At 61.3% G+C, this 224,822-nt stretch carries 231 protein-coding genes, 5 tRNA genes, 1 pseudogene and 1 riboswitch (2 of these 238 running past the window's edge); of the genes and pseudogenes, 183 read left to right on the plus strand and 54 right to left on the minus strand.

Annotated elements, in window-relative coordinates; all coding sequences use genetic code 11:
• The 48 genes and pseudogenes from DESUT3_RS08770 to DESUT3_RS09005 form a co-directional block, all read left to right on the plus strand.
• Positions 1–876, plus strand: partial view of a PilW family protein gene (locus DESUT3_RS08770; protein ID WP_221252104.1) — the 3' portion only. It extends 141 nt beyond the left edge of the window; 876 of the gene's 1,017 nt are visible here — the last part of the coding sequence; its start codon lies beyond the left edge, outside the window; it ends in the stop codon at positions 874–876.
• Positions 877–892: 16 nt separating this feature from the next.
• Entirely contained in the window at positions 893–1,393 is a 501-nt protein-coding gene (locus DESUT3_RS08775) for a pilus assembly PilX family protein (RefSeq protein WP_221252105.1), read from the plus strand.
• Between the two features lie 44 nt (positions 1,394–1,437).
• Positions 1,438–7,278, plus strand: coding sequence for a PilC/PilY family type IV pilus protein (locus DESUT3_RS08780; protein WP_221252106.1), 5,841 nt, complete (start codon positions 1,438–1,440; stop codon positions 7,276–7,278).
• A 34-nt stretch (positions 7,279–7,312) separates the two neighbouring features.
• Positions 7,313–7,696 (plus strand): type IV pilin protein, encoded by a 384-nt coding sequence (locus DESUT3_RS08785; RefSeq protein WP_221252107.1) that lies wholly within the window; start codon positions 7,313–7,315, stop codon positions 7,694–7,696.
• Positions 7,697–7,943: 247 nt separating this feature from the next.
• Entirely contained in the window at positions 7,944–9,293 is a 1,350-nt protein-coding gene (locus tag DESUT3_RS08790; RefSeq protein ID WP_221252108.1) for a DUF1015 domain-containing protein, read from the plus strand.
• 78 nt (positions 9,294–9,371) lie between these two features.
• A complete protein-coding gene (locus tag DESUT3_RS08795) occupies positions 9,372–10,421 on the plus strand; it encodes a ParM/StbA family protein (protein WP_221252109.1) in 1,050 nt (349 codons plus the stop codon).
• 52 nt (positions 10,422–10,473) lie between these two features.
• Positions 10,474–12,660, plus strand: a complete 2,187-nt coding sequence (gene rnr / locus DESUT3_RS08800) for a ribonuclease R (RefSeq protein ID WP_221252110.1) — start codon at positions 10,474–10,476, stop codon at positions 12,658–12,660.
• A gap of 5 nt (positions 12,661–12,665) precedes the next feature.
• Positions 12,666–13,673, plus strand: coding sequence for a bifunctional riboflavin kinase/FAD synthetase (locus DESUT3_RS08805; RefSeq protein ID WP_221252111.1), 1,008 nt, complete (start codon positions 12,666–12,668; stop codon positions 13,671–13,673).
• Positions 13,670–14,542, plus strand: coding sequence for a shikimate dehydrogenase (locus tag DESUT3_RS08810; RefSeq protein ID WP_221252112.1), 873 nt, complete (start codon positions 13,670–13,672; stop codon positions 14,540–14,542). Before DESUT3_RS08805 ends, DESUT3_RS08810 begins: the two co-directional genes overlap by 4 nt.
• A gap of 66 nt (positions 14,543–14,608) precedes the next feature.
• Positions 14,609–16,309 (plus strand): type IV-A pilus assembly ATPase PilB, encoded by a 1,701-nt coding sequence (gene pilB, locus DESUT3_RS08815; RefSeq protein WP_221252113.1) that lies wholly within the window; start codon positions 14,609–14,611, stop codon positions 16,307–16,309.
• 100 nt (positions 16,310–16,409) lie between these two features.
• On the plus strand, positions 16,410–17,525 hold the full coding sequence (locus tag DESUT3_RS08820; RefSeq protein ID WP_221252114.1) for a type IV pilus twitching motility protein PilT: 1,116 nt from the start codon (positions 16,410–16,412) through the stop codon (positions 17,523–17,525).
• A 183-nt stretch (positions 17,526–17,708) separates the two neighbouring features.
• A pseudogene (locus tag DESUT3_RS08825) lies at positions 17,709–18,925 on the plus strand (type II secretion system F family protein).
• A gap of 11 nt (positions 18,926–18,936) precedes the next feature.
• Positions 18,937–20,571, plus strand: coding sequence for a two-component system sensor histidine kinase NtrB (locus tag DESUT3_RS08830; protein ID WP_221252115.1), 1,635 nt, complete (start codon positions 18,937–18,939; stop codon positions 20,569–20,571).
• A gap of 63 nt (positions 20,572–20,634) precedes the next feature.
• A complete protein-coding gene (locus DESUT3_RS08835; protein ID WP_221252116.1) occupies positions 20,635–22,029 on the plus strand; it encodes a sigma-54-dependent transcriptional regulator in 1,395 nt (464 codons plus the stop codon).
• Positions 22,030–22,288: 259 nt separating this feature from the next.
• Positions 22,289–22,501, plus strand: a complete 213-nt coding sequence (locus DESUT3_RS21210) for a type IV pilin protein (protein WP_221252117.1) — start codon at positions 22,289–22,291, stop codon at positions 22,499–22,501.
• 26 nt (positions 22,502–22,527) lie between these two features.
• Complete coding sequence (locus DESUT3_RS08845) at positions 22,528–22,896, plus strand: hypothetical protein (RefSeq protein WP_221252118.1); 369 nt, start codon at positions 22,528–22,530, stop codon at positions 22,894–22,896.
• An 83-nt stretch (positions 22,897–22,979) separates the two neighbouring features.
• Positions 22,980–24,794 carry an O-antigen ligase family protein gene (locus tag DESUT3_RS08850; protein ID WP_221252119.1) on the plus strand — a complete coding sequence of 605 codons (1,815 nt, stop codon included), beginning with the start codon at positions 22,980–22,982 and terminating at the stop codon, positions 24,792–24,794.
• The gene (locus tag DESUT3_RS08855) at positions 24,763–25,689 is read left to right on the plus strand and encodes an ABC transporter ATP-binding protein (protein ID WP_221252120.1); all 927 of its coding nucleotides are present in this window, start codon (positions 24,763–24,765) and stop codon (positions 25,687–25,689) included. The genes DESUT3_RS08850 and DESUT3_RS08855 overlap by 32 nt, the downstream gene beginning before the upstream one ends.
• Complete coding sequence (locus DESUT3_RS08860; protein WP_221252121.1) at positions 25,686–26,495, plus strand: ABC transporter permease; 810 nt, start codon at positions 25,686–25,688, stop codon at positions 26,493–26,495. Before DESUT3_RS08855 ends, DESUT3_RS08860 begins: the two co-directional genes overlap by 4 nt.
• Positions 26,495–27,361: a hypothetical protein gene (locus DESUT3_RS08865; protein ID WP_221252122.1), complete on the plus strand. Its 867-nt coding sequence runs from the start codon at positions 26,495–26,497 to the stop codon at positions 27,359–27,361. Before DESUT3_RS08860 ends, DESUT3_RS08865 begins: the two co-directional genes overlap by 1 nt.
• A 382-nt stretch (positions 27,362–27,743) precedes the next feature.
• Positions 27,744–28,889, plus strand: coding sequence for a non-hydrolyzing UDP-N-acetylglucosamine 2-epimerase (wecB, locus tag DESUT3_RS08870; protein ID WP_404827040.1), 1,146 nt, complete (start codon positions 27,744–27,746; stop codon positions 28,887–28,889).
• A 32-nt stretch (positions 28,890–28,921) separates the two neighbouring features.
• Positions 28,922–30,310: an oligosaccharide flippase family protein gene (locus tag DESUT3_RS08875; protein WP_221252124.1), complete on the plus strand. Its 1,389-nt coding sequence runs from the start codon at positions 28,922–28,924 to the stop codon at positions 30,308–30,310.
• A 25-nt stretch (positions 30,311–30,335) separates the two neighbouring features.
• Complete coding sequence (locus DESUT3_RS08880; RefSeq protein WP_221252125.1) at positions 30,336–31,415, plus strand: glycosyltransferase family 4 protein; 1,080 nt, start codon at positions 30,336–30,338, stop codon at positions 31,413–31,415.
• Positions 31,399–32,568 carry a glycosyltransferase family protein gene (locus DESUT3_RS08885; RefSeq protein WP_221252126.1) on the plus strand — a complete coding sequence of 390 codons (1,170 nt, stop codon included), beginning with the start codon at positions 31,399–31,401 and terminating at the stop codon, positions 32,566–32,568. Before DESUT3_RS08880 ends, DESUT3_RS08885 begins: the two co-directional genes overlap by 17 nt.
• A 58-nt stretch (positions 32,569–32,626) precedes the next feature.
• Positions 32,627–33,802 carry a glycosyltransferase family protein gene (locus DESUT3_RS08890; RefSeq protein ID WP_221252127.1) on the plus strand — a complete coding sequence of 392 codons (1,176 nt, stop codon included), beginning with the start codon at positions 32,627–32,629 and terminating at the stop codon, positions 33,800–33,802.
• Between the two features lie 91 nt (positions 33,803–33,893).
• A complete protein-coding gene (locus DESUT3_RS08895) occupies positions 33,894–35,066 on the plus strand; it encodes a glycosyltransferase family 4 protein (RefSeq protein ID WP_221252128.1) in 1,173 nt (390 codons plus the stop codon).
• 74 nt (positions 35,067–35,140) lie between these two features.
• Positions 35,141–36,274 (plus strand): glycosyltransferase family 4 protein, encoded by a 1,134-nt coding sequence (locus DESUT3_RS08900; RefSeq protein ID WP_221252129.1) that lies wholly within the window; start codon positions 35,141–35,143, stop codon positions 36,272–36,274.
• Entirely contained in the window at positions 36,271–37,677 is a 1,407-nt protein-coding gene (locus DESUT3_RS08905) for a sugar transferase (protein WP_225911662.1), read from the plus strand. Before DESUT3_RS08900 ends, DESUT3_RS08905 begins: the two co-directional genes overlap by 4 nt.
• Before the next feature lie 14 nt (positions 37,678–37,691).
• A complete protein-coding gene (locus DESUT3_RS08910; RefSeq protein WP_221252131.1) occupies positions 37,692–38,474 on the plus strand; it encodes a prepilin peptidase in 783 nt (260 codons plus the stop codon).
• A 359-nt stretch (positions 38,475–38,833) separates the two neighbouring features.
• Complete coding sequence (locus DESUT3_RS08915; protein WP_221252132.1) at positions 38,834–39,040, plus strand: helix-turn-helix transcriptional regulator; 207 nt, start codon at positions 38,834–38,836, stop codon at positions 39,038–39,040.
• A gap of 78 nt (positions 39,041–39,118) precedes the next feature.
• Positions 39,119–40,177 (plus strand): type IV pilus assembly protein PilM, encoded by a 1,059-nt coding sequence (gene pilM / locus DESUT3_RS08920; protein ID WP_221252133.1) that lies wholly within the window; start codon positions 39,119–39,121, stop codon positions 40,175–40,177.
• Positions 40,174–40,734, plus strand: a complete 561-nt coding sequence (locus DESUT3_RS08925; protein WP_221252134.1) for a PilN domain-containing protein — start codon at positions 40,174–40,176, stop codon at positions 40,732–40,734. Before pilM ends, DESUT3_RS08925 begins: the two co-directional genes overlap by 4 nt.
• Positions 40,735–40,750: 16 nt before the next feature.
• Entirely contained in the window at positions 40,751–41,332 is a 582-nt protein-coding gene (pilO, locus tag DESUT3_RS08930; RefSeq protein ID WP_221252135.1) for a type IV pilus inner membrane component PilO, read from the plus strand.
• A 20-nt stretch (positions 41,333–41,352) separates the two neighbouring features.
• The gene (locus tag DESUT3_RS08935; protein ID WP_221252136.1) at positions 41,353–41,886 is read left to right on the plus strand and encodes a pilus assembly protein PilP; all 534 of its coding nucleotides are present in this window, start codon (positions 41,353–41,355) and stop codon (positions 41,884–41,886) included.
• 88 nt (positions 41,887–41,974) lie between these two features.
• A complete protein-coding gene (gene pilQ, locus DESUT3_RS08940; RefSeq protein WP_221252137.1) occupies positions 41,975–44,479 on the plus strand; it encodes a type IV pilus secretin family protein in 2,505 nt (834 codons plus the stop codon).
• 177 nt (positions 44,480–44,656) lie between these two features.
• The gene (locus DESUT3_RS08945) at positions 44,657–45,196 is read left to right on the plus strand and encodes a shikimate kinase (RefSeq protein ID WP_221252138.1); all 540 of its coding nucleotides are present in this window, start codon (positions 44,657–44,659) and stop codon (positions 45,194–45,196) included.
• On the plus strand, positions 45,169–46,272 hold the full coding sequence (gene aroB / locus DESUT3_RS08950) for a 3-dehydroquinate synthase (RefSeq protein ID WP_221252139.1): 1,104 nt from the start codon (positions 45,169–45,171) through the stop codon (positions 46,270–46,272). The genes DESUT3_RS08945 and aroB overlap by 28 nt, the downstream gene beginning before the upstream one ends.
• 12 nt (positions 46,273–46,284) lie before the next feature.
• Positions 46,285–47,268: a tetratricopeptide repeat protein gene (locus tag DESUT3_RS08955; protein ID WP_221252140.1), complete on the plus strand. Its 984-nt coding sequence runs from the start codon at positions 46,285–46,287 to the stop codon at positions 47,266–47,268.
• Complete coding sequence (locus DESUT3_RS08960; protein WP_221252141.1) at positions 47,261–47,620, plus strand: roadblock/LC7 domain-containing protein; 360 nt, start codon at positions 47,261–47,263, stop codon at positions 47,618–47,620. The genes DESUT3_RS08955 and DESUT3_RS08960 overlap by 8 nt, the downstream gene beginning before the upstream one ends.
• An 11-nt stretch (positions 47,621–47,631) precedes the next feature.
• Positions 47,632–48,069 (plus strand): type II 3-dehydroquinate dehydratase, encoded by a 438-nt coding sequence (aroQ, locus tag DESUT3_RS08965; RefSeq protein WP_221252142.1) that lies wholly within the window; start codon positions 47,632–47,634, stop codon positions 48,067–48,069.
• Positions 48,070–48,091: 22 nt separating this feature from the next.
• Positions 48,092–49,168: a M24 family metallopeptidase gene (locus DESUT3_RS08970; RefSeq protein ID WP_221252143.1), complete on the plus strand. Its 1,077-nt coding sequence runs from the start codon at positions 48,092–48,094 to the stop codon at positions 49,166–49,168.
• Positions 49,169–49,273: 105 nt separating this feature from the next.
• A complete protein-coding gene (gene accB / locus DESUT3_RS08975; RefSeq protein ID WP_221252144.1) occupies positions 49,274–49,765 on the plus strand; it encodes an acetyl-CoA carboxylase biotin carboxyl carrier protein in 492 nt (163 codons plus the stop codon).
• A 137-nt stretch (positions 49,766–49,902) separates the two neighbouring features.
• Positions 49,903–51,240 carry an acetyl-CoA carboxylase biotin carboxylase subunit gene (accC, locus tag DESUT3_RS08980; protein ID WP_221252145.1) on the plus strand — a complete coding sequence of 446 codons (1,338 nt, stop codon included), beginning with the start codon at positions 49,903–49,905 and terminating at the stop codon, positions 51,238–51,240.
• Positions 51,241–51,475: 235 nt separating this feature from the next.
• Entirely contained in the window at positions 51,476–52,972 is a 1,497-nt protein-coding gene (locus tag DESUT3_RS08985) for a TolC family protein (RefSeq protein WP_221252146.1), read from the plus strand.
• Between the two features lie 2 nt (positions 52,973–52,974).
• Positions 52,975–53,796 carry a menaquinone biosynthetic enzyme MqnA/MqnD family protein gene (locus DESUT3_RS08990; protein WP_221252147.1) on the plus strand — a complete coding sequence of 274 codons (822 nt, stop codon included), beginning with the start codon at positions 52,975–52,977 and terminating at the stop codon, positions 53,794–53,796.
• 73 nt (positions 53,797–53,869) lie between these two features.
• Positions 53,870–53,956: transfer RNA gene (locus DESUT3_RS08995), tRNA-Leu, on the plus strand.
• Between the two features lie 210 nt (positions 53,957–54,166).
• Positions 54,167–54,844: a 3'-5' exonuclease gene (locus DESUT3_RS09000; RefSeq protein WP_221252148.1), complete on the plus strand. Its 678-nt coding sequence runs from the start codon at positions 54,167–54,169 to the stop codon at positions 54,842–54,844.
• Between the two features lie 77 nt (positions 54,845–54,921).
• The gene (locus DESUT3_RS09005) at positions 54,922–55,212 is read left to right on the plus strand and encodes a hypothetical protein (protein WP_221252149.1); all 291 of its coding nucleotides are present in this window, start codon (positions 54,922–54,924) and stop codon (positions 55,210–55,212) included.
• A 47-nt stretch (positions 55,213–55,259) separates the two neighbouring features.
• Here DESUT3_RS09005 and ylqF read toward each other — a convergent pair whose 3' ends face one another.
• Both ylqF and DESUT3_RS09015 read right to left on the minus strand, forming a co-directional pair.
• A complete protein-coding gene (ylqF, locus tag DESUT3_RS09010; RefSeq protein ID WP_221252150.1) occupies positions 55,260–56,138 on the minus strand; it encodes a ribosome biogenesis GTPase YlqF in 879 nt (292 codons plus the stop codon).
• A gap of 99 nt (positions 56,139–56,237) precedes the next feature.
• On the minus strand, positions 56,238–56,783 hold the full coding sequence (locus tag DESUT3_RS09015; RefSeq protein ID WP_221252151.1) for a YIP1 family protein: 546 nt from the start codon (positions 56,781–56,783) through the stop codon (positions 56,238–56,240).
• Between the two features lie 378 nt (positions 56,784–57,161).
• Between DESUT3_RS09015 and DESUT3_RS09020 the strand changes: the two genes are divergently transcribed.
• Positions 57,162–58,238, plus strand: a complete 1,077-nt coding sequence (locus tag DESUT3_RS09020; RefSeq protein ID WP_221252152.1) for a saccharopine dehydrogenase family protein — start codon at positions 57,162–57,164, stop codon at positions 58,236–58,238.
• 75 nt (positions 58,239–58,313) lie between these two features.
• On the opposite strand, the gene DESUT3_RS09025 is transcribed toward DESUT3_RS09020, so the two are convergent.
• Complete coding sequence (locus tag DESUT3_RS09025; protein WP_221252153.1) at positions 58,314–59,450, minus strand: OmpA family protein; 1,137 nt, start codon at positions 59,448–59,450, stop codon at positions 58,314–58,316.
• 352 nt (positions 59,451–59,802) lie between these two features.
• On the minus strand, positions 59,803–60,765 hold the full coding sequence (locus DESUT3_RS09030; protein ID WP_221252154.1) for an NADPH:quinone reductase: 963 nt from the start codon (positions 60,763–60,765) through the stop codon (positions 59,803–59,805).
• 288 nt (positions 60,766–61,053) lie between these two features.
• Here DESUT3_RS09030 and DESUT3_RS09035 point away from each other — a divergent pair, with 288 nt between their 5' ends.
• From DESUT3_RS09035 to DESUT3_RS09100, 14 genes are all read left to right on the plus strand, one after another.
• Positions 61,054–61,410, plus strand: a complete 357-nt coding sequence (locus DESUT3_RS09035) for a hypothetical protein (protein ID WP_221252155.1) — start codon at positions 61,054–61,056, stop codon at positions 61,408–61,410.
• A 294-nt stretch (positions 61,411–61,704) separates the two neighbouring features.
• The gene (locus tag DESUT3_RS09040) at positions 61,705–62,577 is read left to right on the plus strand and encodes a hypothetical protein (RefSeq protein ID WP_221252156.1); all 873 of its coding nucleotides are present in this window, start codon (positions 61,705–61,707) and stop codon (positions 62,575–62,577) included.
• A gap of 150 nt (positions 62,578–62,727) precedes the next feature.
• The gene (locus tag DESUT3_RS09045) at positions 62,728–63,084 is read left to right on the plus strand and encodes a hypothetical protein (protein WP_221252157.1); all 357 of its coding nucleotides are present in this window, start codon (positions 62,728–62,730) and stop codon (positions 63,082–63,084) included.
• A gap of 466 nt (positions 63,085–63,550) precedes the next feature.
• Complete coding sequence (locus DESUT3_RS09050) at positions 63,551–64,009, plus strand: NfeD family protein (protein ID WP_221252158.1); 459 nt, start codon at positions 63,551–63,553, stop codon at positions 64,007–64,009.
• 27 nt (positions 64,010–64,036) lie between these two features.
• On the plus strand, positions 64,037–64,891 hold the full coding sequence (locus DESUT3_RS09055; protein WP_221252159.1) for an SPFH domain-containing protein: 855 nt from the start codon (positions 64,037–64,039) through the stop codon (positions 64,889–64,891).
• 16 nt (positions 64,892–64,907) lie between these two features.
• Complete coding sequence (locus tag DESUT3_RS09060; RefSeq protein ID WP_221252160.1) at positions 64,908–65,216, plus strand: rhodanese-like domain-containing protein; 309 nt, start codon at positions 64,908–64,910, stop codon at positions 65,214–65,216.
• A 37-nt stretch (positions 65,217–65,253) separates the two neighbouring features.
• Complete coding sequence (locus DESUT3_RS09065) at positions 65,254–65,982, plus strand: Bax inhibitor-1/YccA family protein (RefSeq protein WP_221252161.1); 729 nt, start codon at positions 65,254–65,256, stop codon at positions 65,980–65,982.
• A gap of 252 nt (positions 65,983–66,234) precedes the next feature.
• Positions 66,235–68,055: an NAD-dependent DNA ligase LigA gene (ligA, locus tag DESUT3_RS09070; protein WP_221252162.1), complete on the plus strand. Its 1,821-nt coding sequence runs from the start codon at positions 66,235–66,237 to the stop codon at positions 68,053–68,055.
• A gap of 184 nt (positions 68,056–68,239) precedes the next feature.
• A complete protein-coding gene (locus tag DESUT3_RS09075) occupies positions 68,240–68,680 on the plus strand; it encodes a hypothetical protein (protein WP_221252163.1) in 441 nt (146 codons plus the stop codon).
• Between the two features lie 205 nt (positions 68,681–68,885).
• A complete protein-coding gene (locus DESUT3_RS09080; RefSeq protein WP_221252164.1) occupies positions 68,886–70,016 on the plus strand; it encodes an efflux RND transporter periplasmic adaptor subunit in 1,131 nt (376 codons plus the stop codon).
• A gap of 107 nt (positions 70,017–70,123) precedes the next feature.
• Entirely contained in the window at positions 70,124–73,225 is a 3,102-nt protein-coding gene (locus DESUT3_RS09085) for an efflux RND transporter permease subunit (RefSeq protein WP_221252165.1), read from the plus strand.
• Between the two features lie 30 nt (positions 73,226–73,255).
• Positions 73,256–73,828: an isochorismatase family protein gene (locus DESUT3_RS09090; protein ID WP_221252166.1), complete on the plus strand. Its 573-nt coding sequence runs from the start codon at positions 73,256–73,258 to the stop codon at positions 73,826–73,828.
• A gap of 10 nt (positions 73,829–73,838) precedes the next feature.
• Complete coding sequence (gene tesB / locus DESUT3_RS09095) at positions 73,839–74,708, plus strand: acyl-CoA thioesterase II (RefSeq protein WP_221252167.1); 870 nt, start codon at positions 73,839–73,841, stop codon at positions 74,706–74,708.
• Positions 74,698–75,447 (plus strand): YkgJ family cysteine cluster protein, encoded by a 750-nt coding sequence (locus DESUT3_RS09100; protein WP_221252168.1) that lies wholly within the window; start codon positions 74,698–74,700, stop codon positions 75,445–75,447. Before tesB ends, DESUT3_RS09100 begins: the two co-directional genes overlap by 11 nt.
• Positions 75,448–75,590: 143 nt before the next feature.
• Here DESUT3_RS09100 and lysM read toward each other — a convergent pair whose 3' ends face one another.
• The 4 genes from lysM to DESUT3_RS09120 all read right to left on the minus strand — a co-directional run bounded on the left by lysM (position 75,591) and on the right by DESUT3_RS09120 (position 77,656).
• The gene (gene lysM / locus DESUT3_RS09105) at positions 75,591–76,046 is read right to left on the minus strand and encodes a peptidoglycan-binding protein LysM (RefSeq protein ID WP_221252169.1); all 456 of its coding nucleotides are present in this window, start codon (positions 76,044–76,046) and stop codon (positions 75,591–75,593) included.
• Between the two features lie 61 nt (positions 76,047–76,107).
• Entirely contained in the window at positions 76,108–76,704 is a 597-nt protein-coding gene (locus tag DESUT3_RS09110) for a DUF937 domain-containing protein (RefSeq protein ID WP_221252170.1), read from the minus strand.
• 239 nt (positions 76,705–76,943) lie between these two features.
• Positions 76,944–77,285, minus strand: coding sequence for a flagellar basal body rod C-terminal domain-containing protein (locus DESUT3_RS09115; protein WP_221252511.1), 342 nt, complete (start codon positions 77,283–77,285; stop codon positions 76,944–76,946).
• Positions 77,282–77,656 (minus strand): hypothetical protein, encoded by a 375-nt coding sequence (locus DESUT3_RS09120; RefSeq protein ID WP_221252171.1) that lies wholly within the window; start codon positions 77,654–77,656, stop codon positions 77,282–77,284. Before DESUT3_RS09120 ends, DESUT3_RS09115 begins: the two co-directional genes overlap by 4 nt.
• Before the next feature lie 206 nt (positions 77,657–77,862).
• On the opposite strand from DESUT3_RS09120, the gene DESUT3_RS09125 reads away from it, so the two are divergent.
• The gene (locus tag DESUT3_RS09125; protein WP_221252172.1) at positions 77,863–78,570 is read left to right on the plus strand and encodes a cytochrome c biogenesis protein CcdA; all 708 of its coding nucleotides are present in this window, start codon (positions 77,863–77,865) and stop codon (positions 78,568–78,570) included.
• 9 nt (positions 78,571–78,579) lie between these two features.
• Positions 78,580–79,089: a peroxiredoxin family protein gene (locus tag DESUT3_RS09130; RefSeq protein WP_221252173.1), complete on the plus strand. Its 510-nt coding sequence runs from the start codon at positions 78,580–78,582 to the stop codon at positions 79,087–79,089.
• A 1-nt stretch (position 79,090) separates the two neighbouring features.
• On the opposite strand, the gene DESUT3_RS09135 is transcribed toward DESUT3_RS09130, so the two are convergent.
• Positions 79,091–79,360: a YkvA family protein gene (locus DESUT3_RS09135; protein ID WP_221252174.1), complete on the minus strand. Its 270-nt coding sequence runs from the start codon at positions 79,358–79,360 to the stop codon at positions 79,091–79,093.
• Positions 79,361–79,475: 115 nt separating this feature from the next.
• On the opposite strand from DESUT3_RS09135, the gene DESUT3_RS09140 reads away from it, so the two are divergent.
• Genes DESUT3_RS09140 through DESUT3_RS09150 form a run of 3 tightly spaced genes read left to right on the plus strand, consistent with a single transcriptional unit; the run spans position 79,476 to position 80,895 of the window.
• The gene (locus tag DESUT3_RS09140; RefSeq protein WP_221252175.1) at positions 79,476–79,706 is read left to right on the plus strand and encodes a ferritin family protein; all 231 of its coding nucleotides are present in this window, start codon (positions 79,476–79,478) and stop codon (positions 79,704–79,706) included.
• A gap of 21 nt (positions 79,707–79,727) precedes the next feature.
• Positions 79,728–80,144: a DUF2231 domain-containing protein gene (locus tag DESUT3_RS09145; protein ID WP_221252176.1), complete on the plus strand. Its 417-nt coding sequence runs from the start codon at positions 79,728–79,730 to the stop codon at positions 80,142–80,144.
• Positions 80,145–80,154: 10 nt separating this feature from the next.
• The gene (locus DESUT3_RS09150) at positions 80,155–80,895 is read left to right on the plus strand and encodes a head GIN domain-containing protein (RefSeq protein ID WP_221252177.1); all 741 of its coding nucleotides are present in this window, start codon (positions 80,155–80,157) and stop codon (positions 80,893–80,895) included.
• A gap of 6 nt (positions 80,896–80,901) precedes the next feature.
• On the opposite strand, the gene DESUT3_RS09155 is transcribed toward DESUT3_RS09150, so the two are convergent.
• The 10 genes from DESUT3_RS09155 to DESUT3_RS09200 form a co-directional block, all read right to left on the minus strand.
• The gene (locus DESUT3_RS09155; protein WP_221252178.1) at positions 80,902–81,522 is read right to left on the minus strand and encodes a V-type ATP synthase subunit D; all 621 of its coding nucleotides are present in this window, start codon (positions 81,520–81,522) and stop codon (positions 80,902–80,904) included.
• On the minus strand, positions 81,519–82,859 hold the full coding sequence (locus DESUT3_RS09160) for a V-type ATP synthase subunit B (protein ID WP_221252179.1): 1,341 nt from the start codon (positions 82,857–82,859) through the stop codon (positions 81,519–81,521). Before DESUT3_RS09160 ends, DESUT3_RS09155 begins: the two co-directional genes overlap by 4 nt.
• A gap of 204 nt (positions 82,860–83,063) precedes the next feature.
• On the minus strand, positions 83,064–84,677 hold the full coding sequence (locus DESUT3_RS09165; RefSeq protein WP_221252180.1) for a V-type ATP synthase subunit A: 1,614 nt from the start codon (positions 84,675–84,677) through the stop codon (positions 83,064–83,066).
• The gene (locus DESUT3_RS09170) at positions 84,674–84,994 is read right to left on the minus strand and encodes a V-type ATP synthase subunit F (RefSeq protein ID WP_221252181.1); all 321 of its coding nucleotides are present in this window, start codon (positions 84,992–84,994) and stop codon (positions 84,674–84,676) included. Before DESUT3_RS09170 ends, DESUT3_RS09165 begins: the two co-directional genes overlap by 4 nt.
• Positions 84,991–85,914 carry a V0D/AC39 family V-type ATPase subunit gene (locus DESUT3_RS09175; protein ID WP_221252182.1) on the minus strand — a complete coding sequence of 308 codons (924 nt, stop codon included), beginning with the start codon at positions 85,912–85,914 and terminating at the stop codon, positions 84,991–84,993. Before DESUT3_RS09175 ends, DESUT3_RS09170 begins: the two co-directional genes overlap by 4 nt.
• Positions 85,911–86,483: a V-type ATP synthase subunit E gene (locus DESUT3_RS09180; RefSeq protein ID WP_221252183.1), complete on the minus strand. Its 573-nt coding sequence runs from the start codon at positions 86,481–86,483 to the stop codon at positions 85,911–85,913. The genes DESUT3_RS09175 and DESUT3_RS09180 overlap by 4 nt, the downstream gene beginning before the upstream one ends.
• Positions 86,484–86,487: 4 nt before the next feature.
• Positions 86,488–86,703 (minus strand): ATPase, encoded by a 216-nt coding sequence (locus DESUT3_RS09185; RefSeq protein WP_221252512.1) that lies wholly within the window; start codon positions 86,701–86,703, stop codon positions 86,488–86,490.
• 5 nt (positions 86,704–86,708) lie between these two features.
• Positions 86,709–88,601, minus strand: a complete 1,893-nt coding sequence (locus tag DESUT3_RS09190; RefSeq protein WP_221252184.1) for a V-type ATP synthase subunit I — start codon at positions 88,599–88,601, stop codon at positions 86,709–86,711.
• The gene (locus tag DESUT3_RS09195) at positions 88,588–88,932 is read right to left on the minus strand and encodes a hypothetical protein (RefSeq protein ID WP_221252185.1); all 345 of its coding nucleotides are present in this window, start codon (positions 88,930–88,932) and stop codon (positions 88,588–88,590) included. The genes DESUT3_RS09190 and DESUT3_RS09195 overlap by 14 nt, the downstream gene beginning before the upstream one ends.
• Before the next feature lie 118 nt (positions 88,933–89,050).
• Positions 89,051–89,737 carry a DUF3793 family protein gene (locus tag DESUT3_RS09200; protein ID WP_221252186.1) on the minus strand — a complete coding sequence of 229 codons (687 nt, stop codon included), beginning with the start codon at positions 89,735–89,737 and terminating at the stop codon, positions 89,051–89,053.
• Positions 89,738–89,940: 203 nt separating this feature from the next.
• On the opposite strand from DESUT3_RS09200, the gene DESUT3_RS09205 reads away from it, so the two are divergent.
• The 7 genes from DESUT3_RS09205 (at position 89,941) to DESUT3_RS09235 (ending at position 96,961) form a co-directional block, all read left to right on the plus strand.
• Positions 89,941–90,681: a TlyA family RNA methyltransferase gene (locus DESUT3_RS09205; protein ID WP_221252187.1), complete on the plus strand. Its 741-nt coding sequence runs from the start codon at positions 89,941–89,943 to the stop codon at positions 90,679–90,681.
• A gap of 132 nt (positions 90,682–90,813) precedes the next feature.
• Positions 90,814–91,599, plus strand: coding sequence for an SAM-dependent methyltransferase (locus DESUT3_RS09210; protein ID WP_221252188.1), 786 nt, complete (start codon positions 90,814–90,816; stop codon positions 91,597–91,599).
• Between the two features lie 52 nt (positions 91,600–91,651).
• Positions 91,652–92,611, plus strand: coding sequence for a U32 family peptidase (locus tag DESUT3_RS09215; protein ID WP_221252189.1), 960 nt, complete (start codon positions 91,652–91,654; stop codon positions 92,609–92,611).
• A 9-nt stretch (positions 92,612–92,620) separates the two neighbouring features.
• On the plus strand, positions 92,621–93,751 hold the full coding sequence (locus tag DESUT3_RS09220) for a metallophosphoesterase family protein (protein ID WP_221252190.1): 1,131 nt from the start codon (positions 92,621–92,623) through the stop codon (positions 93,749–93,751).
• Positions 93,748–95,973 carry an ATP-binding protein gene (locus DESUT3_RS09225; protein ID WP_221252191.1) on the plus strand — a complete coding sequence of 742 codons (2,226 nt, stop codon included), beginning with the start codon at positions 93,748–93,750 and terminating at the stop codon, positions 95,971–95,973. Before DESUT3_RS09220 ends, DESUT3_RS09225 begins: the two co-directional genes overlap by 4 nt.
• Entirely contained in the window at positions 95,942–96,295 is a 354-nt protein-coding gene (locus DESUT3_RS09230) for a histidine triad nucleotide-binding protein (RefSeq protein ID WP_221252192.1), read from the plus strand. Before DESUT3_RS09225 ends, DESUT3_RS09230 begins: the two co-directional genes overlap by 32 nt.
• A 24-nt stretch (positions 96,296–96,319) precedes the next feature.
• The gene (locus DESUT3_RS09235; protein WP_221252193.1) at positions 96,320–96,961 is read left to right on the plus strand and encodes a methyltransferase family protein; all 642 of its coding nucleotides are present in this window, start codon (positions 96,320–96,322) and stop codon (positions 96,959–96,961) included.
• Here DESUT3_RS09235 and DESUT3_RS09240 read toward each other — a convergent pair.
• Positions 96,930–97,313 carry a TraR/DksA family transcriptional regulator gene (locus tag DESUT3_RS09240; protein WP_221252194.1) on the minus strand — a complete coding sequence of 128 codons (384 nt, stop codon included), beginning with the start codon at positions 97,311–97,313 and terminating at the stop codon, positions 96,930–96,932. The two genes, DESUT3_RS09235 and DESUT3_RS09240, sit on opposite strands and share 32 nt — an antisense overlap.
• Before the next feature lie 147 nt (positions 97,314–97,460).
• Between DESUT3_RS09240 and DESUT3_RS09245 the strand changes: the two genes are divergently transcribed.
• Positions 97,461–98,894: an HD domain-containing protein gene (locus DESUT3_RS09245; protein WP_221252195.1), complete on the plus strand. Its 1,434-nt coding sequence runs from the start codon at positions 97,461–97,463 to the stop codon at positions 98,892–98,894.
• Between the two features lie 42 nt (positions 98,895–98,936).
• Positions 98,937–99,989 carry a polysaccharide deacetylase family protein gene (locus DESUT3_RS09250; protein ID WP_221252196.1) on the plus strand — a complete coding sequence of 351 codons (1,053 nt, stop codon included), beginning with the start codon at positions 98,937–98,939 and terminating at the stop codon, positions 99,987–99,989.
• Between the two features lie 12 nt (positions 99,990–100,001).
• On the opposite strand, the gene DESUT3_RS09255 is transcribed toward DESUT3_RS09250, so the two are convergent.
• A complete protein-coding gene (locus DESUT3_RS09255) occupies positions 100,002–101,039 on the minus strand; it encodes a glucosaminidase domain-containing protein (RefSeq protein WP_221252197.1) in 1,038 nt (345 codons plus the stop codon).
• Positions 101,040–101,140: 101 nt separating this feature from the next.
• Between DESUT3_RS09255 and DESUT3_RS09260 the strand changes: the two genes are divergently transcribed.
• The 4 genes from DESUT3_RS09260 (at position 101,141) to DESUT3_RS09275 (ending at position 102,848) form a co-directional block, all read left to right on the plus strand.
• Positions 101,141–101,560: a secondary thiamine-phosphate synthase enzyme YjbQ gene (locus tag DESUT3_RS09260; RefSeq protein WP_221252198.1), complete on the plus strand. Its 420-nt coding sequence runs from the start codon at positions 101,141–101,143 to the stop codon at positions 101,558–101,560.
• A gap of 96 nt (positions 101,561–101,656) precedes the next feature.
• Positions 101,657–101,824 carry a hypothetical protein gene (locus DESUT3_RS09265; protein ID WP_221252199.1) on the plus strand — a complete coding sequence of 56 codons (168 nt, stop codon included), beginning with the start codon at positions 101,657–101,659 and terminating at the stop codon, positions 101,822–101,824.
• A gap of 18 nt (positions 101,825–101,842) precedes the next feature.
• Positions 101,843–102,319 (plus strand): ferritin-like domain-containing protein, encoded by a 477-nt coding sequence (locus DESUT3_RS09270; RefSeq protein WP_221252200.1) that lies wholly within the window; start codon positions 101,843–101,845, stop codon positions 102,317–102,319.
• A 148-nt stretch (positions 102,320–102,467) separates the two neighbouring features.
• Complete coding sequence (locus DESUT3_RS09275) at positions 102,468–102,848, plus strand: hypothetical protein (protein WP_221252201.1); 381 nt, start codon at positions 102,468–102,470, stop codon at positions 102,846–102,848.
• A 108-nt stretch (positions 102,849–102,956) separates the two neighbouring features.
• On the opposite strand, the gene DESUT3_RS09280 is transcribed toward DESUT3_RS09275, so the two are convergent.
• A complete protein-coding gene (locus DESUT3_RS09280; RefSeq protein WP_221252202.1) occupies positions 102,957–103,349 on the minus strand; it encodes an FxsA family protein in 393 nt (130 codons plus the stop codon).
• Positions 103,350–103,593: 244 nt separating this feature from the next.
• Entirely contained in the window at positions 103,594–104,409 is an 816-nt protein-coding gene (mazG, locus tag DESUT3_RS09285) for a nucleoside triphosphate pyrophosphohydrolase (protein WP_221252203.1), read from the minus strand.
• A 219-nt stretch (positions 104,410–104,628) separates the two neighbouring features.
• Between mazG and DESUT3_RS09290 the strand changes: the two genes are divergently transcribed.
• The 19 genes from DESUT3_RS09290 (at position 104,629) to DESUT3_RS09380 (ending at position 119,607) form a co-directional block, all read left to right on the plus strand.
• Complete coding sequence (locus DESUT3_RS09290; protein WP_221252204.1) at positions 104,629–105,183, plus strand: YceD family protein; 555 nt, start codon at positions 104,629–104,631, stop codon at positions 105,181–105,183.
• Between the two features lie 127 nt (positions 105,184–105,310).
• The gene (gene rpmF, locus DESUT3_RS09295) at positions 105,311–105,490 is read left to right on the plus strand and encodes a 50S ribosomal protein L32 (RefSeq protein WP_221252205.1); all 180 of its coding nucleotides are present in this window, start codon (positions 105,311–105,313) and stop codon (positions 105,488–105,490) included.
• A 24-nt stretch (positions 105,491–105,514) separates the two neighbouring features.
• On the plus strand, positions 105,515–106,591 hold the full coding sequence (plsX, locus tag DESUT3_RS09300; RefSeq protein ID WP_221252513.1) for a phosphate acyltransferase PlsX: 1,077 nt from the start codon (positions 105,515–105,517) through the stop codon (positions 106,589–106,591).
• Positions 106,592–107,572, plus strand: a complete 981-nt coding sequence (locus DESUT3_RS09305; protein ID WP_221252206.1) for a beta-ketoacyl-ACP synthase III — start codon at positions 106,592–106,594, stop codon at positions 107,570–107,572. It abuts the gene before it with no gap.
• A gap of 37 nt (positions 107,573–107,609) precedes the next feature.
• On the plus strand, positions 107,610–108,524 hold the full coding sequence (gene fabD, locus DESUT3_RS09310) for an ACP S-malonyltransferase (protein ID WP_221252207.1): 915 nt from the start codon (positions 107,610–107,612) through the stop codon (positions 108,522–108,524).
• Between the two features lie 20 nt (positions 108,525–108,544).
• Complete coding sequence (gene fabG / locus DESUT3_RS09315; protein ID WP_221252208.1) at positions 108,545–109,282, plus strand: 3-oxoacyl-[acyl-carrier-protein] reductase; 738 nt, start codon at positions 108,545–108,547, stop codon at positions 109,280–109,282.
• 57 nt (positions 109,283–109,339) lie between these two features.
• Positions 109,340–109,594 carry an acyl carrier protein gene (gene acpP, locus DESUT3_RS09320; protein ID WP_225911693.1) on the plus strand — a complete coding sequence of 85 codons (255 nt, stop codon included), beginning with the start codon at positions 109,340–109,342 and terminating at the stop codon, positions 109,592–109,594.
• A 170-nt stretch (positions 109,595–109,764) separates the two neighbouring features.
• Positions 109,765–110,997, plus strand: a complete 1,233-nt coding sequence (gene fabF / locus DESUT3_RS09325) for a beta-ketoacyl-ACP synthase II (RefSeq protein ID WP_221252210.1) — start codon at positions 109,765–109,767, stop codon at positions 110,995–110,997.
• A gap of 12 nt (positions 110,998–111,009) precedes the next feature.
• Positions 111,010–111,465, plus strand: coding sequence for a ribose 5-phosphate isomerase B (rpiB, locus tag DESUT3_RS09330; RefSeq protein ID WP_221252211.1), 456 nt, complete (start codon positions 111,010–111,012; stop codon positions 111,463–111,465).
• Positions 111,466–111,565: 100 nt separating this feature from the next.
• Positions 111,566–112,816 (plus strand): serine hydroxymethyltransferase, encoded by a 1,251-nt coding sequence (glyA, locus tag DESUT3_RS09335; protein ID WP_221252212.1) that lies wholly within the window; start codon positions 111,566–111,568, stop codon positions 112,814–112,816.
• Positions 112,817–113,293 (plus strand): deoxycytidylate deaminase, encoded by a 477-nt coding sequence (locus tag DESUT3_RS09340; protein ID WP_221252213.1) that lies wholly within the window; start codon positions 112,817–112,819, stop codon positions 113,291–113,293. It begins immediately after the preceding gene.
• A complete protein-coding gene (gene nrdR, locus DESUT3_RS09345; protein WP_221252214.1) occupies positions 113,290–113,763 on the plus strand; it encodes a transcriptional regulator NrdR in 474 nt (157 codons plus the stop codon). Before DESUT3_RS09340 ends, nrdR begins: the two co-directional genes overlap by 4 nt.
• Positions 113,764–113,785: 22 nt before the next feature.
• Positions 113,786–114,895 carry a bifunctional diaminohydroxyphosphoribosylaminopyrimidine deaminase/5-amino-6-(5-phosphoribosylamino)uracil reductase RibD gene (gene ribD / locus DESUT3_RS09350; RefSeq protein WP_318836018.1) on the plus strand — a complete coding sequence of 370 codons (1,110 nt, stop codon included), beginning with the start codon at positions 113,786–113,788 and terminating at the stop codon, positions 114,893–114,895.
• The gene (locus DESUT3_RS09355; RefSeq protein ID WP_221252216.1) at positions 114,880–115,530 is read left to right on the plus strand and encodes a riboflavin synthase; all 651 of its coding nucleotides are present in this window, start codon (positions 114,880–114,882) and stop codon (positions 115,528–115,530) included. The genes ribD and DESUT3_RS09355 overlap by 16 nt, the downstream gene beginning before the upstream one ends.
• Before the next feature lie 33 nt (positions 115,531–115,563).
• Entirely contained in the window at positions 115,564–116,769 is a 1,206-nt protein-coding gene (locus DESUT3_RS09360) for a bifunctional 3,4-dihydroxy-2-butanone-4-phosphate synthase/GTP cyclohydrolase II (protein ID WP_221252217.1), read from the plus strand.
• 52 nt (positions 116,770–116,821) lie between these two features.
• Positions 116,822–117,286, plus strand: a complete 465-nt coding sequence (gene ribH / locus DESUT3_RS09365; protein WP_221252218.1) for a 6,7-dimethyl-8-ribityllumazine synthase — start codon at positions 116,822–116,824, stop codon at positions 117,284–117,286.
• A gap of 7 nt (positions 117,287–117,293) precedes the next feature.
• A complete protein-coding gene (gene nusB, locus DESUT3_RS09370) occupies positions 117,294–117,770 on the plus strand; it encodes a transcription antitermination factor NusB (RefSeq protein WP_221252219.1) in 477 nt (158 codons plus the stop codon).
• Positions 117,767–118,225: a M17 family peptidase N-terminal domain-containing protein gene (locus DESUT3_RS09375; protein WP_221252220.1), complete on the plus strand. Its 459-nt coding sequence runs from the start codon at positions 117,767–117,769 to the stop codon at positions 118,223–118,225. Before nusB ends, DESUT3_RS09375 begins: the two co-directional genes overlap by 4 nt.
• Positions 118,226–118,296: 71 nt before the next feature.
• Positions 118,297–119,607 (plus strand): homoserine dehydrogenase, encoded by a 1,311-nt coding sequence (locus DESUT3_RS09380; RefSeq protein WP_221252221.1) that lies wholly within the window; start codon positions 118,297–118,299, stop codon positions 119,605–119,607.
• A gap of 54 nt (positions 119,608–119,661) precedes the next feature.
• On the opposite strand, the gene DESUT3_RS09385 is transcribed toward DESUT3_RS09380, so the two are convergent.
• From DESUT3_RS09385 to DESUT3_RS09405, 5 genes are all read right to left on the minus strand, one after another.
• A complete protein-coding gene (locus DESUT3_RS09385) occupies positions 119,662–120,006 on the minus strand; it encodes a PilZ domain-containing protein (protein ID WP_221252222.1) in 345 nt (114 codons plus the stop codon).
• Positions 120,007–120,038: 32 nt separating this feature from the next.
• The gene (locus DESUT3_RS09390) at positions 120,039–120,515 is read right to left on the minus strand and encodes a tRNA (cytidine(34)-2'-O)-methyltransferase (RefSeq protein ID WP_221252223.1); all 477 of its coding nucleotides are present in this window, start codon (positions 120,513–120,515) and stop codon (positions 120,039–120,041) included.
• 15 nt (positions 120,516–120,530) lie between these two features.
• On the minus strand, positions 120,531–121,439 hold the full coding sequence (locus tag DESUT3_RS09395) for a lysophospholipid acyltransferase family protein (protein ID WP_225911664.1): 909 nt from the start codon (positions 121,437–121,439) through the stop codon (positions 120,531–120,533).
• Positions 121,440–121,620: 181 nt separating this feature from the next.
• Complete coding sequence (locus DESUT3_RS09400) at positions 121,621–122,910, minus strand: homocysteine synthase (RefSeq protein ID WP_221252225.1); 1,290 nt, start codon at positions 122,908–122,910, stop codon at positions 121,621–121,623.
• Between the two features lie 319 nt (positions 122,911–123,229).
• Positions 123,230–124,507: an O-acetylhomoserine aminocarboxypropyltransferase/cysteine synthase family protein gene (locus DESUT3_RS09405; protein WP_221252226.1), complete on the minus strand. Its 1,278-nt coding sequence runs from the start codon at positions 124,505–124,507 to the stop codon at positions 123,230–123,232.
• Between the two features lie 162 nt (positions 124,508–124,669).
• Here DESUT3_RS09405 and DESUT3_RS09410 point away from each other — a divergent pair, with 162 nt between their 5' ends.
• Positions 124,670–126,334, plus strand: coding sequence for an Rqc2 family fibronectin-binding protein (locus tag DESUT3_RS09410; RefSeq protein ID WP_221252227.1), 1,665 nt, complete (start codon positions 124,670–124,672; stop codon positions 126,332–126,334).
• 3 nt (positions 126,335–126,337) lie between these two features.
• On the opposite strand, the gene DESUT3_RS09415 is transcribed toward DESUT3_RS09410, so the two are convergent.
• On the minus strand, positions 126,338–127,279 hold the full coding sequence (locus tag DESUT3_RS09415) for a proline dehydrogenase family protein (RefSeq protein ID WP_221252228.1): 942 nt from the start codon (positions 127,277–127,279) through the stop codon (positions 126,338–126,340).
• 161 nt (positions 127,280–127,440) lie between these two features.
• Between DESUT3_RS09415 and DESUT3_RS09420 the strand changes: the two genes are divergently transcribed.
• The 6 genes from DESUT3_RS09420 (at position 127,441) to DESUT3_RS09440 (ending at position 130,241) form a co-directional block, all read left to right on the plus strand.
• Positions 127,441–127,527, plus strand: a tRNA-Leu gene (locus DESUT3_RS09420).
• Between the two features lie 158 nt (positions 127,528–127,685).
• Positions 127,686–128,360, plus strand: coding sequence for a Crp/Fnr family transcriptional regulator (locus DESUT3_RS09425; RefSeq protein ID WP_221252229.1), 675 nt, complete (start codon positions 127,686–127,688; stop codon positions 128,358–128,360).
• Positions 128,361–128,644: 284 nt separating this feature from the next.
• Complete coding sequence (locus tag DESUT3_RS21130; protein WP_264082195.1) at positions 128,645–128,770, plus strand: hypothetical protein; 126 nt, start codon at positions 128,645–128,647, stop codon at positions 128,768–128,770.
• Positions 128,771–128,889: 119 nt separating this feature from the next.
• The gene (locus tag DESUT3_RS09430; RefSeq protein ID WP_221252230.1) at positions 128,890–129,273 is read left to right on the plus strand and encodes a nitrous oxide-stimulated promoter family protein; all 384 of its coding nucleotides are present in this window, start codon (positions 128,890–128,892) and stop codon (positions 129,271–129,273) included.
• A gap of 18 nt (positions 129,274–129,291) precedes the next feature.
• Complete coding sequence (locus DESUT3_RS09435; RefSeq protein WP_221252231.1) at positions 129,292–129,435, plus strand: hypothetical protein; 144 nt, start codon at positions 129,292–129,294, stop codon at positions 129,433–129,435.
• Between the two features lie 68 nt (positions 129,436–129,503).
• Positions 129,504–130,241: an ATP-binding protein gene (locus tag DESUT3_RS09440; protein WP_221252232.1), complete on the plus strand. Its 738-nt coding sequence runs from the start codon at positions 129,504–129,506 to the stop codon at positions 130,239–130,241.
• A gap of 85 nt (positions 130,242–130,326) precedes the next feature.
• On the opposite strand, the gene DESUT3_RS09445 is transcribed toward DESUT3_RS09440, so the two are convergent.
• The 4 genes from DESUT3_RS09445 to DESUT3_RS21300 all read right to left on the minus strand — a co-directional run bounded on the left by DESUT3_RS09445 (position 130,327) and on the right by DESUT3_RS21300 (position 132,190).
• Entirely contained in the window at positions 130,327–130,563 is a 237-nt protein-coding gene (locus DESUT3_RS09445; RefSeq protein WP_221252233.1) for a hypothetical protein, read from the minus strand.
• A 56-nt stretch (positions 130,564–130,619) separates the two neighbouring features.
• The gene (locus tag DESUT3_RS09450; protein ID WP_221252234.1) at positions 130,620–130,844 is read right to left on the minus strand and encodes a hypothetical protein; all 225 of its coding nucleotides are present in this window, start codon (positions 130,842–130,844) and stop codon (positions 130,620–130,622) included.
• A gap of 521 nt (positions 130,845–131,365) precedes the next feature.
• Positions 131,366–131,581, minus strand: a complete 216-nt coding sequence (locus DESUT3_RS09455; RefSeq protein WP_221252235.1) for a hypothetical protein — start codon at positions 131,579–131,581, stop codon at positions 131,366–131,368.
• Between the two features lie 381 nt (positions 131,582–131,962).
• Entirely contained in the window at positions 131,963–132,190 is a 228-nt protein-coding gene (locus tag DESUT3_RS21300) for a cytochrome c3 family protein (RefSeq protein WP_221252514.1), read from the minus strand.
• 213 nt (positions 132,191–132,403) lie between these two features.
• Here DESUT3_RS21300 and DESUT3_RS09465 point away from each other — a divergent pair, with 213 nt between their 5' ends.
• The 7 genes from DESUT3_RS09465 (at position 132,404) to DESUT3_RS09495 (ending at position 135,680) form a co-directional block, all read left to right on the plus strand.
• A complete protein-coding gene (locus DESUT3_RS09465) occupies positions 132,404–132,895 on the plus strand; it encodes a hypothetical protein (protein WP_221252236.1) in 492 nt (163 codons plus the stop codon).
• Positions 132,896–133,014: 119 nt separating this feature from the next.
• Positions 133,015–133,740, plus strand: a complete 726-nt coding sequence (locus tag DESUT3_RS09470; protein WP_221252237.1) for a PilZ domain-containing protein — start codon at positions 133,015–133,017, stop codon at positions 133,738–133,740.
• A gap of 31 nt (positions 133,741–133,771) precedes the next feature.
• Positions 133,772–134,167, plus strand: coding sequence for a PaaI family thioesterase (locus DESUT3_RS09475; protein ID WP_221252238.1), 396 nt, complete (start codon positions 133,772–133,774; stop codon positions 134,165–134,167).
• Positions 134,168–134,261: 94 nt separating this feature from the next.
• On the plus strand, positions 134,262–134,564 hold the full coding sequence (locus DESUT3_RS09480; protein ID WP_221252239.1) for a hypothetical protein: 303 nt from the start codon (positions 134,262–134,264) through the stop codon (positions 134,562–134,564).
• Positions 134,565–134,812: 248 nt separating this feature from the next.
• Positions 134,813–135,118: a hypothetical protein gene (locus tag DESUT3_RS09485; protein ID WP_221252240.1), complete on the plus strand. Its 306-nt coding sequence runs from the start codon at positions 134,813–134,815 to the stop codon at positions 135,116–135,118.
• 205 nt (positions 135,119–135,323) lie between these two features.
• Positions 135,324–135,473: a hypothetical protein gene (locus tag DESUT3_RS09490; RefSeq protein ID WP_221252241.1), complete on the plus strand. Its 150-nt coding sequence runs from the start codon at positions 135,324–135,326 to the stop codon at positions 135,471–135,473.
• A gap of 132 nt (positions 135,474–135,605) precedes the next feature.
• A tRNA-Val gene (locus DESUT3_RS09495) sits at positions 135,606–135,680 on the plus strand.
• 88 nt (positions 135,681–135,768) lie between these two features.
• Here the strand turns inward: DESUT3_RS09495 and lpxA are convergent.
• The gene (gene lpxA / locus DESUT3_RS09500) at positions 135,769–136,560 is read right to left on the minus strand and encodes an acyl-ACP--UDP-N-acetylglucosamine O-acyltransferase (protein WP_221252242.1); all 792 of its coding nucleotides are present in this window, start codon (positions 136,558–136,560) and stop codon (positions 135,769–135,771) included.
• Positions 136,561–136,795: 235 nt separating this feature from the next.
• On the opposite strand from lpxA, the gene DESUT3_RS09505 reads away from it, so the two are divergent.
• The 3 genes from DESUT3_RS09505 (at position 136,796) to glnA (ending at position 139,571) form a co-directional block, all read left to right on the plus strand.
• Positions 136,796–137,392, plus strand: a complete 597-nt coding sequence (locus DESUT3_RS09505) for an NUDIX hydrolase (RefSeq protein WP_221252243.1) — start codon at positions 136,796–136,798, stop codon at positions 137,390–137,392.
• Between the two features lie 319 nt (positions 137,393–137,711).
• Positions 137,712–138,050 (plus strand): P-II family nitrogen regulator, encoded by a 339-nt coding sequence (locus DESUT3_RS09510; protein ID WP_221252244.1) that lies wholly within the window; start codon positions 137,712–137,714, stop codon positions 138,048–138,050.
• 111 nt (positions 138,051–138,161) lie between these two features.
• Positions 138,162–139,571 (plus strand): type I glutamate--ammonia ligase, encoded by a 1,410-nt coding sequence (glnA, locus tag DESUT3_RS09515; RefSeq protein WP_221252245.1) that lies wholly within the window; start codon positions 138,162–138,164, stop codon positions 139,569–139,571.
• A gap of 221 nt (positions 139,572–139,792) precedes the next feature.
• On the opposite strand, the gene thrC is transcribed toward glnA, so the two are convergent.
• Both thrC and DESUT3_RS09525 read right to left on the minus strand, forming a co-directional pair.
• Entirely contained in the window at positions 139,793–141,181 is a 1,389-nt protein-coding gene (thrC, locus tag DESUT3_RS09520) for a threonine synthase (protein WP_221252246.1), read from the minus strand.
• A gap of 165 nt (positions 141,182–141,346) precedes the next feature.
• On the minus strand, positions 141,347–143,605 hold the full coding sequence (locus tag DESUT3_RS09525) for an NADP-dependent malic enzyme (RefSeq protein ID WP_221252247.1): 2,259 nt from the start codon (positions 143,603–143,605) through the stop codon (positions 141,347–141,349).
• Between the two features lie 498 nt (positions 143,606–144,103).
• Here DESUT3_RS09525 and DESUT3_RS09530 point away from each other — a divergent pair, with 498 nt between their 5' ends.
• The 7 genes from DESUT3_RS09530 to DESUT3_RS09560 all read left to right on the plus strand — a co-directional run bounded on the left by DESUT3_RS09530 (position 144,104) and on the right by DESUT3_RS09560 (position 150,687).
• Positions 144,104–144,601, plus strand: a complete 498-nt coding sequence (locus DESUT3_RS09530; RefSeq protein ID WP_221252248.1) for a metallophosphoesterase family protein — start codon at positions 144,104–144,106, stop codon at positions 144,599–144,601.
• Between the two features lie 75 nt (positions 144,602–144,676).
• Entirely contained in the window at positions 144,677–145,171 is a 495-nt protein-coding gene (locus DESUT3_RS09535; protein WP_221252249.1) for an HIT family protein, read from the plus strand.
• A gap of 80 nt (positions 145,172–145,251) precedes the next feature.
• On the plus strand, positions 145,252–145,851 hold the full coding sequence (locus DESUT3_RS09540) for a MotA/TolQ/ExbB proton channel family protein (RefSeq protein WP_221252250.1): 600 nt from the start codon (positions 145,252–145,254) through the stop codon (positions 145,849–145,851).
• Positions 145,852–145,855: 4 nt separating this feature from the next.
• Positions 145,856–146,266 carry an ExbD/TolR family protein gene (locus tag DESUT3_RS09545; RefSeq protein ID WP_221252251.1) on the plus strand — a complete coding sequence of 137 codons (411 nt, stop codon included), beginning with the start codon at positions 145,856–145,858 and terminating at the stop codon, positions 146,264–146,266.
• Positions 146,263–147,222, plus strand: a complete 960-nt coding sequence (locus tag DESUT3_RS09550; RefSeq protein ID WP_221252252.1) for an ROK family protein — start codon at positions 146,263–146,265, stop codon at positions 147,220–147,222. Before DESUT3_RS09545 ends, DESUT3_RS09550 begins: the two co-directional genes overlap by 4 nt.
• 156 nt (positions 147,223–147,378) lie before the next feature.
• Positions 147,379–148,467 (plus strand): 6-phosphofructokinase, encoded by a 1,089-nt coding sequence (locus DESUT3_RS09555; protein ID WP_221252253.1) that lies wholly within the window; start codon positions 147,379–147,381, stop codon positions 148,465–148,467.
• A gap of 222 nt (positions 148,468–148,689) precedes the next feature.
• Positions 148,690–150,687: a methyl-accepting chemotaxis protein gene (locus DESUT3_RS09560; protein ID WP_221252254.1), complete on the plus strand. Its 1,998-nt coding sequence runs from the start codon at positions 148,690–148,692 to the stop codon at positions 150,685–150,687.
• A 79-nt stretch (positions 150,688–150,766) separates the two neighbouring features.
• Here DESUT3_RS09560 and DESUT3_RS09565 read toward each other — a convergent pair whose 3' ends face one another.
• Positions 150,767–151,720 carry a cation diffusion facilitator family transporter gene (locus DESUT3_RS09565; protein ID WP_221252255.1) on the minus strand — a complete coding sequence of 318 codons (954 nt, stop codon included), beginning with the start codon at positions 151,718–151,720 and terminating at the stop codon, positions 150,767–150,769.
• Between the two features lie 30 nt (positions 151,721–151,750).
• Positions 151,751–152,266 (minus strand): hypothetical protein, encoded by a 516-nt coding sequence (locus DESUT3_RS09570; protein WP_221252256.1) that lies wholly within the window; start codon positions 152,264–152,266, stop codon positions 151,751–151,753.
• Between the two features lie 221 nt (positions 152,267–152,487).
• On the opposite strand from DESUT3_RS09570, the gene mutS reads away from it, so the two are divergent.
• The 5 genes from mutS (at position 152,488) to DESUT3_RS09595 (ending at position 161,739) form a co-directional block, all read left to right on the plus strand.
• Positions 152,488–155,097, plus strand: a complete 2,610-nt coding sequence (gene mutS, locus DESUT3_RS09575) for a DNA mismatch repair protein MutS (RefSeq protein ID WP_221252257.1) — start codon at positions 152,488–152,490, stop codon at positions 155,095–155,097.
• Between the two features lie 36 nt (positions 155,098–155,133).
• Positions 155,134–156,849, plus strand: coding sequence for an N-acetylmuramoyl-L-alanine amidase (locus DESUT3_RS09580; protein WP_221252258.1), 1,716 nt, complete (start codon positions 155,134–155,136; stop codon positions 156,847–156,849).
• A complete protein-coding gene (gene glnD / locus DESUT3_RS09585) occupies positions 156,846–159,560 on the plus strand; it encodes a [protein-PII] uridylyltransferase (RefSeq protein WP_221252259.1) in 2,715 nt (904 codons plus the stop codon). The genes DESUT3_RS09580 and glnD overlap by 4 nt, the downstream gene beginning before the upstream one ends.
• An 11-nt stretch (positions 159,561–159,571) precedes the next feature.
• Positions 159,572–160,459 (plus strand): site-specific tyrosine recombinase XerD, encoded by an 888-nt coding sequence (xerD, locus tag DESUT3_RS09590; protein ID WP_221252260.1) that lies wholly within the window; start codon positions 159,572–159,574, stop codon positions 160,457–160,459.
• Positions 160,460–160,524: 65 nt separating this feature from the next.
• A complete protein-coding gene (locus DESUT3_RS09595; RefSeq protein ID WP_221252261.1) occupies positions 160,525–161,739 on the plus strand; it encodes a cofactor-independent phosphoglycerate mutase in 1,215 nt (404 codons plus the stop codon).
• An 82-nt stretch (positions 161,740–161,821) separates the two neighbouring features.
• Here DESUT3_RS09595 and DESUT3_RS09600 read toward each other — a convergent pair whose 3' ends face one another.
• Positions 161,822–162,409: a Slp family lipoprotein gene (locus tag DESUT3_RS09600; protein WP_221252262.1), complete on the minus strand. Its 588-nt coding sequence runs from the start codon at positions 162,407–162,409 to the stop codon at positions 161,822–161,824.
• Positions 162,410–162,610: 201 nt separating this feature from the next.
• On the opposite strand from DESUT3_RS09600, the gene DESUT3_RS09605 reads away from it, so the two are divergent.
• The 26 genes from DESUT3_RS09605 (at position 162,611) to DESUT3_RS09730 (ending at position 184,276) form a co-directional block, all read left to right on the plus strand.
• Positions 162,611–162,841: a 4Fe-4S dicluster domain-containing protein gene (locus DESUT3_RS09605; protein ID WP_221252263.1), complete on the plus strand. Its 231-nt coding sequence runs from the start codon at positions 162,611–162,613 to the stop codon at positions 162,839–162,841.
• An 18-nt stretch (positions 162,842–162,859) separates the two neighbouring features.
• Positions 162,860–163,927 carry a 3-methyl-2-oxobutanoate dehydrogenase subunit VorB gene (locus DESUT3_RS09610; RefSeq protein ID WP_221252264.1) on the plus strand — a complete coding sequence of 356 codons (1,068 nt, stop codon included), beginning with the start codon at positions 162,860–162,862 and terminating at the stop codon, positions 163,925–163,927.
• 14 nt (positions 163,928–163,941) lie between these two features.
• Positions 163,942–164,685: a thiamine pyrophosphate-dependent enzyme gene (locus DESUT3_RS09615; RefSeq protein ID WP_221252515.1), complete on the plus strand. Its 744-nt coding sequence runs from the start codon at positions 163,942–163,944 to the stop codon at positions 164,683–164,685.
• Between the two features lie 30 nt (positions 164,686–164,715).
• A complete protein-coding gene (locus DESUT3_RS09620) occupies positions 164,716–165,267 on the plus strand; it encodes a 2-oxoacid:acceptor oxidoreductase family protein (RefSeq protein WP_221252265.1) in 552 nt (183 codons plus the stop codon).
• 110 nt (positions 165,268–165,377) lie between these two features.
• Positions 165,378–165,794 (plus strand): DNA polymerase III subunit chi, encoded by a 417-nt coding sequence (locus tag DESUT3_RS09625; protein WP_221252266.1) that lies wholly within the window; start codon positions 165,378–165,380, stop codon positions 165,792–165,794.
• A complete protein-coding gene (locus DESUT3_RS09630) occupies positions 165,775–166,542 on the plus strand; it encodes an RsmE family RNA methyltransferase (RefSeq protein ID WP_221252267.1) in 768 nt (255 codons plus the stop codon). The genes DESUT3_RS09625 and DESUT3_RS09630 overlap by 20 nt, the downstream gene beginning before the upstream one ends.
• A 45-nt stretch (positions 166,543–166,587) precedes the next feature.
• On the plus strand, positions 166,588–167,325 hold the full coding sequence (locus DESUT3_RS09635) for an RNA methyltransferase (RefSeq protein WP_221252268.1): 738 nt from the start codon (positions 166,588–166,590) through the stop codon (positions 167,323–167,325).
• A gap of 44 nt (positions 167,326–167,369) precedes the next feature.
• A complete protein-coding gene (locus DESUT3_RS09640) occupies positions 167,370–167,765 on the plus strand; it encodes a hypothetical protein (protein WP_221252269.1) in 396 nt (131 codons plus the stop codon).
• A complete protein-coding gene (gene rlmD / locus DESUT3_RS09645; protein WP_221252270.1) occupies positions 167,762–169,051 on the plus strand; it encodes a 23S rRNA (uracil(1939)-C(5))-methyltransferase RlmD in 1,290 nt (429 codons plus the stop codon). Before DESUT3_RS09640 ends, rlmD begins: the two co-directional genes overlap by 4 nt.
• 78 nt (positions 169,052–169,129) lie before the next feature.
• The gene (locus DESUT3_RS09650) at positions 169,130–169,789 is read left to right on the plus strand and encodes a hypothetical protein (protein WP_221252271.1); all 660 of its coding nucleotides are present in this window, start codon (positions 169,130–169,132) and stop codon (positions 169,787–169,789) included.
• A gap of 118 nt (positions 169,790–169,907) precedes the next feature.
• The gene (locus tag DESUT3_RS09655) at positions 169,908–170,396 is read left to right on the plus strand and encodes an LSm family protein (RefSeq protein WP_221252272.1); all 489 of its coding nucleotides are present in this window, start codon (positions 169,908–169,910) and stop codon (positions 170,394–170,396) included.
• A gap of 191 nt (positions 170,397–170,587) precedes the next feature.
• Entirely contained in the window at positions 170,588–171,880 is a 1,293-nt protein-coding gene (nusA, locus tag DESUT3_RS09660) for a transcription termination factor NusA (protein ID WP_221252273.1), read from the plus strand.
• Positions 171,881–171,886: 6 nt separating this feature from the next.
• The gene (locus DESUT3_RS09665; RefSeq protein ID WP_221252274.1) at positions 171,887–172,483 is read left to right on the plus strand and encodes a DUF448 domain-containing protein; all 597 of its coding nucleotides are present in this window, start codon (positions 171,887–171,889) and stop codon (positions 172,481–172,483) included.
• The gene (infB, locus tag DESUT3_RS09670; protein WP_221252275.1) at positions 172,483–175,233 is read left to right on the plus strand and encodes a translation initiation factor IF-2; all 2,751 of its coding nucleotides are present in this window, start codon (positions 172,483–172,485) and stop codon (positions 175,231–175,233) included. The genes DESUT3_RS09665 and infB overlap by 1 nt, the downstream gene beginning before the upstream one ends.
• 15 nt (positions 175,234–175,248) lie before the next feature.
• Complete coding sequence (locus tag DESUT3_RS09675; RefSeq protein ID WP_221252276.1) at positions 175,249–175,536, plus strand: DUF503 domain-containing protein; 288 nt, start codon at positions 175,249–175,251, stop codon at positions 175,534–175,536.
• Between the two features lie 11 nt (positions 175,537–175,547).
• Positions 175,548–175,925, plus strand: coding sequence for a ribosome-binding factor A (locus DESUT3_RS09680; protein WP_221252277.1), 378 nt, complete (start codon positions 175,548–175,550; stop codon positions 175,923–175,925).
• Positions 175,897–176,847 carry a DHH family phosphoesterase gene (locus tag DESUT3_RS09685; RefSeq protein WP_221252278.1) on the plus strand — a complete coding sequence of 317 codons (951 nt, stop codon included), beginning with the start codon at positions 175,897–175,899 and terminating at the stop codon, positions 176,845–176,847. The genes DESUT3_RS09680 and DESUT3_RS09685 overlap by 29 nt, the downstream gene beginning before the upstream one ends.
• 6 nt (positions 176,848–176,853) lie before the next feature.
• Positions 176,854–177,765 (plus strand): tRNA pseudouridine(55) synthase TruB, encoded by a 912-nt coding sequence (gene truB / locus DESUT3_RS09690; protein WP_221252279.1) that lies wholly within the window; start codon positions 176,854–176,856, stop codon positions 177,763–177,765.
• A 112-nt stretch (positions 177,766–177,877) separates the two neighbouring features.
• On the plus strand, positions 177,878–178,144 hold the full coding sequence (gene rpsO / locus DESUT3_RS09695) for a 30S ribosomal protein S15 (protein ID WP_221252280.1): 267 nt from the start codon (positions 177,878–177,880) through the stop codon (positions 178,142–178,144).
• Positions 178,145–178,369: 225 nt separating this feature from the next.
• Positions 178,370–180,469, plus strand: coding sequence for a polyribonucleotide nucleotidyltransferase (pnp, locus tag DESUT3_RS09700; RefSeq protein WP_221252281.1), 2,100 nt, complete (start codon positions 178,370–178,372; stop codon positions 180,467–180,469).
• A 14-nt stretch (positions 180,470–180,483) separates the two neighbouring features.
• Entirely contained in the window at positions 180,484–181,743 is a 1,260-nt protein-coding gene (locus DESUT3_RS09705; RefSeq protein WP_221252282.1) for a M16 family metallopeptidase, read from the plus strand.
• Between the two features lie 130 nt (positions 181,744–181,873).
• Positions 181,874–182,326: a dUTP diphosphatase gene (dut, locus tag DESUT3_RS09710; protein WP_221252283.1), complete on the plus strand. Its 453-nt coding sequence runs from the start codon at positions 181,874–181,876 to the stop codon at positions 182,324–182,326.
• Positions 182,327–182,330: 4 nt separating this feature from the next.
• A complete protein-coding gene (locus DESUT3_RS09715) occupies positions 182,331–182,603 on the plus strand; it encodes a YbeD family protein (RefSeq protein ID WP_221252284.1) in 273 nt (90 codons plus the stop codon).
• Between the two features lie 212 nt (positions 182,604–182,815).
• The gene (locus DESUT3_RS09720; protein ID WP_221252285.1) at positions 182,816–183,430 is read left to right on the plus strand and encodes an L-threonylcarbamoyladenylate synthase; all 615 of its coding nucleotides are present in this window, start codon (positions 182,816–182,818) and stop codon (positions 183,428–183,430) included.
• Positions 183,420–183,860: a S41 family peptidase gene (locus tag DESUT3_RS09725; protein ID WP_221252286.1), complete on the plus strand. Its 441-nt coding sequence runs from the start codon at positions 183,420–183,422 to the stop codon at positions 183,858–183,860. Before DESUT3_RS09720 ends, DESUT3_RS09725 begins: the two co-directional genes overlap by 11 nt.
• A 23-nt stretch (positions 183,861–183,883) precedes the next feature.
• Positions 183,884–184,276 carry a hypothetical protein gene (locus DESUT3_RS09730; protein WP_221252287.1) on the plus strand — a complete coding sequence of 131 codons (393 nt, stop codon included), beginning with the start codon at positions 183,884–183,886 and terminating at the stop codon, positions 184,274–184,276.
• A gap of 40 nt (positions 184,277–184,316) precedes the next feature.
• On the opposite strand, the gene DESUT3_RS09735 is transcribed toward DESUT3_RS09730, so the two are convergent.
• Complete coding sequence (locus DESUT3_RS09735) at positions 184,317–184,631, minus strand: cytochrome-c peroxidase (RefSeq protein WP_221252288.1); 315 nt, start codon at positions 184,629–184,631, stop codon at positions 184,317–184,319.
• A 135-nt stretch (positions 184,632–184,766) separates the two neighbouring features.
• Entirely contained in the window at positions 184,767–185,900 is a 1,134-nt protein-coding gene (locus DESUT3_RS09740) for an OmpA family protein (RefSeq protein ID WP_221252289.1), read from the minus strand.
• 422 nt (positions 185,901–186,322) lie between these two features.
• On the opposite strand from DESUT3_RS09740, the gene DESUT3_RS09745 reads away from it, so the two are divergent.
• From DESUT3_RS09745 to DESUT3_RS09795, 12 genes are all read left to right on the plus strand, one after another.
• Positions 186,323–186,883 carry a four helix bundle suffix domain-containing protein gene (locus DESUT3_RS09745; protein WP_221252290.1) on the plus strand — a complete coding sequence of 187 codons (561 nt, stop codon included), beginning with the start codon at positions 186,323–186,325 and terminating at the stop codon, positions 186,881–186,883.
• Positions 186,884–187,023: 140 nt separating this feature from the next.
• Positions 187,024–187,323, plus strand: coding sequence for a nucleotidyltransferase family protein (locus tag DESUT3_RS09750; protein ID WP_221252291.1), 300 nt, complete (start codon positions 187,024–187,026; stop codon positions 187,321–187,323).
• A gap of 174 nt (positions 187,324–187,497) precedes the next feature.
• A riboswitch (cyclic di-GMP riboswitch) is annotated at positions 187,498–187,577 on the plus strand.
• A gap of 84 nt (positions 187,578–187,661) precedes the next feature.
• Positions 187,662–187,862: a hypothetical protein gene (locus tag DESUT3_RS09755; protein ID WP_221252292.1), complete on the plus strand. Its 201-nt coding sequence runs from the start codon at positions 187,662–187,664 to the stop codon at positions 187,860–187,862.
• A gap of 9 nt (positions 187,863–187,871) precedes the next feature.
• Positions 187,872–188,630 carry an HNH endonuclease gene (locus DESUT3_RS09760; protein ID WP_221252293.1) on the plus strand — a complete coding sequence of 253 codons (759 nt, stop codon included), beginning with the start codon at positions 187,872–187,874 and terminating at the stop codon, positions 188,628–188,630.
• 15 nt (positions 188,631–188,645) lie between these two features.
• Positions 188,646–189,062 carry a (deoxy)nucleoside triphosphate pyrophosphohydrolase gene (locus tag DESUT3_RS09765; protein WP_404827041.1) on the plus strand — a complete coding sequence of 139 codons (417 nt, stop codon included), beginning with the start codon at positions 188,646–188,648 and terminating at the stop codon, positions 189,060–189,062.
• Positions 189,059–192,187 (plus strand): DUF3427 domain-containing protein, encoded by a 3,129-nt coding sequence (locus DESUT3_RS09770; protein ID WP_221252295.1) that lies wholly within the window; start codon positions 189,059–189,061, stop codon positions 192,185–192,187. The genes DESUT3_RS09765 and DESUT3_RS09770 overlap by 4 nt, the downstream gene beginning before the upstream one ends.
• A gap of 167 nt (positions 192,188–192,354) precedes the next feature.
• Positions 192,355–193,368 carry a hypothetical protein gene (locus DESUT3_RS21380; protein WP_221252296.1) on the plus strand — a complete coding sequence of 338 codons (1,014 nt, stop codon included), beginning with the start codon at positions 192,355–192,357 and terminating at the stop codon, positions 193,366–193,368.
• A gap of 48 nt (positions 193,369–193,416) precedes the next feature.
• Positions 193,417–193,581 (plus strand): PIN domain-containing protein, encoded by a 165-nt coding sequence (locus DESUT3_RS21310; RefSeq protein WP_404827043.1) that lies wholly within the window; start codon positions 193,417–193,419, stop codon positions 193,579–193,581.
• Between the two features lie 13 nt (positions 193,582–193,594).
• Positions 193,595–193,852 carry a FitA-like ribbon-helix-helix domain-containing protein gene (locus DESUT3_RS09780; RefSeq protein ID WP_221252297.1) on the plus strand — a complete coding sequence of 86 codons (258 nt, stop codon included), beginning with the start codon at positions 193,595–193,597 and terminating at the stop codon, positions 193,850–193,852.
• 658 nt (positions 193,853–194,510) lie between these two features.
• Positions 194,511–194,858 (plus strand): MmcQ/YjbR family DNA-binding protein, encoded by a 348-nt coding sequence (locus DESUT3_RS09785; protein ID WP_221252298.1) that lies wholly within the window; start codon positions 194,511–194,513, stop codon positions 194,856–194,858.
• A gap of 143 nt (positions 194,859–195,001) precedes the next feature.
• A complete protein-coding gene (locus DESUT3_RS09790) occupies positions 195,002–196,561 on the plus strand; it encodes a restriction endonuclease (protein WP_221252299.1) in 1,560 nt (519 codons plus the stop codon).
• Positions 196,562–196,728: 167 nt separating this feature from the next.
• The gene (locus tag DESUT3_RS09795) at positions 196,729–197,856 is read left to right on the plus strand and encodes a lytic transglycosylase domain-containing protein (protein WP_225911665.1); all 1,128 of its coding nucleotides are present in this window, start codon (positions 196,729–196,731) and stop codon (positions 197,854–197,856) included.
• A gap of 121 nt (positions 197,857–197,977) precedes the next feature.
• Here DESUT3_RS09795 and DESUT3_RS09800 read toward each other — a convergent pair whose 3' ends face one another.
• From DESUT3_RS09800 to DESUT3_RS09810, 3 genes are all read right to left on the minus strand, one after another.
• Entirely contained in the window at positions 197,978–198,238 is a 261-nt protein-coding gene (locus tag DESUT3_RS09800) for a thioredoxin family protein (RefSeq protein WP_221252300.1), read from the minus strand.
• Between the two features lie 247 nt (positions 198,239–198,485).
• Complete coding sequence (locus tag DESUT3_RS09805) at positions 198,486–199,019, minus strand: DUF1579 domain-containing protein (RefSeq protein WP_221252301.1); 534 nt, start codon at positions 199,017–199,019, stop codon at positions 198,486–198,488.
• Between the two features lie 197 nt (positions 199,020–199,216).
• Positions 199,217–202,540, minus strand: a complete 3,324-nt coding sequence (locus tag DESUT3_RS09810) for an FG-GAP-like repeat-containing protein (protein ID WP_221252302.1) — start codon at positions 202,538–202,540, stop codon at positions 199,217–199,219.
• A 465-nt stretch (positions 202,541–203,005) separates the two neighbouring features.
• Here DESUT3_RS09810 and DESUT3_RS09815 point away from each other — a divergent pair, with 465 nt between their 5' ends.
• Complete coding sequence (locus tag DESUT3_RS09815; RefSeq protein ID WP_221252303.1) at positions 203,006–203,347, plus strand: zinc ribbon domain-containing protein YjdM; 342 nt, start codon at positions 203,006–203,008, stop codon at positions 203,345–203,347.
• 281 nt (positions 203,348–203,628) lie between these two features.
• Here DESUT3_RS09815 and DESUT3_RS09820 read toward each other — a convergent pair.
• The 5 genes from DESUT3_RS09820 to gap all read right to left on the minus strand — a co-directional run bounded on the left by DESUT3_RS09820 (position 203,629) and on the right by gap (position 207,327).
• Positions 203,629–203,715: transfer RNA gene (locus DESUT3_RS09820), tRNA-Leu, on the minus strand.
• A 60-nt stretch (positions 203,716–203,775) separates the two neighbouring features.
• Positions 203,776–204,138 (minus strand): preprotein translocase subunit SecG, encoded by a 363-nt coding sequence (secG, locus tag DESUT3_RS09825; RefSeq protein WP_221252304.1) that lies wholly within the window; start codon positions 204,136–204,138, stop codon positions 203,776–203,778.
• A gap of 83 nt (positions 204,139–204,221) precedes the next feature.
• A complete protein-coding gene (gene tpiA, locus DESUT3_RS09830) occupies positions 204,222–204,980 on the minus strand; it encodes a triose-phosphate isomerase (protein ID WP_221252305.1) in 759 nt (252 codons plus the stop codon).
• A gap of 59 nt (positions 204,981–205,039) precedes the next feature.
• Positions 205,040–206,230, minus strand: coding sequence for a phosphoglycerate kinase (locus tag DESUT3_RS09835; protein ID WP_264082196.1), 1,191 nt, complete (start codon positions 206,228–206,230; stop codon positions 205,040–205,042).
• Positions 206,231–206,325: 95 nt separating this feature from the next.
• The gene (gene gap / locus DESUT3_RS09840; protein WP_221252306.1) at positions 206,326–207,327 is read right to left on the minus strand and encodes a type I glyceraldehyde-3-phosphate dehydrogenase; all 1,002 of its coding nucleotides are present in this window, start codon (positions 207,325–207,327) and stop codon (positions 206,326–206,328) included.
• A gap of 448 nt (positions 207,328–207,775) precedes the next feature.
• Between gap and DESUT3_RS09845 the strand changes: the two genes are divergently transcribed.
• From DESUT3_RS09845 to pyrE, 6 genes are all read left to right on the plus strand, one after another.
• Positions 207,776–209,863 (plus strand): ATP-binding protein, encoded by a 2,088-nt coding sequence (locus DESUT3_RS09845; protein ID WP_221252307.1) that lies wholly within the window; start codon positions 207,776–207,778, stop codon positions 209,861–209,863.
• A gap of 91 nt (positions 209,864–209,954) precedes the next feature.
• A complete protein-coding gene (locus DESUT3_RS09850) occupies positions 209,955–210,725 on the plus strand; it encodes an MBL fold metallo-hydrolase (protein ID WP_221252308.1) in 771 nt (256 codons plus the stop codon).
• Between the two features lie 141 nt (positions 210,726–210,866).
• Positions 210,867–213,848, plus strand: a complete 2,982-nt coding sequence (locus DESUT3_RS09855) for a phosphoribosylformylglycinamidine synthase subunit PurS (RefSeq protein WP_221252309.1) — start codon at positions 210,867–210,869, stop codon at positions 213,846–213,848.
• 3 nt (positions 213,849–213,851) lie between these two features.
• Positions 213,852–214,682: a phosphoribosylformylglycinamidine synthase subunit PurQ gene (locus DESUT3_RS09860; RefSeq protein ID WP_221252310.1), complete on the plus strand. Its 831-nt coding sequence runs from the start codon at positions 213,852–213,854 to the stop codon at positions 214,680–214,682.
• Positions 214,683–214,886: 204 nt separating this feature from the next.
• Positions 214,887–216,293 (plus strand): amidophosphoribosyltransferase, encoded by a 1,407-nt coding sequence (gene purF / locus DESUT3_RS09865; RefSeq protein ID WP_221252311.1) that lies wholly within the window; start codon positions 214,887–214,889, stop codon positions 216,291–216,293.
• 92 nt (positions 216,294–216,385) lie between these two features.
• Positions 216,386–216,943, plus strand: a complete 558-nt coding sequence (pyrE, locus tag DESUT3_RS09870) for an orotate phosphoribosyltransferase (protein ID WP_221252312.1) — start codon at positions 216,386–216,388, stop codon at positions 216,941–216,943.
• Between the two features lie 123 nt (positions 216,944–217,066).
• Here pyrE and DESUT3_RS09875 read toward each other — a convergent pair whose 3' ends face one another.
• From DESUT3_RS09875 to nadB, 3 genes are read right to left on the minus strand one after another with little or no spacing between them, the layout of a single operon-like run.
• Positions 217,067–217,276 (minus strand): hypothetical protein, encoded by a 210-nt coding sequence (locus DESUT3_RS09875; protein ID WP_221252313.1) that lies wholly within the window; start codon positions 217,274–217,276, stop codon positions 217,067–217,069.
• Between the two features lie 4 nt (positions 217,277–217,280).
• Entirely contained in the window at positions 217,281–217,553 is a 273-nt protein-coding gene (locus DESUT3_RS09880) for a chorismate mutase (RefSeq protein ID WP_221252314.1), read from the minus strand.
• A gap of 11 nt (positions 217,554–217,564) precedes the next feature.
• On the minus strand, positions 217,565–219,163 hold the full coding sequence (gene nadB / locus DESUT3_RS09885) for an L-aspartate oxidase (RefSeq protein ID WP_221252315.1): 1,599 nt from the start codon (positions 219,161–219,163) through the stop codon (positions 217,565–217,567).
• Between the two features lie 222 nt (positions 219,164–219,385).
• On the opposite strand from nadB, the gene DESUT3_RS09890 reads away from it, so the two are divergent.
• The 3 genes from DESUT3_RS09890 (at position 219,386) to DESUT3_RS09900 (ending at position 220,753) form a co-directional block, all read left to right on the plus strand.
• Entirely contained in the window at positions 219,386–219,997 is a 612-nt protein-coding gene (locus DESUT3_RS09890) for a lytic transglycosylase domain-containing protein (RefSeq protein WP_221252316.1), read from the plus strand.
• Positions 219,994–220,581: a CDP-diacylglycerol--glycerol-3-phosphate 3-phosphatidyltransferase gene (pgsA, locus tag DESUT3_RS09895; protein ID WP_221252317.1), complete on the plus strand. Its 588-nt coding sequence runs from the start codon at positions 219,994–219,996 to the stop codon at positions 220,579–220,581. The genes DESUT3_RS09890 and pgsA overlap by 4 nt, the downstream gene beginning before the upstream one ends.
• 97 nt (positions 220,582–220,678) lie before the next feature.
• Positions 220,679–220,753, plus strand: a tRNA-Gly gene (locus DESUT3_RS09900).
• 62 nt (positions 220,754–220,815) lie between these two features.
• On the opposite strand, the gene DESUT3_RS09905 is transcribed toward DESUT3_RS09900, so the two are convergent.
• On the minus strand, positions 220,816–221,133 hold the full coding sequence (locus DESUT3_RS09905) for a site-specific integrase (protein WP_221252616.1): 318 nt from the start codon (positions 221,131–221,133) through the stop codon (positions 220,816–220,818).
• On the opposite strand from DESUT3_RS09905, the gene DESUT3_RS09910 reads away from it, so the two are divergent.
• From DESUT3_RS09910 to DESUT3_RS09935, 6 genes are all read left to right on the plus strand, one after another.
• Complete coding sequence (locus tag DESUT3_RS09910) at positions 221,112–221,270, plus strand: DUF6448 family protein (RefSeq protein ID WP_221252318.1); 159 nt, start codon at positions 221,112–221,114, stop codon at positions 221,268–221,270. The genes DESUT3_RS09905 and DESUT3_RS09910 overlap by 22 nt on opposite strands.
• A 325-nt stretch (positions 221,271–221,595) precedes the next feature.
• Positions 221,596–222,297 (plus strand): RNA polymerase sigma factor, encoded by a 702-nt coding sequence (locus DESUT3_RS09915; RefSeq protein WP_225911666.1) that lies wholly within the window; start codon positions 221,596–221,598, stop codon positions 222,295–222,297.
• A 74-nt stretch (positions 222,298–222,371) separates the two neighbouring features.
• Positions 222,372–222,773, plus strand: a complete 402-nt coding sequence (locus DESUT3_RS09920) for a hypothetical protein (protein WP_221252320.1) — start codon at positions 222,372–222,374, stop codon at positions 222,771–222,773.
• A gap of 2 nt (positions 222,774–222,775) precedes the next feature.
• Entirely contained in the window at positions 222,776–223,315 is a 540-nt protein-coding gene (locus DESUT3_RS09925) for a plastocyanin/azurin family copper-binding protein (protein ID WP_221252321.1), read from the plus strand.
• Positions 223,316–223,317: 2 nt separating this feature from the next.
• The gene (locus tag DESUT3_RS09930) at positions 223,318–223,593 is read left to right on the plus strand and encodes a GNAT family N-acetyltransferase (RefSeq protein WP_221252322.1); all 276 of its coding nucleotides are present in this window, start codon (positions 223,318–223,320) and stop codon (positions 223,591–223,593) included.
• 66 nt (positions 223,594–223,659) lie between these two features.
• Entirely contained in the window at positions 223,660–224,106 is a 447-nt protein-coding gene (locus DESUT3_RS09935) for a PAS domain-containing protein (protein ID WP_221252323.1), read from the plus strand.
• Positions 224,107–224,221: 115 nt separating this feature from the next.
• On the opposite strand, the gene DESUT3_RS09940 is transcribed toward DESUT3_RS09935, so the two are convergent.
• Positions 224,222–224,822: the 3' portion of an HD domain-containing protein gene (locus tag DESUT3_RS09940; protein WP_225911667.1), read on the minus strand. The gene runs 14 nt beyond the window's last position; only the last 601 of its 615 coding nucleotides appear in the window; the start codon falls outside the window, past its right edge; it ends in the stop codon at positions 224,222–224,224.

Below are 224,822 nucleotides of genomic sequence, written 5' to 3' on the forward strand. Positions count from 1 at the left end.
CTTTCCAGGCTGCAGGAGAACGGGCGTTTCGCCCTCGAGGCGTTGACCCGCGAAATCCGCATGGCGGGCTACCGGGGCTGTTTCGCCAGCGGGGAGCTGGTCAACACCCTCAACGACACCGGCTTCAGCTACGCCTTCAACACGGCGGTGCAGGGTTTCGAGGCCAGCGGGCCGGGGACCTGGACGCCGGCGCTGCACGCCTCGATAACCGGCGCCCTGGGGGGGAGCGACGTGCTGACCCTGCGTTCGACGGCCTCGGGGGCCGCGCCACTGACCACCCAGATGCCGCCCCCCTCGGCCGACCTCAAGGTGCCCGACGGCACCAGCAGCCTGGTCGATGGGGGGATCGTCATGATCAGCAATTGTTCGGGGGGAGCGATTTTCCAGATCACCAACTACAACCCCTCCAACGGCAACATTGTGCACAACACCGGTAGCTCCGAGGTGCCGGGCAACGCCACCAAGGACCTCGGCCAGGCCTATGGGCCGGGGGCCGAGGTTGTGCCGGTGACAACTACCAGCTATTACGTGGCGGCAAATGCCGAGGGGCTGCCCTGCCTTTATCGCAAAGGGGCGACCGCCGCTGCCGCCGAAGAACTGGTCGAGGGGGTGGATAACCTGCAGGTGCGCTACGGCGAGGATACCGACGGCGACCGCTCCGTCGACCAGTACGTGACGGCCAACGCGGTGAGCGACTGGGCTGGGGTGCTGGCGGTGAGGGTGGGGCTGCTGCTGCGCAGCGTCGATCCTTTGCCGAAAAAGGACCCGGACACCCGCACCTACACCTTCAATGGAACCACCATCGACCCCCCGGACGAGCGGGTGCTGCGCCAGGTATACGTGACCACCGTGGGGCTGCGCAACCGGCTGCCGTAGGGAAGGGGAGGGAAATATGCCGGATATTGCCAGGAAAATTGTCGGGGACCAACGGGGCGCGGTGCTGGTGACCGGCCTGGTGCTGATGCTGGTGCTCACCCTGCTGGGGCTCGCCGCCATGCAGTCGACCACCCTGCAGGAGAAAATGGCCGGCAACCTGAGCAACCGCAACGTCGCTTTCCAGGCCGCCGAGGCGGCCCTGCGCGAAGGGGAGACCTTCCTTGGCGGGGCCACTCTTCCGGCCTTCGACGGCAACGGGGGGCTCTACCAGCCGGCCGTGAACGTTTTCGGGTTGGGCTGGGACGCGGCCGATTCGCGTCCCTATTCCGGGGTGCTCGGCGGGGTGGCTGCCCAGCCGCGCTACATCGTCGAGGAGCTCGGGCCGCTGGAGTCTTCCTCCATGTCCCTGACCGCCGGTACCGCGGTGAGCGAGGATACCCTGTACCGGGTCACAGCCCGGGGCGTGGGGGGCGCCGGGGCGGCGGAGGTCATCCTGCAGAGCACTTACCTGCGTTGAATCAGCTTCACGAGAGGCCGGGAGGGACCGGGCCGGAGGGGATCATGTCTGGGATGCACTTTGGCAAAAGGATCGGAGGGCGGGCAGCCTGGGTTCTGGCGCTGCTGCTGGGATTGACGGCCTATCCTGCGCTGGTGGGTGCGGGCTGTCTGATCAGCTCGTCGGGCACCTACATCGAGGCCGAGGACTACAACACCCTGGGCGACAACTTCCAGGTCAAATCCAGCGGCTCCCGCGACCAGGAGTATGCGGGCAACAACAGCGCCGCCTACCTGCAGGCCACCAGCAACAACGACACCAGCCATCCGCCGAGCGGTACGCCGGTCAGCTTCAATCTCAACTTCCCGGAAAGCGGAACCTGGTACCTCTGGATCCGGGGCTGGGACGACGGCAACAGCGGCCGCAATTCCATCTGGTACGGCTTGAACGGCTCCGCCGCCGGCAACGCCACCACGCCGGCCAGCGGTGACCGGTGGTACTGGGTCAACGAGCGGATGGATTACGGTTCCAACCCGATCCGTCTGAATATCCCCTCGGCGGGCAACCACACGGTGAACTTTTGGACGCGGGAGAAGCACTTCAAGTTCGACGGCTTCTACCTGACCCGCACCTCCGGCAGCATCCCCTCCGGCAATATCCCGGCCGGGGCCCTGGTCATCGACCCGGCCGCCGCCGACTGCGGCAGCGGCGCCCTCGACGCCGACGGCGACGGCTACCCCGCCTCGAACGACTGCAACGACGGCAACGACCAGATCCACCCGGGCGCCTCGGAGGTCTGCGACGGCGCCGACAACAACTGCAACGGCACGGTGGACGAGGGGTGCGCGCCGGATGCCGACGGCGACGGCTACAGCGCCGCCGTCGACTGCAACGACGGTAACCCCTTCATCTTCCCCGGCGCCCCGGAGAACTGCGGCGATGGCATCGACCAGGACTGCAGCGGCGCCGACCTGCCCTGCCCGGAGACCTGCACGGACGCCGACGGCGACGGCTATTACCTCGACGCCGGCGGCTGCCTGGCCATCCCCTTCGACTGCGACGACGGCGACGCGGCGGTCAACCCGGGGGCCGCCGAGGTCTGCGAGAACGCGGTGGACGAGAACTGCAACGGGCTGCTCAGCGAGGGGTGCGCGGCCGGGAGCGTGGGTGGCGCTGTCTCTCAGGTGCCCCTGTTTCTGTCCCAAAACGCCCCGCCGCTCAACCTGCTGGTGCTGGGGCGCGACCACAAGCTCTATTACGAGGCCTACAACGACGCCTCGGACCTCAACGGCGACGGCACCCTGGATGCCGGCTACAAGCCCGCTTCCATCGACTACTTCGGCTATTTCGATAGTCACAAGTGCTACAGCTACGACAGCGCGGGCGGCCGCTTCGTCCCCGCCGCGACCACCGCCGACAAGACCTGCGACGACCAGTGGAGCGGTGACTTTCTCAATTACCTGACCACCTCGCGCATGGACGCGCTGCGCAAGGTGCTCTACGGCGGGCGCCGGGTCAGCGACACCTCGAACCTCACCGTGCTCGAGCGCTCCCACATCCCCCAGGACGCCCACAGCTGGGGCAAGGAGTACACCGGCATCGCCAAGGACGGCTACGACCTCCGCGACTACGCGCCGGCCTCCATCGGCCTGCCCGAGCCGGGCTATCGCCACCTGTTCGCCAACACCACCCTGGGGGCCGCAAGCGCCTCCGCCGCACCGGGGCCGCCCCTGCTGCGGGTGCTCAACGACAGCAAGTACCGGGTCTGGGAGTGGCTCTCCATCGAGCGGCCGGTGGCCGGCAGCAAGTGCCTGCACGGCAGCAGCGGCCCCGATTGCGCCACCGCCGGCGGGGTGCAGTGGGAAATCGTCCCCTCGAGCGCCTTTAAAAACCTGACCCGCACCACCTACGGGTTCGCCGACCTGCCCGCCACCGGGCATCCCGGCGACCACGCCGCCTACGACACCCTGGTGGCCAACCTGGCCACGCCCGCCCGCCGCAACGGCAGCGGCTCGGTGAGCCGGATCGACGGCAGCGGCAACCCCTTCGGCAGCAACGATTATTATCTTTCGATCTTCACCGGCAAACTGGAGGTCCCGGCCGCCGGCTCCTACACCTTCGCCGTGGACGGGGACGACGCGGTGGAGCTGATCATCGACGGCACGCTGGTGGCGAGCTGGTACGGCGGCCACGGCAACTGCAGCTGCCAGAGCTATTCCGGGAGCATTTTCCTGACCGCCGGGGAGCACGACCTGGTCTTTCGCCACGAGGAAATCACCGGCGGGGACAACTACGCCCTTTACTGGCAGCGCAGCGTTCCGGCCTCGAGCATCAGCGACTACACGGTGCGGGTCGAGGTCTGCAAGGCGGGGCTGCCGGAGGAGAACTGCAAGACCTACCCGGCGGGAAGCTCCAAGCCCACCGGCCTGCTGCAGGAATACGGCGAGGAAGACCTGATGATGTTCGGCCTGCTCACCGGCTCCTATGCCAAGAACACCTCGGGCGGGGTACTGCGCAAGAAGGTCTCCTCTATTACCGACGAGATCGACCTCGAAACCGGCCAGTTCACCTCCACCGTGGGGATCGTCAAGACCATCGACCGGCTGCGCACCGTCGGTTTCTCCACGGGCTATGCCTACGAGGACAACTGCAGCTGGATCACCAACGGCCCGCTGACCGAGGGGAAATGCCGGATGTGGGGCAACCCGGTGGCCGAGATGATGTACGAGGGGCTGCGCTATTTCGCCGGCAAGGGCTCGGCGACCTCCGCCTTCAGCATTGCCGCCAGCGGCAACGACGACGCCTCGCTGGGGCTGCCGCTGGCCAGTTGGGACGATCCCTACGGCGCGGGGGGCCACGACTACTGCGCCAAGCCGTTCCAGCTGGTGATCAGCGACATCAACCCCAGCTACGACACCGACCAGGTGCCCGGCACCGGTTTCGGCAGCTTCAGCGGCGACGTGACCGGCCTGAACGTCTCCACCCTGGGGGATGACCTCTGGGATCACGAATACGGAGATAACCAGGACATCTTCATCGGCCAGTCGGGGTCGACAACGGACGGCGCGCCGACCGTCAAAGAGGCGGAGAGCTTCCGCAACATCCGCGGCCTGGCCCCGGAAGAGCCGACCAAGCTGGGCGGCTTCTACGGTGGAAGCATCGCCCAGTTCGGCCAGACCCACGATCTGAACGGCAACGCTCCCGAATCCCAGAACATGGGGACCTTCGCCGTGGCGCTGGCTTCGCCGCTGCCGCAGATCCGTATCCCGGTGGCCGGCCAGGAGATCACCCTGGTCCCCTTCGCCAAATCCGTCGGCGGCAACGGCATCAGCGCCGTGGCGGGGAGCTTTCAGCCGACCAACACCATCGTCGATTTCTATGTCGAGTCGCTGACCCCGAGCTATGGCAAGTTCCGCATCAACTTCGAGGACGTCGAGCAGGGGGCCGACCACGACATGGACGCCATCGTCGAGTACGTCTACACGGTGAACGCGGACGACACCGTCACCGTGACCCTGGACTCCACCTACGCCGCCGGCGGCATCATCCAGCACATGGGCTACGTTGTCTCGGGGACCACCGCCGACGGCACCTACCTCGAGGTGCGCGATCAGGATACCGCCACCGGCAGCGATCCCGATTATTTCCTCGATACTCCGCCGGGGCAGCGGCCGGGCCAGCTCTGGTCCGACGGGCAGGCGCTGCCGCTGACCGCGACCCGAACCTTCACCCCCAGCAACGGCTCGGGGGCCGGGTTTCTCAAGGATCCGCTCTGGTACGCCGCCAAGTACGGCCAGTTCGAGGACAAGAACGGCAACGATCTGCCCGACGCTGGCGAGTGGGACCAGGACGCCGACGGCAAGCCGGACAACTATTTTCTGGTCACCAACGCCCTGACCCTGAGCGAGCAGTTGGCCAGCGCCTTCAACCAGATCCTCGGCACCACCTCCTCGGCAGCGGCGATCGCCACCAACTCTACCCGCCTCGATACCGACACCCGCGTCTACCAGGCGCGTTTCGACAGCAACGACTGGTCGGGGCAGATGCTGGCCTACGGGGTCAATGCCGACGGTAGCGTCGGTGACCCCGAGTGGGACGCCTCAGAGCTGCTGCCGCAACCGGCCAGCCGCAGGATCTTCACCTACAAACCCTCGACCGGCGCGGGGACGGAGTTTCTCTGGGACAATCTCGATGCCGGACAGAAAGGCTATCTCAACACCGGCGCCGGAGGCGTGGTCGACAACCTGGGGAGCGGACGGCTGGGTTTCCTGCGCGGGATTCGCAACAACGAGCTGCAATACGGCGGCGCCTTCCGGGATCGCAGCCGGGTGCTGGGGGACATTGTCAACTCGGACCCCTGGTTTACCGGGACCCAGAATTACGGCTACGCCGATTTGCCCGACCCCGAGGGGCCGGCTTACCTGAGCTTCCGGGCCGATACCGCCTATCTGGAGCGGGTCCGCCTGGTCTACACCGGGGGCAACGACGGCATGCTGCATGCCTTCGACGCCATCGACGGCGACGAGGAGTTCGCCTATGTGCCCAACGCGGTGTATCCGCACCTGAGCAAGCTGACCGACCCCAATTACCAGCACCGTTTCTTCGTCGACGGTTCGCCGCGGGCCACCGATGCCTACCTCGACGTCAACGGCGATTCGGTGAAGGAGTGGCGCACCATCCTGGTCGGCACTCTCGGCGCCGGCGGGGCGGGGGTGTTCGCCCTCGATGTCACCGACCCGGCCAACTTCGGGGCCGACGACGTGCTCTGGGAGATCAATGCTTCCACCGCGGGGTTCGCCGATCTTGGGGTCGTCCTCGGCCAGGCCTACATCGTGCGCATGGCCAACGGAACCTGGGCCGCGGTGTTCGGCAATGGTTTCGGCAGCGCCTCGGGCAAGGCGCTCCTGTACATCGTCGACCTGGCCACCGGTTCGCTGATCCGGGCCATCGATACCGGGGTCGGTTCCGTGGCCCTGGCCAATGGGCTGGGGGGGGCGACCCCGGTCGACTATCCGGTCAACCGCATCGTCGACGCCGTGTACGCAGGGGATCTGCAGGGCAACCTCTGGAAGTTCGACGTCTCCCATTCCAACTCCGCCCAGTGGGCCGTGGCCTTCAAGCAGGGGACCACTCCCAAACCGTTATTTACCGCCCGGGGGCCCTCGGGCAACATCCAGCCGATTACCGCGCGGCCGGAAATCGGCCGGGGGCCCTCGGGGGCCGACGGCATCATGGTCTATTTTGGCACCGGTCAGTACTACGCCGTGGGGGACAACGTGGTCTCCGGGACACCGCCGTTGCAGAGTTTCTACGGCATCCTCGACAGCCTCGATAACTCAGCGCGGATCACCGCCACCGACCGCAGCGGGCTGCAGGCGCAGCAGATCCTGGTGGAGACCAGCGGTTTCGGCTACGAGGTGCGCGTGGTTTCGAAAAATCCCGTGGACTGGGCATCTGGCAAGAAAGGCTGGTACATGGACCTGGTCTCCCCGGCCCTCGGCGCCCAGGGCGAGAGGGTGGTCGACCCGCCGCTGCTGGTCGGGGAGAACCTGGTCTTCACCACCCTGATCCCCTCGGGCAACACCTGCGATTTCGGCGGGGACGGCTGGCTGATGGAGATCGAGCCGCACACCGGGGCGCGCACCGACGGCAGCGTCTTCGATTTGAACAAGGACGGCAAGTTCGACAGCAGCGAGTACGTCACGGTGACTATCGACTCGCAGGTGGTCACGGTGCCGGTCAACGGCAAGAAATCCAAGGAGGGGATCATCACCACCCCCGGGGTCATCAACGCCGGCAACGTCGACTACAAGCTGACCAGTACCTCCTCGGGGACCATCGAGACCACCGTGGAGAAGGCCACCGGGCAGCGGCGAGGGCGCGGATCCTGGCGGCAGTTGCGCTAAAGCGATTAAACCTTGGCAGGAAGCGGAGTTCTTCATGCGTCCCAATCTGCAAAACGGCTTCACCCTGATCGAACTGGTGGTGGCGGTGGCCATCATCGGCATCCTGGCGGCCATCGCTATTCCGGCCTACTCCAACCACGTGCGCCAGTCGCACCGGGCCAGCGCCAAGGCGGCTCTGGCCGAGGCGGCCCAGACTATGGAGCGGTTTTTTACCCGCAACAACACCTATGCCGGCGCAGCGGTCAATCCAAGTTCCACCGCAGGCGCCTCCTACCTTCTTGACTTCGTGGGCACCCCGGACGCGGCATCCTTTACCATCCGGGCCGTCCCTCAGGGAGCCCAGGCGGGCGACCGCTGCGGCAGCCTGACCATCGACCAGGCAGGGAGCAAGGGAGCGGCCGAAGCCAACTGCTGGTAGCCGGGCCGCGGTTTTTCCTTGGCATTGCCCTGACCCCATTCTCTCCTCCCCCCCTGAGCCCCGGCCCAGCCTCCCGGCGGGCCGGGTCCCTTTTTCCCTTGCAACCCTTCGCTCGATTTTCGTATAGTGATGACCGCAATTTACCTTCGCTGAGACCGTTTTTTTCCTGACGAAACCTGACCGGTTCCGCAGCCATGAAAAGCGGACGGCCGGCCCCCTGACGGGGAAATTTGGGAGTAATTCTGCAATGGCGAAAATCGCTCCGTTTCGCGGGTTGCGCTACAACGTGGCACAGATCGGCGACCCGGCCAAGGTTGTAGCCCCCCCCTACGACGTCATCTCCCCCGCACTTCAGCAGGAACTCTACCGCCGGCATCCAGCAAATATCGTGCGGCTGATCCTGGGGAAGATCAACGAAACCGACAGTGAAACGGACAACCGCTATACGCGCTCGGCAGCCGACTTCGCCAAGTGGCAACAGGAGCAGATTCTCACCCGGGACGCCGAACCCTCCATCTATCTCTACGACCAGGAATACCCCATCGAGGGGGGCGAAGTGGTGGTGCGCAAAGGGTTCGTCGCCCTGACCCGACTCGAGGATTTCAGCTCCGGGGTGGTCAAGCCCCACGAGAAGACCCTCTCCGGGCCCAAGACCGACCGCTTCAACCTGACCAAGGCCTGCGGGGCCAATTTCAGCCCGATTTTTTCCCTCTATTCGGACCCCTGCTGTGTGCTGGAATCGGTAACCAGGAAGCTCAGGGATAAATCCCCCGACATGGAGGTCGCCGACGATGACGGGGTCCGTCACCGGCTGTGGCAGGTGAGCGACCCGATGGTCATCGAAAAAGCCCAGGATCTGCTCGACAACAAGCCCCTGTTCATTGCCGACGGCCATCACCGTTACGAAACCGCCTTGAACTACCGCAATTTCATGCGGGAGAAGCACCCCGGCTATTCGGGCAAGGAACTGTTCAACTACGTGCTTATGTACTTCGCCAATATGGAAGACCGGGGGATGCAGATCTTCCCCACCCATCGGTTGGTCTACAATGTCGAAGCCCTCAATCCCGATTCTCTGCGCGACGCGCTGGGGGAATTCTTCGAGGTCGAAACCCGCAATATCGACTCCGCTGACCAAGCGGCCCGCCAGGAGGTTCGGCAGGAGCTTCGCGAGAAGGGCAAGGAGCGTCACTGCCTGGCCATGTATTGCGGCAAAGGGGATGTCATCTACCTGACGCTGCGCGAAAATGCCGTCATGGATCGCTTTTTCAGCGACAAGTCGCCCAAGGTGCTGCGGACCCTGGATGTCTCCATTTTGCATCGACTGATCCTGGAAACCCTGCTGAATATCAGCCCTGAAGCCCAGGAAAAGCAAACCAACCTCAAGTACGTCAAGAATTTCGACGAGCCCTTCGAGCTGGTGGACTGCGGAGAATTCCAACTGGCCTTCCTGATGAATCCGACGCGCATGAACGAAGTGCGCGATGTGGCCAATGCCGGCGAGAAGATGCCCCAGAAGTCGACCTATTTCTATCCCAAGCTGCTCAGCGGACTGGTGATCAACAAGATCGTCGAAGGCGAGAAGGTCGAAGATTGAAACTCGTGAGGCGTGAGGCGTGAGGCGCAAACCCGTCCCCAGCCCCTAGCCCCTTTTTTTCCCCCAGGAGGAACAACCGTGGAAATCCTCGGTATCGATATCGGGTTCGGATTCACCAAGGCCACCAACGGCAGGGATTCTCTGATTTTCAAATCGGTGCTCGGCGAGGCGACCGATATCCAGTTTCGTGAGGCGATCCTCTCGGAGGGGAAAGAGGAGGATCACCTGCAACTGGAGGTGGATGGAAAGTCCTTTTTCCTCGGCGAACTGGCCGAACGCCAGAGCAACGTCCGGTTTTTCACCCTGGATCAGACCCAGTTCATCAGCAAATTCGCCAAGTACCTGGCCCTGGCCGCGGCTGCGCGGTTGGTCGGCGGGTTCATCCCAGTCAACATGGTCACCGGCCTGCCCATCGGCCATTACCGCCAGCACAAGGATGAGCTCGCGCGGATCCTGCAGGGAGAGCATAAGGTGACGGTGGTCGACGCCGAGGGCAAGACCCAGGAGAAGACCATCAGCGTCAACAAGGTGCGGGTTATCCCCCAGCCCTTCGGCTCCATGTTCAACATGATGCTCAATGACCTCGGTGAACTCGGCGACAAGCGCCTGGTCAAGGAGAAGATCGGCATCATCGATGTCGGGTTCCGCACCTCGGACTATACCATCTCGGACAAGATGCGCTATTCTGAACGGGGCAGTCGCACCACGGATTCGGGGATCGCCCGGGCGTTCAACGTGATCGCCTCCAAGCTGAGGGAGAAAAGCGGGGTCAACGTCGAACTGTACCGTCTTTACGAGGCCGTGGAACGGGGTTCCATCAAGATCCGCGGCAAGGAGCACGAGCTGAAAAGCCTGACCGAACAGGTCTTCGGGCAGTTGGCGACCACAGTGGCCAACGAAGTCGACCGCCTCTGGGCCGATGACTGGGATATGGACACCATGGTCGTCACCGGCGGCGGCGGTGCCGTGCTCGAGCCGTTCCTCAAGCCGCTGCTCAAGGGGAATGTGCTCGCCCTCGATCCCTCCCAGGATGCCCGGCTCAACAACGTGCGAGGCTATTGGCGGTTCGGCAAGCATATCTGGGCCCGCGGCGTGGTTCCGTCGCCGGCCGGCCCTGCCGAAAAATAAGCACATCGTCGCAGCTTCGCCCATTTTCAGGCGAAAGGGATCCGTTTTTTTCATGCCTGTATTCGCGGCAGAACTCGTTGAATTTTTAGAAAAACGAGCCCGGCAGCCGCTCACCGCCCGCGAGATTCTGGGGGAGCTCGATCTGTCCCGGGGCGATCGCCAGGAGGCGGTGCGCCTGATCGAAGAGCTGGCACGCGAAGGGACCCTGGTCCGGCTCAAGGGGAACCGCTACGCATTGCCGCGGAGGGTCAATCTGGCCATCGGCACGGTTTCGATTCACCGGGACGGTTACGGCTTCGTCGCCCCGGGTGATGGCCGGCCCGACGTCTTCATCCCCGCCCGTTTCCTGCGTGAGGCGATGCACGGGGACCGGGTTGCGGTGCGCATCGAGCACGCCGGCCGCTTCGGCAAACCCGAAGGACGGGTGATCCGGGTCCTGGAGCGGGTTCACCAGACCCTGGTGGGGCGGTTCGAGGCCGGCCGCGGCTTTGGCTACGTGGTCCCCGCCGACCCCCGCCTCTCCCACGACATCCTCATTCCCAAGGGGGCTGCCGGTACGGCCCGCCCCGGTCAGATCGTCGTCGCCCGCATCGACACCTACCCGGAACGCAACCGCATGCCCGAAGGGGTCATCGTCGAGGTACTCGGCGAGCCCGACGACCCCGAGGTGGAAATCCTCGCCATCGTGCACAAGCACGGTCTGCCCAACCGCTTTCCTGCCGAGGTCCTCGAGGCCGCCGCCCAGGTACCCGACCGGGTTCGCCCCGAGGATCTGGCGGGCCGGGAGGACCTGCGCGAGCTGCCGACGGTGACCATCGACGGCGAGACCGCCAAGGACTTCGACGATGCCGTAGCTGTGCGCAGGGAAAAGGGCCAGGCTATCCGGCTCTGGGTCTCGATCGCCGATGTCGGCCACTATGTGAGCGAGGGGAGTCCGGTGGACCGCGAGGCCTATGAGCGGGGAACCAGCGTTTATTTCCCGGGCCGCTGCATCCCGATGCTTCCGGAAAATCTCAGTAACGGCATCTGTTCGCTCAACCCCGAGGTCGAGCGGTTGGCCATGACCGCCGAGATGGTCTTCGACGCGCAGGGGAACCGCATCTCCAGCCGTTTCTATCCCTCGGTGATCCGCAGCCGGGCCCGGCTGACCTACACCGAGGTGGCCTCGGTGCTGGTCGAGCGTGACCCCGCAGCCATCAGCCGGCTGGGGGGGGAGCTGCCGGTGCAGCTGGAAACCATGGAGCTGCTGGCCCGGCGACTGATGGCAATGCGCCGGCGGCGGGGAAGCCTCGATTTCGATCTGCCCGAGGCCGAGATCGTTCTCGATCTTCGCGGTAGGCCTGAGAACATCGTGCGGGCCGAACGCACCATCGCCCATCGGGTCATCGAGGAATTCATGCTGGCCGCCAACGAGGCGGTGGCCTCCTTCCTGGTTGATAAGGGAGCTCCCCTGCTGTTTCGCGTCCACGAACCTCCGGATCTGGAAAAACTTCAGGCCTTTCAGGAATTCGTCGGCCATTTCAACTACGGCTTCAATCTCTCCGGCAGCCGCGTCGACCCAGCCGAACTGCAGGTGCTGCTCGCCGAGGTGGAGGGCAGGCCCGAGGAGCGCATGATCAACCAGGTGCTGCTGCGCAGCATGAAGCAGGCCTGCTATTCGCCGGACAACAGCGGCCATTTCGGACTGGCTGCAGACCCTTATTGCCACTTTACCTCGCCCATCCGGCGCTATCCCGACCTGGTGGTGCACCGGGTGCTGCGCCAGGTGCTGACCCGGGGACAGCTGCCGCCGGGGCAGAAGTCGCATCTGGAACGTGAGCTTCCCGGACAGGGGGAGCAGACCAGTCACCGCGAGCGACGGGCCATGGAGGCGGAGCGGGAAATCGTCGAGCTAAAAAAGTGCCAGTTCATGGCCGGCCGGGTCGGGGAGCAGTTCGATGGTATAGTCTCCGGGGTTCAGCCCTTCGGGGTGTTTGTCGAGCTCAAGGAATATTTCGTGGAGGGACTGGTCCACATCTCCTCCCTGACGGATGACTTTTATCACTTTGAGGAAGATCTGCAGCGCCTGATCGGAGAAAACAGGCGGCGCGAGCTGCAGGTTGGCAGCGGGGTTCGGGTGTCCGTCAAAAATGTGAACCTGGAGCGCCGGGAAATTGACTTCGTTCTCGCCGACCTGCCGGAAGAGGGCAGACGGCGGCCGTCTCCGCGGCGCAAAACCGGCAGAAGGCGGCGGGCCTGAGACCTATGCGAATCATCCGCAACCTCGATGAGATTACCTCCCCGTTTCTCGGGGCCGTGGTCACCCTGGGCAATTTCGACGGTGTTCACCTGGGGCACCGGGAAATTTTCCGGCGTGTGGTCCAGAAGGCCAGGGAGATCGGCGGAACGTCCATCGTTTATACCTTCGACCCCCATCCGCTCAAGGTGGTTGCGCCTCCGCGTGCGCCCCGGCTGATAAACACCAGCGCCGAGAAAGAGCGGCTCATCGAGGCGTCCTGCTTTGATGTGATGATCGCCGCCCCCTTCAACCTGGAGATCGCCGCCCAACCGGCTGCCAGTTTCGTCGAGGAGATTCTGGTTGCCAAGATCGGGGTGCGCTATCTGGTGGTGGGATATGATTATGCTTTTGGCCGAGGCCGGGAGGGCGATGCCGCTTACCTGGCGAGGCGCGGCCAGGAACTCGGGTTTGGCGTCGAGATTCTGAAGCCGGTTTCTCACGAAGGGGAGGTGTACAGCTCCACCCGGGTGCGCCAGTTGATCGAGGCGGGGGACGTCACCGGGGTGGTGGGGTATCTCGGCCGGCATTTCACCATGGAGGGGACAGTGGTGCATGGTGCCCGGCGTGGCACCACCCTCGGGTTTCCCACCGCCAACCTCGCCACCGACAAAGAGTTGCTGCCCAAGCCCGGGGTTTACGCGGTAAAGGTCAAGCTAGCCAGCGAAATTCACGATGGGGTGGTGAACATCGGCTTCAATCCCACCTTCCAGGGCGGGAAAATGACCGTTGAGGTCTATATCTTCAACTTCCGGCGGGAAATCTACGGGGAGAACCTGCGCCTCTATTTCGTCGACCGGTTGCGGGACGAAAAACGTTTCGGCTCCCCGCAGGAGTTGGTCGCTGCCATCGATGCGGACATCCGCAAGGCACAACTGGTGCTGGCCGCGACCCGCGTCATCGAGTACCGCGAATATCTCGATTGCGGCTATCTGCACGACCGGCCGGGCTGTCCCGCCAAGGATCACGAAGCATGAACCTGCGAGGTACTACCCGGGTGCTGGGAATTTTCGGTGACCCGATCGCTCATTCCCTGTCGCCGGCGATGCAGAATGCGGCCTTTGGCAAGGCAGGGATCGACGCTGTTTACGTCCCTTTTCACGTGCTCCCAGGGGGGCTTGCCGATGCCGTGGCAGGACTTCGCGCCCTGAACATCCTGGGGGTGAACGTTACCGTGCCGCACAAGGAGGCGGTGCTGCCCCTGCTGGATGAAATCGATCCCGAGGCGCGCCTGATCGGTGCGGTCAACACCATCGTCAACCGCGAAGGGCGATTGTGCGGATACAACACCGACGGCCTCGGCTTCCTGCGCTCCCTGGCTGAGGATCTGCAATTCCAACCGGCGGGGAAAAGGGTGTTGTTATTGGGGGCGGGCGGTGCCTGTCGGGCCGCCGTGGTCGCGCTGGCGCGGGCGGGTGCCGCGGCGCTGAGCATCGCCAATCGCACCCCGGAAAGGGGAGAAAAGCTCGTCCGGGAATTCTCAGATCATTTTAACGGCACAAGGTTTGCAGCCTGCGGATTGGAGCCCGCGGTTCTGGACCGGATGGCCGCAGATGCGGACCTGGTGGTCAATACCGCGGTCGTCGGACTCAAAGGCGATTCTTTTGCCTACTTCCCCTGGACGGCGCTGCCGCCGGCTGCCTGCCTCTACGACATGGTCTACGGGCCAGGGGGAACGGCTCTGGTAAGCGAAGGGCGCCGGCGGGGGATGCGCTGCGCCGACGGCCTCGGAATGCTCGCCGGCCAGGGCGAGGAGGCCTTTCGCCTCTGGACCGGCTCGCTGCCGCCTTCTGGCGTGATGAAGAACCGGCTTTTGGCCGAAATGAAACCTCTTCCGGAACCCTAGCTTGACAGGGTTAGAGCTTTTTTATAGCATGGCCGCCAATTTCGCCCCGAGGAGATTTTTCCATTCATGAGCACCAACCGACTTGGAGAACTGCTTGTTCGCAACAAGCTGATCGACGAAAAACAACTTGCCAAGGCGCTCGAGGAACAGAAAGTCCAGGGGGGAAGGCTGGGGGCCAGCCTGATCAAACTCGGGTTTCTCAAGGAAGAGGAACTGGCCGCCTTCCTTTCGCGCCAGTACGGTGTCCCTTCCATCAACCTCGCCGAATTCGAGGTCGACCCCAATGTGATCCGGCTGGTTCCGCCGGAGGTTGCCCAGAAATACCAGATCGTCCCGATCAACCGCGCCGGATCGACCCTGATCGTGGCGATGAGCGATCCCTCGAACATTTTCGCCATCGACGACATCAAGTTCATGACCGGCTACAACGTCGAGGTGGTCGTCGCCCCGGAGGCTGGAATCAAGGGGGCCATCGACAAGTACTACGACCAGAGCGCCAGCCTGGCCGACGTCATGAGCGATCTCGAGGACATCGACCTCGAGGTGGTCGACGATGATGACCAGGTCGATGTCAACGAGCTGGAAAAGGCCAGCGAGGACGCCCCGGTCGTCAAGCTGGTCAACCTGATTCTGACCGATGCGATCAAGCGCCACGCCTCGGACATCCATATCGAGCCCTACGAAAAATCCTTCCGCGTCCGCTACCGCATCGACGGTGTGCTCTACGAAGTCATGAAGCCGCCGATGAAGCTGAAGAACGCAATTACCTCGCGTCTGAAGATCATGTCGGAGATGGATATCGCCGAGCGCCGCCTGCCGCAGGACGGCCGCATCAAGATCAAGCTGCCCGGCGGCAAGGACATGGACTACCGGGTCAACTGCCTGCCGACCCTGTTCGGCGAGAAGGTCTGCCTGCGGTTGCTTGACAAGTCGAACCTGCAGCTCGACATGACCAAGCTCGGCTACGAGGCCGAGGCGCTGTCTCACTTCAAGCGCGAAATCCACAAACCCTTCGGCATGGTGCTGGTCACCGGGCCGACCGGCTCGGGCAAGACCGTTTCGCTCTACTCGGCGCTCTCGGAACTGAACAAGGTCACCGAGAACATCTCCACCGCCGAGGACCCGGTGGAGTTCAACTTCGCCGGCATCAACCAGGTGCAGATGCACGAGGAGATCGGGCTGAACTTCGCCGCCGCCCTGCGCGCCTTTCTGCGCCAGGACCCGGATATCATCATGATCGGCGAGATCCGCGATTTCGAGACCGCCGAGATCGGGGTCAAGGCGGCCCTGACCGGGCACCTGGTGCTCTCCACCCTGCATACCAACGACGCGCCGAGCACCATCAACCGTCTGCTCAACATGGGGATCGAGCCTTTCCTGGTGGCCTCGGCGGTCAACCTGATCACCGCCCAGCGCCTCGGGCGAAGGGTCTGCTCCGAGTGCAAGGAGCCCGAAGACATTCCCAAGCAGGCGCTCATCGAGGCCGGCGTGCCCCCCGAGGATGTCGACAGCTACGTCTGCTACCGGGGAACCGGCTGCGCCACCTGCAACAACACCGGCTACAAGGGGCGGGTCGGCATCTACCAGGTCATGCCGATGTTCGAGGAGATCCGCGAATTGATCCTGGCCGGAGCCAACACCGCCGAAATCAAGCGTGAATCGATGCGGCTGGGGGTAAAGACCATGCGTCAGTCTGCGCTCTCCAAGCTCAAGGAAGGGGTCACCAGTTTCGAAGAAGTGCTCCGCTGCACGGTTGCGGATGATTGATTAAATCGGTTCGAGATTCGCCGTTCGATGGTCGAGGGTATAAACAAACTTCGAACCTCGAACATCGAACGTCGAACATTTTCCGGAGGGAAATGACTCCATGGTCAGTATGCACCAGCTTCTGAAGACGATGGTCGAGCAGGGGGCCTCGGACCTCCACATCTCCACGGGTACCCCGCCGCAGATCCGTATCGACGGGCACATGACGCCGCTGAAGATGCCGCCCCTGCAGCCCGCCGAGACCAAGCAGCTCTGCTACAGCATTCTCACCGATTCGCAAAAGCGCAAGTTCGAGGAGGAGAACGAGCTCGACCTCTCCTTCGGGGTCAAGGGGCTCTCGCGGTTCCGCGGCAATATTTTCATCCAGCGCGGCGCGGTGGCCGGGGTCTTTCGACTGATTCCCTACAAGATTCTGACCTTCGATGAACTGGGGCTCCCCCCGGTGGTCAAGACCATCGCCCAGAAGCCCCGCGGCCTGGTGCTGGTCACCGGTCCCACCGGCAGTGGCAAATCGACGACCCTGGCCTCGATCATTGACCACATCAACACCGAGCGCCACGAGCATATCATCACCATCGAGGACCCCGTCGAATTCCTGCATCCGCACAAGAAATGCCTGGTCAACCAGCGCGAGGTCGGCGCCGACACCCAGTCATTCAAAAAGGCCCTCAAGTACATCCTGCGTCAGGACCCCGACGTGGTCCTTGTCGGCGAGCTGCGCGACATCGAAACCATCGAAGCGGCCCTGACCATTGCCGAAACTGGTCACCTCTGCTTCGCCACTTTGCATACCAATTCCTGCGTGCAGACCATCAACCGCATCGTCGACGTCTTTCCCACGACCCAGCAGGCACAGGTGCGCACCCAGCTCTCCTTCGTCCTCGAGGGGGTCCTTTCGCAGACCCTGTTGCCCAAGGCGGGCGGCTCCGGGCGGGCGCTGGCGCTGGAGGTCATGGTGCCCAACATCGCCATCCGCGCCCTGATCCGGGACGACAAGATTCACCAGATCTATTCGCAGATGCAGATGGGCCAGGACAAGTACGGGATGCAGACCATGAATCAGGCACTGTTCATGCTTTACCACAAAAAGCAGATCACCATGGAGGTGGCCCTGTCCCGCTCCTCCGAGCCTGATGAACTGAAGCAGATGATCGCCAACCCCGCCGCGGTGCTGCGCCGCCCGGTTCAGGGTGCCGCCGCCGGCGCTCGAGGATAAGATAGACCGTGACTGGTGACTGGTGACTGGTGACCAAAAGGTGTTGCCAAGCCACGATCACGAATCACGAATCACGAATCACGAATCACGAATCACGAATCACGAATCACGAATCACGAATCACGAATCACGAATCACGAATCACGAATCACGAATTACGGCTTTCCAAAGATGAGGTAACAGATGCCCAAGTTTGCCTGGGAAGGGAAAACCCGCACCGACAGGTTCAGAAAGGCGAAATGGAGGCCCCCAACGAGGCGGCCGTCACGGCGCAGTTGCGCCGCCAGGGCATCATGCCTTCGAAGCTCAAGGAGCGGGGCAAGGGGCTGGACGTCGAACTGAAGATCCCCGGCATGGAGCCCAAGGTCACCACTAAGGACCTGGTGGTCTTCACCCGCCAGTTCGCCACCATGATCGATGCCGGCCTGCCCCTGGTGCAGTGCCTGGACATCCTCGGCAAGCAGCAGGACAACAAGACCTTCAAGAAGATGCTGATCCAGGTCAAGGAGGACGTGGAGTCGGGCTCCACCTTTGCCGACGCCCTGAAAAAACATCCCAAGGCCTTCGACGAGCTCTACGTCAACCTGGTCTCCGCAGGGGAGGTGGGGGGTATCCTCGACACCATCCTCAACCGGCTCGCGGCCTACATCGAAAAAGCACTCAAGCTGAAAAAACAGGTCAAGAGCGCCATGACCTACCCGACGACTATTATTGGTATCGCCCTTGTTGTTGTCTCGGTCATTCTTGTCTTTGTTATTCCCGCTTTTGAAAAAATGTTTGCCGATTTCGGTGGGGCTCTGCCTGCCCCGACCCAAGTGGTCATCAACCTCAGCAATTTCATTCAGAAATATATCTTGGTCATCATCGGGGCTATTGTTGCCTTCATCTTCACTTTCAAAAAGATTTACGCTACGGAAAAGGGACGCGCGCGCATCGACGACTGGGCATTGAAACTTCCCATTATGGGGATCCTGATCCGGAAAGTCGCCGTTGCCAAGTTCACCCGTACCCTGGGGACCATGATCTCCAGCGGTGTGCCCATCCTTGACGGCCTTGAAATCGTCGCCAAGACCGCCGGAAACCGGACCGTCGAAAAAGCCATCTATAAAGTCAGGCAGAGTATCAGCGAAGGCAAAACCATCGCTGAGCCTCTTGAAAAATCAGGGGTCTTCCCACCCATGGTCTGCCAGATGATCGCGGTCGGTGAACAGTCGGGCGCCATCGACACCATGCTCAACAAGATCGCTGACTTTTACGATGACGAGGTCGATGATGCAGTGGCCAACCTGACCGCCATGATGGAGCCGCTGCTCATGCTGTTCCTGGGAACCACCGTCGGTGGCCTGGTCATCGCCATGTACCTGCCGATATTCAAGCTCGCCGGGACGGTGGGTGGCTAAGAATTCTTCCCATGAAAAGTAACGCCGGCACCGCCCCCCGCATCATCCCATCAAGGCGGCAACTGAGCTGGTTTCTCTGCCTTCGGGTGCTTGTCATCACCCTTTTTCTGGGCGGGGCGATATTCTACCAGGTGCAAAGCACCGGATACCGCCCGGGCTCTGTCCTGTCCTACCACTATGGTCTGGTCGGGCTCTCCTATCTGCATGCCCTGCTTTCAGCTCTTGCACTTCCCCGGCTGAAAAGCGTCAGATGCTTCATTCAAAGCCAGCTAGTCTGGGATTTGGTGGTTGTTGCCGCTTTTATTTATCTCACCGGCGGAATCGACAGTCCTTTTTCCTTCCTGTTCATATTTGTCATCCTCTGTTCGGGGGTTTTCTGTCGGCGCAAGGAGATCCTGTTTACCGCATCCGCCGCAGCCATCCTTTACGGAAGCTTGGTGGAACTTCAGTTTTTCGGATATCTCCCGCACCCTCCCTGGGCTAGTTTCAGGCCCTTCGTCAACGAAGGGGAGGTGTTTTATGCGGTATTTATCAACGTATCCGGCTTCTTTCTGACCGCACTGTTGAGCGGGGCTCTCGCCGAACGGTTTCAAAAGAGTGAGCAGGCCCTTGAAAAAGCCGAAATCGACTATGTCGAACTTGAAAAGCTTAACCAGACTCTGATTGCCAACATCACCAGCGGTCTAATGATCATCAACGAGCAGGGCCGGATCCGGTCCTTCAACGCTGCAGCGGCAAAAATTACAGGTTATTCCCTCCCCGAGGTGTACAATCGGCCGACTGCTGATATCTTTCCCCAGATCCATGTCCTGGATTCCAACGGGTTTATTGTTGTTGGTCGTGGAGAGGGATTTTTCCTGGACAAAGAGCGGCAGCTGCGGCCCCTGGGTTACAGTTCTTCCCTAGTCAAAGACCCCCAGGAAAAAACCCTGGGACTGCTCGTCTCATTCCAGGACCTGACCCACCTCAAGGAAATGGAAGAGGCTCTCAAACAAGCCGATAGGCTGGCCGCGGTAGGGCGGCTTGCGGCGGGCATGGCCCATGAGATCCGCAATCCTTTGGCCTCGATCAGCGGCTCGGTACAACTGCTCATGGAAGGCAGCAATGTCTCCAGGGACGACCTGCGGCTGATGCGGATCGTCGTCAAGGAGGCCGATCGTCTCAGCCGCCTGTTGACGGACTTTCTTGAATATGCCCGCCCGGTCCCCCCGAAATTTGAAATCACGGACGTCTCGGCCCTGCTCGATGAACTTGCCGATATGGCCTCCAGCGATCCCCGGTTTGAAAAGGTGAAAATCGTCAGGGACTATCCTCCCGGGGAAAAAATCCGGCTGGACCGCCAGCAGATCTTCCAGGCTGTCTGGAATCTGGTCATCAACGCCGCCGAAGTCCTGGAAAGTGGCGGTACGCTGCGCCTTGGGGTATTATCCAGGCGAGGCGAGATTTTCGTCCAGGATTCCGGCCAGGGCATCCCCGAAAATATTCGCGACAAGATCTTTGAGCCCTTTTTCACCACCAAGAACAACGGAACAGGTCTGGGATTGGCCACCACCCACGCAATTGTCGAGGCCCACGGCGGGAAAATCGAGGTATCCTCGGTCCCCGGCGGGGGAACCCGGCTTACCATCAAGCTTCAAGCCCGATAAAAACTCTCCGCTGTTCTCGCAAAAAACGACGGGGGCATTGATGCACCCAAGGGAAAGAAAAAAATGGCACTTGATTCCTCAAAATACAGAATCCTGGTCGTCGACGACGAAGAGAGCATGCGGGAGTTTCTCGCCATCATGCTGCACCGAGAGGGTTACCAGGTCGATGTCGGGATGGATGGGGGCCAGGCCGTCGAGCGGCTCAAGGAGTGCACCTACGATCTGGTCATCAGCGACATCAAAATGCCCAGGGTTAGCGGGATCGAGTTGCTCAAGCATATCAAGGAACGCTTTCCGGAAACCGTCGTGCTGATGATTACCGCCTTCTCAACCACCGAGGAGGCGGTCGAGGCGATGAAGCAGGGGGCCTACGACTACATCACCAAGCCTTTCAAGAACGAGGAAATTCGGCTCATCGTTCAGAACGCCCTCGAGCGCAAACTGCTCCGCCAGGAGAATCTTGCCCTGAAAAAGGAGCTGGGCAAGCGCTACTCCTTCGGCAATCTGGTGGGCAAGAGCAAGCCGATGCAGGAGGTTTATGACCTGATCCAGAAGGTCGCATCCAGCAAGGCCAACGTGCTGGTGACCGGTGAGAGCGGTACGGGCAAGGAGCTTGTCGCCAAGGCCATCCATTACAACAGCGAACGGCGCGATAAGCCTTTTGTCCCAATCAACTGCGGTGCGATCCCCGAAAATCTGCTGGAGAGCGAACTGTTCGGCCACGAAAAAGGCTCCTTTACCGGGGCGGTACAGCAGAAGCAGGGGCTATTTCAGGTGGCCGAGGGAGGCACGATCTTCCTCGACGAGATCGCCGAACTGCCGCAGATGATGCAAGTCAAGCTGTTGCGGGTTCTTCAAGAGCGGGAGATTCGCAGGGTAGGGGGGACCAAGGATATCCCGGTGGACGTGCGCCTGGTGGCCGCCACCAACAAGACCCTGGAGCAGCAGGTCGCCGACGGTCAGTTTCGGGAGGATCTCTTTTACCGGCTCAACGTGATACGCATTCAGCTCCCTTCGCTGCGCGAGCGGCGCGAGGATATCCCTCTGCTGATTGAGCATTTTTTTGAAAAAATCATCGGGGAAAAGGATATTCAGGTCGCCGAAGGGGCAATGCGTAGGTTGCTCGACTATCACTGGCCCGGCAACATTCGCGAACTTGAAAACGTTGTGGAGCGCTGCGTGGTCCTGGGGCAGTCCGAAGAGATAGGGGAGGATTGCCTGCCGGCCAATCTGCGCAGCGCTAATGGACCTGGCGCAGGCCCGGGGCTGGTTATTCCGGACTCGGGTTTTGACCTGGACGGTTATCTGGGGGAAATCGAGCAAAATATCCTGCTCAAGGCTCTGGACAAGACGGGAGGGGTCCGGAAAAAGGCTGCCGAACTGCTCGGAATCACCTTTCGCTCCATCCGCTACCGGTTGGCCAAGTTTGGGATCGACCCCGATGAGGAGGGGGGGTGACGGTTATTGTCACCTGCAAATGACGCAAAGGGGTAGGTATCGTGACACGTCAATATTGCCTGAAGGGTTGCAAGTCCACGAAAACAAACGAAAAAGTAAAATTTGAAAAGGGTTTTTACCTGTTGGCATGGGGGTTGCTTGTAGTAGTGCAAAGGATCGAGGGCTTCCCATCGATTCAAGGGAGGGAAAAAGAACAACCCGATCTCTTAGTGCCGGAGGGTCCGGCAGCCACTTGCCCACAGTTGAAAGGAGAAAGCGCATGCTGAAGAAATTCAGAAAGAACCAGAAGGGTTTCACCCTGATCGAACTGTTGATCGTTGTCGCGATCATCGGTATCCTCGCCGCCATCGCTATCCCCCAGTTCGCTTCCTATCGGCAGAAGGCGTTCAACTCCGCAGCCCAGAGTGACGTGCGGACCGTGCGTACCAACGTCGAAGCCTACTTTGCCGAAAACTACCACTACCCCAACTAACTTGACGAAATAAGGAGGATATAACGATGAGGAAAAATCTTTTCGCTCTGATCATGGCCGGCCTGCTCGTTGGGGCATTTGCTCTTCCGGCGATGGCTGCCGATTGTTCTGTAGATGGCACTTTTACTTCCTGTGACACTATTCCGGATGCTAATGGTGGTGCGGCAGACCTGACGGGCCTCACTTTCTCGCCCAATGTCACCTTTGCCTATCTCTCGGATGGCAATAAGTACCTGATGGGTACATTTAACTCCAAGGGAACCAAGACCTACGGCGCCGACAGCGACTATTCTGGCCTGTACCAGACTAAAGACGACGTGACTTCTGCCGAGGCTATCCCGACTGACCAGTCGGCGGCATGGGATTCTGATACTTGGGCTCAGGTTGCAAAGTAAAGAAGTTGAGTTCATGCAAAAGCCCCTCTTTCGACGAGGGGCTTTTTTTTTAAAATCTGCGTGACGAATTTATGAAATTTGGCTTGTCCGGACTCCTGCTGACGCTCCCCTTTTTCAGTTTTCCCTGGCTGACTAACCCCAATGCGACCGCAAAAGCCTATTGGCTATATTTCTGCGTCATATCGTTGTTGGTTTTTGAATTGTCCCGCGCGAAAAAGCTTTACTTGGACTCATCCATTTGCTTGGGGGGGGGATTCGTTGTCGCTCTTTGCATCTCCACATCCTTGAATGGTAATCCCGCGTCGGCTTGGCAATTTGTCGGAATGGCAGCTGTAGCCTGGGGCTTTTTTTATCTGACTGCATGCTGGAACCAGCGCTGCACCGATGCGATCACTGTGGTCATGAAGGTTCTACTGAGTGTCGCTGTGTTGTTCGCACTGTTGGGACTCGGGCAGGGCATTGATTTTTTGGTGAATGGCCGGCGCGCTGGAATGCTTATTCCCTACCTTTTGCCTGGGACCTGGGGCCTTCGTATCAGTGGCCCGTTTGGGCAACCAAACTTTCATGCATTGTTGATGACGGCAGGTCTTTGTTCCTTTACCTACGTGTATTTCAAGGAGGTGTGGGGAAAAAGGTCCAAATGGGTTCAGGGTGGGGGATTACTTCTGGCTCTATTGCTCCTAGTCAATTTTTTCCAGACGGATTCCCGTGGAGGACAGATTGCATTTACAATAGTAGCCATTAGCTTATTATGGATTAAATCACGCCATCCAGAGTTTTTCCCCAGCCACCTAGGTTGGAAACCGTTTGCGCTATTGACTGGCCTTGTTTTAATTGCCTATAGTTTTCGCCGATTGTTACTGCTGTTTCTGTTTGACCCCAGCCTTGTCTCTGGCCACCATGTAGCGCAATCCTACAGCATCACCTCGCGGATAAACATGTGGCTTTCCTCACTGTTAATGGCTTATGATAATCCACTGTTTGGGTTTGGACCAGATAGTTTTAAAAAATACTTGTTTGAATACCAATTAAAAGCCCTTGAAATTCTTCGTTTTGAATATGAGGATTTATCTTATACGCGCTGGGCGCATAACGAATACCTTCAAGTACTTGCGGAAGGAGGAACTATTTCCTTTTGCCTTCTGATTTTATTTTTATGCGTCTCGATCACCAAAATCATTAAAAAAATAAAAAATAAAAATGATCAATACACAATTTTTGCTTTTTTATCTCTGATACCTTTTTTTGTCCAAGCCAGCTTTAGCTGGCCACTGCGATTTTCACCACTTCTGGCAATCTTTTTGGCAATATTAGCAACGTTGCTCCCCAAGGAGCAGTTTCTAACGATTGAACTCGGAAAATATAGTCGCTTCTTTTTAATTTTTTCCTGCGGTGCCTTGTTTTATTGCGGGGGTTGGTCCTTGATCAGCGATTTACGCGTGAGTAATTTGAGCCACGATATTTCTAATAAAGATAATGTTGTCGAGGAATTCACGCAATACTCTACGCTTTCAGAGGGATTTTTCGCCGAAACCGAACTGGTAACCCAGGGTATAATCCCTTTTGTCAGATATGCTGTCCGTGAAAAGGACAAAGACTTGGCCATTAAGTTGATTCCTTTTCTTGAGCGCGGTGTTAACGTACGTGGCGATTATTGGCTTTGGTACAATTTGGCACGGGTCTTGTTTGTTGCTGGAGATGAAAACAGGTCGAAGACCGCAATCCTGAAGTGTATCGATTTAAATCCGCTCTTTGGCCCTGGCTGGGCTTTCCGTCACTACCTTGATGTCGTGGAAGCCGCCAGGCAGACAGGGCGCACGATAGAATCGTTTTATCCAAAAAATACTCCAAAATTGGGCCTTGATTATGATAGCGCTGTCTTTCTCCAACATCAGTAAAACCTATGATCCCGGGCTCTTCAAAAAAAAGGTTTCCGCCGTAAAGGACCTGAGTCTGGATGTTCAAGAGGGAGAGGTTTTCGGTCTGGTTGGACCAAACGGGGCCGGCAAGAGTACGACGATTCGCATGTTGCTTGGATTGATCAGGCCAGACAGCGGCACAATATGTTTTCGTGGCAAGCCATTGGCTGAGGCCGGAATACAGAAAGAGATCGGCTATCTTCCTGAAAATCCATACCTGTATGATCATCTGACATTGCGGGAGCTGTTGGTGTTCTGCAGCCAGGTGTCCGAGATCGCACCTCAGGTTTCCAGGGCCCGGATTGAATACCTGCTGGAGCGAACAGGGATGGCGGCGGCCCAGAAAAGGCCATTGCGCACCTTTTCCAAGGGGATGTTGCAGCGCGCAGGGATCTGTTTTGCCTTGTTGCACGATCCGTCGGTGGTGATCCTTGATGAACCCATGTCGGGGCTTGACCCCCTGGGGCGCAAGATGGTTTTCGATGTTGTCATGGAGTTGAAGGAGCAGGGAAAGACGATCTTTTTTTGCTCACACATCCTTAGCGATGTCGAAAGGCTTTGTGACCGGATTGGGGTTTTGGTTGCAGGTCGCCTGGTCAGGGAGTTTTCCCTTCAGGACTTCGAGCAAGAGCGGGCACGAAGTATTCACCTGCTGTTAGGTCAGGTGTCGGACCCTAAAGAAGAGGCTTTGCGATCCGTCCCCGGCGAGTTCCTGAAAACGCCGAGCGGATGCATGCTGTCCATCGCTCCAGGCCAGTTTGCTGAAGTTTCACAGCGACTGGTGGCTCTGGATATACCTGTGCTGGCAACGCGCTCGGAGAGGGTTTCTCTCGAAGAGCTTTTTCTGCAGACTGTAAAGGAGCATGCGGCATGAGGCGGGTAGCGGCTCTGGCATTGATCACATTCAAGGAAGGGATTCGTAATCGTTCGCTTTTCGGTATTCTTTTCTTTTCGCTTTTTATGCTTGGCCTCAATGTCGCAGTGGCCGGCTTTTTCATGCGTGAGATTGGCAAAGTGACGGTTGATATGAACCTGAGCGCTCTGTCATTCTCCGGTCTGCTCCTGGTGTTGTTTGTTGGTGTCAACCTGATGGCCAAAGATATTGACCGCAAAACCATTCACCTGGTGCTCTCCAAGCCGATAAGCCGCATTGAATATCTATGGGGAAAGTATCTGGGGATTGTCTGGTTTGTTCTGGTTTCCCTGTCTGTTTTGCTGTTTTTCTCTAGCGTGACGGTTTTTGGGCTCAGGGCTCTTTACCCGGTTTATTTCGGGAATTTTTCCTGGTTGGTTTTTTTTCAGGCCTGCATTTTTATCTTTGTGAAGTTGGCCGTTCTGAGTTCCATTGTTGTCTTCTTCAGCGCCATTACCACGAGCTCTTTTTTAACTCTGGTGTTGGGTATTTGTTCCTACATCGTTGGTGAGGCTATTGAAGAAGTTGTTTTTTATTTGAAATCAGGCTTGTCCGGTGATTCTTTCCCGGTCTATATGCAAAAATTCATCGACCTAGTGTCCTTTGTTTTTCCCAATTTTTCCGTTTTCGATTTTAAACTTGAAGCGGCCCATGGTCTGGCTATTGCTTCGGACAGGCTCGTATTTTCTTTAGGGTATGCTGCTGTTTACGTAACGATTTTGTTGGTTTGTGGCTCAATTATTTTCAGCAGACGGGAATTTAACTGATGTGGGGCAGGGTTTTTCTGCTTGGCGTGCTTCTATTGTTGCTCCCTTGCTATTATTACCTTGGCGACAAGGTCTGGGGCCAGCGAGAGGAAGTGCGGCGTAGCATTGAGGCCGGCTACGTGATCCCGTCAAAATACAGTCGGGTGCTGGCGCTGGAGTATAAAGGCCTGTTGTCCGATTTCTTGTTGCTCAAAACGATTACTTTTTTTGGTGAACGGGTTGTTTTCGGGCAGGAACTTAGTCAAGAGGATTGGCAGTACATAATTGGCAGTTTGGATGCGATAACTGATCTTGATCCTTATTTTCTCGATCCTTATATTCTGGCCGAGGGCCTTCTGACCTGGGAAGCAGGCCACTATGCAGACGCCAATCGTTTGCTGGAGAAGGGTCTCGAGTATCGGGTGAATGACTGGCAACTGCCCTTTTTTATTGGATTTAACCATTTCTTTTTTCTTAAGGACTTTGAAAAGGGCGCTGAATATTTGATGATGGCCAGTCGTTTGCCCAACAGCCCATCCTTTTTGCCCGGTCTTGCTGCGCGGATTGGATATTACGGAGACAAAGCGCACACGGCCGTAATGTTTCTTAAAGGGGTTATTGCGCAGACCAGTGACGAACGTCTGAAAAGCAGGCTGAACCTTAGGATGATGGCCTTGGAGAAGGCTGCATTGCTTGAAGATTTGGTGCAAAAATACCGTGAGGAGCGAGGTTCCCTACCTGAGAAAATTGAGGATCTGGTTTCGGGGGGGTATATTGACCAAATCCCGATTGATCCGTATGGGGGCGAGTGGCTCATTATGAAAAATGGGCGGGTTTTCAGTACTAGCAAGTTTGTAGAAAAATTGGACGAAAACACCGGGAATTGAGAAATGGCTTCGACAAATTCTTTGCTGAACACCATTTTGCCCATCGCCTCAGTCCGCCGCGCCACTCACAGAATAACGGTTTGGTGGAGAGCTCTAATGGTCGCAATAAGGAAGTCTACACTAAGAGCCGTTTCGATTCCTCCAAGGATTTAAAAACGATACCCGTGCCCAATGTCATATTTTTACTGCCATTACCTTCCTCAGCGGGATCATAAGACACTCGTTGAGGCGCTGGATCCTTGGCAAAAAGATCAACCCGAGTTATTTCGAAAAATTGTCTGGTTGCATCCGGGATCTGACATCCGTCAGAGGCAAAATGGTTTTTTCTTCCGCGCTCTGAATATCCCCTTGCTTTGTTAAATACTTGAAGAGGTATGTCTTGTTGAAGGTTTTGTCCGTTTTTGGAACACGGCCCGAGGCGATCAAGATGGCTCCCGTTGTGAAGGCACTGAGGGACCACCCGGAATGCTTTGACAGTCTGGTTTGCGTGACGGCGCAGCACAGGCATATGCTCGATCAGGTTTTGTCCCTGTTTAAAATTTTTCCTGATGTAGACCTGAATCTTATGAAGCCAAAGCAGGATCTCACTGATATTACAGCAAATGTTCTTGTTGGCATGCGTGATGTACTCCGAGACCTGCGCCCCGACTTGGTGCTGGTGCATGGTGATACCACCACGGCCCTGGCAGCCGGTTTGGCTTCATATTATGAAAAAATCCCGGTTGGACACGTAGAGGCCGGACTGCGTACCAAAAACATCTACTCCCCCTGGCCTGAAGAAATCAACCGTCGTCTGATCGCTGGTATCGCGTGTTTGCATTTTGCCCCTACCGATCAGGCGCGTGAGAACTTGTTGCAAGAAGGTGTCTCCCCATCCAAAATTCATGTCACTGGCAATTCAGTCGTTGATGCGCTGTCTAAGGTAACGGGCCTGATTAAATCCGACCCCGCTGTGCAAAAATCACTGGCCGAAAAATTTTCTTTTCTGGACCCGCAGGCAAAGCTGATCCTGGTTACAGGGCATCGTCGTGAAAATTTTGGCGATGGGCTCAAGGACATCTGTCGGGCATTGGTTGATCTTGCAAGCTGTGACGGTGTGCAAATCATTTATCCGGTGCATTTGAATCCCCAGGTCCGTGATCCCGTGGTTCGGCTACTGGGGGGATGCGCCAACATACATCTCATCGAGCCGCAAGAGTATTTGGCATTTGTCTATCTTATGATCCGATCAGATCTGATTCTCACCGACTCCGGCGGCATCCAGGAAGAGGCCCCATCTCTTGGCAAACCTGTTCTCGTCTTACGCCATACCACCGAGAGGCCCGAAGTGGTGGCAAGTGGTGCAGTTCGTCTGATCGGGACAGATCCGAGTGCCATTTTTCGGCATGCGACCCACATGCTCTTCCATTCGGGTTTGGACAGATCTGAAAACGTTGCGTATAACCCCTATGGGGATGGCAAAGCCAGTGAGCGCATTGTGGCTGTGCTGATGAAGGGTTTAAGCGACCACCGCGCTGAGGGGCAGTAACGCCTCCTCATTGCTGGAAGGTAAGGGCGGCCATGGGCCCGGGAAAACATTCAACAGCCTCTTCCCCACTCGCGTGGGTCATATCAACCTTGGCCTCCTCGCGCAAGGCGGTAGAGGATGTTATCATCTCTGCTGCGCCTCAGGCTTTTAAAGCGTTTTCCGGAATAATAATCTCGGTTCTGATGGCCCGTGGCTTAGGGGCGGACGGAATGGGGGAGTATGCCTTAGTAATGAGCGTTTCAAGCTTTATCCTTGGCCTGTCAGATCTGGGTATCGGGCAAACAGCCATTCGCTTTGCCTCGCGAGCCGCCGGGCAGGGAAATGTAAAGCTTCAGTTGGCTGTTCTGTGCTGGAGTTTTCACCGGCGCATGTTTGCCGTCCTGTTGCTATGCGTGGCGGGCTTTTTCATTACTCCATTGGTCGTCGAAAAGCTTTGGCATGTAGACCATTTGACCCCCTTGGTGCGCTTGAGCCTGTTGATAGCGGTTTTTGGTGCCATCGCTGCAGTCCCGATCATATATTTCCAGTCCATCAAACGTTTTAAAATGAGTGCCTTGGTCGGGATCGGTCAAACACTTCTATTGCTGGTGGGGGTGTCGCTACTCGCTTATCTGGGCAATTGGTCGGTTAATGGGGTTATTGTCGTTACCATCCTTGCATCGGCCTTTAGTTCCGCCATTTCTGTTTTTCTGGTGCCCAGGTCAATTTTTTTCAACCCGATGGAGGGGCGGGGGGGGGCGGCCGGGAAGGGGAAACTGAAAAACTTCTGGCTGGTTCCTGGCACGGCCTCTTCAGGGTCAGAAAATCCAGGGGTTTTCGATGGCCAATCTTTTGCCTTTTTTATGATGCTCTCATCGGTCACGGTTCTTTTGACCATGAGGGCAGATGTCTGGCTGATGGGCCTTTTTCTAGATACGAACCAAATAGGCATCTATAGTGTCGCTACTAGACTCACTTTGCCACTGGTTATGTTGTTGGGGGCCCTCAATACCGCCCTTTGGCCCAGGGCATCATCGTTAATATGCCGGGAAGAAATCAAAAAACTGCTCAGAAAAACCTTCGGAATCAGCGTGGCCATCGCTGTGTGTGCGGTGGCTTATTCCATAGTCGCCCCCCTGTTTATTCCCTGGGTATTCGGTTCGGCGTATGAAGGGGGTATTTTGCTAGCCCAACTGTTGTGCCTCAGATATTGTATTTCGATTCTGGTGTGTCCTGTCGGCGTGATTGGCTACAGTTTCGGAATGGTTAGCGTCTACTGGTGGATAAATCTTTGTCAATTGATAGTTGTTGTGGGAATCAATATCCTGCTTCTGCCGAAAGTTGGTGTATTGGGCGCGGCTATCGCACTAATTTTAAATGAAGTTATCGGGCTTTCTTTGATTCTAAACAATATCCGGGAAAAGTTGAAGACCATATCGTGATGGATGCCTTTCCCATGGAGACCGGTTGGCTGGAGTCGAAATCGAAATTGGTATGAAGGTACTTTTTGTCGCACAAAAATACTATCCCCATATTGGCGGGGTTGAAAAGCATCTTCGAGAACTTTCAACAGGATTGTTGAGAGATGGTCATACCGTCACCATCATTGTGAGAAAGCACAAAGACTCGCTTAAGAATTTCGAAAAGGTTGCGGGTGTCGACGTCATAAGATTGAAAAACAGCACCAAGGGAGTTGCGGGTAGGTTCAGCAATTGTCTCCGGGTTTTAATGAAATTGCCGGCCTTTGTAACAGCGGATGTTGTTCACTTTCACGATTACAGCGCTATGTGGTCTTGCGCCCCCATTGTATTGTTTTTAAAGCTGATTTGGAAAAGGGTTTTCATTACCTTTCATGGATGGGAGGGAGTTTTTCCTCCCAAGAAAAATGTCATTTTTAAAAGAAAAATCTGTGAAAAAATAGCCGACGGCAATATTTGCATCGGTCATTACATAACTAAATGGTACGGTACCAAACCAGACTATGTGATTTACGGAGGGGTGCATCAAAACACTGGTCCGACCGACCAGGGCAATTATGCCGTGTATATCGGAAGGTTGGCCTCGGATACAGGGATATTCACCTATTTAAAGGCTTGGGAAAAAATAGCCAAAGAAAATGATAATCTCAGTCTCATCATCTGTGGCGATGGGCCCTTGCGGGAAGAGCTTGAAGGCTATGCTTGTCGGAATAACCTGAACAACATTGAGTTTAAAGGGTTCCTTGTAGAAACCGAGGGGGTCCTCAGAAATGCAAAAATCGTCTTGACATCAGGTTATCTAGGAATTCTTGAGGCATTTTCCATGGGAAAGCCGGTTGTTTCCGTTTTTGACAACCAATTGAAAAAAGATTATTTAGAAATGATACCGCATTCCCGGGAGATGATGTGGATCGCCCAAGACAGTGATGAGGTTGCGGACTGTATCAATGCTTTGTTATTGGGTCAGTCAAAAACCAGGCCGGCCTTGTCGTTTGCGCAGGAAAATAGCTGGGAACGCGTGAAGAGTTCCTATTGTGACCTGTGGGGGTGGCATGATAATCATCTGTGAACCGCAATGTTCCGGTTTTGAGCATGTTCCGGTAAACAGTGCATTGATAACCACGGTAAAGAAGGCATTTTCCGATGAGAAAATCCTTTTCCTGGCGGAAAAAGATCACCTTGAACAAGTCAGAGAAAACCTTTCCGACCGAGGGCTTGGCCACATAGATTTCGTGCCTGTTGCCATTGCGAACAGGCAAGGCCCCAAAATTTCGAAGGTCGTGCCAGACTTCAAGCTTTGTTATGAAGTTTTCAAACTGGCCAGGAGAAATAAGGTTCGGAGGTTGTTGTTCTGTTCAACAACGACCTCATTCCTGTATGCAATTAAACTGTTGCAGCGATTGTATGACGACTTGAGATGCATTGTTGTTCCTCATGGAATTCTGTCTTCGGTAACCCAGTGGCCCCAAAGGCGGATCCTTGGATATCCAATGTGGTTTCGCAATGCCCTTTTATGGTTTGACACGGGCCGCCTCAGATATTTGGTTTTGGGGGAATCAATAAGGGCTGCCCTGGTACAGCGATTCCCCAGGCTTGGCCCCCTGGTTTTCTCAATTGATCATCCCTATTTTTTCCAACCGCCCGAATCAGAAATTCTCAAAATAGATAGAGGCCTGACCTTTGGGTTTCTTGGTGTTGGGGTAAGGGCCAAGGGGATCGATTTGTTTTTCAAACTGGCCAAAGAAGTATGTTATGGTCGCGGTAACTCAAAAACACAATTTACCCTAGTCGGTTCATTGGTCGATAGGGATATCGATGATTTTGCCTCCAGTGCCATTGTGATGCCTTCGCCAGACCAACCGCTAAGCCGGGCGGAATTTTGCACCCGCGCAAAGGCCATTGATTACGCTCTTTTTTTTTTAGATCCAGCCGAGTATGAACTAAGAGCAAGCGGAACCTTGTTTGACGCGTTCGCCTTTTTAAAACCGATCATTGCGATTGAGAACCCCTTCTTCGATTATTATTTTCGGAAAATGGGAGACATTGGCTATCTCTGTAAGGATTATGAGGAAATGAAATCCGTTGTCCAAGAGCTTGTTAATAAGCCAGCGACCGATCGGTATTGCCGGCAGCAACATAACATTGCCCGTTGGATAAGAGAATTTAACAATGAAAATCAAGCCAGGAAGTTCGCTGAGATTGCAACAGGCATTTGGGACTGAATCGATATGAGTTACCGGAACGCAACGATTTCGGTTGTATTTTCTCCAGGCGATTGAAATGAAGATGTGGATGTTTGTTGACCCCGGTGTTTATGCCCACTCTGGATATTCCCGCCGGGTCAAGTTCGAGATTCAACTATTACGCCAGGTATTCGATGAGATTACCTTGTGGGTCCCCTTTGGGGTTGACGGTCTGGAAGAATATGAAAGCCTTGCCCAAATAAGAGACGTTGGCGCATTCCGCCCATTTTTATTGAACTTCAGAACATACACAGGCATATTTAATAATTTCACCTTGCAAAATCAACCTCCCGACCTTATTTACGTGCAGAACCTACAAGTTGCCAATCTTATTGTTGGCCTGGTAAAAGCCAGTAAAATTCCACTTATTTTTGATTATCATGGTCTGGTCTCAAAAGAGTACGCGATGAATGAGGTCGGCATTAAGAAGTTTATCGGTAGTAACTATTACAACATATGTGAGTCGAGAAATCTAATAGGCGCGTCTTTAATTACGGTTGTGTCGGAAAATTTTAAAAAATACCTGTTAAACAAGTACAGTGATCTCCAAGAAGAAAAGATTGTTGTCCTGCCGATGCTGCCTGGTCTCGATTTTTTCTGTCCAACTGGTCAAGATTTTCCTGATGCAGCTGGAAGAGAAGTGTTCCAAAAAATTAAAAATAACCCTGGTCCCAACTTTTGTTACATTGGTCAGAATCAGGAATGGCAACTTAGTGAAGAGACACTCGACTTCTATCTATCAGTAGAAAATGAATCAAACAACTGCCTGCTGACAATTTTGAGTCATGACCAGGGGGAGTTTCGGAAATTGGTATTAAACAAAGGTCTGAAAAATGTATTGCTTTACAGTGCCCAGCATAAAATAGTACCTCATTTCTTGGAATTGATGGATTATGGTTTCGTGTTGCGTAAACCCTGTATGGTCAATTATGTGGCTTCACCGACAAAGGTTCTTGAGTATCTTTCCTCCGGTGTCCTGCCCATTTACACCGAATCTGTCGGAGATTTCTCGGTTGCGTTGACTGCGGTCGGAGTTGGGAAACAGGTCTCTTATAAAAACCTCCTTAAGGGGAAGGGCAGAGGCATGGAATTCGCAAAAGTCAGTGAAAAAAGCAGGGAAGAAGCAAAAAGGTTTGCATCGAGCTATGTTGATCAATACAGAAGCAATTATCTTGACCGGGTTTACCGCCTTGCGTCCGGCGGGACGCACTAATTGTCCCTTTTGGAGTTAATAAATCCTGGCATTTTTACAATGAAAATACCTTTCGAATGAAGCACATGCCAAAATAATGAAGATTTGCCTATTGAACACCTTGTATCACCCCTACCGAGTAGGTGGCGCGGAAAAATCCGTGCAGGTGATTGCCGAAGGCCTTTTGGCCCAAAACCATATACCCTTTGTGATTACTGTGGGGGAGACAGACAGGGTTTTCTCTGTCGGTGGTGTCAAGGTCTATTCACTGAAGTACACCAATCTGTATTGGCATTATCGGGACTCCCTGCAAAAAAGAGTGCTTAAGCCGTTTTGGCATTTGTTTGACATTTACAATCCCGTTATGGCCCACAAGGTCGGGAGAATTCTTGATGCAGAGAACCCAGATGTGGTTCATACCAATAATCTCGCAGGATTTTCAGTAGCTGTTTGGCCAGCGATTGAAAAAAGAGGTATTCCATTTGTCCATACCATTCGTGACCACTACCTGCTTTGCATTATGGGGATGTTTAGGAACAGGAAGAATTGCCGATCCCAATGTGGAATCTGTCAAACCTATGGATGGTTGCGGAAATATTTTTCGAAAAGAGTTAAATATGTAGTGGGAAACAGCGATTTCATTCTCAAGCAGCATGTTGAGAGCGGTTTGTTCCTCAAGGCCAAGTCGTGGGTTGTATATAACGGCTACAGGGCCAGCGGTTCTTCAATTCTCCCAACACCCAGACCTGATCGAGTTAGGTTTGGCTATCTCGGGCGCATCACTCCGATTAAGGGGATTGATTTGCTTCTTGCCGCCTTTAATCGGTTGAACGAACCGGATACCCAATTGCTTATTGCAGGGGAGGGTAATGAACGTTATCTTCACAAGCTGAAGAAATTGGTTTCCTCTACTAAGGTACAGTATCTTGGTTATGTTAAGCCAGAGGACCTTTTTAATCAAATCAATGTATTGGTGGTGCCTTCTCTGTGGAATGAGCCCCTTGCCCGGGTCGTTTATGAAGCTTATGGCCACGGGATCCCCGTGATCACATCCGATCGAGGAGGGCTTCCGGAAATTGTAGAAGAGGGGAGAACCGGGTTTGTTTTTGATCCTGAAAAACCGCTGGCACTTGTGTCAAAAATGAAAAAATTTATAGAAGATAAGTCTCTCCCAGGGCGAATGAGAAAAGACTGTCTCAGGAAAGCTCAAGATTTCCTGCCAGAGAAAATTGTGGAAAATTATATTGAAGTGTTCCAGGCCGCGGTTAATAAACATCTAAATTAGTTCGGTTAAAGCGTACATTGTAATGGGGCCAAGGGGCCTTTCATTTCCGTTTGTTTTACGTTTTGGGAAAGATAATGCTTAATAGATTAAAAGTTGCACTCGTCCATTACTGGCTAGCGAATATGCGCGGTGGGGAAAAGGTCCTCGAAGCTTTATGTGAGATTTTTCCTCAGGCGGATGTCTACAGTCTTGTAGTTGACCCTGATTCAATTTCAGACAAGATCACCAGCCATAACATTCGCTCCTCCTTCGTTCAAAAAATTCCCGGTGCACTAAAGCACTATCAAAGCCTCCTCCCGCTCTACCCCATCGCCCTCGAACAGTTCGACCTGTCCGGTTACGACTTGGTCATTAGCAGCGAGTCCGGCCCGGCGAAGGGGGTCCTGACCCGGCCCGAAACCTGCCATATCTGCTATTGCCACACCCCGATGAGATACCTTTGGGACATGTACCATGACTACCGCCGCGATACGGGGTGGCTGAAACGGCTGGCCATGGTGCCGCTTGCTCATTATCTGCGGCAATGGGATCTGGCCTCTGCCTCCAGGGTCGATTATTTCGTTGCCAATTCCAGGCATGTGGCCCGACGGATCAGCAAACATTATCGGAGAAATTCCGAGGTTATTCATCCTCCAGTAGCCACCGGAGAGTTCGGTCTGGCCGACGAGCAGGGTGACTTTTACCTGATGGTCGGGCAGTTGGTTAAATACAAGCGCCCCGACCTGGCGGTGGAGGCATTTTCGCGTCTTGGCAAGCCTCTGGTTGTGATCGGAGAGGGGGAGGAACTGGGACGGCTCAAAGGGCTGGCGGGCCCTTCAGTGAAGTTTCTTGGCCGCCAGCCTTTTTCGGTAATCAAGGATCACTATGCCCGCTGCAGGGCGTTTATCTTTCCCGGGGAGGAGGATTTCGGGATCACTCCGGTGGAGGCTCAGGCCTCCGGTCGACCAGTGATTGCCTTCGCCCGCGGTGGGGCTCTCGAGACGGTTGTCGACGGGGAAACAGGATTTTTTTTCGCCGAGCCTACGGTTGAAAGCCTGAATGAAGCAATTTTGAAATTCGAAACCCTGGCGGATAGCTTTGATCCTCGCCGTATCCGCGAACATAGTCTTGCTTTTGACAAGTCCGTTTTCAATGAAAAAATCAGGAGCTTCATTGATGCCCGCGTTGCCGAGCATTTTGAAAAGTTCCGGGGGGCTGGCTCGAAGTGAGGCGGCAAATAAGGATATTTTTCAGTCTGGTCGCCGCTGACCTGCTGGGGCTCTCGATGGCGGTGGTCCTGGGTGTGACCTTCCGCCAGCTCGTTCTGCCTCATCTTTCCAATATTTTTCAAACCGATCCTGCATGGCGGGTTGAATACCTCTGGCTTTTGGTGATCGGCGTTGGCGTTTTCGCCTATGACGGTCTCTACTGGCGTCGCCATACCGCCTGGGAGGAATTGCGGCACCTGTTGCGCAGCGTTTCCATTGCCTTGATCCTGTTTCTCGCCGTCATGACCATCATGAAGCGGGGGGCCGATGTTTCGCGTCCCGCCCTGATTATTGCCTGGATTGCCGCTCCCGGGATTCTGGTCGGCTTGCGGATCTGGGTCAAGCGGCACCTGCTGGCCAGAAGTTCTTTCTGGCCTCGGCGGATTCTTGTTGCCGGGGCGGGTGCCGAGGCCGCCCGGGTTGCCAGTCATTTGAAGCATTTTCCTGAGTTGGGATATGAGCTGGTTGGCTATCTGGGCAGTGAAGCAACGGCCCCGGGCATGCCCGGAACACATTATGGGGCGCTGGACGATCTGGAGTCGGTGGTTGCCTCCCAGCGCATTGATGAATTGATCATTGCCCTCCCGGGAGAATCCCGTATCACGCAGTTCGATTTATTGAAGCGAGCCGAGGGGCTTGTCCCGCGGGTTTCGGTACTTCCGGAGCTTTTTGACGCGGACAAGCTCAATGTCGACGTGGAGAAGGTTGAGAGGTACTTTTTTCTGTCCTTCCAGAACAATTTAATGAAGAGGTCGAACCGGTACCTAAAAAGTGCTTTTGAAATATTGACAATTCTGGTAACTGTTCCTTTTTGGGGAGGGATGCTACTCGCCCTGAGTGTGGCAACCAAGGTGACTTCTCCCGGTCCAGTGTTTTTTCGGCAGAAACGGATTGGCGCCGGCGGAGGGGATTTCTGGTGCTATAAATTTCGCACCATGGTGATTGACGCTGATGAGCGGTTAAGTCGATACCTTGCCGAAAATCCTGCGGCTCAACGGGAATGGCTGGCCGAGCGGAAGTTGAAGGATGACCCGCGAATCACCCCGATCGGCCGTATCCTGCGAAAAACGAGTCTTGACGAGTTGCCCCAGATGTTAAACGTCCTCATGGGAGAAATGAGTCTGGTCGGCCCTCGCCCCATAGTTGTGGACGAAATCGAAAAGTATGGAGATTACTTTTCCTACTATAAGGCGGTGTGTCCGGGCATATCCGGCCTGTGGCAGGTGAGTGGGCGAAACGACATCGACTACCAGCAGCGGGTGATGCTCGATACTTTTTACGTTCGAAACTGGTCCCTCTGGCTTGATTTCATGATTTTGCTGAAAACCATTCCTGCCGTACTGAAAAAAGACGGCGCCTATTGATTGGAGAATCCGCTTTGCCCCCCATCTACTATCTCGCCCTCGGCTTCGCTTTCACCCTCGGCGCCTGTATAGGCTCCTTTCTCAACGTCTGCATCTACCGCATCCCCGCCGGCGAATCGATCGTATCGCCGCCGTCGCGCTGCCCGAATTGCGGGGCGGGGATCCGCTGGTATCAGAACATCCCCATCCTCAGTTATCTGCTTCTTGGCGGCAAGTGTGCCTCGTGCAAAGTACGGATTTCTCCACGCTACCCTTTGGTCGAGGCCCTGACCGGCCTGCTCTTTGTCCTGGTGCTTTATTATTTCGGCATCAGTTGGGCAACCCCCGTGTATTGGCTGTTCGTTGCGACGCTGGTTGTCATCACTTTCATCGATCTGGATCACCAGATCATCCCCGACGTGATCAGCCTGCCGGGGATTCCGATCGGTTTTGCCTGCTCCTTCGCCATCCCCTGGATCTCCTGGAGCGACTCCCTGCTGGGAATCCTTATCGGGGGGGGGAGTCTGTTTCTGGTGGCATTCGTTTACGAACTGTTGACCAAGAAAGAGGGGATGGGGGGCGGGGACATCAAGCTGCTGGCCATGCTGGGGGCCTTCCTCGGCTGGAAGGCGGTGCTGCCGATCATCTTTATCAGTTCGCTGTTGGGTTCGCTGGTCGGGGTGCCGGTGATGCTGCTCAAGAAGGCTGACAGCAAGCTGGCGATACCGTTCGGGCCGTTCCTGGCTGCCGGGGCGCTGATCTTCCTGTTCTGGGGAAGGGCCATAATACACTGGTATCTGTCATTTTTTGTCACCTAGGCCAGGTTTAATTCCGGACACGAAGTCGCTTATATTCCATGTGTTTTCAGATGTTTAGGGAGGCTCTTGGCAGGCTCTGCGCTTCTGGCGGGGCAGATGCCTCCGATTTTTTTGGGTCTTCCCTAGTCAATGGTACCCACCCGTTAAGCAAATCTGTTCTCCCTCCAAAGAGCTAAAAATCTTTCCCCAAGATGTTGTATGATTGGCTTCGCCTAATCCCATGATCTAGTGTATTCTCAGCGATGGGCGAGTAAGTTCCCGAGATCCTGTGGTATTTTCCATTTAAATTGCTTGACACTAGATTTAATAGACATATAATTATGCCTAATTTGGGTATATGTATGCTACCGGGTGTTGCGATGGAAAAAAATCAGGTTAAGAAGATTCGCGAATCGCTGCTGATGAGCAAGGCCGAACTGGCCCGCAAGGCCGGGGTTTCGCCGCTGACCGTGGATCGCATTGAAAGCGGCGCCGCCTGCCGGATGGCCACCAAACGGAAAATAATCCTCGCTCTGGGGCTCAGTCTGGGCGATCGGGAAAAAGTTTTCCCGGAGCACGAGGGCTAACTGGTACGGGCTTTGCTGTTACTGGTCAGCAACATTCAGGCAAGGATGCTTTTAAACCTCTGAGTCAGGGTCCTGCAGATGCTATTCAAGGGCAAAAAAGACGTAATCGGCATTGATATCGGCTCGAGTTCCGTCAAGTCGGTGCAACTCAGGGAGGTGAAGGGAGGATACCAGCTGGTCGGGCTGGGGAACTATCCGCTGCCTCCCGAGGCCATCGTCGACAATGCGATCATGGACTCGAGCGCCGTGGTCGAGGCCATTCGCAACCTGGTGGAAAGCCAGAAGATCAAAACAAAAAACGTCGCCACCTCGATTTCGGGCCACTCGGTGATCATCCGCAAGATCCAGTTGCCCATCATGACCGAGGAGGAGATGGAGTCCTCCATCCAGTGGGAGGCCGAGCAGTACATTCCTTTCGAGATCTCCGAGGTCAACCTTGATTTTCAGATCCTCGGCCCCGACGCCAAAGACCCCTCGCAGATGAATGTCGTCCTGGTGGCTGCCAAAAAGGAGTTCGTCAACGACTACGTGGCTGTGTTTAGCGAGTGCGGTTTGAACCCGGTGGTCATGGACATCGACTGCTTCGCCATTGAAAATGCGTTCGAGGCCAGCTACGGGACCGCCGCGGAGGGAATCGTTGCCCTGATCAATATGGGGGCGGGAGCCATGAACGTCAATATCCTCAAGGAGGGGGTTTCCGTCTTCACCCGCGACATTCAGGTCGGCGGCAATATGTTCAACGAGGAGATCCAGAAACGTCTCGGCCTCAGCGGCGAGGATGCCGAAAGGGTCAAGCTGGGAGCAGAGTTGGAAGACGTTGACCCCGACGAACTGCAGGAGGTCATGCAGGACTCGGTGGAAACGCTCTGCCAGGAGGTTCAGCGCTCCCTGGATTTTTTCTCGGCCACTTCGGCCGACGAAAAGGTTCAGAAAATCTTCATCACCGGCGGGGTATCCAAGGCCACACAGGTCAAGGAGTCCCTCGAGCAGCGGCTGGGGATCCCCGTCGAGGGGATGGATCCTTTCCGGCAGATCGTGGTGGACGAAAAGAATTTTGACATGGAATACATCAAGGCCATCGGCCCGCTGTTCACGGTGGCGGTTGGCCTGGCCATGAGGAGGTTGGGCGACAAATGATTCGTATCAATCTTTTACCGGTCAGGGCGGCCCAGAAAAAAGAGCAGCTCAAGGGCCAGTTGGTTATCCTGACCCTCGCCTTGATCGCCGTGGCAGTCGGCTGCGGAGGTGTGTACGCTTCCCTGGCTGGCAGGGTGAACGACGAAAAGGCCGCCATCGCTCAGAAAGAAGCTGAAATCAACCAACTGCGCAAGGCCATCGGCGAGGTCGCCCATTTCAAGAAATTGCAGGCCGAACTGCGCGGCAAGCTTGATGTTCTCGACCAGCTCAAGGCTGGCAAGTCGGGCCCGGTACATCTGCTCGATGAATTGAGCAGCGCCCTGCCCGACAAGCTCTGGATCCTTTCGTTCAAAGAGTCAGGTGGTGCAGTTAGTCTCACCGGGGTAGGCCTCAACGAAGAAACCGTCGCCCAGTTTCTGCGCAACCTCGAGGCTTCGCCCTACTACCAGAAAGTTGAACTTCAGGTCGTCGAACAGATGGTCCAGTCTGGCCTGAAAATGCAGAAGTTTAACGTGAATTGCCGGGTGGAAGCGCCGCCCAAGGCCCCGGAAAAATGATGAGGTGCATGGACTTATGAACCCTCGCCTTGAAAAAGTCCTGAAGCTGCCCGCCTACCAGCGCATCCTGATCCTGGTCGGGATCATGCTGTTGATTGCCGGGTTGTTCGTCTACCTGGTCTACCTGCCTATGGGCGAGGAGTATTCTCAGTTGCAGGAGCGCAACCGGACCCTGGAAGCCAAACTGCAGGAAGACCGGCGGATCGCCAACAACCTGCCCAAGTTCCGCGCCGAATACGAAAAGATGAAGGAACAGCTGGACGCTGCCCTGAGCGAGTTGCCAAACGAGAAAGAAATTCCCACTCTGCTGACCAGCATCGCCTCTCTCGCCAAGGAAAATGGCCTGGATGTGCTCAAGTTTCAGCCTAACTCCGAGGTCAGCAAGGGCTTTTATGCGGAAGTCCCGGTGACCCTGCGGCTTGCGGGCTCTTACCACGAGGTCGGCCTGTTCTCCGATGCGATAAGCAGGTTGCCGCGGATTGTCAACCTTAACAACCTCAGCCTGAGCACCCCCAAATCCGAGGATGGCCGGACCCAGTTGTCCGTCGATGTTCTGGCTACCACTTTCCGGTTTATTGAAGGCTCTACCAGCAAGTGATGCGGAAGAGGAATTTTGACATGGTCCGAAAGTTGTTGCTAATTGCCGTGGCAGCTGCGGCGGTTTCGGGGATGCTGCCAGGCTGCGGCGAGGAATCGCCGCCACCCGCGCCGGCTCCGGCTCCGAAAAAGGTGGTCGCCAAGCCGGAACCACAACCTGCCGGCGCAGATGTCGAGGTGGTTCAGGAACCGCCCGCACCGGTGTATGCCTATGACCCTTCGGGGCGGCGCGACCCCTTTACACCGCTGCTCGAGGTAAAAAGGCCGATGGCTGTTTCGGACGAGCCCCTGACGCCCCTGCAACGGTTCGACCTCAGTCAGCTGCGGTTGATCGGGGTGATCATCGGCAAAGGCGAACCCCGGGCCATGGTCGTGGCGCCTGACGGCAAATCCTTCATCCTGAAAAAAGGGATCAAGGTCGGCAAGAATGACGGCACTGTTGCCGCCATTACCAAGGATGGAGTCGAAGTCGAGGAGCGCTACTACGATTTTTCTGGTGAAGTGAGGAGAAGCATCCAGGCAATCCAACTTCCTCAGCGAGAAGGAGTTGAGTAAAATGCGGCTATTTGGGCATGTGAAAACGAGGGCGACGCTTCGAGGCCTTTTCTCCTGGGGGCTGGCACTGGCTCTGCTATGGACGGCTGTGGCCTCGCCGGTCCCGGCTCGGGCCGAAGAGGGGGGGCAGGGGAAGAACAGGATCCTCGGCATAACCGCCGATGCGGACAAGACCCAGCCTACCATCAACATCCAGACCAAGGACCCGGTCGGTTATCGCTACACGGTCTACGACTCATTTGACCCGATCCGGGTGGTGATCGATTATCCCAACATGGACGTGGCCGGGGTCGGTCAGGTGGTCGCCGTGAACCTGCCCGGGGTTCAGGAGGTCCGCATCTCCTCCCACGAACTTGCCACCGGCCAGTTGGGCAGGGTAGAGATCCTGCTGGAGAAGCCTGCCGGCTACAACGTGCACCTTTCGGGGACCAGTTTCCGGGTGACCTTCTCCGGGGCCCCGGCCAAGCCGGCGGTTCAGGAGACAGCCCTCGCCAAACCGCAGATTGCCGCGCCGGTGGCCGCAGCCCCTGCCGGGGCTGCAACCGCTGCCTCGGTGGTTAAATCGGTGGATGTGGAACCGGGGCGCGCCACTTTGTTTACCGATGGGATCCTCGAGGACTTCAAGTTTTTCAGCCTTAGCGCCCCGCCCCGACTGGTGGTGGACCTGTTCGGCGTAAAGCCTGGATTCGCCGAAAGAGCCTTCAGTTCTGCCAACGGGTTCTCGCAGATCCGGGTCGGTACCTATGATAACCGGACCCGGTTCGTTTTCGATGCCCAGGGTGATCAGCTGCCCCGGCATGACGTCCTGCAGCAGGACAGTGCCGTGCAGGTGACCTGGGAAGGAACCGGCGCCCCGATCAGCCCGGCGCCTCGGCCCGCAGGCACCTCGGTGTCGGTGGAGGCGGTCGATTTCCAGGTCCGCGGCGGGCGCTCCGTTTTCACCGTGACCCTCTCCGGGCCCGCCCAGGTTACCGAGACCGTTGCCAGGGGGGACATCGTCCGCTTCGGTGTCAAAAATGCCTCCATCAGCAGAGCTCTGCGTCGGATTATCGACCCCTCCGCGTTTCCCAGTTCGGTGCGGATGATCACCCCCTATACCGTTCAGGAAAAAGGGGGACAGGAAGTGCGTTTCGCCGTCGAATTGAAGGGGCCGGTTCCCTACTCGCTGCAGCAAGAGGGTAATAACCTGGTGTTCTGGGTTGACAACGGGGCATTCGCCGAGGTCTCGCCGGCCCCGCTGAGCACCGTGACCGTCCCGGTCGCCCCTGCGGTTGCTGCGGGCGTCGCGCCGGCTATCCCCGGAGTTACCGCGGCGCGGCCGATTGTTCCGGCCGCCGCACCCGTTGCCCCTCGGCTCGAACCTGAGGCGGTGGCCATCCCCAAGGCCGTCTACACGGGTCAGAAGATCAGCCTGGTTTTTGATGATGCCGATATTCGCAAGATTCTTCAGCTTATCGCCGAAGTCAGCGAACTGAACATCATTGTTTCCGATGAGGTCAAGGGCACCATCACCCTGCGGCTGATCGACGTGCCCTGGGACCAGGCCCTTGACCTGGTGATGGATATCAAGGACCTCGGCATGCTGCGCGAGGGGAACGTGGTGCGGGTATTGCCTAAAGGCAAAATCCGGGAAATGGAAGAGGCGAGGTTCACCGCCGCTCGCACCAAGGAGAAACTTGAAGACCTCTCGACCAAGGTTATCAGCGTCAGCTACTCGGATCTGGCCAATGTCGCCGCCCCCAGCCGCGAACTGCTTACCGAGCGGGGCAAGATCACCGAAGATAAGCGCAACAAGCAGTTGATCATTACCGACGTACCCGCCGCGGTCGGCGAGGTCGTCAAGCTGGTCAAGATTCTCGACACCCCCGAGCGCCAGGTGATGATCGAAGCACGGATCGTTGAAGCCAGCTCCACTTTCAGCAGGGATGTCGGTGTGAAATGGGGTATTTCCTCCGGTAAAACCGATGCAGATCCCAATTTCAACGTGGGCCTGGGCGGCAGTTTCCTGATTTCTCCTCCTGCAGCAGGGGCGGTCGGCGCTGCCGGTCTGGGCTCCGGCATCACCTTCGGTCAGGTAGGCATCGACAGCACTGTGCTCGACCTGCGCATCTCGGCCCTCGAATCGGCCGGGCAGGGCAAGGTCATCTCCACACCGCGGGTATCGACCCTCAATGGCGGAGAAGCCAAAATCAGCCAGGGGACCAAGATTCCCTACGTCTCCTCCGACGGCGACAGCGTCAAGACCGAGTTCGTCGATGCCAACCTCGAGTTGAACGTCAAACCGGTTATCAACCCCGACAATAGTATTATTCTCGATATCGAGGCCACCAACAGCAGCATCGGCACCAACGTCAGCGTGGGGGTCGGCAGCGCCCCGAGTATCGATACCAAGGAAGCCAAGACCAAGGTGCTGGTACGGGACGGCGAAACCACCGTAATCGGCGGGATTTTCGTTGAATCGGAAAATTCCAGCGACGCCGGGGTGCCATGGCTGATGGAGATCCCGATTTTGGGGCATCTGTTCAAATCCCGCAACGATTCCAACCAGCGCTCCGAACTGCTGATCTTCATTACCCCGCGCATCGTTCAATGAGGTGCTTGCCCCTCTGGTGCAATGAGGGTATCATCCCAAGGACAGGCTCCGGCCTGTCCTTTTTTTTCGCCGGAGACCTGTTCGAATCCTGGCGGTTGGAGAAGCGGGCCGGCGGCGGTGGCCAACTTTGGTAGGCAGGTGTCCCTTCGTAAGAAGGGGGTTGCAGGGACGATCCGTATGGAAACAATGACCCCGAATATCGTCCTGGTCGGCTTCATGGGGGCCGGGAAGACCTCGGTCGGCAAAGCTATTGAACAATTGAAGGGCTACCGTTTCGTCGATCTCGATCAGGTTATTGTCCAGATCTGCGGACGGTCCATCCCCGAGATCTTTTCCCTCAGAGGAGAGGAGGCTTTCCGCCAGCTGGAATCGGCCGCTCTTCGCTCTCTGCAGGGGGTGCGGCGCACGGTGCTCAGCACCGGAGGTGGCATCGTCGGCCGCGCCGAAAATTGGGAGACCATGCACCGATTCGGTCCGGTGGTCTATCTGGAGGCGGATTGGGCGGTTTTGCAAGAGCGCATCGGGCAGGGCGAGGGACGGCCGCTTGCCAGCGCCGAGGGCGGCTGGGAGAAGGTCATGGCCCTGTGGGAAAAACGGCTTCCGCTTTATCTGCAGGCCGACCTGAGAGTTGACTGCAGCCAGGGCAGCCCGGAACAGGTCGCTTTGGCGGTTCTCGGCAAACTGAACGAATGGAGTGGCACTTGGTGGAAAAAATAACAGTTGGCCTTGGCGAAAATTCTTATCCGATCTGGATCGGGGCGGGTATCCTCGAGCGGCTCGGCGAGGCGCTTCAGAGCGTAAAGTTTCCCCGCAAGGTCGCCGTGGTCACCAATCCCACGGTGGCCGGCCATTACGGGGAGCGGGTGCTGGAGAGCTTGGCTGGCAGCGGCTTTATCGCCAGAACGGTGGTCCTGCCGGATGGGGAGGAGCATAAGAACGCGCAGACCCTCATGTCGATCTATGATGAGCTGATCCAAGGCGGCTTCGACCGCAGCAGCGGTCTGATCGCCCTGGGGGGCGGGGTCATCGGCGACATGACCGGTTATGCCGCCGCCACCTTCCTGCGGGGTATCCCCTTTGCCCAGGTCCCTACCACCCTGCTTGCCCAGGTTGACAGCTCGGTGGGGGGGAAGACCGGGATCAATCACCCTCTTGGCAAGAATTTGATCGGGGCCTTTTACCAGCCGCGCCTGGTGCACATCGACGTGGATACCCTGGCCACTTTGCCCCCCAGGGAATTTGCCGCGGGAATGGCCGAGGTGGTCAAGTACGGAATCATCCGCGACCGGGAGTTTTTTCTGTGGCTAAATGACCGGCGTGAGGCCTTGAAGGGGCTGGACCCGGGCAGTCTGATCACCGCGGTAATGAAATCTTGCCAAATAAAAGCGAATGTTGTAGAAATTGACGAAAAAGAAAGCTCTTTACGGGCTATTCTCAATTTCGGACACACCTTCGGCCATGCCGTGGAAACCCTTTCCGGCTACAGTGAATTCCGGCATGGCGAGGCCGTGGCCATCGGCATGATTGTTGCGGCAAGGATTTCCCAAGAACTGGGTCTTTGCTCCCAGGAGGACGTCGATGCGCTCCGGACCCTGCTGCTTTCCTTCGACCTGCCCGTCGAGGCGCCGCGATTCCCCCTCGATGACTACCTGGACGCCATGGGGCGGGACAAGAAAGTCAGGGAAGGGGTACTGCGCCTCATTCTCAACCGGGGCATCGGCGATTGTGAAATCAGGGCCGTCAACGATCCCCGCAAGCTGGTCGCCGCTGCCTTGACCTCTGAACCCCGATAAGTAGGTGGAATCATGTCAACAAAACCTTCCGATGCCTCCCTGTTGTCGAAAATTGCCGGTTACACCGAAATTCTCGCCAAGGATTCCAAGTCCACGGTATTTGTCCCGCTGGCTGAATGCTATCGGAAGATGGGGATGCTCGATGAAGCCCTCGAGGTAGCTTCGCTGGGTACCCGGGCCATGCCCCGTTTCAGCCCCGGATTTACGGCGCTGGGCCGCATCCAGGCGCAACGCCAGGATCTGTCTGCGGCTCTCGGAGCTTTTGAAAAAGCCCTGGAGATTGACGGTGACAGCCTGGTGGCCCTGAAAAGCATGGCCCGGGTCCTGGTTCAGTTGGGCAGGAAAAGCCGGGCCAGGGAATTGTTGGAGAGAGCGGTGAGCCTCGATCCAGGCGACGAGAACGCTCTCAAGATGCTCCAGGCCCTGGGCGGGCCGGTTTCCCCCGACCCTGAAAAGAAGCAGCAGAGCCCTGCTTCGCCTGCCCCCCCGGCCAAATTCCGTCCCGTCCCGCCGCGCCGTGGCCACGAATCCGAGGATGAGCAGGGATTGGAGACCGTCGATCCCATCACCACAGCCACCATTGCCGACATCTACATCAAGCAGGGTTTTCCCCGGCGGGCGATGAAGGTCTATCGCGACCTGCTCAAGGCCGATCCCCATAATGCCGATATCCGGGCCCGGCTGGTAGCCTTGAAGCGCCAACTGGATGCCGAAGATTCAGCCATGGAGTCGGCCGGAGAGTCTTCAACGGTTCTCGAGGGGGAAAACCTGGAGCCCATCCCTGGTCCCGTTGCCTCGGGCCGGGAGGAAAACATCGCGATGGCGGAGGTGCCGGCCGTTGACCCGGGGCCTGAGATTGCCAGTTCCCTGGGAGCCTTCGCACCTGGCAGTGAACAGCCCGAACCTGCAGCAAACGCTGAGGGGCTGATTGCTGCCCGGATCGCTGCGCTGCAGGGCTGGCTGAATGCAATCGCCATGAGGAGAGCCCATGTTTAATGCGATTTTGAAGACGATTGTCGAGGGAACCGGCGGCGGCATCGGCGCCGTGTTGATGGGGTACGATGGCATTGCCATCGAGCAGCATTTCGAACCCTGCGAAGGAATCGACCTGCACCTGGTGGCGGTGGAATATGCGAACATCCTGAAGGAGATCAAAAAGGCCGCGGTAGTGCTCAATATAGGTTTCATGGAGGAAGTTTCCATTCGCACCGAACGCTTCCTTGTCGTGATCCGAGCCCTGTCCGATGAGTATTTTGTCGCCCTGACGCTCAAACGCGACGGCAATTTCGGCAAAGCGCGCTACCTTCTCATGAAAGAGGCGGGCAGCCTTCGGGAAGCCCTCGCCTGAAAGTACTTCCCATGCGAATTCTCGTCCTGCACGGCCCCAACCTCAACCTTCTCGGCACGCGTGAACCTGAGGTTTATGGGCGCGACACCCTCGAGGACATCAACGATAGTCTCCGCCAGTTGGGTGCCGAACTCGGCGCGCACCTGGACTTTCTCCAGTCCAACCACGAAGGGGTGCTGATCGACAGGATTCACCATGCCCGGGATGAGCAGGTTGCCGGCATCCTCATCAACCCCGGGGGATTGACCCACACCAGCATCGCCCTGCGTGACGCGGTTTCGGCGGTAGGCATACCCACGGTCGAGGTTCACCTTTCCAACATCCATGCCCGGGAGGCCTTTCGCAGCCACTCCTTTCTTGCCCCGGTGGCGATCGGTCAGGTATGCGGCTTCGGAGCAGACGGCTACCTGCTTGCTTTGCGCGGACTTTTGACTAGATTAAAATCTTAATAATTGAGAGTAAAATCAAATTATGCTAAAAGACGGAGCACCGCGTACTGCCGGTATTCTTGACCAGGGCGGGTTGGACGCTATTGTCTTTTTGAACCTGTCCAACATACGCTACCTCTGCGGATTCACCGGTACCGACGGGGCCCTGGTAGTTACCCCGGGCCGCAACTGCTTTCTGACCGACTCGCGCTACACCACGCAGGCTCGCGGTCAGGTTTGCGTCGAGCAGATTACCGAGTACCGCCTGAAGATTGACGGCATTGTCGACTGTCTCCGTGCTGTGGGCGCAAAAAAGGTCGGCTTCGAGGCTGAAACGATCACCTTTGCCACCCTCGAGGAACTTCGTGAGAGGTCGGGGGAGGGTATCGAATGGGTACCCCTCGCCAAACAACTCAAGACCCTGCGTTCCATCAAAACTATCGATGAAATAGAAGCGATGGAGAAGGCCGCAGGCATCTGCGCCGACGCTCTTGCCGAAGTCCTCCCCCTGATCAGGCCCGGGGCCATTGAACGGGACATCGCCCTGGCGCTCGAATTCGCCATCAAGCAGCGCGGGGCCGAGGAAAAATCCTTCGATTTCATCGTAGCCTCGGGTGAACGGGGGGCCCTGCCCCACGGGATCGCCTCCGAGCGGGCGTTGCAAGCGGGGGACCTGGTGACCATCGATTTCGGCGCGCGGCTGAATGGTTACCATTCCGACGAAACGGTCACCCTGGCGCTGGGAGACGTTCGCCCCGAGCTGCGGAGGATTTTCGACACCGTGCTCGAGGCCCATGACCGGGCCCTGGCTCTGATCAAACCTGGGGTGGCCCTGCGCGAAGTCGACGCGGCGGCCAGGCAGTACATCGCCGATAGCGGTTACGGGGAGTATTTCGGCCATGGCCTCGGGCATGGCGTCGGACTCGAAGTCCACGAATCCCCGGTGGTGTCGCCGCGTGCCGATACGGTGGCCGAGGAGGGGATGGTATTTACCGTCGAGCCTGGCATCTATGTCCCCGGGCTTGGGGGCGTGCGGATCGAGGACATGGTCGCCGTCACGTCGAGCGGCGCCCGCAGGCTGACGAGAATACCCAAGGATTATCGCGTGCTGGCCGTCTGAAATGGCCGGGGTTGGCACGTAATCACTGTCGTGGCGGGCTGGTCCGAGGTGAACCGTTCGCCCGAATGCGAAAGCAGGCATTAAGACTACAGGAGGATACAGCTAATGGATATCAAGGACATCAAATCTCTCATCAAGATGGTGACGGAAACAGACATCACCGAGTTTGAAATGGAAAGCGCGGACGAGAAAATCGTCATCAAGCGCGGCAAGGAGCAGGAGGTCATTCACGTTCAGGCTCCCCAGGCCTACATGCCTGCTTCCGCCATGCCTGCCGTGGCCCCGGCACCCGCCGCAGCTCAGGCTGCCGCGGCCAGCGCACCTGCCGCTTCGCCCGCCAAGCCGGTCAACGACAAGCAGGAAATCATCACCTCGCCCATCGTCGGTACCTTCTACCGCGCTCCCTCGCCCGATTCGGATCCCTACGCCCAGGTAGGCACCGTGGTGGAAAAGGGGCAGATTCTCTGCATCGTCGAGGCCATGAAACTGATGAACGAGATCGAAGCCGAGTTCAAATGCAAGGTGGTGGAGATCTGCAAGGAAAATGCGGAGCCGGTTGAATTCGGCGATGCCCTGTTCGTGGTGGAAAAGCTGTAAGGGCCAGTGAGAAGTGAGGAGTAGGGAGTGAGGAGCGAAGGGCCACGAGCCCGGACCGCGAACTTTCTCCAGTCTCAGAGCAGTTTCACCTGTCACCAGTTACCAATCACTAGTCACTAATCACTGGGAGTCGTCCCATGTTTCATAAAATTTTGATCGCCAATCGTGGCGAGATCGCTCTGCGCATCATCCGGGCCTGCAAAGAACTCGGCATCAAGACGGTGGCGGTTCATTCCGATGCGGACCGCGAGGCTCTGCACGTCAAACTGGCCGATGAGAGCATCTGCATCGGTCCGGCCCCCAGCGCCAAGAGCTACCTCAACATGAAGGCGCTGATCAGCGCGGCCGAGGTGGTGGATGCCGATGCCATTCACCCCGGTTACGGCTTTCTTTCCGAAAACGCGGAATTCGCCGAAATCTGCGCCAACTGCGGACTGACCTTCATTGGGCCCACTGCCGAAAACATGCGCCTGATGGGCGACAAGATCACCGCGCGGCAGACGGTGATCAAGGCCGGCGTGCCCATCCTCCCCGGCACCACCGAGGGGGTGAAGAACGTCGAGGAGGCGAAGAAGATTGCCGGGGAGATCGGTTACCCGGTAATCATCAAGGCCACCGCCGGGGGCGGGGGGCGCGGCATGAAGGTCGTCCACTCTCCTGCCTCGCTGGGCAACGCCTTCGCCGCGGCCCGCACCGAGGCCCAGGCCGGCTTCGGCAATCCCGACGTCTATATCGAAAAATACTGCGAGCGGCCCCGGCACGTCGAAATCCAGATCCTGGCCGACAAGCACGGCAACGTCATTCACCTCGGCGAACGCGACTGCTCCATCCAGCGCCGCCATCAGAAACTCATCGAAGAGGCCCCCTGTCCGGTGCTCAGCCCCGCGCTGCGCAAGAAGATGGGCGAGTGCGCGGTAGCTGCCGCGAAGGCGGTCAACTACTCCAGCGTCGGCACCATGGAGTTTCTCCTCGACCAGGACAACAACTTCTACTTCATGGAGATGAACACCCGCGTTCAGGTCGAACATCCGGTCACCGAGATGATCACCGGCGTCGACATCATCAAGGAGCAGATCCGCTCCGCGGCCGGTTTCCCCCTGCGCTTCAAACAGTCCGACATCAAGATCAACGGCCACGCCATCGAGTGCCGCATCAACGCCGAGGACCCGGTCAAGTTCACCCCCAGCCCCGGAAAGATCGACGGCTACCACACCCCCGGCGGCCTCGGGGTGCGGGTGGACAGCGCCGTTTACGACCAGTACACGGTGCTGCCCCACTACGATTCGATGATCGCCAAGCTCATCGTCCACGCCGATACCCGCGAGGAGGCTATTAAACGCATGGCCCGCGCCCTGGACGAGTACATCATCGAAGGGATCAAGACCACCATCCCCTTTCATCAGCGGATCATGAGCAACAAGGAGTTTATCGAGGGGAAGGTGGATACCGGTTTCCTCGAGCGCCTGGTGCTCTAACCGGTGGGCTGATGGCGAATGCAAAGGAAAAAGGACCGGGAGTTTTCCGGTCCTTTTTTCGTTTTTGGGTCTCCAGGGGTGATTTGCCGGATTCCCTCCCCGCGAAGGGGATGGGATTGATTGTTGGGGAGCATCGTGCCAACGAGGCAATTTGGCAGGGATTGCTTGGCTTAAACAACAAGATGGTGTAAGTTAGTGCCGGTTTTTCATCGCCAAGGGGAAGGGACCTCAAACCATGCACTTTCGCAGCCTGCTGGCCATCCTGCTCTTAGGCGCTTCGCTTCCTGCCCTTGGGGCAGCCCAGACAGTCAACCTCCGCGAAGCCGAACGCATCGCGCTTGAGCGCAACCTGTCCCTCCAGGGGCAGGCCTACGATACCCGCGCCAGCGAGGCCCTGGTCCGCAAGGGGTACGGTATTTACGATCCTCTGGCCAGCTTCTCATTCGTCGAGGGGGAACAGCGCGACCAGTCCAACTCCCAGTTTTTCAGCGGCGCCACCGGGGCGGAGTTCCGGCAGTTCGATTTCTCGCTCACCCAAAAACTGCCCACGGGGGCCGATCTTACCCTGAGCTTCAACAATCAACGCAATCGGATCTTCACCCCGCCCAAGCCCCCGATCAACCCATCCTACGACAGCGAGTTGCGCCTGTCACTGACCCAGCCCCTGCTCAGGGATTTCGGGCGTACCGTCACCGAGCAGGGCATCTTGTTCGCGGTCAAGGACCGTGAAATCTCCCTTCAGGATCTTCGCGACCAGGCATTTCAGCTACTGGTCGGCGTTCGGGACGCCTACTTCAACGTGCTGCGGTATCGGGACAACCTGGAATATCGACGGACCTCGGTGGAGTTGGCGGCCACCGTCCTCGAAGAGAACCGCTTACGGGTCAAGGCCGGGGTCCTGCCCCCGGTGGAGGAACTCGAAGCCGAGGTGGGGCTCAGGACCCGCGAGCGTGAACTGCTCGATGCCGAGCGGGAATACCGCGATGCGCTCGACACGCTTGCGGTGCTTGTCAACGCCGGCGGCGAGCTGCAGGTGGCCGAAGAGACGTTGGGTGTGCCGGCGGTGCAGACCGATGAGAGAGAAGGTTTTCTGAGCGCTCTCGAAAAGCGCCCCGACCTGCAACGGCGGGTCCGGGAAATCGAACGGTTGGCTCTGCAGAAGAAAATCGCCCGTAACCAGACCCTACCGGCCCTCGACCTGGTGGCGGGGTATGCCCAGAAAGGGTTGGGGGAAGACTACAGCGACGACATGGACATGCTGATAACTGAGGACCTGCGCGATTGGGAGATCGGCATGATCGTCACCTATCCGCTCGGCAACCGTGAGGCGCGCAACGAGTATCGCCGAACCGACCTGCAGCTTAAGGGGAGCCGGGCCCGGCTTGGGCAGCTTCGCGAAGAGGTTCGCGCGGAGATCCGCTCCGCCATTCGCCTGCTGGAGGTGAACAGCAAAAAAATAGAGGTTGCGCGGCGCGGGCGGGAACTGGCCGAGGAAAAACTGCGCATGCTCATCAAGCGCAAGGAGGTCGGGCTGGCCACCACCCGCGAGGTGCTGGAAGGGGAGGAGGATCTGGCCCTGGCCCGCACCGATCAGATTGCCGCCCTGGCCGATTACAACCAGGCCATTACCGAATACCTGCGGGTCACCGGCACGCTGCTGGAGCACGAAGGGATTTACTTCTCGGGGCCGGTAACCCTTGAGGAGGGCAGCCCACTGCTCAGAATGAATTGATCATGATGCTTACCCTCGGGCAGATCAACTACCTGAATTGCGAGCCATTTTTCCATTTTCTGACGGATTCCGGGTTCGCCGGCAACATCGTCAGCGGCGTCCCTTCCCAGCTTAACCGCCTGCTCGCCCAGGGAGCTATCGACGTCAGCCCGTCTTCCTCTTTCGAGTACGCCCGCAACTGGCAGGACTACCTGCTGCTTCCAGGGCTGTCCATCAGCTCGGTGGGACCGGTGCAGAGCGTCCTGCTTTTTTCCGGCCGGACCCTGGAAGAGCTGGAGAATGCGGAGATCTTTCTGACCGGCGAGTCGGCTACCTCGGTGAACCTGCTCAAGGTCCTGCTGCGCGAGTATCTGCATTTCGATAAAGTCGTCTGCCGGGTTCCCGAGCAGCCCGTCGAGGAAATCATCGCCGGAGGGGGCAGCGCCCTGCTGATCGGCGATCGAGCCCTCAGGGCCTCACTGGCAAGCCCTCCCGGCACGCATATTTACGATCTTGGAGAATTGTGGCTGCGCTTCACCGGCTTGCCCTTTGTTTTTGCGCTGTGGATCCTGCGCCGCGAAGCTGCTTCTGCCAAGCGCGGCGAAGTGGTTCAACTGCTTCGCCAGTTGGCCGCTTCCCGGGAGCGGGCCTGCGCCTCCCTCGAAGAACTGGCCGCGGCCGTCCCCGAGGTGGAATGGATGGGCAGCCAGAGGCTTGTCGACTACTGGCGCTGCATGTCCTACGATCTTGGCGGGGCTCACCTGGAAGGGCTGCGGCTTTTCTTCGGGCTGTGCCGCAAGCACGGGCTGCTGGAGTCAGAGCCCGAAGTGAAGTTTTTCGAATAATCTCTTCTGCTTGAATCCCGCCCCTTTACCATTGACACCCAGCGAACAAATCGTTTAATAATAACCCCTCCTCGCCCGGGTGGCGGAATTGGCAGACGCAAGGGACTTAAAATCCCTCGGCCGTATGGCTGTACGGGTTCGACCCCCGTCCCGGGCACCACTTGAAATTTCCCGGCATCGACCGATGCCTACCAGAAGGCTCGCTGAATCGGCGGGCTTTTTTATTTTCATGGAGTCGGCAGGGCAGGCGCGCCGGGCGGGGGTGTTTTCAATGCTCGGTGGACGAATCTGTGCCATACTAGGAAGGATTCCGGTTCGCCCATTGACAAGAAATTGAGGGATGGACCCTTTCAGAAGAAAAGGCGAGAACGTGGCAGAGCAGACTCAGAAATTCGTTTTCATCGACGTTGAGACCACCGGGACCAATCCCGAAAGCCATGGTATCGTCCAGATTTCGGGTTGCGTCCAGGTCGGGGATGAGGTGCGGGAAACCTTCGACCATTTTGTCCGGCCTTTTCCCCAGGATCGGATCGATGACCAGGCGCTCAAGGTGTGCGGCATCGATCGTCGGCAGTTGCTGCCGAAGGATGACCCTGCCTTGCTGCATGTGCCCGGCAAGGAATTTCTCGAGCCTCAGGAGGTGTTCTCCCTGCTCAGGGAGATGCTGACGAGGTATGTCAGCCCCTATGAAAAGAAGGACAAGTTCCAGTTCGTCGGGTATAACGCCCACAGCTTCGACATGCCCTTCGTGCGCCGGTTCTGGGAGAAAAACAACGACCGCTATTTCGGCAGCTGGTTCTGGTACCCCTGCCTCGATGTGATGCTGGTCTGGGCCCAGATCCTTCAACCGGTGCGCGAACAGCTGCCCAACTTCAGGCTGGCCACGGTCGCCAGGCACTGCGGGATCGAGGTGGATGACACCCGGCTGCACGACTCCATGTACGACATCGAACTGACCCGGGCTTTATGGCTGGAGGCGCGCAGGATCATCGAGCAGGGCAGGAGTGTCCCCCCGCCGGGGACGCAAGGGGAGTTGTTTGATTTTTGATGGGGGCTGAACCTGTAGAAGATGCATAACTTCCAGTCCGGGAATTGCGGATCACGGTCAACAAAGGAGTTCTTTGAATGGGCTGGTTCAGTCTTGTCTTGAGCGCAGAGCAGGTCGCCAAAGGCGAAATGGAAGGCCGCCGGAATGAATTCGCCGCAGCATTCAAGGCGGCCGGGGCGCCGCGGATGATGGCCCTGTTCAGGGAGGCCGGTCCAGAAGGGGGCCTGACCCTTTACCTGACTCCCGACTGTGGCTCCCATGCCCCATCCCTGGTCGGCGGGTGGAACTGTGCTCCCTGCGAGAAACCGGCGATGGCCGGCCTCGAGCTGGTCGTCGGGTTCAACGAGATCACCTACTACCTTTACTGAAGGCCCTTCCGACAGCAAGCGGACCGGGGGCTGCCGTAAGGGGGCAGCTAAGGTTCCGTTTCCTCTTCAGCTGGCGCCTCTGTGGCAGGATTTACTTCACCGGGGCGCTCGAGGCTGATCCGTCCCAGTTTTCCGCTGCGCAGCTCACGCAAGAACAGCTCTGCAGCCCGCGTCAGATCGACTTCCCCGCCACCGACCAGGCAGCCGCGGCGGCGCCCCAGCTCCTCCAGGAAGTGGCTCGGGGACGCTGGCCTCTCGGTCAGCTTGTAGCGCTGCAGCAAAAACTGCGGATACCTTTCCAGAAGATAGTCTGCGGTAGTCAGCGCGATCGCCGGGGAATCGTAGGCATTGTCGCCGATCGCCCCGCTGGCCGCGAGGCGACTGGCTCCGTCCTTGTCAGCTAGCACCGGCCAGAGCAGCCCCGGGGTGTCCGAGAGCAGAATCCCGTTGCGCAGGTCGATTTGTTGCGGGCATGTGGTGATCGCCGGTTTGTCGCCCACTCTGGCTATTTTTTTCCCGGCCAGAGTATTGATTAGGGTCGATTTACCGACATTGGGGATGCCGACAATCATGACCCTGAGCGGCCTTTGACCCTTGCCGCCGCGGTTTGGCGCGAGCTTGCGGCAGAGCTTGGGCAGCGGGCCGACATCACGCCGGTCCTTCGCCTCGAGGGGGATCGCCTTGACCCCCTGCAGGCTATCAAAGAAACTGACCCACTCCCGGGTCACCTCCGGGTCGGCCAGGTCCTTCTTGTTCAAGACCTTGATGCAGGGTTTATTGCCGCGCAGCTTTTCAAGCAATGGATTGGCACTGCTTTGCGGAAGGCGGGCATCAAGCACCTCGATGAACAGGTCGATCGACGGCAGGGCCTTGATGATCTGTTCCCGGGCCGTTTTCATATGCCCGGGATACCAGTCGATAATCATTGATCTGCTCCAAAATGAAAAACCACGGGATGCTCCCAGTGGTTTTTTTAAAGAGTGTTCTTATAGCACGTTTGAAAGATAAAGGTAACCCCTCAGAAATTAAACGGCTCCGGGCGGCTTGCCGAGCCCGAATATCCAGAAGGCCAGCAGCAGGATGGCGGTCTGGATGATCCATCCGATCAGGCAGACGCCGATGGCCCTCCAGGTACTATGGTAGTCCAGAGCCTGGCGCACGGCAATCACCATGGCCACCAGCATCCAGACCCCGGCAGCCAGGTTGAGGACGGCCGTCAGCCCGGGCACGATGCCGAATACCCTGATCAGCCCCGGCGAGCTGGCAAAGCCGATGGCGCGGAGCAACTCGCCCGGGTCCGAGCTGGTCTGGGGTTCGGGGAGAAGCCTGGTGCCGATGTAGTAGGTGAGATAGGCCCAAACCCCCCAGCTGACCAGAGAGGCGAGGGTGATTCCCACCAGCCCCCCGAGCCCTCCATGCGACAGGCTGCCGATGCCCGCTGCCAAGCCCGACAGGACCACCACCAGCCCGGCCTGGCCAATTGTTTCCCGGTCGGCCTCGACCTCCTCGTAGAGGTGAATGTCGAGTAGCGCAGCTCGCTTGATGCGTTTCCAGAACAGAGCAAAGTCCATAAGTTCTCCCACCCGCGTTTGCACCGATCCCGGTCCAGTGAACCTTGCGGCCGCATCAGGATCAGGCCATTGTTTCATCCCTGGTGCAGCCTGCGCCGCCCCTTCGACCCAACGTTTTCATTATCTCACAGTGTAGAGGAGAATTTGCGAATTGCCAGTTGGCCCCGGTCTGCGGTCACTCTGGCGGATCAGTTGGGAAAGGCCAGGGGCTTGCAGGGCTTCAATGGGCCGCGCTTCACTGCTCAACGATAGGGTATTTGCCCCCGAAAATGGTAAACTTAGCGCATAGGGTCAGGAGCCTGGGAGACCACCCGGCGGGTGGTTCTCGCATTTTTGAGCGACCCATTGCTCCAGACACATTTCTGGATGGCAGGGCATATGGGGAATAAGATCGAGTCCGTGGCACTGCTTGGCCTGGGAAGGGTGGGACTGCTGGTGGCGTCCCTGTTGCACCGGGGGGGATACCGGGTGACCGGGGTTGACCGCAATCCGCCTGAGGGGGCCGAATTTGCCACCCGGCAGGCCAGCCTGATTGCCGGCGAGGCGCTGCAGGAGATCCTTAAGGGACAGGATGCGGTAGTCTCCTGTCTGCCTTACCACCTGAACCTCTCCGTGGCGCGGGCCGCCCACGCCATGGGGATGCATTATTTCGACCTGACCGAGGATGTCGCCACCACCCGGGACATCAAGGAAATTGCCCGCTCGGCCAGGGCCATTATGGCCCCGCAGTGCGGGCTGGCGCCAGGTTTCATCTCGATTGTCGGAGCTGACCTCGCGTCGCGTTTTGATAAAATCCGCAGTATCGAACTGCGGGTCGGCGCCCTGCCTCAGCATCCCCGGGGCCTGCTGGGGTATGCATTCAACTGGTCGCCGGAGGGGGTCGTCAACGAGTACCTGAATTCCTGCGAGGTGATTGCCGACGGCAAGCGGGTGCAGATGCCACCCATGGAGGGGCTGGAAACGATCATCATCGACGGCGTGCAACTCGAGGCCTTTACCACCTCCGGTGGCCTTGGGACCATGTGCGAGACCTTCGAGGGGCGGGTTGACACACTCGATTACAAGACCATACGGTATCTCGGGCACTGCAAACTGATGCGTTTTTTCTTCCTGGAACTGCTGATGAAGAACGACCGGGAGCGCGCCGGAGAAATCCTGGTAAACGCCAAGCCACCCGTCAACGATGACGTGGTTTATGTTCATGCCGCGGTGGAAGGTCTCCAACAGGGTAAATTGCGTCGCGAAGAGTTCGTGCGGGGCTACTACCCGCAGAACATCGCCGGGAAAACCTGGCCCGCCATCGCCTGGACAACGGCTGCCTCGGTCTGTGCGGTGGTGGAGCTCGCGGCGCGAGGAGTCCTGCCGGACAGTGGCTTTCTCAAACAGGAAGATATCGGCCTGCAAGCCTTTTTTGCAACCCCTACCGGGGCCCTTTACCGCGGCAAGTCAACCTAGTTGCCTAAAACAGCAAGGGCCGACTGTCGCCAGTCGGCCCTTGCTGTTTCTGCCTTCACCCGTGGTCGGATTTTGTTATTGCTCCGGCGGAATGACCACGCAACAGATGAATTCTACCCGGCGGTTCATCTGCCGGCCCTCCTTGGTTTTGTTGGTGGCTACCGGCCGGCTTTCGCCATAGCCGCGCGGATAGAGCTGAGCAGCGTCGATGCCGAAGTTTTTCACCATGTAGGCCTTGAGCGCCTGGGCCCGTCTCATGGAGAGACCCTTGTTGTAATCCGCCTCGCCCACATCGTCGGTATGGCCGGCCACCAGGATATTGACCCGGGGGTATTTCTTGACGAATTCGGCTGCCTTGGCGATGTCGTTGTGGTATCCGGGACGGATATCGGCCTTGTCGAAGTCGAACTCGATCTGCAGGGTGTACTTGAGATCACATCCGTCCGCATCGACCATCACTCCGGGGAGCGTGTCGGGGCACTTGTCCTTGTCGTCGAGGACGCCGTCGCCGTCACTGTCTCCGATTACCGGAGCCGGGGCCGGGGCCGGGGTGGTTTCGCCGTAGAAGACATCCTTGGCAAACTGGGCCATGCCGGCGTCGGTCGCCAACGAATCAACGTCGGCTGCGACGGTGCAATTCGAGATGCGGCGGATTTCATCGATGACCCGCTTGCCGTTCGCTTCATCGGCATAGCTGACCACATGGATGCACAGGTTCGGGTTGTACTGATTGTAAAGAGCCTTGGCCTGGGCAACGGGGTCGGAACCCGCGTTGTTGTCGCCATCGGTGAATAGGACCAGCGCGGTTTTACCAGAGAGCTTGCCGAGAGCAGGTCCCAGGGCCGAGAGGTCGTCCCCCAGCCTGGTTTCCCGGCCGAAAATGTAGAAGTCGGTGTCCACGCCCATGGCGGCGCTGGCCAGAGGGCCGGTCTTGTAGGGAGCGGTCTGGCCAAGGGACTTGAACTTCGATCCGAGATACAGCGAGCCATTGTATCCCAGCTCGGGGATGGCCTTGTCCAGGCGGGAAACCGCATCTACGGCAAGGTCGATTTTTTTCTTCCCGGTCTTGCCGTATTTCTGGGACATGGACCCGGACTGGTCCACCAGCAAGATGAAATTGTCGACCTTTTTCACCATCTCCGCCGATGCGGGAGAGGGGAGGGTAAAGGCCAGGGTCAGTGCGGCGGTCAGGATGAACAAGGGCATTCTCATTCTAATTTTCATCATTCGGCTCCTAATCATTGGATAAAAACGATCCTATTGCACGTGTAACTCTCTTGCGTGTAATTTACCAGAATAATTCCTATATGCAAATGTTGGGGGCTTTCGTGGAAACCCTGGGTATCCACCGGAAGTAGAATGAAGATGGACAACCCCAAAGCGGAGATAAATTTGAATTGCACTCCACCGTAACGTGCCCGGATATGTGCTGAACCTGACTGCCGGTGAGTCGGAGGCGATGCCCGCCAAGGGACCAGGGCGGAACCGAAACAGGGCGTCACCAACTACAATCTCCCGAGCCCCCGAGAAGGGGCCTTTTCCGTGGCCGGCCGTCGCGTCCTGCTCAGGGCACCAGGACGATTTTCCCATATGCCCCCTTGGCCATCACCGCGTGGTGGGCCTCAGGGGCGTCTTTCAGGGGCATTTCCCTCCCCACCACCGGATTCAGGGACCCGTTCTCCAACCCCGCACCCAGGGCAGCATGAATTCTGCGCCGCTCGGCAGCGGTGGCGTTGAAGATGACCAGTCCCAGAATGGCGGCATTGCGGCCCATGGTTTCGCGGGGATTGATCTCCACCGTGCCGCGGCAACCGATCACCACCACCCGTCCGCCAGGGGCGAGGATGGTCAGGTCCTTGCCAAGGTTGACATCGGCGAGCATCTCCAGCACCACGTCCATACCGTGCTTGCAGGTCAACTCTGGAATCCGCTCCAGGTAGCCGGGCTGGGAGTGGTCGAGGACCTGGTGGGCGCCATTTTTCAGGACCAGCGCTTTGCCTTTATCGCTGCTCGCGGTTCCGGTCACCCGCAGCCCGGCCGCCCGGGCGATCTGCACGGCCGCGCTGCCGACTCCTCCGCTGGCCCCATGGATGAGCACGAAGTCGCCCGGCTGGGCCTGGGCACGGCAGAAAAGGCCGTACCAGGCCGTGGAATAGGGGATCCCGAGCGCAGCTCCCTGGGCGAAGGACGTGTTCGCAGGCAGGGGGTAGACCTGACTCTCTTCGCAGAGGACTTTTTCCGCGTAACTGCCGCTCAAACAACCCGACAGGTAAACTCGATCTCCTGCTTGAAGGTGACCGACCCCAGGGCCAACCTGCTCGATGACACCTGCTCCGTCGAAACCGGGGGTGAATGGGAGGTCTCCTCGAAGCGGATAGTTGCCGGAGCGGATATAGGTGTCCACCGGGTTTACCCCGATGGCCTTCATGGCCACGACCACCTGACTCTGACCGGGCTTGAGGTCGGGAATTTCTTCCAGGCGCATCACCTCCGGTGCGCCGACCTGGTGTACACGTATCGCTTTCATCGCCTGATCTCCTCCATGGTTGCTCCCCAGGGCAACGGGGGGCTGGTGAAAATTGTAACCTAAAACCCCGTGGGGGCAATTTCCGGCGGGAATTGCTCAATCCAAACCTGGGAATGCTGCCTTGTCGAACCCGACATGGGATGGTTCAATTTGTCGAAAACACATGGTTTTTTCCCGACATCGGGTGGCGCGATGATAGATATCTGATGTTGGCGATAGGTTTCTCGGGTAGGCTTTTTTCCAACACAGGCCCACTCGTGAAATTCCGTCAGCAAAGGAGGTCAAGTCATGAAGCGTCTCGTTCTCAGCATGTTGGTATCCGGGGTCCTGCTGCTCCCCGCAGTCTCCGCAACCGCCGGTGACTTGCGCGGCACCATCAGCGTTACATTCGGTGGAGTACCGGTGGTTTACCTCCCCCCGCCGACCACTGTCGTGGTCAAGGAGCATCACTACCACCCCAGGCACGAACACAGGCACGGCAAGCATTGGAAGAATTGGAAGCATGAGGTTCGCCACCGCCATGATTGCGACGGGAGGGCCCGCTATGTGGAAAAGGTCTATTATGACGACGGGCGGAGCTATCGCAGGGAGAAACTGATCGTCCGCGACGATCACCGCAACCACCGCGACCGCTGGGACTATTGAGCCCGCCACTTCCCTTCAACGCGCCTCTTTCCTCCAGGCCCCGCCGGCAAAGCCGGCGGGGCTTTCACGATTAAAGCCAAAGGGTTATACTAAAATCAAGATGGTTGCGAGGGAAGCTGGACGCAGCTTCCTTTTTGCCCTGGAAAACTAGCCCTCCTGGTTTCCAGGGCTTTTTTTTCTGGTCAATGGGGTAATCAGGCCACATTGCTTTGAAATCGGAGCGCCCGGCGGGGCGGTTCGCACAGTATTTGCAACCCATGAGAAATATTACATTCCGACTACCAAGGAGGGCGCATGTCGAACCCGTTGTACAAAATCGTTTTTCGTGGGGAGCTGGCTGCCGGATTTGCCAGGGAGGAGGTCGAAGCCAACCTCAGGGCCCGTTTCCGCTACAGTGATGCGGCTTTGGCAAAACTATTTTCAAACCGGGCACTGGCACTGAAGGGCGAGCTGGACCGGCCAACGGCGTTGAAATTCCAGGAGGCATTGGAAAGGGCGGGCCTTATCGTGGAAATTCAGCCCATGGGCGCGGCCAGGCCCTCGCCGGCAACCGGGGAGGAATGTCCCCAGGCCAGCGATTCTCCGGAAAATGCAGGGCCGACCCGGGAAGCCGCCGGAGGTGGTGAGCCGGCGCCGAGCACGGACAAGGAACCTGAAGAGGCCGCGGCGTCTTCCCTGCCGCAGCCGCAGGGGCCGGAAACTCAGGATGCCTCCACGGAAATTACAGCAGCGGAAGAGGCGGAAGATGGCGCGGGGCAGGAGGGAGTGATTCTGACCGAGGTGATCTATCAGTCGATGCGGCAGACCCGGCCCTGGGTTCGGCTGATCGCCATTTTGCTGTTCCTGGGTGCCGTTTTGGGTCTTCTCGGCAGCGTGGCCCCGCTGCTGGCCGGATTGCCGGGGACTCCCGGGGCTCCTCCATATCTGCTGGTGTTTCTGGCCCAGGCTATTTTCTGCCTGTTCTATCTGGTCCCTGCCTGGTACCTGTTCAAATACGCCAAGGCGATTGGAGCGCTGCTCGCTGGCGGCGGCACTGCTGAACTGGAATCGGCCCTGCTCAGCCAGAAGTCGTTTTGGAAATTTTCCGGAATCATGGCTTTGGTTGGGCTGGTTTTGGCTCTGGTGGGTGTGGTGGCTGCGGTGGCGATTCCCATGTTCATGGGATAAAGTCCCCCTTTAGTGTCCCAAGGGGCAGGGGTTGCATCCGCTGGCCACCCAAATCGGCGGCCTGTTGAATATATTCCGCAGAGGTTCATACTTTAAGCAGATGTCGATTCCGGCATCCGGAACGCAACCAATACTCTGCGGAGAGTTGCCATGACGCGCATCGAAAAAATCTTGATTGTTCTGCTGATTCTGGTTTTTGGCCTGGTCCCGGTAGCCCTGGCCAAGGGCGGCGGGTCCGGCCACGGCGGGGGCCATTCGGGCCGGGGCGGAGGGGACGACCATGGCCGGCACCGCTCGGGGCACCACGGCGAGTTCGAGGTTGAACACCACGGCCGCCATGGCGGCATCTCGCTGGACGATCGTGGCCGTCACCACCACGGCAACCTGCTCTTCGATCATCACCATGGCGATGGCGATCACGGCCATCATCACCTGGAGATGGAATTTGAGGACCATGGGCGGCATGGGGTGGGGGAGGTGGAGATTCATCGCAGCAGCGGGCATTGATCGCCACCTCGAAGATTGAAAGTTGAACCTGGGGCCTTGAACCTCGAAGTTCGAACTTCGAACGTCAAAACCGCCGGTTCCGTCCGGCATCCGGGTTACTGCTTTGCTGGTCCAAAGAAGTAACCAAGAAAGGACCTCGCCTGGCGGCGGGCACTTCTGCCGCGTGCGGGCGGAGCTGTTGCCACCGGTGCTGCGGAAGAGTTCCCTTTCGTCTTCGTTGGTCCCACTTTTCAGCCAGGGTGGGGCGCCGACGATCTACGGGGCTGTTGCAAACCACGGTGCTGCCAAAAGAAAATAAATCCCACTGCCCACTGCCCACTGCCCACTGCCCACTGCCCACTGCCCACTGCCCACTGCCCACTGCCCACTGCCCGCCATAATATTGCATTTCCCAAGTGCATCCCGCACCGCAAAATGTTATCTTAGTGCGCGAAATCCTTGTCGAATCGTAACAAAGGGAGGGACAATGGAGATCCAGCTCCTCTGGTGGCACTGGATGGTCTTGGGCATGCTGCTGATGCTGGCCGAGATTTTCGTGCCTAGCTTCACCATCTTCTGGTTCGGCCTGGCCGGACTGGTGGTGGCTGTCCTGCTTTGGTTGGCGCCCGAGCTGGCCATCAGCTGGCAGGTAGTTATCTGGGCGCTGGCGAGTATCGGGTTCACCATCGCCTGGTTCCGCTTCTTCAAGCCGACCATGACCGACCGCACCAAGGCGGGGCTTTCCCGGGAGGCGGTGGTCGGTGAAATCGGCCAGGTGATCCGCGACCCCCAGGACGGGCGCCGCGGGGTGGTGCGCTTTTCCCTGCCGCTGCTCGGCGACGACGAATGGGAGTTCGTCACCACCGAAGAACTCAAGGTCGGGGACCGGGTGGTCGTGGTGGACGTCTCGGGAAACACCCTGGTGGTGGCCAAAAAAGGCAACTGAGTCTCAACTGTTTTCGGAGGGTTTATCATGGAAGGTCTTATTATTGCGGTCATTTTCGCCATTCTGGTGCTGGTCACCATCTCCCTCGGCGTGCGCCTGGTTCCCCAGGGGTACAAGTACGTCGTCCAGCGTCTCGGCAAATACCACAAAACCCTTGGCCCGGGGCTCAATATCATCATCCCCTATGTCGACACCGTTGCCTACAAGGTGACCACCAAGGATATTGTGCTCGACATCCCCAGCCAGGATGTCATCACCAAGGACAACGTGGTGATCATCGCCAACGCGGTGGCCTACATCAATATCGTCACCCCGGAAAAGGCGGTCTACGGCGTCGAAAATTACACCCTGGCCATCCAGACCCTGGTGCAGACCTCGCTGCGCTCCATCGTCGGCGAGATGGAACTCGATGACGCGCTCTCCAGCCGCGACCAGATCAAGGCCAAGCTCAAGGCAAGCATCTCCGACGACATCGCCGACTGGGGGATCACCCTTAAGACCGTGGAGATCCAGGACATCAACCCCAGCCCCACCATGCAGAAGGCGATGGAGGAGCAGGCCGCCGCCGAGCGTTTGCGGCGCGCAACTGTCACCAAGGCCGACGGCGAGAAGCAGGCTGCGATCCTCCAGGCCGAGGGGCGCTTCGAGGCCTCCAAGCGCGACGCCCAAGCCAAGATCGTGCTGGCCCAGGCCAGCCAGCAGGCCATCGAAAAGGTAGCCCAGGCGATTCAGGAAAAGGAGCTGCCGGTGGTCTATCTGCTCGGGGAGAAATATATCGAAGCGGTCAAAGGGCTCTCCGAAAGCCCCAACGGCAAGACCATCCTGCTGCCCGCCGACATCCCCGCCGCGGTGCGAGGCATCATGGGGGCCATGGGGAAATAACCCGCGGAGGCAATAAATGCAGGCCAAGGTTCTCGCAAAACAGTTGAAGGCCGGCAAGGCGCCTTGCATCGTCGATGTGCGCAGCGGTTTCGAATTCAGGTCGGGCCACATCCCCGGGGCGGTGCACGCACCGGCCCTGAAGATCCTGCTGCGGATGGCGAATCTGCCCCGGGACAAGGAGGCTCTGCTGGTGGTGACCTGCGAGCACGGTCCCCGCGCCCAGCTGGCCAAATCCCTGCTCGGCCTGGCAGGCTACCGCAACATCGAGCTTCTCGAGGGGCACATGGCGGGCTGGCGTCGCGCCGGGCTGCCGGTGGAAAAATAACCCGTCCGACATCAATTCTATCCGCAAGGAGGAGGCAATGCGCACCACCAACCCCGTCCTGAAAGAAAAAGTCTTCAGCCAGTCTCTGCCAGGGGTCGAGACCATGACCCTGCAGGGGGCGGTGAACAAGACCGTGGCCCTGCTGGCCCTGATCGTGATCGGCGCCGCCTGGACCTGGAACCTGCTCTACAACCAAGGTCCCCAGGCGGTCATGCCCTGGATGATGACCGGGCTGATCGGCGGGGCCGTCGTCGCCCTGGTCACGATCTTCAAAGCCAACTGGGCGCCGGCCCTGGCGCCCGCCTATGCGGTGCTGGAAGGACTGGCCCTGGGGGGAATCTCCGGCTTCTTCGAGGCGCGTTTCCCAGGAATCGTTCTGCAGGCCGTGGCTTTGACCTTCGGGGTGGCCTTTTGTCTGCTGATGGCCTACAAGTCGCGCTTGATTCAGGCGACCCAGAACTTCCGCCTCGGCATCGTCGCCGCCACCGGCGGGATTTTCGTGGTCTACCTGGCCGGGTGGATCGGCTCCTTCTTCGGGTGGCAGATCCCCTATATCCACGAATCGGGCGTGGTCGGCATCGGCTTCAGCCTGTTCGTGGTAGTGATCGCGGCCCTCAACCTGGTGCTCGATTTCGACTTTATCGAGCGGGGTGACGGCGTGGCGCCGAAATACATGGAGTGGTACGCGGCCTTCGGCCTGGTGGTGACCCTGGTCTGGCTTTACCTGGAGCTTCTGCGCCTGCTTTCGAAACTGCGTTCCCGCTGAATCATCGATTCCAAGCCATTTCCGCCCGGTGTGGCCTGCCGACCAGAAGGCTGCACCGGGCTTTTCCCCATTTTTCACGTCCCGCCCCGTCGCCCCGCTATCCCATCCGCGAATCTTCCTCCCGTGAATAATTTCAAAGTATTGAGGCATTTTCCCCTTGACGGGGCGATCTTCGATTAATACGCTCAAACCTTTCCGCCTTCAGTACAGTCTGCATTTTAAGACAATGCCTCGTTCAACGGGAGATCACCCATGGTTCTTTGGCTCCTTCCCTGGTTATTCACCCTGTTGCTGCTGCCCGCTCCAGTGGGGGCCGGTGGGCCCTGCCCCGAACTTGCGGAGGATACTGCCGCTAAACGGATCGCGCGCCTGGGGGCCGAGATCCAGCATCACAACCGCCTCTATTACCAGGAGTTGCGTCCGGAAATATCCGATGCGGAGTATGATCGGCTGTTCGCCGAGTTGGTCCACTTGGAAGAGTGCTTTCCCGGACTGGCCTCGGCGGATTCGCCGACCGGGAGGGTCGGCGGCGGCAGGGTCGCGGACGATACGCGGGTGGTCCATGAGCGCCCGATGCTCAGCCTGACTTCGGGAAGCGGGCCCGAGGCGGTGGAAAAACTGCTTGGACGGCTTGAGGGGGAGCGGGAGGGCGAAGTGGCGCTGCTGGTTCAGCCCAAGGTCGACGGCCTTCCGGTGGAGCTGATCTATCAGAAGGGCGAACTGGTGTCAGCAGCGACTCGCGGCGACGGACAGGCGGGGGAAGATGTCACTGCCCGGGCCAGGGAGATTCCGGGGGTTCCCCTGCAATTGCACGGCGGGTTCCCCGCCAGGTTGGTGGTGCGCGGGGAGGTTTATGCCGACCTGGAACTCTATCGCCGGCAACGGGGGGGCTTGGCCGGGACCTATGCGACCCCCCGGCATCTGGCCGCAGGGGCGTTGCGCGCCGGGCAGCCCAATGTAGAAGGCACCGCCTGCCTGCGGCTATTTACCTTCGAGTGGGTCAATCCAGTTCCCCAAAACGGACCTCCAGAGAGCGATTTACTCGCCTTGCAGCGGCTGCGGGATTGGGGTTTCCCGGTACTTCTCGAGCACACCCATCGGGCGCGATCACTCGGTGACGTGCGTTCGGTCTACCGGCATTATCTTCGTGAGCGCGAGGAGCAGCCATTCGCCATGGACGGCATTGTGGTCAAAGCAGACTCCCTGGCGCTGCGCAACAGACTGGGGGAGGGCAGCCGGGCTCCTCTGTGGGCCGCGGCCTGGAAATTTCCGCCCGCAACCGCCGTCACCCGGGTGGTCGCGGTCGAATGGAGCGTCGGCCGCACCGGTCGCCGCACCCCGGTGGCCATCGTGAACCCCGTGAAAATCGGCGGAATCCGCGTGCAGAGGGTTTCCCTCCACAGCCAGTCCGAGGTGGTCCGGCTCGGGGTTGCCCCCGACGACGAGGTGGTTGTCGCCCTGGTCGGGGACGTCATCCCCCAACTGACCGAGGTGATCGGGAGGGCCTCCGGCGAGCGGGCGGAGTTGGAGATAGCCCTGGATGGGGTGAAACCCAAGGCAGGCCAGTGCCTGCGGGAATCCGCCGCATGCCGCGAGCAGTTCGTCGCACGAGTGACCCATTTTGCCTCGAGGGAAGGGTTGGGGATTTCCGGCTTGGGCCGGGGGCGCATCGAACGGCTGGTGGAAGCTGGGCTGATCGGTGGTCTTCCCGATCTGTTCCGCTTGCGGGCCAGCGAGATCGCTGCCGTACCCGGGTTCGGGGATCGCTCGGCGGAAAATCTCGTCGCTGCCATCCGCGTAGTCGGCCGGCCGCCGCTATACCGCCTGGTGGCCGCGCTGGGGATTCCCGGTGTCGGCCAGGCAACCGCCCGCCGGTTGGGCGAGCATTTCGCGACCCTGGCTGATTTGCTGGCTGCCGATGAACAGGCGCTCTCCAGCATACCCGGGATCGGTGTCGTGACGGCGGGCGCTATCCGCTCCTTTTTCAGGTCGCAGGGCGGGGTGCGATTGGTGGAGGGGTTGAGGGCCCTGGGGATAACCGGCGAGCGGGTAGGAACCGAACCGCGCGGGTAGATAGCCGGGTTCGGCGGATATTCTGGCTGAGGACCATTTGTAGAGGAGCAGATCGGGGCCAAATTACAAAACTTTACCTAGGTTGCCCGAGTCTTTACACACCAGCGGGGGGCGTGCGTCCTAAAGTGGAAGCAAGGGAGTCTGTATCAGGACAGGCTCCAATTCCTGGGAAAGGAGTATGAGTATGAAATACGCTGCTTCTTATCCGGCCCACTCGCTGGGAAAGTTTTTTCTTCCCCTGGTAATGTTGTTAATCTGCGGAGTTCTGCTGTTGGCGGCGCCGGTCTCCGCCGGCCAGGTTCGCCTTGGCTTCGGGTATATCGACTCCCCGGAGGTGCTCGATTCGCGGTATCTTGCTGCTGATGCCTTGTCGCTGTTTTGGCTCTCCGGGCGTCACTGGAGCGGGCACTCGGGGTATTGCGACAGGCGCAAGGGGCATTTCTACAGGCATTTTGGCCATTACGGAAGGGGACATGACCACCTCCACAGGCATCACGGCAGGCACTTCGGCACTTTCGACCGCCATTTCGACAAACTGGAGCGCCATTACAGGAGCCATGACCGTTATTTTCATGGTCACAGGCAGTTCCATGACGGTCCCGGCCGCCGCTTCCGGCACAGATGAGCACCATAGGTACAATTGGCAACAGTCCAGGGACCCTTTTCCCCCTGCGAATGATCGTTTTGTTCATTGACATCCCCTGGGGAAACGGCTTAGCCTGAGTGATATTTATGGGATAGCATTGGTGTGGTAAAATACGGCTTTCGGGGTCCGAAGCCGTTTTCCTCTTTTTATCCGGGAGAGATTCTCCCCATCGATCAACAAGGCCATGACAAAACGCATACTGATTACCCTGTTAGGTCTCATCCTGCTGATTGCCGGCATCGCCGGCATCAAAACCCTGCAGATTCGAAAAATGATCGCCCAGGGGAGCCAGTTCGTGCCGCCGCCGGAAATCGTGACCACGGCGGTTGCCGAAAAGGATTCCTGGGAATCGCTGCTGACCGCCGTCGGCTCTCTGGAGGCGGTGCGCGGCGTCACGGTTTCCGCCGAACTCTCCGGCAAGGTGGTCGGTATCGAGTTCGAAGCGGGGAGCACGGTCCAGAAGGGGGATATCCTGCTGCGCCAGGACACCTCTTCGGAGAAAGCCCGCTTGCCCGGCGCCGAGGCCGCGGTCGCCCTGGCCAGGAGCAATCTGGACCGGTATCGGGAACTGCTCCAGCAGAGGGTGATCTCCCAGGCCGAGTACGATTCGTTTTCCGCGACCTACAAGCAGGCGGTGGCCGAGGCGGACAACATTCGCGCCACCATCGAGAAGAAAACCGTGCGTGCACCGTTCGGCGGCAGGCTGGGGATTCGTCTGGTCAACCTTGGGCAGATCCTTAACGAAGGGGAGGCCATCGTATCGCTGCAAGCGCCCGACCCGATCTATGCCAATTTCCTGCTCCCCCAGCAGGACCTGACGCAACTCGGGGTGGGGATGGCGGTTCGGGTCACCACCGACGCTTTGCCGGGAGAGACCATCGAAGGGACCATCACTGCAATCAACCCCGAAGTGGACGCCGCCACCCGCAACATCCGCCTGCAGGCCACGGTTCCCAACCCCGGGGAAAAGCTGCGCCCGGGGATGTTCGCCAGCGTCGCCGTGGTGCGCCCGGTGCAGGATCCGGTGCTGACCATTCCGGCCACCGCCGTGCTCTATGCCCCGTACAGCGACTCGGTGTTCGTGGTCGAAGAGAAGCCTGCCGAGCAGGGGGCTGAAGCTGGGAAAGTTCTGCGCCAGCAGTTCGTGCGCCTGGGGCGCAAGCACGGGGATTTTGTCGCCGTGGCCTCAGGCCTGGAGGAAGGCGAAACGGTGGTGAGCACCGGCGTGTTCAAACTGCGCAACGGCCAGGCGGTGGTGGTGGACAACACTCTGTCCCCCGAGTTCAAGCTGGCGCCGACGGTGGAGAATAACTGAACCGATAATTGGGCTTCGGCCGCGTCTGATTCGACCGATCGGACAGATCCGTCGGGTCCGACCCGGCCAGGCCTTAATGATCTTTTTTCAAACCAAACCTTAACTCTATGAAATTCACCGATCTCTTCATCCGCCGCCCGGTTTTGTCGCTGGTGGTCAGCCTGGTGATCATCATCGCCGGACTGCAGGCGATCCGCTCGCTCAACGTGCGTCAGTACCCGCTGAGCGAGAACGCCACGGTCACCGTCACCACCGTCTACGTGGGGGCCAGCGCCGACCTGGTGCGCGGCTTCATCACCACGCCCCTCGAGCGGGCCATCGCCGCGGCCGACGGCATCGACTATCTCCAGTCCGAGAGCAAGCTGGGGCTTTCGACCATCAAGGTGCGGCTCAAGCTCAACTACGATTCGACCAAGGCTCTGGCGGAGATCAGCTCCAAGGTGGACCAGGTGCGCAACGACCTGCCGCCCGAGGCCGAAGTCCCCATCATCAACATCGAGTCGGCCGACAGCCAGTTCGCCTCGGCCTACCTGAGCTTCACCTCCGATGTGCTGCTGCAGAACGAGATCACCGACTACCTGGTGCGTATCGTCCAGCCGCGCCTCTCGGCCATCGAGGGGGTGCAGCGGGCCGACATCCTCGGCGCCCGCACCTTCGCCATGCGCATCTGGCTCAAGCCCGAGCGGATGGCCGCCTTCAACATCACCCCGGTGCAGGTGCGCCAGGCGCTGGCCGCCAACAACTTCCTCTCCGCCGTCGGCCAGACCAAGGGTTCGCTGGTCCAGGTCAACCTGACCGCCAACACCGACCTGCGCTCGGTGGAGGAGTTCAAGCGCCTGGTGGTGCGCGAGCAGGGCGGCGCCATCGTGCGCATCGAGGACATCGCCGAGGTGGTGCTGGGTGCCGAGGACTATGACGCCGAGGTGCGCTTCTCCGGGCAGACCGCGGTGTTCATGGGGATCTGGCCCCTGCCCAACGCCAACTCCCTCGACGTCATCAAGCGGGTGTCGGCGGAAATGGAAGCGATCCAGAAGGACCTGCCCAGCGGCATGCAGGCCCGGGTCGCCTACGACGCCACGGCCTACATCGACAGCGCCATCCACGAGGTGCTCAAGACCCTGGGCGACACGTTGCTGATCGTGGTGGTCATCATCTTCCTGTTTCTCGGCTCTTTCCGCTCGGTGCTGATCCCGGTGGTGGCCATCCCCATGTCGCTGATCGGCGCGGTGTTCCTGATGCAGGCCTTCGGCTTCACCATCAACCTGCTGACCCTGCTGGCCATCGTGCTCTCCGTCGGCCTGGTGGTCGACGACGCCATCGTCGTCGTGGAGAACGTCGAGCGCCATCTGAGCCTCGGCGAATCGCCGCTCAACGCCGCGCTGCTCGGGGCCCGCGAACTGGTCGGGCCGATCATCGCCATGACCATCACCCTGGCGGCGGTCTACGCCCCCATCGGCCTGCAGGGCGGGCTGACCGGCTCCCTGTTCCGCGAGTTCGCCTTCACCCTGGCCGGGGCCGTCACCATCTCCGGGGTGGTGGCCCTGACCCTCTCGCCGATGATGTCGGCCAAGCTGCTCAAGCCCGGGATCGAGGAGCACGGCCTGGCTCTGCGCATCGCTAAGGGCTTCAAATGGTTCCGCGGGCTTTACGGGCGCATGCTCGATGTAACCCTCGGCACCCGCCCGGCGGTCTACCTGGTCTGGATCGTGATCAGCCTGCTCGCGGTCCCCATGTTCACCATGTCGCCGGTTGAACTCGCTCCCACCGAGGACCAGGGGGTCATCTTCGGCATCCTCGACGCCTCGGCCAACTCGACCCTGGATCAGACCAGCCGCTACGCGGCGGCGGCCAACGACGCCTTCATGGGCGTTCCCGAGACGGATTTCACCTTCCAGATCACTTTCCCGACCGGCGGCTTCGGCGGCATGGTGACCAAACCCTGGGAGCAGCGCGAGCGCACCGTTTTCGAGATCATGCCGGAAGTGCAGCAGAAACTCATGGCCATTCCGGGGATCCGCATGTTCCCGGTGACGCCCCCGGCGCTGCCCGGCGGCGGCCAGTTCCCCGTGGAGTTCGTCATCGCCTCCACCGCCGAGCCCGAGCAGATCCTGCAGTTTGCCCAGCAGATCCAGCTCAAGGCCATGCAGAGCGGCATGTTCGCCTTCCCGCCGATCATCGACGTCAAGATCGACCAGCCCCAGTCCGAAATCGTCATCGACCGCGACAAGGTGGCCGACCTCGGGCTCAATCTCGAGCAGGTGGGCGCCGACATGGGCTCGATGCTGGGGGGCAATTTCGTCAACCGCTTCAACATCGCCGGGCGCAGCTACAAGGTCATCCCGCAAATCCAGCGGGTCGACCGGCTCAACCCCGAACAGCTGAAGAACATCTACGTCACCGGCCCCAGCGGTCAGCTGATCCCGCTGAGCACCATCGCCACCATCGAAAGCACCACGGTCCCCCGTTCGCTGAACCGCTTCCAGCAGCTCAACGCCGTGATGATCAGCGGCGTGGCGGTGCGCCCCCTGCACGAAGCGCTCACCTACCTGGAGGACCAGGCGGCCAAGATCCTCCCCCAGGGCTACGTACTCGACTACACCGGGGAGTCGCGCCAACTGCGCACCGAGGGCAACCGCTTTCTGCCGGCTTTCGGCCTGGCGGTGGTGCTGATCTTCCTGGTGCTGGCGGCCCAGTTCAACAGCTTTCGCGACCCCTTCGTCATCCTCGCCGGTTCGGTGCCGTTGGCCATGTTCGGCGCGCTGCTCTTCACCTTTCTCAAGATCCCCGATCCGAGCGTCGCCTTCTGGACCCACGGGTGGACCACCACCCTCAACATCTATTCCCAGGTCGGACTGGTGACCCTGGTGGGGCTGGTCTCGAAAAACGGCATCCTTATCGTCGAGTTCGCCAACAAGTTGCAGGAACAGGGGCTGACCAAGCGCCAGGCGGTGCACGAGGCGGCCCTGACCCGCCTGCGGCCGATTCTCATGACCAGCGCGGCGACCATCGCCGGGCACTTTCCGCTGACCCTGGTCACCGGCGCCGGCGCCGCGGCGCGTAATTCCATCGGTCTGGTGCTGGTCGGCGGCATGGCGGTCGGCACCCTGTTCACCCTGTTCATCATCCCGGCCATCTACATGCTTATCGCCCGGGATCATTCGCGGGATCGCGTCGCGGAGGCCGAGTTGGCCGAGCCGCAGAAGGCTTGAGCTTTTTATCCCCAGCCCAGGAGGATGCCCATGAGCCAGGATATTTCCCGTTTCAAGCTTGACAAGGATAAAGCCGCGCTGGTGGTGGTGGACGTGCAGGAGAAGCTGATCCCCGCCATGCCCGAAAAAGTCTACCGGCAGACGCTGAAAAGCATCCAGTTCCTGGTCGAGGGGGCCCGCCATCTCAAGCTGCCGGTGGTGGCCACCGAGCAGTACCCCAAGGGGTTGGGGCGCACGGTTTCCGATCTGGCCCAGGCCTGCCAGGACAAGCTGGTGGAGAAGGTCAGCTTCGGCTGCTGCGGGGAGCCGAGCTTTCTCGAGACGCTTAAATCCCTGGGTCGCTCGCAGATCATCGTGACCGGGATGGAGGCCCATGTCTGTGTCTACCAGACGGTGCTCGGCCTGCTCGACGCCGGCTACCACGTGCACCTGGTACGCGACGCCATCATCTCCCGGGGCAAAATCGACTACTTGAACGCCCTGGAAAACGCCGCCCGCGCCGGGGCCACCGTGACCACTGCCGAGACCGCGCTGTTTCAATTGATGGGCGCCTCCACCGCGCCGGAGTTCAAGGCGATCTCGGCCCTGGTGAAAAACCGCTGAGCGGCCGGCCATGAAAAACCTGGTTCAGGACCTGGTCAAACACCTCACCTTGGAGCGGCTCGAGGAGAATCTGTTCCGCGGCGAAAGCCGCGACGTCGGCCAGAAAAGCGTCTTCGGCGGCCAGGTGCTCGGCCAGGCGCTGATGGCCGCTGCCCGTACCGTGGAGGGGCGCCAGGCCCATTCGCTGCACGGCTACTTTCTGCTCCCCGGCGACCCGCGGGCGCCCATCGTCTACGACGTGGAGCGCATCCGCGATGGACGCAGCTTCACCACCCGCCGGGTGGTGGCCATCCAGCACGGGCGGGCGATTTTCAACATGGCGGCCTCCTTCCAGATCCGCGAGCAGGGGGTGGAGCACCAGGCGCAGATGCCCGAGGTTCCTGGGCCCGAGGGGTTGGCGGACAAGGCCGAACTCGGCCGGCGTGCCGCCGAAAGGGCCTCGGGCCGGGTGAGGCGCTTTCTGCTGCAGCCGCGGCCCATCGAGTTTCGCCCGGTGGCGCCCGACGATCCCCTCGAGCCCGAGCCCCGTCCCCCGCAGCGCCAGCTCTGGCTGCGCGCCGCCGCGGCCCTGCCCGATGACCCGGCCCTGCACCAGGCGGTGCTGGCCTACGCATCGGATTTCTCCCTGCTCGGCACGGCCTTTCTCCCCCACGGCCTGTCCTTTCTGCAGCGCCAGGTGCAGGCGGCCAGCCTCGACCATGCCATGTGGTTTCACCGGGAGTTTCGCCTGGACGATTGGCTGCTCTACGCCATGGACAGCCCCAGCGCCGGCAACGCCCGGGGGCTTTGCCGGGGGAGCATTTTTACCCGCGATGGCAAGCTGGTGGCCTCGGTGGCCCAGGAGGGCCTGATCCGCAAGGTCGACGACCATGGAGAATGAAGTGTTTCAGGACCGCAGGTCGGCATGGGCCGGACTCAAAGCCGACCTCGGGCGGCAACATGGACAATTTGACCAGAGCTGCCGTGAGTGGCTTGGGCGCTACTCCGACGCCGGCGGCCGGATCTGGTGCGCGCGGGGGTGCCGCGGTTGCTGCAACCTGGCGGTCAACGCCACCTTCAGCGAGGCGCTGCTGGCAGCCGAGGTGCTGACCGCAGCCCAGGACGCCTCCCTGGGCGAACACGTGGAACGCCTGCGGCAGATGCTGCCGGAGGCCGGCGATTTGAAATCCTATCTGCGTCTGCACCGGCGTAAGGTCGGGTTCTGTCCCTTTCTCACCGAAGACGGGGCTTGTGGCATCTACGCCAGCCGGCCTTTTTCCTGCCGCTCACTGCTTTCCACCCGCAACAGCGACTGGTGCGCCGTCGATTTCGGCGATCTGCACCCCCTGGAGAAGCAGGCCTTTCTGAGCGGGCTCGACCGGGAGGTGGTGGCCTATCCGACCCATTATGTCGCGGCCACTCAGGGCCTCGGCGCGCAAATGGAAGCCGAGGCGACTCGGCGGATGCTGGAGACCTTCGGGGTTGCGTTGACCGGGAACTTCGCGGTGCTGGTCTACCTGGAAAAGAAGCATGGGCTGAGCCGGGTTGTTGCAGATGGGGCGGGGAGGGTGGAGGAGTTGCTTGCGGAAGCGGGGATGGAGCATCCGTTTCTGGTCAGCTTGAAAGTTTTTCCAGGCTGATTGATTAAAACCAAAGTCAAAACCCAAGGGACGCGGCCCCTGACGCCGCCCAACCCTTTGCTCGCCCAAAGGGTTGGATCCCAAAGGGTGGAAAAGAGTAAGGCCCGACCAGCGTTCGCCGGTCGGGCCTTTTTGTTATGGGCCTAGTGCAGCGGCGGGATGCGCAGCATCTGGCCGGGGTAGATCTTGTTCGGGTCCTTGAGCAGCGGCTTGTTGGCTTCGAAGATCAGCATGTACTTGTTGGGATCGCCGTAGACGCTCTTGGAGATCCGGGACAGGGTGTCGCCGCTTTTCACCGTGTAGAAGTTCGCCTCGGGCTCATGTTTGGCGACCTTGAGCTGATCGTCGACCTTGGCCACCCCCTGGGTGTTGCCCACGGCCAGCAGGATTTTTTCCTTCTCCTCCTGGGAGGGGGCCGTGCCGCTGATGCTGGCGATGCCGTCCTTGAACCGGATCATCAGATTGTCGGCCCGCAGGCCGAGCCCGCTGATCACCTGGGTCAATTTGTTCGCGGCTTCCTTGTTTTTTTCTTCGCTTGCACCGGAGAAGAGGTCGAAGAGCTTCTCGCCGGCGTCCTTCACGAAATCCAGAAGTGCCATATCTGCTCCTCCTTGGCTTGGGTTGCAATCAGGCTTCGGAGGCAGGTGCGCGGTGGCTGGGTCAATGCAGGATTCTGCGCAGCAGCCCGAAGCCGTGTCGTACCAGGTCGCCCATATCCACATCGCCGTCATTGTCGGCATCGAGCAGGCGGCTGAGGACCCCCATGGCCTGGGGGTTCTGCTGCTCGACCGCCTGAGCTTCCTGGTTGAGCAGGTCGTTGATGCCGCGGGAGTCGAGTTGACCGTTGCGATGGGCCTTGCCCAGGGCGGCCATGACCATCGGCGCAAGAATGGTCAGCAGTTTGGCCATGGACCTCGAATCGAGGCCGCTGGCCCTGCTAAGACCGGCCTCCACACTGGGCCGCCTGGGCCCCAGGAGGTGCCCAAGGATTTCCTCGCCGGCACCCGCTTCCGCATGATTGAGGAAATAGCCGAGGTGGTCGAGCAGGCTGCCGTCGTGATCCTGGGAGACGGCCTGGAAAAGCTGTTCGGCCCCCCCGCTTTGCGTGGCATTGCGTTGCAGGGCGCCGATGAGCACCGGCAGGGTGGTCTGCAGGGCATTGGCCGTGGCCTGTTCATCGGCGCCGATTTGGCGGCTGATGGATCTCAGTTCCTCGCCGCCCAGGGCCTGGTTGAGAGTGTCCGTAATCCACGTCATGTAAAGACTCCCTATTGCTGCGGATGTTGACCGGCTACAGGTATGTCCGGAAGGGGTGGGCGAAGGTGGGATGATGGGAAATGGACAACCATGTACTTATTATTTCTATCGCAGAAAAAGGCCCAGTCAAGTAGCGAAAGGGACCGAATTTGCGACGAAATTTAACTCTGTCATTCCGCAGGGTTTCGCTGCCGTCGCCAGAGGGGACGGTCAGCGTTGGGGGGGAGGAGGGTGATGGCTCACCCTTTGATGTCGATCAGGGACCCGATCATTTGATCGGAGGTCTCAAGTACTTTGAGATTGGCTGTGTAGAAGGCCTTGGTGGGGATGATGGCGACGGCCTCCTCGGCCAGATCGACGTTGGACAATTCCCGCTCGCCGGATGTTTCCTGAATCACCGGTCCTGGCTCCTGAACCTTCTCAACCCGGGCCGTAACGCCTCCGGCCTCGGTTTCGGCGAGGATGGTGCGGCTTTTCTTGAAGCCGTCGCTGGCGGCATTGGCGATGTTGTCGGCGTGAACTGCCAGTTTGCCCGCCATTGCCCGGAGTCCGGAAACGCTGGTATCCATTGACTTGATCATGAGGCTTCACCCTGGGTTTTTCCGCCGAGAGCCGAGCGGATCTGCTCGAGCAGTTGCTGTTTGATAGGCAGGGGCATGTCGCAGATCTGACGCTCCTGCCTGTTGCCATCGACAAACCTAAGTACCACTTCGCGGTTGCGAGTCGCTTCGACCGAATGGTCGGCCGTCGGCTCGAGTAATTGGCCTCCAGTCCACCGGAAAGTGTAAATCCCGGGTTTCAGCTTGCCCTTTAGGCGGGCCAACTCACTGGCGGCGGCCCGCTCGACCGCCTTTTGGCGATCATCCAGCCTTTTGCAGAAAGGCATGGCCATGCGGCCAAGCAGAATGACGCCGACAGCGATGGCCAGGAGTATGCTGGAAAGCTCGCTCATGGCTGCTCCCTTTCAGTCTGGATGCGGTTTTCTGCGTAGTGAAAGTGCAACAATCCGGCCAATTCCGCGATCTGAAGGATGGTCCCACTGCTCCAGGGTCCGGGCAACAGGCTCGAGATTCGCTGGTTCCAGGCGGCGGCGGGTTTATATGGTAAATTATTAGTACTTCAACCGCAGGGCGACACGCCGATGAATGGAGTAACGGAGTGACCGATCTTTCTGGCAACCTGGGAGCCTATCTCGATGCTGCGCCCCCCATGGCCCTGGCGGCCGCTTTCGTCGGCGGGGTCCTGGCGAGCCTGTCTCCCTGCCTCTACCCGATGATTCCCATTGTTTCGGGTTACGTTGGCGCTCGCGCGCTGGATAAGCGCAAGCGCCTGCTGGCCTTCTCTCTTTCGCTCAGTTATGTCCTGGGAATGGCCTTGGTCTATGCCCTGCTGGGGATGATCGCGGCCCTGAGCGGCAGTTTTTTCGGGCAGATCAGCAGCAGCGCCTGGGCCCAGGTGGTGGTGGCGAACCTGCTGATCCTGTTTGCCCTGAATATCCTTGAGGTGCTGCCCATGCCGACTCTCCCCCAGGTCAAATGGACCGGGTCGGGCCGGGGGGGGATGGTCGGGGCCTTTCTGGTCGGCGCCGCCTCGGGGCTGGTGACCTCACCTTGTACCTCCCCGGTGCTGTTCGGGCTGCTGACCTACGTCGCAACCACGGGCAGCCTGTTTTACGGGGCGACACTGCTGTTCTCCTTCTCCCTCGGCATGGGGATGCTGTTGGTGGTGGTCGGAACTTTCGCTGGACTGCTCGCGGCCCTGCCCAGGCCGGGGCGCTGGATGCTGGCGGTGAAGAAAATGCTCGGGCTGCTGCTGATCGTGCTGGCGGAATACTTTCTGCTGCGGGCCGGGCAGGCATGGTTTTGAGAGGATCGCATGCGTATTTATCGTGGAATGCTGATACTTTTTCTGTTGACCGTTTTCGGTTTGGCGACGCCCCCTCGCGGCGTCCAGGGGAACGACGACCTACTGCCGGAATTTTCCCTGCTCACCCTCGAGGGAGAGCGAATCACCCGGGCCGATCTGCTCGGACATCCCTTGCTGCTGGTCTTCTGGACCACCTGGTGTCCCAACTGTGAACGGGAGCTGCCCAACATCAAGAAGGCCGCGGCGGAACTCGGGCCCAAGGGGCTGAAGATTCTGGCGATCAATGCCGGGGTCAACGATTCGGTAGAGAGGGCGCGGGCCTATCGGGAGAAACACGATATCGCCTATCCCCTGGCCTTCGATCACGAATTCGAGGTCTCCGCCGCAGTGGGTATCTGGGGGGTGCCGACGGTGCTCCTGGTCGATGTCGATGGGGTGGTGAGGTACCGACAGCCGCTGCTGCCCAAGGACATGGAGCAATGGCTCGCGCGGCTTGGCAAAGGGAAGGGGGCGCGTTGAGCTATCCCCCTTTGCGGAGGCTGCGGGTGCCATCCTGGTCCTTGGTGAATACGTTGGTCAGGTCGAGACCGAAATATCTCAGGCACATCAGCAGCAGGGCCACCGCGGCAGCTTCGTCGAGGTTGCCCAAAAGGGGGATATTGTCGGGGATGAGCTCGATCACCCCGACCCCGATATTCAGCAGGTAGAGCAGGGCGATCAGGCCCAGGCAGAGAACGATGAAGGTTTTCCCCGGCTCTTTCGGCTGCGGTGATGCAGGGCGCTGGTTCACGGTTCACCTCCAGGGGGCGGGCAGTAGGCGCACAGGCGACTGAGGGTGCGCACTTTTCATTGTAACAGCAATTTCGCGGGGCGAGCGTGCCGCCACCATCGGCAGGGGGCCGGGAGTGAAGAGGACCATCCGAGAATTGGAAAAAATAGCCGAGGTCTATGCCATCGCCCGGCGCCGGGAACGGCGCTCCATCGAATTTTATCGGCAAGCCGCGGCCGAGGTCGAGGGTGAGGCCGAGAAAAAACTGCTGTCGGAATTGGCGGATATGGAGGAGGCGCACTTCCAGCAGATGCAGAGTTGGTACGACGAGGCGGTGGCGAAGCTGCGCAAACTGCGGGAGCGCTGAAACGAAGGAAGGGCGTGGAGAGTGCGGAAGATCAAAATCCACATGCATGCCATCTCGGTTCATTTCGCCAACGGCCTGATCCCCACCTCGCTCCTGTTCCTTTTCCTGTTTCTGCTGACCGGCAACCCCGACCTGGAAAAGGCCGTCTTTTTCACCTTGCTGGTCGGCACCGCCGGGATTTTCGCCACCCTGGTGACCGGGCTGGTCGAATGGCGAAAAGATTACCAAGGGGCCTGGGTTCCGGTGTTCAAAAAAAAGCTGTTCCTGGGCTTGCTGGCCCTGGTCGCGGGGCTCGGCGCCAGCGCTCTGCGCTGGCTGTTTCCCCAACTGCTGTACACCGCGGAGCCCTTGAGCTGGCTGTTCGTGCTTCTGGAACTGCTCTGTTGCGGAGCTGCTGCCTGGGCCGGTTATCTTGGTGGTCGGCTGGTTTTTCATTAGGAGGATGGCCATGAAAAATCTGCTCTTCACCCTGGCATTGCTCCTTGGCTGTGCAGGCGCCTTTGCCGGCACCTGGGTAAGCGTTGATGCGGGCGGCGCTCAGGGAGCGGGCTCCACGGTAGTGATCATCGACGGCCAGGTGACCGAGGGCGGGGAAAAAGCGGACAGGACCCATGGATCCGGGGTTCTCGAGACCCGGAGGCGCGAAGTCGGCGATTTTGTGAAGCTGTGGCTGAATATTCCAGCCGAGGTACGGATCGCCACGGGGGAAAAGTCGGATCTCACCATGACCGCCGACGACAATCTCCTCGCGGTGATCAGCACGGAGGTACGGGAGGGGACCCTGATCATCTCTGCGGAAAACGACTTCGTTACGGCCAATCCCATCCGCATCGAACTGCGCGTTCCAGATCTCGAGGGGGTGACCGTCAACGGTTCGGGTTCGGTGCGGCTCGAGCAGGCGAAGGGGAGTGAGCTGGCCTTGGTCATCTCCGGTTCGGGCAAAATCGCCGCTACGGGCAGGGTCGAGGAGCTGTCCGCCGTAGTGAATGGCAGCGGCGAGATGGTCCTGGATGAGCTGCGGGCGCACACGGGCAAGATCCAGATCAACGGCTCGGGGCGGGCTGTCCTCAAGGTCGAGAAACACCTGAAGGCGACCGTCAACGGCAGCGGCCAAATCCACCTGGCGCTTGAGCCGGAGGAGCTCGATTCGCGAATCGCCGGGTCGGGGAAAATCCACCACCCGCGCTGACCCTGTTCACTGCTCGCGGCGGTCCTTGAAGCGCTTGAGCCTGAAGTAGGCTTCGCGCTCGCGTTCGCCGATATACTGGGCGATGCTGCGGATCTGCCGGTTGAGCTTGGGCAGCACCCTCTCCTCGAGCACCCGTGAGCGCCGGGTGACCTTCTGAATCTCCTCGCCGAGCTTTTTCAGCTTGCTCTCGAAGGTGGCCACCTCGAGCATGGCCTCGACGATTCTTTCGAACAGGAAATACGACTCCTCCAGGTGCGCCGTGGTGGCGGCGAAATCGTAGCTGCGCTCCTCGGGGGTGCGGACCAGCTCGCCGTGGACGGTCAGATCGCGGTAGCGGACCCCCATGACGTTTTTCTGCTGGATGTCCACCCCGATCTCCCGTTCGCCGATGGCGGCCAGCGATTCGATGACCTCGCGCCCCTCGTGCCCCTGGCTCAGGTGCAGCTCGGTCAGCCCCAGCCGGTAGTCGCGGCGGATGGCGTCGCGCGAGTCGAGAAAGGGGGCAATGGCAGTCAGAAACTCGCGGATCAGCGCCTGGCGGCGGGCCTTAAGGATGGCGATGCTGCCGGCCACCGAGGCGGTCTTGCCCTTGAGCATCAGCAGGTTGGTGCGGGTCGGGTGAATCATCCGGCCTCCAGCTTGAAACGGGCGAACAAGGCCAGCCCGGCGTCGAGGGTCTGCTGGATATCGCGCCGCGTGCTCCCCTGGTGAACCAGTTCCTTTTCGAAGGTTTCGGCAAAATCGAGCATCAGCCGGTCGGCCTCGGTCATACCGTCACGGCCGACGATGGCCTCGAGGCTGCGCAGGTCGCGCCCCTTGGCGTAATGCTTGTAGAGCAGGTTGGCGATTTTGCGGTGGTCCTTGCGGGTGCGCCCCTCGCCGATCCCCCGCTGCATCAGCCGCGAGAGGCTCGGCAGCACGTCCACGGGGGGAAAGATCCCCTTCTGGTGCAGTTCGCGGCTGAGCACGATCTGCCCCTCGGTGATGTAGCCGGTCAGATCGGGGATCGGGTGGGTGATGTCGTCCTCGGGCATGGTGACCACCGGGATCTGGGTCACCGAGCCGGGCAGGTCCTTGATGCGCCCGGCCCGCTCGTAAAGCGATGCCAGGTCCGAGTACATGTAGCCGGGGTAGCCGCGCCGGCCGGGCAGTTCTTCGCGGGCGGTGGAGACCTCGCGCAGGGCGTCGCAGTAGTTGGTCATGTCGGTGATCACCACCAGCACGTCCATGCCGTGCTCGAAAGCGAGGTATTCGGCCACCGTCAGGCCGAAGCGGGGCGCCAGCAGCCGCTCGACCACCGGGTCGTCGGCGAGGTTGATGAAGGCGACGAAGCTGGTGCGCATCTGCTCGAGGGTGCGCCGGTAAAAGGAATATTCGTGGTAGGTCAGGCCCAGGGCGACGAAGACCACCGTGAAGCGCTGGGCGCCTTCCTCCTCGGCCCCGGCCAGGCGGGCGTTTTTTAGAATGCCGGCGGCGATCTCCCGGGAAGGGAGCCCGGCGCTGGAGAAGATCGGCAGCTTCTGCCCCTTGACCAGGGTGTTGAGCCCGTCGATGGTGGAAAAGCCGGTCTCGATGAACTGCTCCGGGCGGGCCCGCGCCACCGGGTTGAGCGGGTAGCCGGTGACCGGCACGCGGCGCTCGGGGATGAACATCGGCATCCCGTCCAGCGGCTGAAAGGAGCCGTTGTAGACCCGGTCGAGCACTTCGAGGGAGAGGGGCGCCTGCTTGACCGCATCGGAAAACACCACCCGGGTGCTCTCCACGTCGAGCCCCCGGCTCTCGCCGAACAGCTGCACCAGCACCGTATCCCCCTCGATCTTGAGAACCTCCCCCTCCATCTCGCGCCCGTCGGGAAAGTGGATCTTCACCACCTCGCCCATGCGCACGCTGACCACCTGCTCGACAAAAAGCAGCGGCCCCTGGATCGAGGCGATGGTCCCGTAGCTGTGTTCGGCAAGTCTCATGGTTTAAGTCCGTGATGCGTAATGCGTAATGCGTGATTAGTGGTTGGCGAAGCGAAGCTGATTGGCCTCGCCTTGGCCGCGGTCCGATCCGACCGATCGGTCTGATCCGACGGATCAGTCGGATTCCACGCGGCCCCAAAAGGGTCTTAATCCGATTTGATCAGATTTGATCTGCGTCCCATTTGCCATTCAGCCTTTACCTTCTCAAGAACACTCCTTCAAAATGTCATCCAGAAACTCCCCCTTCGCCAAGCGCTCTCTGGCGCCGCGGTAGAAATCGAGAATGCCGCCGATGCGCTCCAGGGTCTTGTCCGGCGGGGAGAAGGCGTCTTCGGTGTAGGCGTTCTGCGCCAGAAACTCCTGGCGGATGCGCTCGGCGGCCTTCATCAGCAGCCGGTCGCTGTCCTGCAGGCCCTCGCTGCCGACGATCTCGGCGACTTCGCGCAGCCCCTCCTCGCGCTGCAGCACCTCGCGGCACTGCTGGCGCAGTTCGCCCCAGCGCGGGTCGACCTGTTCGCCGAAGTGCCGGGTGACCTCCTCCTCGTACAGGGAAAAACTCTGGAACCAGTTGATGGCCGGAAAGTGGCGGCGGTGGGCGAGGCTGGTGTCGAGCATCAGAAACGAGCCGGTGGTGCGCAGGCAGGCCTGGGTGACCGGCTCGGTGAAATCCCCCCCCGGCGGCGACACAGAGAGGATCATGGTCAGCGAGCCGGTCTGGCCGCCGAGGGTCTCCACCACCCCGGCGCGGGCGAAAAATTCCGCCATCCGCGAGGCGAGGTAGGTGGGGTAGCCCTCCTCGCCGGGCATCTCCTCCAGGGCCGAGGAGATCTCGCGCAGCGCCTCGGCCCAGCGCGACAGGCTGTCGGCCAGCAGCAGCACGTGGTAGCCCATGTCGCGATAATATTCGGCCATGGTCACGGCGGTGTAGATCGAGGCCTCGCGGGCGGCCACCGGCATGTTCGAGGTGTTGACCACGACCACCGTGCGGGCCATCAGCTCCTGGTCGGTCCAGGGGGCGCGCAGGGTGGTGAACTCCTCGAGCATTTCGGCCATCTCGTTGCCCCGTTCGCCGCAGCCGACGTAGATGACGATGTCGGTGTCGGCGAACTTGGCGATGGACTGCTCGAGGATGGTCTTGCCGGTGCCGAACCCGCCGGGGAAGATGGCCGTGCCGCCGCGGGCCAGGGGGAACAGGAAGTCGATGCAGCGCTGACCGGTGACCAGCGGCAGCTGGGTGGCGAGCTTTTTGCGGTAGGGGCGGGGGCGGCGCACCGGCCACTCGTGGCTGGGCAGGATCCTGGTGCCGTCTTCGAGGGTGGCGACGGGCTTGCCGGGCTCCAGTTCGCCCTCGGCAACCTCGGCCAGGGTCCCCGAATGGCTGGAGAGGATGCAATGGCGAAACGGCCCCTCTTCCACGCAACCGATGATTTCGCCGGTCATCACCTGCTCGCCCGGTTTTTTCTCCGGGGTGAAGCGCCAGTGGACGGTCTCGGCCGGCGGCGCCTCGCGGCCGGCGTGAATGAAGGGGCCGTCCTTCTGGAAGATCCAGCTCAGGTGGCGCTGCAGGCCGTCGAACATCTGGTTCAGCAGGCCGGGCCCGAGGCGTACCGTCAGCGGCCGGCCCACGCCCTGCACCGGTTCTCCCAGCCCGAGGCCGCGGGTGTCTTCGTAGACCTGCACGATGGCCCGCTCGCGCTCCAGGCGCACCACCTCGCCCATCAGCCGGGCGCCGCCGACGGAAACCCGGTCGTAAAGCTTGAGGCCCTTGAGGTCGACGGTGACCGTGGGGCCGGAGATGCCGGTGATGCGCCCCTTCATAGATTGAGCCTCACCTGGTAGCCGATGGCCCTGCGCACCAGGCGCAGGGCGTAATCCTCGATTTCGATTTCCGGTTTTTCCGGCGCCGGCAGCACGATGACCAGCCCCGGCCAGCGTTTTTCGATCTCCTGCAGCTTCTTTTCCGGGATCGCCGGCACCAGCCGCTCGTCGATCACCACCACCCCGGTTTCCGGCTGCTGGACCATCTCCCCCAGGGCCCGGTCGACCTCCTCGGGTTCCAGGGTCAACTGGGTGACCCCGGCCAGGCTGAAGCCGTAACGGGCGTCGGCGGGAGTCAGAAAGACGATGCGTTTCATGCGATCAGCTCCGCGGCCAGGGTCTCCTCGGGCAGGTCCCTGCCGCTCAGCAGCACCCCGAGGTTGCGGGTTTCGAGGGTGCGGCGCCAGAGGTAATCGAGCACCGGCCCGGCCTCCTCGTAATCCCTGGCCTGCCGGCGGATCTTCTCCGAGAGCCTGCGCAGCAGGGCGATTTCCAGTCTGGGGTCGGCGAGCTGGATCGCCGGTCCGAGGGTGCGCTGCACCAGACGCTCAAGGGTTTCGAGGCGACCGGCCCGGATCAGCGCTGTCATTCTAGTATGGGGCAGCTGTCCGCCCGGCAGTAGTTCGGGAATCTCTTCGAGCTGCCAGCGCTGGTGTTTGGCCAGGGCGAACAGGTTGCGCAGATCGATCTGGCTGGCGATAAAAAAACGAACCAGGGGATGCCGGCAGCCATGGGTCGCGTGGGCCAGCATTGCCCCGGCCAGGGCATTTTCGAAGGGGCGCAGCTCACCCTGCTCGGCGTAGGCCAGAAGCGGCGCAAAATCGGGCGCCTCACGGGCCAGCTGCCTGGCCAGCCCGGTCATCGCCGCCTGGAAGGAGCCGATGCTGCGCAGGGGCTTGAGAAGCCTGCCGTCGAGCAGGCTCTGCTCCAGAACCTCCTCGACCCGCCCCGCCTCGCGGGCCTTGCGGTTGCGCAGGGCCAGGACCAGGGTGCGGATTTCGAAAAAGCAGAACGCCGGGGCGAAGCGGCGGCGCAGCCGGGTGTTCAGCTGCCGGTAGACCCAGGCATGTTCCTTAAGCAGGTCGCGCCAGAGTTCCTCCTCGGAGGCCCCGGCAGGTGCGCCCTGGCGCAGGGCCGCCTGCCAGTCGCGGGTGAGGCGTGCGCTGCGCGCCCGCAGTCGGGACAGCAGGTAAGGCGTCGGGTAACCCGGAAAGGGAAGCTCCCTGAGCAGGGTCATGGCTTTTCCACTTTTGCGGCCAGATCTTCGAGCAGGCCCGGCAGCAGGGTATCCCAGGCACGCTCGAGCCGTTTGCCCAGGGTGTTGTCGATGCGCACGCGGCCCTGGTGGGCCACGGCCTCCATGCCTCCGGCGATCTCTGGATCGGTGGCGATGGCCACCTCCGGGAACTGGCGGCGGGCCAGGCTTTCGTCGGCCGGGTTGACGCGGATCTGTTCCCAGTCGAGGTCGGGCAGTTCCGCGGCCAGGGCGCCGAACAGACCCTGCGGATTTGTTTCCCTGAGCCCCGACAGGGCCTTGCGGGCCGCCAGGTAAAGCCGCTCGGCCAGGGCGTTGGCTGCCTCGGTCCTGAGCTGCCGGGCCTGACGCTGGGCTTCGGTGAGCACCGCGGCGTGTTCCTCGCGGGCGATTCTGCGCTGCCGGCGGGCCGACAGGGCGGTTTCCTCCGCGAGCCGAGCCGCCGCCTCGGCCCTGAGCTGTTCGACCTGCTGGTCCGCCTGGCGGCGGATTTCCCGGGCTTTTTCCTCCGCCCGTTGGCGCAGCGATTCGATGAGCTCGTGGTGGCTCATGGCTTCAGACCATCAGCAGGATCATCGCGGCGATGACGAAGCCGAGGATGACCATGGTTTCCGGGATCGCCACCAGGATGATGATGGTGCCGGTCAGCTCGGGCTTTTCGGCGAGCGCACCGGCGCCGGCTGCGCCGATCTTCGATTGGGCCCAGGCGGTGGCCAGGGCAGAGATGCCGACGGCAAGAGCGGCTGCGAAGGCAAGCAGAACCTTTTCCATTCCAGTCAGGCTTTCCATGACCCTCCTCCATGATTTTTTTCCAGCGGTTCGAATTTGCGACCGCCATGTTCGAGAAACTTGCTGAAAAATTCGACATAATGCAGGCGCAGCGAATGAATGGTCGGGGCGAAGACTCCGAGCACGATATTGAAGGCGTGCAGCAGCACCGCCACCAACATCCCCACCAGGATGTTGCCGGCCAGCCCGGCCAGTTCATTGGCCACGTGGGCGAGCAGCACCGAGGTCAGGCCGACCGCCATGATACGGGCGTAGGAGATGATGTTGCCCACATGTTTGAGCAGTTCGAGGGGCGCAAGGATACCGCCGAGGATGAGCAGCAGGGGGACGGCGATGCCCAGGGTCACCAGCAGAGGCCGGCGCAGCAGCACCGGGACCGGCAGGATAAACGTGGCAAGCAGCAGAACCAGGCAGAAAACGGCGACGGTGCTCAGCAGCTTGATCATGGCCTCGCGGGTCTTTTTTTGCCGGACTGCGGAGATAACGCCGAGCAGCAGGCCCAGCAGCACATGGCAGACCCCCACCGACAGGGCGAAATAGAGCATCGGTTCAAGGGCGGTGCGCCGGTCGAAGCAGATCGGTTCCATCCCCAGGACGTGGTGGCCGAATTCGCCGAAACACTCCCCGTACAGCCAGCCGAAGACGCAGGTGTAGGCGGCGCAGATGCCGAGGATCTTCCCGGCGTTGCCGACCAGCGGGCGCTGCCGGAAGCCGAACACCAGGGCCGCCGCAATCAGCCCCAGCAGCGCCCCGTAACCCAGGTCGCCGAGGATCATACCGAAAAACAGGGGAAAGAAGATGGCCAGAAACGGCGTCGGGTCGTAGGAGGAATAGCGGGGCAGGGGGAGCAGGCGGGCAAAAAGCTCGAAAGGGGCGATCCAGGGGGGATTTTTCAAGGCGACCGGGACCTGTTCAAGCTCCTGCTCGAGGATCTCCTTCTCCTCAACCACGACCTGGTCGGCAAAGGTATCAGCCAGGTGTCGGCGGGTCGGTACGACCTGGTCGGTGGGCATCCAGCCGAAAACGATGAAGCAGAGCTCGGTCTGGTAAATCGAGGCGCTCTGCCGGACCAGGGCAAGCCTCCCCCGCAGCCAATCGAGAACCGAGCGGTAGAGCGGCAGCCAGCGCCTGGCAAATCCGAGCAGGGTTTCTTCCAGCCGCTTCTGCTCCGCGAGCAACTCGCGCCGGCGGGATTCGACCACCTCGGCCTTTTCGTTAAAAGGGACTTCTTCCAGGTAGGCCGGCAAGGCGAATTCGGGGATCCGTTCGCCCTGCAGGGCCTTCTTGAGTGGTTTGGCCAGCTCGCGGCTGGTGGTCAGCAGGGCGACGAGCCCCCCCTCGGGCATGCTGGTGGTCTGGATTTCGTAATTGCCCCGGGTCAGGCGATGAGCGAGGATGGTCAACTGTTCCACCGCCCCGGGGTCCTTCACTTCGAGGCCGATAAACTCCAGATCTGAGTCGGCACGGACCTGGCCGACCAGGGGGCCGATGGCCTGCAGGAAGGTCCGGAAGCGCTCCAGTTCCGCCAGCTCCTTGGCAGCCGCGGTCTTGGCGCGGCCTGTTTCCTCACAGGCCGCGGTATGCCGGTCAACCAGTTCGGCGGTCGCCTCCATGGCAGCCTCGGGGTTCAGGTAGCTTTCGCGGACCGGGATTTGCGGCAGGCAGCTGAGGATGGATTCGATTTTCTCCTGCAGTTCCTCCAGGAACAACCGCTCGGAAAGGGCTTGCTTGTCGATCTGCAGGGTTTTGAGCAGACCCTCGCCGCGCGCCTGAAGGCTCTCCCGCACCTGGGCCTCGATCTGCAGCACCCCCAGGGCGCGCAGGGTCGTCAGCACCTCGTAGAGGATCTCCTTGGGACCGACGATTTCAATTTTGCTCATCCTGACGATCATCGCCCATCTCCGGTACCAGCTCCTGCAACCGGCGGCGCACCACCCGCAGCAGCATCCCCTCGTCGAGAGCAGCCTGGTCCTGCCGCGCTTGCCGGGCGCTATTGACCAGGACGGCGCCTTCCTGCTCCGCAGCCTGGCGTGCTTCCCTGGCCGCAGCGGCCTCCTGTTCCGCCAGGCGGGAAAGTTCCTTTTCCAGGTCGCCCTGGGAGTCGCGTTTCGTGGCCTCCAGCCGGTCCGCGGCGGCTCGGCGCTCCCGTTCCAGGATATCCGCGATGGCCTTTTCGGCTTCGACGACGAGTTTTATCGTATCTTCCGGCATCGGTCCCTCCTTTGCGTCGAAGTGGCAGGCCTGAAGCGGAAGCGAAGAAGTCTTAAATGTTTATAATTGTAGCGGGAATGTGCGGGTTTGCCAGCGTGTTGGCTTTATAGGGGCGGGATCAGGCGGCGGGGCGAGTCGCGCATTTGCCGGAACAGGCGGAACGGTTGAGGCATTCGCGGGGGTCGCTGCAGCGGGCGACGCGCCAGGCCATGCGTCTGCGGCTGGCCCGGTGGACCTCCGCCAGGTGCAGGCTTCTGGTCGGGTCGCCGTAGATTTTCCAGGGACCCTGGCAGGCGAAGGGGATCGACACCAGACCCATGAAGGCAGCCACGTCCTTCAGCGGGTAGCCGAGAAAAACGCCTATTTCGTGGGGAAAGTCTCCTGATATCCGGTTTTGCAGCAGGCTCAGCGCCGCATCCAGGGACAACTCCTCCGGGTAGCCGGATCGTTTCAGCAGGGCCTTGGCACCGGGCACGTGGATCAGGTTCTCCATGGCCTGACGGTCGTAGAAATAGATCAGCAGCGAGCTGCCGCGGTCGCATAGCACCCTGCTTTCCAGGCCGCAGTCGGTGGCGAGGGCGGGGCCGAAAGCTTTCCACAAGTGGTAGAGGTTTCGGCCGCAGACCTGAGTGCGGTTAACCAGGTTGACCAGGTTGCCCGGTTTGACCCCTTCGAGAATCTCGGCGGTTTCCAGGGCGAGGAATGCGGCCAGGCAATCCCGATCGGTGGCGAACCGGGGAGAGATTTCCTTCCATAGGGGCACATCGGAAAGCGCGGGTTGTCGCTCGGCTATGCGAGGCGGCATGGTTCCTCCTTGGAAATTAAAATGAAATTCGTTTTCAAAATAAACAAAAGGGATCGTCTTGTCAACACCAATTCTCCCCACAGGGGCAGGATCCGGCAAATCAGCCCCGTCAGCCGTCGAGGAAACGGTTGCCCGCCGGTACCCCCTGTGCTAACCTGTTCGCCGTTTTATCTGGATCACCGAAGGCCGGGAGACACTGCTGGATGGCAGGCAGGGAGCGGATCGACAAACTGCTGGTGGAGCGTGGACTTGTACAGTCCCGCGAACGTGCCCGGGCGCTGATTCTGGCCGGCAAGGTCGTGGTCGACGACCACGTGGTGGACAAGGCCGGCACCCAGGTCCCGGCCGGTGCTGAAATACGCCTCAAGGGGGAGGACATCCCCTATGTTTCGCGCGGTGGGCTGAAGCTGGAAAAGGCTCTGGAGACCTTCGGGGTGTCGGTACAGGGCCGCATCGCCATCGACGTCGGTGCCTCCACCGGCGGCTTCACCGACTGCCTGCTGCAGCGGGGGGCGGCCCGGGTCTACGCCGTCGACGTCGGTTACGGCCAACTCGCCTGGCAGCTGCGCCAGGACAGCCGGGTGGTCAACCTCGAGCGCACCAACATCCGTGAATTGCCCCCCGAGCGTCTCGACCCGCGCCCCTCGCTGGCGGTGATCGACGCCTCCTTTATCTCCCTGGACAAGGTCCTGCCGCCGACCCTGGCGCTGCTGACCCCCGATGCCGAGGTGGTGGCGCTGATCAAGCCCCAGTTCGAGGTCGGCCGGGGCGAGGTGGGCAAGGGCGGGGTGGTGCGCGACCCCACCAAGCACGAGCAGGTGGTGGAAAAGATCCGCGAGCTGGCCACCGGCCTCGGCTGCGAGGTGCTCGGGGTGACCGAGAGCCCGATCCTCGGCCCCAAGGGGAACCGGGAGTTTCTCATTCGGCTGCGTAAAAGCCCGTAAGTAATTGCTGACCGGGGATTGGAAATATACCCTGATTGCAACTCTTCACCCCATCCCCACCCCAACCCTCCCCTTGAAGGGGAGGGAGCTCAAACGGATGGCACCTTGAGGCAGTATTGCTGAAAAGTAACCATGATTAAATTCAAGACAGAAGAAAATCAGGTCTTTTTCATCGGGGCCGGGCCGGGAGATCCCGATCTGCTGACCCTCAAGGGGGCCAGGGCGCTCGAGGGCTGTCATGCGGTGTTCGCGCCGACCCCCTACGAGGAAACCTTTGCCCAACTGCTGAGGGGCAAGCAGGTGCTGGTTCCCTTCGGGTTCTATTTCCAGGAACTGCTTGATCTGCTCCATAAGCTGCTGGAAAAAGGGGATGTGGCTTTCCTGGTCCCCGGGGACCTGACCTTCTATTCTCCCTTTCAGGCGCTGATCGACGTCCTCGGGACCCGCGCCGAGGTCATCGCCGGCGTCGGCACGGCCAACGCCGCCTCGGCCTTCCTGAAAAAAACCCTCGACCTGCCCGGGGTCTGCAACCGGGCGGTCATAGCCTCACCGCGCACCCTCGGCGATCAGCCGGGGTCACCGACCCTGGCGGAACTTGCGGCTCCGGGGGTGACCCTGCTGATCTACATGAACAACCTGCCGCTTCCCGAACTGGTCGCCCAGCTGAAAAAGGGCTACGGCAAGAGCGTTCCCATAGCGCTGGTGCACCGGCTCTGCCTGCCCGGCGAGGAGGTGGTCCTGGCAACCCTGGACGAGATTGTCGAACAGGTGGGTGAGCGGGATTTTTTCAACCTCACCGGCACCGACCGCAGGCCGGCGCTCACCCTGGTCGTCGCCGGGGAAACCCTGTCGGCCACGGTGGATGGCAGCTGGTGGGATTTCCGCCGGGATACGATCTGGAAGTTCCGTGAAGAATGATGGTTCAACTGGCTGAATTAGCGATTGAAAAACATTTCCACCCCAGGTGCGGATGAAGGTCATTTCCCCCGTCGATAATCTGGCTGAAGCATCCCTGCTGCTCGAGGCCGGTGCCGATGAGCTCTACGGCGGCTATGTCCCGGCGGCGTGGCGGGAGCGCTACAGCCTTTTGGCCTCGCTCAACCAGCGGACCTTCGCCGGGGCGCAGATCGAATCCTTTGCCGATCTTGCGCAGATCATTGCCCTGGCCCACGCACGGGGGCGGAGCTTCTCCCTGACCCTCAACGCACCCTATTACACCGAGGAGCAGATCCCCCTGCTGTTTGATTATGTCGACGAAGCGGCCGAGGCCGGCGTCGACGGCATCATCCTCGCCGATCTCGGCCTGCTGCGCCTGCTGCGCCGTCGCCATCCGGCCCTCGAGTATCACGCCAGCACCCTGGCTCACCTGATGAACTCCGAGGCGGTGCGCTTCTACCTCGAGCAGGGAGTGGGCAGGATAATCTTCCCGCGGCACCTTACCGTGGCGGAAATGCAGCAGGTCGCCCTCAAGCTGCCCGGGGTCCGCTTCGACGCCTTCATGCTGGTCGGCAAGTGCCCCAATACCGAGGGCCTGTGCACCTTTCACCATTCGAGCCCGGACAAGATCTGGCCCTGTGAAATTCCCTACCGGATCGAGCCGCAGAGCCCGCCCGGTTCCCCTCTGCTGCTGAGTGCCATGGCCCGCCAGGACAGCTGGTCGAAAACCAACCGCCGGCATGGCTGTGGGCTGTGTGCGATCCCGCATCTGCGCAAGGCTGGGTTCTACGGGCTTAAGCTCGTCGGGCGCGGCGCCCCGGCAGCGCAGAAAGTGAAAAACATCCTGCTGGTTAGGGATTTTCTTCGCCTGGCGGACAGCGAAGACGACTTTGCGCTGTACCGAAAAAAGGCGCGGGCCGCCCATCGAGAGCGCTTCGGCGCAACCTGCTCGCCCAACGTCTGTTATTACCCGGAATTTTACGAAGCCGAATAGGTTTTGCATATGATTCGCATTCTGCATACCGCCGATCTGCACCTGGATGCTCCGTTCCCCGTCCTCGGGGACCGGCAGGCCCAGCGCCGGGAGGCTTTTCTCAAGACCTTCGAGCGCCTGGTAACCCTGGCGATCAAGAGCGAGGTGCACCTGTTTCTGGTGGCCGGCGATCTTTTCGACAGCCCGCGGCCCTCGGCCGCGACGGTGGCCAAAGTCCAGGCCGGCTTGAAACGCCTGGCCGACCGGGGGATCGTGCCGGTGCTGCTGCCGGGGACCCACGACAACCTGGTGGGCGCCGATTCGGTGTACCGGCGCAGCGAATTTCCCGGGGCGATCCTGCTCGATCGCCCGGCCATCGAGGAGCCGTTGGCCCTGCAGGTGAATGGTGAGCGGGTTTTCCTCTACGGCTTCGCCTATCGAACGTTTGCTTCGCAAAACGCCCTGGAGGGGATGGCCCGCCGCTCGGACGAGGGAATCCATATCGGCTTGCTGCACGGCTCACGGCAGGGCAGCCCCGAATGGGAATACCGCAAGAAGGACCTCCCCTTCACCGTTGCCGAGCTGCGCCACTGGGGGTTGGACTACGTGGCCCTTGGCCACTACCACGGTTTCGATCTTATCGAAGACGGCGGGCGGACCCTGGCCTGCTATCCCGGTTCGCCCGAGGGGAAGCGCTTCGGGGAAAACGGACCGCGCTGCTGCGCCCTGGTGCGGGTGGAAAAGGGGCAGGTCGAGGTGGAGAAGGCTACCGTCAACAGCCTGGTGCTGGAGGACCGCAAGCTCGATCTTGCCGGGTGCGAAACCCTGGAGCAGGCGGCGGAGGTTATTTGCGCCATGGGTCGTCCCGACCTGCTGCTGCGGCTGCGCCTGACCGGCATCGTCGAGGCGCCCCTCGATCTGGCGGCCCTGCAGGCGCGCTGCGGCGGGGCCTTTTTCCACCTGGAATTCGATGACCGCACCCGGCTTTTCGACAGCGATTTCGCCCGGCGCATTGCCCAGGAGGAGACGGTTCGCGGCGTGTTCGTGCGCCAGCTGCAGCAGCGGATGCAGCTGGCCGGGCCCGAGGAACGGGCCGTGCTCGAGGAGGCTTTTCGGGAGGTTCTGGTCCGCTTTGGAGCCTTCGGCGGAGGTGCGGCATGATCCTGCGCAGTCTCGAATTGAAACACTTCGGCAAATACGCCGAGCGGACCGTAGAGTTTCGCCGCGGCATGAACCTGGTGATCGGCCCCAACGAGGCCGGCAAGTCCACCCTGGTGGAGGCGGTCCCGGCGGTTTTGTTCGGGCTGCGCAACAAGGAGCGGTACAGGCCCTGGGGGCGGCAGGGCAACTCCGAAGCGGCCCTGGTGCTGGAAGGCCGGCAGGGGACAGTGCGCATCGAGCGGGACCTCAGCAGCGACCGGGTTTCGCTCCAGGAGCGGGATGACCTTTACCACGACCTCTACAGCTTCGACGGCAAGGCCTCGCCCCTGGGGCGCTCCTCCGAACGGACCGAATATCTCGAGCAGCTCACCCGGCTGTTCGGCGTAGCGGAGGAGGAGGTGTTTCGGGCTTCGCTCTACTTCGGCCAGGGCAGCCTCGAAGTCTCCGGCCAGGGCGGACTGGCCGCCAAGATCAAGGCCCTGCTTTCCGGGTTTGTCGAGGTCGATTACGACCGGGTGCTCGAATCGCTGGCCGAAGACCACTTTGCCATTACCCGGGAAAACCCCTGGGGCAAGGACAAGACCAAGGACCGTGAGCTCGAGGAGGTGCGCGGGCGCCTGGCCGAGCTGGAGGGGCACTGGAAGGAGGCCCAGCAGGGGCTGCGGGACCTGGAGGGGCTGCGTCTGGAGCTGGCCGGGCTGGATGCCTCGCTGGAAAACGACCGCGCCGAGTTTGCCCAGGGGGAGAAGTACCTTGCCTGGATCCGCCGCCAATGGCAGCTGCTGGAGAAGAAGGAGAGCCTGAACCGCGACTTCACCCGGGTCAACCGCGAGTCGGAGAAGGTGACCGATCTCGAAGCCCGTCGCCAACAGCTGCAGCAACAGCTGGCCAAAACCGGGCTGCCCCATCCCATGCCCGCCGATCTGCCGCAGCTGCTCACCGAGGCCGAGAAGGTCCGCAAGGAGATGGTCAGGTTGAGCGGCGAAGCGGCGCCGCTGCGGGAGCAGCTGCTGGCCTGCGGCCCGCCGCCATGGAAGCTGAGCGCACTTTTGACCGGTCTGCTGGCCGGCGCTGGAGGCTCTCTGGGGTGGTGGCGCGCCGAATGGATAAAACCCCTGGCGCTCGGCGCCGGGGTTGGCGCCGCCGGGGTCTGGGGACTCTACCTCTGGCGCGCCGTCCAGAGGCGGGCTGAGCGCAGCCGTCTCTCCGGGCAGCTGCAGGTGTTCGAGCAGCAGCGCGAAGCGGCCCAGGCCCGTCTGGCCGGGCTCGATGAGCGCTTCGAGGGGCTTGGGCTCTCCCCCTCGGCGGTGGAAATCGTCAAGATGCAGAAAAACCTCGAACGCCACCTGCAGCTCTGCAAGGAAATGAGCGATGCGCAAAGCGCCCTCAAGGTGCTCGAGAAATCCGAAGAGCTGCGGCGCGACCGCGATTCGCTGACTCGCGAGATGGCCGTTATCGACGAGCGGATGGAGAAGGAGCGAGCCCTGCTCCAGGGGCGTCACCTGACCCCCGAGGAGTTGCCCGAGGCCGAGGAGAAGCTGCAGGCCCTCGGCACCAGCATCCGCGAGCGCGAGCAGCGCCTGCTCGCGCTTTCGCGCAAGGAGGCGGAGCTGCAAGGGGCGCTGGGCGACCTGCAGCAGATCGAAGACGAGGGAGAGCGGCTTCGCGAGCGCGAGAAACAGCTCGTGCGCCGGCGCAGCGCCCTGGTTCTGGCCTATGACGTTCTGTCCGGGGCGGTGAAGGATTTCCGCAACACCTACCTCGAGCGCTTCTCCCGGGAGATCGGCGAGTACCTGGCGGTGGTTACCTGCGGCAATTACACCGAGGTCCATCTCGACGAGGATTTCAATCTTTCGCTCAAGGGGCGCAACGGGCAGTGGCAGCCCGTCGAGCACTTCAGCCGAGGCACCGCCGACGGCGTCTATCTGGCGGTACGCCTGGCCCTGACCCGGCAGCTCTCCAGCGGCCGGCAACTGCCCCTGCTGATGGATGACCCCCTGGTCAACTTCGACAGCGGCCGGCAGAGCGAGGCCCTCAAGGCCCTGGAAAACCTCAGCCGTGAGCATCAGGTGATTTTTCTCAGCCACGACGAATCGCTGCTGCGCCGCGCGGCGCAGAAACGATGGAACGTGATATCCTTGGATGAGGCCAACAGCCTGTCGAATCCTCGCAACGAGGAAAGGAGGGACGATGCCGGAGAAGGACAGTTGTATCTTCTGTAAAATTCTCGCCGGGGAGATTCCGGCACGGGTGGTTTTCGAGGACGACCTGGTCGTGGCCCTGGAGGACATCAATCCCCAGGCACCCCTCCATTACCTGATCATTCCGCGAAAGCACATCCGCACCACCCTTGACCTGACCACCGCCGACAACGCCATGATCGGCCATGTCTTCCAGGTGGCGGGCAAGCTCGCCCACGATCTCGGCTTTGCCGAGGATGGTTTCCGGGTCGTCAACAACTGCAACGAAATGGGGGGGCAGGTGGTCTGGCACATCCACTTCCACCTGCTCGGCGGCCGGGAAATGGGCTGGCCGCCGGGATAGGCGGTCAGGATCCCGGAGCCCCAGGTGTTCATCGATCTGCTGATTCTCGCGGTGCTCTGGCTCGGCTGGTGCCTGCTGCATTCGCTGCTCATCACCCCGCGGGCCGACGGGCTGTTTCATCGCCTGCTGGGTCAGCGCATCGCGTGGTTCAGGCTTGGCTACAACCTGTTCGCGATAATCTCTTTCCTGCCGCCGGCCCTCTGGATGCTGGCTCTTCCTTATCCCGAGTTCCTGGTCTGGCGCTGGCCCTGGACCTTCGTCAAGGCATTGTTCTGGGGCGTGGCCGGCTGGCTGCTCTACGAGGGGTTCAGGGTCTATCCGTTGCGGGAGTTTCTCGGCCTCGACCAGGTGGGCCGGTTCCGGCGCGGTGAGGCGGAGGCCCCACCGGCACCTCTGCTCAGGGACGGGATATTGGCCCGGGTGCGTCACCCTTGGTACGCGGCGGTGATTATCCTGCTGTGGGCCCGCGATATCAGTCCCCAGGATTTGGTGACTTCTGCGCTGTTGACCGGTTATCTGCTGGTCGGGGTTCGTCTGGAAGAAGCCAAGCTGGTGGCGGCCTACGGTGAAGAGTATCGGCGCTATCAGCGCCAAGCGCCCCGCCTGATACCCCGGACGCCGCTTTCCGGGCGGCTCAAAGGGTTCCGCGGCCCGGACCGGCCTTGAGGGCCTCCTCCTTCTCGATGGCCTCTTTGCAGGCCACATCGTAACGGGTGAAGGGACGGACCTCCAGGCGCTGGATGTCGATGGGCTCGCCGCAGCGCTGGCAGAGGCCGTAGCTGCCTGCAGCGAGGCGGTCCAGGGCCTCGTCGACCTTGATGAGCTCCTCGCGTTTGTTGTCGCTGAGCAGGTGCAGGAACTCCCTCAGGTTGTCCGTCAGGCCCTGGTCGGCCAGGTCAGGTACCCCTTCGTCGGTCAGGCCTGCCGCTTCGCGGTTTTTTCTCAGGATTTCCGCGTACAGTTCCTGGCGATGCTCGAGCAGGCGTTTGCCGATGGCTTCAAGTCGCTGTTTTCGCATGAAATGCCCCCTTTCCCATGGATTGCCTCTGCTGCCGGCTGGCGCCAGAACGGACTTGCTGAGTCCTGCTTTCTTATTTAGTATATATTGCCATTGAAGATTTTTCCCGGTCGGCCTCGATGCGGACCGCTGCAGGAGATTGGTTGCGTGACAAGCGAAGAACGCCGCAAAGAACAGCGCCTGATCAATGAAATACTCGAGCTGCTGGTAACCCATTATGGCGGCGGGTTGAGCGAGGATGACCTGGACCGGGGGCTTGAATCTCTGCAGTCGGCCATCGAGCTTGCGCGCAGGTCTCACCAGGGGGTGCTGCGAAAATCGGGTGAACCCTATTTCTTTCATCCGCTGCGCGTGGCTCACCTGGCCGCCCGGCACTGGATGGATTTCGACTCCATCATGGCGGCGATTCTGCACGATGTGGTCGAAGACACCCCGGTCACCCTCAAGGAGGTCGAGCACGCCTTCGGGCACGAAGTGGCTCTGCTGGTTAACGGCCTGACCAAGGCCGACGACGAGAAACTGAGCCGCGAGGCCCTCAAGGCCGAAACCTATCGCAAACAGCTGCTCGCCGCCATCCAGGATGTGCGGGTGCTGTGCCTGAAGTTCTGGGACCGCATCGACAATCTGCAGACCATCGGGGCGCTGGCCCCGGCCAAACAGTCGCTGATCGCCGAGGAGACCCGCAGCATCTACGTTCCCCTTGCCCGGCATCTGGGGATGGGCCAGGTGGCCTCCGAGCTCGATGCTCTCTCCCTGCGCATCCTCTACCCACGGCGCGCCGCCCGCTACCAGGCCGCCATCGAGGTACTTCAGGAGCGGAGCGAAGGAGCCAGGCGCAAGATCAGGTCGGAAATCCACCACAGCTTCGAGCATCACAAGGTCCCCTTCCTGCTGAACGAGCGCTGGCGACCCTTTTCCATTGCCGCCGCCAAGGGGATGGGGCGGGGGTTGACCACCCTCTATACCCTGGAAGTGCAGGTCGACCGGACCATGGACGCCTATCTTGCCCTGGGCCTGCTGCACAGCCTGTTCTCGCCCATTCCCGGCAAGCTTCGCGATCACCTGAACGTCCCCTCCCAGTTCGGCTACCAATCGCTCAAGACCACGGTGCAGGCTGGAGAAATCCGCATGCGGGTGGAAATCACCACTCGTAAGTTGGCCCGTTTCAACGAATCCGGAGTGCTGGCACCCGGCTTCGAATTCCGCCGGGCGAATTTCCAGGACCTGATGCGCAGTCTGCTCGAAGGGGAATCGGCTTTCGACACCGAAAGCCTGCGCCTGGCTTCGGCCTCCATCCAGGTCTACACGCCTACGGGGGAGATTCGGACCTTGCCGGAGGGCAGCAGTGCTCTGGATTTTGCCTTCGATATTCATGAAGAGCTGGGGTTGCACGCGGTCCGTGCGCGGATTAACGGCCAGACCCGACTGCTGCGCTCGCGATTGATGGACGGCGACCAGGTCGGCATCGAGCGGGTCGGCACACCACAGGTTCTGCCCAAGTGGCTCGAATGGGCCGTCACTCCCAAAGCCCGCAACCGCATCCGGCGCTACCTGCGCAGCCGCGTGCAGGAAGGCGCCTGAATTAAGGCCGGCTTTTTTTCTTCCCTTCCCGGATGTTTCTCCATGTTTAAATCCTCCCTGTGGCTTTCTTTGCTGTTCCTTCTGACCATCCCTCCGAGCCCGGCCCGAGCCGGCGATGTGAGCGTGTTTGTCTACCATCGGTTCGGGGAGAGCAGCCTGCCATCCACCAACATCGACCTGGAAACCTTTTCCGGTCAGCTGGAAGCCTTGCGCCGGGGCGGTTTTACGGTTCTGCCCCTGGGGGAAGTTGTCCGGCGCCTCGAGGGCAAAGACCCGCTACCCGAGAGGTGTGCGGTGCTGACCGTGGATGATGGCTATGCAAGCTTTCTGACCGGGGCCATGCCGCTGCTGCGGCGCTACGGGTATCCTGCGACCCTGTTCGTGGCGACCGATTTCGTGGGGCATTCGGGATATCTGGATTGGGACCAGCTCCGGCAACTGCGCGCCGAAGGGGTGGAAATCGGCAACCACTCGTCCACCCACGATCACCTTGTCAACAGGCTTCCCGGAGAAGGCGAGGCGGAATGGCACAGGCGGGTTCGTGTCGATCTGGAGACCGCCCAGGCGGAGTTGGAACGGCATCTTGGGGTTCGCCCGGAGCTGCTGGCCTATCCTTTTGGAGAATACTCCCCGGAGTTGATCGCCGTGGCTCGTGAGTTGGGATTCCGCGGGGCTGCCGGGCAGCAGTCGGGGGTGGTTTCAGAGCGGGCCGAGCTTTTCGCCCTGCCGCGTTTTCCCATGGGGGGGGTGTATGCGACGCTCGAGGGTTTCCAGGAAAAGCTTGCCATGCGGGCCTTGCCCTTGAGGGTCGTGGCTCCGGCGAGCCCGGTCATCGGCAGGGACAATCCCCCGGACCTGGTGGTCCAGATCGAGGCAGGAGCGGTAAGGCTGGAGGCGTTGCGCTGTTTCGTGCCCGGTCAGCCCAACGCCGAGATTCTGCCGGACCCACACATCCCGGGCAGGGTGACGATCAGGGCCGGTCAGCCACTGGCCGGCAGGCGGAGCAAATACACCCTCACCGCTCCGGCCCGCCAGGGGCCGCAATGGTTCTGGTTCAGTCAACTCTGGATCAACCCGGCCGAACCGGAGCCGTAACTCCTGGGTGCTTCATTCCTCCCGGGGCTGACGGGTGGCGAGGGCCAGGTTGCGCGAGGCAAAATTGCCGGTGGAAAACAGTCCGGCCTGGATCGGTTCCTCTTCCGGCAGCGGAGGCTCAGGCTCGTCCGCCGTCCCCCGCAGAAACGTGGAGGCCAAGCGGGTGAGCCGGTTGCGGCTGATGATCGCCCGTATCTCCTCCACGTAGGCCTCCTTGCGGGCCGAGTAGAGGCGTAGCCCCTGGGCCAGGTCCATCCCCCGCAGGGGCCGTTCCTGGGCCCGTTGCCTTGCGCGGGCCTCGCGCAGCGAGTGGTATGCCCAATGGGTGTTGATGTTGCGCATGTAGGAGCGGACCGAGTCGTAGAGGCTGGGGAACCGCCGGACCTCGTAGGTCTCTCCCTCGGGGCGGTCCTCGGGGACCAGGCCGGTCCCTGGAATGAAGGTCCATTCACCGAACAGGTTGTTCGCCATGCGGGCAAAGCGCGAGGTTCCATAGGCGGATTCGGTAGCCGCCTGGGCCAGGGCCAGGGCGGGGGGGATGACGTCCAGGCGCTTGAGCAGGTTGCTGCGGACCGCCCGGTCGTTCAGGGGATCGCCATCCACCTTGTAGTCGAAAAGGGTCTCCTCGATGGTCTCGAGCTGTTCGTCGCTGAGCTGTTCCCCCGCATCATGGATCCGGCAGATCTCCAGGACCTTCTCCCGCTGGGCACTGATCTCCTCGTTGGCCATGAGCACCAGGGGGAGCAGCGAGAGGAAAAAGATGCGTTTGCGATCCTTGATCTGGGTGATTCGTCCCAGGTCGCGGGGGAGCTCTTCGAGAACGATCGGAGGGACCCCCTCGGTGAGTGTGTCCCAGTCATAGTTGTGGGCAAGGAAAATGTCGTGGAGTTCGCGGTGGGATCTGGGCAGAACTTTCTGGGGTTCAACGGGTTTGACTCCCGTGGCCGTCTCCTGGGGTGGGGACTCACCGGTCCTCTGTTGGCATCCGCCCAGGGTGATCAGGGCGCACAGCAGTAACGCCGCCAGTTGTTTTCCAAGGCTCGTGTTCATGATCGGTGCTGGCTTCTCTCCGCGATAGTGAGATCTCGCAAACCCATAGATTACCAGAATTATCGACGATTTTCCAAAATAAAATTTCAGGGGGAGGCCCGATGAAGTCTTACAGGAAAGAGCTGTGGTTTAACGTTCCGGCCCGGAGGGGTTTTGTCAATATCACTGGCGAGGTGGAGAGCTGCCTGAGGGCGAGCAGCATCCAGGAGGGTCTGCTGCTGTGCAACGCAATGCATATAACCGCCTCGGTATTCATCAACGATGACGAGGGCGGGTTGCATCAGGATTTCGAGCGTTGGCTCGAAGGGTTGGCCCCTCACGAACCGATCGGCCGCTACCGGCATAACAACACCGGAGAAGATAATGGCGACGCCCATCTCAAGCGTACCATCATGGGGCGGGAGGTGGTGGTCGCGGTGACCGGGGGGCAGCTCGACTTCGGGCCCTGGGAGCAGATCTTCTACGGGGAGTTCGACGGCCGTCGCCGCAAGCGGGTGCTGGTAAAAATCATCGGCGAGTAACTTGGCGGGAGGGTTGTATACACAATGCGTCTTGTGAATTCCCCCCCGATATGTTAAAAGGATCTATATACTTAACCCCTTAGCCCGGATAAGTCCATGAGCGCGACCATCAAGACAGCCTCGTTCGAGTACCTGATCAGTCTGGCCGAGGAAAAGGTCGAGGGAGGCTACGATTTCATCCTCGACGGATCGACGTACCATATCAACGATGTACTGGAAATTTCGCGAATTGCAGAAAAACACGGCTATATTGTGATCTATTAAATTGGAGGACAGATTGATATGAGCGAACAGTCACCGGCCTGTTACACCTTTGAGGCTGCCATCGAGATGGCGGTGAAGATGGAAGATGAGGGCTTCCGCCATTACCTGCAGGCCATGCGCAAGGTTAAGGATAAGCACGCCAAGGAAATCCTCAAAGAGGCGGCGTTGGATGAGCTTGAGCATAAAAAGGAGCTGGAAAAGGCCCTGGTGGAGGGGACCATCGAAGGTTCGCACTCCCTGGAGCGCCCGGTTCCGACCATGAACCTGGATTACCTGCTCAAGACCGAGGAGCTCAAACCCGATGCCGGAGTGCGCGAAGCGCTGGCCTATGCCATCCACCTGGAGAAGGGCTCGCTGGATTTCTACCGGCGCATGGCCCAGGGGTGTGCCGGCGCGCCGATGGCCGGAATCTTCGAGCGGATCGGCAACGACGAAAGCCGCCATCTGAAAGCGCTCGAGGACCTCTACGAGGAGCATTTTCTCCCCGAAAACTGAACATATTCAGGGCAACCCGCGAAAATCAAAAAGCGCCGTCACCGTACGGCGCTTTTTATTTAATTTGCGCAGAGAAGGGGTTTGAAAACCTCAGAATAGTGTTCTATTATTTATCTGTGATGTTTGGGCTCTTCACTGGGGGTGCACTATGGAGAATCCAGGCGACGGGCTGATCTGTTCGCAGATTGTCATGGGCGTTTTCGCCCTGTATGTCGTGGTCGTCTCCCTGCTGCGGATTATGGCCGAAAGGGAGCATTCCCGCCTGACCGCCATGAAGCGCATCTGGGGCAGAAGCGTGGGGCTGGTGATGCATTTCGTCGCCAACGTAGCCCTGCCCATGGTCTGCGGGGTGGTTTTCCTCTCCAGCGGCATCGCCGGCTTTGGGGGCAACGACGAATTGCGGCGCCACGATCCCGTCCTGCACAAATACCTTCAGCGCCATAGCTCTGCTGCTGCGGAGCAGCCAGCCGAACTGCCCCCGCTGGTGCACCCGGTCGATCTTGATCCCTCGTTTCGGATCGCCCCCTGAATTGCCCCTATTTCCCTCCCCCGCATAAACAACCGCTCACCACTGCAAAGCGTTCTTCCCGTTTGCCGTCAACTGTCCTGCGCCCTTTCGGGGGCAATGGTCCGCGATTCAGAGTCGGTGAATGGAAATGGTGCCTTGGTCCATGAGGCGCTGCAGCCAGACCTTCAGGACCCGTTTGAATAGCCTGCGGGACGGCGGCGCCAGGAGGATAAACCCGAACAGGTCGGTACAGAAGCCGGGTGTGAGCAGCAGTATTCCCCCGGCGAGCACCATGGCCCCATCCAGCAGTTGCTCCGCAGGTATTCTTCCGGCGGCAAGCTCCGCCTGGATGGATCGCAGCAGGTCGAACCCCTGGGTGCGCGCCAGGTAGGCGCCCGCAATGCCGGTCAGAAGGATCAGCCCCATGGTCGAGGGCAGGCCGATAAGGCCACCTACCTTGATAAGCACATACAGCTCGGTGAGGGGGACGATTGTAAAGACAAGCAGCAGTCTTATAAACATGTATTCCTCGAATTCAGGGGGATCGACGTCAATCGGCAGTGTGGCGGTTCGGTCCAATGTGGCAGCCCGTGGCAATTAATTTAAGTATATGTAATTACTTGAAAAAATGTATTGATCAAAAAATAGGCAAGCCGTTAAGGGACAGGGGGATTCGCTTCGGGGTATGGCTGTCAACATGGTTTTCCACAAGTTTTTCACAGTTTTTGTGGAAAAGGCGGGAACTGGCCTGAAAGGGTTAGGCTTTTTACTTCGCAGGGGCACTTCGCCCTTCCTGCGCCTTGGCTTCCCGCCAAAGCCCTTCCAGGGCTTCCCTGGGTGTTTCCTCGATGTTGCGCCCCTGGTGGGCCAGGGTCTTCTCGATATGCCTCAGCCGATGCTCAAAGCGATTCATCGATCCGCGCAGGGACTGCTCGGCGTCGATCCCCAGAAAGCGGCCCAGGTTGGCAAGGGCGAACAGCAGATCGCCAAATTCGCGCTCCATCGCGGCCAGGTCCATTTCCCGGCGCGCCTCGGTGAACTCCTCCAGTTCCTCCCGGACCTTTTCCCGGGCCCCGGTAACGTCCGCCCACGCAAAGCCCACCCTTGCGACTTTCTCCAATAGTTTCTGGGACCGCTGCAAGGCTGGAAGCTGGCGGGGGATGCCGGCCAGGGGCCCCGATGGCTCCCCCTGCCGTTCCCGCTCCCCGGCCTTGATCCGGTCCCACTGCAGCAGCAGATCCTCTGGATCGCAGCTGTGGTCCTCTTCGAAAACGTGCGGATGGCGCCGGATCAGCTTGGTCGAAATGGCTTTCGCCACGTCGGCAAAATCGAATTCACCCCGCTCTTCGAAAATGCGGGCCTGAAAAATGATCTGCAGCAGCAGGTCGCCGAGTTCGTCCCTGATCGCCCTCGAATCCCCACGGTCGATAGCCTCGAGAACCTCATAGGCCTCTTCGACGATGAAGGGCTTGAGGGATTCGGGGGTCTGGGCGGCGTCCCAGGGGCAGCCCCCCGGGGATCGCAGGCGGCTCATGATCTCCAGCAGATGTTTGACTTCGATGCCTGAACGGTCATTTTTCATGGATAAATTCCATATGTTTCGGGAATGCACCCTTGTATCTCAATGCCCCCGCCGATGCAAGGATTCGGTAACGATGAATGGTAAAATTAATCACTTGCATATTTGCTTTTTATGAGATAATACAAGGTGCCGTCGGGCCCTCCGGGAGTGGATGTTTTGCCTTGACAATCGGGGGTCAGTCTTTATACTACCCCTTTTCAGATCTCTGCGGAGCTTTTGTTGCTGATCCACGTCGACGATATTAAAGAAAAGGGCCTGCAGCTCGAGGCTGTCGAGGAAGTCGAAGGTTACCCGGGGCTTCAGCGGTTGGTCGAAAGCGGCGAACTGGTACCGATCGGCCCCGTCGTCACGGCTGTGCAGGCATTCAGGGTCGGCGGCATGATCGAGGTCGACGGCCAGGTGCAGGCCGGGGTGCGGTTGGGCTGCGGTCGCTGCCTGCAGGAGTTTGATCTGCCCCTGCGGAATGAGTTTCATCTGACCTTCGTGCGTGAACTCCCCGAGGTCGCGGGTGAGGCAGGGGAGGACGGGGCTGAGCTCAGCGCCGAAGATATGGGGTTGATCCTCTTTGAGGGAGACGAGTTGGAGCTTCGCGAGGCTATCGAGGAGCAGGTCCTCATGGCTCTGCCGTTGCGGCCGCTGTGCAGCGAGCAGTGCAAGGGCCTGTGTCCGCAATGCGGCATCGATCTCAACCAGGGACAATGTAACTGCCCGGGTCAGGATTTTAACCTGAAGTTTGCGGCTCTTCGCGATTTCAAGGTAAAGAAAGAACAATAACCTACAGGCCAACCAGGCTTGTCGCAATTAACGATGCCGGGCTCGCGCCCGGTTTTTGCCTGTATCCCGTCATGGATTCAGAGTTAACTACACGGCCAGCGTGCCGGGTCACAAGGAGATAGACGCCATGGCAGTACCCAAGAAGAAAACCTCCAAATCCAAAAGAGACATGCGTCGGGCCCATGACAGCATTTCCGCACCGGGCATTTCCGTATGCCCCCAGTGCAAGGAACCCAAGCAGCCCCATCGTGCCTGCGCCAGTTGCGGCACCTACAAGGGGAAAGACGTTCTCGGTTCCGAAGCCTGATAGGGGTTCCGATTGAAGGAGCGAATCGTTGTAGCCGTTGACGCCATGGGGGGAGACAACGCCCCTGGTGTCGAGGTGGAAGGCGCCGTTGCGGCGGCCCGGCGTTGGGGGGTGGCGATCATCCTGGTCGGCGACTCGGCCCGGATCGAGCAGGAGCTGGCGAAGCACCAGGCCCAAGGGCTGAGTATCTCCATCCGCCATGCCAGCGAAGTTGTCGGGATGCACGATTCAGCATCCGACGCGGTTCGCAAGAAAAAAAACTCATCGATTCGCGTCGCCTTCGAGTTGGTCAAGCAGGGTGAGGCTCACGCGGTTGTCAGCGCGGGCAATTCCGGGGCCACCATGGCTGCCGGAATGTTCGTTCTCAAGCGGATCCCCGGTATCGATCGTCCGGCCATCGCCACCATCATGCCCAGTATCGAAGGGCATACCCTGGTCCTTGATGTCGGCGGCAATGTCGATTGCAAACCTCAGCATCTTGCCCAATTCGCCCTGATGGGGCAGGTCTACGCCCGGCATGTATTGGGCAAGGCCGATCCGCGGGTGGGGCTGCTTTCCAATGGAGAAGAGCTGACCAAGGGGAACGAGCAGACTCGCGAAGCGCACGGGTTGCTTAAGGAAGCCCCTTTTCGCTACATTGGATACGTGGAAGGGCGCGACATATTCAAGGGCTCGGTAGACGTTGTCGTCTGCGATGGGTTCGTCGGCAACGTCGTCCTGAAGGTTGCTGAAGGGCTTGCCGAAGGGATCGGGGCCATGCTGCGTCGGGAAATCGGCGGCCGGTTTCTCGCCAAGATCGGCTACCTGCTCGCCCGTCCCGCCTTCGAGGCCTTCAAGAAGAGGGTCGATTACGCCGAAATCGGTGGAGCGCCCCTGTTCGGGATCGAAGGGACGGGGATGATCTGCCACGGCGGCTCCAGCCCGCGGGCGATCATGAACGCCATAGGCCAGGCGAGGCAGTCGGTTGCCAAACGGGTCAACGATGAACTGGTCGCCCAGCTCCGGACCACCGCGGTGGCATTTAGAACCAAGGGCGCGGGCAGTGCAGGTTCCGGGGCGGAGGTCGCTGACCAGGGTGTCTCGGAACAAAGGAGTTCTTGAGTGAAAAAGGCACGCATTATCGGCACGGGATCCTGTGTCCCTGAAAAGGTCATGACCAACTATGACCTGGAAAAAATCCTCGATACATCCCACGATTGGATCATCACCCGCACCGGCATCAACGAGCGGCGCATCGCGGCCGAAGACGAGCAGACCTCGGATCTGGCCACCCGCGCCGCTGAGCGTGCGCTGGAAATGGCCGGGCTGAGCGGTTCGGATATCGAATATATCGTCGTCGGCACCATTACCGGGGACTACCCCTGGCCCGCCACGGCCTGCATCGTGCAGAACAACATCGGCGCCCCCAAGGCCGCCGCTTTCGACGTGTCGGCCGCCTGCAGCGGTTTCGTCTACGCCCTTGATGCTGCGGTCAAGCAGATTCAGGCCGGGGCCATCAAGCGTGCCCTGGTGATCGGTGCGGAAGTGCTTACCCGGGCCATCGACTGGCAGGACCGCAACACCTGCGTCCTGTTCGGTGACGGTGCCGGTGCCGTTGTTCTCGAAGCCCAGGACGGCGAGAACGGGGTGCTGTCCACCCATCTTCATTCCGACGGGGCCTATCTTGAACTGCTCTACCAGCCCGGTTTCGGTACCCGGCACCCCGCGACCACCCAGGGTCTGGCCGAGCGCATCCAGTTTTTGCGGATGCAGGGCAACGAAGTCTTCAAGGTTGCCGTGCGCTCGCTCTCGGAAGTCGCCTTCGAGGCTCTCGAGGCCAACGGGTTCAAGCCCGAAGATATCGATCTGTTCATTCCCCACCAGGCCAACCGGCGGATTCTCGAAGCTGCCGCGAAACGCATCGGGCTGACCGAGGAGCAGGTGTTCGTCAACGTGGATCGCTACGGGAACACTTCGGGCGCCTCCATTCCCCTGGCCCTTGACGAGGCGAACCGCGCCGGCAGAATCAAGGAGGGCGACCTGGTCATGTTCGACGCCTTCGGCGGCGGGTTCACCTGGGGCTCGGTCCTGCTTCGCTGGTAAGAGTCTGGAACAGAAGAGGAAAAGGAGCACCAATCCGATGATCGCTTTTGTATTTCCCGGGCAAGGTTCCCAGAGCCCCGGGATGGGGAAGGATCTGGCCGAAAACTTTCCGGTCGCCCGGCAGATATTCGAGGAAGCCAACGATGCGCTCGGGTTCGACCTGGCGAAGCTCTGCTTCAACGGCCCCGAGGAAGATCTCAAGCTGACTGCGAATACCCAGCCGGCAATTCTGACCGTCAGCGTTGCGGCACTGCGGGTCGTGGAGCAGGAGACGGGTCTGGCCGCTGCCTATGCCGCCGGCCACTCTCTCGGGGAATATTCCGCCCTGGTGTGCAGTGGTGCGCTGCAGTTTGCCGATGCGGTCCGCACCGTTCGCCAGCGCGGCACCTTCATGCAGGAGGCCGTGCCCGTAGGGGTCGGGGCCATGGCTGCGGTCATGGGGCTTGACAGCGATGTGCTGGCTGCGGTATGTGCTGAGGCTGCACAGGGGGACGTGGTCTCCCCGGCCAACTTCAACAGCCCCGGCCAGGTGGTGATCGCCGGCCACACCGGTGCGGTCGAGCGGGCCATGGAACTGGCCAGGCAACGTGGAGCCAAGCGCGCCCTGCCGCTGCCGGTCAGCGCTCCGTTCCATTGCTCCCTTATGGCACCTGCCGGCGAGAGGCTCCGCGAGGTGCTCGACGGGATCAGGGTGTCGGCGATGAAGCCGCCGGTGGTCAGCAACGTCGAGGCAGCGCCCAACGAGGATCACGGGCGGGTGCGGGAGCTCCTGGTGACCCAGGTCAGCGCTCCTGTGCGCTGGGAGGAATCGGTTGCGCGGATGGCCGAGCTTGGCGTGGACCGGTTTGTCGAAATCGGCCCCGGCAAAGTTCTCTCCGGCCTGATCAAACGCATTGCCAAGGGCTGCGCTGCGCAGAGCGTCGAAGACACCAGCGGGCTCAAGGCCCTCTGAGCCCGAAACAGGAGATCGAAATGCTCAAAGACAAGGTAGTCATCGTCACCGGCGCCTCCCGGGGGATTGGGCGGGCCGTGGCACAGAGACTCGCCGCCCAGGGGGCGCGGATCGTGGCCTCGGCGCGCAATGCGCAGCTCCTCGAGGAATTGGTCGCGGAGATCCAGGGCCAGGGGGGGGAAGCCCTCGCGGTGGTTGGCGACGTCGCGGTGACCGCCGATGCCGACAAGCTGGTCGATGCCGCCGTAAAGGCCTACGGCCGGGTCGACGTTCTGGTCAACAATGCAGGGATTACCCGGGACGGGCTGCTGCTGCGGATGAAGGATGAGGATTGGGATGTCGTGCTCGACGTCAACCTCAAAGGGGCTTTTCTCTGCACCCGGGCCGCGGCCAAGGTCATGAGCAAGCAGCGCAGCGGCCGGATCATCAATATTTCGTCGGTCGTCGGAGAGATGGGCAACGCCGGCCAGGCCAACTACTGCGCCAGCAAGGCGGGGCTGCTGGGCCTGACCAAATCGGTCGCCCGCGAATTGGCCCGGCGCAACGTGACGGTTAACGCCATCACTCCCGGATTCATCGCTACCGACATGACCGACGAACTCCCCGAAAAGACCCGCCAGGAGCTGGCGGCCCAGATTCCCCTCGGGCGCCTGGGAGAAGCTGAAGATATTGCGCATGCCGTATTGTTTCTCGCCTCCGACCAGTCCGGGTATATCACCGGGCAGGTGCTGGGCGTGAACGGCGGCATGCATATGTAAAAGGGCTGCAGTTAATCAAGGAACATAAAATTCGCTCGATTTGGAATCGGCGCGAACATCAACAAGGAGGTGAAGCAGATGGCTTCTATTGCTGAAAGAGTAAAACAGATTGTTGCCGAGCAGTTGGGTGTTGACGAGGAGCAGGTTACCAACGAGGCGTCCTTCATGGACGACCTGGGTGCCGATTCCCTGGATACCGTCGAGCTGGTCATGGCTCTGGAGGAAGAGTTCGACATCGAGATCTCTGACGAAGACGCTGAAAAAATCCAGACCGTTCAGGATGCTGTGGACTACATCAGCGAAAATTCCTGAGGCGCTTGAGAGGGGAGGAGGAGACGGGTGTTTCCTCCTCCTTGCCCCAAGGGGCAGAAACATTACCGGAATAAACCTTGGCCGTGGGGGAAAGTTGTTATTTCTCAACGGCTTGGGTTACAATTTCTCAGAAAAGGGTTTAAGGCCCGACGGAGAGGGATCTATCCATCATGCGTAGAGTCGTCGTCACGGGGGTTGGGGTTGTCTCCGCCCTTGGTACCGGAGTCGAGAAAAACTGGACCGCCCTGATGAAGGGCCAATCCGGCATCGACCGCATTACCCGCTTTGATGCTTCCGACCTGCCGACCCAGATCGCTGGTGAAGTCAAGGACTTCGACCCCGAGGTGTACATCAACAAGAAAGAGGTCAAGAAAATGGACCTCTTTATCCAGTACGCCATGGGCGCCGCAGATATGGCCATGCAGGACTCTGGTTTGCAGGTCACCGACGAAAATGCCGAACGCGTCGGAGTCCTCGTCGGTTCGGGCCTGGGCGGTCTGCCCACGATTGAGAAATACCACCAGGCGATGATGGAAGGCGGCTACAAGAAAATCAGCCCCTTTTTCATCCCCATGCTGATTATCAACCTCGCGCCGGGGCAGATTTCCATCCGTTACGGCGCCAAGGGCCCCAATGTGTCGTCGGTTTCCGCCTGCGCTACCGGGACTCACTCCATCGGCGACGCCTTCCGCATGATTCAGCGCGGCGATGCCGATGCGATGATTGCCGGGGGGACCGAATCGACCATCACTCCCATGGCCGTTGGCGGATTCAACGTCATGAAGGCCCTGTCCACCCGCAACGAATCGCCCGGCGAGGCCAGCCGCCCCTTCGAAAAGAACCGCGACGGCTTCGTCATGGCCGAGGGTGCCGGGATCGTGATTCTCGAAGAATACGAGATGGCCAAGAAGCGCGGCGCCAAGATTTACGCCGAGGTGATCGGCTACGGGCTGACCAGCGACGCCTATCACCTGACCGCTCCCGCGCCCGAGGGCGAGGGGGCCGCGCGCTGCATGAAGATGGCCCTGGCCGGAGCGGGGCTCGCCCCTTCGGAGGTCGATTACATCAATGCCCACGGCACCTCGACCCCCTTCAACGATCTGTACGAGACCAAGGCCATCAAAACGGTCCTGGGCGAACAGGCCGGCAAGGTGATGGTCAGTTCTACCAAGAGCATGACCGGCCACGCCCTCGGCGCCGCCGGGGGGATCGAGGCGGTCTACTCGGTGCTGGCCATCGACCGTGGGGAGGTCCCGCCCACCATCAACTACCAGGATGTGGACCCCGAGTGCGATCTCGACTATGTGCCCAACGAGGCGCGGCGGGCCCAGGTTCGCGCGGTGCTCAGCAACTCTTTCGGGTTCGGCGGCACCAACGCCACCCTGTTGTTCCGCAAGGTTTAAGGGGGCTCCGGGATGTTTCTCATTGCCAGTGATCACGGGGGCCTCGAACTCAAGGAATCCATCAAGAACTTCCTCGAGGGCCGGGGGATCGAGGTGCGCGACCTGGGAACCATGAACGGCGACTCGGTGGACTATCCCGACTACGGGGCCAAGGTGGGGCGCGCCGTCTCCCTTGGGGAGGCGCAGAAGGGGATCTTGATCTGCGGTACCGGGATCGGCATGTCCATCGTCGCCAACAAGTTTCCCGGTGTCCGGGCGGCCCTGATCAGCGATGAATTCACCGCGCGCATGTCCAAGGAGCACAACAACGCCAACATCATCGTGATGGGGGGGCGGGTGTTGAGCACCCGGGAGGCTTGCGACATGGTTGCCGCCTGGCTGGACGCCAACTTCGAAGGGGGGCGGCACCAAAGACGCCTGGAAAAAATCGCCCAGATAGAACAGGACGTTCGGCAGGGCAGAATCTAAACGGCTCAAGAGCCGAATGGGCAGGCCGCCGGCCTGCCCATTCGTTTTCCAACCAACTGCAATGACAGGGCGCTTCTAACCTGCCCGGAGGATAAGGAACATGTCCGACATGCTCAATCAATTTGACCCGGAAATCGCCGCCACCATCGTCAGGGAGACCGAACGCCAGGAGTACAACCTGGAATTCATCGCCTCGGAAAACTTCGTCAGCGAAAACGTCCTCGAGGCCCAGGGCTCGGTGCTGACCAACAAATACGCCGAAGGTTACCCCGGCAAGCGCTATTATGGCGGCTGCGAGTTCGTCGACGTGGCTGAGCAGCTGGCCATCGATCGCGCCTGCCAGCTGTTCGGCGCCGAGCACGCCAACGTGCAGCCCCATTCGGGTTCCCAGGCCAACATGGCCGTCTATTTCGCCACCTGCCAGCCGGGAGACACGGTACTGGGGATGAACCTGGCCCACGGCGGCCACCTGACCCATGGTTCTCCGGTCAACTTTTCCGGCAAGTTGTACAACATCGTGCCTTACGGCGTGAAAAAGGAGACCGGCACCATCGACTATGAGGAGGTCGAAAGGCTGGCGGTCGAGAACAAGCCCAAGCTGATCGTGGTCGGCGCCAGCGCCTACCCCCGGGAGATCGACTTCCCCGCCTTCCGGCGGATTGCCGACAAGGTCGGCGCCATGGTCATGGTCGACATGGCCCACATCGCCGGGCTGGTCGCCGCCGGGGTCCATCCCAACCCGGTTCCCTACGCCGAATTCGTCACCACCACCACCCACAAGACCCTGCGCGGCCCCCGCGGCGGGATGATCCTGTGCCGCGAGGAGTTTGCCAAAAAACTCAACAGCAACATCTTCCCCGGTATCCAGGGCGGCCCGCTGATGCACGTCATCGCCGCCAAGGCTGTGGCCTTCAAGGAGGCCCTCGCCCCCGAGTTCAAGCAATACGCGCGGCAGGTGGTGGACAATGCCCAGGCTCTTGCCGCCGGGCTGATGAAACGCGGCTTCAATCTGGTTTCCGGTGGTACCGACAACCACCTGATGCTGGTCGACCTCTCGGGCACCGAGATCACCGGCAAGGTGGCCGAAGAGACCCTGGAGATGGCCGGGATCACCGTCAACAAGAACGCCGTTCCCTTCGACACCCGCTCGCCCTTCGTGACCAGCGGCTTCCGCATCGGCACGCCGGCAACCACCACCCGGGGCCTCAAAGAGGCCGAAATGGAAAAGGTGGCCGAATGGATCGGCCGGGCCCTGAAAAACATCGGCAATGAGGCGGAACTGGAGAGCATCCGCGAGGAAATCAAGGAACTCTGCCAGGCATTCCCCCTCTACGCCCACCGGCTGGTCTAGATGGAGCGCCCCTCCTGGGAAGAGTACTTCATGGATATCGCCCGACTGGTGGCCAGGCGCTCGACCTGCCTGCGCCGCCAGGTCGGCGCCGTGGTGGTCAAGGAGAAGAACATCCTGGCCACTGGCTACAACGGCACCCCTTCGGGGATCACCCACTGCTCCGAAGTCGGCTGCCTGCGGCAGAAGCTCGGGGTCCCCTCCGGTGAACGCCATGAACTCTGCCGGGGCCTGCATGCCGAACAGAATGCGATCATCCAGGCGGCCAAGCACGGCATCAACATCGGCGGGGCGACCATCTACTGCACCAATTCTCCCTGCGTGATCTGCTCCAAGATGATCATCAACGCCGGGGTGACGAGAATCGTCTATCTGGAGGGGTATCCGGACAATCTCTCCACCGAAATGCTCCGCGAGTCCGGGATCGAGGTGATGGCTTTTGCAGAGTTGCTCGCCGGAGGCAGGGAGGTCGGCAAATGAAATGTCCATTCTGCGGCTTCGCCGATACCAAGGTCATCGACTCGCGTCTCGGCAAAGAGGGGAACAATATTCGCCGGCGCCGTGAATGCGTGGACTGCGAGCGGCGCTTCACCACCTACGAACGGATCGAGGAGACCCTGCCGCTGGTGGTGAAAAAGGATGGCAGGCGCGAGCCCTTCGACCGCACCAAGATCATCAGCGGCATGAAAAAGGCCTGCGAGAAGAGACCGGTCTCCATCGCCACCATCGAGAAAATGGTGGAGCGGCTGGAGGTTTATTTCCAGGAGTGCGGCGACAAGGAGATCGACGCCAGCCGCATCGGCGAAAAGGTCATGGAGGCCCTGCATGAGATCGACGAGGTTGCCTATGTGCGCTTCGCTTCGGTCTATCGGCAGTTCAAGGACATCAACGAATTCATGCGGGAACTGACCGAAATTCTCGCCAAGGGAGGTGGGACGCCCCCCGCCTGAAAAGCATTCCCGTATGGAGACCATGCCCTCAACCGAAAGCTTCATGCGACTGGCCCTGGACCTGGCCCGCCGGGGCGAGGGCCGGACCCGCCCCAATCCCGCGGTCGGTGCGCTCATCGTGCGCGACGGCCAGGTGGTCGGCGAGGGCTTTCATCCCCAGGCCGGCCAGCCCCACGCCGAAATCTTCGCCCTGCGCCAGGCCGGCGACCTCGCCCGCGGCGCCGATCTCTACGTCACCCTCGAGCCCTGCTCCCATCACGGACGAACCGGCCCCTGCGCCGCAGCGGTCATCGCCGGCGGCCTGGCGCGGGTGTTTGTCGGGACCCGGGATCCCAATCCGCTGGTCAGCGGGCGCGGCATCGAGATGCTGCGCAGTGCCGGCATCGAGGTGACGACCGGGATTCTCGAGAGTGAATGCCGGCGGCTGATCGCGCCCTTTGCCAAGCACGTGACCAGCGGCCGCCCCTACCTGATCCTCAAATCGGCCATGACCCTGGACGGCAACACCGCCACCCGCAGCGGGGACTCCCAGTGGATTTCCAACGAGCAGAGCCGGCTTTTCGTGCATCGGCTGCGGGATCGGGTCGATGCCATCATGGTCGGCATCGGCACCGTGCTGCGCGATGATCCCAGGCTGACCACCCGGCTGCCCGAAGGAGGGCGGGATCCCTTGCGGGTGGTGGTCGACGGCCGGCTGCGGATTCCCGAGGATGCGGCGATGCTCAGGCTCGAGTCCGCGGCCGCCACCCTGATTGCCACCACCGCAGAGGCGCCTGCGGAAAAGGTTGCCCGGCTGCGTGCCGGCGGCGCCGACGTGTTGGTGGTTCCCGGGAAGGACGGGCGGGTGGGTCTGGCAGAGTTGATGCGCGAGTTGGGTGCCAGGGGCATCCAGAGCCTGCTGCTGGAGGGGGGCGCCACCCTCAACGCCGCGGCCCTCGAAGCCGGGCTGGTCGATCGGGTCATGCTGTTTGTCGCGCCCAAGTTGCTCGGCGGCTTCGGGGGCAAGGGGATCTTCGCCGGGGCGGGGGTCGAGCGGCTGGCCGAGGCCCGCTTGCTGGAGGACCTGCGAGTCACCCGGTTCGGTGACGACATTCTTGTGGAAGGGGAGGTGCGGCCATGTTCACCGGGCTGATCGAGGATCTGGGCAGCATACGGGAGATGCAGCGCGGTGCCGACAGCGTGCGGCTCAAGGTGGCTACCCGCTTGCCCATGGAGGAGATCCGCATGGGCGAAAGCATCGCGGTCAACGGCATCTGTCTGACCGTGGTCGCCTTCGGCGGCGGCACCTTCAGCGCCGACGTCTCTCCCGAAACCCTTTCGCGCAGCAATCTCGGGCGGATCTCGCCCGGCAGCCGCGTCAACCTGGAGCGCGCCCTGCGTCTCAGCGACCGGCTCGGCGGGCACCTGGTCAGCGGCCACATCGACGCCGTCGCCGAGATCGCCGAGCGCTACCAGGAGGGGAACGCGGTCCGCTTTCGCTTTGCCGTCCCGGGAGAAATTTCCCGTTATGTCGTGGAGAAGGGCTCGATCGCCGTCGACGGCATCAGCCTGACGGTCAACAGCGTTACCGCCGAGTCCTTCACCGTAGCGGTCATCCCCCACTCGCTGGCCATGACGACCCTGCAGGAGCGGGTGGTCGGCGACCTGGTCAACATCGAAACCGACCTGATCGGCAAATACGTCGAGCGGCTTCTCAAGGGCGACTCCGGCGGCCAGGAGCGCAAGCCGCTGAATCTTGAATTCCTTGCCAAGCATGGTTTTCTGTGACATATTTGCGAGTCACACAAAGGAGTTGAACCCATGCCAATTGCACGCATCGAAGCCGCCCTCGAAGACATCCGCCAGGGCAAGATGGTGATCCTGGTCGATGATGAGGACCGGGAAAACGAGGGCGATCTGACCATGGCCGCGGAAATGGTCACCCCCGAAGCCATCAATTTCATGGCCAAGGAAGGCCGCGGCCTGATCTGCCTGTCGCTTACCGAGCAGCGCGCCGACTTTCTCGAACTGCCGCTGATGGTGCGGGAGAATACCTCCTCCTTCGGCACCGCTTTTACCGTTTCCATCGAAGCCCGGCGGGGGGTTACCACCGGCATCTCGGCGGCCGACCGCGCCCATACCATCAGCGTGGCCATCGACGACGCCACCACCGCTGCCGACCTGGCCCGCCCCGGGCATGTCTTTCCCCTGCGCGCCAAGAAGGGCGGCGTGCTGGTGCGGGCGGGGCAGACCGAGGGGTCGGTGGACCTGGCGCGGCTGGCCGGGCTCAAGCCGGCCGGCGTCATCTGCGAAATCATGAACGATGACGGCACCATGGCGCGCATGCCCCAGCTGCGGGCCTTCGCCAAGAAACACGACCTGCGGGTGGTCACCATCGCCGATATCGTCGCCTACCGCATGCGCAAGGAGATGATGGTGCGGCGGGCGGCTGAAACCGTGCTGCCGACCCCCTTCGGCGGCGATTTCAAGGCCATCGCCTACGAGAACGACGTGGACCGGGCCCAGCACCTGGCCCTGGTCAAGGGCGAGATCGATCCCGCCAAGCCGGTCCTGGTCCGGGTCCATTCCGAATGCCTGACCGGCGACGTTTTCGGCTCCCAGCGCTGCGACTGCGGCGACCAGCTGCATGCCGCCATGGCCCAGATCGACAAGGAAGGCGCTGGGGTGGTCCTCTACATGCGCCAGGAGGGGCGGGGGATCGGCCTGATCAACAAGCTCAAGGCCTACGCCCTGCAGGACCAGGGGCACGACACCGTGGAAGCCAACGAGGTGCTCGGGTTCAAAGCCGACCTGCGCGATTACGGGATCGGCGCCCAGATGCTCTTCGATTTGGGGGTCCGCCAGATCCGGCTCATGACCAACAACCCGAAGAAGATCGTCGGACTCGAGGGTTACGGGCTTGAAATTGTCGAGCGGGTTCCCATCGAGGTGGCCCCGACCGGGTCCAACATCAAGTACCTAAAAACCAAGCGGGAAAAGATGGGTCACCTGCTGGAGAATCTCTGACAACCTCCCGCTTTGAGCGGGTTTGCCCCGCGATTTTTTTGGAGAAATTGTGATGACCAAGACTTTTGAAGGGAAACTCGATGCTAAGGGCCTGCGCTTTGGCATCGTGGTCAGCCGCTTTAACAGCTTTATCTGCGAAAGGCTGGTCGAGGGGGCCATGGATGCCCTGGTGCGGCATGGCGCCGACCACCAGGATATTCAACTGGCACGGGTTCCGGGGGCCTTTGAAATTCCCCTGACCGCCAAGAAAATGGCCGAGTCCGGGCGCTACGATGCGGTGATCTGCCTGGGGGCCGTCATCCGCGGGGCGACCCCGCATTTCGACTATGTCAGCGCCGAGGTCTCCAAGGGGGTTGCCAGCGTCAGCCTGGATTCCGGGGTGCCGATCGCCTTCGGCGTGCTGACCACCGACAACATTGAGCAAGCCATCGAGCGCGCGGGGACCAAGGCCGGCAACAAGGGTGCCGAAGCCGCCGCCACCGCCATCGAGATGGTCAACCTGCTGAAAGCACTCTGAGAAGATCATGGGCAAAGGGGTTCGCAGAAGTGGGCGGGAATACGCCCTGAAAATGATCTACAGTCTTCAGGTTCAGGATTCCGAAGAGAAGGTGAGAAACCTGCTGGGCGAGTTCTGGACCAATTTCCGTTTCAACGACGATGTGCTTGGTGAAGCCAAGGACGAGGTCCAGGAACCGGTGCCTGCCGAGGTGCGGCGTTTCGCCGAAGACCTGGTCCTGGGGGTTTCCGCCAACCTGGAGAAAATCGATACCATCATCGAGGAATTCTCCACTAACTGGGCCCTCGAGAGAATGGCCAGGGTCGATCTTTCACTGCTCAGGCTCACCACCTACGAATTGCTCTACCGCCCCGATGTGCCGTCCAACGCGGCGATTAACGAGGCGATCGAACTGGGCAAGCAGTACGGAACCAAGGAAACTCCCGCCTTTATCAACGGGATTCTGGACAAGATATCCCGGGTGCATCGGCAAAAGACCCAATGAACCAGCTCAAGGTGGTGGATCTTCCCGCCGACCTGCTGGCGGTGGAGGCCGTTGCCGCGATTTATTTCGAGGACGAGCGGCCGCTGCAGGGGCCTGCGGCCCTGCTCGACTGGAGGCTCAATGGCATGTTGACCGACCTGCTGCTGAGGCAGGAGGTCGCCGGGCATGCCGGCGAGCATGTGCTGGTCGCCAGCAACGGCAAGATTGCCGCCCAATGGGTGCTCTTTGTCGGTGGTGGCAAGCACCAGGGCCTTGGCGGGGAGGCCTTTCGCGGATTGCTCAGGCACCTTTTCGAAACGGTGCGCGAGGCCGGTTTCAGGCAGGTCGCGGTCTGTCTGGCCCCGGAGGGGGGGATGGATGTCTCCGACCTGAATCTGCTGGTTATCGAGGCATGCGACGCTTATCTGCAAAAGGGGCTCGACTGCAGCCTGTCGGTTCGGCCGGTCGGGCATTAGGGTCCGGTGGGTCGTGGCAAACCGAGGCCGCGGCGGGATAATATACTGACAAGTTTTGGGAAAGGGCTGTTATGAAAGAAATCAAGGCAGGTCTGCTCGGGTTCGGCACCATCGGCAAGGGGGTTGTCAGGGTATTCCAGAACAACGCCGAACTGCTGGAGAAACGCCTCGGCGCCAGACTCACCCTGGCTCGGATCGCGGATCTCGATATCACCACCGACCGCGGCATCAGTGTCGCCCCCGCCATCCTCACCACCAGCGCCGAGCAGGTTCTGACGGACCCCTCCATTGATATCGTGATCGAGCTGATCGGCGGCTACGAGCCGGCGCGGAGCTTTGTTCTCAAGGCCATCGAAAACGGCAAGCACGTGGTGACCGCCAACAAGGCCCTGCTGGCCCTGCACGGCGAGGAGATTTTCAGCGCAGCCGAGAAAAAAGGGGTCCAGGTCATGTTCGAGGCGGCGGTCGGCGGCGGTATCCCGATCATCTCGGCGATCAAGGAGAACCTCTGCGCCAACAACTTCCGCAGCATTTTCGGCATCCTCAACGGGACCTGCAACTATATCCTGACCCGCATGACCAACGAAGGCGCCGAGTTTGCCAGCGTGCTCAAGGACGCCCAGGCCAAAGGGTATGCCGAGGCCGATCCCACCTTTGACATCGAGGGGGTGGATGCCGCTCACAAGCTGGCGATTCTCACCGCGTTGTGTTTTGGCACCCGGGTGCGCTTCGAGGATATCTACACCGAGGGGGTCAGCCAGATTTCCGCCCTGGACATCCAGTTCGCCAGGCAGTTCGGGTACAAGATCAAGCTGCTCGCCATCGGCAAGAAGGACAACGGCGAGATCGAGGCCCGGGTTCAGCCGACCATGATCCCGCTCAACTACCCCCTGGCGGATGTCGATGGGGTTTTCAACGCCGTGCGGCTGGTTGGCGATTTTGTCGGGCCGGTCATGCTCTACGGACATGGCGCCGGAATGGATGCCACCGCCAGCGCGGTCATGGGGGACGTCATGGCCATCGTGCGGAATCTCGACGCAGGCGGCGCCGGTCGCACCCCGGCCATGGGGTATCAGCGCCAGAATATTGCCGCCTACCCGGTCAAGGCCATGGCGGATATCGTCAGCCAGTATTATCTGCGCTTCACCGCGCTGGACAAGCCCGGGGTGCTGGCCCAGATCTCCTCGCGCCTGGGGCAGTATGAGATCAGCATCGCCTCGATGATTCAGCCCGAGCAGCAGGCCGGCGAGGCGGTTCCCATCGTGATCATGACCCACGAGGCGAGCGAAGCCAACATCCGCAAGGCCCTGGCCGAGATCGACCAGTTGGAGGTCATCCAGGAGCCGACCCGGCTGATCCGCATCGAAAGTGAGCTGATTTGAACAGGTTTCTGCCAGCTAAAAAGGCGCCCCAAGGGGCGCCTTTTTTTGTAGGCCTCAAACCGGATCTATCGCCAGGTTCTCGATGATGTGGCGGTAGCGCTCCTCGCCGGAGATAAAACGGGTGATCCGCAACCCCAGGCCCGCCTTGGGGTATTTGTGGATCATCTGCGGCGGCACCCGTTTGGCCCAGCGGATCTGGGCCTCGAGAATCACCGGGTCCCCTTCGGGGGTGGAAATCTCGATCAGTACTTTCCCGTGAATGAATTTTGCCACCACCGTGCGGACGAACAACCCTTCTTCGGAAAGATCCCCGGTGTAGGCGACCTTTTCAGGGGATTCAGGTCCGAAGCGGATCTGCAACCGTTTCGGGTAGCGGTGTTTGTTCCGTTTGTCCGACATGACTCACCCCCCTGGTTCTCTGCAAAAATGGTTCAGGACAGCCGCCCGTCCTGGCGCAGCGCCTCGTAGAGCACAATGCCCGCGGCGGTGGAGAGGTTGAGGCTGCGCACACCCGCGCAGAAAATGGGAATCCGGATAGCGCAATCGGGATGAGCCGCAAGCAACTCCTCCGGCAGCCCCTGGGTCTCCTTGCCGAAGAGAATGAAATCGCCGGGGCGAAAGTCCACCTCGGTGTAGGATCTCTCGGCCTTTTTCGAGGTGAGCCACCAGCGCCCCCCGGGATAGGCTTGCCGCAGTTCATCGAGGGTTTCCCAGCGCCGCAGGGCCACATGCTCCCAGTAATCCAGGCCCGCCCGTTTGAGATGCTTGTCGTCGATGGAGAATCCGAGTTTCCCCACCAGGTGCAGAACGCTGCCCGTGGCGGCGCATAGGCGGGCGATATTCCCCGTGTTGGGCGGAATTTCGGGTTCGATCAGGACGATGTGAAACGGTTTCTGCGGCGATGACATGGCCTGCATTCCTGGTTACCGTTGGGCCGAACCCGAGCGGTCGCGCCAACGCCTGTGGACCCAGAACCATTGGCAAGGCTCCCGGCGTACCGCCTGTTCGATCTGGTCGGTGAACCGCTGCGAGCAGGCCTGGACCGCCTTGGGGCTGACCTCGCTGCCGAGTCGGAGCATCGGCTGGATCTCAACCCGGTAATGGAAGTCCGGGGTCCGGTAAGCGAACATCGGCACCACGGGGATCCCATGCTTCAGGGCGATCTGGGCTATGATCGGGGTGGTGTAGGCGGGTCGATTGAAAAAGTTGACCTCTACCCCTTCGCTCGGTTTGATGTGCTGGTCGAGCAGCACCGCCACACCCCGGTTGGCTGCCAGGGCGCGGACGATCTTCCTCGCCCCGCGGCGGCTCTCGATGAGACTACCGCCCCCCGCCTCCCTCAGTCTGGAAAAATACCGATCGACGTAGGGGTTTTTCATGCGCTTGGCGACGAAATCCACGGGAAAACCGAGCAGGGGCAGGAAAAAGGTACCTACCTCCCAGAACCCCAGATGGCCGGAGAGCAGAAAAACCCCACGGTTGAGGTCGTAGGCAGCGCGCAGGTGTTCGAGGCCGGAGATGCTGAAATATTTCTCCAGGTCGGCCTTATCCCTGAACATGTCCAGGCGCAGCATCTCCACCGCACTGCAGCCGAGGTGGGCAAAGGTCCTTGCCACCATCTCCTCGATTTCCCTGCTGGACAGCTCGGGAAGGGCCCGCTGCAGGTTGTCGGTGGCGGTCTGTGCCCGTTTTTTCTGCAGGTGGCGGGACGCCACTCCCAGCCGGCTGCCGAAACGCATGGCCGTATCCCGGGGCAGCGCTCGGGAAAGCGTGGCAAGGCCCATAAATAGACCGTATTCTAGCAGGTTGCGAAAGAAACGCTGGGGAACCATCAATCTGGAGTTTCCCGCCCGGAAGGTCCACGATTCACATCCTGGACAGTCGGCGAAGGGTAAGAGATTAAAGAGTAATTGCCGGGAGATACTAGCATGGACCCAGGGCGAGGGCAATAAAAAGGCAGGCCGTCGAGCGGCCTGCCTTTTCGGGTCAGCAGGTAGTTTTCGGTTTGGCGGGTCAGCCCTGGCTGGCTTTCAGTGCCTGGTCGAGATCGGCGATGATGTCCCTGACATCCTCGATGCCCACCGAAACCCTGACGTAATCCGGGGTAACGCCGGCGGCCAGCTGCTGCTCGGCGGTCAACTGCTGGTGCGTGGTGGTGGCAGGGTGGATGACCAGGGTCTTGGCGTCGCCGATGTTGGCCAGGTGGCTTGCCAGCTTGACGTTGTCGATGAACCTGGCGCCGGCCTGGGCGCCGCCCTTGATGCCGAAACCGAGGATCGCGCCCTGGCCCGCCGGGAGGTATTTTTGGGCCCGGTTATGGTCGGGATGGCTCTCCAGCCCCGGGTAGTTGACCCAGGCGACATTGGGGTGCTGCTCGAGGAAACGGGCCACCTGCAGGGCGTTTTCGCAGTGGCGAGGCATGCGCACGTGCAGGGTTTCGAGCCCTTGCAGGAACTGGAAGCTGTTGAAAGGCGAGAGGCAGGGCCCCATGTCGCGCAGCAGGGTGATGCGCATCTTGAGGATATAGGCCAGGTTCCCCAGGGCCTCGTGGTAGACCAGCCCGTGGTAGCTCGGGTCGGGGGTGGTGTACTCGGGGAAGCGGCCGCTCGACCAGTCGAAGCGGCCGCTGTCGACCACCGCTCCGCCGATGCTGGTGCCGTGGCCGCCGATGAACTTGGTCAGCGAGTAGCAGACGATGTCCGCGCCGTGCTCGATGGGGCGGAACAGGGCAGGGGTGGCGACGGTATTGTCGACGATCAGGGGCAGCTTGTGGTCGTGGGCCACCTTGGCGATGGCTTCGAAGTCATCGACGTTGTTCTTGGGGTTGCCGATGGTTTCGGTGAATACCGCCTTGGTGTTGTCGTCGATGGCCGCGGCGATGTTTTGCGGGTTGGTGGAGTCGACGAACTTGACGCTGATCCCCATGCGCTTCAGGGTGTGGTGGAACAGGTTGTAGGTGCCGCCGTAGAGAAAGCTCGTCGCGACGATGTTGTCCCCGCACTTGGCCAGGTTGAGGATGGCCAGGGTGATGGCCGAAGACCCCGAGGCCAGGGCCAGGGCGCCGACGCCGCCGTCGAGCTCGGCCAGGCGCTTCTCCAGCACGTCGGTGGTCGGGTTCATGAGCCGGGTATAGATGTTGCCGAACTCCTTGAGGCCGAACAGGTTGGCGGCGTGCTCGGAGGAGTTGAAAACGTAGGACGAGGTCTGGTAGATGGGTACCGCGCGCGAGTTGGTCGCGGGGTCGGCAACCTGCCCGGCATGCAGGGCCTTGGTGCCGATTCCGTGGGAGGGATTTTCTGACATGCGCATTCTCCTTGTAAAAGATGGATAAAGAAATTCGACCTGCCAGTTAAAAAGCAAGTGAAAAAGTCAAGAAAGCCAAGAGCTAGATCCGTATCATGCATGACCGGGCTTGTCAAGAACCATGTGGCGGGTCGCGGCGCTTTATTTTCTATTTGATTCCGTGGGGTCGGGGCAGGTGGGTGCCCGGTCTGAAATCACGGATTCAGGTTCAAGTCTAGAAGAATGCGTGATCGGGTCAAGCAGCGGGGGCAGGATGAGGGCGGCGGGGGGGAAACAGGCGGGGACCTTGGCCGGTCCCCGCTCGGAAGGGGAAGCTGAATCAGCTGTTCAGCAGCGCCTGGTCGACGTCGGCGATGATGTCGTCAATGTGTTCAATCCCCACCGAAATGCGGATCAGATCGGGAGTCACGCCCGAGGCGCTCTGCTGCTGCTCGGTCAACTGGCGGTGGGTGGTGCTGGCCGGGTGCAGGGTGCAGGAGCGGGCGTCGCCGACGTGCACCACCAGCGCTACCAGCCGGCAGTTTTCCATGAACTTCGCGCCGGATTCGACCCCGCCCTTGATGCCGAAGGTCAGCACGCCGCTGCACCCCTTGGGGAGGTAACGCTTGGCGAGTTGGTAACTGGGGTGGTTTTCCAGCCCGGGGTAGTTCACCCAGGAGACTTTCGGGTGCTGTGCCAGAAAGCGGGCCAGCTTCAGGGCGTTTTCACTGTGGCGCTCCATGCGCAGGGGCAGCGTCTCCAGTCCCAGGTTGAACAGAAAGGAGTTCATCGGCGCGGGGCAAGTCCCCAGGTCGCGCATCAGCTGAACCCGGGCCTTGACGATGTAGGCCAGGGGACCGAACTTCTCCACGTAGCGCAGGCCGTGGTAGCTGGGATCGGGCTCGGTCAACTCGGGGAAGCGGCCGTTGCTCCAGTCGAAATTCCCCCCGTCCACGATGACTCCGCCGACGCTGGTGGCGTGGCCGTCGATATACTTGGTGGCGGAATGAACCACGATATTGGCCCCATGCTCCAGGGGGCGGCAGAGGAAGGGGGTGGCGAAGGTGTTGTCGATGATCAGCGGCACCTGCTTGGCCTTTGCGACGGCGGCGAATTTTTCAAAGTCGAGGATGTTCAATCCCGGGTTGCCGATGGTCTCGGCGAACAGCGCCCGGGTCTCGGCGCGAAATGCGGCCTTGATCTGCTCCGCGGAGGCGTTGGGGTCGATGAAAGTGACCTCGATGCCCATTTTCGGCAGGGTGTTGGCGAACAGCGAGTAGGTGCCACCATACAGGGTGCTGGCGGCGACGACGTGCTGCCCCGAGCGGCAAATATTCAAGATGGCCAGGGTCGACGCGGCCTGTCCGGCCGAGGTGGCCAGGGCCGCCACGCCCCCTTCCATCAGGGCGATTTTCCCCTCGAAACCTGCGGTGGTCGGGTTGCTGATGCGCGAATACATGTGGTCGGCCGCATCCAGATCGAAGAGCTTGGCCACATGCTCGGCGCTGTCGTACTTGAAGGTGGTGCTCTGAATGATGGGCAGTATCCTGGGTTGGGTGGCCTCGGGGGAATAGCCCCCCTGGATGGCCTGGGTTTCGATCTTCCAGCTTTCCTTCACGGCATACCCTCCTTCTGCATGGGGATTTGATCATCCGAAGCCCGGATGATAGCAGAATTTCCCGGTAATCAAAGGGAAAACTTGTGGCTTTTCCCCTTATTGGATATGCTCGAAGGCGCAGCGGCAGGCCGCCGCAGTAAACCACTGATTCTTTGAGGCAGCATGGATATCTTTTCCATAGAAGCGGTCACCAGGGAGCTGCAGGAACGGGTGGCCGGGGCCCGAGTCAACAAGATTCACCAGCCCGGCCCCGACGATCTCATCATTCGGCTCTGGACCGGCCGCGAAGAGCTGCGCCTGCTGCTCTCGGCCGCGCCACGCCTGAGCCGGATCCACCTGACCACCCGCTCCTATCCCAACCCGTTCACCCCGCCGCGGTTCTGCCAGCTGCTGCGGGCCCGGTTGGGGCGGCTGCTGAGCCTGGCCCAGGTCCCCGGGGAACGGATCATGCATCTCGATTTCGCCGGGCCCGGCGGCGAGGAGTATCGGCTGGTCCTTGAACTGTTCGGCCGTCAGGCCAACATGCTGCTGCTCGACGCCGCTGGACGGATCATCGATGCGCTGCACCGGGTACAGGGCGAAGGCGGCAAACGCAGCCTGTTGCCGGGAGAGCGCTACCAGGCGCCTCAGCCCCGAGAGGGGATGTGGCTGGAATCGGGGGTTCCCGAGATCCCGACGGATCTGCCTTTTGCCTCCTGGTTGAGCGGCCAGGTCATCCCCATGGCGCCCCTGGTGGCCCGCAACCTGGCGGCCCTGGTGGCCGACGGCGCCAGCCCTGCCGCGGCGCTGGGCGAATTCCGAGGCCAGTGGCTCGACAAGCGCTTTGCACCCACGCTGGGCACCCTGAACGGCGAGGCGGTCCTCAGCGCCTTTGCGCTGCCCGCTCTGGAGCTGAGCGATGCGCGGAGTTTCGCCACCATGAGCGAAGCTGCCGACGCATACTATTATGCACAGGCTTTCGAGGTGGGCAGGGTAGGAGACCGGGGCGAACTGGAGACGGTGCTTCGCAAGGGGCTGAAAAAACTGCGTAGCCGGCTGGAAAAGATAGAGTCCGAGCAGGAGTCTCTCGAAGACTTCGACCGCCAGCGGCAACTGGGCGAACTGCTGCTGGCCAATCTGCACCGGGTACGCAAGGGGATGGTCGAGGTCGTTCTCGACGATTACTATCAGGATCCCCCGGCACCGGTAACCATCGAACTCGATCCGCAGCTCAGCCCCCAGGAAAACGCCCAGCGCTATTTCAAGGGGTTCAAAAAAGGCAAGCGGGGCGTGAGTCATGTGGCCCGCCGCATCGAGGAGAGTCGCGAAGAGCTCGCCTGGCTCGAAGAGGCGGCGCTCGCCCTGGAGGAAGCACAGACCCCAGCCGAGGTGGATGCCGTTCGCCGCGATTTGGAGGAGGCGGGCCTGATCCAGCCCCCGGCCGGACCGGTCTCGCGCAGAAAAGTGGCCGATCCGCGCGACCAGCTCCGCAAAACCGAAACCCCCGGAGGTTTTGTCCTGTACTGGGGAAAGAACAACCGCACCAACGATTACCTCAGCCGCCACCTGGCCGAGCCCGACGATCTGTGGTTTCATGCCTGGCAGATTCCCGGCTGCCACCTGGTATTGAAGCGCGCCGCGCACAAAGGCGCGATCCCCGAAGAGGACCTGATGTTCGCGGCGTCCCTGGCCGCCGGGTATTCGCGGGGCAAGGATGACAGCAAGGTGGAGGTCATGGTCGCCGAGGGGCGTGAGGTTCACCGCCCCAAGGGGGCTCGTCCGGGGCTGGTAACGGTGGCGCGTTACCGCACGGTCCTGGTGGCGCCCCGAAGGCTCGAGGAGGAATGAGTTTCAGGATTCGGGGAGCGGGTCCTTGAGCACCTCGCGCCGGGAGTCGCGCAGCAGGCGCCACAGGTTGATGGGGCGCTCAGCCAGGCGGCGCATGAAGTAAGGGTACCAATTGTCCCCGTAGGGGAGGGTGATGCGGACCCGGTAGCCGTCGGCGAGCAGCTTTTCCGCCAGGTCGTTGCGGATACCGAAGAGCATCTGGAACTCGTAATCCGCCTGGTCGAGGCCGAAGATGAAGGCGATGTCGATGGCGAACTCGATCAGCTTCTCATCGTGGGTGGCAATGGCCGGGCTGCTGCCGTCGCGCATCAGGGTTTCGATCAGGCGCATGAAGAACAGGGCGATTTCCTCCGGGTCCTTGAAGGCGCCTTCCTGGGGTTCCAGGTGCGAGCCCTTGACCAGGACCACGGGGATCTTTTCCTGGTTCAGCTTGTCTATGTCTTCGTTGCTGCGTTTCAGGAAGGCCTGGACCACCGTGCCGATGTTGGGGCTCTCCCGGCTGGCGCGGCGAACCACGTCGAGGATTCTGGCGGTCCATTCCGCGCTCTCCATGTCGATGCGCACCCGGCGGCCGCTCTCGGCGGCCTTGCGGGCGATCAGCAGCAGGTTTTCCGTCGCCAGCGATTCGGAGATGCCCAGCCCCAGCAGAGAGAGCTGCAGCGCCACGCCGGCGTTGAAATTCTCCGCGGTGAGGGCGTCGAGAAGCGTCAGGTGTTCATTCACTACCCGGCGCACCTGGTCGGTTTCGTCGAACTGCGCCCCGAGATAATGAAAATTGACGGCGAAGCCCTGCTCCCCGAGGTGGCGGGCGACCTCCATCGCATCCTCGAGGGACTGGCCGGGAATGAACCGCCGACGAGCCTGCATTACCCGCGGGCTGTCCTTGAGAAAATCCTGCAAATCCCGGTTTCGGGCCAGATACAGAAGTGCTTGTCTAAGAACCATGGTGACCCCGCCGCGCCAAAACTGCCTGCCACATTATTATCAATTCTAAAGGCAAGCCATCGCCCGCGGCAAGCGGCGGACAGAAAATCCTGAAAAAATCTTTTCGAGAATTTTTTTGTTGCAAAGGGGAAACCAGTTTGTTATAAACACCCTCGCTTCACGCCGAAGTGGTGGAATTGGTAGACACGCTAGGTTCAGGGTCTAGTGGCCGTAGGGCCGTGGGAGTTCGAGTCTCCCCTTCGGCACCAAACAAAAACAACCCGGTTGCGCATGCAGCCGGGTTTTTTTGTTTCACAGTCGGGAGACTCGAAGCGCAGCGAGCCGAGGAGAGGGCTGCCAGTCACCCGAAGCCCCGAAGCCGCAAGCATCTTGCCAGCCTTTGAGCCTTCTGCTACACTCCCCAGCCATGGAAACTCGACTTGTCATTAAAAAATGCCCCCTGTTTGCCGGGGCTGCCGAAGAGGACCTGGACCGCCTGTGCAGGGTCGGCCGGGCGAGGGAGCCCGAAAAGGGGGAATTGCTGTTTTCCGAAGGGGAAGAGGCCGAGGGCTTCTTCATCGTCGGCAGGGGCAAGGTCAAGGTGTTCAAGCTCTCTCCCGAGGGCAAGGAGCGCATCCTGCACATCGTTCATCCCTTTCAGACCTTCGCCGAGGCGGCGATTTTCGGCAACGGCCTTTACCCGGCATACGCCGAACCTCTGGAAAAATCCCTGCTGATCTTTTTCCCGAAAAACGAGTTTTTGACGCTGCTGCACGAGCACTCGCAGATCTCCATCAACATGATCGCCGGTCTGTCACGGTTTCTGCGCCAGTTTACCACCCAGATCGAGGAGCTGACCTTCAAGGACGTGCCGGCCCGGCTGGCGCGTTACCTGCTCGAGTTGGCCGGGGACGAGGCCGACGAGGTGCAGCTGCCGATCTCAAAATCCCAGCTTGCCTCCAACCTGGGGACGGTGAGTGAGACCCTCTCGCGCACCTTCCGCAAACTGGCCGACGATGCCATCATCGAGGTGCGGGGGAAAACCATCGAGTTTCTCGACCGCGATCGGCTCGAGGACCTTTCGGAAAAATACCGCGAATAAAATCCTGGGCGATCTTCCGTCCGGATGGCCGGTCCCCTGGGGGCCGGCTTTTTTTATTGCCGATTGCGCAAATTTTGACGGGGGTCAAGGTCGGGAGGGGCGGATCGAGGTAGCCTGGTTGCCGTCCGGAAACTCTGGGCGGCGACGGCTCAGTTTTCATATCGGAAACGAGGAATTTTTCGCAAGGACAAGGAAATCAAAGGTTTGCGCGGAGACGTACATGGTACGTCGCACAAGCAAGGCTGCAGATTGACGCAGAGATTGCGGAAAAGGGCCGTTTTCGGATGGAAACTAGTCTGGGGCATATTCATTGCGGAGGGCATGCCATGAAAAAATTTCTGCTGGTCATTCTGCGCTGCAACCTGTTTCGGGCCCTGGTGCTTCTGCTGCTGGCCTGGCTGCACGGGTAGGGCACCGCAGGGGGCCTTCCCCGCAGGCCGTTCCTTTGTTTACAATAGACGACAATCCACTATCCAAGGGTTTGATCCGGGGCAATGCCCCCGGCTCGGAACCCTGTCGGGCCGATGCCATGAAACGACCTGCAGTCAAAACGGAAAATCCGGCATTGAACCGCCGGGAGCGCAAGGATCTCAAGGTCCTGGCCCTGTTTACCGCGGTATATTGCCGAGCCCACCACGACCAGCCGGGACTGCCCCTGGACCTGGAAGGCGCGGGGCTGCCGGATCTGGGGCTTGGTCGCAGCCGCCTCTGCCCGGAGTGCCGGGAGTTTCTCATCTACGCCATGACCCGGCGGATCAAATGTCCCCTGGAGCCCAAGCCAACCTGCAAGCATTGCCAGGTGCACTGCTATCGGCCCGGGCACCGGGAAAAGGTCCGGAAAATCATGCGTTTTTCCGGCAAGCACCTGATCCGGCGCGGGCGGCTCGACCTGCTCTGGCATTATTTTTTCTGAGTCTGGGAGGACGAGACTATGTGGGCCACCGTTTTTGCTGCGATCCTGGCCGGCTTCTGGCTGGCAACCGTATTGACCGCCTTTTGTCCGCTGCGGGCCTATCGCCGGCGCAAAGAACTACTTGAAGAAGAAAATTGTACCTTTGACTCCGGTCAAGGATAACCCAGACAGCCAACGGGTATGATCGGTACAAATCGAAATCAATCATAAATCGACGGAATGGGGGAACCATGATTCGCGAAATCGTAAAAATCGACGAAGAAAAGTGCAACGGCTGCGGCCTGTGCGTACCTTCCTGCGCGGAAGGGGCCATCAAGATTGTCAACGGCAAGGCCAAGCTGATCGCCGACAACCTCTGCGACGGGCTCGGGGCCTGCCTCGGTGACTGCCCCGAGGGGGCGATCACCATCGAGCGTCGCGAAGCCGAGGAGTTTGACGAGGTAGCCGTTGAAGAGCATCTGAACAAGGAGGGGAAACCCGCTCCCGCCGGGCACGGTCCGGCCGCCCATGCACCCGCCCACGGCGGCGGATGCCCGTCGGCTCGCGTTATGAATATTGACCGCCAGCCTGCGCCGGCCGCCGCCGAGGAAGCGGGGACCCGCCAGTCCCAGCTGCGCCAGTGGCCGGTACAGATGCACCTGGTTCCGCCGACTGCTCCTTTTCTTCGCGATGCCGACCTGCTGCTCGCCGCCGACTGCGCCCCCTTCGCCTACGCCGATTTCCATAAGGATTTTCTGGCCGGCAAGGCGCTGCTTATCGGCTGTCCCAAACTCGACGACGGCCAGGCCTATCTTGAAAAGTTGACCGCCATGCTCCGGGGTAACAATATCAAGCGCCTCACCGTGGTCCACATGGAGGTTCCCTGCTGCAGCGGCCTGATCGCCATCGCCCGCCAGGCCATTGCTGCCTGCGGCAAGGATGTCCCTCTCGAGACCATTCGCATCGGCATCCAGGGGGATGTGAAATAACTGCCGTTACCACAATACTGAAAACAAGAAAAAAGCCGGGGTTCTCGCCCCGGCTTTTTGCTTGCTGATGGGATGTCCCAGGCGGCTATTGGACCTTTTCCTCCGCCAGTTCCTGTTTTTCGCTGGCCACCCCTTTGACGATTCCGAACAGCACCAGGATCGCCGGAACCAGTTGGGCCATCACGATAAGGCCGCAGAGTCCGAGAAAGGCCCAAACCACGATCCCGCTGTTGTCTTCCCGGATGCCCGTGGCAGCCAGTGCCGAAGTAGCGGAGCCAGCCAGGATAACCATTGCCGCAGCCAATTTAGCGATCGATTTCATGATGTCCTCCTTTGTGGTGTCGGTTGAGGTTTTTTGCCCATGTAACCCGTGTATATTCAGGAATTTCTCTGTGGTTTAGGCTCCTTGCCGAAAAGGCCGCCGATCATGGATATCAGCAGCATCAGGCCGGGAAGCAGCTGGGTAACCAGCACCAGGGCCAGAAAGGTGATAAAGAGCCGGGCAACCAGGCCGAATGCCTCGGCCTCGGGATTGAGGGCTGCCATGGCGGGGGCGGCGGATGCGAACAGCAGGGCCAGGGTGTTGTTAAGTGAGGTTTTCATGACCGACTCCTTTCATCGCTGTTGCCATTGCCATCTGCGTTTGACCTTCTAAATAGCATCGACCATACCAGGATTTGAAAATTGCCATAAAAAACAGCTAAACTATTGAATCAGTGAGGAAAATAAATTTCCTGACGGTCTCTTGAGGGAGGAGATTGCAGGCGGTCTGTATATCCGAAATATGCGGCAGAGATGCTCTGCCCCTTGAAGGGCGCTGCCGCCATCTCTTAACTGTTCGGAAATACCTAGGAAAAAAATATGTATGGGGACTTTATACAGGGGCCCGGAGAAAGGATGGGGAATTTATACATCCCGATCAGACGGTTCTCTGGAGGGTTGGGAAAATGGCCGATGAAATCCGGCGCGCACTGGAAAGTTGCTAAGGGGAGACTTACCGGTTCACTGCAAGGGGTATTTCTGCCTGGAGGGTACCGGCGAAAGAGGAGAGCGCGGACGAAATGCCCGGGACCAACAGAGTGCTCAGGGGCGGGGGCGTCGGCAAATCGGCCCGGTGGGAGTGATCAGCACTTCGGGCTCAGGCCCAGACCCTCGGGTTCTCTGCTTAAAGGGTTGAATTGGCAAACCGCGGCGCGGCCGCTGTCGAACATGGTCATCTCCCAGTTTTCCAGGTGAAAGTCCCGGCGCAGGATATACATGTCCCCCAACTCGTCCAGCACCATGAAATACTGATGGTCGGTGGAAAACCACCGATCCTGGATATCCATGATTCTGACCAATTGCCGCCCCAGGAAAAACTTGACTGGTTCATCCTCCCCGTGGAATCCCAAATGACATTCGACCTGGACTTTCATTCCCCCCCCACCCATTCCTGCTTGGCTTGCCGTCAAGCAATCTGGTTGTCCTGCGACGTCGTCAAAATGACACGATGTCCGGTTTATTCGGGTGTCTGCATAATTCACACCATGTTTTTAAGGGTGGGCGGAGCGACGAGCATATTTCTTTGCAACAAGGGCTGGGATTGTCCCTGCCGGGCGCGAAGGGTCCTGAAATTCGGTCGACCTCCCAGTGCGCCGGGACGAGGATAATTATATTGGAGTGAGTCTGGCAGGAGGCGGCGAAGGGCCAGGGGAGGCCCTTCGCCGGGTTTTGAGGAACGTTTATTTCTTGTGGCAGTCTCCACACTTGGTCGGGCCGGCTCCCTTATCCTGGTGACAGCCCTTGCAGACCTCGTGGGCCCAGTCCTTATCCGGGGCGAATTTTCCAGGGGCGGCCTCGCCATGGCAGGCCGGGCAGCCGAATTGTTCGCCATGCATCTTGTGCGACAGGGTGACGTTGCCGTTTTTGGCCTCAAGCACTATGCTTTCAGGGCCAGCGGCTGAGGCCACTACGGTTTTGGCGACTGTCTGCTTGGCAGCTTCGGTGGTTTCCGTCGCCTGCTGGCTCAGGGTCTGGGTGGTTTGGGATACCGTCTGGGAGACCTGCTTGCCAGCCTCGGCCGCCTGCTCCCCGGCCGCCGCGGCCATCCCCGCTGCGGCGCCCGCGGCCGTTCCCTCCGCCATTGGGGCGGAAGTTTGGGATTCCCCAAGCATGGCCTTGGCTTGCTCGGCGGTTTTCTCTACCATGGCCTCAGTCTTCTGGCCCACCTCGCCGGCCATTTCTTTGGCTTGCTCCAGGGTTTTCCCGGCCGCCTCGGTGGTCGCTTCAGCCGCCTTATCCGCTGTTTCCACAGCTTTTTGGGTCATCTCTTCGGCAGATTTTTCTACCTGTTGGGCCATCTGCTGCATTTTTTCCATGGGTTTTTCAGCCTGCGCGGCCTGTTCCGCGGGTTTCGGTTCCGGTGCCTTGGTCTGCTCTTCCTGTTTGCTGCAACCGAAGGCAAGCACCGAGGCCAAAAGAACTACTGCTACCTGAAATTTTTTCATGACTCCTCCTTCTCCTTGTTTCCGATCTCTTCCGGGGCGTGGGAAATCTTCCCTCTACAACTCTGTGCGACTTGGTTGGAAGATTTTAAAGAAGGTTTTCGAGAATTCAAGTCCGCAGGGGATTTTATGCCCCTTGAGGGCAAAAAATTCGTAAGCACTGCGGCTTGACTAATGAAATAGGATGACGAAACCCTGGTATTTCCCTATCATTAAATGTCCCGGGCGAAGATTATTTGCTATAGTTGGGGCAGTTTGACTGAATAAGCCGGTTGAAGAGGCATACCGAAATGGCCAACCCCAAAATTCTTCTTGCTGATGAGTCCAGGTTCTTTACCGAACTCGAACTGCGTTTTCTGAAACAGACCCCGGCGGAGATTACGGTTGCCCGCGCCTGCAGCGAAGTGCTCGACCTGAGCCGAAAAATGATGCCGGCGCTGATCTACCTGGCGTACAGCCTCGCCGACCAGGATGGCGCCACCTGCTGCCGGACCCTGAAAGGCGATCCGGACCTGGCCAGGATACCCGTCGTGCTGATAGGCGACGGAACCCGAGAAGCCGAGATGACCAAGTGCAAAGCCGCCGGGGCCGACGGTCTGTTGACCAAGCCGATCGAGCGCCGTTCATTTCTTGCCCTGGGCCGGCAGTTTCTGGCCACCGTGGAGCGTCGCGAGCCGAGACTCCCCTGCCGGACTCCGGCTTTTTTCTCCCTGCTGGGGAAGAATGGCTACGGCAATACCGTCGATCTGAGTGCCGGTGGGGTGTTCATCGAATACTCCGGAGTGGTTACCCCTGAGGCCCGGATTCAGCTGAATTTCACCTTGCCTGGACGGCCATCCCAAATTGTCGGCGTTTCGGGGCGGGTGGCCTGGATCAACAACGGCCCCGAATTGCAGCGGGCCGATATGCCACCCGGGTTCGGCGTGGAATTTCTCGATCTTTCCGTAGATTCAGCCCACCAGATCGAGGTTTTTCTGAAGAACCTGATGGGACATGCCAGCCAGGGGCTGGGCTGATACATTGGTCGTATCACCAGGAGAAAGAAGGATGGAGGTTAGCGACATCGGGGAGTGTTTCGTGTGTGGCCAGGGCAATCCGGCCGGCCTCCAGGCGGTTTTCTGCGTTGACGGGGAATCCCGCTCAGCAAGTGCCAGGGTGACCCTCCCCGAGCGGTTTCAGGGCTGGCAGGGCGTGGTCCACGGAGGGATTGTCGCCTCGCTGCTGGATGAGGCGGCCATTTATGCCTGCCGCAGCCTCGAGCCCCAACTGGTTACCGCAGAGATCACCGTCCGCTATAAAAAGCCCGTTCCCGTCGGGCGGGAGCTGCAGGTGCGGGCCCAGTTCCTCGAACAGCGCAAGCGGATCATGCATGTGAGGGCATGGGTCGAAATGGAGGGCCAGCTTTTGGCGGAGGCGGACTCCAAGGTATTTTGCCTCAGATAGCCCGACTTCCCGGGCAGGGCCAGGGCTTGGGCGGTTGGTTCCCGGTTGTTTTCAGGTAAACTTGGAGCACATGTCCAGCCTGGGAGGAGACCGAATGACGGAAGATCGCAGATCCTGGGACCTTCAGGTCGAAAGAAGCCATGCGGTGGAAAAGGTTGCGGCCGATCTTGGTCTGTTGGGGGCCGGTCGTCATTTCTTCTGCCCCGGATGTCAACCCGATGGGACCGGCACTCCGGAACTGGTCATCAAGGGCGGGGATTTCCAGTGTTTCCGCTGTGGAGCCCAGGGCGATGTGGTGGGCCTGGTGAAACTGGCCAAAAACTGCGATCTCGATGCCGCCATCGCCTGGCTGGCCCGGGAGACCGAGGACCCTCAAGGGACCGGACCAGGGATGTAAGCCGCCCTGGGCAGGGTTGGGTCCCCGGCCTGCATCCGGCAGCAGGATGCTGTGGAGGAGGCAGGCGGAGCCGATTGAGGCCCCCAGGGTTACCGTTCAGGCCGCCTCGCGGGGCGGTGCCCGGGGATGGACAACTTTTTGGTTGTCGCCGACCCGGGGCTCTGTGTTAGACTCCTGCTCCTTTTGCGGGCGAACAGGTTTCGTCCGGGAATCTCAATTGCAAAGCGGCAGCGGGAGGATGGTTACCCATGGAGCATAGGGCGGAGCTTATCGACAGGATTGCGGGCCGCACGCGGCAGCGGTTTTCCAGTCGCGGAGGGGTAGAGCAGGCCCCCAGCGGTGAGTTGAACGCCTTCATCGTCCAGGAAATTCGCATTGCCCTGCGCAGCCTTGAAAACCCCTACACCGGAGTTATCCGGGGTTGGCAGGGGCAGGGCTATCAGCTCGATCTCTGCTGGTGGGAAGACGAGGAAAATCCCGAAGCGATCGTCTTCGGCCTGGCCGGGGCGATCCTGGATCACGAGGTACGAAAGGCGTTGGGCTTGCCGGGGTGAGGCTCTCCGTGGCGCCTGATGATGAATGGACAGGCGGACCCACCAGGGCCGCCTGTTTTTTTTGCGTGCATGCGAGACAGATGCATGGCGAATATGTACTTTGCCCAGGAGGCCCTGCCGCGCTGCCGCAGCTGGCAGGCAAACGGCCGATTTTGCAGGGGTTTCCCTTCCGGGGGGCGGGTTGGTCCTTAGCCGCCTGAGGCGGATGTTTCAAGCGCGCAACGGCAGTTTTTCCCTCTCCCTGCGGTTCGCCGGGGCGCTGCTCACCCTCACCCTGGAACGGAATACAGCCGACCAGTCGCTCGAGGAAGCCCTTGTCGAGGCCGGAGCCAGGAACAAAACCTCCGGGGTTTAGGTCATCTTCTTTGAATAAACGACAGCCCCGGGCTGGAAAAGGGGCTGCCGTTTTGGAGTGAGCCGCGATCCGCCGCATTTTGTGTTGACATCCCGCAAGCTAATTGTTATATAAGCGGTCCGTTCCAACGACGGGCGTTTAGCTCAGCGGGAGAGCACTGCCTTCACACGGCAGGGGTCACTGGTTCAATCCCAGTAACGCCCACCAGAAAAATCAAGGGGTCAGCCGACAGGCTGACCCCTTTTCTTTTTCCCCGGTTCCGTTCAGTTGCGTTTTCCACCCTTGAGCGAAGCGCTCAATCGCGGGTGGAGCCGCGCCCGCTGCCGATCCCCCGCTTGCTGGTCTTGATGAACTCCACCATCCTGGCCACGTCGTCGGTTATCTCGCCGTCCTGCTCGAGATAGTTGAGGGCCTTGCCCAGCCCGAAGCCGGAGCGGAAGATGATCTTGAAGGCTTCCTTGACGGTCCGAATCCGCTCTTCGCTGAAACCGTTGCGCTTGAGGCCCACCAGGTTGAGAGCGCGGATCCAGTTGGTGCCGTCGTTGAGGCAGTAGGGGGGGATGTCCTTGGAGGTGTTGGAGCCGCCGCGCATCATGGCGAAGTCACCGATGCGCACGAACTGGTGGACCTGGCAGTTGCCGGAAATGATGACCCGGTTGCCTACCTCCACGTGGCCGGCGAGCAGGGCTCCGTTGACCAGGATGACGTGGTTGCCGATGACGCAGTTGTGCGCCACGTGGCTGTTGACCATGAAGTAGTTGTTGTTGCCGATCACGGTGCGGGTGCCGGGGCGGTTGCCGCGATGCACGGTGAACCCCTCCCGCATTACGTTGCCGTCGCCGATGATGGTGTAGGCCTCCTCGCCATGATAGCCGAGGTCCTGGGGATCATGGCCGATCACCGCGCCGGGGTAGACGAGGTTGTTGTTGCCGAGGGTTGTCCAGCGCCCGATGTGCGCACCGGGCATGATGCGGCTGCCCTGGCCGATAACGACGTCGGCGTCGACAAAAGCCTGGGCTCCTACCTGGACGTCCTCGGCCAGGCGCGCGCCCGGGTCAACGAATGCCGAAGGATGAATGGTGGCCATGTTTCCTCCAGAGGGAAGGGGATTTTCCCACATATTGCCTTAAGGGCGGTCTCAGCTCAAGGGGATTGTTGGGCCGGGGCGGCAGGGGCAAATGCGGCGGACCTTGACCTGGGGGCGCCACTGTGGTAGGAATTTTCAGCATCTGGCGACCAGGCGGAGCCGGTCGAGGAGGGTTTCTCGCGGGGCTGGCGAACCGCCTCCCGAGGCCTCCAGGCTACCGGAAAATTTGGATTTTATGGGAAAGCTCGAGGATATCTTCGAAATCGTCGACGAAGAGGACCGGGTCATCGGGCGGGCCCCGCGCTCACGCTGCCATGGCGACCCGTCCCTGGTTCACCGCGTCGCCCACGTTCTGGTGTTCAACCGCAGCGGTTCGCTGCTGCTGCAGAAGCGCAGCCTGACCAAGGACGTGCAGCCCGGTCGCTGGGACACCAGCGTCGGCGGCCATCTCGACCCGGGGGAATCCTACCTCCAGGCCGCCCGTCGCGAGATGACGGAAGAACTGGGCATCGAAGGGGTGGCGTTGACCTTTCTCTATTACTCGAAGGTTCGCAACGATTTCGAATCCGAGAACGTGGCCACCTATCTGGCGCTGTTCGAAGGCCCGATCCGCCATGCCGCCAGCGAGATCGACGAGGTTCGCTTCTGGAGCGCGGACGAGATCGCCGCAGACCTCGGCACGGGAATGTTCACCCCCAATTTCGAGCAGGAATGGGCCATGTTTCTGGAGTGGAGCCAGCGCTATCCTGCACGCAAGGGGAGCGGGCTTGGTCTGTGCGCCGGAGAAAGGTTCCCTGACCTGTTCAGGGAGTTGGGCGAAGCGGATGAATGAGGCTCATGGGGTTCGCCGAATGCCGGATGAATCCCGTCGCAGGCCGATGTGCCGAAAAAAACATCAGCCCATTGCGGCACTGCCTCAATGTTGAGCATGTTGCGCTTTCCTCGTCGCAGGCCATTTTGCAGTCAGGATTTCCAAGTTTGTAAGTTGTTGAAATTAAAATGGAAAAAAACATCCTGATTTTTGTTTTTTTTGGGCAAGCAATTTGCTAATGTTTCAGTTCGGCATGGGCCGGCTTTGCTGTCGCGTCCGGCCGGAAGGCAACTGTTGATATCGTCCTGAGGAAGCAACTTCGTCCGTGGAGGTACCCGGTATGAGAAAGGTTGAGGCTATAATCAAGCCCTTTAAGCTCGACGAGGTCAAAGAGGCTCTGAATGAGATCGGCATTCAGGGCATCACCGTCAGCGAGGTCAAGGGTTTCGGTCGTCAGAAGGGGCACACCGAGCTCTATCGCGGCGCTGAGTATGTGGTCGACTTCATTCCCAAGATCAAGATGGAGATCATCGTCAGCGACGAGATGGTGGTCAAAGTGGTCGACACCATCGCCGAGGCGGCCCGTACCGGACGTATTGGTGACGGGAAGATTTTCGTCACCCCCGTCGACGAGGTTGTGCGCATCCGTACCGGCGAGAGGGGCGACGACGCGCTCTGATACCCGACCGCCGGGATCGGCGGTCTTTCCTGTTTCGGCTGGGCTTGTCCGTCCTGAGGGTGGGACGGACAATACTTTATACCGTTTTAAATCAAAAGGAGATCCTAAGTGATGACACCGAAAGACGTTGTGGCTTTTGCTGCGGAAAACAAATGCCAGATGGTGGACTACAAGTTCCTCGACTTCGTCGGGATCTGGCAGCATTTTTCCACCCCGATCAGCGAGTTCAGTGAGGAGATCTTCGAAGAAGGCGTAGGCTTCGACGGTTCCTCGATTCGCGGTTGGCAGCCCATCCACAACAGCGACATGCTGATCATGCCCGATGCGCTGACCGCCAAGGTCGATCCCTTCGTCCAGGTTCCGACCCTGAGCCTGATCTGCAACATTATCGATCCCATCACCCGCGAAGGGTACACCCGCGACCCCCGGTTCGTGGCCAAGAAGGCTGAGGCTTACCTCAAGTCCACCGGCATCGCCGACACCGCCTACTTCGGGCCGGAGCCCGAGTTTTTCATCTTCGACGACGTTCGTTACGCCTCCAGCGCCAACGAGTCGTTCTACTCCGTAGACTCCAGCGAAGGCATCTGGAACACCGGCCGCGAAGAGTTCCCCAACCTCGGCTACAAGCCCCGCCACAAGGAAGGCTACTTCCCCTGCGCCCCGACCGACTCGCTGATCGACCTGCGTAACGAGATGGTTCAGGTGCTGCAGAGCGTCGGCATGCGCATCGAGGCTTCTCACCACGAAGTCGCCACCGGCGGCCAGTGCGAAATCGACATGCGGTTCGACTCGCTGGTGAGCATGGGCGACACCCTGCAGTGGTTCAAGTACATCATCAAGAACGTCGCCATCCGCAACGGCAAGACCGTCACCTTCATGCCCAAGCCCCTTTACGGGGACAACGGCTCGGGCATGCACTGCCACCAGTCGCTGTGGAAGGACGGCCAGAACCTGTTTGCCGGCGACGGCTACGGCGGCCTCTCCAAGATGGCCATGTACTACATCGGCGGCATCATGAAGCACGCCAAGGCCCTGTGCGCCTTCACCAACCCCAGCACCAACTCCTACAAGCGCCTGGTGCCCGGCTTCGAGGCCCCGGTAAACCTGGCCTACTCGAACCGCAACCGCTCGGCTTCGCTGCGTATTCCCGTGACCAACAACCCCAAGTCGAAGCGCGTCGAGTACCGTACTCCCGACCCCTCCTGCAACGGCTACCTGGCCTTCTCGGCCATGCTGATGGCCGGCCTCGACGGGATCGAGAACAAGATCGATCCGGGCGAGCCTCTGGACAAGGACATCTACGGGCTTTCCCCCGAAGAGCTCAAGGACATCCCCAACGTCGCCGGCACCCTGCAGGAAGCTCTCGAGGCCCTGCGCGAGGACCACGCCTTCCTGCTCAAGGGTGACGTCTTCACCGAAGACCTCATCGAGAAGTGGATCGAGTACAAGACCGAGGCCGAAGTCAACCCGGTCCGCATGCGCCCGGTTCCCCTCGAGTTCGCCCTGTACTTCGACTGCTAAGTCGAATTCGCAGTTTGCAAGACAAAAAAAGCCCCCGGTTTCGCCGGGGGCTTTTTTTCGGGGGCGCAAAATTTTGCGCCCTTGGGGGCGGGGGATGGGCGCAAAATTTTGCGCCCCTACGGTGGGCAACGTCGGCCCGGGGTGCGATGGATGGGCGCAATATTTTGCGCCCCTACGGTGGGCCCCACCGACCCGGGGGGGGGGGGCGAAGAATCGCGCCCCTACAGGGCGTTTTGGGCGAGGTAATCCTTGACGGCCTGGGTTTCGGCTTCGATGACCTCGCAGCGCTTGGGCCGGTCCTCGATCCCTTCGAGGGAGGCGGGACGCTGCGGTTCGCGGCCGATGGCCTGGCGGACGGCATCGGCGAACTTGGCGGGGTGGGCGGTCGCCAGGCAGACCACCGGCGCTTCTCCGCCGGCGAGGGCCTTGGCGGCCTTGACGCCTACCGCGGTGTGCGGGTCGAGGACGTAACCGGTCGCGGCGTGGAAGTCGCGGATGGTCTCCACGGTCTGGGTTTTGTTCACCGTCAAGGCAAGGAAATCCTCCCCGACCCGGGCCCGTTCGGCGTCAGCGAATTCGAGTCGCCCTTGCTTGCGGAAGTCTTCCATGGCCTGGGCGACGCGATCCGGGTTCTGTTGGTAGAGGTAGAACAGGTAGCGTTCGAAATTGCTGGCGACCTGGATGTCCATGGAGGGCGAAAGGGTCTCGGTCACTTGGCCGACGGAGTAGTCGCCGTCGCGAACGAAGCGGCTGAGGATGTTGTTCTCGTTGGTGGCCAGGATCAGGCGGCGGATAGGCAGGCCCATGCGCTTGGCGATGTAGCCGGCAAAAATGTCGCCGAAATTTCCGGTGGGGACCGAGAAGTAGATCTCCCGGCAGCCGGTCTCCCGCCGGACCCGGCCGTAGGCGTAGAAATAGTAGACCACCTGGGCCAGCACCCGCGCCCAGTTGATGGAATTGACCGCCCCCAGGGAATAGCGGCTTTTGAATTCCAGGTCGCCGAAGGCCTCCTTGACGATGCTCTGGCCGTCGTCGAAGGTGCCGCGCACCGCCAGGTTGAAGACGTTGGGGTCGGTCACCGTGGTCATCTGCAGTTCCTGGATCGGCGAAACCCGGCCATGGGGGTGGAGAATGAAGATGTTGATGTTCTGCTTCCCCCGCACCCCGTAGATGGCGGCGCTGCCGGTATCGCCCGAGGTCGCGCCGAGGATGTTCATCTTTTCCCCGCGCTCCTTGAGCAGGTACTCGAACAGGTTGCCGAGAAACTGCAGGGCCACGTCCTTGAAGGCCAGGGTCGGGCCGTGGAAGAGTTCGAGAATATAGACGCCGTCCTGATGCACCACCGGGGTCACCTCGGGGTGGGTGAAGCTCTGGTAGGATCGCTCGATGAGGTTTTTCAGGTTCGCTGCCGGAATGTCGTCGACGAAACGGGAGAAGACCTGAAAGGCGAGCTCCGGATAGGCGAGTTGGCCCAGGGCTTCGACATCCCCCGGGGTCAGGGTCGGGATGGACTCGGGGAGCAGCAGGCCGCCGTCGTCGGCAAGTCCCATCATGACGGCGTCCTTGAAGGAAAGGCCTCTTACCTTGCCCCGGGTGCTATGGTAGCGCATGGTTGAAAACTCCTTGATGTTGGGATCTTGCCCGAAGTCGTGCCCTGGGCTTTGCAACGGGCGTGCATTTTATCAGGAATGGGCCGGGCAGGGAAGGGGAAGATAAAAAAAGGGGGAGCGCGAAGGCTCCCCCTTGGATGGTTCCGTTTATTCCTGGGTCCGGGCTCAGCCCTTGACCTCCTGGGCGTCGACCACGGCCACGGCGGCCATGTTGACGATGTCGGTCACGTCGTCGCCGCGCTGCATGACATGCACCGGCTTTTTCATCCCCATCAGGATCGGGCCGACGGACTCGGCGCCGCCCAGTTTGTTGAGCAGCTTGTAGCAGATGTTACCCGACTGTAGATCGGGGAAGATGAAGACGTTGGCGTCCCCCTTGAGCCTGGAGAAGGGATATTGCTTGGCGATCAGCTCGGGATCCAGGGCGACGTTGGCCTGCATCTCGCCCTCGACGATCAGCTCGGGGGCCCATTCCTTGACCAGGGTCGTGGCCCGCTTGACGTTAAGGGTCAGGGGATGCTCGGCGCTGCCGAAGTTGGAGAAGGAGAGCATCGCCACCTTCGGCTCAACGTCGAAGTGCTTGGCCTTCTTGGCAGTGAGGATGGCGGTTTCGGCCAGCTCTTCGGCGGTCGGCTCGATGGTCACCGTGGTGTCGGAGAAGAAGACGGCTTCTTTCTTGGTGACCATCATGTACATGCCGTGAACCTTCGAGAGACCGTCCTCCTTGCCGATGATTTCCAGGGCGGGACGGATGGTTTCGGGGTAGTGGTGGTTGATTCCCGAGAGCAGCGAGTCGGCATCGCCCTTCTGCACCATCATGGCGCCGTAGTAGTTGCGGTTCTTGCGGATCAGGCGCTTGGCCTCGGTCAGTGTGACCCCCTTGCGCTGGCGCATGGCAAACAGTTCCTGGGCGTAGCCGTCACCCATGGGGCTCTTCATCGGGTCGATGATCTGCACTTCGCCGAGATCGACGCCGAGCTCGCGGATGCGCCCCTCGATCTCCTCCCGGTCGCCGAGCAGAATCGGTTTGGCGATCCCTTCATCGACTAGGATAGCCGCGGCGCGCAGGACCTTGTCCTCTTCGCCCTCGGGGAAGACCACCCGTTTGGGATTGGCCTTGGCCTTGTTGATCAGGCCGCGCATGATCTCCTTGGAGCGGCCCTGCAGCGCCTCGAGGGACTCCTTGTATTTCTCCATGTTCTCGATGGGGCGGCGGGCAACGCCACTGTCCATGGCCGCCTGGGCGACGGCGGGAGCCACGTGCAGCAGTACCCGGGGGTCAAACGGTTTGGGGATCAGGTATTCGCGGCCGAACTTGATCTCTTCGCCGCCGTAGGCGCGGCGCACCGAGTCGGGTACGTCCTGCTTGGCCAGGTTGGCCAGGGCCTGGACCGCCGCCATTTTCATCTGGTCGTTGATGGCGCTGGCGTGGGTGTCGAGCGCCCCGCGGAACAGGAAGGGGAAGCACAGCACGTTGTTGACCTGGTTGTTGTAGTCGCTGCGCCCGGTGCCGATGATGACGTCTTCGCGCACCTGCTTGGCTTCATCGGGGGTGATTTCCGGGTCGGGATTGGCCATGGCGAAGATGATCGGGTTGGCGGCCATCGAACGGACCATCTCCGGGGTGACCGCGCCTTTGGCGGAGACACCGAAGAAGACGTCGCAGTCCACCATGGCTTCTTCCAGGGAGCGGGCCGCGGTGTCATTGGCCAGGCGCTCCTTGTACTCGTTCATCCCCGAGGTGCGCCCCTTGTAGATGACCCCTTTGGTGTCGCAAAGGTACATGTTTTCCGGGCGAGCACCCAGGGTCAGGGCCATGTTGGCGCAGGCGATGCCGGCGGCGCCGGCGCCGTTGACGACGATTTTAACATCCTCGATCTTTTTGCCGATGATCTCCAGGGCGTTGAGCAGGCCGGCGTTGGCGATGATTGCGGTGCCGTGCTGGTCGTCGTGGAAGACCGGGATGTTCATGATCTCCTTGAGCTTTTCCTCGATGTAGAAGCACTCGGGACCCTTGATGTCTTCGAGGTTGATGCCGCCGAAGGTCGGCTCGAGCAGCTTGACGGTGCGGATCAGCTCATCCGAATCCTTGGTGTCGAGTTCGATGTCGAAAACGTCGATGTCCGCGAAGCGCTTGAAGAGAACCCCCTTGCCCTCCATGACCGGCTTGCCGGCCAGGGCGCCGATGTCCCCCAGGCCCAGAACGGCGGTACCGTTGGAGACGACGGCGACCAGATTCCCCTTGGCGGTATACTTGTAGGCGTCGTTGGGGTTTTTCTCGATTTCCAGGCAAGGCTCCGCCACCCCGGGGCTGTATGCCAGCGAAAGGTCACGGCTGGTGGCGCAGGGTTTCGTGGTGATGACCTCGATCTTGCCCTTGCGGCCCATGCTGTGGTAGTCAAGGGCGTCTTGACGTTTGGACATGATTTCCTATCCTCCCTGAGAGTAGAGTGTTTTACTCAGCCTAAAGAAATGCCCTTTTTGAAAAAAGGGCCGGGATAAAACTGCCTGTTTTTGTATTGAAAAGATAAGTCGGTCCCGTGGCCGTGCCTGCTCCGGGTTTTAATAACAATAAATCGAACCATAGCTCTACCCGATGCGGGCTGTCAAGCGGGAATTACATTGTTTTACCCGGTGCGAAGCCGGCGGAGGCTTTCTGAAATCAGGTGTTAAAGCAACGGCAATGCCAAGGAGGGGGTTTGTATACATAATCAAAAAAATACCGTTAGATTTCGGCAGGTCAAGGATGGCGGGGAAAAATCGGCTCGCTTTTTAAATCCGGTGAAAAATGGACGACTGGCGATCCGAATGGCCGAATTTGGCCAGCCCGACCCCGCCCCGGCCATCGATCCGAATTTGCATTGACAGGGCACTGGTGCTGGGGGATAGTGGGGCAGGACCGCCCGGTTGCGGGGAATTTTCATGGTAAAAATAGGCGTTTTTTCCGATACCCATTTCAGCAGTTACTACAGGGCCCATGACCTCATTCGCCATTGGCTGGAGGGTTGGCTGGGCGACTGCGATATGATATTGCATGCCGGAGACATGGTGGACCCGGCGATCCTGGATGCCTTCGCCGGACGGAGCGTGCATGCGGTGCGGGGCAACATGGACCCGCCCGTGGCAGGCATCCCGGACCGGAAAATCATCCAGGTCGAGGGCTTTCGCATCGGGCTCGTGCATGGCTGGGGCTCCCCACAGGGGATCGAGGAGCGGGTAATCAAGGCCTTCGAGGGCGAGGCCCTCGACTGCCTGGTGTATGGTCACAGCCACCAGCCGGCTTGCCATTATCGGGGCCGATTGCTGCTCTTCAATCCGGGCAGCCCCACCGACCGGCGCTGGGCCCCCTTTCATTCGCTGGGGATCCTGTCAGTGGGGCAGGAGATCCGGGGGGAGATCATTCACCTCGATGAGGAATAGGCGGGCCCGCCCCCCGGCTCAGATCCGGGGTGGCTAGAGCCGCCAGATGCCAACTCGAAACCGATGGGAAGACTCATGAAGCATCTCTGGGCGCCCTGGCGCATGGAATATATACAGGGAGACGGATCGCCCGAGGCAGGTTGCATCTTCTGCGTCCGCGATCTGGCGGGCGAGGACGAGAAGCGGCTGATCCTGGCCCGCGGCGAGCACGCCTTCGTCATCATGAACAAGTTCCCCTATACCAACGGGCACCTCATGGTGGCGCCCTACCGCCACACGGCCGAGTTGGGGGAACTGAGCGAGGCCGAGATCCTCGAGATGCACCGCATGCTGGCCTTCAGCCAGCGGGCGCTCACCCAGTGCATGGCCCCCCAGGGCTTCAACATCGGCCTGAACCTCGGGCGCACGGCCGGCGCCGGAATCGAGGACCATCTTCATATGCACCTGGTGCCGCGCTGGAACGGCGATACCAATTTCATGCCGGTATTCGCCGACGTGCGAGTCATTCCCCAGCATCTCGAAGCCACCTATCGACATCTCTCCCGGTGTTTCTCCAGTTGGGGAACCTGAGGCCTCAGCCTGTATTTTTTCGCCGACTTGTGATACCCTCCGCCTGAATTTCACCGACCTGAGAAAGGAAAGTAGCGCACATGCTGGAGATTTTCCAAAAGGGGGGACCGCTGATGTACCCCATCCTCCTTTGTTCGGTGCTGGCCTTTGCCATTTTTCTGGAGCGCCTCTGGTGTTTCCACAGGATTCGCCGCGGCACCAGCCAACTGGTTCGGGAAATCGAAGGGCTGGTGATGAAAAGGCATACCGATGAGGCCCTGGTGGTCTGCCAGCGGGCCGGCACTCCACTGGCCAGGATCTACCTGGCGGCGCTGCGTTCCGTCGGCAAACCCCGCGACCAGATCAAGACCGTGGCCGAAGAGGTCGGCGCCCGGGAGGCGGCGCCGCTGGAGCGCTACCTGGGGCTTCTCGGTACCATTGCCAACATATCCCCGCTGCTCGGTCTGTTGGGGACCGTCATGGGGATGATCGATGCCTTCACGGTGATCTCCGTCCAGGGTGTCGGCACGCCGGCAACCCTCGGCGGCGGGATCTCCGAGGCGCTGATCACCACCGCTGCCGGCCTGGTGGTCGCCATCCCCACCATCCTGCTTCACAAGTACCTCACCAGCCGGGTTGACCGGATCACCCTGGAGATGGAGGAGTTCTCGCTGCATCTCGTCGATCTGCTGGGGAGCTGACCCGATGGCCTTTCGCCGCAAAAGACGGGAAGATCCCAAGGTCGACCTCACGCCGATGGTCGACGTGGTTTTCCTGCTGCTGATTTTCTTCATGATTTCCACCACCTTCGTGGAAACTCCGGGAATCTCCATCAAGCTTCCCGAGTCTGGGTCCCAGGTGGTGGAAAAAGAACCCGAGGAAATCAAGATCTACCTGGCGAAAGACGGCCAGGTTTTTCTCAAGGACGCGCCGATCTCAGCCGAGAACCTGCAGCTGCGGCTGAGGGAGTATGGGGGCCGTGCCAAGGAAATGACCTTTCTGCTGCTGGCCGACAAGGAGGCCATGCACGGGAGGGTGGTTCAGCTGATGGACCTGGCCCGTGAGGCGGGGTTTGGCAAGCTGGCCATCGCCACGGAGCAAAGGAAGAAGCCTTGAGGGAGAAACAGTTCGCCATCGGCATCGACCTGGGCGGGACCAACTGCCGGGCCGCCTTGGTGAGCCGCAGTGGCGAGCTCGGTCCCGCCCGGCGGATGGCTACCCGCATCGACAAGGGCCTGGCGGATTTTCTGCAGCGGCTTGAGGCGCTGGTAGCGGACCTGCTGGGCGAGGCCCGGCAGTTGGGGCAACCGGTCGAGGTCATCGGGCTGGGCGCACCCGGGGTCATTGCCGGCGACGGCAGCGTGGTCGTTTCGCCCAATCTCTCCCCCCTGGACGGTCAGCCTCTGGCCCTCACCCTGACCGAACGCTTCAGCCTGCCGGTGACGGTGCTCAACGATGCCAACGCCATCGCCTGGGGCGAGGCCCAGGCCGGGGCCGGTCGGGAATTGGAATCCTTTATCGCCATCACCCTGGGGACCGGGGTCGGCGGCGGCCTCATCATCAACCGCCGGGTCTGGCTCGGTGCCGACGGGGCCGCCGGTGAGGTGGGGCATCTTACCATCGAGCCCCAGGGGCGCCCCTGCGCCTGCGGCAGTCGCGGCTGCCTGGAGCAGTATGCGTCGGCCTCCGCCATGGTCGCCAGCGCCCGGGAACTTCTGCCGCGGTCAAAAGGGAGCCTGCTCGGGTCGGTCGCCGAAGGGGAGCTCACCAGCGCCCGGATCGCCGAGGCCGCCCGCCGCCGGGACCGGGTTGCCTTGGCCGCGCTGGAGATCGCCGGCCGCAGTCTCGGCCAGGCTCTGGCCGGGATCGCCAATCTTTTGAATCTTGAAGGCGCGGTAATCACCGGTGGGGCGAGTGAGTGCCTGGACCTGCTCAGGCCGACCATGGAGCGGGAAATCGCCGCCCGGGCCTTTGCCATTCCCGCCAGGCGGCTGCGAATTCTGCGCGGCACCCTCGGTGACGATGCCGGCATCCTCGGCGCCGCTCTGCACGGATTGGCGCGGATTGCCTGATCCGCCACCCGCCGGTTCGATCTTTCGGTGCTTTTCGGCAGCCCACGGGTGGCTGTTCCGGACCTTCCCCCAACCTGCCCCCCATGCCATGGTTTCGCAGCGGGCCCTCCCGGGCCCGGCGCGGCCATTGTCCACTGTCTCAAGGAGGAGGAATTCATGAGCAAGACCATTGCCATACTGACCGGAGGGGGCGACTGCCCTGGATTGAACGCGGTTATTCGCGGTGTGGTGCGCGCGGCCACCCTCGAGAGGGGCTGGCGGGTAATCGGCATCGAGGACGGTTTCGACGGGTTGGTGGACGGCCCCCGGGTCCGCGAACTCGACCTGGCGGCGGTGCGGGGCATTCTTCCCCGTGGTGGGACCATCATCGGTACCAGCAACCGGGGCAATCCCTTTCAGTACCCGGTTATGGAAGCCGGGGAAACCCGGCTGATCGACGTCTCCCGGCGGGTCCTGGACAATTTCCGGAAACTGGGCGCCGAGGCGCTGGTTGCCGTGGGCGGCGACGGCACTTTGAAGATCGCCGACCGGCTCAACGAACTGGGTCTGCCCGTCGTCGGGGTACCCAAGACCATCGACAACGACCTGCGCGGAACCGACGTGACTTTCGGCTACAACACCGCAGTGGGGATCGTCACCGAGGCCCTCGACCGGCTCCATACCACCGCCGAAAGCCACCAGCGGGTCATGGTCGTCGAGGTAATGGGGCGCGATGCGGGCTGGATTGCCCTCGAGTCGGGCCTGGCCGGCTCCGCCGACGTGATATTGATCCCGGAAATTCCCTTCCAGATCGACAGTGTCTGCCAGGCCATCCAGCGGCGCCGCGAGCGGGGCAACAAGTTCTCCATCGTGGTGGTCGCCGAGGGTGCCTTCCCCCTGGGGGGCGACAAGGTAGTGCAGAAATCGGCCGTCGAAAATGCAGGCATCGAGAGGCTGGGCGGCATCGGGCACTTCGTCGCCCGGGAGATCGGCCGCTGCCTGACCATGGAGACCCGGGTGGTGGTCCTCGGGCACGTCCAGCGTGGCGGGTCGCCTTCGCCCTTTGACCGGATTCTCGGCTCGCGTTTCGGTGTGAAGGCCGTCGAACTGATCGAAGAACGCGGGTTCGGGAAGATGGTCGCCCTGCGCGGGCGGGATGTGGTCTCGGTGGCGATTCGCGATGCCGTGGGTTCGCTGAACCTGGTCGATCCCAAGGGTGACCTGATCCGCACCGCCGAGGAACTCGGGATCATGACGGGACGCTGACCCGCTGTGCTGCAGGCCGGCAGCAGGGCGAAGGGTACCGCTGTTCTTGCCCCCCTTGTGGGTGGAGATTGGGGCGGGTAAAATCCCGATTCAGTGGGGGGGATTTCATTTCATTGAATTTAATGGCCGGAAAATTGCATTTAATGGGTTTCCGACAGAGAAGACTCTTCTCGGGTGCGAATTTTTTCAATGGCCGTCAACCAACTTCAAGGGACTTGGAACATGGGTAACAGGGATTCACAGGACGGAATCGCCAGGCACTGGATCTATGCCATGGGGGGCCTTCTGCTTGGCGTCTCGGCGCCGGTCGGCTGGATTCTGCTGCGCCTTTGTCTATTCTGGGATCAGCAGCTGGGCATCTGGCAGCAGGTGATCGGCGACCTTGCCCAATCGAGCGAACACATAGCCCTGTACTGCTACATGGGCGGAGGCACCGCCGTGGTTCTTGGCCTGTGCGGCTTTTTCATCGGCAAGGCCACCCAGCAGGTGCACGAGAGGGCCCGCAGCCTGGACGAGGCCAATCGCGCCATTGCCCAGCAGAAGGGGGAGTTCGAGCGCAGGTTCAGGGATCTGGACAACAGCATCAAGAACTTCCACTCCATCAATACCCACATCCAGAAATCCATCGACCAGCGCGAGGTGCTGAAACTGGCCGCCGATGGCCTGCACGAGGTCCTCGGCTACGACCGCGTCAACGTGCTGATGGTCAACGCAGGCCGCAACGCCCTCGAGTTTCATGCCAGCAGGGGGGCGGGGAGCCAGGGCGATTCGGACCTCAGCCTGCCCCTGGATGCCAGGGCCGGGGCCCTCTACAAATGCATCAGCGAAAAACGCATCATCCTGGTGGAGGATATCGCCGGCTCAGGGCCGGATTTCCGCCTGAAGCCCCCCTGTGACAAGATCCCCCAGCTGCGCTCGCGAAGCTTTATTCTCTGTCCGATCATCGTGCGCGACGAGGCGATCGGCCTGTTCGGGGTGGACAACCGCAAGGGGCGCAAGAAGCTCGACGACACCGACCTCGACACGGTCAAGCTGTTCGCCGACCAGGTCTCCTCGACCCTGACCAAGATCAACCTGCTGGAGGCGGTGGAGACCCTCACCGACGAGCTCGAGCACACTTTTGCCGAACTGCTCAAGTACCGCGAGGAGCATTCCAGGCTCGACCGCTCCCTCAAGCAGGCCGCCGGGTCCACCGGCGAGGCGATCATGGACATCGCCGGCGCCGCGGACGTGGTGCGCGAGGCGGTCGACGCGACCCGCTCCTCGGCGGGAGAGATATCCGTCTCCATCGAGCAGGTTTCCCAGAACCTCAACCAGATCAGCGACTTCATGGACAATTCCATTTCCGCCATGAACGAGATCTCGGCCACCATCCGCCAGGTGGAAGAGGGCGCCGTGCGTTCCCATTCCATGTCCCAGACGGTCAAGCAGCACGCCGAAAAGGCCGTGGATTCGGTGAAAAACGCCCTGGCCGGACTCACCGGCATCTCCGCGGCGGTGGAATCGGCGGTCAGCACCATCAGCCAGCTCTCGCAGAAGAGCGAGCAGATCGACAGCATCACCGGGGTCATCACCGACATCACCCAGAAAACCAACCTGCTGGCCCTCAATGCCGCCATCATCGCCGCCCAGGCAGGCGAGCACGGGCGCTCCTTCGCGGTGGTGGCGGACGAGATCCGCAGCCTTTCCAACGAAGCCGCCAAGTCGACCGGAGCGATCACCCAGATCGTCAACGAGATCAAGGACCATACCGGACGCACCGTCGACCAGATCGGCAAGACACGGGCCCTGGTCAAGGACGGGATGAGCCTGGGCGAGGGGGTAGGGCTGGCCCTGCAGCAGATCCTCGAGCGCGCGACCCCCGCCATGGAAATGGCCCACGGCATCCGCAAAGCCACCCAGGAGGTCTCCATCAGTGTCGGATCCGTGACAACCTCCATCGAGAAACTCGGCGAGATGTCCGCCCAGGTTTCCTCCGCTTCGGGGGAGCAGGCCCAGGGGACCCGCAGCATCGTCCAGTCCATCGAGGAAGTCAAAAATATGGCGGACGATATGGCCATTGCCACCGACAAGCAGAAGCGCAATATCCAGGAGATCGAAGGGGCGGTGGGCTCGGTCAGCGAGATCGTGCTGCGGATTTTCGACGAGATGGAGGAGCGGCGCAAGCGCAGCCGCGAGGTCATCGACAAACTGGAGCGGCTCAAGGAGGTGGGCAGCTGAGGCTGCCTGGGGATGCCGAATCGGTGAAGGGGTGCGGGCGACCGCACCCCTTTTTGTTTGGCGATGGACTCCGAGTGGGCTACTTCCTCGGTGGATGCGCCGACCGAGCGGTTTTTCCTGGTACCCGGTGCTGGTCGCGGCAGGCCTCCCGCCCCGGGCAGTCGGGCAGTTCGCAAGGCTCGATGTGGATGATGACGTCGGAGCCCAGGATCTCGTGCTCGATCTTTTTTTCCAGCTGATCGGCGATCCGATGGGCTTCGGCCACGCTGAGATGCCGGCAGACCGTCAGGTGGAAATCGAGAAGTTTCTGCGACCCGGCGCGCCGGGTGCGCAGATTGTGGTAGCCGAGGGGCTCGCCGGGGAAATTCTCGATGATGTCGACCACCTTCTGCAGAACCGGGGTCGGCAACTCGGCATCGAGCACGTCCTCCATGCCGTGGCGCACCAGGCCGAGGGCCTCGTAAAGGATGTAGAGCCCAACCAGCAGGGAAAGCACGGGGTCCAGCCAGGGGACGGCGAAGATGCTGATCAGCGCCAGGCCCACCATCAGTGCCAGGTTGGTGTAGACGTCCATGGCGAAATGCAGCGAGTCGGCCTTGAGAGCCGAAGAGTCCGTGGCGGCGGCGACCCGCTTCAGGTGGCGGCTGATGAAAAAGGAGGCGGCGGTGCTGATCCCCAGCACCAGGATGCCGCCGCCGAGCCGCTCCGGCTCCACTCCCCGATACAGCCGGCGGGCCGATTCAAAGATGATCCAGGCCCCCGATAAGGTGATGACGGTGGCCTGGAGCAGGGTGGCGAGGGTTTCGTATTTGCCGTGGCCGAAGGGGTGACGTTCGTCGGCCGGTTTTTCGGCCTGGCGGATCGCCATGTAGTTCACCCCCGACATCAGGATGTCGAGCAGCGAGTCGATGGCGGAGGAGAGCACCGCCAGGGAGCCGCTCAGCACCCCGGCGAAGAGCTTGAGCACCGCCAGGCAGAAGGCCGTGGCGATTGCCAGGCGGGCCGCGCCGATCTTGTCGGGCAGTCGGGTCATCAGGGAGGCTCCGCGGGGGCTGAGGAGGGGCTAGCCTTCGATACCGCAGGCCCGGTTCCAGCTCTGGAAGCCATCGCCCTCGATGGCCCAGAACGATTCGATCCGCGCCGCGTAGAAATCCAGGTCGGCGCAGTCCCGGCCGATCTCCGTCAGCAGCTCCGCGCTGACCTTGCCGCTGCTCTGGCAGTATTCGTAAAAGGCCCGCACCCCTTCCAGGATCCCCTGCAATTCCTTCATGTTGGGTTCCAGGGTCTTAACGATGTACCAGTTGCCGGCAAACTGCCGGACCCTGCCGGGGGCCAGTTGGAAGATATTCTCCCGGCGGTCGGGGATGATGAATTCGCGCAGAAAGTAGTCTGCCCCGTAGGCCAGGGCGCTGGCCTGCTCGGGGCCGAGCCCGCAGCGTTCGACCTGATTCAGGTAGAAGGTGCGCAGAAAATCGCTGCACAGCCGGTCGACCCGGATCTCGTCCTGCAGGTTGTCGATGGCGAAGTTCTCCTGGGCGAATTCGGGCACGCCAGGATAGCTGTTTGTCGTTGCGGTCATGAAATCCTCCTGTTATCGAGGCCTTTCATAACACCGCCGTGGCTTTGCGGTCAAGGGCAAACCCTTTTCGGGGTGCAACTCGGGGTTTCAGGTTTTATTTACATCGGCCGGCCGGTTTGTTAACATAACGCGGCTTTGCCGGCCGCGTTTCGAAGCCGGGGCCGGTAATCTCCGTCACCAAGAATTATGCGCCTTTTTTCTGTTTCGAGGTAGTTTCCCGCATGACCAGCATGACCCCGATGATGCGCCAGTACCTGGAGATCAAGTCCCAGTACAGCGACGCCATCCTGTTTTTCCGCCTCGGCGACTTCTACGAGATGTTCCTGGACGACGCGGTCACCGCCTCGCGCGTCCTCGATATCACCCTGACCTGCCGGAACAAGGGGGCCAGCGAAGAGATCCCCCTGTGCGGCATCCCCTTCCACAGCTCCCAGCCCTATATCGCCAAGCTGGTGGAAAACGGCTACAAGGTGGCCATCTGCGAACAGGTGGAGGACCCCCGGGCCGCCAAGGGGATTGTCAAGCGCGAGGTGGTGCGGGTGGTCACGCCGGGGCTGGTGGTGGACACCGACACCCTGCAGCCCAAGGAGAACAACTACCTCATGGCGCTGTGCCCCGGCGAGGGGCGCTGGGGCATCGCCGTGCTGGATATCACCACCGGCGAATTCCGGGTCACGGAAACCGCCGACCGCGAGGGGTTGGCCAGCGAGCTGACCGCATTCAACCCGCGGGAGGTTCTGCTGCCCGGCGACGACGGCGGCAGGGCTCTGGAAAAATGGCTCGGCCACCACCTGGCGGGGCGCATGGTCAACCCCCTCCCCGATTGGGTGTTCGAGCTCGACCGGGCCGAGGGGCAGCTGCTCGGTTTCTTTGGCTGCTCCTCCCTCGAGGGGTTCGGCTGCGCCCATCTGCCCGGCGCCATCCGCGCCGCCGGGGCCGTGCTGCACTACCTGGAGGAGACCCAAAAGGGGACGGTAACCCACATCCGCGCCCTGAGCACCTACCACGCCCAGGACTTCATGGTCCTGGACGAGGCCACGCGGCGCAATCTGGAGCTGACCGCGGCCCTGCAGGGGGGCAGGCGCGGCTCGCTGCTCGGCGTGCTCGACCGGACCGTGACCGCCATGGGCGGGCGCAAGCTGCGCAAATGGATCAACGCCCCGCTGCTGGACGTCGAGCGGATTCGCAGCCGTCACCAGGCGGTGGCCGAACTGGTGGAAAAAAGCCTGATCCGCGAGGATCTGCGCCGGGCTCTCGACGGGGTCTACGACCTGGAGCGGCTCAACGCCAAGATCTCCATGGCCACCGCCAACGCCAAGGACCTGGTGGCCCTGCGCAGCTCCCTGGAGCGCCTGCCGGGGGTGCTCGAGCTGCTGGGCTCCCTGGCGAGCCCGCTGCTGGGCGAACTGCAGGCGGACGTGGACCCCCTGGAGGATGTCTGCGAGGCGGTCTCCCGGGCCATTGTCGACGATCCCCCCTTCGTGCTGCGCGAAGGCGGGCTGATACGCGACGGCTACGATGCGGAGTTGGACGAGCTGCGCTCGATCAGCCGGGAAGGCAAGGGGTTTATCGCCCGGCTGGAGAGCCAGGAACGCGAACGGACCGGGATCGGCAGCCTCAAGGTGCGCTTCAACAAGGTTTTCGGTTACTATATCGAGGTGACCAAAACCCAACTGACCAGGGTGCCGGAGGATTACCAGCGCAAGCAGACCCTGGCCAACGCCGAGCGCTTCATCACCCCCTCGCTGAAGGAATACGAGGAGAAGGTTCTCGGTGCCGAAGACCGCATCGTGCAGATCGAGTACGACCTGTTTCAGCAGCTGCGCCAGCAGGTCGCCCTGCAGGGCGGGCGCATCCAGGAGAGCGCCGATCGGCTGGCCAGCCTCGATGTGCTGCTGGCGCTGGCCGAGATCGCTCACGAACGCAACTACGTCGCCCCGCAGATGGACGAGAGCGGCGACCTGGTTATCGAGGAGGGGCGCCACCCGGTCATCGAGGCCATGAGCCTGTCCGAGCGTTTCGTGCCCAACGACCTGGTGATGGACACCCGGGAAAATCAGCTGCTGATCATCACCGGCCCCAACATGGCGGGCAAGTCGACCTTCATGCGACAGGTGGCCCTGGTCGTGCTCATGGCCCAGATGGGGAGCCTGGTGCCCGCCCGCTCGGCGCGCATCGGGATCGTCGACCGGATCTTCACCCGGGTGGGGGCCAGCGACAACCTGGCGCGGGGGCAGTCCACCTTCATGGTCGAAATGACCGAGGCGGCCAACATCCTCAACCATGCCACCCCGCGCAGCCTGATCGTTCTCGATGAGATCGGCAGGGGGACCTCGACCTTTGACGGCATCAGCATCGCCTGGTCGGTGGCCGAATATTTGCACGACAATCCGCAGGTGGCCGCCAAGACGCTGTTCGCCACCCATTATCACGAACTGACCGATCTGGCGGTGACCCGGGAGCGGGTCAAGAACTACAACATCGCCGTCAAGGAATGGAACGAGCAGATCATCTTCCTGCGCAAGATCGTCAAGGGGGGCGCGAGCCATTCTTACGGGATCCAGGTGGCGCGGCTCGCCGGGCTGCCCAAGGCGGTGATCGAGCGGGCCCGCGAAGTGCTCAAGAACCTCGAGTCCGGCGAGTACGAAACCCAGGGGCAGCCGCGCCTGGCCCGGGGCAAGCAGGGCGGCCGAGCCAAGGTGGCCCCCCAGATGTCTCTGTTCGACAGCAGTCCCGACCTGCTGCGGCAGCGCCTCGATGAAGTGGACGTGAGCGTCCTGACTCCTCTGGAAGCCTTGAACCTTTTGGACCAGCTGAAGAAATTGGTGTGACCCATGCGGTTTTTTCGATGCCTGACATTGCTTTTAATGCTGGGGCTGGTTTTCCCCGGCGCCGTGCTGGCCGACCAGGCCGAAACCGACTATCAGAAGGCCCGGGGCAGCTACAGCAGCCTGCAGGACTCGGCGCGTAAAAAACTCTACCGGGAGAACTGGGTGCAGGTGATCGACGGGTTTCTGGCCGTGGCCCGCAGCCATCCCGGCCACCGGCGGGCCCCGGATGCTCTTTACCTGGCGGGCAAGGCCTGCCAGGGGCTCTACGAGATCTCGCGCAGCAGGGGCGACGCCCTTCGGGCGGTGGAGACCTACGACCGGGTCGCCGATGAGTATCCCCGCGATTCCCTCGCCGATGACGCGCTGCTGCTGGCTGGCGAGCTTCTCGAGTCCGCACTGCAGGATCCCGTTCAGGCCTATCTGCGCTACCAGAGGGCGGCCGAGCAGTTTTCCGGCGGCGACATGGCGTCGCTGGCCAAAAAGAACCGCGAGCGCCTGGCCGGCCACGCTCCTGCCAGGCCAGCTTCGCCCCCGCCCGCGGCCCCGGCCCCCGCCAAGGCCAAGGCGCAACCCGGGAGCGCAGGCCAGGTCAGCCTCAATGGGCTGCGTTTCTGGTCCAATCCCGGCTACACCCGGGTGGTGGTGGAAATGAGCGGTTCCGCCGACTATACGGCCAACTTTCTGCCGGGCGACCCGAAAAACGGCACCCCCCCGCGGATCTACGTCGATCTCCAGGGGGTCGCTTCGAGCAGCGCCATCCAGGACATGACCTCGGTCGATGACGGGCTGCTGCGCCAGATCCGGGCGGGACGGCCGGACCAGGGGACGGTGCGGATCGTGCTCGACCTGTTCAGCATCAGCGACTACAAGGTATTCCCGCTGGCCGATCCCTATCGGCTGGTGATCGACGTGGCCGGCGAGCGCGGCACCACCCTGAGCGCCAAGGAGCCCGAACTGCGCTCCCTTCCCCCGGGAGCCGGCGACGGCATTGCCGGGATTCTCGACAAAGCCCCCGACTCAAAACCCCCCAAGGTGGCCATCCCGTCCACCGAAGGAGGCCATCAGCAGCTGCGGCGCATCGTGGTCGATGCCGGGCACGGCGGCAAAGACCCCGGGGCCGTGGGGCCCTCGGGGGTGCTGGAAAAAGACGTCACCCTGGCCATGGCCCGGTCCCTGGCGCGCAAGCTGGAAAGCGAATTCGGCTGCGAGGTGATCCTGACCCGCAACCGCGATGTCTTTCTGCCCCTGGAGGAGCGCACGGCCATCGCCAACAAGGTCGGGGCGGACCTGTTCATCTCGATTCACGCCAACGCCGCCCGCAACCGCGACGCCTACGGGGTGGAGACCTATTACCTGAACTTTTCCAAGAACGACAAGGCCGCCGCGGTGGCCGCCCGCGAGAACGGCACCTCCCTCAAGGAGGTCGGGGATCTCGAGCTGATCCTCTTCGACCTGATGGCCAACGCCAAGATCAACGAGTCGAGCCGGCTGGCCGCCGAAATCCAGAAGTCCCTGGTCGACCGCCTCTCCCGGCACTATTCCCACGTCAGGGACCTCGGGGTGCGCCAGGGCCCCTTCTATGTCCTGCTCGGCGCCACCATGCCCTCGGTCCTGGTGGAGACCGCCTTCATCAGCAACCACCGGGAGGAGTCCCGGCTGACCGACAGCAAGTACCACGAGAATACCAGCGACGCCATCGTCACGGGCGTCCGCAATTACGCCACCGCTCTCAAGATGATTGCCTCCCAATGAACCTTGACGACAAGAGACATACAGAACCCTTTTTCTCCCGTGAACTGCTGACCGACCCCGCCATGCCCTACGAGGAGCGGCGCCGGCTGCTGCTCGAGGGGGGGCGAGCCTATCTCCAGCACCACCGCGAGGCGATCCGCGAAAAGCACCGCAAGGGCGCCTCGGGCCGGCAGATCGTCGGCAGTCTCACCTCGCTGAGCGACACCCTGATCCGCAACCTCTACCGCAGCGTCTCCGCCGACATCCCCCCCGAGGGGCAGGGCGCCTGCGCCCTGATCGCCCTGGGCGGCTACGGTCGCGGCGAGCTCAACCCCTATTCGGACATCGACCTGATGTTCTACTACCCCGGCAAGGACAAGTCCTTCGCCGAACTGATCTCCGAACGCATGCTCTACCTGCTCTGGGACCTCGGGCTCGAGGTCGGCTACAGCGTGCGCACCGACCGCGACTGCCTGGAGATGGCCGAGCGGGACATAACCGCCCGCACGGCGCTGCTCGATTCCAGGCTGCTGGTCGGCGACGAGACCCTTTACCAGGCCTATGAGAAGGCGGTGCTGGGTCCGGTCATCGGCAAGAACAGCCAGGGCTTCATCCGCGAAAAGCTCGAGGAGAACCAGCGGCGCCTGCGCAAGTACGGCTCCTCGGTCTACCTTCTCGAGCCCAACATCAAGGAGGGCGAGGGGGGGCTGCGCGACCTGCACACCGGGCTCTGGGTATGCCAGGTCAAATTCAAGGCCCGCAAGCTGCGCGACCTGGTGATCAAGGGGGTGATGACCGAGGAGGAGGCCAAGGATTACGAAGACGCCCTCGACTATCTCTGGCGCATCCGCAACGAGCTGCATTTTCTCTCGCCGCGCAAAAACGACCAGATCTACTTTGACATGCAGGAGAAGATCGCCCGCTTCCTCGGCTTCAAGGACAACCGCAAGGCCCTGGCCGTCGAACAGTTCATGCAGGATTTCTACTCCCAGGCGCTGAAGATCGAGCATGTCGCCGCCAGCATGGTCAGCAAGGCGACGCAGCAGGACGAACCGACCTTCCGGGTGCTCGGCTACCTGACCCGGCGCACCGTGGAGGAGGGCTTCTACATCCTGCGCGGTGAGCTTCGGGCCAGCCGCAAGGACCTCTTCGTCACCGACCCGGAGCGGATCATGCGGGCTTTCGTGCTCGCCCAGCGCCACGAGGTGGCGCTTGCGGTCTCGGTGAAGGGGATGATCCGGGAGAGCCTGCACCTGATCAACGACAAGGTACGCCGCTCGCGGCTGATGACCGAGGGCTTTCTGGAGATCCTGCGCACCCCCAAGGGGATGGCCCAGGCCCTGCGCGAAATGCACCACCTGCAGGTGCTCAACCGCTTCATCCCCGAGTTCGGCCGCATCTACTGCAAGGTCCAGCACGACGCCTACCACATCTATACGGTGGACACCCACTCGCTGTTCGCCGTGGAGGAGATCGCCAAGCTCTGGCGCGGCGAGTACCGGGAGAAGAAGCCGCTGCTGACCCAGGTGGCCAACGATATCGAAAAGCGGGCCCTGCTGCTGCTCGCGGTGCTGTTCCACGACATCGGCAAAGGGGAGGGGAAGGACCACTCCAACAAGGGGGCCGACCTGATCCCGACCATCGCCCGGCGCCTCGGGCTCAACCGCGAGGACAGCCAGCGCCTGGAGTTTCTGGTCCGCAACCACCTGGTGATGGCCCATATCGCCCAGCGCCGCGACCTGCACGACGAAAAGCTGATCATCCAGTTCGCCCGCACCATGGGGATGAGCGAAAATCTCAAGATGCTCTACCTGCTCACCTTTGCCGACATCAAGGCGGTGGGCCCCGATGTCTGGACCGAGTGGAAGGGGTTCCTGCTCCAGGAGCTGTACGAGAAGGCCTACCAGGTGCTGGAGCGGGGCAATTTCCAACTCGAACAGCGCTCGGAAAAGGTCCGCAACCGCAAGCGCAAGGTGGTGGAACTGCTCGAGGAGGAGTTCGGCCTGCGCCCGGTCAAGGAACAGGTCAAGGCGATGAGCACCCGCTACCTGCTGAGCTATCGCTCGGCCACCATCGCCGATCACCTGCGGCTGGTGTTCAGCCGCCAGGACCGCACCCTGGCCACCCGGATCGAACACGAGCCGGAAGGCAAATACACCCAGGTCACCATCACCACCCTCGACGTCCCCGGGCTGTTCGCCAAGATCGCCGGGGTGATGGCGGCCAACGGCATCAACGTGCTCGGTGCCCAGATCAACACCCTGAGCAACGGCGTGGCCCTGGACGTGCTGCAGGTCACCGGTTCGACCGGCGAGATTCTCGACAAGGCCGCCAAGTGGAAGCGGGTCGAAGAGGATCTCACGGCAGTCATCGAAGGGCGGGTGCAGGTCGAAGACCTGGTCGCCAAGCGCCATCGGCCCAGCTTTCTGGTCGAGCGTCCCAAGCCCCGCTTCCCCAACCGGGTGGAGCTGGACAACGAGGTCTCCGAAGAGTACACGGTCATCGACATCTATGCCCACGACAAGGTGGGCCTGCTCTACAGCATCTGCCAGACCTTCAAGGAACTCGGACTGTACATCGGCGTCTCGAAGATTTCCACCAAGGTCGATCAGGCTGCCGACACCTTTTACGTGCAGGATATTTTCGGCCAGAAGATCCTCAAGCAGGAGCGGATGGAGGAGATTCGCTCGCAACTGCTCGCGGCCATTTCGGATGAGGAAAACGCTGGCTGAGACATGGGTTTATGCAGAACAACCTCGACCTTTTTCTGAGCTATTTGACCGTCGAGAAAGGGCTCTCGCGCAACACCCTGGACGCCTACGGCCGGGACCTCGGCCGCTACCTTGACTTTCTCGAGGCCCGGGGGATCGGTCGGGCGGAGGAGATCGGCCCGACCACCGTACTGCAGTTCCTTGCCCAGCTGAAACAGGCGGGGCTTTCCCCACGCAGCCGGGCCCGCGCCCTGGTCGCCCTGCGGACCTTTCACAAGTTTCTGCTGGCGGAGCGGCTGTGCCCCACCAACCCGGCGGCGAAGGTGGCCGCTCCCAAAACCCTCAACGCCCTGCCCGGCACCCTGAGCCCCGCCGAGGTCGAGAAGCTGCTCGCGGCACCGGCGGGAGACTCCCCCCTCGAGTTGCGCGACCGCGCCATGCTGGAGATTCTCTACGCCACCGGGCTGCGCGTGTCGGAGCTGGTCGGGCTGCGGCTCCAGGACCTGCAGTTGGATGTGGGCTACCTGTTCGCCTTCGGCAAGCGCAGCAAGCAGCGCATCGTCCCCCTGGGCGAGGCGGCCCTGGAACAACTGCGGGAATACCTGCGCTACGGCCGGCCACCGCTGGAGAAGGGTGCAGGCAGCCAGTTCATTTTCCTGAACCGGGCGGGTAAAGGGTTGACACGGCAGGGGTTCTGGAAGATTATAAAGCGCCGCGCCCTGCAGGCGCATATTCGGAAGAACATCACCCCTCACACCCTGCGCCATTCCTTCGCCACCCATCTGCTGGAAAACGGGGCGGACCTGCGTTCGGTGCAGGCCATGCTGGGCCACGCCGACATCTCCACCACGCAGATCTATACCCACGTCACCCGGGAGCGGCTCAAACAGATCCACGGACGTCACCATCCCCGGGGATAACGCAGAACGGGCGTCCCCGAACGAGGCTGCCGGCGCTGCGGAACCATGGAATTGAAGAGGAGACAATGAAATACCTGGTATTGCTGGGCGACGGCATGGCCGATGAGCCCATCGAAGAACTCAAGGGGAAGACCCCTCTCGAATTTGCCCGGACCCCGCGCATGGACCAGTTGGCCGACCAGGGAGAAATCGGCATGGTCGAAACCATCCCGCCTGGTTTTCATCCCGGCAGCGATGTGGCCAATCTCTCGGTCTTCGGCTACGACCCCGCACTCTGCTACAGCGGCCGCTCGCCCCTCGAGGCAGCCAGCATGGGGGTGGAGTTGGGGCCGGAGGACGTGGCGTTTCGCCTCAACCTGGTCTATTTGGTGGCCCATTACGGCAAGCTCTACATGGGCGACTTCTCCGCCGGGCACATCAGCACCGCCGAGGCCCGCCAGATCATCGCCACCCTGCAGCAGGAGCTGGGCGACGAGGAGTTCCATTTCTATCCCGGGGTTTCCTACCGGCACCTGATGGTCTGGCGCGGCGGCAAGGACAAGCTCGAATTCACCCCGCCCCACGACCTGACCGGGCAGAGCGTCGAGGGGCACATGCCCCGCGGGGAGGGCGCCGAGCGGCTGATCCAGCTGATGAACAGCGCCCAGCTGCTGCTGCATCGCCACCCGGTGAACCTGCAGCGCGAGCAGCAGGACAAGCCCACCGCCAATTCGATCTGGCTCTGGGGCCACGGCCGGCCGCCGCGCATGGAGACCCTGCAGCAGCGCTTCGGCATCAGCGGCGCGGTCATCTCCGCCGTCGACCTGATCAAGGGGATCGGCACCTACGCCGGCCTGGATGTGATCGAGGTCCCCGGGGCCACCGGCTACATCGACACCAATTACGTCGGCAAGGCCGAATATGCCCTGGAGGCGCTGAAGAGCAGGGACTTCGTCTACCTGCACGTCGAGGCCCCCGACGAGGCGGCCCACGCCGGCAACCTGCAGGACAAGATCAGGGCCATCGAGGATTTCGACCAGAAGGTGGTCGGCACCATCCTCGACGGGATCGGCGCCCTGGGCGACTATCGGCTGCTGGTGCTGCCCGACCACCCCACGCCCCTGGCGCGCATGACCCACACCAGCGACCCGGTCCCCTACATCCTGTACGGCTCCGGCGGCGAATTCCCTCACCAGGGGGAGGGCGGCGGCTACTGCGAGCGCTCCGCCCGGGCCGCGGGCGTCAAACTCGACCAGGGGCACCGGCTGATGGCCCGGCTGATTCGCGGCGAAAAGCCCTGAGTCGAGCCGACCCGGACAGATGGTAAAAAAAGCGAAAAGCGGGCTGCGCAGCCCGCTTTTCGTATTTCCGGCATCCAGTCCTTCAGCGTGCCCCGGCGGGGCGGATCCAGGTGGGCGTGTAGGGGTAGGGGGCGTAGGCCGGCGCGTAGCGGTTGCCGCGCTCCTCGGGCTCGGGGGCCTGGTAATAGGGGGCGTAGAGGTTGGCGTGGGGCTTCACCCCAAGGCGAAAGGGGGTCTCCCAGAGGTAGATCTCTCCCGGGGAGAACACCGGGTAGCGGTAATCGACGTAGCCCCCCTGGTAAAGCTCCTCGCCGTCGAGCGTCGCGGTCAGGGTCAGCAGCCGTCCCGGCTCGAACCGGGCCGGGTCGAAGGGGCCTGCGCTGCGCACCAGGAAGCGGCTGCCGGTCTCGTCGACGGCCACCGGCTCGCCCCAGGGGTCGAGGCTGAAGCGCAGCAGTTCAAGGGTTCCGGCCCCGTCGTCGGCGCGGTTTGCCAGGATCAAACCGCCCAGCAGCAGGGTCCGCCCCTGGTGGCTGGCAGGGTTTTGCCGCAACTCCGCGAAGCTCGGCTGCGAGCCTGCCGCAGCCCGCTGTTCCCTGGAGATCACGTGGCTGCATCCCGCCAGGGCCAGGGTGCCGGCCAGCAGCGCGAGTAACAACACAGGTTTCATTTCCCCCCCCCTTTCAACTGTTTCTGCGTGACACATCCATTCTAGCAGCTTTTCCGGCATGTCCCAACTCGGGGCGGCGTCGCTTCCCCCGCCGGGCGAAGCAGCCGCGGCCGGCTGATTTGAGTTGACGCCGCGAGCCCTGTTTTGTTACTGTCAAACATTGAAAATCGCCCAGAATCAGGCTGCGGAAGGACTTTTTTCATGCCCAGACTTGTCATCGACGAGGCCCGCTGCAAGGGGTGCGCCCTGTGCACCATCGCCTGCCCCAAGGGGCTCATCCGGCTGAACAGCACCATCAACAAACACGGCTTCCTGCCCGCCCATATCACCGCCAAAGACCTGGCGAAGTGCTCCTCCTGCACGCTGTGCGCCCAGATGTGCCCCGATGTCGCCATCAGCGTGTTCCGCGAGACCAAGCCCGAACAACAATAAGTCCGGAGGGATGCAGATTTGACCAAGCGCCTTTTCGTCAAAGGGAACGAGGCCGTCGCCATGGGTGCCATCGAGGCGGGCTGCCGGTACTATTTCGGATATCCGATCACGCCCCAGAGCGATATCCCCGAATATCTTTCCCGGGAACTCCCCGGGGTGGGGGGCGATTTCATCCAGGCCGAGAGTGAAATCGCCTCCATCAATATGCTGCTCGGCGCCAGCGCCTGCGGCGCCCGGGCCATGACCTCCTCCTCCAGCCCGGGGATCTCCCTCAAGCAGGAGGGGATCTCCTACATGGCCGGCAGCGAACTGCCCGGGGTCATCGTCAACATCTGCCGGTCCGGCCCCGGGCTCGGCGGCATCGATGCCTCCCAGGCCGATTATTTCCAGGCGGTCAAGGGGGGCGGCCACGGCGGCTACCACATCATCGTCCTCGCCCCCCATTCAGTGCAGGAGATGTACGACCTGACCATGCTCGCCTTCGATCTCTCCGACCGCTACCGGGTGCCGGCGATGATCCTCGCCGATTCGGTCATCGGCCAGATGAAGGAGGCCCTGGTGCCCCATTCCTACGCGGCCCCGGCCGATTTGCCGGCCAAGGACTGGAAGGTCACCGGCAAGGGGGGGCGCCAGGAGCAGCGCGTGGTCAAGTCACTCTATCTCGGCGACGGCGAGCTGGAAGCCCACAACTGGCGCTTGCACGCCAGGTATGCTCAGCTGAAAGCCCGGGAGGTGCGCTTCGAGGCGGCCGGAACCAGCGGCGCCGACCTGCTGGTAACCGCCTACGGCAGCACCGCCAGGATTGCCAAGACAGCCATCCGTATGGCCCGCGAAGAGGGGCTCAAGGTCGGGCTGCTGCGGCCCATCAGCCTGTTCCCTTTTCCCGCCGGAGCGTTTCTCGACGCCACCGCCGCGACCAAAAAAGTGCTCTGCTTCGAGCTGAATGCCGGCCAGATGGTTGAGGACGTGCGGCTTTCGGTGGCCAGGGACGCCGAGGTGTTTTTCTACGGCCGCCCCCCGGGGGCGGGCTCTCTGCCCACCCCGGAAGAGTTTCTGGAGCAGATCCGCAAACATTGCAAGGATTGACCATGACCCGCCCATTGCAGAAGGTTTTCGACCGGCCGGTTTCCCTCAAGGATGTGCAGACCCATTTCTGCCCGGGCTGCCAGCACGGCACCATCCATCGCCTGGTGGCCGATGCCATGGATTCGCTCGGGGTTCAGCAGCGCACCATCGGGGTCGCCTCGGTGGGCTGCAGCGTGTTTCTCTACGGCTATTTCGACGTCGACGTGGTCGAGGCGCCCCACGGGCGGGCCCCGGCGGTGGCGACCGGGGTGAAGCGCGTGCACAAGGACAAGATCGTCTTCACCTACCAGGGCGACGGCGACCTCGCGGCGATCGGCACCAGCGAAATCATCCACGCCGCCAACCGCGGAGAAAAGCTGACGGTCATTTTCGTCAACAACACCACCTACGGAATGACCGGCGGCCAGATGGCGCCCACCACGCTCCCCGCGCAGAGGACCACCACCTCGCCCCGCGGCCGGGATGTGGCGGTGGACGGCTACCCGATCCGCATGGCGGAGGTTCTCGCCGCCCTGGAGGGGACCGCCTATTCGGTGCGGGTCTCGGTCAACTCGCCGAAAAACATCATCCAGGCGGGCAAGGTCATCCGCCGCGCCTTCGAACTGCAGACCCAGGGGGTTGGCCTGAGCTTCGTCGAAGTGCTCTCGGCCTGCCCCACCAACTGGGGGATGGATCCGCTCAAGGCCAACGAACGGGTGGCTTCGGAGATGATCCCGTACTTCCCCCTCGGTTGTTTCAAGGACATCACCGCCGCCTGAGGGCGGGCTGCTGCCAGGAGTTAGCGCTTTATGACCCACGATGTGTTCATGGCTGGATTCGGTGGCCAGGGAGTCCTGCTGATCGGCAACCTGCTCGCCCAGGCGGCCATTCTCGAAGGCAAGAACGCCTCCTACTTCCCCGCCTACGGGGTGGAAAAACGCGGCGGCGCCGCCACCTGCACGGTGGTGATCTCGGCGGACGAGATCGGCTCGCCGGTGGTCGGCAGGCCCGGGGCGGGCCTGATCCTCAACCAGGCCTCCATGGACAAGTATTTCGAGCGGATCCGCCCGGGCGGCTTTTGCGTGGTCAACACCTCGCTGGTCGAGGTGCCCCGCGGCGGGCGGGACGACCTGGCCCTGCTGGAGATCCCGGTCAACGAACTGGCCCTGGAGATCGGCGATGCCCGGCTCGGCAACATGATCGTCATCGGCGCCTATGCCGAGCAGAGCGGCGCCGTCTCCCTGCAGAACCTGCAGCAGGCCCTGGCCGAAGTCCTGCCCGAGCGCAACCACCGGTTCATCCCGCTGAACGTCAAGGCCATCGAGCTGGGCGCGTCGCTGGCGCGCAAGGCCGCGGCCTGAGCCTGGCCCCTTGCGGGGCTTCCCCATTGCCGAAAAGTTGCATGGAGCACTGCGCGGACCGGGTTTCGACGCCCGGTCCGGCTGTTTGCTCCGCAGGGAAAATCGTTGCCATGACCAGGGTAGAATTCATAAAGCTGCGCAAACCCGAAAAAGCCAAGCACCTCTGCGAGCTGGCCGATGCCTTCTTCCGCCAGGGGAAGCGGGTGCTGATCACCGTGCTGGACGACAACCAGGGGGTGACCCTGGATCGTTTCATGTGGACCTGGCAGAAGGGTTCCTTCATCCCCCACGCCTATGACAACGGGGCGGTCGACTGCCTCGACGACCCGGTGGTGATCGGGACCCGGGAGCGCAACCCCAACGGGGCGCGGGCCCTGATCATGGGGCGGCCCTGTTCGCTGGAGTTCGTCCGCCAGTTCGAACTGGTCATCGATTTCGCCGAGGCCTACGACGAGGAGCTGCTGGCCGAATCCCGCAGGCGCTTCGTTCGTTACCGGGAGGCCGGGTTTGACGCCGGAATGCGTTAACGGCGGCGGCGCGTCCAGCCTGGTGCGGCTCGCTGCGGCTCCGCGGCTCGAAAGCGAGGTGCCGCTGCCGGACTCGGCCATCCGGGCGCTGGAGGCCTGGGGCGCGCGTCCCGGTGAGATCCTCACCGTCTGCGACCCGCAGCAGACCTTCTACCGGGCGCGGCTGAGCTCCCTGGAGCCGGGCCGGGCGAGCGTGGTCCCCTTCGAGGTCTTCGCCCGCCCTCCGGAAAGCGCGCTGGCCATCGAGGTCTACCAGGCGCTGCCCCAGAAGGAGCGTTTCGAGCTGATTCTGCAGAAGCTCACCGAGGTCGGCGTGGCGCGCATCGTGCCCTACCGCAGCAGCCGGTCGATCTCCCTCGAAGAACGCGATTGCGGCCAGAAAAAGTCCCACCGCTGGGCCGAGGTGGTGCTGCGGGCCTCCAGGCAGTGTCGGCGCGCCCGGCTGCCGGAGCTCTTCCCGATGCTGGGCTGGGAGGAGGCCATCAGCCTGGCGGGGCAGGCGGATCTCAAGCTGATGCTCTACGAGGGGGATGCTCCCTGGACCCTGAGCGAAGCCCTGGACAGGGAAAGGCCGGTGCGCATCGCCCTGCTGGTGGGGCCTGAGGGGGGCTTTACCCCGGCCGAAGTCGAGCAGGCCGGGCATCTGGGTTTTCTCCCCGTTTCCCTCGGCTCGCGCATCCTGCGCACCGAGACCGCCGCCATCGTCGGCGCCGCCCTGGTCCAGTTCTCCCTGGGGGATCTGGGCTGATTTGCCGATAGTTTCGAACCCGTTTCCCTTGCCCTCTGAGTATTCATGAATTTCGACAATATTTCCGTGGTGCTGGTCGAGCCCCAGGGACCCCTGAATATCGGCTCGGTCTGCCGGGCCATGATGAATTTCGGCTTCTCCGACCTGCGCCTGGTCAACCCCAGCGCCGACCACCTGAGCGACGAGGCCAGGCGCATGGCCGTGAAGGCCTCGGCCCTGCTGGAAGGGGCCCGCATCTTCCCCGACCTGGCCGCGGCCCTGGCCGACTGTCAGCTGGCCCTCGGCACCACCCGCCGCTTCGGCAAATACCGCGAGGACTTCCTGCATCCCGACCAGGCCGCCCGGGTGGCTCATCCGTTGGCCGAAAAGGGGCGGGTCGCCCTGGTCTTCGGCCGTGAGGACAATGGCCTGCTGACCGCAGAGCTCGACCTCTGCCAGCGCTTCATCACCATCCCCACCAGCGAAGCGCTCCCTTCCATGAACCTGGCCCAGGCGGTCTCGCTCTGCCTGTACGAGGTGGCCAAATGCTGGGGAGAGCTGGCGGGCAAGGGGGGCGGGCGCAAGCGGCTGGCCAGCGGCAAGGTGCTCGAGGGGCTGTACCGGCACATGCGCCAGACCCTGCTGGATATCGAATACCTCGATCCGCAGAACCCCGAGCACATACTGCACACCTACCGGCGCATTTTCGGGCGGGCCGGGCTCAACGAGCGGGAGGTGAGGATTCTCCACGGCCTGTGGAGCCGCATCGACTGGCTCGAGAGCGAACGCAAGAAACGCCGTTAGTACACTGCGCAGCACCAACTATCAAGACCAGGACAGGGCTCGAAATGGACCAACCGTACAGAAGCGAACGGCTCGACAACGGACTGCTGGTGGAGTTCCGGGATGTCTCCAACCGCTACTTCGGCGACTACCACCGGGTGCGGGTCGAGGTGATCTGCCGGCTGGCGCTGGGCGAGGGGCTGTTCGCCGGCAGCGCCGACCCCGCCGCGGATTGCGAACAGGCCAGAAAGCTGCTGGGGCCGGAGATCGTCTTCGCCCGCAGCCTGGAAAAGATGGGGGTGGCCGGGGCCGCGGTCGAGCAGACCCGCGAGGAGCTGATCCAGGGGTTTGTCGAGAGCACCTTCGCCTATCTGGGGAAGCCTGATTTTGTCTCGCGGCTGCTGGCCCGCGAACTGTCCGAGGCGCGCAAGGCGCGCGGCCCGTTTTCCGGGAGGCGATGATCGAACCGATAGCCATCGAAAATCTCGCCTACGGCGGGAGCGGGGTGGGGCGCCACCAGGGCAAGGCCGTGTTCGTTCCCCTGAGCGCCCCGGGCGACCTGGTGCGTTGCCGCGTGGTCCGCGAAAAAAAGCAGTATTGCGAAGCGGAGATCGTCGAGTTGCTCGAGCCGGCCGGCTGCCGGCGGGCCGCCCCCTGCCCGGTGTTCGGCGAGTGCGGGGGGTGCCAGTGGCAGCATCTTGCCTATGCCGACCAGGCCCGCTGGAAACAGGAGATTTTCGCCGACACCCTGGCCAGGCGCTGCGGCGTGTCCCGGGAGCGGATCCTGCCGCTGGTCGAAGCCCCCGATGAATGGGCCTACCGCAGCAGGGTCCAGTTCAAATGCCGGATGACCCGGGATGGATTCGTGATGGGTTTTTACCGCCGCGGCAGCCATTTCGTCATCGATGTCGACTCCTGTCCCATCGCGGCGGCCCCGATCAACCGTGCGCTGGCGCTGTTCCGCCAATGGCTGGGAGCCTCGCCCTGCCCGGAGCGCGTCCCCCAGGTCGATCTGGCCTGCGGCGACGACGGGCGGTTGCGGGCCGAGGTGCACGTGCTGGAGGGGGCCCAGGAGCTGCTCGCCGGGCACCTGGAGCCGCTGGCCGCCGCGGCCGGAATCAGCCTCTTCATCCAGGCCGGGCGCAAGAGCACCCTGCGTCACGTCCGGGGCAGCGGCGAACTGTTCATCCATCCGCTGGCCGGGGAGCCGATGGCGCTGGCCTACGGCCCGGGAGGGTTCGCCCAGGTCAACCTGGCGCAGAATCGGGCGCTGGTGGGCCATGTGCTCGGCGCAGCCGCACTCGGTGGAAGCGAACGGGTTCTCGACCTGTTCTGCGGTATGGGCAACTTCTCCCTCCCCCTGGCGCGCCATGCCGCCTCGGTGGTCGGTGTCGAAGACTATGCCCCCTCCATCGCCATGGCGCGGCGCAACGCCTCGGCGAATGGTCTGGGCAACACCCGCTTCCTGGCCTGCCCGGCCGAAAGCGCCCTGGCCGAGCAGTGGCAAGAGGGGTTCGACCTGGTGCTCCTCGACCCGCCCCGGGCCGGGGCCTACGATATCTGCAGGGAACTGGGGCGGGCGCGCCCCGGCAAGATCATCTACATCTCCTGCGACCCCCAGACCCTGGCCAGGGACCTGGCGCCGCTGCTGCATAGCGGGTATAGTTTGAATTCGAGCAGGGCCTTTGACCTGTTCCCCCAGACCTATCATGTCGAGAGCGTCAGTGTGCTGACCCGTACGGCCTGAACAGACAGCGGCCGCTGCGCATCCGGGGAGCCCCAGGGGTTCCCGACATCGAGTCCACCCCCTTCAAGGAGAAAGACCATGGCTTTGACCCGGTTGCAAATGGCAGTTCTGGCGCTGTTCCTGGTGGTAGGCTGCACCGCCGCTCCGCCGCGGGTGGACCGCACCGTGGATGTCGGCTCCGGCCTGAAACTGGGGTTGGCCCTGCCCAGCGAGCGCTGGGTGGTGCAATCCACCGTCCCCGATTTCCTGGTCGAGGAGCGGGCCGAACACCTGGAGCACGAGCTTGCCGAAAAAGGCAAGCAGGTCTCCCGCGAAGACCTGCTCAACCTCTCCCGCAAGCGGCTTTCCGCCAACGAACTGTTTGTCTTCAACCCGCAGACCAGGGCGGTGCTTGAGGTGGATTTCAGCCCCCTGGACAAGGGTGAGTCCGCCCCCTCCAGGGGGACGGTCGCCAACTCCGCGCGCTTCGCGGGGGAGAGCCTCTCCCAGGAGGAAGGGGTGACGCAGGCCAGCGCCGATGTCGCCAAGACCCGGGTTTACGGAGCCATGGCCGCCTACCGGCTGGATGCCGCCTACCAGCACCACGGGCACAGCACCCGGTTTGTCGGGGTGGTCGGGTTCGCCGACCCCTGCTGGTTCTATCTCTACTACACCGATCCCCTGGCCGATGCGGCCGACCTGCAGGAGATGGACAGCCTCCTGCGCAACCTCCTGGTGGAGGGGGGTAAGGTTAAGTAAGGACTTGCGTTTTCTGCTTGCAATTCCATTACCTTCATGGTATTGATTTTCTGATTTAGTTGTTCACTAGAAAAAAGTGAGCTTTCCGCTCACTTTTTTTGTTGGCAGAGGATGGAAATTGGCCCAGGAATCGACTCACGACAAAGTTCGCTCGCTGCTCGTCGCGCTGCTTGACGACCTCGGATTCGAGCTGGTGGATCTGGAATACAAGCGGGAAGGGCGCGACTGGGTTCTGCGGCTTTTCATGGACAAGGAAGGCGGCGTGACTCTCGACGACTGCGTGGATGTCAGCCGCGAGGTCGGCGCCCTGCTGGATGTCGAGGATCTCATCGAGACCGCCTACCGTCTCGAGGTCTCCTCCCCCGGTCTCGACCGGCCGCTGAAAAAGCCCCAGGACTACGAACGCTTCGCCGGTCGGTTGGTCAAGGTGAAGACCTACGAAAAGCTCGATCCCGACCAGCGCGGCCACGAGCGCAAAACTTTCACCGGCAAGCTTCTCGGGCTCGAGGGGACGCTGGTGCGCATCGAGCAGTTGGACAAGAAGGGGGGCGTGGTCGAGTTGCCCCTTGAGGCCATCGCCAAGGCCAACCTGGAGATAGATCTCTAGGCGGTTGTCGAACTGTACGGGTCGAAGCGAAAAACCGGGCCAGGCAGGCGAATTCACCGCCGCCTCAAGTATCGTCCAGCAGCCTCCCTGCATTTGCGATATTGAAGTACGCTTCTACTGATAAAAAAGATTCCACGAACCCGGCTGGGCTCGGTCTCATCCGCAGCGACGGGTTATAGGGGGTAACAGGCATGGTAGTCAATCTGAATCACATCATCGACCAGGTTGTAAAAGACAAGGGGATCGACCGGGCTGTTCTGGTCGAGGCCCTCGAGTCGGCGGTGCTTTCTGCCGCCAACAAGAAATACCGCAACACCCGCGACCTCGAAGCTCACTACAACGAGGAAAGTGGCGAGGTTGAGGTTTTCGAGTTTGTCACCGTGGTCGATGAGGTTGTTGATTCCTACAAGGAGATCGACCTTCAGGAGGCCAAGGAAATCGACCCCGAGGTGGAGATCGGCGACTCGCTCGGCATGAAGTTGGATGCCAGCAATTTCAGCCGGATCGCCGCTCAGACGGCCAAGCAGGTGATCATCCAGAAGGTCCGCGAGGCCGAGCGCGAGGGGGTATTCAACGAGTTCAAGGATCGGGTCGGCGAACTGGTCAACGGCATCGTGCGCCGCTACGAGCGCGGCGATCTCATCGTCGACCTGGGCCGCGCCGAGGCCCTGCTGCCGCACCGGGAGCAGGTTCCCCGCGAGAACTACCGCCAAGGGGACCGGGTTCGCGCCTATGTCTCCGAGGTCAAGATGGCCCCCAAGGGTCCGCAGATCATCCTTTCCCGGACTCACCCCGGCGTGGTCGCCGCGCTTTTCCACTTCGAGGTCCCGGAAATCGCCGAGGGGATCGTGGAAATCAAATCCGTGGCCCGCGAACCCGGCAGCCGGGCCAAGATCGCGGTGGTCTCCCATGACCCCGACGTCGATCCGGTGGGTGCCTGCGTCGGCATGCGCGGCTCGCGCGTGCAGAATGTGGTCTCCGAGCTGCGCGGGGAGAAGATCGATATCATCCCCTGGACCCCGGACATCGCCCGGTTTGCCTGCTCGGCCCTTTCCCCCGCCGAGGTTACCCGGGTCTACGTGGACAACGACGAGCAGGCCATGGAGATCATCGTCCCCGACGACCAGCTCTCCCTGGCCATCGGCAAGAAGGGTCAGAACGTGAGGCTCGCCGCCAAGCTGACCGGCTGGAAGATCGATATCAAGAGCGAAACCCGGGCCGCCGAGGCCGAACTCGAGGAGCTTCGCGGTGAGGCTGCCGCCGAGGCGGCCGAGGAGAGCGCCGCCGGTGATGCCGTCGAGCTGGCCGAGCGCCACACCCGCGACGAGCTTTACGAGATGGCCAAGGAGCGCAACATCGCCGGGCGCAGCAGCATGACCAAGGAAGAGCTCGCCCAGCACCTGGTCGTGGCCGAGGTCGAAGGGGCCGAAGGCGGTGAAGCGGTCGAGGAAGAGGCCGGCAGCGGAGAAGAAGGCCAGGAGTAGTCCGGGTTGTCCTCTGCGGGAAGAAATCCTCAGCGAACCTGTCTCGGTTGCCGCGGCAGCTTCGACCAGGACACCCTGGTCCGGTTCGTGGTGTCGCCCCAGGGCGAGCTGCTTGCCGACTACCGCGGGCGGCTGCCCGGCCGTGGCGCCTATACCTGCCTGAGCGGCAAATGCATCCGCGATGCGGTCAAGCGCCGGCAGTTCGAACGGGCCTTCAAGGTACCGGTCAGGGTTCCCGCCGCTGATGAACTGGTCGCCGCTCTGGGCGGGCAGGTACGCGAGAGGGTGTGGAACCTGCTCGGCATGGCCCGAAAGTCCGGTGGTGTCGTGTCCGGGAGCAGCGCCGTGCTGGCGGAATTGGGCCACGCAGGCAAGCTGGCGCTGGTGTTGATGGCCTGCGACATCTCCGAGGCGATGGCCGGCAAGGTGAAGAGCAAGGCCAACGCGGCCGGCCTGCCGGTGTGGCGCCTCTTCGACAAGGACCTTTTCGGGCAGATCCTGGGCAAGGGCGAACGCAGCGTGGTCGCCCTGCGACCGGGGAAACTTGCCGAGAGTATAAGACACGAGCTGTTACGCTTTGAGCATATTGCAGGGGAGAATTGATGGGAAAGACACGGGTTTACGAACTGGCGCAGAAACTTGGGCTGGAGAACAAGGAACTGCTCGAGAAACTGAGCGAAGCAGGCATTGACGCCAAGAGCCACATGAGCGTTCTCGAGGAAGAAGACCTCCAGAAATTCGAATCCGCCACCGCGGCACCGCCGGTGGAGGAGATCGTCGAAAAGCGGATCACCCCCGGGATCATTCGCCGCCGGCGTAAGGAGGTTCCGGCCGCCGAGGCCAGCGAAACGGCGGAAATGGAGGCCGAGGCCGAAGAGGCCGAGAAGCCCGCTTCCGTGGAGAAGCCCGCGCCGGTTAAAGCCCCGGAGGTCGTGCGGCCTCCCGCTGCCGAGGTCCAGGCCGAGGAAGAGCAGAAGCAGGAGGAGGCTCCCGCCGTCAAGCCTGCTAAGCCTACCGAGCCTGCTAAGCCTGCCGAGCCGGTCGTTGCCGCCAAAGAGGCTGCGCCCGTCGAGGAAAAACCCGTGGCTCCGGCCCCTGCCGCCGAAAAGCCCGCCGCAAAGCCGGTGGAAAAACCCAAGGAAAAAGTCGAAGCCGCCCCCCCCGCGGCCAAAACCGAAAAGCCGGTGGTTCGGGCCACCGCCTCGCGCGCCAAGATCCTCGGCCGGGTGGAGCTGCCCCAGGCTGCCCCTGCCCAGCCCCAGCGGCGCAGCGAACCCCCCCGGCGCGAAGGACCCGGCCGCCCCAGGCCCGACGAGCGCGGCCCCGCCCGTCCGGCACCGCGGCGCCCCGCCCCGGCGGCGGCTCCGGCTCCCGGCGGCGAGGAAGTGTTTCCCGCCAAGGAAGCCCGCGGCGGCAAGAAGAGAAAGAAAGGCAAGGGCGCCGATTATTCCGAGGAGCGCTCCGACGCCCCGCGCAAGGGCAAGAACCGCGAGGTCTTCGAGCCCGACCGCAGCGGCAAGTTCCGCAAGCCGCGCAAGGGCGCCAAGGTCGCCAAGAAGACCGAGGTGACCGTCTCCAAGGCCATCAAACGCATCATCCGCATCAGCGACGTGATCACCGTGGGCGAACTCGCCAAGCGCATGGGCGTCAAGGCCAATGAGCTGATCCGCGAACTGATGCGCCAGGGGTCCATGGTCACCATCAACCATCCCCTGGATTTCGAGACCGCCGCCATTCTCGCCTCCGAGTTCCACTACGAGGTCGAAAACGTGGCCTTCGACGAGGAGACCGTGCTGGCCCATGCCGGGGAGAAGCTCGGCGAAGAGGCCAAGACCGGGGATCTCAAGCCCAGGCCGCCGGTGGTTACCATCATGGGCCACGTCGACCACGGCAAAACCAGCCTGCTCGACGCGATCCGCGCGGCCAACGTCACCGCCGGCGAGGCCGGGGGGATCACCCAGCACATCGGCGCCTATGACGTGGAGCTGGACGGGCGGAAGATCACCTTCCTCGACACCCCGGGCCACGAAGCCTTCACCGCCATGCGTGCCCGCGGCGCCAAGGTCACCGACATCGTCATCCTCGTGGTGGCCGCCGACGACGGCGTCATGCCCCAGACCAAGGAGGCGATCAACCACTCCAAGGCCGCCGGGGTGCCGATCATCATCGCGGTCAACAAGATCGACAAGCCCGAGGCCAACCCCGAGCGGGTCAAGCAGGAGCTCACCGAGTTCGAGCTGGTCCCCGAAGAGTGGGGCGGCGAGACCATCTTCGTCGAAGTCTCGGCCAAGAAGCAGACCAATCTCGACCAGCTGCTGGAGATGATCCTGCTGCAGGCCGAGGTCATGGAACTCAAGGCCGACCCAGACAAGCGCGGCAAAGGGACCATCGTCGAGGCCCGCCTCGACAAGGGGCGCGGCCCCGTGGCCACCGTCCTGGTCCAGGAAGGGACTCTCAAGATCGGCGATCCCATCGTCTCCGGGGTTCATTTCGGCCGGGTGCGGACCATGACCGATGACCGCGGCAGCCGGGTCGAGGCGGCCGGGCCGTCGATGCCCGTGGAGGTCACCGGCCTCAGCGGGGTGCCCGACGCCGGCGAGATGTTCCACGCCGTCGAGGACGAGAAGGTCGCCAAGGACGTCGCTCAGCATCGCCAGCAGAAGCTGCGCGAGGCCGAACTGGCCAAGACCAGCAAGATCTCCCTCGAGCAGCTCTACGCCCGGATCAAGGAAGGCGACGTCAAGGAGCTCAAGGTCATCGTCAAGGGCGACGTGCAGGGCTCGGTCGAGGCGGTCAAGGACGCCCTGCTCAAGCTCTCCACCGACGCCTGCCGCCTGGTGGTCATCCATACCGGGGTCGGCGGCATCATCGAAAGCGACGTCACCCTGGCGGCGGCCTCCGATGCCATCGTCCTGGGCTTCAACGTCCGCCCCGAGCCCAAGGCCAGCACCCTGGCCGAGAACGAAGGGGTCGACATCCGGATGTACAACATCATCTACGACGCCGTCGCCGACGTCCGCGATGCCATGGAGGGCCTGCTGGCGCCGACCCTGCGCGAAAAATACCTCGGCCGGGTCGAAGTCCGCGAGACCTTCCAGGTCTCCAAGGTCGGCACCATCGCCGGGTGCTACGTGGTGGACGGCAAGATCCTGCGCGGCGCCCAGGTGCGCCTGGTACGCGACAACGTCGTGGTCTGGGAGGGCAAGCTGAGCTCGCTCAAGCGCTTCAAGGACGACGTCCGCGAGGTGGCCACCGGCTACGAGTGCGGGATCGGCCTCGAGGGGTACAATGATATCAAGGTCGGAGACATCATCGAGGTCTTCGAAATGGAGTCGGTCAAGACGACTCTCTAACCGGGGGAACCCGCCATGGTGGTCGGCGTGCTGCGTCTCGAACTGTTCCTGCCCGCGCCGCAGAACCTGAAGGAGAAGCGGGCCGTGGTGCGCAAGATCCTCGGCCGCTGCCGGGAGCGGTTCCCGGTCTCCTGCGCCGAGACCGGCATGCATGATCTCTGGCAGCGGGCCGAGCTCGGCTACTCCATGGTCGGCCAGAGCGAAGGCGACTGCCACAGCGTCTTCGCTCGCATCGAACAAGAGATCGATCGCATCGGGCTGGCCCAGGTCAGTGATCACTACGTGGAGTTTCTCCACTTCTGAGGATAGAGTTTTTGGAATTTCTGCGTTCACATCGCGTTGGCGAACAGATCCACAAGGAAATCTCCGCGCTGCTGGTGCGGGGCCTCAAGGACCCGCGCATCGGCTTCGTGACCATCACCGCCGTGGAAGTCACCCCTGACCTGCACCTGGCCAGGGTATATTACTCCGTGCTGGGCGACGACAAGTCCCGGGCCGCCACCCAGAAGGGGCTGGAAAGCTCCATTCCCTACATCCGCCGGGAGATCGGCAAGCACCTGCGGATGAAATACACTCCGGATCTGATGTTCAAGTTCGATACCTCCCTGGAGTACGGCAACCGGATCGAGTCCCTGCTGCGGGACATCCACGAGAAGAGTAGTGATGATCAAGGCGATTCTGAAAAAGATTGACTCGGGCCGGCGCTTCCTGGTGGCCTCGCACGAAAGCCCCGACGGCGACGCCATGGCCTCGACCCTTGCGCTGACCAACCTGCTGCGCGAAATGGGCAAGGAGGTGGTCGCCTTCAATCGGGACGGGGTCCCCGAGTCGTTCCGCTTTCTCCCCGGGGCCGCGACGGTGGTCAGCAGCCTGGCCGGCGAAGCCCCCTTCGACGCGGGTTTCGTGCTTGACGCCGGGGAGCTGCGCCGCGCCGGCAACGAGCTGAAGCCGCTCTGCCGCAGCCTGGTGAACATCGACCATCACCCCCATTCGGAAGACTTCGGGGAAATCTACTACGTCGATGAAAACGCCAGCGCCACCGGCATCATGATCTACCGCATCGCCCGGGAGGGAGGGCTTGCCATCAGCCCGGCGGTTGCGCTTTGCGTTTACACGGCTATTCTTTCCGATACGGGTTCCTTCAGATACTCCAACGCCGACCCCGAGGCCTTTCGGGTGGCCGGAGAGATGATCGACCTCGGCGTCGACCCCTGGAGCGTGGCTTCGGGGCTGTACGAGAGCCAGTCGGAAAAACGGCTGCAGTTGCTGGGCGAAGCCCTGAACACCCTGACCATCTCCCCCTGCCGCCTCTACGCCTCGGTCAGCGTCACCAGCGAAATGCTGGTGCGCACCGGAGCCACCGCCGAGCACACCGACGGCTTCGTCAACTACCCCAGGTCGATCAGCGGGGTCGAGGTGGCGCTGTTTTTCCGCCAGGTCGGCCCGGCCGCCTACAAGGTCGGTTTCCGCTCCAAGGGCAAGGTCGACGTCGGTTCCCTGGCCCGGGCCCTGGGCGGCGGAGGTCATCACAACGCCGCCGGCGCCGTGGTCGAGGGGGAACTCGACCATGTACGCGCCACGGTCTTTGCCCGGCTGGATGCTCTTTTAAAATAGTCGCGCATGGACGGCCTGCTGATTGTCGACAAGCCGCGGGGGATCACCTCCCACGACGTGGTGCGCCAGGTGCGCCGGGCGCTCAAGACCCGCAAGGTGGGCCACGCCGGCACCCTCGATCCGCTGGCCACCGGGCTTTTGCTGGTCGCCGTGGGCGAAGGGACCCGGGTGCTGCAGTTTCTCATGGAGGGGGACAAGACCTACCGGGCCCGGCTCAAGCTCGGTGAAACCACCGACACCCAGGATTCCGACGGGAAGGTCATCGAGCAGCGCCCCTGGCAGGGGATCGGCCCGCAGGACGTGGAGCGGGCCTGTGCGAGTTTCCGCGGCGAGATCCGGCAGGTTCCGCCCATGTACTCGGCGCTGAAGAAGGATGGCGTCCCCCTGTACCGCCTGGCCCGCCAGGGGATCGAAATCGAGCGCGAGGAGCGTCCGGTCACCATCCATCGGCTGGAGATTCTGCAGGTGGAGTTGCCCGCCGTGGCCATCGAGGTCGACTGTTCCAAGGGGACCTATATCCGGACCCTGGTACACGACATCGGCCAGGCCCTGGGCTGCGGGGCGCACCTGACCGAGCTGCGCCGCACCCGCAGCGGCCTGTTCTCCATCGAACGGGCCCTCACCCTCGAGCAGCTCGCCGAGGGGGTGGAGCTGGCCGGGCATCCCGCCTGGCTGAGCCTGGGGGAGGCCCTGGGGGAATACCCTGCGGTGCAACTCGTCGAGGAGGCCTGCCGGCGCCTGCGCAACGGCATTCCCCCCGCGCTGGACGAGGTCCGCGGCGGCGAAAACTGTCGCCCCGGCGAACGGGCGCTGCTCTACGAGGGGCCAAGGCTGCTGGCCATCGCCAGTTTCGAGCCTGGCCGCGAGCTTGAGCAGCGCGGAGATTTTCGCCTGCTGAGGGTGTTCAACCGGGGTTGATAGCTGCGCATAAGCTCTTTACACCCGGGGTTATTTGTGATAGAAGGTCCAAGCTTTCAAACCCGAAACCAGGAAATTTCTTGGGATAATTTGTAGAAAAGGAGGTGGCACAGTGCTGGCCACAGAAAAGAAGCAGGAAATCATCGAACGTTTCAAGAAGCATGAAGGGGACACCGGTTCTCCCGAGGTGCAGATCGCTCTGCTCTCCGAGCGGATCACCTACCTGACCGAACACTTCCGCACCCACAAGAAGGATCACCACTCCCGTCGCGGGCTGCTCAAGATCGTCGGTCAACGTCGGCGTCTGCTGGATTACCTGAAGAGCAAGGATGTACAACGCTACCAGGTGATCATCAAGGAACTGGGTATCCGCAGGTAATACAGGGCAGCAGGCTCTTCAGATCACGGGAGGGCCGCTGCCTTTCGTTTTTGGAGCGAATGGCTTGGAGGTTGTCCGGAGAGAGGGTCCGATACACCGCTCGGGGGTGTGCGGGGTCTGTCTCAGGCCATCCTCCTTTCGCCATTTTTTTGTAGTAAAACAAACCATTGCAAAAGATGGGACGGGCAGGCGTCAGCCGCTGCCCGGACCGACAAGGAGAACATCATGGCATATCACAAGGTTGAAGTAGAATTCAACGGCCAACCCCTGATCATCGAAACCGGCAAGATGGCCCGCCAGGCCGACGGCGCCACCGTCGTCAGCTACGGTGGCACCAAGGTGCTGTGCACCGCCGTATCCTCCCGCAAAATGCGCGAAGGGCAGGACTTCTTCCCCCTGACCGTCAACTACCAGGAAAAATTCTACGCCGGCGGCAAGATCCCCGGCTCGTTCTTCCGCCGCGAGCGCGGCGCCAGCGAGCGCGAGACCCTGGTCTGCCGGCTCATCGACCGCCCCATGCGGCCGCTGTTCCCCAAGGGCTACCTGTTCGAAACCCAGATCATGCCCACGGTCATCTCGATCGACTTCGTCAATGACCCCGACACCCTGGCCATGGTCGCCGCCTCGGCCGCCGTGGTGGTTTCCGATATCCCCTTCGCCGGGCCCATCGCCGCGGTGCGCGTCGGCCGCGTCGAGGGGCAGCTGATCGCCAACCCCACCCGCGAGCAGATGACCCAGAGCGACATCGAAATCGTCGTCGCCGGTTCCCGGGACGCGATCATGATGGTCGAAGGTGAGTCGGACCTGGTCTCCGAGGACGACATGCTCGAAGCCATCTTCTTCGGCCACCAGTCGCTGCAGCCGCTGATCGACGTGCAGCTCAAGCTGCAGGAGCTGGTCGGGCAGGCCAAGCGCGAGTTCATCGTCCCCGAGGTCGATGCCGCTCTGGAGAAACGGGTGGTCGAGCTGGCCGAGCAGCGCCTGGCCGAAGCCAACAAGATCCGCACCAAGCAGGAGCGCTACGCCGCGGTCGACCAGATCAAGGCCGAAGTGAAGGAGGCCCTGGCCGAAGAGTTCGAGGGACGCGAAGGGGAAATCTCCGCCATCCTCGGCTCCATCGCCAAGCGGGTGGTGCGCCAGATGGTCATCAAGGACAAGGTGCGCATCGACGGCCGCGACACCCGCACCGTGCGCCCCATCACCTCCGAAGTCGGGCTGCTGCCCCGCGCTCACGGCAGCGCCCTGTTCACCCGCGGCGAGACCCAGGCCCTGGTGGCCGTCGCCCTGGGCACCACCCAGGACGAGCAGCGCATGGACAACGTGCAGGGGATGGAGTTCAAGAAATTCCTCCTGCACTACAACTTCCCCCCGTTCTGCGTGGGCGAAACCAGCATGCGCCTGTTCCCCGGCCGCCGCGAGATCGGCCACGGCTACCTCGCCGAGCGCTCCATCGCCAAGGTGCTGCCCAAGCATGACGATTTCCCCTACACCATCCGCGTGGTCTCCGACATCCTCGAGTCCAACGGCTCCTCCTCCATGGCCAGCGTCTGCGGCTCGAGCCTCTCGCTGATGGACGCCGGGGTGCCGATCACCGAGCCCGTCGCCGGCATCGCCATGGGCCTGATCAAGGAAGGCGACGACGTCGCGGTGCTCTCCGACATCCTCGGCGATGAGGACCACCTGGGCGACATGGACTTCAAGGTCACCGGTACCGCCGCCGGCGTCACCGCCCTGCAGATGGACATCAAGATCTCCGGGGTCAACCGCGAGATCATGAAGCAGGCCCTGGAGCAGGCCCGCGAGGGGCGCATCCACATCCTGGGCAAGATGGCCGAGGCGATCGACAAGCCCCGCCCCGACCTGGCCCCCCACGCGCCGCGCATCACCACCATCTACGTCAAACCCGACCAGGTGCGCACCGTCATCGGCTCCGGCGGCAAGAACATCCGCGGCATCATCGAGGCCACCGGCTGCACCATCGACATCGAGGACGACGGCCGCATCAACATCGCCTCCATCGAGGGGACCGCGGCCAAGTTGGCCATCAAGATGATCCGCGACCTGACCCAGGAAGCCGAGGTCGGCAAGCTCTACATGGGCACTGTCAGGAAGATCATGGAATTCGGCGCTTTTGTCGAGATCTTCCCCGGCACCGACGGCCTGGTGCACATCTCCGAGCTCGACAAGGAGCGCGTGCGCAACGTCACCGACGTACTGAATGAAGGCGACAAGGTCCTGGTCAAGTGCCTGGGGATCGACAAGCAGGGCAAGATTAAGCTCTCCCGCAAGGAAGCCCTTGGCCTGAGCCTCCCCGAGGAGGGCTGAACGCCGCTGGGAGGATGATCCGGAAGTCTACCCTCGATAACGGCATACGGGTCGTGACCGAACAGGTTGCCGGGGTTCACTCGGCAACCGTCGGCGCGTGGGTCGAAACCGGCTCGCGCCACGAAACCCCTGAGCAGAACGGCATATCCCACTTCGTGGAGCATATGCTGTTCAAGGGGACCGAACGGCGCAGCGCCAAGGATATCGCCCGGGAGATCGATTCGGTCGGTGGAGTGCTCAATGCCTTCACCGGCCGCGAGTTCAGCTGCTACTACGCCAAGGTGCTCTCGCCGCGGCTGCCGCTGGCCATCGACCTGCTGGCCGATATCGCCCTCCATTCGCTCTTCGACCTCGACGAGTTGGAGAAGGAGCGCAAGGTCATCCTCCAGGAAATCTACATGGTGGAGGATGCGCCCGAGGACCTGGTTCACGACCTGTTCACCCAGAACTTCTGGCCGGGGCACCCCCTGGGGCGCCCCATCCTCGGCTCCCGGGAGTCGGTGGGCAGCCTCTCCCGGGGCGACCTGGTGCGCTTCGTCGAGCAGCGCTACCGGGGCGGTAACATCCTGATCTGCGCCGCCGGCGAGCTGGAGCACGAGAGGGTTCTCGAGCAGGTCGGCGAGTTCTTTGCCGGCCTCGGCGGCGGGGTCGCCCCCGGTCTGACCCAGGCCCCGGTCTGCCAGCGCGGGGTCGATATCATCGAAAAGGACCTCGAGCAGGTCCACCTCTGCCTGGGCAGCAGCGCCCTGCCCCAGAACCACCCCGACCGCTTCGCCCTGCACCTGCTCAACAACATCCTTGGCGGCAGCATGAGCTCGCGGCTGTTCCAGTCCATCCGCGAGGACCTGGGGCTCGCCTATTCCACCTACAGCTACCTGAACTGCCACTCGGACACCGGATCGCTGGTGCTTTACGCCGGCACCTCCCCCGAGGAGGCGCGCAGCGTGCTGCACCTGATGCTCAAGGAACTGCGGCGGCTGACGACCGAGCTGGTCTCCGAGCAGGAGTTGCAGGCCACCCAGGAGCAGCTCAAGGGGCACCTGCTGCTCTCCCTGGAGAGCACCGACAACCGGATGACCCGGCTGGCCAGAAACGAGCTCTATCTGGGCAAGAACCCGCCGCTGCGCGAGGTGGTCCAGGGGTTCGAAAAGGTCACCCGGGAGGACATCCTGCGCCTGGGCCAGTCCCTGTTCCGGGACGAGCAGCTGCACCTGCAGGTGGTCGGCAAGCTGCCCCAGGCGGATATTACTCCGTTGGATTTGACTGTGGGGTGAGGAGTGAGGGGGAAGTCAAGGGACCAAAAGGACTCCAGGGACTTAAAGGACGCCAGATTTTCCCTGTGGCTCTGAATTTAAAGCATTTCCTGCCTGCCTGGGGCGGGTGGATTTCTGGGTTTGTTAAATCATGGACGCGATCAGGATCGACATTAAAAAACTTCGCCCCGCGGCCCTGCTGCCGCGCTACATGACCGAGCTGGCGGCCGGCATGGACCTGTTTGCCTGCCTGGAGAATCCCATCGTCCTCGCGGCCGGCGAGCGGGTGCTGGTTCCGACGGGAATCGCCCTGGCCATCCCGGCCGGTTTCGAAGGCCAGGTCCGGCCCCGCTCCGGGCTGGCGCTCAGGCAGGGGGTGACCCTGGTCAACTCGCCCGGGACCATCGACGCGGATTACCGCGGCGAGGTCGGGGTGATCGTCATCAATCACGGCTCCGAGCCCGTCACCATCAGCTCCGGAGACCGCATCGCCCAGCTGGTGATCGCGCCGGTGCGCCGCGCCCTGCTCGCCGAGGTCGAGTCTCTCGACGCCACCGCCCGCGAGGGCGGGGGGTTCGGCCACACCGGGGTCAACGGGGGCTGAGGCCATGGCGGATACCCCGACCGAGCAGCTGCAGATGGAATTCCCCTGCGATTTCGCCTTCAAGGCCTTCGGCCCCAACGGCCCGGAGTTCGCCGAGCGGGTCCGACAAGCCGTGGCCGGCACCGTCGATGTCAGCATGGACGCGCTCAAGGTGCGCCCCAGCAGCCAAGGCAAGTACCAGTGCGTGACCGTCCTGGTGCTGCTGCACAGCAAGCAACAGCTGCACGCCATCTACGCCGCGCTGCGCAAGGTCGAGGGCCTGGTCTACCTGGTCTGAGGCCGCCGCGGCCAGGGCGGGTGCTCCGTTGGGCAGCGCCTGCCGAAAAAATCCCACCTCAGCCCGTCTCCAGCTCTCCATCGATACCGTGAACAGTTCCAAAAATTCCAGGATTATTGTATACTCCTGAGGTGTTGGCCCGCTTCGGGGCCTTATCCATTGAGTCAGAGCGACCGGTCAACGGCGCCGATGTCCAGAGAGGGAGTCAGTCCATGCTGCTGTCCATCAATCCCGATAATCCCCAACCCCGCCTGATCAAGCGGATTGTCGAGTGCCTCAAGCAGGGGGGGGTGATTGCCTACCCCACCGATACCACCTACGGCATCGGCTGCGACATTTTCAACAAGAAGGGGGTCAAAAAGATCTACCAGATCAAGCAGCGCGACCCGCGCAAGCCCTTCTCCTTCATCTGCTCGGATCTTTCGGATGTGGCCAACTATGCGCAGGTGAGCAACTTCGCCTTCAAGATCATGAAGCGCCACCTGCCCGGCCCCTACACCTTCGTGCTGGAGGCGACCCGGGTGGTGCCCGACCTGCTGACCACCAAGCAGAAGACGGTCGGCATCCGCATCCCGCAGAACCCCATCGCTCTGGCCATCGTCCAGGAACTCGGCCACCCGCTGGTCACCACCAGCGCCAACATCTCCGGCGAGGAATCCATCGGCGACCCCCAGGAGATCGAAAACTCCCTGGGGCGGATGCTCGACTACGTGGTGGACGGCGGAATCCTCATGGGGGACCCCTCCACGGTGATCAGCCTGATTGACGACCAGATCGAGGTGCTGCGCCAGGGCAGCGGCGATACCTCCTGGATCCATGGCTCCTGAACCCGGCATCCGCCGCCGGGCGGCCGGCCGGAGCCGGTCGCTGCTGCTTGGCTGGCTGGTGGGCGCCGCCCTCGCGCTGAGCGGCGTTACGGCGGCATTTGGCGGGGAGTTCGGCGGGGTGGGGCTGCAGGTGGTTCCCACGGTGCGCGGCGAACTGGTGGTGCTCAACGTGCTGCCCGGCAGCTCCGCCGCGCTGGCCGGGCTCAAGCCCGGCGACCTGATCCTGCGGGTGGACGATTTTCCCCTCGAGGGGAGCGACTTCTCCGAGGTGGTCTCCCGCTACCTGTGGGGCGAGGTGGGGACCAGCCTGGTTCTGGATTACCTGCGCCCCGGCGAGGCCGGCTTCCGCTCGGCCAGGCTGCGCCGCGAGCCGCTCTCCGGCGAACCGGCGGCCCTGCCCGGGGTCAAGACGCTTCAGCCCCAACCCTGACCAACCCTCAGCAGGAGACTGTTTTGAGCGCCAAAAACATTTCCGTGGTCTTCTACGGCCGTCGCTTCCTGAAACAGGACTGGAACTACGAAATTGACGAGCAGGCCTTTGCCGAGTTCTTCGCCAGGCTGCGCGAGGAGTTCGCCGGTTTCGACATCCAGCTCGACCACCAGCGCGAGGAAGACCTGGTGCTCGATGTCAAGGGCTACGGCGACCTGCTCAACTGCGTGCGCATCCGCTCGCCCCGCGACGGCTTCGGCAACCTCTGCCTGGGCCACATCATCGGCGCCAGCCCCAACCGCGACCTGTTCGAGGACATCCGCCGCGGCGTCAGCCGGGTTGCCTTCGCCCCCGAGACCGTCGAACCCGAGGGGAGCAACAAGGTGGTCTGCCACAATTGCGGCTGCGGCTGCTGAGGGCGGACCCCCCGGTCCAGCCTTTCGGGGCCCGGCGCCCTTACTTTCCGGGCAGGCTGCGCAGGTAGAGCAGCATCGATTCCAGCTCCTGCGACTGGGGGGCGAGCATCTCGCCCTTGAGAGCGTCGCGGATGCAGAAGTTGATCATCTCCATGAGCATCCCGTCGTCGTAGGCCGAAATCTCCTCCAGGCCCTTCCCCCCGGGGTGGCAGCTCGAACAGCTCTTGCCGTTGCTCCCCAGCCCCTGCCATTCGTAGAGCTTTTTGCCCAATTCCACATTCGGCGACTCCACCGCCCAGCTCCAGGACGCTGCGGCGAGCAGCATGGCCGCGCTCAGCAGGATCGATTTTTTCATGGTTCCCTCCTAGTTTGTGCCTGATTTCACCCCTTAAACCCCGGCATTATACCGGAAAACAGCGCTGATCCCAAACGGAGATAAAAAAAAAGGGCCGGCCGCTGGCGGCCGACCCTGATTCGCGGGGCTGGGTTGTTACTTGTCCGGCTGAATCTCGGTGCTGCAGATGAACTCCACCCGGCGGTTTTTCTGCCGGCCGTCCTTGGTCTTGTTGCTGGCCACCGGGCGGGTCTCGCCGTAGCCGCGGGGGAAGAGCAGGCCGGGGCTGATGCCGAAGTTTTTCACCAGGTAGTCCTTGAGCGCCTGGGCCCGGCGCATGGAGAGCCCCTTGTTGTACTCGGGGCTGCCGGTGTTGTCGGTGTGGCCGGCGACCAGGATCTTCACCTGGGGGTAGCGCTTGATGAACTCCGCCGCCTTGGCGATCTCCTTGCGGTACTGGGCGCGGATGTCGGATTTGTCGAAGTCGAACTCGATCTGCAGGGTGTACTTGACGGCGCAGCCGTCAGCGTCGACGATCGACCCGCGGATGGTGTCCGGACACTTGTCGCGGTCGTCGAGCACCCCGTCGCCGTCGGCGTCGCCGATCACCGGGGCGCCCTCGCCGTAGAAGACGTCCCTGGCGAACTGGGCCATGGCCGGCTCCGCGGCCAGCGAGTTGCCGTCGGCCACCACCGTGCAGTCGGAGATGGCGCGCAGCTTCTCGATGATCTGCTTGCCGTTGTCCTCGTCGGCGTAGCTGACCACGTGGATGCAGAGCTGCTTGCCGTAGCGGTTGTAGAGCTCGCTGGCCACCGCCACCGGGTCGGTTCCGGCGTTGTTGTCGCCGTCGGTGAACAGCACCAGGGCGGTGCGGCCGGAAAAGCCGTTGAGGGTGGGCGCCAGGGTCCCCAGGTCGTCACCCAGGCTGGTCTCGCGGCCGAAGATGTAGAAGTCGCTGTCCACCGCCGAAGCCACCGAGGCCAGGGCGCCGGATTTGAAGACCGCCACGGGGCTCAGGGTCTGCTGCGGGGAGGAGAGGGCGACCGAACCCTGGTAGCCCAGCTCGGGGATGGCCTTGTCCAGCCCCTTTACCTGCTCCAGGGCCAGCTCGATCTTTTTCTTGCCGGTCTTGGCGTACTTCTGCGACATCGACCCCGACTGGTCGATGAAGACGATGAAGTTATCGACCTTCTTCACCAGCTCGGCCCGCGCCGCCGCGGGGACCGCCAGGGCCAGAACCAGCGCCGAGACCAGGCAGGGCAGCAGCGCTTTGAAACAACCTTTCATCATTTGTTCTCCTTGAAAAATGGATAAGCAGGATTCAATGGCATGCGAGATGCGGCGAGGGAATCTAGCAGAAACATTACCGGAAGTAAATGGAATGTTTTTCAGTTGGGCAGGGTTTGTTAAGTGGCCGTAATATCAGAGGAAATGGAATTGATTTTAAGGCTTCTGGAGCCTGGCGGGAGGGTTGTCGCCGGGTAACAGGAACTGGACCTTGTCGTTGACATGCCATATCTGTGAGGGTAGTTTAAGATTTTGATCTGATTGATGCCCGGGGGAGCGGTGCTGAGGGGCGGGCGGTTTTTTTTTTTCAGGCACCGAAAGGACTTCAGGGACAGCAGGGATAGCAGGGATAGCAGGGATAGCAGGGATAGCAGTTGGGCCTTGATGTCTTTGCGGTCCTTTTCGTCCTTTGAGGAGGGAGGCTCATGACCACAGGTTTTATTCCGCCCCATGGCGGCTACAGGAATCTGCTTTCCTACCGAAAAGCCGAGATCGTCTATGATGCCACGGTTTATTTCTGCGACAGATTCATCGATCGGCGCAGCCGCACCCATGACCAGATGGTGCAGGCGGCCCGTTCAGGTAAGCAGAACATCATCGAGGGCAGCATGGCTTCCGGCACTTCCAAAGAATTTGAGATCAAACTGACCAATGTGGCGCGGGCCAGCCTTGAAGAATTGTTGGCCGATTATCGCGATTTCCTCCGGACCCGCGGAATGAGTGAATGGACCAGGGACCATCCCTACACCCGACGCCTTCGGGAACTCAACCGGCAGCCGAACGCCGATTTCGAAACTTTTCGGCGGGGCATAGAGAACGACGATCCGGAAATATCCGCCAATGTGATCATCGGCATGATTCGAGTGACCAGTTACCTTCTGGATAAACAGTTGAAACATCTGGAACAGGCGTTTATCAAAGAAGGCGGACTGCGGGAGCGCATGACCAGGGCCCGGATCTACGAAAGAAAGAAAAGCGGGAATTGAATCTGACCCTTTTCATGCTTCGGCGACAGGGGACCTCGTACTTTGGCACGCTTCGGTTTACAGAGTCCCGAAATCGTGCCAGAATATCAGAGTTGATCGATTTTAGTTCCTGAATGCCCTCTTCGACGGGAAAGTTTCTCATGGCGACACAGGACAGAGAGCAGGTTCTTGCATTCCTTCGTGCGCATAAAAACGAACTGCAAACTCGCTTCGGCGTTATCCGTCTCGGGTTGGTCGGCAGTTACGCCCGCGATGAGGCCAGGGACGAAAGCGATATCGATATTGTCGTCAGTCTGAACAGTGACAACACTTTTCGCAGCTTTTTCGGGCTCCTGCATTTCCTTCAGGACAATCTCCAGGCCCGCATCGACCTGGCGACCGAAGCCAGTCTAAAACCCCAAGTCAGGGATTCCATCCTGAAGGACATTCGTTATGTATAAACGCGATATATGAAAAACGTCTGACTCGTTAGGCCATATCGCCCCATCCCCCGTCACTCCTCACCCCTCACTGGTCACTGGTCACTCCTCACTGGCATCTATCCCCGAATTTCCCCTTGACCTTCCGCTCCCGGAGGAGTAGATTCGCGGGTATTAATTTAGAAAAATTTCACCCTGCCGAAAAGGCAAAGCCGGAGTGATCCGGTGACGCAAAGTCAACAGGTCCGAAAGCCGCGGATGGCTGGGCTGCTGAAGGGGGTGAGTGCTGGGGAAGCGAAGATATGACGCACTCATCTTTCTTGTGAAGGTGGGTGTTTTTTTGTTTGGGGCGAGAGGGCATGCTCGAGCATTACCTGAACATTTTCGCGAAGCTCCGCACCGACAAAAACCGCAATCGCTGGTCGGCGCAGATCTGCTTCAGGGCCCCGCACAAACCTTTTCTGCTGCTCTCCGTCATCGATCACATCGCCCAGGGCACCCTTCGCAAAAACTTCATCGCGCCGGGTTTCGGTCTGGCCGAAACCTTCGCCGGCTACTAGTCGCGGACCATGCCCCTGGGGAGCAAGGGGCTTATCGCCTATCCCTTTTACCACCTGGAGAGCGACGGCTTCTGGCAGCTTCTCGCCAAGCCTGGCGCCGAGATCGTGCCGGGGAAGGTCATCAGCTCTCTGAGCCGCTTGCGGGATCTTTACCTGGGCGCTTCTCTGGATGAAGAGCTCTGGGCGCTTCTGCTGCAACGGGAATCGCGGGAGCGATTGCGGGCGGTTCTGATCGGGAGCTATTTCGCCCCCGAGATCGGGGTGATGCTGGCCGAGCAAGGGAGGGTGAACTACGAGGCCAAGAGGTACAGCGACAAGCTGCTTGAGGCTGCCGAGGAGTTGGGCGATTACGCCAAGAAGGTCGGCGGCGGCGAGCATGGCCGCAGGGTGCGCGACCAGGGGTTCCGCAAGGCGATCGTCGGTCTCTACCAGCACCGCTGCGCTCTATGCGGCCTGAGGATGCTAACCCCCGAGGGACATACCGCGGTGGACGCGGCGCACATTCACCCCTGGAGCGAGAGCGGCAACGATCATCCGACCAACGGGCTGGCGCTTTGCCGCCTCTGCCATTGGGGGTTCGACGAGGGGCTGATGAGCGTTGGGCGCAAGTACGAAGTGCTTATCTCCAGCCAGGTTAGGGGTGGGAACAATTTCCCAGGGCATGTTCTGACCCTTTCGGAGCGGGGGATTTTCAGGCCGGAGGAGGGGAGGTTCTGGCCGAGTCAGGAGTGTTTGGCTTGGCATCGGGGGAAGGTTTTGCGGCGGTGAAACCATGAGGGAAGAATTGTGAACGTTCGCAAGCATTTGCACGTCACCTGCGCCATCATCGAACACGACGGCCATGTCCTGGCTGCCCAGCGAAGCGCCGAGATGAGCTTGCCGCTCAAATGGGAATTCCCCGGTGGCAAGATCGATCCGGGGGAGTCACCGGAGGAATGCCTTCGCCGTGAATTAATGGAAGAGATGGCGATTGCGGTGAATGTGGGGAAAAAACTTCCAGCGAGTACTCATCAATATCCCAAATTCGCGGTCACGCTCCATCCGTTTCTCTGCTCCATCGAGTCGGGCGAGATCGTTCTCCACGAACACGCCGCCATTACCTGGCTGCCGCCGGAGGAGCTGCACACGCTGGACTGGGCCGAAGCCGATTTACCCATTATCGAAGCATATCTTGAGGCATACGGGGCAATCGCACGATGAGGGATGTCGCCCAAGGCATATACGAAGAGCTTTTTGATGAGTTTCTTCGCGATGCCCTGGCCCGGCATCCGGAGCTCAGAACCGTTTTCGGCAAGCTCGACCCTGAAGAGGAGCCGACGCGCTACGCCGCCTTTGTCGCCAGGGTCATCGAGCAGGCCCTGCGGCTGGAAACCGACTCGGCCACCCGCCTTGAGCTGTGTAATCAACTGATCGCGTTGATAGCCGGCAGGGAAAGAGCCTCGCACTTAGCCGGCCGGCAACTCCTTCCCGCCGAAAAATCTCTCCTCCTCGAAATCACCCCAGCCCATTACGCCCGCCAGGGCATGCCTCGCCCCAAGACGCCACTGGCCGAAAGCAGCCTCTTCACCGGCTCCCCCAAGGAACCCCAGCTTGTCCACGAATTGCAGGCCGAAATGCGCTCCGCCGACGGGGTGGACATCCTGGTGTCGTTCATCAAGTGGACCGGCTTGCGTCTGCTGATGCCGGCTTTTGAGGAACTGCGCGGACGCAACGTGCCGGTGCGGGTCATCACCACCTCCTACATGGGCGCTTCGGATGCTACGGCGGTGGAATGGCTGGCCCGGCTCCCCAATGTCCAAGTGCGGGTCTCCTATGACACGGACCGGACCCGGCTGCACGCCAAGGCCTACCATTTCCAACGGCATAGCGGCTTTTCGACCGCCTACATCGGCTCGGCCAACATGTCGCAGGCGGCGATCACCAGCGGCCTGGAGTGGAACCTCAAGGTGACCGCCCAGGACATGCCGCACATTCTGGAGAAATTCGCCGCCGAATTCGAGACCTACTGGAACAGCCGGGAGTTTGTCCCTTTCGATCCGGATCAGCCTGAGCCGCTGCGGGAAGCGATTCGGCGGGCCAGCCAGCGGGGGACCGCGATCCCCACCGTCTTCTTCGATCTTCGCCCCCATCCCTTTCAGGAGCGCATTCTTGATGCTCTGGAAGCCGAGCGCAAGGCCCATGGGCACTGGCGAAACTTGGTGATTGCCGCCACCGGTACCGGCAAGACGGTGGTGGCGGCTTTTGATTATCGGCGTTTTTACGAGGAGAGGAGAGGGCAGGCCCGATTGCTCTTCGTCGCCCACCGGCGCGAGATTCTGGAGCAGTCCGTTGCCACCTTCCGCAATGTGTTGCGCCGCGCCGACTTCGGTGAGCTCCTCGTCGGGCCGTATCAGGCCGAGCGCCTGGATCATCTTTTTTGCTCCGTGGACATGCTGCGCAGCCGCCAGCTCTGGCAGCAGGTGGGGGCGGATTTCTACGATTACATCGTCATCGACGAAGCCCATCACGGCACCGCCGACAGCTACCGCCCCATCTTCGACCGCTTTCAGCCGCAGATCCTCCTCGGCCTGACCGCCACGCCCGAGCGCATGGACGGCCAAAGCGTAGCCGCCGATTTCGCCAACCGCTTCGCTGCCGAGATTCGACTCCCGGAAGCGCTGGAAGAGAAACTCCTCTGCCCCTTCCACTACTTCGGCGTGGCCGACCCAGTCGCCCTGGATGCCGACCACTTCTGGCGCAATGGCCGGTACGATGTCCAAGCGCTGGAGAACGTCTATACCGGCACCCATGCCCTGGCCGAGCAGCGACTGCGCGTTGTCACCGAAGCGCTCCTGCGCTATGAACCCGACCTGTCCCTGGTGCGGGGGATCGGCTTCTGTGTCTCTGTTGAGCATGCCCGCTTCATGGCCGAACGGTTCACCCGACAGGGGATCGCCTCGGCGGCCCTCGTCGGCGCGACGGGGAACGAGCAGCGGACAGAACTCCTGCGGGATTTCCGGGAGGGGCGGCTGACCTTCATCTTCGCCTGCGACGTCTTCAACGAAGGTCTCGATGTGCCGGAGGTCAACACGGTCCTCTTCCTGAGGCCGACCGAGAGCCTGACAGTCTTCCTTCAGCAACTCGGGCGTGGGCTGCGCCATGCGCCGGGGAAGGAGTGTCTGACCGTCCTCGACTTCGTCGGGCAAGCGCACCGGCGCTACCGCCTCGACAGCAAACTGAAGGCGCTTTTGCCGAAAACTCGCTTCGCTATCGACCGCGAGGTGGAGCTCGATTTCCCTCATCTTCCCGCCGGTTGCTCCATCCAGCTCGACCGCCTTGCTCGGGACGTCGTCCTCACCAACATCCGCGAGAATTTAAAAAATCTCAAGCTGCAGATTCCGGAAAGGCTACAGACTTTCGAGCAGGAGGCAAAGCAACCGCTGACCTTTGGTAATTTCGTGCGCTATCACGATTACGAGCCGGAAACGCTGGTGGTGCGGGAAACCTGGTCGCAGTGGAAAGCCCGGGCCAGACTCGAAACGCCACCCAACGACCCTGACCTCGCCCAGCTTAAGCCGGCCCTGGTGCGTGCCGCCGGGATGACTGGTCCGCGGGAAATCGTCCGGCTCCGGCGCGTCCTCGGACAGCTCCGACAGTCGAACGTCCCGGGGGCGCTGGCCGAGGCAGGGGAAGCGGCCCTGCCGATCCATTACCGGCTTTGGGGGAAACCCGGCTCCGATCGTGGGATCGCCAGCCTCGATGAATCCTTCTCCCGGCTTTCCGCGAACCCCTCTATCCTTAAAGACCTGGACGAAGTGTTGGCCTGGGCCGATGACGAAACCCGCATCACCGGCGACCTTGCCGATTTGCCTTTTTCCTGCCCCCTGGAACTCCATGCCCAATACGGCAGCGTCGATATTCTGGCGGCCCTGGGAATGGCAAACCTTGAATCCGCCGGGCAGAGAGGGGTGGGGGTGGTCCACTGCCGGGAGCTCAGGGCTTATGTCCTGCTCGTCACCGTCCAGAAGACGGAGCGGGAATTTTCGCCGAGTACGATGTACGCCGACTACCCGATCAGCCGGGAGCTGCTGCACTGGGAATCCCAGTCCAATACGACCCAAGCGAGCGAGGCAGGGCAGAACTTGATTAACCATGCGCAGCGGGGCTATACGATTTTGGTGTTTGCCCGGGATGTAAAGAAGAGGAACGGGGTGACGGTGCCGTTTACCTACCTCGGCCCGGCTGAGCGGGTCAGCTTTGAGGGGGAGAGGCCGATCAAGATGGTTTGGCGGTTGCGGCATGCGATGCCGGCGGAGATGTTTGAGGGGAATCGGAGGGGTGGGTGAGAGCTCCGAAGACGGAATTGAAGAACGACTTGAGGAAATAAATCTGTCCCCTTTTCCTTTTCCCTTCCAAACTCGCTGAGGCAAAGCATTGCCCTTCTCATCAATTTACTGAAGGGGTAGGGGGGCAGTCAGGCATTGAATTTCTGAAATGAAAGGGAGGGTTTGTTGTGAGCGAAATTGCCTTTGCCCCTTTTTACGAGCGGTGGGCCGCCAAGCCCGGTATTGGTGCCGTCGGCAAGCTGATATTGGCTGGCTGCGTAGCTCTGGCGTTCTTTCTGCCCTATTACGGCCGCGTCGGCGCCGCGGCGCTGTCAAACTGGTCCTGGCTGCTGGCTGTTTTGATCTTTTGCGCCCTGTTATTTCTCTTTTATGCAACGGCGACCTTGCGCCACCTCTTCCCCATCTGGCAGGTGCATATCGAGAAGGGTAATGCCGCCGCCTTCCTGGTTCCGCTGAACAGATACCTGTGTGATCGGAACTTTTTTCTGGCGGGGTTCTTTTTCGGCGGCGCCAACCTGACAATGGGGGTTCTTTTCGGCATCGACATGAGCGATCCGGTCGCCGCATCGCTGTTGCTGTTTGGCTATTTCATCGCCGGATTCGTTTGCGGTTTGCCGGCCATGGGCATCTTGGGTGTGGTGGCTACCTTTCGAAAATTCACCGAATCCAACACGCTCAAACTTGACTACACCGCGCCGGACCGGTGCGGCGGACTGTCTTTTTTTGGGGTGGCCCTGGTCAAGTTCAGTATCGTGACTCTTCTCGCGGGCATTTTGATCGCCAGCTACATCCTTCTGGCCGAGTGGTCCCACGCCGGCAATCCCTGGGTGCAGTTGCTTATGTGGGGCTGGATTCTTTTCCCCTTCCTGCTATCCCTGCTGGTCCTTGTCGTTCCGGCTTTGGACATCAACCAGATGCTCAGTCGATACCGGCATGTCGAGGAGCAGAAGCTGAAAGACAAATGCTCCGAACTGCGCTGCAGAATCGAGGTGAATGCGGTTGGCGGTGAACTGGAGAGCCTACGGAGCGATTACGATTATCTCTGCCGCCGGCGCGAGGAGGTGCATAACATGCGCACCTGGCCTTTCAGCGCCGGGGCCACCACCTCCTTCGTGGGCGCGTTCCTGTCCAATGTCTTGGTCGCCATTGAATTGGGCAGAAGCCTGTTAAGCAATAACTAAGGGTGAGAACCAAGATCGACAGGAGAGTCAGTCTTGCAAGATTGCAAGTTGAAGGTTGCCGGGGCCGGGATTTTTCAGTCTTATTCCCAAGGGCGACCCATCCCCTCCAATGACCTCTGGATTGCAGCTGCTACCCTGCGGCACGGACTTGCTCTCGCAACCCTTGACGAACACTTCCGGCACATAGACGGCTTGCTGCTGGCCGGCATTTGACAAGGAGTTCACCATGGCCACCATGACCTTGCGCGGCATCGACGAGAAAACCGCCGAAGCCTTGAAACAGAGAGCGCAACAAGAGGGGACCAGCGTCAATGCGGTGACCCTGAGGCTTATCCGAGAATCCCTTGGTCTCGATAAGAAAAAGCGGGTTGTCACCTATAGCGATCTCGGCCACCTTGCCGGCACCTGGAGTAAGGAAGATGCGGCCGAATTCGAGCGCAATACAGCGGTGTTCGAAAAAGTGGACGAAGAACTCTGGAAGTAGTTTCCGACTTCGGGGTTAAGTCCTGCAATTTTAATTCACCCACCAATGGGGAAGTCGCAGCGACAACACCTGCGTCCAAGTCCCTCGTCCAGATTTCCTGTTTTGAAAACCTCTCGAGGACGAGGAGGAAGAATCATGCTCGGCAGTGTGAATTCAATGGGACTGGTTCGGGGGGGTAAGTCGGTGGGTGGACCTGAATGGCGGCAGGGGCGGGGAGCAGGGCGGGCTGGTCGGCAAATTTTTTCCCCGGCCCCAAAAACAACGATGACGGCAAGCGCCGAGGGGTTTTTTCGGAATTTTTTCATTTTCCGAATTTTCAAGCGTTTTATCGACAGGGGTTTTATTTCTGTCGATGACGATATGGGGTCGTCCGCTTTACTTTTTCCTCGTCGGCGTTTCCGTCACCGTTTGTTACTACTCTAGCGCAGCGCCGGGGGAAGTCAAGCAGTGAAATTCAACTATTTTTCAATAGTTTACAAGTTGCTGTAATTCAAAAGGAAAACTTCAAAAATAACCGGAGTTGTTGGATTAAAACCCGATTTTCTGGCCCCCAAGGGACACCCCGGCCAATTTGAATTGTCTGCCCCCTGAGTCTTCAAGTATATTGCTTCAGTCCCGGTAAGTTCACAGCTCCCCCCTGATATCCGAAGTGGTGGAAATGGATTTCACAGCCCTGCGCGCCTATCTGGCCGCCAAACCTGGCGCGGTCGAAGATTTCCCCTTTGACCTGGTGACTCTGGTGTCCAAGGTCGGCGGCAAAATGTTTGCCCTGGTCAGCACCGATGAAGATCCGCTGCGGGTGAACCTCAAGTGTGATCCGCTGAAAGCGGAAATCCTGCGGGAGAGCTATCCCGCGGTGCTGCCCGGTTACCACATGAACAAACGCCACTGGAACACGGTGGTGCTTGATGGCTCGATTCCCGATGAGGATCTGCTGGCGATGATCGATGAATCCTATGCGCTGGTGGTCCAGGGATTGCCGAAGGCCAAACGTCCACCGGTCTGACCCATGCATTTATCGGCGCCTCCTTCTGTATTTTTTTCTTCTTCCCCTTTCCCAGTACCAAAATGGCAGTTCTGAACGAAAGCATCTGTGGCCGAAACAATTCCTGGGGAGCAGGCAAAAGCTTTCTGCGTCCTGGGCTGCGCATGGCTTTTCTGCTGCTCCTTGTGCTGCTGGCCCTCGCGGCACCCACCCATGCGGCCAATGGCTTCCAGGAGACTGCCACCAAGTGGCGGGAGGTTCATGGCAAAGCCAGCCAGTACCGCCTGATCCTGCAGAATATCTATGCCCAGGTCGAATCCCAGGTCGGCCCCGACAAAAGCAAACTCAACAAGGCCTTCGCCAGGCGGCTCAACGCACTATACCCGGAGTCCAATTACTTCGGCGGTGCCTATGGAAGCCTGGCCGTCAATAACTACACCTGGGTGCACTTCGACACGGCGTGGAACATCACCAATCTGCGGCAGCAGTTCGGGGGGCTGCAAAAAAACTACGACTTCCGAAACCAGACCATGGAAGTGGTCAACGGGCCCAACCGCGTCAAGTTCAAGCTCGACCTCAGACAGCCCGAAAAATCCCAGTTCATTACCGCTGAGATCCCGGCCGTCTCTGCCACGGCCCAGGAGATCCGCTCGCAGAAGGGGGGCTGGCAGGCATCTGTTCAACCGCTCAAGGACATCCTCAACGACACCTATGCCCAGCAGATCGCTCTGGGCGATGGCACGCGGATGGATGAACTGGCCGAGCGGATGGTGGAGGATGAGGGCACCCGCCAGTTTGTCCTGAACACCGCTGCGGAGATCTACTCCAATGCCCGGGAAAAATCGCGGGCGCAAACGGGTTTGCCGGGGCTCCTTGGCGAAGCCCTCCACAATACCCAATCGGGGGTCAGGGGATTGACCACCATCAGCGTTTTCAGGTACCTGCCCTGGTATTTCTGGCCGTTTCTCATCCTTCTTGTCGCTGTCAACGTGCTGAACACCGGCACCCGGAGAGCCTCCCGGCCCCGGAAAGCCGCCAGGTTGAAAAAAACCGGCGAGTTCTCCCTGGGGCGCAGGGCCCCTTCGCGAAAGCCCGCCGAGCCCGGCACCTCGCCCGGTCCGGGTCTGGAAAGCCTCGCCGACGAGCCCTTTGAAGACCTGGACCACGACGAATGGAGCCTGCAGCTGCTGAGCTCCCTGGAGTGGAAACGCTTCGAGACGGTCTGTGCCGAGTACCTGCGGCTGATCGGGTTCGCCCCCAAGGAGACCCGGATCGGCGCCGACGGCGGGGTGGACATCTGGGTTTACCGGCAGGGGGTGGAAAAAGCGGTGGGGATCGTCCAGTGCAAGGCCTGGACCACCTACCGGGTGGGCGTCAAGCCGGTCCGGGAACTCTACGGGGTCATGGCCGCGGAAGGGGTCGCGAACGGCAAGTTCATCATCTCGGGGGAGTTTTCCAGCGAAGCGCTGGCCTTTGCCGAGGGCAAACGGCTGGAGCTGATCTCCGGGAAAAGGTTTGTCGCTTCGATCCGCAAGCTGTCTGCGGAAAAGCAGCTGCAACTGCTGAATATCGCCATCGCGGGGGATTATCGCACCCCGACCTGCCCGCAGTGCGGGGTGAAGATGACCTTGCGGCAGGGCAGGGCCTCGGACCGGCAGTTCTGGGGCTGCCCGAAATACCCGCGGTGCAGTGGGACTCTGGTGTACAAGCCCGCGGAGGGGTGAACCGCTGCTCATGCCGCATGCCGAGGGTCAGGCCTGACCCGCAGAGGAGACCTCCCGTACTCACCCCGGCGCCCGTGGACAGTCCCGGAAGAGGAGCAACTTCTCGCGGTCCCCTCTGTTTTGTCTTCCGAAAAAGTCTATAATTTAGAATCCCCAACATAGAGGAAATGATCAAATTGTTGAAAATGTTCTGTCGTTTATGGAGCCTGGGATGGCTGGCGGCCTGCCTGCTTTGCAGCGCGCCGGCGCTTGCCGCTGACGCGAAGGAGGCGACTCCGCCACTGCTGGAAAGCCTCCGCCTGGATAAAAAACTGGATTTCTGCGGTGAGCCGGTTCCGCTGGACGATCCCGAGGTGCGCGAACGCATGGAGAGGGAACTGCTGCTATCTCTCTGGGACCGGGACCAGGCGATTTTGTGGCTGAAGCGCTCCTCCCGCTATTTTCCCGCCATCGAAGCCATGCTTTCCCGCGCCGGGCTGCCCGATGACCTGAAGTATATCGCCATTGCCGAGAGCGCCCTGCAGCCGCACGTCGGCTCACCCAAGGGGGCCATCGGCTACTGGCAGTTCATGCCGGACACCGCCCGTCGCTACGGCCTGGCGGTCAACGAGGCCATCGATCAGCGCAGAAGCCTGGCCGCTTCGACCCAGGCAGCGGTGAGCTATTTTTCGGAGCTTCACGAAAAATTCGGCTCCTGGAGCCTGGCGGCAGCGGCTTACAACATGGGGGAGGAGGGGCTGCAGGCGGAAATCCTGACCCAGGGTGTCCGCAGTTTCTACCGGCTCTACCTGCCCCTGGAAACCCAGCGCTACCTGTTCCGGATTCTTTCCGCCAAACTGATCCTGACGCAGCCGGAGCGCTACGGCTTTCATATGCAGGAGGCGGATTATTACCCGCCGGACCGGTTTGCCACCGTCGAATTGACCTGCCGGGAGGAGACCAGCCTGACCGTGGTGGCGCAGGCGGCACGGACTGATTTCAAGCGGATCAAGGATCTCAACCCGGAACTTCGTGGCCATTATCTGGCGGCGGGAACCTACACCCTGGCCGTCCCGGAAAACACGCCCCCGGGGTTTCAGACGCGCTTCGACCAGGGGCACCAGGCCTGGAGCACGCAGAGGAAGGAGCGGATCTACATCGTTCAGTCCGGCGATAACCTCTCGAGCATTGCCCGAAAATTCAACGTCCCCCTGGCCGCGATTCAGATCTGGAACCGGATCGACCTGCGCAGCCCGATTCATCCCGGCGATCGCCTGATTATCCACCCGGCTGGAAGTGGCACCGACAAGCCTTGAAAGCCGTGATTCGTGATTCGTGATTCGGGGACAGGATACTCTACTCTTGTCCAGGTCGTTTATATTGCCCCTTGCCGTCCGCTTAAAGAGGAAGATACGCCCCGGAACTGCCGGCCAACCGTTACGATTCTTCAGGCCCGGTAGGCTCTTGGGGGGCAAGCATTTTCTCCAGGGTGCGGGTGGACAGCAGCTTGCCGGCGGAGACCAGCTTGCCGTCGATGGACAGGCCGGGCAGCGACAGCAGGCCGTATTCCACCATGCGTTCGGGATCCTCCACCCGCTGATATTCGGCTTGTATGTGGGTGGCCTCAACGGCCTCGCGGATGTTTTTCTCCAGGCGCCGGCACATCCAGCAATTGTCGCCGAGCAGTTCTATGGTCATCTCCGTCTCCTTCGGGTCAGGGTCGGTCCGAATTGCCGGTCATCGTTCGCACATGGCGATGCCCCTCCAAGAATGACCACGTAATCAGGTAATCGTCCGTCACCTGGTCGAGATCCAAATGCCCGTAGCGTGCAGGGTCGGATTCGAGCAGCTGCTTACCCAACTGCCGGATTTACCCGTTATGCCCCGCGCCCCCGGCTCCCCGGGGCCCCATGAGCTGCCGTCCCAGGGGGCCGGGCGGGCGAGATCAGTGTTTCAGAATCGAATCCGCGCCCCTCGCGCGGGTGTAGGTGATCTCCATCATCTTCTCTTCCCTGCCGCTTTTGCCCGTCGCATACATCTCGAATTCCAGGGTGTTGTTGTCGATGAAATGGGTCACGGAGCGCCAGACCATGGGGCCCTGGACCGGGTCGTCGTAGCTGGCGGTCTGGTTGATGGTCCGGCCGTCGGCGCTGGCCGTCCCCTCGAAGACCATGATCGCCGTGCCCATGGTGTCCATCCAGGTGGAGATGTATTTTCCGGTGTGGTTGTCGTACCCGGTGTAGCCGAGTCCGGCAAAGGGGGCGCCCATCATGTCGCCCGTGAACTGCTGCTGCAGGAAGCGGCCATCCAGGACCATCTTCTGTTCGCTGCGGCCGGCGGATTCCATCGGCGATTTGCCGGGTTCCATCCAGAACCGGCCCATGGTGTTCCAACTGCCCGCCATGCCCGCCAGCATCGAGTGGGGGGCTCCCGGTGTCGCGAATTTTTTATATATGTCCATCATTTCCTGGGTTTCCATAGGATTCTCCTTTTCCGAGGGACCCTGGTGCTGTCTTTGTCCTGTCTATACTTTAAGGCATTTGTTGCTTTCGAGGAAAGGTGGACTGGCCAGGGCAGGGGGGAGGGCTTGAATGGATAATGGGAACAGGCGCCCTTACTGGAAAAGCGCCTGTCCCCATTGGGTAACGCTGGGGATATCTGCAGCCGGGGGACCGGCTATTCGAACTGGTAGAGGGCGAAGTCCGAGCCGACGACGATCTCTTTTCTGCCGTCACCGTCGATGTCCTTGACGGGCAGATGATTGTAACTTCCGAGACGATTGCCAAGGCTCCTGCTGCGCCAGAGAAGTTCCCCGCTGCCGTTTTCAAGGACGCTGAGCATGCCGTTGCTGGCGAGGATCCATTCCGGCTGCCCGTCCCCGTTTAGATCGGCCAGGGACAAGGCGTCAATCGCATAACCGCTGCCCGTCGCCACCGAGGATTGAAAGGCGAAGGTTTTTCCGTTGTAAACCCCGATGGTGCCGTCGGTCTGCCCGACCAGGATCTCCTTTTGGCCGTCGGCGTCGAGGTCGAAGGCTCCGATGGTGCTGGCCGGCAACTCGGCCAGCCAGTCGTATTGGTGGGTGACGCCGTCGATGGCGTAAACCCTGTTGCCCCCCACGGCCACCAGCATTTCCAGATGGCCGTCGTCGTCGACGTCGGCCGTCTCGATATCCGAGACGGCGACCCAGCCGTCAGTCAGGCTGGCACTTTCCCATTTTTCCGCCAGGGTTGAGCCGTCGAGCACGATCAGGTGGACTCCCACGGCCCCCGTGGTCGCTTTGTTGGTGGCTACCACGATCTCGGTGGCGCCGTCGCCATCCACGTCCGCCAGCTCGAGAGCGGTGAAGGGTTCGCTGGAATAGGTGGCGCTCTGCTTTTCCAGAGCATGGGTCCGGCCGTTGTAGACCTGGACCACGCCATCGTAGAGGTGGCTGGTGGCGACTACCAGCTCGGTCTCGCCGTCGTGGTCGACATCACCGATCCTAACGCCGTTGACCCCCGACCAGGTGTAAATGTTGGGCAGATCGCTGCTCTGCCATTCGAGGGCATGGGTGGCGGCGTCGAAAATGCTGATGATGCCGTCGTCGTAGCCGCTGTTGCTCTCGTAGGAGGCCATGACGATTTCGTTGCGGCCATCGTCGTCCACATCGCCGACGGCGACAGCGCTCAGTGGTGGGTCGAGATGGACGTTCTGCCACTCGATTCCGGTAAGGGTGTTGGCCACGAAGAGGAAATCCGCCCCCGAACTGCTCCCCCCGGCCCCCCAGAGCACCTCCATGGTTCCATCCTGGTCCACGTCACCGGTGGCCAGGCCGGTGGTGCCGTGCTCGGGGTTGCGAATGGACCAGCGTTCAGACAGGCCGCTGCCTTCGTAGCAGTCGATCGAACCCCACTGGCTGTCCCCGTAGAGGATTTCCGCCGTCCCGTCGCCGTCGAGGTCGGTGACCAGCAGGGCGCCGATGTCGAGGTCGGTGGCAATATCAAGCTTGGGGGTTTTGATCTCGGCATCCAGGATGGTGATTTTGTACCAGGACGCTGCTGCGACGATCTCCTCGCGGCCGTCGCCATCGGTGTCCCCGGTGCCGACGCGTACCCCGAAACCGTTGATGTAGTCCCATTCCAGCTGGTGACTGGCGGTATCGATGACATAGCCGTGCCCGCTGGCGGCGACGACGATTTCCGCGGCGGGGTCGTCGTCCACATTGCCTATGGCCAGGTCGCCGCCTCCATACCCACTGGTTTCCCAGCGCAGGGTGCCTCCGGCCTCATGAACGTAGATTCTCTGCGCGTCGCTGGTGACGATTTCGGCGCTGCCGTCACCGTCGAGGTCGGCTGCCGTCATTGCGGTCACCGCGCCGGGCGTCTGGAAGGAATTCTTCAGGGTGAAACTGTCGCCGGCAAAGATGTCGATTCGGCCGTCCTGGTAACCGACCAGGATCTCGCCGATGCCATCGCCGTCGAGGTCCCTGGCGAGGATTCTGTTGATAGTGACCTGGGAGGGTTCGCTCAAATGGATCTGCGCATATTCTCCGGAAGACGCGTGGCGAAGGACATACCAATACCGGTTGACGCCGAAACCTGCCGGCGAGGCGGCGGTGATGATTTCAAGGTTGCCGTCCCCCTCCAGGTCCAGGACCGAAAGCCCGGATCGCCCGATATAGGTGCCGAAGCGGCCGTAAACCCAGGATTGATCCAGTAACTCGGGGCTGGTCGGCTGGACCGGGACTACGGTCACCTGCACGGTGTCGGCGGCGCTGCTGAGCAGGCCATCGTTGACGATCAGCCACAGGCTGTAGGTGCCGGATTCGCTCGCCATAAAGCTCGGCGTTGCCGTCCCCGGGTTGTTCAAGGTCGGACAGGACCCGGGACAGGCATCGAAGTTCCATTGGAAGGTAAGCTGATCCCCGTCGGGATCGAAGCTGGCGCCGCCGTTGAGGGTCACCAGGTCCCCCTGGACGGCATTCTGGTCGGGGCCCGCATTGGCGGTCGGTGACTGGTTTGGCGGTTCAGCGACAGGGGGAAGAGGAACGGGATGGTTGAGGTCCATCTGCCACTCGCAAATACCATTGCCGTCGGTATCGGCTTCCAGGTGGGTGGCGCTGAGCGAGGTGAAGACCATCCGCACGAAGGTGCCGTCACGGCCGCTGCAGACAATGGAGCCCGTGGAGGGCTGGAGCAGCCCCCAGAAAACCTGAAGCGGCTGTTCGGTGCTCAGCTCGAGGTAGCCGTAGGCGGGGTGGTAGAAACGGCCTGTGATGGTTTCTTCGGTGTATTCCGGGCCGTAGTTGATCCCGCTGAGATAGTTTTCGTAGCGGAATACCTGGTTGCTGGCATCGTCGCGCAGCAGGAAGTTCATGGCCAGGGTTTCGGAGAATTGCGGGCCGCCGATGGTGATGTTGATTTCCCCGTCCATGGTGTAGGCGGAATCGCCGTCCAGGATGGCGAGTGGGTGGAAAGTCATGGAAAAACTGCTGAACCAGCCGGTGCTCGGGTCAAGGTTTGCCGCCACCTCGACCGTACCGGAAAAAATCATCCCGTACTCGCAATAGTCCTGATATTCGAGAGTGTCGGCGAAGCTGCCGGCCTCCGGGTCCCAGACAGGAGCGCTGAGGAACTGGCCACCGCAGGGGCCGTGATAAACCTCGGTAGGCTCCTGGACGGGGGCCAGGGTAACCGCGCGGGGGGCTGCCAGGGGCGCCTGCTGGCGGAGGGTTCTCCGCATTAGCTGGGAGACGCTGCGCAGGGGGAGGGCGGAACTGCCGCTGTGGGCCCCGCCGACGGCCAACGGGCCGACGCTCATGGCGTTTTGGTGGCCGAGAAACGCCCCGGTGGCCAACGCCTCGGCGTTGTCAGCATTGACGGTGGCCTTGCTGGTGAGGCCGCTGTAGGAAAGCTGGTTCGGGTTTGGGGGCGGGGCCGACCCGCCTCCACCGCCCCCGCAGGCGGTCACACTCAGGCAAAGGGCAAGGGCCAGCAGCCAGGAAACGGGGTGTCGCATCGGTATCCCTCCTCAACAAAAATGAAAACGTCATTCCATCTCCCGCCGGCCTCGTCAAAAGGCCGTAACCCGGTACAGGAGAAGTGCTCATGGCGCCAGAACCTCCATCCGCCTGGGGTGTGAGGTGTGGGCATTGCCGGCAGCAGTTTCAGCCTCTGGCAATTCGCCCATGAGAGAGCGCTTAGTATTCTTTAGGCTTGCCGGAATGTCAACCTGAAATCGGCCCAGCCTTCGAACCAAAGTAGTAGTCCTGAGGATGGGGTCAGTGGATTTGCGGTTAATAGGCAGGAGGGGGGTAGGGGGCAGGAGGCACGGCCGGCATCCGGGTTGCCGCGGCCGCGAATTTGAGTTATCTTCGGCGCTGGTTGTCGCTGCCGGTTGGCCTGCCCTGATCGCCGGGACCCTCGCGCGTTTCCAGGCCCGGTCGTTTTTTGCTATTTCACCTAGCTTCGCAAAGGATTCAGCATGAGTGATCTACCCAAGTGTCCGCAATGTGCTTCCGAATATACCTACGAGGACGGGCCCCTGTATGTGTGCCCGGAATGCGCCCACGAGTGGGCGATAGAGGCCGCCGAGGCGGGTGGCGCCGCGCAGCGGGTCTTCCGGGACGCCCACGGCAACATCCTGGAAGACGGGGATTCGGTTACCGTCATCAAGGACCTGAAAATCAAAGGCTCATCGGCGGTGGTCAAGGTGGGGACCAAGGTCAGGAACATTCGCCTGGTCGATGGCGACCACGACATCGACTGCAAGATCGACGGGATCGGGGCGATGAAGCTGAAATCGGAGTTCGTCAAAAAGGCTTAGTGCACTAGTGGCTCAACGGGGAGGCCGGACCGGGCGGGACAGCTGCTTCGCTGGGGGCCCGGGTCTGGCAGAGGTCGCAGCCGGACTGTGGGGTGCCGAAGGCGAGACTCGCCGGCTACGGCTCGGACCTCCTGCCCACCCCCTGCGCAGGCCCCCCTCCGCTCGCAGGCGGCGACATCCCTGTCGGCTCATCTGACATCAGGTCCGCCCCCGCTGCGCTTCGTGCTTCGGAAATGGGCACAAAAAAACCCGATCGCTTTTGCGACCGGGTTGTTTTTGTCTGGTGCCGAAGGCGAGACTCGAACTCGCACGACCTGTAGGTCACCACCCCCTCAAGATGGCGTGTCTACCAGTTCCACCACTTCGGCGAACGCGGTGTATTTATACTGATTTGACCCCGCGGTGTCAATATTAAATAAGGGGACTTTTTATTTTTTTGCCTCGTCGGCAGCGGGCGCCTCGGGAGCCGCAGGGGCGGGGGCTTCAGGGGCCGGAGCGACGGGTGCCGGAGCCTGGGTGGCCTCGGGGGCGACGGTGGCGGGCATGATGCTGGAAGTGCCGGGCTCGCCGTAGAAGTAGGCCAGGGTCAGGCTGGTCAGCATGAAGATGATCGCGGCGCCGGTGGTCAGTTTGCCCAGGAAGCTCTGGCTGCCGGAAGCGCCGAAAACGGTCTGGCTGGCGCCGGCGCCGAAGGAAGCGCCCATTTCGGCGCCCTTGCCGCCCTGGACCAGGACGATGGCGATCAGGGCGAGGCAGACCAGGATATGCAGGATGATCAGGAACGTTGTCATTGCAGCTTGTAACTCCTTGTGGTCAGCTTGTATGTGAACCGGTGAATCCTATCACAAATGGTTCTGGTGGAAAAGGGTAAATGTCACCCTTTGCCGAATTTGACGATGCGGGCGAAATCCTCGGCCTTGAGGCTGGCGCCGCCGACCAGGGTGCCGTCGATGTCGTCCTGGGCCATCAGACCGTCAACGTTGTCCGGTTTGACGCTGCCGCCGTAGAGAATCCGCGTCGTCGCGGCGGTCTCCTGGTCGAAGCAGCCCTGGAGCAGGCCGCGGATGAAGGCGTGGGCCTCTTCGGCCTGCTCGTTGCTGGCGGTCTTGCCGGTGCCGATGGCCCAGACCGGTTCGTAGGCCACGATGAGGTTATTCATCTGCTGCGCCGTGAGGTCCTTGAGCCCCTCCCGGACCTGGGTGCTGAGCACGTCGAACATCTGCCCTGATTCGCGCTCTTCCAGAGTCTCGCCGATACAGAAGATGACCTGCAGGCCTGCCCGGAGCAGGGACGTGGTCTTGGCGTTGATGAACGCGTCGGTTTCGCCGAACAGCTGGCGGCGCTCCGAGTGGCCGACGATGCAGTGGCTGCAGCCGGCGTCCTTCAGCAGGGCGGGGGACACCTCGCCGGTAAAGGCTCCGCTCGGTTCGGGGTAGCAGTTCTGGGCGGCCAGCCGGATGCCGCTGTCGGCCAGTTCGGCGGCCACCGCGGCTAGGGCGGTGTACACCGGAGCGACCACGATTTCGACCTCGGTGACCTCGGCGACCAGGGGTTTGAGCGATCTGACCAGGTCGAGGGACTCGCCGATGGTCTTGTTCAGTTTCCAGTTGCCCGCGATGACGGGTCTGCGCATGGCTTCCTCCCGGAGAAGATATCAATAATTCACTATTGGAGCGCTGCAGGCGCCGCGGCTCAGCGGTCGGTGAGGGCGACCACCCCGGGCAGCTCCTTGCCTTCGAGAAATTCCAGGGACGCTCCGCCGCCGGTGGAGATGTGGGTCATTTTGTCCTGCAGGCCCGACTTGTTGACCGCGGAAACCGAGTCGCCGCCGCCGATGATGGACAGGGCGCCGGAGTCGGCGAGGGCCTGAGCGATGGCGGTGGTCCCCTTGGCGAAGGCCTCGAACTCGAAGACCCCCATGGGGCCGTTCCAGACCACGGTGGCAGCCTTCTTCAGGGTCTCGGCAAAGGTGGCGATGGACTTCGGGCCGATGTCCAGCCCCATCCAGTCGGCCGGGAAGCCGGTGTTGTCGCAGACCTTGTTGGTGGCATCGGCCTTGAACTCGGCGGCGACCACGTGGTCCTCGGGGAGCATCAGCCGCACGCTGCGATCCTCGGCCTTCTGCATCAGCTCCCGGGCCATTTCGAGGCGGTCGGATTCCACCAGGGACTTGCCAACCTCGATCCCCTGCGCCTTGAGGAAGGTGTAGGCCATGCCCCCGCCGATGATCAGGGCGTCGACCTTCTGCAGCAGGTTGTCGATGACGGTGATCTTGTCGCTGACCTTGGCGCCGCCGATCACGGCGACGAAGGGGCGCTTGGGGGCGGCCAGCGCCTGGCCCAAATACTGGATTTCCTTCTCCATCAGGAATCCGGCGGCCGCCGGGGAGAGCAGGCGGGCCACCCCTTCGGTGGAGGCATGGGCGCGGTGAGCGGTGCCGAAGGCGTCGTTGACGTAGACCTCGGCCAGGGCTGCCAGCTCGGCGGAAAACTTCGGGTCGTTGTCGGTCTCGCCGGCGTGGAAACGGACGTTTTCCAGCAGCAGCACATCGCCGTCCTTCATGGCGTCGACCAGGCTCTTGACCCGCGGGCCGATGCAGTCCGGCGCCATGGTGACCTTTTTGCCCAGCAGCTGCGAGAGGTAGGGGGCGACGGGACCCAAACTGTACTTGGCCTCGGGCGCACCCTTGGGGCGGCCGAGGTGGGAGGCGAGGATCAGCCTCCCTCCCTGATCGATGATGTGGCGGAGGGTCGGCAGGGCGGCGACGATGCGGGTGTCGTCGGTGATGTTCCGCTCGCCGTCGAGGGGAACGTTGAAGTCAACCCGGCAGAATACCTTTTTCCCTTTGAGGTCGAGGTCTTTGACGGAAAGCTTGTCCAGCATTGCAAATCTCCCTGTGGCAATGGTTGCATTTTAGAAGACAAAATCAAGGGGCAGGACCACCCTTGGCCCTGCCCCCGGGTCAAGCCACGCGAGGGTTACCTGGCGGCCACGTGCCGGACCAGGTCGAAAACACGGCTGGAGTATCCCCACTCGTTGTCGTACCAGGAGAGGACCTTGACCATGTTGCCGCCGATGACCTTGGTGGAGAGGGCGTCGATGACCGAGGAGGCGGGGTTGCCGTTGAAGTCTCTGGAGACCAGGGGGAGTTCGCAGTACTCGAGGATCCCCTTGAGAGGGCCTTCGGCCGCCTTTTTCAGCACAGCGTTGACCTCCTCCTCGGTGGTGTCGCGCTCGGCTTCGATGACCAGGTCGACCAGCGAAACGTTGGGGGTGGGGACCCGCACCGCCATGCCGTCGAGCTTGCCCTTGAGCTGGGGAAGCACCAGCGACGCCGCCTTGGCGGCCCCGGTGGTGGTGGGGATCATGGAGAGCGCGGCGGCCCTGGCCCGGCGCAGATCCTTGTGCGGCAGGTCGAGAATCTGCTGGTCGTTGGTATAGGAGTGGATCGTGGTCATGAGCCCCTTGACGATACCGAAGTTCTCCAACAGCACCTTGGCGACCGGGGCCAGGCAGTTGGTGGTGCACGAGGCGTTGGAAATGACCTGGTGGGAGGCCGGGTTGTAGTCCCCCTCGTTGACCCCCATGCAGACGGTCAGGTCCACCCCTTTGCCGGGGGCGCTGACCACTACCTTTTTCGCCCCGGCATCCAGGTGCTTGCGGGCGTCCTTCATATCGGTGAAGCGCCCGGTGGATTCGATGACGATGTCGACCCCGTGCTGTTTCCAGGGCAGGGCGGCGGGGTCCTTTTCGCTGGTGATGCGGATCGCCTTGCCGTTGACGATGAGGTGGTCGGCGTCGGAGTCCACCTCGGCGGCGAAAGTGCCGTGCACCGAGTCGTACTTGAGCAGGTGGGCGAGGGTGGCGGAATCGGTGAGGTCATTGATGGCCACGATCTCGACTGCTCGGGCATTCAATGCAGCTCGCAGGACATTCCGACCGATACGACCAAAACCGTTGATTGCGACTTTAGCGGCCATGATTGATAAGTTTCCTCCCGTCAGAGACCAATTCGGAGATGTTACGCCAGGGATCTTGAAAAAACAGAGACTTATGTCGGCTCGCCAGAGACGGAATGATAGCCAATAGCCCCGGCGGCGTCAAGCCCTTTAACCGGCGGTGATTGGGCCATTGCCCTTTTTATACCGATATGTTATGTAGGAGCCAGCAGCTCGGGGCTGGGACCTGGAGGGGGAGTGAAGTCCCCGGGCGCGGGGCGACTTTTCCGAAGCCTTCCCGCCTTCCAACCATTTCGTCCTGCGACCCTGTAAAATGTAGCTTATCTTCCCCGAATGGCAAGCCGGCTCTGGCTCAGGTCGGAACGCTGTCCTGACTCGGGAGGGTACAGCCATGCCTGAGAGCAAACCGCAGCGGTCGTGGGGTGTCCTGTCATGACATGTCCTTGGGGTGAAGACTGAAACTCCTGTTATGAAAAGCACCCTTGAAAACCGAATCCTCATTTTCGCCTTCATGGTCCTGACGCTGACCATCGCGGTCAACACCGGGGTCAACATCGAAGGCTTCAGGCGGGATTACCGCGATGGGATCATCCGCCGGGCCCAGAGTTTCGGGACTGAGGTCAAGGGTTCCATCGAAAAGGTGCTGGCCCTCGGCATCCCCCTCGAGGAGATGGAGGGGCTCGGCAACCGCTGCCAGGAAGTGACGGAAACCGATCCCGAAATCGTCTACTGTCTGATCGAAAACAGCTCCGGCGAACCTCTCTACAGCAGTTCTCCCTCCGCCGATTTCCTCCGCGGGGTCGAGTTCGTTTCCCCGCTCAACGAGAACACCGTCATCCTCAGGTTTTCCCGCTGGGGCAAGGTTTACGACAGCTTCGAACCGATCTACGGACCAGGCGGCAAGCTGGCCGGACGCATCCGCATCGGGTTTCCCGATTCGGTGCTGATCGAGCGGACCGGAACGGCCCTGGAGCGCTCCCTGCTGATTCTCGCCGGGGCCTTCGTGCTGGTCTTCGTGCTGGTCGCCCTGTTTGCCAAACGCCATGTGGTCCTGCCCATCCGCCGGTTGAGGTCGATCGCCTCGGAGATCGCCGCCGGCAACTTCAGCGTCGAGGTCCCCTCGTCCACCACCCGGGAACTGGCCGAGCTCGGCCAGGCCCTTAAGGAGATGGCCGCCTCGCTGCATGACCGGGAAGAAAAGATCCAACTCGGCTACCGCGAACTCGAAGATGCGAACCTGCACCTGCTCAAATCCTATGAGGACCAGGAAAAAATCGGCGCCGAACTGGTGCGCAGCCGGGAGATGTATCGCTCGCTGCTGGAGGATGCCAGCGATGCCATCATTGTCAGCGACCACCAGGATCGCATCGTCCTGATAAACAAGGCGGCGGAGTCGTTTTTCGGCATTGCCCGCAAGAAAATAGAAGGGGCGAATATCTTCGCCTTTCTCGAAAAGCTCCAGGTCGAGGAGATCGAGCACCAGTACGAGGTTCACCAGGCGATCCTCCAGGGCCAGACCCTCGAAACCGAAATGCGCTTCACCCGGCCCACCGACAAATCCTCCATTATCGCCTGGGCCAAGGCCTCGCCAGTGCTGGGCAAGGACAGCCGCAGGATGGTGCAGGCCATCTACCGCGACGTAACCCGGGAGCGGGAGATCAAGGCGAATCTGGAAAAAAGCACCCTGGAGCTGCAGCGGCTCAACCAGATGAAGGATTCGTTCCTGGGGCTTGCTTCCCATGAGCTGAAAACCCCCCTCACCGTGATCATCGGCTACTCGGACCTGCTGCTCGGCGAGATGTCCGCCAATATCGACCCGGCTACCCGTCCGCTGGTCCAGCACATCGGGGATGCCGCGGCGAGGCTGGCCAACATCGTGCGCGACATGGTCGACGTCTCGATGCTGGACAACCGCGCCATGCGGCTGCGCTACCGTCATGGGGACATCAACGAGATCATCCGCCAGGCCGTGCAGGAGATCGATTTCTTCTTTTCGGTCCGCAAGCAGTCCCTGTCCCTGAACCTGGCCGAGGAGTTGCCGGCAGTCCCCTTCGATGCCGACCGGATGGTTCAGGCCATCACCAACCTGGTCATCAACGCCATCAAGTTCACCCCCGACGGGGGGACGATCACCATCGAGACCCGCCTGGTCAACATCCTGCGCCCACCCCGGGTCATGGTCGGGGACGAGCTGAGGGGGTATAAGGAAATTGCCCCCGAAACCAGCCCCTACGCCGAAATATGCATTCGCGACACGGGCATCGGCATTGCGGAGATCGATCAGATCCACATTTTCGACAAGTTCTACGAGGTCGGCAACATCGAGGAACATTTCACCGGGAAGATGGCCTTCAAAGGCAAGGGCGCCGGCCTGGGCCTGACCATCGTCAAGGGGATCGTCGATACCCACGGCGGCGAGATATGGGTCGAGAGCCGGGGCTACAATCCCAAAACCAACCCCGGCAGCGAGTTCCACCTGTTGCTGCCGCTGGTGGCCGCCAACCCCCAGTGGGTCCGGGCGGCACTGGATGAGGAGGAGTTCCACCTCCCCGATTGACCGGGCTGATCGGCCCGGTTTTCCCTTGCAGGGGCGGGCGAATTCCGGTATATAAACAGCGCTCGAGGTCTGGGACAGAGGGAGTTGGGTCTTGCGGGTTTGTCTGCTTGCCAGCGGTAGCAAAGGCAACGCCATATATATAGAAAGCGCCGAGACGCGAATCCTGGTGGACGCGGGTCTCTCGGCCCGGGAGACCGCTGCCCGGCTCGCCGGGATCGGCGTGGACCCCGAGCGGCTCGACGCGCTGCTGATCACCCACGAGCACGGCGATCACTGCCGCGGGCTCGGCCCCATGGCCAGGCGCTACAACCTTCCGGTCTACCTGACCCCCGGCACCCGCCAGGCCCTGCCCAACCCCGGGCGGATCGAGGGGTTCAGTGAGTTTGAGGCCGGCGATGCCATCGAACTGCGGGATCTGCTGATCCAGACCTTTCCGCTGACCCACGATGCAGCTGCCCCGGCGGGATTTTCCATCGATACCTGCGAAGGCAGGATCAGCATCGCCACCGACCTGGGCATTGCCACGCGGCTGGTCGCCGAACGCCTCAAGCAAAGCCGGGTGCTCATCCTGGAGTCGAACCACGACGAAACCATGCTCCGCGACGGCCCCTACCCCTGGCCCCTGAAGCAGCGGGTGCGCAGCAACCACGGGCATCTCTCCAACGCCGCCTCGTCAGAACTGCTCCAGGGTCTACTCTGGGAGGGTCTCGAGGCTGTTTTTTTGGCCCACCTCAGCGAGGTCAACAATCTGCCGAAACTGGCCGAACAGTGCGCCCGCCAGGTGCTCGACCGCCAGAACGCCTGCGCGCCGACCCTGATCCTCGGTGCCCAGCACCAGGCGAGCGCCTGCTTTGAACAGTGATTCATCAAGAAGTGTATTTCTGCTGGATAAAAATGCCGAGATCCTGAACGGAGACCCTTTGCCGCAGGGGCGGAACCACCGCCGTTGCGTTCTGCCGTTTCCGCAGGGAACGAAGCGCAAAACATGCATTTAGGAGAACCTATGGCCTGGAGAATAGTTGTCGGCTTGAAGGACGGGGTCACCGATGCCCGCGGAGAGCGGGTCCGCCGCGAAATCGGGCACCACCTCGGGATCGAGCTGCAGAACGTCCGTACCCTGGACGTCTACACCGTGGACGCGCTGTTGAGCGAGGAGGAGGTCGAGGCGGCCGCACTGGGCCCGTTTTCCGACCCGGTCATCCAGGAGGTGGCCATCAACCGGCCGCTGGCCCATGACTTCGACATCCTCATCGAGGTCGGCTTCCGCCCCGGGGTCACCGACAACGTCGGGCGTACTGCCCGCGAGGCGATCCAGTACCTGACCGGGCGCAAGTTCCAGGGCGGCGAGGGGGTCTACACCTCGACCCAGTACCTGCTGACCGGCGGGGTGGACAAGGAAGCGGCGGAGAAGATCGCCGCGGGGTTTCTCGCCAACGGCCTGATTCAGCGCTGGAACATCCTCAGTGCCGACGAGCTCGACCCGGCCATGGGCGTGCCGGTGACCGTACCCAAGGTGACCAGCGACGTGCAGCCGGTGGTGCAGGCCATGGACCTGAACGTCGCCGACGAGCAGCTGCTCAAGCTCAGCAGGGACGGCATGCTCGCTTTGAATCTCGAAGAGATGAAGACCCTGCAGGCCTACGCCGCCGACCCCGAGGTCCGGCAGGCCCGCGCCGCCGTCGGGCTGGGGGCGGACCTCACCGACGTCGAGCTCGAGGCGCTGGCCCAGACCTGGAGCGAGCACTGCAAGCACAAGATCTTCTCGGCGCGCATCGAGTACACCGACGAGACCGGCAAGCAGGAGACCATCAACTCGCTGTTCAAGACCTACATCGTCGGCGCCACCCGCGACATCCGCGCCAAGCTCGGCGAGAAGGATTTCTGTCTCTCGGTGTTCAAGGACAACGCCGGCGTCATCCGCTTCAACGACGACTGGAGCCTGGTCTTCAAGGTCGAGACCCATAACTCGCCCAGCGCCCTCGATCCCTACGGCGGGGCCCTGACCGGCATCGTCGGGGTCAACCGCGACCCCTTCGGCACGGGACTTGGTGCGCGGCTGATCTTCAACACCGACGTCTTCTGTTTCGCCTCGCCCTTCTACGACAAGCCCCTGCCGCCGCGCCTGCTGCATCCCCGGCGGATTTTCGAGGGTGTGGTCGAGGGGGTCGAACACGGCGGCAACAAGAGCGGGGTCCCCACGGTCAACGGCTCCATCGTCTTCGACGAGCGCTTCGCCGGCAAGCCCCTGGTCTACTGCGGCACCGCCGCGATCATGCCGGCCAGGATCGGCGAGCGGCTCTGCCACGAGAAAAAGGCCCAGGTCGGCGACCACATTATCATGACCGGCGGCCGCATCGGCAAGGACGGCATCCACGGCGCCACCTTCTCCTCGGAAGAGCTGCACGAAGGCTCGCCGGTGACCGCCGTGCAGATCGGCGACCCCATCACCCAGCGGCGGATGTTCGATTTTCTGACCATCGCCCGCGACCGGGGGCTGTACAGCTCCATCACCGACAACGGGGCAGGGGGGCTCTCCTCCTCGGTCGGCGAGATGGGCGAGGACACCGGCGGCTTCGAGCTGCACCTGGACCGCGCCCCCCTCAAGTACCCGGGCCTGCAGCCCTGGGAGATCCTCATCTCCGAGGCTCAGGAGCGCATGACCCTGGCGGTGCCGCCCCACAACCTCGAAGCCTTCATGGCCCTGGCCGCCGAGATGGACGTGGAAGCCACCGACCTGGGCGTATTTAATGATTCTGGCTATTTCCACTGCCTCTACGAAGGCAAAACCGTCTGCTACCTGAGCATGGAGTTTATCCACGAAGGGGTGCCGCAGATGGTGATCCCTGCCCGCTGGGAGCCGAAGCAGCTCAGCGAGCCCGAGCTGGCCCAGCCGGCCGATTACAACGCAACCCTCAAGGGCCTGCTCGGCAGGCTCGACATCTGCTCGAAAGAGAGCGTGGTGCGCCGCTACGACCACGAGGTGCAGGCCGGCACGGTCATCAAGCCCCTGGTCGGGGTGGCCAACGACGGGCCTTCCGACGCCGCGGTCTTCCGCCCCCTGTTCGACTCCTTCGAAGGGGTGGTGGTTTCCCACGGCATCTGCCCGAGCTACTCGGACATCGACACCTACCACATGATGGCCTGCGCCATCGACGAGGGGCTGCGCAACTACGTGGCGGTGGGCGGCGACGTCGAGCATGTGGCCGGTCTCGACAACTTCTGCTGGTGCGACCCGGTCAAGAGCGAGAAGACTCCCGACGGCGAATACAAGGCTGCCCAGCTGGTGCGGGCCAACAAGGCCCTCTACGACTACTGCACCGCCCTGGGGGTGCCGCTGATCTCGGGCAAGGACTCGATGAAGAACGACTACCAGATCGGCGACACCAAGATCTCCATCCCGCCCACCGTGCTGTTCTCGGTGATCGGCAAGATCGAGGACGTGCGCCAGGCGGTCTCCATGGACGTCAAGCGCCCCGGCGACCTGGTCTACCTGCTCGGCGTCACCCGCGACGAGCTCGGCGGCTCGGAATACTACGCCAGCCAGGGCCAGCTCGGCAAAAACGTGCCCAAGGTTGATGCCGGCTACGCCCTGGATCTTTACAAGGCCCTCAACCGCGCCCAGCGCGAGGGGCTCATCGCCTCGTGCCACGACCTTTCCGACGGCGGGCTCGCTGTGGCCCTGGCCGAAAAGGCCTTCGCCGGCGGCTTCGGCATCCGCGCCGAACTCGGCAAGGTCAAGACCGACGGCGCTCTGCGCGAGGACAAGATCCTGTTCTCCGAATCCCAGAGCCGCCTGCTGGTGACGGTGCGTCCCGAGAAGCGGGCCGGCTTCGAAGCGCTCTTCGCCGGCCGCGACGCGGCGCTGATCGGCGAGGTGACCGAGGCGCCGGTGGTGGAGATCCTCGGCACTCAGGGCCAAAAGCTGGTCAGCGCAGACATCAACCAACTCAAAGAGGCGTGGCAGGCGCCGTTGCGGGAGCTGTAAACCATGTCGAAACAAGTCAAAGCCATCGTTATCGCCGGCAACGGCACCAACTGCGAGCGCGAGGTCGCCAACGCCTGCCGCCTGGCCGGGGCCGAGGTGGCCGACATCGTCCATGTGGCCGAGTTGCTGGCCGGGCGGGTGCGCCTCGACGACTACCACTTTCTCAACCTGGCCGGCGGCTTTCTCGACGGCGACGACCTGGGCAGCGCCAAGGCCGGCGCCAACCGTCTGCTGCACGCCCCGGTCAAGGGGAGCCAGGAACACCTCTCGGATCAGCTGCAGCGCTTCGTCGAGGACGGCAAGCTGGTCATGGGGGTCTGCAACGGCTTTCAGCTGATGGTCAAGATGGGCCTGCTGCCGGCGCTCGGCGGGGAGCATCGCAAGCAGAGCACCACCCTGACCTTCAACGAGGGGGGGCGCTTCGAGGACCGCTGGGCCTATCTCAAGGTCGACCCGCAATCGCCCTGCATCTTCACCAAGGGGCTCGAGGGGGTCTACCTGCCGATCCGCCACGGCGAGGGCAAGTTCGTCGCTGACAGCGCCGCTACCCTGAAAGCGTTGGAAGACAAGCACCTGACCGCGGTCAAGTATTCGGATGCCGCCTACCAGGCGCCGACCATGGACTACCCGCTCAACCCCAACGGTTCGCAGAACGCCATCGCCGGCATCTGCGACGAGAGCGGCCGGCTGTTCGGGTTGATGCCGCATCCCGAGGCCTACGTGCACCGCACCCATCATCCGCGCTGGACCCGCGAGGACGATCTGCCCGAAGAGGGGATGGGCCTGTGGCTCTACCAGAACGCCGTACGATTCGTGCGTGAGAACCTGCTGTAGGGGCGCAATTCATTGCACCTTTAGGAACGGATCGCCAGGCATTGCCCGGGCGCGATGTATCGCGCCCCTACCGCGGGGCTGGCGGGGCCCTATCTTTTTTTCGTGGGCCTGTGCTAGACTGGCCCCTGGTGAACGCCGGATTAACCGGCGGAAGTAGCTGTCTTACAGACAGAAAACTGCTCACGCAGAGAGGTTCGTAACTGCATGTTTGACAAATTGCACGAAGAATGCGGCGTGTTCGGCATCTACGGCCATCCCGAAGCGGCCAACCTGTCCTATCTCGGACTTTATGCCCTTCAGCATCGCGGCCAGGAGAGCTGCGGAATCGTCGCCTCGGACGGCACCAAGCTGCGCGCCCACAAGGGCATGGGGCTGGTCGCCGACGTGTTCAAGCACGATTCGGTTTTCGCCAATCTTCCCGGCTCCAGCGCCATCGGCCATGTGCGCTACTCAACGGCCGGAGGGAACGATTTCAAGAACTGCCAGCCGATCATGGTCGACTACGCCCGCGGCAGCATCGCCGTGGCGCACAACGGCAACCTGGTCAACGCCCAGGAACTGCGCAACGAACTGGAGCACCAGGGGTCGATCTTTTCCACCATCGCCGACACCGAGGTCATCATCCACCTGCTGGCCCGGGCCCAGTGCGATGCACTCCCCGATCGCATCACCGAGGCCCTGACCCGGGTCAAGGGGGCCTACAGCCTGGTGTTTCTCACCGAAACCCGGATGGTTGCGGTGCGCGATCCCAACGGTTTCCGGCCGCTGGCCCTGGGCAAGCTCGACGGCGCCTACGTGGTCGCCTCGGAGACCTGCGCCTTTGACCTGATCGAGGCCGAGTTCATCCGCGAAATCGAGCCCGGCGAGATGATCCTGGTCGACAAGCATGGGCTGAAGTCCTTCTTCCCCTTCCCCAAGAGCGTCGCGGCCCCCTGCATCTTCGAGCACATCTACTTCGCCCGCCCCGACAGCATCCTCTTCGGCAAGCAGGTTTACGGCGTGCGCAAGGAGTTTGGCCGGCAGCTGGCCCGCGAGCACGCGGTGGAGGCCGACCTGGTCCTGCCCATCCCCGATTCGGGGGTGCCGGCGGCCATCGGCTACGCCGAGGAATCGGGGATACCCTTCCAGCTCGGGCTGATCCGCAACCACTACGTGGGGCGCACCTTCATCGAGCCCCAGCAGTCGATCCGCCATTTCGGGGTCAAGATCAAGCTCAACCCGGTGCGGGACCTCATCGAGGGCAAGCGCGTGGTGGTCATCGACGACTCCATCGTGCGCGGCACCACCGCCCGCAAGATCATCAAGATGATCCGCAACGCCGGCGCCAAGGAGATCCACGTGCGCATCTCCAGCCCGCCGACCAGCTTCCCCTGCTATTACGGCATCGACACTCCGACCCGCAAGGAGCTGATCTCCTCCTCGCACACCATCGAGGAGATCAACCGCTACATCACCTCCGATTCCCTCGGCTACCTCTCCCGGGAGGGGATGCGGGCCGCCGCCGGCGCCCCCGAAGGGAGCGGCAAGAGCTTCTGCGACGCCTGTTTCAGCGGCTACTACCCGGTCAAATTCCCCCGGCTCAAGTCCGACAGTCAGCTGGGGTTGTTTTAAAATGTAGGGGCAGGCCTTGTGCCTGCCCCTGCCTTTTAGGGCGAACACGCAGGTTCGCCCCTACCATTTTTTTGAATTGAGGAGGATTTTCCATGACCCAGGCGGAGAGAGACGAACTGATGCAGATCATCCGGGAGCTCAGCTACGAGCAGCGCGAGGTGACGCTGGCTTCCGGGCGCAAGAGCAACTTCTATTTCGACGGCAAGCAGACCACCCTGCACGCCAAGGGCGGGCTGCTGGTGGGCAAGGCCTTCTACCAGGAGGTCAAGCAGTTTCCCGGACCCATTCACGGGGTGGGCGGGCTGACCCTTGGGGCTGATCCCATCGCCACCGCCACCTCCATCGCCGCCCAGCTGGCCGGCGACGAGATGGCCGCCTTCATTATCCGCAAGGAGCCCAAGGGGCACGGCACCGGCCAGTGGCTCGAGGGGCGCAAGAACCTGCCCAAGGGCTCGCGGGTGGTCATCGTCGAGGATGTGACCACCACCGGCGGCTCGTCCATGAAAGCCGTCGAGCGCGCCCGCGAGGAAGGACTCGAAGTGGTCGGCATCGTCACCCTGGTCGACCGCGAAGAGGGCGCCCGCGACAACATCGAGAAGGAAGGGGTCGCCCTGCGCGCCGTCTTTACCCGCACTCAGGTTGTCGGGTAGCAGGCTCGAGAATAATGGAAAAAGGAAAGGGGCGCTTGCTGGCGCCCCTTTTCTTTTTTCGTGATGCGTAATGCGTAATGCGTAACTGGTTTAACCCCTTACGCCTTACGCATTACGGATTTGTCACTCTTCGTCGGGAATCTTAAAGACCTCGAGCACCCCGGGCAGGGCGCGCATCGCGCCGATGTCGAGGTTTCTGGTTTCGCCGATGACTCCGAGGATGATGCGGTTGGCGCCGGTCGACTGGTGAAAGTCGAAGTCCCGGTCGATCAGGTACTGCTTCACCTTCTGCAGGTCGTCGTCGCTGGCCTGTTTCTTCATTACCACGAGCATGGGTTCAGATTCCTTTCGTCCGGATGCGTTCGAGGCGTCGCGATTCGTCGATCACCCGCTCGAACAGGCGGACGATGGCGCTGTCTTCCAGGGGGCCGGGGTTGGCGGAGCGCATTTTATCGAATATCCGTTTTTCCCGCCCGGGATCGTAAACCGGAATCCCGAGTTCCTTCTTGATCTCGCCGATCTGCAGGGCCAGGGAGGCCCGCTGGTTGAAGATTCTGAGCAGCTCTTCGTCCAGACGGTCGATTTCCTCGCGGATCTGGTTGATATCCAACTGGGATCTCCTTAAAAATTTTTCCGGATGATGGTATCGCGTTTCCAGTGAACGTCATCCGTGTCGGGGTGGTCGATGGTGTAGTGCAGCCCGCGGCTTTCCTTGCGCTCCAGGGCGCAGCGCACGATCAGTTCGGCCACCGTGGTGATGTTGCGCAGCTCGATCAGGTCCGAGGTGATGTAGAAATCCCAGTAATAGTCGGTGATTTCATCCTGGATCATCTGAATGCGGCGCAGCGCCCGCACCAGGCGCTTGCTGGAGCGCACGATGCCGACGTAGTTCCACATGCAGCGGCGGATCTCGTCCCAGTTGTGGGCGACCACCACCTCCTCGTCGCTGTTGGTGGCGTTGCCGGCATCCCAGGCGGCAATGGGCGGGAAGGGGGTGGGCTTCTCCTTGATCCGCTCCAGGGACTGGCGGGCCGCCCGGTTGCCGTACACCACCCCTTCGAGCAGGCTGTTGCTGGCCAGGCGGTTGGCGCCGTGCAGCCCGGTAAAGGAGGCCTCGCCGATGGCGAAGAGGTTGCGGATGTCCGACTCGCCCCAGTTGTCGACCTTGACCCCCCCGCACAGGTAATGGGCGGCGGGTACCACCGGGATCGGCTCTTTGGTCATGTCGATGCCGTAGGAGAGGCAGGTTTCGTAGATATTGGGGAAACGGCTGGTGATGTAGTCCGCGCCGCGATGGGTGATATCGAGAAAGACGCAGTCGTCGCCGTGGACCTTCATCTCGTTGTCGATCGCCCGGGCGACGATGTCCCGGGGCGCCAGGTCCTTCAATTGATGGTACTGCTCCATGAAGGCGCTGCCGTCGCGGCGCCTGAGGATCGCCCCCTCGCCCCGCACCGCTTCGGAGATCAGAAACGATTTGGCGTGGGGATGATACAGGGTGGTGGGGTGAAACTGCATGAACTCCATGTTGGCGATGGTGGCCCCGGCCCGGTAGGCCATGGCGACGCCGTCGCCGGTGGCGACATCGGGGTTGCAGGTGTAGAGGTAGACCTTGCCGGCCCCGCCGGTAGCCAACACCGTGATGCGCGCCCCGAAGGTGACGACCTCCTTGTTGCGGATGTCCAGCACATAGGCCCCCAGGCAGCGGTTGGGCGACTGGCGGCGATGGGTCACCTTGGCCTCGGTGATCAGGTCGATGGCGTTATGGTGCTCGTAGATGGTGATATTGGGATGGTTGGACGCCGCCTCGACCAGGGCTCTCTCGATTTCCCGCCCGGTGACATCCTTGGCATGCAGAATGCGCCGCTGGGAATGGCCCCCCTCCCGGGTGAGGTCATAGGTGTTGTCGTCATTCTTGGTGAATTTGACGCCCCAGTCGATCAGATCCTGAATCGCCTCGGGCCCGGCTTCTACCACCATCTGCACCACGTCCTGGTGGGAGAGGAAGGCGCCGGCCACCATGGTGTCCTGGATGTGCGCTTCGAAGCTGTCGGTTTCGGACAGAACCGAGGCGATCCCCCCCTGGGCCAGGTTCGTCGCAGTTTCGGATACTTCGCGCTTGGTGACCACCGCCACACTGCCGTGACCGGCCACCTTCAACGCATAAGAAAGTCCGGCGATACCGCTGCCGATGACCAGAAAATCCGCCGTAATCTTCATCTTCCGGGCCTCAGGGTTGGAGCGGACCGGACCTGTTCCGGGAGAAACCGTTGGCGTTTCGCGCCGGTGGGCAAAATTGGTCCATAGTCTGCATGAAATTTGGATGAGCGAGTCATTATCGGCGGGCGGCAAGTGGATGTCAAGGCTTTTGCCCGCCTAAATAGGTTGAAATACAACACCTTTTGGGTTATATTGCTCAACTGGATGCCAACGGAACGAGTCATGACCGAATGCCGTAAACACCACCTGCCGAGACTTTTTTCGCCGCTTTTCTTGGCGGCGCTCCTGGTTCTGCCGGCCCTTGGGCACGCTGATATCTACAAGTACGTCGACGAAAAGGGCGTCGTCCACTTCACCAACATCCCTACCGGAACCCAGTACGCCTTTTACATGAAGGAGTCGGTGGTCAGCGAGGCTCCCACCAGCAATAACGGGTCGCTCTCCGACCTGATCAGTCATTACGCCGACATGTTCGGCCTGGAGGCGGCACTGGTGCAGGCCGTCATCAAGGTCGAGAGCAATTATAACCCCAATGTGGTTTCCACCAAAGGGGCCCAGGGGCTGATGCAGCTGATCCCGGAAACCGCCCAGGACATGCAGGTGCGCAACCCCTTTAATCCCGAGGAAAACATCCGCGGCGGCAGCCGCTACCTGCGGCTGATGCTGGATCAGTTCAACGGCAATCTCGACCTGGCCCTGGCCGCCTACAATGCCGGGCCCGGCTCGGTCCAACGCTACGGCGGCATCCCCCCCTTCGACGAAACCCGCAACTACATCCAGCGGGTAAAGAAGCACCTCGACCGCTACCGGCAGGGCAAGGACCCGATCCTATGAACCTGCGCTCCGGGCGCCTGAATCTACCCAACATGCTGACCCTGGGGCGGGTCGCGGCGATCCCCGTGCTGGTCATCCTCATGCTCTTCGATAGCCGCGAGGCCGGCTTCTGGGCGGCCGTGGTGTTCGGGCTGGCCTCGCTCACCGACTGGCTCGACGGCTACCTGGCGCGCAAGTGGGAAATCGTCACCGTTCTCGGCAAATTCCTCGACCCCCTGGCCGACAAGCTGCTGGTCATGGCGGCGCTGATCATGCTGATCCCCATGGGCCGGGTGCCTGCCTGGGCGGTCTTTCTCATCCTGGCCCGGGAAATCACCATCACCGGGCTGCGCTCCATCGCCTCCAGCGAGGGGATCGTCATTGCCGCCAGCGACCTGGGCAAGTTCAAAACCATCTTCCAGATGACCGCCATCCCCGGTTTGCTGCTGCATTACGACTATTACTGGCTGTTCGGTCTGCGCTGGGAACTCTTCCATGTCAACATGCACAATTTCGGGATTTTCTTCTTCTGGGTCGCCTTCGTCATGACCATGTGGTCGGGAGGGGACTATCTGGTTAAATTCTTTAGGGTTATCTCCCGCTAGCCGGCCCGGCGGGCAAAAGAAATTTTTCGAAAAACCTGTTGACTTGGCCAAGGTCATTTGTTATTAATAGCTCCGCTCGTCAGGGCGCCCCAAAAATGCGGGAATAACTCAGTGGTAGAGTGCAACCTTGCCAAGGTTGAAGTCGCGGGTTCGAATCCCGTTTCCCGCTCCAAGACAACTAAGCGGAATCCTTATGGATTCCGCTTTTTTTCTGCCTGGCTTTCACAAGGACTTTCACAAGGTTTTGTGGCTCTCGGGACTTGCGTTCCTGCGGAGAAAATCCTCGCCGAAAAAAGCCAGTATCTTCTCGTAATCCTCCTCCAGTCCTTCGACGTAATCCCCGTACACCCCGTAGATCATCTTTTTCGATCCGTGCCCCATCAGCCTGACCAACTTCAGCAGGTCGATGCCAATGGTCCTAGCCCAGGCGGCGAAGGAATGGCGAAGGCCGTAGGGTACCCGGTGGGGGAGGTGGCTCTCATCCAGGGCCGGATACCATACGTGGTTGAGGAAATTTGTAGCTCGAAAAATTGTTCCGCACGGGGTGGTCACAAGGTGCTCCCCGGGCGCCCGGGACGCTGGAACTCGCCGACAGGCATTTCTTCGAGACCCTGGTACGCATCCACCGCGCCGGCGAGGGAGCCCCCCATCATGGTGAGGCGACTGCCCCAGCGCCCCATCAACACTGAGCCATTGGCTGACTGTACTCAGGTAAAACTATTGCAGGTCCTCTCGTCAGGGGGGCAGTTGTTTTTCTTTTTTTTAAGATCGGGCAATCTAAATCTCCTGGGGGATGGCACTTATAACGAACGTTGGGGCTCTGGAAACAGCACCTGCGGCTACAGGCAAAGGGCTTGTCAAATCCTCCGGCCCAAACACGCTGGTTTTACCTTGCGAGAGAGGCCAATCGCCAATGGTACAATGACCTGAGCCGAAAAAATTTTACCCGTTCCGGGAACCTTTTGCCGCCCCGGGGCATCTAAGGGGTGAAGCCAAAGAAAAGGAGATTTCAACATGGATGAGCCAGGCGCAATCCGTGCAACCCCAGATACAGCCTCAGACCTGGATGTGGTGGCCCGCATCAGGCAGGGTGACGGCGCCAGCTTCGAATTGATCATGCGCCGCTACAACCGACGTCTCTACCGCATCGCTCGGGGCATCCTGCGCAACGAGGCCGAGGCTGAAGACGCAGTTCAGGAGGCCTATGTCAGAGCCTACCAGAAGCTAGACCGTTTCGAAGGAAAGGGGCCGCTTTCCGCCTGGCTGGCCAGAATCACCGTCAATGAGGCGCTGGGTCGTCTGCGAGCAGCGGCCGTCGTTAACAACAGTATTTCTTTGGACGACCCGGAACGAGGAGAGGGGGCGAATTATATGGCTGAACTGACCTTTCCAGGACCCAGCCCGGAACAGGATGCGGCACGGGGCGAATTTCGGCGGATGCTCGAGGTGGCCATTGATGCCCTTCCCGACGTCTACAGGCTAGTCTTCGTCCTGCGAGGCCTGGAAGAGCTGTCGGTGGCTGAGACCGCCGATTGCCTGGAGTTGGAGCAGGCGACGGTCAAGACCCGCTATCACCGGGCGCGCAAGATCCTGCAGGAGCACCTCGCCGGGTTGGTGCAGGCGACGGCCGGAGAGGCCTTCCCCTTCGCAGGGGAGCGTTGTGACCGGATCGTCGCCGGGGTCCTGCGGCGACTTGGCATCCGCGGCCAGAGATAAAGAGCCACCCGGAACCTCTGCTGCTTCAGGCCCGCGGATAAATGTGAATACCTTCAGAGAAAGGGGAACTCGTCATGAGACAGCTGCTAACAATTGTTGTCGCTCTGTTGGCCCTGGTTGCGGTCGCCTGTGCGGGCAGCATGAACGCCCCGCCGGACGCCCCGTACAAAAAAGTCAGCGACTTGGTGCCGCTGCCGGAATTTCTCCCGGGGATGGGCAGCCTCTACGTGCAGCCCGCCACCCTGCCAGTCGGCCCGTTTCTCGCTTACGACCGGGAGGGAATGCTGGTGTCGACCATCTACATGGTTCCCATGGAAGAGATGCAGCAGCACAAGAACTTCACCGGTCTGGCGGTGGGCAGCGACCAGGTCAAGAAGGTGGATCTGACCTATAACGCCGGCCACCCCGGCGTGGAAGCTCCCCATTACCATGTGACCATCTGGCACGTCGACCCCGCCACGGCCAAGGTGAAATAGCCATGATCAGTCGACGCGCAGTCCTCCAGGCCGGCGGCCTCTGGCTCGCCGGCCTGGCGCTCGGCCGCATCGCTTGGAGCGCGGAAGAGCAGCAGGTGCTCGAGATCCACATGCGCAGCGATCCTGGCGGAGCCCATGTCGTTTTCGATCCCATCGGCCTGCTGGTCAGCCCGGGCCAGCGGGTGCGCTGGGTGAACGACGGACACAACGTGCACACCACCACCGCCTATCACCCGGACAACCTCCGGCATCCCCTGCGCATCCCCGCTGCCGCCGAGCCCTGGGATTCGGGTTATCTGATCAACCCCGGCGACAGCTTCGAGGTTCGCTTTACCGTCGAGGGGGTTTATGATTATTACTGCACGCCCCACGAAGCTGCCGGAATGGTCGGGCGGATCGTCGTCTTGGGGTCCGGGAAGAACGACTCAGCACTCCTTGAGCCCTACCCGGAAGATGCCGGGAACCCGGCGTGGAAAAAGGTCCCCCAGGCAGCCCTGGCGAACTTTCCCACGGTTGAATCCATCTTGAAAGGAGGCAATTAGCAATGGGTGATACGGTCAGAAACGACCTGTCAGGAAAACGTTTCGAGATGGAGGTGGCTGGCTCCCTGGCCTTTCTCGACTATGAGTTGGAAGAAAGCGCCATCGCCCTGGTCCATACTGAGGTCCCGCCGGAACTTGAGGGGATGGGACTTGGCAGTAAGCTTGTTAAAGCAGCATTGGATTATGCTGAAGCAGAGGGGCTGAAGGTCATCCCTCAATGTCCTTTTGTCGCCAAATATATCGAACGACATAAAGAGTACGGGTACTTGATTCAATAATGGCCAGGACCGCGCCGGAAGATCGTATTTTTATCGGTCTTGAATACCCAATGAAAGGAGTATGCCGTGCCAGAGAGTTTTCCCCCGCAGTTCTACAGGCAGATTATCGATCAGGCACCTGATGCCGTGCTGTTTTCAGATCGGGAAGGGATAATCCGTCTGTGGAACCGCGGTTGCGAACTGGTTTTCGGTTACAGTGCAGCAGAAGCCCTGGGCCAGTCACTCGACCTGATTATCCCGGAGAGGTTGCGTGGTCGCCATTGGGAGGGGTATTGGCGGGTGATGGAAACTGGAGAAACCCGTTACGGAACGGACCTGCTTTCGGTTCCGGCGCTGCATCGGGATGGGCACCAGCTCTCTTGTGCTTTTTCCATCGTCATGCTCAAGGACGAACAAGGCATGCCGCTTGGCGTGGCCTCCATCATGCGTGATGTGACCGCTGCTTTTGACAAAGAGAAAGCCCTGAAGAAACGGATCGCCGAGCTGGAACTCGCCCAGGCCACTGGCGCGTGAGCCCTGGAACTTTTCGCTAGCAAATACATGCGGCGTCACGGTTTTTCGACCGTAACGCCGCATGCTTTCTGGAAGGCAAAGCAACAGCTCGAAACAAATGAAAAAGGAAAACCTTCTATTCCTGCGAGGCGACCGTGTCCTTGAGCATCCCCTGGTCACAGGCTTCCTCCAGACAGGACTCCACCACCGGCCATAACGACGGGGCGCCTGTCTTGATCGGCAACATCCGTTGGATGACCTGTTTTTTCTCAATGTTATGGATGCGCCAGGTGCCGCCACCGGTGTTGAAATTTTGCAGAAGCACTTGGAATCGATCCAGGGCGTTAGCGAAACGGGCCTCGGGTGTGTCTCCTTGCTCGAACTCATCCCAAATGGCCCGGAAATCTGCCGCTAAGTCTGAAGGCAGCAGGCCAAATACCTGATCTGCTGCAAGTCTTTCGCGCTCTTCCTTACCCTTGTTGCCTTCCACATCGTAGCAGAAGGTGTCGCCCGCCTCGATTTCGATTACATCGTGAACAAGCAGCATCTTCAAGACTCGCAACTGGTCTAATTCATGGGGAGCATATTCAGCCAGCACCATTGCCATGGTGGCGATGTGCCAGGAATGTTCAGCGCTGTTTTCCCGACGAGATTCATTCATCAGCAGGTTCTGTCGGATCACTTGTTTGAGGCGGTCCAAATGTTCAATAAAGCAAATTTGTTTCTTCATTCTATCC

The organism is Desulfuromonas versatilis, from assembly GCF_019704135.1.
Classification (GTDB): domain Bacteria; phylum Desulfobacterota; class Desulfuromonadia; order Desulfuromonadales; family NIT-T3; genus Desulfuromonas_A; species Desulfuromonas_A versatilis.

Coding starts and splice junctions, on each gene's coding strand:
- DESUT3_RS08775 (WP_221252105.1), top strand. CDS start 893: ATGCCGGATATTGCCAGGAAAATTGTCGGGGACCAACGGGGCGCGGTG.
- DESUT3_RS08780 (WP_221252106.1), top strand. CDS start 1,438: ATGTCTGGGATGCACTTTGGCAAAAGGATCGGAGGGCGGGCAGCCTGG.
- DESUT3_RS08785 (WP_221252107.1), top strand. CDS start 7,313: ATGCGTCCCAATCTGCAAAACGGCTTCACCCTGATCGAACTGGTGGTG.
- DESUT3_RS08790 (WP_221252108.1), top strand. CDS start 7,944: ATGGCGAAAATCGCTCCGTTTCGCGGGTTGCGCTACAACGTGGCACAG.
- rnr (WP_221252110.1), top strand. CDS start 10,474: ATGCCTGTATTCGCGGCAGAACTCGTTGAATTTTTAGAAAAACGAGCC.
- DESUT3_RS08805 (WP_221252111.1), top strand. CDS start 12,666: ATGCGAATCATCCGCAACCTCGATGAGATTACCTCCCCGTTTCTCGGG.
- DESUT3_RS08810 (WP_221252112.1), top strand. CDS start 13,670: ATGAACCTGCGAGGTACTACCCGGGTGCTGGGAATTTTCGGTGACCCG.
- pilB (WP_221252113.1), top strand. CDS start 14,609: ATGAGCACCAACCGACTTGGAGAACTGCTTGTTCGCAACAAGCTGATC.
- DESUT3_RS08820 (WP_221252114.1), top strand. CDS start 16,410: ATGGTCAGTATGCACCAGCTTCTGAAGACGATGGTCGAGCAGGGGGCC.
- DESUT3_RS08830 (WP_221252115.1), top strand. CDS start 18,937: ATGAAAAGTAACGCCGGCACCGCCCCCCGCATCATCCCATCAAGGCGG.
- DESUT3_RS08835 (WP_221252116.1), top strand. CDS start 20,635: ATGGCACTTGATTCCTCAAAATACAGAATCCTGGTCGTCGACGACGAA.
- DESUT3_RS21210 (WP_221252117.1), top strand. CDS start 22,289: ATGCTGAAGAAATTCAGAAAGAACCAGAAGGGTTTCACCCTGATCGAA.
- DESUT3_RS08845 (WP_221252118.1), top strand. CDS start 22,528: ATGAGGAAAAATCTTTTCGCTCTGATCATGGCCGGCCTGCTCGTTGGG.
- DESUT3_RS08855 (WP_221252120.1), top strand. CDS start 24,763: ATGATAGCGCTGTCTTTCTCCAACATCAGTAAAACCTATGATCCCGGG.
- DESUT3_RS08860 (WP_221252121.1), top strand. CDS start 25,686: ATGAGGCGGGTAGCGGCTCTGGCATTGATCACATTCAAGGAAGGGATT.
- DESUT3_RS08865 (WP_221252122.1), top strand. CDS start 26,495: ATGTGGGGCAGGGTTTTTCTGCTTGGCGTGCTTCTATTGTTGCTCCCT.
- DESUT3_RS08875 (WP_221252124.1), top strand. CDS start 28,922: ATGGGCCCGGGAAAACATTCAACAGCCTCTTCCCCACTCGCGTGGGTC.
- DESUT3_RS08885 (WP_221252126.1), top strand. CDS start 31,399: ATGATAATCATCTGTGAACCGCAATGTTCCGGTTTTGAGCATGTTCCG.
- DESUT3_RS08890 (WP_221252127.1), top strand. CDS start 32,627: ATGAAGATGTGGATGTTTGTTGACCCCGGTGTTTATGCCCACTCTGGA.
- DESUT3_RS08900 (WP_221252129.1), top strand. CDS start 35,141: ATGCTTAATAGATTAAAAGTTGCACTCGTCCATTACTGGCTAGCGAAT.
- DESUT3_RS08915 (WP_221252132.1), top strand. CDS start 38,834: ATGGAAAAAAATCAGGTTAAGAAGATTCGCGAATCGCTGCTGATGAGC.
- pilM (WP_221252133.1), top strand. CDS start 39,119: ATGCTATTCAAGGGCAAAAAAGACGTAATCGGCATTGATATCGGCTCG.
- DESUT3_RS08925 (WP_221252134.1), top strand. CDS start 40,174: ATGATTCGTATCAATCTTTTACCGGTCAGGGCGGCCCAGAAAAAAGAG.
- pilO (WP_221252135.1), top strand. CDS start 40,751: ATGAACCCTCGCCTTGAAAAAGTCCTGAAGCTGCCCGCCTACCAGCGC.
- DESUT3_RS08935 (WP_221252136.1), top strand. CDS start 41,353: ATGGTCCGAAAGTTGTTGCTAATTGCCGTGGCAGCTGCGGCGGTTTCG.
- DESUT3_RS08945 (WP_221252138.1), top strand. CDS start 44,657: ATGGAAACAATGACCCCGAATATCGTCCTGGTCGGCTTCATGGGGGCC.
- aroB (WP_221252139.1), top strand. CDS start 45,169: ATGGAGTGGCACTTGGTGGAAAAAATAACAGTTGGCCTTGGCGAAAAT.
- DESUT3_RS08955 (WP_221252140.1), top strand. CDS start 46,285: ATGTCAACAAAACCTTCCGATGCCTCCCTGTTGTCGAAAATTGCCGGT.
- DESUT3_RS08960 (WP_221252141.1), top strand. CDS start 47,261: ATGTTTAATGCGATTTTGAAGACGATTGTCGAGGGAACCGGCGGCGGC.
- aroQ (WP_221252142.1), top strand. CDS start 47,632: ATGCGAATTCTCGTCCTGCACGGCCCCAACCTCAACCTTCTCGGCACG.
- DESUT3_RS08970 (WP_221252143.1), top strand. CDS start 48,092: ATGCTAAAAGACGGAGCACCGCGTACTGCCGGTATTCTTGACCAGGGC.
- accB (WP_221252144.1), top strand. CDS start 49,274: ATGGATATCAAGGACATCAAATCTCTCATCAAGATGGTGACGGAAACA.
- accC (WP_221252145.1), top strand. CDS start 49,903: ATGTTTCATAAAATTTTGATCGCCAATCGTGGCGAGATCGCTCTGCGC.
- DESUT3_RS08985 (WP_221252146.1), top strand. CDS start 51,476: ATGCACTTTCGCAGCCTGCTGGCCATCCTGCTCTTAGGCGCTTCGCTT.
- DESUT3_RS08990 (WP_221252147.1), top strand. CDS start 52,975: ATGATGCTTACCCTCGGGCAGATCAACTACCTGAATTGCGAGCCATTT.
- DESUT3_RS09005 (WP_221252149.1), top strand. CDS start 54,922: ATGGGCTGGTTCAGTCTTGTCTTGAGCGCAGAGCAGGTCGCCAAAGGC.
- ylqF (WP_221252150.1), bottom strand. CDS start 56,138: ATGATTATCGACTGGTATCCCGGGCATATGAAAACGGCCCGGGAACAG.
- DESUT3_RS09015 (WP_221252151.1), bottom strand. CDS start 56,783: ATGGACTTTGCTCTGTTCTGGAAACGCATCAAGCGAGCTGCGCTACTC.
- DESUT3_RS09020 (WP_221252152.1), top strand. CDS start 57,162: ATGGGGAATAAGATCGAGTCCGTGGCACTGCTTGGCCTGGGAAGGGTG.
- DESUT3_RS09025 (WP_221252153.1), bottom strand. CDS start 59,450: ATGAGAATGCCCTTGTTCATCCTGACCGCCGCACTGACCCTGGCCTTT.
- DESUT3_RS09030 (WP_221252154.1), bottom strand. CDS start 60,765: ATGAAAGCGATACGTGTACACCAGGTCGGCGCACCGGAGGTGATGCGC.
- DESUT3_RS09035 (WP_221252155.1), top strand. CDS start 61,054: ATGAAGCGTCTCGTTCTCAGCATGTTGGTATCCGGGGTCCTGCTGCTC.
- DESUT3_RS09040 (WP_221252156.1), top strand. CDS start 61,705: ATGTCGAACCCGTTGTACAAAATCGTTTTTCGTGGGGAGCTGGCTGCC.
- DESUT3_RS09045 (WP_221252157.1), top strand. CDS start 62,728: ATGACGCGCATCGAAAAAATCTTGATTGTTCTGCTGATTCTGGTTTTT.
- DESUT3_RS09050 (WP_221252158.1), top strand. CDS start 63,551: ATGGAGATCCAGCTCCTCTGGTGGCACTGGATGGTCTTGGGCATGCTG.
- DESUT3_RS09055 (WP_221252159.1), top strand. CDS start 64,037: ATGGAAGGTCTTATTATTGCGGTCATTTTCGCCATTCTGGTGCTGGTC.
- DESUT3_RS09060 (WP_221252160.1), top strand. CDS start 64,908: ATGCAGGCCAAGGTTCTCGCAAAACAGTTGAAGGCCGGCAAGGCGCCT.
- DESUT3_RS09065 (WP_221252161.1), top strand. CDS start 65,254: ATGCGCACCACCAACCCCGTCCTGAAAGAAAAAGTCTTCAGCCAGTCT.
- ligA (WP_221252162.1), top strand. CDS start 66,235: ATGGTTCTTTGGCTCCTTCCCTGGTTATTCACCCTGTTGCTGCTGCCC.
- DESUT3_RS09075 (WP_221252163.1), top strand. CDS start 68,240: ATGAAATACGCTGCTTCTTATCCGGCCCACTCGCTGGGAAAGTTTTTT.
- DESUT3_RS09080 (WP_221252164.1), top strand. CDS start 68,886: ATGACAAAACGCATACTGATTACCCTGTTAGGTCTCATCCTGCTGATT.
- DESUT3_RS09085 (WP_221252165.1), top strand. CDS start 70,124: ATGAAATTCACCGATCTCTTCATCCGCCGCCCGGTTTTGTCGCTGGTG.
- DESUT3_RS09090 (WP_221252166.1), top strand. CDS start 73,256: ATGAGCCAGGATATTTCCCGTTTCAAGCTTGACAAGGATAAAGCCGCG.
- tesB (WP_221252167.1), top strand. CDS start 73,839: ATGAAAAACCTGGTTCAGGACCTGGTCAAACACCTCACCTTGGAGCGG.
- DESUT3_RS09100 (WP_221252168.1), top strand. CDS start 74,698: ATGGAGAATGAAGTGTTTCAGGACCGCAGGTCGGCATGGGCCGGACTC.
- lysM (WP_221252169.1), bottom strand. CDS start 76,046: ATGGCACTTCTGGATTTCGTGAAGGACGCCGGCGAGAAGCTCTTCGAC.
- DESUT3_RS09110 (WP_221252170.1), bottom strand. CDS start 76,704: ATGACGTGGATTACGGACACTCTCAACCAGGCCCTGGGCGGCGAGGAA.
- DESUT3_RS09115 (WP_221252511.1), bottom strand. CDS start 77,285: ATGATCAAGTCAATGGATACCAGCGTTTCCGGACTCCGGGCAATGGCG.
- DESUT3_RS09120 (WP_221252171.1), bottom strand. CDS start 77,656: ATGAGCGAGCTTTCCAGCATACTCCTGGCCATCGCTGTCGGCGTCATT.
- DESUT3_RS09130 (WP_221252173.1), top strand. CDS start 78,580: ATGCGTATTTATCGTGGAATGCTGATACTTTTTCTGTTGACCGTTTTC.
- DESUT3_RS09150 (WP_221252177.1), top strand. CDS start 80,155: ATGAAAAATCTGCTCTTCACCCTGGCATTGCTCCTTGGCTGTGCAGGC.
- DESUT3_RS09155 (WP_221252178.1), bottom strand. CDS start 81,522: ATGATTCACCCGACCCGCACCAACCTGCTGATGCTCAAGGGCAAGACC.
- DESUT3_RS09160 (WP_221252179.1), bottom strand. CDS start 82,859: ATGAGACTTGCCGAACACAGCTACGGGACCATCGCCTCGATCCAGGGG.
- DESUT3_RS09165 (WP_221252180.1), bottom strand. CDS start 84,677: ATGAAGGGGCGCATCACCGGCATCTCCGGCCCCACGGTCACCGTCGAC.
- DESUT3_RS09170 (WP_221252181.1), bottom strand. CDS start 84,994: ATGAAACGCATCGTCTTTCTGACTCCCGCCGACGCCCGTTACGGCTTC.
- DESUT3_RS09175 (WP_221252182.1), bottom strand. CDS start 85,914: ATGACCCTGCTCAGGGAGCTTCCCTTTCCGGGTTACCCGACGCCTTAC.
- DESUT3_RS09180 (WP_221252183.1), bottom strand. CDS start 86,483: ATGAGCCACCACGAGCTCATCGAATCGCTGCGCCAACGGGCGGAGGAA.
- DESUT3_RS09185 (WP_221252512.1), bottom strand. CDS start 86,703: ATGGAAAAGGTTCTGCTTGCCTTCGCAGCCGCTCTTGCCGTCGGCATC.
- DESUT3_RS09190 (WP_221252184.1), bottom strand. CDS start 88,601: ATGAGCAAAATTGAAATCGTCGGTCCCAAGGAGATCCTCTACGAGGTG.
- DESUT3_RS09195 (WP_221252185.1), bottom strand. CDS start 88,932: ATGCCGGAAGATACGATAAAACTCGTCGTCGAAGCCGAAAAGGCCATC.
- DESUT3_RS09200 (WP_221252186.1), bottom strand. CDS start 89,737: ATGCCGCCTCGCATAGCCGAGCGACAACCCGCGCTTTCCGATGTGCCC.
- DESUT3_RS09205 (WP_221252187.1), top strand. CDS start 89,941: ATGGCAGGCAGGGAGCGGATCGACAAACTGCTGGTGGAGCGTGGACTT.
- DESUT3_RS09210 (WP_221252188.1), top strand. CDS start 90,814: ATGATTAAATTCAAGACAGAAGAAAATCAGGTCTTTTTCATCGGGGCC.
- DESUT3_RS09215 (WP_221252189.1), top strand. CDS start 91,652: ATGAAGGTCATTTCCCCCGTCGATAATCTGGCTGAAGCATCCCTGCTG.
- DESUT3_RS09220 (WP_221252190.1), top strand. CDS start 92,621: ATGATTCGCATTCTGCATACCGCCGATCTGCACCTGGATGCTCCGTTC.
- DESUT3_RS09225 (WP_221252191.1), top strand. CDS start 93,748: ATGATCCTGCGCAGTCTCGAATTGAAACACTTCGGCAAATACGCCGAG.
- DESUT3_RS09230 (WP_221252192.1), top strand. CDS start 95,942: ATGCCGGAGAAGGACAGTTGTATCTTCTGTAAAATTCTCGCCGGGGAG.
- DESUT3_RS09240 (WP_221252194.1), bottom strand. CDS start 97,313: ATGCGAAAACAGCGACTTGAAGCCATCGGCAAACGCCTGCTCGAGCAT.
- DESUT3_RS09250 (WP_221252196.1), top strand. CDS start 98,937: ATGTTTAAATCCTCCCTGTGGCTTTCTTTGCTGTTCCTTCTGACCATC.
- DESUT3_RS09255 (WP_221252197.1), bottom strand. CDS start 101,039: ATGAACACGAGCCTTGGAAAACAACTGGCGGCGTTACTGCTGTGCGCC.
- DESUT3_RS09260 (WP_221252198.1), top strand. CDS start 101,141: ATGAAGTCTTACAGGAAAGAGCTGTGGTTTAACGTTCCGGCCCGGAGG.
- DESUT3_RS09265 (WP_221252199.1), top strand. CDS start 101,657: ATGAGCGCGACCATCAAGACAGCCTCGTTCGAGTACCTGATCAGTCTG.
- DESUT3_RS09270 (WP_221252200.1), top strand. CDS start 101,843: ATGAGCGAACAGTCACCGGCCTGTTACACCTTTGAGGCTGCCATCGAG.
- DESUT3_RS09275 (WP_221252201.1), top strand. CDS start 102,468: ATGGAGAATCCAGGCGACGGGCTGATCTGTTCGCAGATTGTCATGGGC.
- DESUT3_RS09280 (WP_221252202.1), bottom strand. CDS start 103,349: ATGTTTATAAGACTGCTGCTTGTCTTTACAATCGTCCCCCTCACCGAG.
- mazG (WP_221252203.1), bottom strand. CDS start 104,409: ATGAAAAATGACCGTTCAGGCATCGAAGTCAAACATCTGCTGGAGATC.
- rpmF (WP_221252205.1), top strand. CDS start 105,311: ATGGCAGTACCCAAGAAGAAAACCTCCAAATCCAAAAGAGACATGCGT.
- fabD (WP_221252207.1), top strand. CDS start 107,610: ATGATCGCTTTTGTATTTCCCGGGCAAGGTTCCCAGAGCCCCGGGATG.
- fabG (WP_221252208.1), top strand. CDS start 108,545: ATGCTCAAAGACAAGGTAGTCATCGTCACCGGCGCCTCCCGGGGGATT.
- fabF (WP_221252210.1), top strand. CDS start 109,765: ATGCGTAGAGTCGTCGTCACGGGGGTTGGGGTTGTCTCCGCCCTTGGT.
- rpiB (WP_221252211.1), top strand. CDS start 111,010: ATGTTTCTCATTGCCAGTGATCACGGGGGCCTCGAACTCAAGGAATCC.
- glyA (WP_221252212.1), top strand. CDS start 111,566: ATGTCCGACATGCTCAATCAATTTGACCCGGAAATCGCCGCCACCATC.
- DESUT3_RS09340 (WP_221252213.1), top strand. CDS start 112,817: ATGGAGCGCCCCTCCTGGGAAGAGTACTTCATGGATATCGCCCGACTG.
- nrdR (WP_221252214.1), top strand. CDS start 113,290: ATGAAATGTCCATTCTGCGGCTTCGCCGATACCAAGGTCATCGACTCG.
- ribD (WP_318836018.1), top strand. CDS start 113,786: ATGCCCTCAACCGAAAGCTTCATGCGACTGGCCCTGGACCTGGCCCGC.
- DESUT3_RS09355 (WP_221252216.1), top strand. CDS start 114,880: ATGTTCACCGGGCTGATCGAGGATCTGGGCAGCATACGGGAGATGCAG.
- DESUT3_RS09360 (WP_221252217.1), top strand. CDS start 115,564: ATGCCAATTGCACGCATCGAAGCCGCCCTCGAAGACATCCGCCAGGGC.
- ribH (WP_221252218.1), top strand. CDS start 116,822: ATGACCAAGACTTTTGAAGGGAAACTCGATGCTAAGGGCCTGCGCTTT.
- nusB (WP_221252219.1), top strand. CDS start 117,294: ATGGGCAAAGGGGTTCGCAGAAGTGGGCGGGAATACGCCCTGAAAATG.
- DESUT3_RS09375 (WP_221252220.1), top strand. CDS start 117,767: ATGAACCAGCTCAAGGTGGTGGATCTTCCCGCCGACCTGCTGGCGGTG.
- DESUT3_RS09380 (WP_221252221.1), top strand. CDS start 118,297: ATGAAAGAAATCAAGGCAGGTCTGCTCGGGTTCGGCACCATCGGCAAG.
- DESUT3_RS09385 (WP_221252222.1), bottom strand. CDS start 120,006: ATGTCGGACAAACGGAACAAACACCGCTACCCGAAACGGTTGCAGATC.
- DESUT3_RS09390 (WP_221252223.1), bottom strand. CDS start 120,515: ATGTCATCGCCGCAGAAACCGTTTCACATCGTCCTGATCGAACCCGAA.
- DESUT3_RS09395 (WP_225911664.1), bottom strand. CDS start 121,439: ATGGTTCCCCAGCGTTTCTTTCGCAACCTGCTAGAATACGGTCTATTT.
- DESUT3_RS09400 (WP_221252225.1), bottom strand. CDS start 122,910: ATGTCAGAAAATCCCTCCCACGGAATCGGCACCAAGGCCCTGCATGCC.
- DESUT3_RS09410 (WP_221252227.1), top strand. CDS start 124,670: ATGGATATCTTTTCCATAGAAGCGGTCACCAGGGAGCTGCAGGAACGG.
- DESUT3_RS09415 (WP_221252228.1), bottom strand. CDS start 127,279: ATGGTTCTTAGACAAGCACTTCTGTATCTGGCCCGAAACCGGGATTTG.
- DESUT3_RS09425 (WP_221252229.1), top strand. CDS start 127,686: ATGGAAACTCGACTTGTCATTAAAAAATGCCCCCTGTTTGCCGGGGCT.
- DESUT3_RS21130 (WP_264082195.1), top strand. CDS start 128,645: ATGGAAACTAGTCTGGGGCATATTCATTGCGGAGGGCATGCCATGAAA.
- DESUT3_RS09430 (WP_221252230.1), top strand. CDS start 128,890: ATGAAACGACCTGCAGTCAAAACGGAAAATCCGGCATTGAACCGCCGG.
- DESUT3_RS09435 (WP_221252231.1), top strand. CDS start 129,292: ATGTGGGCCACCGTTTTTGCTGCGATCCTGGCCGGCTTCTGGCTGGCA.
- DESUT3_RS09440 (WP_221252232.1), top strand. CDS start 129,504: ATGATTCGCGAAATCGTAAAAATCGACGAAGAAAAGTGCAACGGCTGC.
- DESUT3_RS09445 (WP_221252233.1), bottom strand. CDS start 130,563: ATGAAATCGATCGCTAAATTGGCTGCGGCAATGGTTATCCTGGCTGGC.
- DESUT3_RS09450 (WP_221252234.1), bottom strand. CDS start 130,844: ATGAAAACCTCACTTAACAACACCCTGGCCCTGCTGTTCGCATCCGCC.
- DESUT3_RS09470 (WP_221252237.1), top strand. CDS start 133,015: ATGGCCAACCCCAAAATTCTTCTTGCTGATGAGTCCAGGTTCTTTACC.
- DESUT3_RS09475 (WP_221252238.1), top strand. CDS start 133,772: ATGGAGGTTAGCGACATCGGGGAGTGTTTCGTGTGTGGCCAGGGCAAT.
- DESUT3_RS09480 (WP_221252239.1), top strand. CDS start 134,262: ATGACGGAAGATCGCAGATCCTGGGACCTTCAGGTCGAAAGAAGCCAT.
- DESUT3_RS09485 (WP_221252240.1), top strand. CDS start 134,813: ATGGAGCATAGGGCGGAGCTTATCGACAGGATTGCGGGCCGCACGCGG.
- DESUT3_RS09490 (WP_221252241.1), top strand. CDS start 135,324: ATGTTTCAAGCGCGCAACGGCAGTTTTTCCCTCTCCCTGCGGTTCGCC.
- lpxA (WP_221252242.1), bottom strand. CDS start 136,560: ATGGCCACCATTCATCCTTCGGCATTCGTTGACCCGGGCGCGCGCCTG.
- DESUT3_RS09505 (WP_221252243.1), top strand. CDS start 136,796: ATGGGAAAGCTCGAGGATATCTTCGAAATCGTCGACGAAGAGGACCGG.
- DESUT3_RS09510 (WP_221252244.1), top strand. CDS start 137,712: ATGAGAAAGGTTGAGGCTATAATCAAGCCCTTTAAGCTCGACGAGGTC.
- glnA (WP_221252245.1), top strand. CDS start 138,162: ATGACACCGAAAGACGTTGTGGCTTTTGCTGCGGAAAACAAATGCCAG.
- thrC (WP_221252246.1), bottom strand. CDS start 141,181: ATGCGCTACCATAGCACCCGGGGCAAGGTAAGAGGCCTTTCCTTCAAG.
- DESUT3_RS09525 (WP_221252247.1), bottom strand. CDS start 143,605: ATGTCCAAACGTCAAGACGCCCTTGACTACCACAGCATGGGCCGCAAG.
- DESUT3_RS09530 (WP_221252248.1), top strand. CDS start 144,104: ATGGTAAAAATAGGCGTTTTTTCCGATACCCATTTCAGCAGTTACTAC.
- DESUT3_RS09535 (WP_221252249.1), top strand. CDS start 144,677: ATGAAGCATCTCTGGGCGCCCTGGCGCATGGAATATATACAGGGAGAC.
- DESUT3_RS09540 (WP_221252250.1), top strand. CDS start 145,252: ATGCTGGAGATTTTCCAAAAGGGGGGACCGCTGATGTACCCCATCCTC.
- DESUT3_RS09545 (WP_221252251.1), top strand. CDS start 145,856: ATGGCCTTTCGCCGCAAAAGACGGGAAGATCCCAAGGTCGACCTCACG.
- DESUT3_RS09555 (WP_221252253.1), top strand. CDS start 147,379: ATGAGCAAGACCATTGCCATACTGACCGGAGGGGGCGACTGCCCTGGA.
- DESUT3_RS09560 (WP_221252254.1), top strand. CDS start 148,690: ATGGGTAACAGGGATTCACAGGACGGAATCGCCAGGCACTGGATCTAT.
- DESUT3_RS09565 (WP_221252255.1), bottom strand. CDS start 151,720: ATGACCCGACTGCCCGACAAGATCGGCGCGGCCCGCCTGGCAATCGCC.
- DESUT3_RS09570 (WP_221252256.1), bottom strand. CDS start 152,266: ATGACCGCAACGACAAACAGCTATCCTGGCGTGCCCGAATTCGCCCAG.
- mutS (WP_221252257.1), top strand. CDS start 152,488: ATGACCAGCATGACCCCGATGATGCGCCAGTACCTGGAGATCAAGTCC.
- DESUT3_RS09580 (WP_221252258.1), top strand. CDS start 155,134: ATGCTGGGGCTGGTTTTCCCCGGCGCCGTGCTGGCCGACCAGGCCGAA.
- glnD (WP_221252259.1), top strand. CDS start 156,846: ATGAACCTTGACGACAAGAGACATACAGAACCCTTTTTCTCCCGTGAA.
- xerD (WP_221252260.1), top strand. CDS start 159,572: ATGCAGAACAACCTCGACCTTTTTCTGAGCTATTTGACCGTCGAGAAA.
- DESUT3_RS09595 (WP_221252261.1), top strand. CDS start 160,525: ATGAAATACCTGGTATTGCTGGGCGACGGCATGGCCGATGAGCCCATC.
- DESUT3_RS09600 (WP_221252262.1), bottom strand. CDS start 162,409: ATGAAACCTGTGTTGTTACTCGCGCTGCTGGCCGGCACCCTGGCCCTG.
- DESUT3_RS09605 (WP_221252263.1), top strand. CDS start 162,611: ATGCCCAGACTTGTCATCGACGAGGCCCGCTGCAAGGGGTGCGCCCTG.
- DESUT3_RS09620 (WP_221252265.1), top strand. CDS start 164,716: ATGACCCACGATGTGTTCATGGCTGGATTCGGTGGCCAGGGAGTCCTG.
- DESUT3_RS09625 (WP_221252266.1), top strand. CDS start 165,378: ATGACCAGGGTAGAATTCATAAAGCTGCGCAAACCCGAAAAAGCCAAG.
- DESUT3_RS09635 (WP_221252268.1), top strand. CDS start 166,588: ATGAATTTCGACAATATTTCCGTGGTGCTGGTCGAGCCCCAGGGACCC.
- DESUT3_RS09640 (WP_221252269.1), top strand. CDS start 167,370: ATGGACCAACCGTACAGAAGCGAACGGCTCGACAACGGACTGCTGGTG.
- rlmD (WP_221252270.1), top strand. CDS start 167,762: ATGATCGAACCGATAGCCATCGAAAATCTCGCCTACGGCGGGAGCGGG.
- DESUT3_RS09650 (WP_221252271.1), top strand. CDS start 169,130: ATGGCTTTGACCCGGTTGCAAATGGCAGTTCTGGCGCTGTTCCTGGTG.
- nusA (WP_221252273.1), top strand. CDS start 170,588: ATGGTAGTCAATCTGAATCACATCATCGACCAGGTTGTAAAAGACAAG.
- infB (WP_221252275.1), top strand. CDS start 172,483: ATGGGAAAGACACGGGTTTACGAACTGGCGCAGAAACTTGGGCTGGAG.
- DESUT3_RS09675 (WP_221252276.1), top strand. CDS start 175,249: ATGGTGGTCGGCGTGCTGCGTCTCGAACTGTTCCTGCCCGCGCCGCAG.
- DESUT3_RS09685 (WP_221252278.1), top strand. CDS start 175,897: ATGATCAAGGCGATTCTGAAAAAGATTGACTCGGGCCGGCGCTTCCTG.
- truB (WP_221252279.1), top strand. CDS start 176,854: ATGGACGGCCTGCTGATTGTCGACAAGCCGCGGGGGATCACCTCCCAC.
- pnp (WP_221252281.1), top strand. CDS start 178,370: ATGGCATATCACAAGGTTGAAGTAGAATTCAACGGCCAACCCCTGATC.
- DESUT3_RS09705 (WP_221252282.1), top strand. CDS start 180,484: ATGATCCGGAAGTCTACCCTCGATAACGGCATACGGGTCGTGACCGAA.
- dut (WP_221252283.1), top strand. CDS start 181,874: ATGGACGCGATCAGGATCGACATTAAAAAACTTCGCCCCGCGGCCCTG.
- DESUT3_RS09715 (WP_221252284.1), top strand. CDS start 182,331: ATGGCGGATACCCCGACCGAGCAGCTGCAGATGGAATTCCCCTGCGAT.
- DESUT3_RS09720 (WP_221252285.1), top strand. CDS start 182,816: ATGCTGCTGTCCATCAATCCCGATAATCCCCAACCCCGCCTGATCAAG.
- DESUT3_RS09725 (WP_221252286.1), top strand. CDS start 183,420: ATGGCTCCTGAACCCGGCATCCGCCGCCGGGCGGCCGGCCGGAGCCGG.
- DESUT3_RS09735 (WP_221252288.1), bottom strand. CDS start 184,631: ATGAAAAAATCGATCCTGCTGAGCGCGGCCATGCTGCTCGCCGCAGCG.
- DESUT3_RS09740 (WP_221252289.1), bottom strand. CDS start 185,900: ATGATGAAAGGTTGTTTCAAAGCGCTGCTGCCCTGCCTGGTCTCGGCG.
- DESUT3_RS09745 (WP_221252290.1), top strand. CDS start 186,323: ATGACCACAGGTTTTATTCCGCCCCATGGCGGCTACAGGAATCTGCTT.
- DESUT3_RS09750 (WP_221252291.1), top strand. CDS start 187,024: ATGGCGACACAGGACAGAGAGCAGGTTCTTGCATTCCTTCGTGCGCAT.
- DESUT3_RS09755 (WP_221252292.1), top strand. CDS start 187,662: ATGCTCGAGCATTACCTGAACATTTTCGCGAAGCTCCGCACCGACAAA.
- DESUT3_RS09760 (WP_221252293.1), top strand. CDS start 187,872: ATGCCCCTGGGGAGCAAGGGGCTTATCGCCTATCCCTTTTACCACCTG.
- DESUT3_RS09770 (WP_221252295.1), top strand. CDS start 189,059: ATGAGGGATGTCGCCCAAGGCATATACGAAGAGCTTTTTGATGAGTTT.
- DESUT3_RS09780 (WP_221252297.1), top strand. CDS start 193,595: ATGGCCACCATGACCTTGCGCGGCATCGACGAGAAAACCGCCGAAGCC.
- DESUT3_RS09785 (WP_221252298.1), top strand. CDS start 194,511: ATGGATTTCACAGCCCTGCGCGCCTATCTGGCCGCCAAACCTGGCGCG.
- DESUT3_RS09790 (WP_221252299.1), top strand. CDS start 195,002: ATGGCTTTTCTGCTGCTCCTTGTGCTGCTGGCCCTCGCGGCACCCACC.
- DESUT3_RS09795 (WP_225911665.1), top strand. CDS start 196,729: ATGATCAAATTGTTGAAAATGTTCTGTCGTTTATGGAGCCTGGGATGG.
- DESUT3_RS09800 (WP_221252300.1), bottom strand. CDS start 198,238: ATGACCATAGAACTGCTCGGCGACAATTGCTGGATGTGCCGGCGCCTG.
- DESUT3_RS09805 (WP_221252301.1), bottom strand. CDS start 199,019: ATGGAAACCCAGGAAATGATGGACATATATAAAAAATTCGCGACACCG.
- DESUT3_RS09810 (WP_221252302.1), bottom strand. CDS start 202,540: ATGCGACACCCCGTTTCCTGGCTGCTGGCCCTTGCCCTTTGCCTGAGT.
- DESUT3_RS09815 (WP_221252303.1), top strand. CDS start 203,006: ATGAGTGATCTACCCAAGTGTCCGCAATGTGCTTCCGAATATACCTAC.
- secG (WP_221252304.1), bottom strand. CDS start 204,138: ATGACAACGTTCCTGATCATCCTGCATATCCTGGTCTGCCTCGCCCTG.
- tpiA (WP_221252305.1), bottom strand. CDS start 204,980: ATGCGCAGACCCGTCATCGCGGGCAACTGGAAACTGAACAAGACCATC.
- DESUT3_RS09835 (WP_264082196.1), bottom strand. CDS start 206,230: ATGCTGGACAAGCTTTCCGTCAAAGACCTCGACCTCAAAGGGAAAAAG.
- gap (WP_221252306.1), bottom strand. CDS start 207,327: ATGGCCGCTAAAGTCGCAATCAACGGTTTTGGTCGTATCGGTCGGAAT.
- DESUT3_RS09845 (WP_221252307.1), top strand. CDS start 207,776: ATGAAAAGCACCCTTGAAAACCGAATCCTCATTTTCGCCTTCATGGTC.
- DESUT3_RS09855 (WP_221252309.1), top strand. CDS start 210,867: ATGGCCTGGAGAATAGTTGTCGGCTTGAAGGACGGGGTCACCGATGCC.
- DESUT3_RS09860 (WP_221252310.1), top strand. CDS start 213,852: ATGTCGAAACAAGTCAAAGCCATCGTTATCGCCGGCAACGGCACCAAC.
- purF (WP_221252311.1), top strand. CDS start 214,887: ATGTTTGACAAATTGCACGAAGAATGCGGCGTGTTCGGCATCTACGGC.
- pyrE (WP_221252312.1), top strand. CDS start 216,386: ATGACCCAGGCGGAGAGAGACGAACTGATGCAGATCATCCGGGAGCTC.
- DESUT3_RS09875 (WP_221252313.1), bottom strand. CDS start 217,276: ATGCTCGTGGTAATGAAGAAACAGGCCAGCGACGACGACCTGCAGAAG.
- nadB (WP_221252315.1), bottom strand. CDS start 219,163: ATGAAGATTACGGCGGATTTTCTGGTCATCGGCAGCGGTATCGCCGGA.
- DESUT3_RS09890 (WP_221252316.1), top strand. CDS start 219,386: ATGACCGAATGCCGTAAACACCACCTGCCGAGACTTTTTTCGCCGCTT.
- pgsA (WP_221252317.1), top strand. CDS start 219,994: ATGAACCTGCGCTCCGGGCGCCTGAATCTACCCAACATGCTGACCCTG.
- DESUT3_RS09915 (WP_225911666.1), top strand. CDS start 221,596: ATGGATGAGCCAGGCGCAATCCGTGCAACCCCAGATACAGCCTCAGAC.
- DESUT3_RS09920 (WP_221252320.1), top strand. CDS start 222,372: ATGAGACAGCTGCTAACAATTGTTGTCGCTCTGTTGGCCCTGGTTGCG.
- DESUT3_RS09925 (WP_221252321.1), top strand. CDS start 222,776: ATGATCAGTCGACGCGCAGTCCTCCAGGCCGGCGGCCTCTGGCTCGCC.
- DESUT3_RS09930 (WP_221252322.1), top strand. CDS start 223,318: ATGGGTGATACGGTCAGAAACGACCTGTCAGGAAAACGTTTCGAGATG.